At 38.0% G+C, this 230,686-nt stretch carries 226 protein-coding genes, 10 tRNA genes, 3 rRNA genes, 4 pseudogenes, 1 riboswitch and 2 other annotated features (2 of these 246 only partly in view); of the genes and pseudogenes, 34 read left to right on the forward strand and 209 right to left on the reverse strand.

Annotation, left to right across the window (positions count from 1 at the left end; all coding sequences use genetic code 11):
* The 23 genes and pseudogenes from dnaK to MOO45_RS05080 all read right to left on the reverse strand — a co-directional run.
* On the reverse strand, window positions 1-84 hold the start of the coding sequence (gene dnaK, locus MOO45_RS04975; RefSeq protein ID WP_249513846.1) for a molecular chaperone DnaK. Its footprint begins 1,752 nt before the window's first position; 84 of the gene's 1,836 nt are visible here — the first part of the coding sequence; it begins with the start codon at window positions 82-84; its stop codon lies off the left edge, out of view.
* 32 nt (window positions 85-116) lie between these two features.
* Window positions 117-716, reverse strand: a complete 600-nt coding sequence (grpE, locus tag MOO45_RS04980) for a nucleotide exchange factor GrpE (RefSeq protein WP_249513847.1) — start codon at window positions 714-716, stop codon at window positions 117-119.
* Between the two features lie 12 nt (window positions 717-728).
* Window positions 729-1,805: a heat-inducible transcriptional repressor HrcA gene (gene hrcA, locus MOO45_RS04985; RefSeq protein WP_249513848.1), complete on the reverse strand. Its 1,077-nt coding sequence runs from the start codon at window positions 1,803-1,805 to the stop codon at window positions 729-731.
* Window positions 1,806-1,897: 92 nt separating this feature from the next.
* The gene (gene ribF, locus MOO45_RS04990; protein ID WP_249513849.1) at window positions 1,898-2,842 is read right to left on the reverse strand and encodes a riboflavin biosynthesis protein RibF; all 945 of its coding nucleotides are present in this window, start codon (window positions 2,840-2,842) and stop codon (window positions 1,898-1,900) included.
* Window positions 2,843-2,847: 5 nt separating this feature from the next.
* Window positions 2,848-3,747: a tRNA pseudouridine(55) synthase TruB gene (gene truB, locus MOO45_RS04995; protein ID WP_249513850.1), complete on the reverse strand. Its 900-nt coding sequence runs from the start codon at window positions 3,745-3,747 to the stop codon at window positions 2,848-2,850.
* Between the two features lie 60 nt (window positions 3,748-3,807).
* Complete coding sequence (gene rbfA, locus MOO45_RS05000; protein ID WP_249513851.1) at window positions 3,808-4,158, reverse strand: 30S ribosome-binding factor RbfA; 351 nt, start codon at window positions 4,156-4,158, stop codon at window positions 3,808-3,810.
* Window positions 4,159-4,170: 12 nt separating this feature from the next.
* Window positions 4,171-6,003, reverse strand: a pseudogene (gene infB, locus MOO45_RS05005) (translation initiation factor IF-2); the annotation flags it as partial.
* Window positions 6,004-6,738: 735 nt separating this feature from the next.
* Window positions 6,739-6,819, reverse strand: a pseudogene (locus MOO45_RS08200) (translation initiation factor IF-2 N-terminal domain-containing protein); the annotation flags it as partial.
* A 13-nt stretch (window positions 6,820-6,832) separates the two neighbouring features.
* Window positions 6,833-7,138, reverse strand: coding sequence for a L7Ae/L30e/S12e/Gadd45 family ribosomal protein (locus tag MOO45_RS05010; protein ID WP_249513853.1), 306 nt, complete (start codon window positions 7,136-7,138; stop codon window positions 6,833-6,835).
* Window positions 7,135-7,443 (reverse strand): RNase P modulator RnpM, encoded by a 309-nt coding sequence (rnpM, locus tag MOO45_RS05015; RefSeq protein WP_317619024.1) that lies wholly within the window; start codon window positions 7,441-7,443, stop codon window positions 7,135-7,137. The genes MOO45_RS05010 and rnpM overlap by 4 nt, the downstream gene beginning before the upstream one ends.
* Before the next feature lie 25 nt (window positions 7,444-7,468).
* Window positions 7,469-8,551: pseudogene (nusA, locus tag MOO45_RS05020) on the reverse strand (transcription termination factor NusA); the annotation flags it as partial.
* Between the two features lie 21 nt (window positions 8,552-8,572).
* On the reverse strand, window positions 8,573-9,046 hold the full coding sequence (gene rimP, locus MOO45_RS05025) for a ribosome maturation factor RimP (RefSeq protein WP_249513854.1): 474 nt from the start codon (window positions 9,044-9,046) through the stop codon (window positions 8,573-8,575).
* 153 nt (window positions 9,047-9,199) lie between these two features.
* Complete coding sequence (locus MOO45_RS05030; RefSeq protein WP_396022402.1) at window positions 9,200-13,495, reverse strand: PolC-type DNA polymerase III; 4,296 nt, start codon at window positions 13,493-13,495, stop codon at window positions 9,200-9,202.
* 19 nt (window positions 13,496-13,514) lie between these two features.
* On the reverse strand, window positions 13,515-15,224 hold the full coding sequence (locus MOO45_RS05035) for a proline--tRNA ligase (RefSeq protein WP_249513855.1): 1,710 nt from the start codon (window positions 15,222-15,224) through the stop codon (window positions 13,515-13,517).
* Between the two features lie 30 nt (window positions 15,225-15,254).
* Window positions 15,255-16,526, reverse strand: coding sequence for an RIP metalloprotease RseP (gene rseP, locus MOO45_RS05040; protein ID WP_249513856.1), 1,272 nt, complete (start codon window positions 16,524-16,526; stop codon window positions 15,255-15,257).
* A 15-nt stretch (window positions 16,527-16,541) separates the two neighbouring features.
* Window positions 16,542-17,357, reverse strand: coding sequence for a phosphatidate cytidylyltransferase (locus MOO45_RS05045; RefSeq protein ID WP_249513857.1), 816 nt, complete (start codon window positions 17,355-17,357; stop codon window positions 16,542-16,544).
* Window positions 17,358-17,368: 11 nt separating this feature from the next.
* Window positions 17,369-18,097, reverse strand: a complete 729-nt coding sequence (locus MOO45_RS05050; RefSeq protein ID WP_249513858.1) for an isoprenyl transferase — start codon at window positions 18,095-18,097, stop codon at window positions 17,369-17,371.
* Between the two features lie 95 nt (window positions 18,098-18,192).
* Entirely contained in the window at window positions 18,193-18,714 is a 522-nt protein-coding gene (frr, locus tag MOO45_RS05055) for a ribosome recycling factor (RefSeq protein WP_396022425.1), read from the reverse strand.
* A 37-nt stretch (window positions 18,715-18,751) separates the two neighbouring features.
* Entirely contained in the window at window positions 18,752-19,474 is a 723-nt protein-coding gene (gene pyrH, locus MOO45_RS05060) for a UMP kinase (protein WP_249513860.1), read from the reverse strand.
* 102 nt (window positions 19,475-19,576) lie between these two features.
* Window positions 19,577-20,455: a translation elongation factor Ts gene (tsf, locus tag MOO45_RS05065; protein ID WP_249513861.1), complete on the reverse strand. Its 879-nt coding sequence runs from the start codon at window positions 20,453-20,455 to the stop codon at window positions 19,577-19,579.
* 77 nt (window positions 20,456-20,532) lie between these two features.
* Entirely contained in the window at window positions 20,533-21,306 is a 774-nt protein-coding gene (gene rpsB, locus MOO45_RS05070; protein WP_249513862.1) for a 30S ribosomal protein S2, read from the reverse strand.
* Window positions 21,307-21,430: 124 nt separating this feature from the next.
* Window positions 21,431-21,706: a GIY-YIG nuclease family protein gene (locus MOO45_RS05075; protein WP_249513863.1), complete on the reverse strand. Its 276-nt coding sequence runs from the start codon at window positions 21,704-21,706 to the stop codon at window positions 21,431-21,433.
* Window positions 21,703-22,425: a tRNA1(Val) (adenine(37)-N6)-methyltransferase gene (locus MOO45_RS05080; protein ID WP_249513864.1), complete on the reverse strand. Its 723-nt coding sequence runs from the start codon at window positions 22,423-22,425 to the stop codon at window positions 21,703-21,705. Before MOO45_RS05080 ends, MOO45_RS05075 begins: the two co-directional genes overlap by 4 nt.
* 55 nt (window positions 22,426-22,480) lie before the next feature.
* Between MOO45_RS05080 and MOO45_RS05085 the strand changes: the two genes are divergently transcribed.
* On the forward strand, window positions 22,481-23,113 hold the full coding sequence (locus tag MOO45_RS05085; protein ID WP_249513865.1) for a lysophospholipid acyltransferase family protein: 633 nt from the start codon (window positions 22,481-22,483) through the stop codon (window positions 23,111-23,113).
* 160 nt (window positions 23,114-23,273) lie between these two features.
* Here MOO45_RS05085 and MOO45_RS05090 read toward each other — a convergent pair whose 3' ends face one another.
* Window positions 23,274-23,489 carry a YneF family protein gene (locus MOO45_RS05090; RefSeq protein ID WP_249513866.1) on the reverse strand — a complete coding sequence of 72 codons (216 nt, stop codon included), beginning with the start codon at window positions 23,487-23,489 and terminating at the stop codon, window positions 23,274-23,276.
* A gap of 66 nt (window positions 23,490-23,555) precedes the next feature.
* Window positions 23,556-23,816, reverse strand: a complete 261-nt coding sequence (locus MOO45_RS05095) for a DUF896 domain-containing protein (protein WP_249513867.1) — start codon at window positions 23,814-23,816, stop codon at window positions 23,556-23,558.
* Window positions 23,817-23,897: 81 nt separating this feature from the next.
* Here MOO45_RS05095 and lexA point away from each other — a divergent pair, with 81 nt between their 5' ends.
* Entirely contained in the window at window positions 23,898-24,524 is a 627-nt protein-coding gene (lexA, locus tag MOO45_RS05100; RefSeq protein WP_249513868.1) for a transcriptional repressor LexA, read from the forward strand.
* A 73-nt stretch (window positions 24,525-24,597) separates the two neighbouring features.
* Here the strand turns inward: lexA and rplS are convergent, their stop codons facing one another.
* The 15 genes from rplS to MOO45_RS05175 all read right to left on the reverse strand — a co-directional run bounded on the left by rplS (window position 24,598) and on the right by MOO45_RS05175 (window position 39,735).
* The gene (rplS, locus tag MOO45_RS05105) at window positions 24,598-24,948 is read right to left on the reverse strand and encodes a 50S ribosomal protein L19 (protein ID WP_249515169.1); all 351 of its coding nucleotides are present in this window, start codon (window positions 24,946-24,948) and stop codon (window positions 24,598-24,600) included.
* A gap of 106 nt (window positions 24,949-25,054) precedes the next feature.
* The gene (gene trmD / locus MOO45_RS05110) at window positions 25,055-25,789 is read right to left on the reverse strand and encodes a tRNA (guanosine(37)-N1)-methyltransferase TrmD (protein ID WP_249513869.1); all 735 of its coding nucleotides are present in this window, start codon (window positions 25,787-25,789) and stop codon (window positions 25,055-25,057) included.
* A complete protein-coding gene (gene rimM / locus MOO45_RS05115; RefSeq protein WP_249513870.1) occupies window positions 25,779-26,303 on the reverse strand; it encodes a ribosome maturation factor RimM in 525 nt (174 codons plus the stop codon). Before rimM ends, trmD begins: the two co-directional genes overlap by 11 nt.
* Before the next feature lie 60 nt (window positions 26,304-26,363).
* Window positions 26,364-26,618, reverse strand: coding sequence for a KH domain-containing protein (locus tag MOO45_RS05120; protein ID WP_249515170.1), 255 nt, complete (start codon window positions 26,616-26,618; stop codon window positions 26,364-26,366).
* Window positions 26,619-26,630: 12 nt separating this feature from the next.
* A complete protein-coding gene (gene rpsP, locus MOO45_RS05125; protein WP_249513871.1) occupies window positions 26,631-26,912 on the reverse strand; it encodes a 30S ribosomal protein S16 in 282 nt (93 codons plus the stop codon).
* Window positions 26,913-27,008: 96 nt separating this feature from the next.
* Window positions 27,009-28,445 carry a signal recognition particle protein gene (gene ffh, locus MOO45_RS05130; protein ID WP_249513872.1) on the reverse strand — a complete coding sequence of 479 codons (1,437 nt, stop codon included), beginning with the start codon at window positions 28,443-28,445 and terminating at the stop codon, window positions 27,009-27,011.
* Window positions 28,446-28,474: 29 nt separating this feature from the next.
* Window positions 28,475-28,819, reverse strand: a complete 345-nt coding sequence (locus MOO45_RS05135; RefSeq protein WP_249513873.1) for a putative DNA-binding protein — start codon at window positions 28,817-28,819, stop codon at window positions 28,475-28,477.
* Window positions 28,809-30,068, reverse strand: a complete 1,260-nt coding sequence (gene ftsY / locus MOO45_RS05140) for a signal recognition particle-docking protein FtsY (RefSeq protein ID WP_249513874.1) — start codon at window positions 30,066-30,068, stop codon at window positions 28,809-28,811. The genes MOO45_RS05135 and ftsY overlap by 11 nt, the downstream gene beginning before the upstream one ends.
* Window positions 30,055-33,615: a chromosome segregation protein SMC gene (gene smc / locus MOO45_RS05145; RefSeq protein ID WP_249513875.1), complete on the reverse strand. Its 3,561-nt coding sequence runs from the start codon at window positions 33,613-33,615 to the stop codon at window positions 30,055-30,057. The genes ftsY and smc overlap by 14 nt, the downstream gene beginning before the upstream one ends.
* Window positions 33,616-33,627: 12 nt before the next feature.
* Window positions 33,628-34,326 (reverse strand): ribonuclease III, encoded by a 699-nt coding sequence (gene rnc / locus MOO45_RS05150; protein WP_249513876.1) that lies wholly within the window; start codon window positions 34,324-34,326, stop codon window positions 33,628-33,630.
* A 32-nt stretch (window positions 34,327-34,358) separates the two neighbouring features.
* Window positions 34,359-34,601 (reverse strand): acyl carrier protein, encoded by a 243-nt coding sequence (gene acpP, locus MOO45_RS05155; RefSeq protein ID WP_249513877.1) that lies wholly within the window; start codon window positions 34,599-34,601, stop codon window positions 34,359-34,361.
* Between the two features lie 11 nt (window positions 34,602-34,612).
* Window positions 34,613-35,620 carry a phosphate acyltransferase PlsX gene (plsX, locus tag MOO45_RS05160; protein ID WP_249513878.1) on the reverse strand — a complete coding sequence of 336 codons (1,008 nt, stop codon included), beginning with the start codon at window positions 35,618-35,620 and terminating at the stop codon, window positions 34,613-34,615.
* 13 nt (window positions 35,621-35,633) lie between these two features.
* Window positions 35,634-37,658: an ATP-dependent DNA helicase RecG gene (gene recG, locus MOO45_RS05165; RefSeq protein ID WP_249513879.1), complete on the reverse strand. Its 2,025-nt coding sequence runs from the start codon at window positions 37,656-37,658 to the stop codon at window positions 35,634-35,636.
* Window positions 37,659-37,686: 28 nt separating this feature from the next.
* Window positions 37,687-39,354 carry a DAK2 domain-containing protein gene (locus MOO45_RS05170; RefSeq protein ID WP_249513880.1) on the reverse strand — a complete coding sequence of 556 codons (1,668 nt, stop codon included), beginning with the start codon at window positions 39,352-39,354 and terminating at the stop codon, window positions 37,687-37,689.
* Between the two features lie 15 nt (window positions 39,355-39,369).
* A complete protein-coding gene (locus MOO45_RS05175; RefSeq protein ID WP_249513881.1) occupies window positions 39,370-39,735 on the reverse strand; it encodes an Asp23/Gls24 family envelope stress response protein in 366 nt (121 codons plus the stop codon).
* A gap of 182 nt (window positions 39,736-39,917) precedes the next feature.
* Between MOO45_RS05175 and rpmB the strand changes: the two genes are divergently transcribed.
* Complete coding sequence (gene rpmB / locus MOO45_RS05180; RefSeq protein WP_249513882.1) at window positions 39,918-40,103, forward strand: 50S ribosomal protein L28; 186 nt, start codon at window positions 39,918-39,920, stop codon at window positions 40,101-40,103.
* A gap of 48 nt (window positions 40,104-40,151) precedes the next feature.
* On the opposite strand, the gene MOO45_RS05185 is transcribed toward rpmB, so the two are convergent.
* The 30 genes from MOO45_RS05185 to MOO45_RS05330 form a co-directional block, all read right to left on the reverse strand.
* Window positions 40,152-40,796, reverse strand: a complete 645-nt coding sequence (locus MOO45_RS05185) for a thiamine diphosphokinase (protein ID WP_249513883.1) — start codon at window positions 40,794-40,796, stop codon at window positions 40,152-40,154.
* Window positions 40,789-41,454 carry a ribulose-phosphate 3-epimerase gene (rpe, locus tag MOO45_RS05190; protein ID WP_249513884.1) on the reverse strand — a complete coding sequence of 222 codons (666 nt, stop codon included), beginning with the start codon at window positions 41,452-41,454 and terminating at the stop codon, window positions 40,789-40,791. Before rpe ends, MOO45_RS05185 begins: the two co-directional genes overlap by 8 nt.
* Window positions 41,451-42,338: a ribosome small subunit-dependent GTPase A gene (gene rsgA / locus MOO45_RS05195; protein WP_249513885.1), complete on the reverse strand. Its 888-nt coding sequence runs from the start codon at window positions 42,336-42,338 to the stop codon at window positions 41,451-41,453. The genes rpe and rsgA overlap by 4 nt, the downstream gene beginning before the upstream one ends.
* Window position 42,339: 1 nt before the next feature.
* Complete coding sequence (gene pknB / locus MOO45_RS05200) at window positions 42,340-44,319, reverse strand: Stk1 family PASTA domain-containing Ser/Thr kinase (RefSeq protein WP_249513886.1); 1,980 nt, start codon at window positions 44,317-44,319, stop codon at window positions 42,340-42,342.
* Window positions 44,312-45,067, reverse strand: coding sequence for a Stp1/IreP family PP2C-type Ser/Thr phosphatase (locus MOO45_RS05205; RefSeq protein WP_249513887.1), 756 nt, complete (start codon window positions 45,065-45,067; stop codon window positions 44,312-44,314). Before MOO45_RS05205 ends, pknB begins: the two co-directional genes overlap by 8 nt.
* A 1-nt stretch (window position 45,068) precedes the next feature.
* Entirely contained in the window at window positions 45,069-46,409 is a 1,341-nt protein-coding gene (rsmB, locus tag MOO45_RS05210) for a 16S rRNA (cytosine(967)-C(5))-methyltransferase RsmB (RefSeq protein ID WP_249513888.1), read from the reverse strand.
* Complete coding sequence (fmt, locus tag MOO45_RS05215) at window positions 46,393-47,334, reverse strand: methionyl-tRNA formyltransferase (RefSeq protein WP_249513889.1); 942 nt, start codon at window positions 47,332-47,334, stop codon at window positions 46,393-46,395. The genes rsmB and fmt overlap by 17 nt, the downstream gene beginning before the upstream one ends.
* A 3-nt stretch (window positions 47,335-47,337) precedes the next feature.
* Window positions 47,338-49,656 carry a primosomal protein N' gene (gene priA / locus MOO45_RS05220; protein ID WP_249515171.1) on the reverse strand — a complete coding sequence of 773 codons (2,319 nt, stop codon included), beginning with the start codon at window positions 49,654-49,656 and terminating at the stop codon, window positions 47,338-47,340.
* 126 nt (window positions 49,657-49,782) lie between these two features.
* Window positions 49,783-50,064 (reverse strand): DNA-directed RNA polymerase subunit omega, encoded by a 282-nt coding sequence (gene rpoZ, locus MOO45_RS05225; RefSeq protein WP_249513890.1) that lies wholly within the window; start codon window positions 50,062-50,064, stop codon window positions 49,783-49,785.
* Between the two features lies 1 nt (window position 50,065).
* Complete coding sequence (gene gmk / locus MOO45_RS05230) at window positions 50,066-50,683, reverse strand: guanylate kinase (protein ID WP_249513891.1); 618 nt, start codon at window positions 50,681-50,683, stop codon at window positions 50,066-50,068.
* 69 nt (window positions 50,684-50,752) lie between these two features.
* Window positions 50,753-52,447 carry a DNA repair protein RecN gene (recN, locus tag MOO45_RS05235; RefSeq protein WP_249513892.1) on the reverse strand — a complete coding sequence of 565 codons (1,695 nt, stop codon included), beginning with the start codon at window positions 52,445-52,447 and terminating at the stop codon, window positions 50,753-50,755.
* A gap of 11 nt (window positions 52,448-52,458) precedes the next feature.
* A complete protein-coding gene (locus tag MOO45_RS05240; RefSeq protein WP_249513893.1) occupies window positions 52,459-53,286 on the reverse strand; it encodes a TlyA family RNA methyltransferase in 828 nt (275 codons plus the stop codon).
* Window positions 53,287-54,171, reverse strand: coding sequence for a polyprenyl synthetase family protein (locus MOO45_RS05245; protein WP_249513894.1), 885 nt, complete (start codon window positions 54,169-54,171; stop codon window positions 53,287-53,289).
* Window positions 54,164-54,415 (reverse strand): exodeoxyribonuclease VII small subunit, encoded by a 252-nt coding sequence (locus MOO45_RS05250; protein WP_249513895.1) that lies wholly within the window; start codon window positions 54,413-54,415, stop codon window positions 54,164-54,166. The genes MOO45_RS05245 and MOO45_RS05250 overlap by 8 nt, the downstream gene beginning before the upstream one ends.
* Complete coding sequence (gene xseA / locus MOO45_RS05255; protein WP_249513896.1) at window positions 54,396-55,748, reverse strand: exodeoxyribonuclease VII large subunit; 1,353 nt, start codon at window positions 55,746-55,748, stop codon at window positions 54,396-54,398. Before xseA ends, MOO45_RS05250 begins: the two co-directional genes overlap by 20 nt.
* Complete coding sequence (locus MOO45_RS05260) at window positions 55,745-56,596, reverse strand: bifunctional 5,10-methylenetetrahydrofolate dehydrogenase/5,10-methenyltetrahydrofolate cyclohydrolase (RefSeq protein ID WP_249513897.1); 852 nt, start codon at window positions 56,594-56,596, stop codon at window positions 55,745-55,747. The genes xseA and MOO45_RS05260 overlap by 4 nt, the downstream gene beginning before the upstream one ends.
* Before the next feature lie 50 nt (window positions 56,597-56,646).
* On the reverse strand, window positions 56,647-57,069 hold the full coding sequence (gene nusB, locus MOO45_RS05265; protein ID WP_249513898.1) for a transcription antitermination factor NusB: 423 nt from the start codon (window positions 57,067-57,069) through the stop codon (window positions 56,647-56,649).
* Between the two features lie 30 nt (window positions 57,070-57,099).
* Window positions 57,100-57,501 (reverse strand): Asp23/Gls24 family envelope stress response protein, encoded by a 402-nt coding sequence (locus tag MOO45_RS05270; protein ID WP_249513899.1) that lies wholly within the window; start codon window positions 57,499-57,501, stop codon window positions 57,100-57,102.
* Between the two features lie 23 nt (window positions 57,502-57,524).
* The gene (gene efp / locus MOO45_RS05275) at window positions 57,525-58,088 is read right to left on the reverse strand and encodes an elongation factor P (RefSeq protein WP_249513900.1); all 564 of its coding nucleotides are present in this window, start codon (window positions 58,086-58,088) and stop codon (window positions 57,525-57,527) included.
* 131 nt (window positions 58,089-58,219) lie between these two features.
* Window positions 58,220-58,501: a 50S ribosomal protein L27 gene (rpmA, locus tag MOO45_RS05280; RefSeq protein WP_249513901.1), complete on the reverse strand. Its 282-nt coding sequence runs from the start codon at window positions 58,499-58,501 to the stop codon at window positions 58,220-58,222.
* 13 nt (window positions 58,502-58,514) lie between these two features.
* Entirely contained in the window at window positions 58,515-58,808 is a 294-nt protein-coding gene (locus MOO45_RS05285) for a ribosomal-processing cysteine protease Prp (RefSeq protein WP_249513902.1), read from the reverse strand.
* A gap of 57 nt (window positions 58,809-58,865) precedes the next feature.
* A complete protein-coding gene (gene rplU / locus MOO45_RS05290; protein WP_249513903.1) occupies window positions 58,866-59,174 on the reverse strand; it encodes a 50S ribosomal protein L21 in 309 nt (102 codons plus the stop codon).
* Window positions 59,175-59,182: 8 nt separating this feature from the next.
* Window positions 59,183-59,252, reverse strand: a sequence feature (ribosomal protein L21 leader region).
* A gap of 56 nt (window positions 59,253-59,308) precedes the next feature.
* A complete protein-coding gene (locus MOO45_RS05295; protein ID WP_249513904.1) occupies window positions 59,309-59,545 on the reverse strand; it encodes a hypothetical protein in 237 nt (78 codons plus the stop codon).
* A 61-nt stretch (window positions 59,546-59,606) separates the two neighbouring features.
* A complete protein-coding gene (locus tag MOO45_RS05300) occupies window positions 59,607-59,786 on the reverse strand; it encodes a hypothetical protein (RefSeq protein WP_249513905.1) in 180 nt (59 codons plus the stop codon).
* A complete protein-coding gene (locus tag MOO45_RS05305; protein ID WP_249513906.1) occupies window positions 59,779-60,483 on the reverse strand; it encodes an NAD(P)H-dependent oxidoreductase in 705 nt (234 codons plus the stop codon). The genes MOO45_RS05300 and MOO45_RS05305 overlap by 8 nt, the downstream gene beginning before the upstream one ends.
* A 64-nt stretch (window positions 60,484-60,547) precedes the next feature.
* On the reverse strand, window positions 60,548-60,745 hold the full coding sequence (locus MOO45_RS05310; RefSeq protein WP_249513907.1) for a CsbD family protein: 198 nt from the start codon (window positions 60,743-60,745) through the stop codon (window positions 60,548-60,550).
* 88 nt (window positions 60,746-60,833) lie between these two features.
* On the reverse strand, window positions 60,834-62,015 hold the full coding sequence (cytX, locus tag MOO45_RS05315) for a putative hydroxymethylpyrimidine transporter CytX (RefSeq protein WP_249513908.1): 1,182 nt from the start codon (window positions 62,013-62,015) through the stop codon (window positions 60,834-60,836).
* A 104-nt stretch (window positions 62,016-62,119) separates the two neighbouring features.
* A riboswitch (TPP riboswitch) is annotated at window positions 62,120-62,218 on the reverse strand.
* Between the two features lie 128 nt (window positions 62,219-62,346).
* Window positions 62,347-64,011 carry a putative polysaccharide biosynthesis protein gene (locus tag MOO45_RS05320; protein WP_249513909.1) on the reverse strand — a complete coding sequence of 555 codons (1,665 nt, stop codon included), beginning with the start codon at window positions 64,009-64,011 and terminating at the stop codon, window positions 62,347-62,349.
* A gap of 28 nt (window positions 64,012-64,039) precedes the next feature.
* Window positions 64,040-66,460: a leucine--tRNA ligase gene (leuS, locus tag MOO45_RS05325; protein WP_249513910.1), complete on the reverse strand. Its 2,421-nt coding sequence runs from the start codon at window positions 66,458-66,460 to the stop codon at window positions 64,040-64,042.
* 41 nt (window positions 66,461-66,501) lie between these two features.
* Window positions 66,502-66,713: a binding site (T-box leader), on the reverse strand.
* Between the two features lie 33 nt (window positions 66,714-66,746).
* Window positions 66,747-67,832: a glycoside hydrolase family 73 protein gene (locus MOO45_RS05330; protein WP_249513911.1), complete on the reverse strand. Its 1,086-nt coding sequence runs from the start codon at window positions 67,830-67,832 to the stop codon at window positions 66,747-66,749.
* A 324-nt stretch (window positions 67,833-68,156) separates the two neighbouring features.
* Here MOO45_RS05330 and MOO45_RS08185 point away from each other — a divergent pair, with 324 nt between their 5' ends.
* Window positions 68,157-68,606: a phosphatase PAP2 family protein gene (locus tag MOO45_RS08185; protein ID WP_396022426.1), complete on the forward strand. Its 450-nt coding sequence runs from the start codon at window positions 68,157-68,159 to the stop codon at window positions 68,604-68,606.
* Here the strand turns inward: MOO45_RS08185 and MOO45_RS05335 are convergent.
* The 25 genes from MOO45_RS05335 to murB all read right to left on the reverse strand — a co-directional run bounded on the left by MOO45_RS05335 (window position 68,509) and on the right by murB (window position 91,098).
* On the reverse strand, window positions 68,509-69,954 hold the full coding sequence (locus MOO45_RS05335) for an MDR family MFS transporter (protein WP_249515172.1): 1,446 nt from the start codon (window positions 69,952-69,954) through the stop codon (window positions 68,509-68,511). The two genes, MOO45_RS08185 and MOO45_RS05335, sit on opposite strands and share 98 nt — an antisense overlap.
* A gap of 75 nt (window positions 69,955-70,029) precedes the next feature.
* Window positions 70,030-71,229 (reverse strand): methionine adenosyltransferase, encoded by a 1,200-nt coding sequence (gene metK / locus MOO45_RS05340; protein WP_249513912.1) that lies wholly within the window; start codon window positions 71,227-71,229, stop codon window positions 70,030-70,032.
* Between the two features lie 122 nt (window positions 71,230-71,351).
* The gene (locus MOO45_RS05345; protein ID WP_249513913.1) at window positions 71,352-72,527 is read right to left on the reverse strand and encodes an SAM-dependent methyltransferase; all 1,176 of its coding nucleotides are present in this window, start codon (window positions 72,525-72,527) and stop codon (window positions 71,352-71,354) included.
* Between the two features lie 852 nt (window positions 72,528-73,379).
* Entirely contained in the window at window positions 73,380-74,225 is an 846-nt protein-coding gene (locus MOO45_RS05350; RefSeq protein ID WP_249513914.1) for an alpha/beta hydrolase, read from the reverse strand.
* A gap of 102 nt (window positions 74,226-74,327) precedes the next feature.
* Window positions 74,328-74,400 (reverse strand) — tRNA-Val (locus tag MOO45_RS05355).
* Between the two features lie 4 nt (window positions 74,401-74,404).
* A tRNA-Glu gene (locus MOO45_RS05360) sits at window positions 74,405-74,476 on the reverse strand.
* A 23-nt stretch (window positions 74,477-74,499) separates the two neighbouring features.
* A tRNA-Val gene (locus MOO45_RS05365) sits at window positions 74,500-74,572 on the reverse strand.
* Window positions 74,573-74,576: 4 nt separating this feature from the next.
* Window positions 74,577-74,648 (reverse strand) — tRNA-Glu (locus MOO45_RS05370).
* A gap of 17 nt (window positions 74,649-74,665) precedes the next feature.
* Window positions 74,666-74,756, reverse strand: a tRNA-Ser gene (locus MOO45_RS05375).
* 9 nt (window positions 74,757-74,765) lie between these two features.
* Window positions 74,766-74,838, reverse strand: a tRNA-Asn gene (locus MOO45_RS05380).
* 8 nt (window positions 74,839-74,846) lie between these two features.
* Window positions 74,847-74,963: ribosomal RNA gene (rrf, locus tag MOO45_RS05385) — 5S ribosomal RNA — on the reverse strand.
* A gap of 74 nt (window positions 74,964-75,037) precedes the next feature.
* Window positions 75,038-77,947, reverse strand: a 23S ribosomal RNA gene (locus tag MOO45_RS05390).
* An 89-nt stretch (window positions 77,948-78,036) separates the two neighbouring features.
* Window positions 78,037-78,109, reverse strand: a tRNA-Ala gene (locus tag MOO45_RS05395).
* 21 nt (window positions 78,110-78,130) lie between these two features.
* A tRNA-Ile gene (locus MOO45_RS05400) sits at window positions 78,131-78,204 on the reverse strand.
* 88 nt (window positions 78,205-78,292) lie between these two features.
* Window positions 78,293-79,859: ribosomal RNA gene (locus MOO45_RS05405) — 16S ribosomal RNA — on the reverse strand.
* Together the 16S, 23S and 5S rRNA genes with 8 tRNA genes alongside form the textbook arrangement of a ribosomal RNA operon.
* A gap of 252 nt (window positions 79,860-80,111) precedes the next feature.
* Window positions 80,112-80,573 (reverse strand): Fur family transcriptional regulator, encoded by a 462-nt coding sequence (locus tag MOO45_RS05410; protein ID WP_249513915.1) that lies wholly within the window; start codon window positions 80,571-80,573, stop codon window positions 80,112-80,114.
* Window positions 80,574-80,593: 20 nt separating this feature from the next.
* A complete protein-coding gene (locus MOO45_RS05415; protein ID WP_249513916.1) occupies window positions 80,594-82,660 on the reverse strand; it encodes an LTA synthase family protein in 2,067 nt (688 codons plus the stop codon).
* Complete coding sequence (locus MOO45_RS05420; protein WP_249513917.1) at window positions 82,644-83,705, reverse strand: lysylphosphatidylglycerol synthase transmembrane domain-containing protein; 1,062 nt, start codon at window positions 83,703-83,705, stop codon at window positions 82,644-82,646. Before MOO45_RS05420 ends, MOO45_RS05415 begins: the two co-directional genes overlap by 17 nt.
* On the reverse strand, window positions 83,695-84,738 hold the full coding sequence (locus MOO45_RS05425) for a glycosyltransferase family 4 protein (RefSeq protein ID WP_249515173.1): 1,044 nt from the start codon (window positions 84,736-84,738) through the stop codon (window positions 83,695-83,697). Before MOO45_RS05425 ends, MOO45_RS05420 begins: the two co-directional genes overlap by 11 nt.
* Window positions 84,731-85,930 (reverse strand): glycosyltransferase, encoded by a 1,200-nt coding sequence (locus MOO45_RS05430; protein WP_249513918.1) that lies wholly within the window; start codon window positions 85,928-85,930, stop codon window positions 84,731-84,733. The genes MOO45_RS05425 and MOO45_RS05430 overlap by 8 nt, the downstream gene beginning before the upstream one ends.
* Before the next feature lie 189 nt (window positions 85,931-86,119).
* Complete coding sequence (locus MOO45_RS05435; protein ID WP_249515174.1) at window positions 86,120-86,761, reverse strand: deoxynucleoside kinase; 642 nt, start codon at window positions 86,759-86,761, stop codon at window positions 86,120-86,122.
* Window positions 86,762-86,959: 198 nt separating this feature from the next.
* Complete coding sequence (glmM, locus tag MOO45_RS05440; RefSeq protein WP_249513919.1) at window positions 86,960-88,318, reverse strand: phosphoglucosamine mutase; 1,359 nt, start codon at window positions 88,316-88,318, stop codon at window positions 86,960-86,962.
* 15 nt (window positions 88,319-88,333) lie between these two features.
* The gene (locus tag MOO45_RS05445) at window positions 88,334-89,311 is read right to left on the reverse strand and encodes a CdaR family protein (RefSeq protein WP_249513920.1); all 978 of its coding nucleotides are present in this window, start codon (window positions 89,309-89,311) and stop codon (window positions 88,334-88,336) included.
* Window positions 89,308-90,147, reverse strand: a complete 840-nt coding sequence (gene cdaA / locus MOO45_RS05450) for a diadenylate cyclase CdaA (RefSeq protein ID WP_249513921.1) — start codon at window positions 90,145-90,147, stop codon at window positions 89,308-89,310. The genes MOO45_RS05445 and cdaA overlap by 4 nt, the downstream gene beginning before the upstream one ends.
* A gap of 12 nt (window positions 90,148-90,159) precedes the next feature.
* Complete coding sequence (murB, locus tag MOO45_RS05455; protein ID WP_317619026.1) at window positions 90,160-91,098, reverse strand: UDP-N-acetylmuramate dehydrogenase; 939 nt, start codon at window positions 91,096-91,098, stop codon at window positions 90,160-90,162.
* A gap of 89 nt (window positions 91,099-91,187) precedes the next feature.
* On the opposite strand from murB, the gene MOO45_RS05460 reads away from it, so the two are divergent.
* On the forward strand, window positions 91,188-91,724 hold the full coding sequence (locus MOO45_RS05460) for a 3'-5' exonuclease (protein WP_249513922.1): 537 nt from the start codon (window positions 91,188-91,190) through the stop codon (window positions 91,722-91,724).
* A gap of 54 nt (window positions 91,725-91,778) precedes the next feature.
* Here the strand turns inward: MOO45_RS05460 and tsaE are convergent, their stop codons facing one another.
* The 3 genes from tsaE to MOO45_RS05475 are packed head-to-tail and all read right to left on the reverse strand — an operon-like array spanning window position 91,779 to window position 93,912.
* On the reverse strand, window positions 91,779-92,228 hold the full coding sequence (tsaE, locus tag MOO45_RS05465) for a tRNA (adenosine(37)-N6)-threonylcarbamoyltransferase complex ATPase subunit type 1 TsaE (protein WP_249513923.1): 450 nt from the start codon (window positions 92,226-92,228) through the stop codon (window positions 91,779-91,781).
* Between the two features lie 18 nt (window positions 92,229-92,246).
* The gene (pta, locus tag MOO45_RS05470; protein WP_249513924.1) at window positions 92,247-93,215 is read right to left on the reverse strand and encodes a phosphate acetyltransferase; all 969 of its coding nucleotides are present in this window, start codon (window positions 93,213-93,215) and stop codon (window positions 92,247-92,249) included.
* A gap of 10 nt (window positions 93,216-93,225) precedes the next feature.
* A complete protein-coding gene (locus tag MOO45_RS05475; RefSeq protein ID WP_249513925.1) occupies window positions 93,226-93,912 on the reverse strand; it encodes a uracil-DNA glycosylase in 687 nt (228 codons plus the stop codon).
* 57 nt (window positions 93,913-93,969) lie between these two features.
* Here MOO45_RS05475 and MOO45_RS05480 point away from each other — a divergent pair, with 57 nt between their 5' ends.
* Window positions 93,970-94,854, forward strand: a complete 885-nt coding sequence (locus MOO45_RS05480; RefSeq protein WP_249513926.1) for a Cof-type HAD-IIB family hydrolase — start codon at window positions 93,970-93,972, stop codon at window positions 94,852-94,854.
* 6 nt (window positions 94,855-94,860) lie between these two features.
* The gene (locus MOO45_RS05485) at window positions 94,861-95,424 is read left to right on the forward strand and encodes an LURP-one-related/scramblase family protein (RefSeq protein WP_249513927.1); all 564 of its coding nucleotides are present in this window, start codon (window positions 94,861-94,863) and stop codon (window positions 95,422-95,424) included.
* A 165-nt stretch (window positions 95,425-95,589) separates the two neighbouring features.
* Here MOO45_RS05485 and MOO45_RS05490 read toward each other — a convergent pair whose 3' ends face one another.
* The 11 genes from MOO45_RS05490 to MOO45_RS05540 form a co-directional block, all read right to left on the reverse strand.
* Window positions 95,590-96,138 carry a hypothetical protein gene (locus tag MOO45_RS05490; protein ID WP_249513928.1) on the reverse strand — a complete coding sequence of 183 codons (549 nt, stop codon included), beginning with the start codon at window positions 96,136-96,138 and terminating at the stop codon, window positions 95,590-95,592.
* 28 nt (window positions 96,139-96,166) lie between these two features.
* Entirely contained in the window at window positions 96,167-96,640 is a 474-nt protein-coding gene (gene smpB, locus MOO45_RS05495) for an SsrA-binding protein SmpB (protein WP_249513929.1), read from the reverse strand.
* Between the two features lie 14 nt (window positions 96,641-96,654).
* Window positions 96,655-98,964 (reverse strand): ribonuclease R, encoded by a 2,310-nt coding sequence (gene rnr / locus MOO45_RS05500; RefSeq protein WP_249513930.1) that lies wholly within the window; start codon window positions 98,962-98,964, stop codon window positions 96,655-96,657.
* 17 nt (window positions 98,965-98,981) lie between these two features.
* Window positions 98,982-99,719: an alpha/beta hydrolase gene (locus tag MOO45_RS05505; RefSeq protein ID WP_249513931.1), complete on the reverse strand. Its 738-nt coding sequence runs from the start codon at window positions 99,717-99,719 to the stop codon at window positions 98,982-98,984.
* 65 nt (window positions 99,720-99,784) lie between these two features.
* Window positions 99,785-100,021: a preprotein translocase subunit SecG gene (gene secG, locus MOO45_RS05510; RefSeq protein WP_249513932.1), complete on the reverse strand. Its 237-nt coding sequence runs from the start codon at window positions 100,019-100,021 to the stop codon at window positions 99,785-99,787.
* Window positions 100,022-100,235: 214 nt separating this feature from the next.
* Window positions 100,236-101,531: a phosphopyruvate hydratase gene (eno, locus tag MOO45_RS05515; RefSeq protein WP_249513933.1), complete on the reverse strand. Its 1,296-nt coding sequence runs from the start codon at window positions 101,529-101,531 to the stop codon at window positions 100,236-100,238.
* Between the two features lie 68 nt (window positions 101,532-101,599).
* Window positions 101,600-102,355: a triose-phosphate isomerase gene (tpiA, locus tag MOO45_RS05520; RefSeq protein ID WP_249513934.1), complete on the reverse strand. Its 756-nt coding sequence runs from the start codon at window positions 102,353-102,355 to the stop codon at window positions 101,600-101,602.
* Window positions 102,356-102,376: 21 nt separating this feature from the next.
* Window positions 102,377-103,591, reverse strand: a complete 1,215-nt coding sequence (locus MOO45_RS05525; protein WP_249513935.1) for a phosphoglycerate kinase — start codon at window positions 103,589-103,591, stop codon at window positions 102,377-102,379.
* 90 nt (window positions 103,592-103,681) lie between these two features.
* On the reverse strand, window positions 103,682-104,701 hold the full coding sequence (gene gap, locus MOO45_RS05530; protein ID WP_249513936.1) for a type I glyceraldehyde-3-phosphate dehydrogenase: 1,020 nt from the start codon (window positions 104,699-104,701) through the stop codon (window positions 103,682-103,684).
* Between the two features lie 38 nt (window positions 104,702-104,739).
* Window positions 104,740-105,777 (reverse strand): sugar-binding transcriptional regulator, encoded by a 1,038-nt coding sequence (locus MOO45_RS05535; protein WP_249515176.1) that lies wholly within the window; start codon window positions 105,775-105,777, stop codon window positions 104,740-104,742.
* A gap of 201 nt (window positions 105,778-105,978) precedes the next feature.
* Window positions 105,979-106,050, reverse strand: a tRNA-Arg gene (locus MOO45_RS05540).
* A 208-nt stretch (window positions 106,051-106,258) separates the two neighbouring features.
* Between MOO45_RS05540 and MOO45_RS05545 the strand changes: the two genes are divergently transcribed.
* Together MOO45_RS05545 and clpP are read left to right on the forward strand one after the other, a co-directional pair.
* Window positions 106,259-106,816, forward strand: a complete 558-nt coding sequence (locus tag MOO45_RS05545; protein WP_249513937.1) for an NADPH-dependent FMN reductase — start codon at window positions 106,259-106,261, stop codon at window positions 106,814-106,816.
* A 147-nt stretch (window positions 106,817-106,963) separates the two neighbouring features.
* The gene (clpP, locus tag MOO45_RS05550; protein WP_249513938.1) at window positions 106,964-107,548 is read left to right on the forward strand and encodes an ATP-dependent Clp endopeptidase proteolytic subunit ClpP; all 585 of its coding nucleotides are present in this window, start codon (window positions 106,964-106,966) and stop codon (window positions 107,546-107,548) included.
* A 52-nt stretch (window positions 107,549-107,600) separates the two neighbouring features.
* On the opposite strand, the pseudogene MOO45_RS05555 reads toward clpP, so the two are convergent.
* The 33 genes and pseudogenes from MOO45_RS05555 to MOO45_RS05715 form a co-directional block, all read right to left on the reverse strand.
* Window positions 107,601-108,170, reverse strand: a pseudogene (locus tag MOO45_RS05555) (5-formyltetrahydrofolate cyclo-ligase).
* A gap of 33 nt (window positions 108,171-108,203) precedes the next feature.
* Entirely contained in the window at window positions 108,204-108,509 is a 306-nt protein-coding gene (locus MOO45_RS05560; RefSeq protein ID WP_249513939.1) for a DUF4176 domain-containing protein, read from the reverse strand.
* A gap of 11 nt (window positions 108,510-108,520) precedes the next feature.
* Complete coding sequence (locus MOO45_RS05565; protein WP_249513940.1) at window positions 108,521-109,180, reverse strand: CPBP family intramembrane glutamic endopeptidase; 660 nt, start codon at window positions 109,178-109,180, stop codon at window positions 108,521-108,523.
* 29 nt (window positions 109,181-109,209) lie between these two features.
* On the reverse strand, window positions 109,210-109,557 hold the full coding sequence (locus MOO45_RS05570; protein WP_249513941.1) for a DUF1516 family protein: 348 nt from the start codon (window positions 109,555-109,557) through the stop codon (window positions 109,210-109,212).
* A 212-nt stretch (window positions 109,558-109,769) separates the two neighbouring features.
* A complete protein-coding gene (locus MOO45_RS05575; RefSeq protein WP_249513942.1) occupies window positions 109,770-110,513 on the reverse strand; it encodes a response regulator transcription factor in 744 nt (247 codons plus the stop codon).
* A 2-nt stretch (window positions 110,514-110,515) separates the two neighbouring features.
* Window positions 110,516-111,313 carry a sensor histidine kinase gene (locus tag MOO45_RS05580; protein ID WP_249513943.1) on the reverse strand — a complete coding sequence of 266 codons (798 nt, stop codon included), beginning with the start codon at window positions 111,311-111,313 and terminating at the stop codon, window positions 110,516-110,518.
* A gap of 522 nt (window positions 111,314-111,835) precedes the next feature.
* On the reverse strand, window positions 111,836-111,970 hold the full coding sequence (locus MOO45_RS05585; protein WP_249513944.1) for a bacteriocin: 135 nt from the start codon (window positions 111,968-111,970) through the stop codon (window positions 111,836-111,838).
* Window positions 111,971-112,034: 64 nt separating this feature from the next.
* Window positions 112,035-112,169, reverse strand: coding sequence for a bacteriocin (locus MOO45_RS05590; protein WP_249513944.1), 135 nt, complete (start codon window positions 112,167-112,169; stop codon window positions 112,035-112,037).
* A 64-nt stretch (window positions 112,170-112,233) separates the two neighbouring features.
* On the reverse strand, window positions 112,234-112,368 hold the full coding sequence (locus tag MOO45_RS05595; protein ID WP_249513944.1) for a bacteriocin: 135 nt from the start codon (window positions 112,366-112,368) through the stop codon (window positions 112,234-112,236).
* A 262-nt stretch (window positions 112,369-112,630) separates the two neighbouring features.
* Window positions 112,631-113,584: a DNA-binding protein WhiA gene (gene whiA, locus MOO45_RS05600; RefSeq protein ID WP_249513945.1), complete on the reverse strand. Its 954-nt coding sequence runs from the start codon at window positions 113,582-113,584 to the stop codon at window positions 112,631-112,633.
* Window positions 113,585-113,606: 22 nt separating this feature from the next.
* Entirely contained in the window at window positions 113,607-114,635 is a 1,029-nt protein-coding gene (locus MOO45_RS05605; protein WP_249513946.1) for a gluconeogenesis factor YvcK family protein, read from the reverse strand.
* The gene (rapZ, locus tag MOO45_RS05610; RefSeq protein WP_249513947.1) at window positions 114,632-115,525 is read right to left on the reverse strand and encodes an RNase adapter RapZ; all 894 of its coding nucleotides are present in this window, start codon (window positions 115,523-115,525) and stop codon (window positions 114,632-114,634) included. Before rapZ ends, MOO45_RS05605 begins: the two co-directional genes overlap by 4 nt.
* 107 nt (window positions 115,526-115,632) lie before the next feature.
* Entirely contained in the window at window positions 115,633-118,479 is a 2,847-nt protein-coding gene (uvrA, locus tag MOO45_RS05615; RefSeq protein WP_249513948.1) for an excinuclease ABC subunit UvrA, read from the reverse strand.
* Window positions 118,479-120,491, reverse strand: coding sequence for an excinuclease ABC subunit UvrB (uvrB, locus tag MOO45_RS05620; RefSeq protein WP_249513949.1), 2,013 nt, complete (start codon window positions 120,489-120,491; stop codon window positions 118,479-118,481). Before uvrB ends, uvrA begins: the two co-directional genes overlap by 1 nt.
* Window positions 120,492-120,601: 110 nt before the next feature.
* Window positions 120,602-121,237, reverse strand: coding sequence for a YfbR-like 5'-deoxynucleotidase (locus MOO45_RS05625; RefSeq protein ID WP_249513950.1), 636 nt, complete (start codon window positions 121,235-121,237; stop codon window positions 120,602-120,604).
* Window positions 121,238-121,353: 116 nt separating this feature from the next.
* Window positions 121,354-123,072, reverse strand: coding sequence for a phospho-sugar mutase (locus tag MOO45_RS05630; protein ID WP_249513951.1), 1,719 nt, complete (start codon window positions 123,070-123,072; stop codon window positions 121,354-121,356).
* A gap of 94 nt (window positions 123,073-123,166) precedes the next feature.
* Entirely contained in the window at window positions 123,167-124,090 is a 924-nt protein-coding gene (trxB, locus tag MOO45_RS05635; RefSeq protein ID WP_249513952.1) for a thioredoxin-disulfide reductase, read from the reverse strand.
* Window positions 124,091-124,159: 69 nt separating this feature from the next.
* A complete protein-coding gene (lgt, locus tag MOO45_RS05640; protein WP_249513953.1) occupies window positions 124,160-124,990 on the reverse strand; it encodes a prolipoprotein diacylglyceryl transferase in 831 nt (276 codons plus the stop codon).
* A 3-nt stretch (window positions 124,991-124,993) separates the two neighbouring features.
* Window positions 124,994-125,932, reverse strand: a complete 939-nt coding sequence (hprK, locus tag MOO45_RS05645) for an HPr(Ser) kinase/phosphatase (RefSeq protein ID WP_249515177.1) — start codon at window positions 125,930-125,932, stop codon at window positions 124,994-124,996.
* 5 nt (window positions 125,933-125,937) lie between these two features.
* Entirely contained in the window at window positions 125,938-126,282 is a 345-nt protein-coding gene (locus tag MOO45_RS05650) for a phage holin family protein (protein ID WP_249513954.1), read from the reverse strand.
* Between the two features lie 235 nt (window positions 126,283-126,517).
* On the reverse strand, window positions 126,518-127,171 hold the full coding sequence (gene phoU, locus MOO45_RS05655; protein WP_249513955.1) for a phosphate signaling complex protein PhoU: 654 nt from the start codon (window positions 127,169-127,171) through the stop codon (window positions 126,518-126,520).
* Between the two features lie 12 nt (window positions 127,172-127,183).
* Window positions 127,184-127,939 carry a phosphate ABC transporter ATP-binding protein PstB gene (pstB, locus tag MOO45_RS05660; RefSeq protein ID WP_249513956.1) on the reverse strand — a complete coding sequence of 252 codons (756 nt, stop codon included), beginning with the start codon at window positions 127,937-127,939 and terminating at the stop codon, window positions 127,184-127,186.
* An 11-nt stretch (window positions 127,940-127,950) separates the two neighbouring features.
* Window positions 127,951-128,751, reverse strand: a complete 801-nt coding sequence (gene pstB / locus MOO45_RS05665) for a phosphate ABC transporter ATP-binding protein PstB (protein WP_249513957.1) — start codon at window positions 128,749-128,751, stop codon at window positions 127,951-127,953.
* A 1-nt stretch (window position 128,752) separates the two neighbouring features.
* Entirely contained in the window at window positions 128,753-129,637 is an 885-nt protein-coding gene (pstA, locus tag MOO45_RS05670) for a phosphate ABC transporter permease PstA (protein WP_249513958.1), read from the reverse strand.
* Window positions 129,637-130,554 carry a phosphate ABC transporter permease subunit PstC gene (pstC, locus tag MOO45_RS05675; RefSeq protein WP_249513959.1) on the reverse strand — a complete coding sequence of 306 codons (918 nt, stop codon included), beginning with the start codon at window positions 130,552-130,554 and terminating at the stop codon, window positions 129,637-129,639. The genes pstA and pstC overlap by 1 nt, the downstream gene beginning before the upstream one ends.
* 11 nt (window positions 130,555-130,565) lie before the next feature.
* Complete coding sequence (locus tag MOO45_RS05680; RefSeq protein WP_249513960.1) at window positions 130,566-131,429, reverse strand: phosphate ABC transporter substrate-binding protein PstS family protein; 864 nt, start codon at window positions 131,427-131,429, stop codon at window positions 130,566-130,568.
* A 156-nt stretch (window positions 131,430-131,585) separates the two neighbouring features.
* Window positions 131,586-133,262 (reverse strand): sensor histidine kinase, encoded by a 1,677-nt coding sequence (locus MOO45_RS05685; RefSeq protein ID WP_249513961.1) that lies wholly within the window; start codon window positions 133,260-133,262, stop codon window positions 131,586-131,588.
* A gap of 1 nt (window position 133,263) precedes the next feature.
* A complete protein-coding gene (locus MOO45_RS05690; protein ID WP_249513962.1) occupies window positions 133,264-133,941 on the reverse strand; it encodes a response regulator transcription factor in 678 nt (225 codons plus the stop codon).
* An 11-nt stretch (window positions 133,942-133,952) separates the two neighbouring features.
* Window positions 133,953-135,072, reverse strand: a protein-coding gene (prfB, locus tag MOO45_RS05695; RefSeq protein WP_396022403.1) for a peptide chain release factor 2 whose coding sequence is annotated in 2 segments (ribosomal slippage) — window positions 133,953-134,999 and window positions 135,001-135,072 — 1,119 coding nt in all. Because the reading frame shifts where the segments join, the coding sequence is not laid out codon by codon here.
* A 52-nt stretch (window positions 135,073-135,124) separates the two neighbouring features.
* A complete protein-coding gene (secA, locus tag MOO45_RS05700) occupies window positions 135,125-137,485 on the reverse strand; it encodes a preprotein translocase subunit SecA (protein WP_249513964.1) in 2,361 nt (786 codons plus the stop codon).
* Window positions 137,486-137,693: 208 nt separating this feature from the next.
* Complete coding sequence (gene hpf, locus MOO45_RS05705; protein ID WP_249513965.1) at window positions 137,694-138,248, reverse strand: ribosome hibernation-promoting factor, HPF/YfiA family; 555 nt, start codon at window positions 138,246-138,248, stop codon at window positions 137,694-137,696.
* Window positions 138,249-138,326: 78 nt separating this feature from the next.
* Complete coding sequence (locus tag MOO45_RS05710) at window positions 138,327-139,010, reverse strand: ComF family protein (RefSeq protein ID WP_249513966.1); 684 nt, start codon at window positions 139,008-139,010, stop codon at window positions 138,327-138,329.
* Window positions 139,003-140,283 (reverse strand): DEAD/DEAH box helicase family protein, encoded by a 1,281-nt coding sequence (locus MOO45_RS05715; protein ID WP_249513967.1) that lies wholly within the window; start codon window positions 140,281-140,283, stop codon window positions 139,003-139,005. Before MOO45_RS05715 ends, MOO45_RS05710 begins: the two co-directional genes overlap by 8 nt.
* Window positions 140,284-140,325: 42 nt before the next feature.
* Here MOO45_RS05715 and MOO45_RS05720 point away from each other — a divergent pair, with 42 nt between their 5' ends.
* Window positions 140,326-140,961 (forward strand): YigZ family protein, encoded by a 636-nt coding sequence (locus MOO45_RS05720; RefSeq protein WP_249513968.1) that lies wholly within the window; start codon window positions 140,326-140,328, stop codon window positions 140,959-140,961.
* 10 nt (window positions 140,962-140,971) lie between these two features.
* On the opposite strand, the gene MOO45_RS05725 is transcribed toward MOO45_RS05720, so the two are convergent.
* From MOO45_RS05725 to MOO45_RS05850, 26 genes are all read right to left on the reverse strand, one after another.
* On the reverse strand, window positions 140,972-142,072 hold the full coding sequence (locus tag MOO45_RS05725) for a glycosyltransferase family 4 protein (protein ID WP_249513969.1): 1,101 nt from the start codon (window positions 142,070-142,072) through the stop codon (window positions 140,972-140,974).
* A 99-nt stretch (window positions 142,073-142,171) separates the two neighbouring features.
* Window positions 142,172-143,734 (reverse strand): ribonuclease Y, encoded by a 1,563-nt coding sequence (rny, locus tag MOO45_RS05730; protein ID WP_249513970.1) that lies wholly within the window; start codon window positions 143,732-143,734, stop codon window positions 142,172-142,174.
* A gap of 252 nt (window positions 143,735-143,986) precedes the next feature.
* A complete protein-coding gene (gene recA, locus MOO45_RS05735) occupies window positions 143,987-145,099 on the reverse strand; it encodes a recombinase RecA (RefSeq protein ID WP_249513971.1) in 1,113 nt (370 codons plus the stop codon).
* A 43-nt stretch (window positions 145,100-145,142) separates the two neighbouring features.
* Window positions 145,143-145,673, reverse strand: coding sequence for a nicotinamide-nucleotide amidohydrolase family protein (locus tag MOO45_RS05740; protein WP_249513972.1), 531 nt, complete (start codon window positions 145,671-145,673; stop codon window positions 145,143-145,145).
* Between the two features lie 83 nt (window positions 145,674-145,756).
* Window positions 145,757-146,338 (reverse strand): CDP-diacylglycerol--glycerol-3-phosphate 3-phosphatidyltransferase, encoded by a 582-nt coding sequence (gene pgsA / locus MOO45_RS05745; protein WP_249513973.1) that lies wholly within the window; start codon window positions 146,336-146,338, stop codon window positions 145,757-145,759.
* 5 nt (window positions 146,339-146,343) lie between these two features.
* Window positions 146,344-147,186 (reverse strand): helix-turn-helix domain-containing protein, encoded by an 843-nt coding sequence (locus MOO45_RS05750; protein WP_249513974.1) that lies wholly within the window; start codon window positions 147,184-147,186, stop codon window positions 146,344-146,346.
* A 50-nt stretch (window positions 147,187-147,236) separates the two neighbouring features.
* A complete protein-coding gene (gene ymfI / locus MOO45_RS05755; protein ID WP_249513975.1) occupies window positions 147,237-147,962 on the reverse strand; it encodes an elongation factor P 5-aminopentanone reductase in 726 nt (241 codons plus the stop codon).
* Between the two features lie 4 nt (window positions 147,963-147,966).
* Window positions 147,967-149,232, reverse strand: coding sequence for an EF-P 5-aminopentanol modification-associated protein YfmH (gene yfmH / locus MOO45_RS05760; protein WP_249513976.1), 1,266 nt, complete (start codon window positions 149,230-149,232; stop codon window positions 147,967-147,969).
* Window positions 149,229-150,494, reverse strand: coding sequence for a M16 family metallopeptidase (locus tag MOO45_RS05765; protein WP_249513977.1), 1,266 nt, complete (start codon window positions 150,492-150,494; stop codon window positions 149,229-149,231). Before MOO45_RS05765 ends, yfmH begins: the two co-directional genes overlap by 4 nt.
* A complete protein-coding gene (locus tag MOO45_RS05770; RefSeq protein WP_249513978.1) occupies window positions 150,487-152,754 on the reverse strand; it encodes a DNA translocase FtsK in 2,268 nt (755 codons plus the stop codon). Before MOO45_RS05770 ends, MOO45_RS05765 begins: the two co-directional genes overlap by 8 nt.
* Before the next feature lie 45 nt (window positions 152,755-152,799).
* A complete protein-coding gene (locus MOO45_RS05775; protein ID WP_249515178.1) occupies window positions 152,800-153,552 on the reverse strand; it encodes a 3-oxoacyl-ACP reductase in 753 nt (250 codons plus the stop codon).
* Window positions 153,549-153,773 carry a DUF2829 domain-containing protein gene (locus tag MOO45_RS05780; protein WP_249513979.1) on the reverse strand — a complete coding sequence of 75 codons (225 nt, stop codon included), beginning with the start codon at window positions 153,771-153,773 and terminating at the stop codon, window positions 153,549-153,551. Before MOO45_RS05780 ends, MOO45_RS05775 begins: the two co-directional genes overlap by 4 nt.
* The gene (locus MOO45_RS05785) at window positions 153,770-154,255 is read right to left on the reverse strand and encodes a QueT transporter family protein (RefSeq protein WP_249515179.1); all 486 of its coding nucleotides are present in this window, start codon (window positions 154,253-154,255) and stop codon (window positions 153,770-153,772) included. The genes MOO45_RS05780 and MOO45_RS05785 overlap by 4 nt, the downstream gene beginning before the upstream one ends.
* 111 nt (window positions 154,256-154,366) lie before the next feature.
* Window positions 154,367-155,779 carry an oligosaccharide flippase family protein gene (locus MOO45_RS05790; RefSeq protein WP_249513980.1) on the reverse strand — a complete coding sequence of 471 codons (1,413 nt, stop codon included), beginning with the start codon at window positions 155,777-155,779 and terminating at the stop codon, window positions 154,367-154,369.
* Between the two features lie 15 nt (window positions 155,780-155,794).
* The gene (locus tag MOO45_RS05795) at window positions 155,795-156,793 is read right to left on the reverse strand and encodes a stealth family protein (protein ID WP_249513981.1); all 999 of its coding nucleotides are present in this window, start codon (window positions 156,791-156,793) and stop codon (window positions 155,795-155,797) included.
* Complete coding sequence (locus MOO45_RS05800; protein ID WP_249513982.1) at window positions 156,790-157,923, reverse strand: hypothetical protein; 1,134 nt, start codon at window positions 157,921-157,923, stop codon at window positions 156,790-156,792. Before MOO45_RS05800 ends, MOO45_RS05795 begins: the two co-directional genes overlap by 4 nt.
* A 15-nt stretch (window positions 157,924-157,938) precedes the next feature.
* Window positions 157,939-158,982, reverse strand: a complete 1,044-nt coding sequence (locus MOO45_RS05805) for a glycosyltransferase (protein WP_249513983.1) — start codon at window positions 158,980-158,982, stop codon at window positions 157,939-157,941.
* A gap of 15 nt (window positions 158,983-158,997) precedes the next feature.
* Window positions 158,998-160,044 carry a glycosyltransferase gene (locus MOO45_RS05810; RefSeq protein ID WP_249513984.1) on the reverse strand — a complete coding sequence of 349 codons (1,047 nt, stop codon included), beginning with the start codon at window positions 160,042-160,044 and terminating at the stop codon, window positions 158,998-159,000.
* A 2-nt stretch (window positions 160,045-160,046) separates the two neighbouring features.
* Window positions 160,047-160,751, reverse strand: a complete 705-nt coding sequence (locus MOO45_RS05815; RefSeq protein ID WP_249513985.1) for a sugar transferase — start codon at window positions 160,749-160,751, stop codon at window positions 160,047-160,049.
* A 28-nt stretch (window positions 160,752-160,779) separates the two neighbouring features.
* Window positions 160,780-161,220 carry an LCP family protein gene (locus tag MOO45_RS05820; RefSeq protein ID WP_249513986.1) on the reverse strand — a complete coding sequence of 147 codons (441 nt, stop codon included), beginning with the start codon at window positions 161,218-161,220 and terminating at the stop codon, window positions 160,780-160,782.
* Between the two features lie 8 nt (window positions 161,221-161,228).
* Entirely contained in the window at window positions 161,229-161,414 is a 186-nt protein-coding gene (locus tag MOO45_RS05825; protein ID WP_249513987.1) for a hypothetical protein, read from the reverse strand.
* Window positions 161,415-161,696: 282 nt separating this feature from the next.
* The gene (locus MOO45_RS05830) at window positions 161,697-162,425 is read right to left on the reverse strand and encodes a tyrosine-protein phosphatase (RefSeq protein WP_249513988.1); all 729 of its coding nucleotides are present in this window, start codon (window positions 162,423-162,425) and stop codon (window positions 161,697-161,699) included.
* Window positions 162,422-163,126, reverse strand: a complete 705-nt coding sequence (locus tag MOO45_RS05835) for a CpsD/CapB family tyrosine-protein kinase (protein ID WP_249513989.1) — start codon at window positions 163,124-163,126, stop codon at window positions 162,422-162,424. Before MOO45_RS05835 ends, MOO45_RS05830 begins: the two co-directional genes overlap by 4 nt.
* Complete coding sequence (locus tag MOO45_RS05840; RefSeq protein ID WP_249513990.1) at window positions 163,123-163,884, reverse strand: YveK family protein; 762 nt, start codon at window positions 163,882-163,884, stop codon at window positions 163,123-163,125. The genes MOO45_RS05835 and MOO45_RS05840 overlap by 4 nt, the downstream gene beginning before the upstream one ends.
* 230 nt (window positions 163,885-164,114) lie before the next feature.
* Complete coding sequence (locus MOO45_RS05845) at window positions 164,115-164,516, reverse strand: DUF1149 family protein (protein WP_249513991.1); 402 nt, start codon at window positions 164,514-164,516, stop codon at window positions 164,115-164,117.
* Window positions 164,517-164,526: 10 nt separating this feature from the next.
* A complete protein-coding gene (locus MOO45_RS05850; RefSeq protein WP_249513992.1) occupies window positions 164,527-165,036 on the reverse strand; it encodes a tRNA (cytidine(34)-2'-O)-methyltransferase in 510 nt (169 codons plus the stop codon).
* A 303-nt stretch (window positions 165,037-165,339) separates the two neighbouring features.
* Here MOO45_RS05850 and MOO45_RS05855 point away from each other — a divergent pair, with 303 nt between their 5' ends.
* Window positions 165,340-166,311, forward strand: coding sequence for a GMP reductase (locus MOO45_RS05855; protein ID WP_249515180.1), 972 nt, complete (start codon window positions 165,340-165,342; stop codon window positions 166,309-166,311).
* Window positions 166,312-166,352: 41 nt separating this feature from the next.
* Here the strand turns inward: MOO45_RS05855 and MOO45_RS05860 are convergent, their stop codons facing one another.
* Both MOO45_RS05860 and MOO45_RS05865 read right to left on the reverse strand, forming a co-directional pair.
* Window positions 166,353-167,513, reverse strand: coding sequence for an AI-2E family transporter (locus tag MOO45_RS05860; protein WP_249513993.1), 1,161 nt, complete (start codon window positions 167,511-167,513; stop codon window positions 166,353-166,355).
* 1 nt (window position 167,514) lies between these two features.
* Window positions 167,515-167,883 carry a PTS glucitol/sorbitol transporter subunit IIA gene (locus MOO45_RS05865; protein WP_249513994.1) on the reverse strand — a complete coding sequence of 123 codons (369 nt, stop codon included), beginning with the start codon at window positions 167,881-167,883 and terminating at the stop codon, window positions 167,515-167,517.
* Between the two features lie 100 nt (window positions 167,884-167,983).
* Here MOO45_RS05865 and MOO45_RS05870 point away from each other — a divergent pair, with 100 nt between their 5' ends.
* Window positions 167,984-169,006 (forward strand): lactonase family protein, encoded by a 1,023-nt coding sequence (locus tag MOO45_RS05870; RefSeq protein WP_249513995.1) that lies wholly within the window; start codon window positions 167,984-167,986, stop codon window positions 169,004-169,006.
* Window positions 169,007-169,036: 30 nt separating this feature from the next.
* Window positions 169,037-169,864 carry an undecaprenyl-diphosphate phosphatase gene (locus MOO45_RS05875; RefSeq protein WP_249513996.1) on the forward strand — a complete coding sequence of 276 codons (828 nt, stop codon included), beginning with the start codon at window positions 169,037-169,039 and terminating at the stop codon, window positions 169,862-169,864.
* A 17-nt stretch (window positions 169,865-169,881) separates the two neighbouring features.
* On the opposite strand, the gene MOO45_RS05880 is transcribed toward MOO45_RS05875, so the two are convergent.
* The 3 genes from MOO45_RS05880 to MOO45_RS05890 are packed head-to-tail and all read right to left on the reverse strand — an operon-like array spanning window position 169,882 to window position 172,230.
* Window positions 169,882-170,778: an RluA family pseudouridine synthase gene (locus MOO45_RS05880; protein ID WP_249513997.1), complete on the reverse strand. Its 897-nt coding sequence runs from the start codon at window positions 170,776-170,778 to the stop codon at window positions 169,882-169,884.
* Window positions 170,775-171,575 carry an NAD kinase gene (locus MOO45_RS05885; RefSeq protein ID WP_249513998.1) on the reverse strand — a complete coding sequence of 267 codons (801 nt, stop codon included), beginning with the start codon at window positions 171,573-171,575 and terminating at the stop codon, window positions 170,775-170,777. The genes MOO45_RS05880 and MOO45_RS05885 overlap by 4 nt, the downstream gene beginning before the upstream one ends.
* A complete protein-coding gene (locus MOO45_RS05890; protein WP_249513999.1) occupies window positions 171,556-172,230 on the reverse strand; it encodes a GTP pyrophosphokinase in 675 nt (224 codons plus the stop codon). The genes MOO45_RS05885 and MOO45_RS05890 overlap by 20 nt, the downstream gene beginning before the upstream one ends.
* A 178-nt stretch (window positions 172,231-172,408) precedes the next feature.
* On the opposite strand from MOO45_RS05890, the gene MOO45_RS05895 reads away from it, so the two are divergent.
* A complete protein-coding gene (locus MOO45_RS05895) occupies window positions 172,409-173,035 on the forward strand; it encodes a DsbA family protein (protein ID WP_249514000.1) in 627 nt (208 codons plus the stop codon).
* On the opposite strand, the gene MOO45_RS05900 is transcribed toward MOO45_RS05895, so the two are convergent.
* The 4 genes from MOO45_RS05900 to MOO45_RS05915 all read right to left on the reverse strand — a co-directional run bounded on the left by MOO45_RS05900 (window position 172,980) and on the right by MOO45_RS05915 (window position 176,017).
* Window positions 172,980-173,894, reverse strand: coding sequence for a competence protein CoiA (locus MOO45_RS05900; RefSeq protein ID WP_249514001.1), 915 nt, complete (start codon window positions 173,892-173,894; stop codon window positions 172,980-172,982). The genes MOO45_RS05895 and MOO45_RS05900 overlap by 56 nt on opposite strands.
* 53 nt (window positions 173,895-173,947) lie before the next feature.
* Window positions 173,948-174,589 carry an adaptor protein MecA gene (locus tag MOO45_RS05905; protein ID WP_249514002.1) on the reverse strand — a complete coding sequence of 214 codons (642 nt, stop codon included), beginning with the start codon at window positions 174,587-174,589 and terminating at the stop codon, window positions 173,948-173,950.
* 122 nt (window positions 174,590-174,711) lie between these two features.
* Complete coding sequence (gene spx, locus MOO45_RS05910; protein WP_249514003.1) at window positions 174,712-175,110, reverse strand: transcriptional regulator Spx; 399 nt, start codon at window positions 175,108-175,110, stop codon at window positions 174,712-174,714.
* Window positions 175,111-175,279: 169 nt separating this feature from the next.
* Window positions 175,280-176,017 carry an MBL fold metallo-hydrolase gene (locus MOO45_RS05915; protein WP_249514004.1) on the reverse strand — a complete coding sequence of 246 codons (738 nt, stop codon included), beginning with the start codon at window positions 176,015-176,017 and terminating at the stop codon, window positions 175,280-175,282.
* Window positions 176,018-176,044: 27 nt separating this feature from the next.
* Here MOO45_RS05915 and MOO45_RS05920 point away from each other — a divergent pair, with 27 nt between their 5' ends.
* Window positions 176,045-176,464, forward strand: coding sequence for a hypothetical protein (locus MOO45_RS05920; protein ID WP_249514005.1), 420 nt, complete (start codon window positions 176,045-176,047; stop codon window positions 176,462-176,464).
* Here MOO45_RS05920 and MOO45_RS05925 read toward each other — a convergent pair.
* From MOO45_RS05925 to MOO45_RS05945, 5 genes are all read right to left on the reverse strand, one after another.
* Entirely contained in the window at window positions 176,439-178,478 is a 2,040-nt protein-coding gene (locus MOO45_RS05925; RefSeq protein WP_396022427.1) for a copper-translocating P-type ATPase, read from the reverse strand. The two genes, MOO45_RS05920 and MOO45_RS05925, sit on opposite strands and share 26 nt — an antisense overlap.
* Window positions 178,479-178,494: 16 nt before the next feature.
* The gene (locus MOO45_RS05930) at window positions 178,495-178,908 is read right to left on the reverse strand and encodes a CopY/TcrY family copper transport repressor (RefSeq protein WP_249514007.1); all 414 of its coding nucleotides are present in this window, start codon (window positions 178,906-178,908) and stop codon (window positions 178,495-178,497) included.
* Window positions 178,909-179,065: 157 nt separating this feature from the next.
* Complete coding sequence (gene ptsP / locus MOO45_RS05935; protein WP_249514008.1) at window positions 179,066-180,799, reverse strand: phosphoenolpyruvate--protein phosphotransferase; 1,734 nt, start codon at window positions 180,797-180,799, stop codon at window positions 179,066-179,068.
* Entirely contained in the window at window positions 180,799-181,065 is a 267-nt protein-coding gene (locus MOO45_RS05940) for a phosphocarrier protein HPr (protein WP_249514009.1), read from the reverse strand. Before MOO45_RS05940 ends, ptsP begins: the two co-directional genes overlap by 1 nt.
* A gap of 135 nt (window positions 181,066-181,200) precedes the next feature.
* Window positions 181,201-181,386: a hypothetical protein gene (locus tag MOO45_RS05945; protein ID WP_249514010.1), complete on the reverse strand. Its 186-nt coding sequence runs from the start codon at window positions 181,384-181,386 to the stop codon at window positions 181,201-181,203.
* A gap of 269 nt (window positions 181,387-181,655) precedes the next feature.
* Between MOO45_RS05945 and MOO45_RS05950 the strand changes: the two genes are divergently transcribed.
* Window positions 181,656-183,917, forward strand: coding sequence for an ATP-dependent Clp protease ATP-binding subunit (locus MOO45_RS05950; protein ID WP_249514011.1), 2,262 nt, complete (start codon window positions 181,656-181,658; stop codon window positions 183,915-183,917).
* Between the two features lie 46 nt (window positions 183,918-183,963).
* Here MOO45_RS05950 and MOO45_RS05955 read toward each other — a convergent pair whose 3' ends face one another.
* From MOO45_RS05955 to MOO45_RS05970, 4 genes are all read right to left on the reverse strand, one after another.
* Window positions 183,964-184,854: a DUF4097 family beta strand repeat-containing protein gene (locus MOO45_RS05955; protein ID WP_249514012.1), complete on the reverse strand. Its 891-nt coding sequence runs from the start codon at window positions 184,852-184,854 to the stop codon at window positions 183,964-183,966.
* On the reverse strand, window positions 184,854-185,531 hold the full coding sequence (locus tag MOO45_RS05960; RefSeq protein WP_249514013.1) for a DUF1700 domain-containing protein: 678 nt from the start codon (window positions 185,529-185,531) through the stop codon (window positions 184,854-184,856). Before MOO45_RS05960 ends, MOO45_RS05955 begins: the two co-directional genes overlap by 1 nt.
* Window positions 185,515-185,841, reverse strand: a complete 327-nt coding sequence (locus MOO45_RS05965) for a PadR family transcriptional regulator (RefSeq protein WP_249514014.1) — start codon at window positions 185,839-185,841, stop codon at window positions 185,515-185,517. The genes MOO45_RS05960 and MOO45_RS05965 overlap by 17 nt, the downstream gene beginning before the upstream one ends.
* Window positions 185,842-185,928: 87 nt before the next feature.
* Window positions 185,929-187,506, reverse strand: coding sequence for a peptide chain release factor 3 (locus tag MOO45_RS05970; RefSeq protein WP_249514015.1), 1,578 nt, complete (start codon window positions 187,504-187,506; stop codon window positions 185,929-185,931).
* A 96-nt stretch (window positions 187,507-187,602) separates the two neighbouring features.
* On the opposite strand from MOO45_RS05970, the gene MOO45_RS05975 reads away from it, so the two are divergent.
* Window positions 187,603-188,064, forward strand: a complete 462-nt coding sequence (locus MOO45_RS05975) for a hypothetical protein (RefSeq protein WP_249514016.1) — start codon at window positions 187,603-187,605, stop codon at window positions 188,062-188,064.
* A 55-nt stretch (window positions 188,065-188,119) separates the two neighbouring features.
* Here MOO45_RS05975 and MOO45_RS05980 read toward each other — a convergent pair whose 3' ends face one another.
* Together MOO45_RS05980 and recX are read right to left on the reverse strand one after the other, a co-directional pair.
* Window positions 188,120-188,656 carry a DUF402 domain-containing protein gene (locus tag MOO45_RS05980; RefSeq protein WP_249514017.1) on the reverse strand — a complete coding sequence of 179 codons (537 nt, stop codon included), beginning with the start codon at window positions 188,654-188,656 and terminating at the stop codon, window positions 188,120-188,122.
* A gap of 66 nt (window positions 188,657-188,722) precedes the next feature.
* Entirely contained in the window at window positions 188,723-189,502 is a 780-nt protein-coding gene (gene recX / locus MOO45_RS05985) for a recombination regulator RecX (protein ID WP_249514018.1), read from the reverse strand.
* Window positions 189,503-189,577: 75 nt separating this feature from the next.
* Here recX and rlmD point away from each other — a divergent pair, with 75 nt between their 5' ends.
* Together rlmD and MOO45_RS05995 are read left to right on the forward strand one after the other, a co-directional pair.
* Window positions 189,578-190,966 carry a 23S rRNA (uracil(1939)-C(5))-methyltransferase RlmD gene (gene rlmD, locus MOO45_RS05990; RefSeq protein ID WP_249514019.1) on the forward strand — a complete coding sequence of 463 codons (1,389 nt, stop codon included), beginning with the start codon at window positions 189,578-189,580 and terminating at the stop codon, window positions 190,964-190,966.
* A gap of 315 nt (window positions 190,967-191,281) precedes the next feature.
* Window positions 191,282-191,818, forward strand: coding sequence for an Abi family protein (locus MOO45_RS05995; protein ID WP_396022428.1), 537 nt, complete (start codon window positions 191,282-191,284; stop codon window positions 191,816-191,818).
* A gap of 319 nt (window positions 191,819-192,137) precedes the next feature.
* Here the strand turns inward: MOO45_RS05995 and MOO45_RS06000 are convergent, their stop codons facing one another.
* From MOO45_RS06000 to map, 8 genes are all read right to left on the reverse strand, one after another.
* Window positions 192,138-192,569 carry an OsmC family protein gene (locus MOO45_RS06000; protein WP_249514020.1) on the reverse strand — a complete coding sequence of 144 codons (432 nt, stop codon included), beginning with the start codon at window positions 192,567-192,569 and terminating at the stop codon, window positions 192,138-192,140.
* Window positions 192,570-192,675: 106 nt separating this feature from the next.
* Entirely contained in the window at window positions 192,676-194,994 is a 2,319-nt protein-coding gene (locus MOO45_RS06005) for a hypothetical protein (RefSeq protein WP_249514021.1), read from the reverse strand.
* 408 nt (window positions 194,995-195,402) lie between these two features.
* Entirely contained in the window at window positions 195,403-196,563 is a 1,161-nt protein-coding gene (locus tag MOO45_RS06010; protein WP_249514022.1) for a hydroxymethylglutaryl-CoA synthase, read from the reverse strand.
* Window positions 196,564-196,573: 10 nt separating this feature from the next.
* Window positions 196,574-197,818, reverse strand: a complete 1,245-nt coding sequence (locus MOO45_RS06015) for a hydroxymethylglutaryl-CoA reductase, degradative (RefSeq protein WP_249514023.1) — start codon at window positions 197,816-197,818, stop codon at window positions 196,574-196,576.
* Window positions 197,815-198,975, reverse strand: a complete 1,161-nt coding sequence (locus MOO45_RS06020; protein WP_249514024.1) for a thiolase family protein — start codon at window positions 198,973-198,975, stop codon at window positions 197,815-197,817. Before MOO45_RS06020 ends, MOO45_RS06015 begins: the two co-directional genes overlap by 4 nt.
* 348 nt (window positions 198,976-199,323) lie before the next feature.
* On the reverse strand, window positions 199,324-200,223 hold the full coding sequence (gene galU / locus MOO45_RS06025) for a UTP--glucose-1-phosphate uridylyltransferase GalU (RefSeq protein ID WP_249514025.1): 900 nt from the start codon (window positions 200,221-200,223) through the stop codon (window positions 199,324-199,326).
* Between the two features lie 74 nt (window positions 200,224-200,297).
* On the reverse strand, window positions 200,298-201,251 hold the full coding sequence (locus MOO45_RS06030) for a YihY/virulence factor BrkB family protein (RefSeq protein WP_249514026.1): 954 nt from the start codon (window positions 201,249-201,251) through the stop codon (window positions 200,298-200,300).
* 2 nt (window positions 201,252-201,253) lie between these two features.
* Complete coding sequence (gene map, locus MOO45_RS06035; protein WP_249514027.1) at window positions 201,254-202,042, reverse strand: type I methionyl aminopeptidase; 789 nt, start codon at window positions 202,040-202,042, stop codon at window positions 201,254-201,256.
* Between the two features lie 145 nt (window positions 202,043-202,187).
* Here map and MOO45_RS06040 point away from each other — a divergent pair, with 145 nt between their 5' ends.
* A complete protein-coding gene (locus MOO45_RS06040) occupies window positions 202,188-202,640 on the forward strand; it encodes a flavodoxin (protein WP_249514028.1) in 453 nt (150 codons plus the stop codon).
* A 16-nt stretch (window positions 202,641-202,656) separates the two neighbouring features.
* Window positions 202,657-203,103, forward strand: a complete 447-nt coding sequence (locus MOO45_RS06045) for a GtrA family protein (RefSeq protein WP_249514029.1) — start codon at window positions 202,657-202,659, stop codon at window positions 203,101-203,103.
* A gap of 65 nt (window positions 203,104-203,168) precedes the next feature.
* Here MOO45_RS06045 and MOO45_RS06050 read toward each other — a convergent pair whose 3' ends face one another.
* Window positions 203,169-204,521: a serine hydrolase gene (locus MOO45_RS06050; protein ID WP_249514030.1), complete on the reverse strand. Its 1,353-nt coding sequence runs from the start codon at window positions 204,519-204,521 to the stop codon at window positions 203,169-203,171.
* A 98-nt stretch (window positions 204,522-204,619) separates the two neighbouring features.
* On the opposite strand from MOO45_RS06050, the gene MOO45_RS06055 reads away from it, so the two are divergent.
* Together MOO45_RS06055 and MOO45_RS06060 are read left to right on the forward strand one after the other, a co-directional pair.
* Window positions 204,620-205,540 carry an aldo/keto reductase gene (locus MOO45_RS06055; RefSeq protein ID WP_249514031.1) on the forward strand — a complete coding sequence of 307 codons (921 nt, stop codon included), beginning with the start codon at window positions 204,620-204,622 and terminating at the stop codon, window positions 205,538-205,540.
* Between the two features lie 73 nt (window positions 205,541-205,613).
* Window positions 205,614-205,889, forward strand: coding sequence for a type II toxin-antitoxin system RelB/DinJ family antitoxin (locus MOO45_RS06060; RefSeq protein WP_249514032.1), 276 nt, complete (start codon window positions 205,614-205,616; stop codon window positions 205,887-205,889).
* A 111-nt stretch (window positions 205,890-206,000) separates the two neighbouring features.
* Here MOO45_RS06060 and MOO45_RS06065 read toward each other — a convergent pair whose 3' ends face one another.
* From MOO45_RS06065 to MOO45_RS06110, 10 genes are all read right to left on the reverse strand, one after another.
* On the reverse strand, window positions 206,001-207,200 hold the full coding sequence (locus tag MOO45_RS06065) for a NupC/NupG family nucleoside CNT transporter (protein ID WP_249514033.1): 1,200 nt from the start codon (window positions 207,198-207,200) through the stop codon (window positions 206,001-206,003).
* 61 nt (window positions 207,201-207,261) lie between these two features.
* A complete protein-coding gene (locus MOO45_RS06070) occupies window positions 207,262-208,560 on the reverse strand; it encodes a pyrimidine-nucleoside phosphorylase (RefSeq protein WP_249514034.1) in 1,299 nt (432 codons plus the stop codon).
* Window positions 208,561-208,576: 16 nt separating this feature from the next.
* Window positions 208,577-209,524, reverse strand: coding sequence for a sugar-binding transcriptional regulator (locus MOO45_RS06075; RefSeq protein WP_249514035.1), 948 nt, complete (start codon window positions 209,522-209,524; stop codon window positions 208,577-208,579).
* A gap of 14 nt (window positions 209,525-209,538) precedes the next feature.
* Window positions 209,539-210,726, reverse strand: coding sequence for a phosphopentomutase (locus tag MOO45_RS06080; protein WP_249514036.1), 1,188 nt, complete (start codon window positions 210,724-210,726; stop codon window positions 209,539-209,541).
* A 15-nt stretch (window positions 210,727-210,741) separates the two neighbouring features.
* Window positions 210,742-211,419, reverse strand: a complete 678-nt coding sequence (gene deoC / locus MOO45_RS06085; protein ID WP_396022404.1) for a deoxyribose-phosphate aldolase — start codon at window positions 211,417-211,419, stop codon at window positions 210,742-210,744.
* Window positions 211,420-211,552: 133 nt separating this feature from the next.
* Complete coding sequence (gene wecB / locus MOO45_RS06090) at window positions 211,553-212,698, reverse strand: non-hydrolyzing UDP-N-acetylglucosamine 2-epimerase (protein ID WP_249514038.1); 1,146 nt, start codon at window positions 212,696-212,698, stop codon at window positions 211,553-211,555.
* Between the two features lie 242 nt (window positions 212,699-212,940).
* Window positions 212,941-213,014: transfer RNA gene (locus tag MOO45_RS06095), tRNA-Arg, on the reverse strand.
* A 39-nt stretch (window positions 213,015-213,053) separates the two neighbouring features.
* A complete protein-coding gene (locus MOO45_RS06100; protein WP_249514039.1) occupies window positions 213,054-214,253 on the reverse strand; it encodes a DEAD/DEAH box helicase in 1,200 nt (399 codons plus the stop codon).
* Between the two features lie 7 nt (window positions 214,254-214,260).
* The gene (locus MOO45_RS06105; protein WP_249514040.1) at window positions 214,261-215,244 is read right to left on the reverse strand and encodes a Gfo/Idh/MocA family protein; all 984 of its coding nucleotides are present in this window, start codon (window positions 215,242-215,244) and stop codon (window positions 214,261-214,263) included.
* A 1-nt stretch (window position 215,245) separates the two neighbouring features.
* Entirely contained in the window at window positions 215,246-215,998 is a 753-nt protein-coding gene (locus MOO45_RS06110) for a GH25 family lysozyme (protein WP_249514041.1), read from the reverse strand.
* A gap of 71 nt (window positions 215,999-216,069) precedes the next feature.
* On the opposite strand from MOO45_RS06110, the gene MOO45_RS06115 reads away from it, so the two are divergent.
* The gene (locus tag MOO45_RS06115) at window positions 216,070-217,374 is read left to right on the forward strand and encodes an APC family permease (RefSeq protein ID WP_249514042.1); all 1,305 of its coding nucleotides are present in this window, start codon (window positions 216,070-216,072) and stop codon (window positions 217,372-217,374) included.
* A gap of 39 nt (window positions 217,375-217,413) precedes the next feature.
* On the opposite strand, the gene MOO45_RS06120 is transcribed toward MOO45_RS06115, so the two are convergent.
* Window positions 217,414-218,610 carry an MFS transporter gene (locus MOO45_RS06120; protein WP_249514043.1) on the reverse strand — a complete coding sequence of 399 codons (1,197 nt, stop codon included), beginning with the start codon at window positions 218,608-218,610 and terminating at the stop codon, window positions 217,414-217,416.
* Between the two features lie 138 nt (window positions 218,611-218,748).
* Between MOO45_RS06120 and MOO45_RS06125 the strand changes: the two genes are divergently transcribed.
* Window positions 218,749-219,627: a helix-turn-helix domain-containing protein gene (locus MOO45_RS06125; protein WP_249514044.1), complete on the forward strand. Its 879-nt coding sequence runs from the start codon at window positions 218,749-218,751 to the stop codon at window positions 219,625-219,627.
* 105 nt (window positions 219,628-219,732) lie between these two features.
* Here the strand turns inward: MOO45_RS06125 and MOO45_RS06130 are convergent, their stop codons facing one another.
* The gene (locus tag MOO45_RS06130; RefSeq protein WP_249514045.1) at window positions 219,733-220,764 is read right to left on the reverse strand and encodes a branched-chain amino acid aminotransferase; all 1,032 of its coding nucleotides are present in this window, start codon (window positions 220,762-220,764) and stop codon (window positions 219,733-219,735) included.
* Between the two features lie 206 nt (window positions 220,765-220,970).
* Here MOO45_RS06130 and MOO45_RS06135 point away from each other — a divergent pair, with 206 nt between their 5' ends.
* The 9 genes from MOO45_RS06135 to MOO45_RS06175 form a co-directional block, all read left to right on the forward strand.
* Window positions 220,971-222,575, forward strand: coding sequence for a peptide ABC transporter substrate-binding protein (locus MOO45_RS06135; protein ID WP_249514046.1), 1,605 nt, complete (start codon window positions 220,971-220,973; stop codon window positions 222,573-222,575).
* A gap of 27 nt (window positions 222,576-222,602) precedes the next feature.
* Complete coding sequence (locus tag MOO45_RS06140) at window positions 222,603-223,445, forward strand: M55 family metallopeptidase (RefSeq protein ID WP_249514047.1); 843 nt, start codon at window positions 222,603-222,605, stop codon at window positions 223,443-223,445.
* Between the two features lie 21 nt (window positions 223,446-223,466).
* Entirely contained in the window at window positions 223,467-224,549 is a 1,083-nt protein-coding gene (locus MOO45_RS06145; RefSeq protein WP_249514048.1) for a M42 family metallopeptidase, read from the forward strand.
* A gap of 115 nt (window positions 224,550-224,664) precedes the next feature.
* Window positions 224,665-225,297, forward strand: a complete 633-nt coding sequence (locus MOO45_RS06150; RefSeq protein ID WP_249514049.1) for an SAP domain-containing protein — start codon at window positions 224,665-224,667, stop codon at window positions 225,295-225,297.
* Window positions 225,298-225,377: 80 nt separating this feature from the next.
* The gene (locus MOO45_RS06155; protein ID WP_249514050.1) at window positions 225,378-226,166 is read left to right on the forward strand and encodes a MurR/RpiR family transcriptional regulator; all 789 of its coding nucleotides are present in this window, start codon (window positions 225,378-225,380) and stop codon (window positions 226,164-226,166) included.
* Between the two features lie 113 nt (window positions 226,167-226,279).
* A complete protein-coding gene (locus tag MOO45_RS06160) occupies window positions 226,280-227,716 on the forward strand; it encodes a glycoside hydrolase family 1 protein (RefSeq protein WP_249514051.1) in 1,437 nt (478 codons plus the stop codon).
* Entirely contained in the window at window positions 227,713-229,602 is a 1,890-nt protein-coding gene (locus MOO45_RS06165; protein WP_249514052.1) for a glucose PTS transporter subunit IIA, read from the forward strand. The genes MOO45_RS06160 and MOO45_RS06165 overlap by 4 nt, the downstream gene beginning before the upstream one ends.
* 40 nt (window positions 229,603-229,642) lie before the next feature.
* Window positions 229,643-229,933 (forward strand): ArsR/SmtB family transcription factor, encoded by a 291-nt coding sequence (locus MOO45_RS06170; RefSeq protein ID WP_249514053.1) that lies wholly within the window; start codon window positions 229,643-229,645, stop codon window positions 229,931-229,933.
* Window positions 229,934-230,005: 72 nt separating this feature from the next.
* Window positions 230,006-230,686 carry the 5' portion of an MFS transporter gene (locus tag MOO45_RS06175; RefSeq protein WP_249514054.1) on the forward strand. Its footprint extends 495 nt past the window's final position, so the window shows 681 of its 1,176 coding nt (coding positions 1-681); its start codon is at window positions 230,006-230,008; the stop codon falls past the right edge of the window.

The raw sequence follows: 230,686 nt of genomic DNA on the forward strand, positions 1-230,686 counted from the left end.
AGCGATAATTTTCGGATCGCCACCTTCTAACACAGCAACAGCTGAGTTTGTTGTTCCTAAATCAATTCCAATAATTTTTGACATAAATCTAAACCTTCCTTAACTACGCTTAAATTTTATTGTGCGACGACAACCATACTTGGTCGTAAAACGCGATCTTTTAACTGATAACCCGTTTGTAAAACTTGAACAACGCTGTCTTTAGGATGAGAATCATCAGCAGGAACTGTTTGCACTGCTTGATGAACCTGGGGATCAAACTCAGCACCCTCGGCTATAATTTCCGTAATATTATTATCAGCCAAAGCCTTTTTCAGATGCTTTAATACCATCTCAACCCCCGTCAGTAAGCCTTGATTACTAGTATCTTGTGCATCTACCGACTGCAAAGCTCGTTCTAAATTATCAATTGATGGTAGAATGGACTCCGCCAATTTTTGACCATCGTATTTAACCAAAGCTGCTTGATCTTGCTGATTATGTTTTTTAATGTTTTGTATCTCGGCTTGTGCCCTTAATTCTTGATCTTGACTTGCTTTTAATTTTTTTTCTAATTCTTGATTAGCATCCAACAACTTGTCTACAACATTATCATCTTTTCTTGTGGACTCAGTTTGAGTTGTAGCTTGTTTTTTTGGAGTTTTAGTATCTTCAACATCTTTTTTTACATCTGTTTCCGATGGAAACTTTTCTGGATCCATATTTGAATCAGCCATAACTCAATCCTCCTAACTAGAATCTCCATTTAATTCTCGAAAGTAATCACTCAAGCGTTTCGCCAATTCATAGCGAAGAGAAGTAATCAAGCCAATTACTTGAGAATAAGGCATGTTGGTTGGACCTAACAAAGCGATTAAACCATCGCCATGTATTCCAACACTATACTTAGCAGTTATTAAACTATAATCGTTTAATAATTGCGGCGCTAATTCCACACCTAAATGAACCTTAATTCCCTGATCATCGTTTGAATCAATAGGTTCCAACTGCTTCAAGCTTAACAATCTAGCCAAATTCGTATTGTCATCAAACAATGAATACAAATTTTTTAAATTGTCACTGTTGTGAGCATCAACATAGTTAAACAAATTCGACTTGCCATCCACAAAAAAGCGATCTTCAGCAACTTTATCCAAAATATCGTCAAAAATAGATAAAAAACCTTCTGGCGTTTGTAAATATTGCGCAACCATTTGTGGAAAGTCAGTCTTTAAAAGCTCTGAAACTTCATTCAACGTATGACCGACTAATTGATCATTAATGATCTTCACAACCGACTCTAAACGGTCTAGCGAAGTACTACTATCCAAGCGGTAGACTTTATTATAGACAGAGCCATCACTTGTCACAATGATCGCCATTACTTGACTCATACTCAACGGTACAATCCGAAAACCAGTTAACTTTGTATTGTCACTCTCAGGTCCCAAAGCAATCGCTGTATATCTTGTTAATGTTGATAAAATTTTAGCTGACTGTGCAACAATTTCATCAATCTCGTTAAATTGCTGTTTTGTAAAATCAGAGTGAATCACTTCTGAAGTCTGCTCTGAAACATTAATTGGTTCCAGTAGATGATCTAAATAATAGCGATAACCACTTGCGGATGGAACACGACCCGAGGATAAATGAATTTTCTCAATCAAACCTTCATCTTCCAAAGCAGCCATGTCATTGCGAATCGTTGCAGAGCTTACACGAATTGGCAACCGATCCATTAGTGTTTTTGATCCAATTGGCTGCCCTGTTTCAATATATTGTTGAACAATAGCTTTTAAAATAGTTGACTGCCGATCAGTTATCAAAATAAATCACCTCGTTCTTAGCACTCCACACTTATTAGTGCTAACAGTGTTAAATATAGCAAGCATTTAGCACTATGTCAAGCCAGTTGCTATTATTTTCTGAAATAAAGCTCAGTATTCTCCTGATCTTGGTGTAACTGGGCTATTAATGCCGAAGCATCGGCAAATTTCACCTCATCACGCAAATAATCTAGCCATTCAATTTGTAAAGTTTTTCCATACAAATCTTGATCAAAGTCTAATAAATTGGCTTCGATGGTTAACGGATTATCTCCACGTTTAAATGTAATATTGCGCCCGATCGAAGTCATCGCAGGCCACCAAGTTTGTCCCACTTTTACGCGCGAAACGTAAACTCCAATTCTAGGAATGAATTGTTCATTACTCATAGACAAATTAGCCGTAGGAAAACCTAGCTGCCGTCCCATTTGATAACCGTGCACAACTAAACCTTCGTTTTGATAATTGTAACCTAGAAAAAGATTAGCTTCTGCCATTTGACCAGTTTTTAAAGATGCCCGAATATGTGTGGAAGAAATTTTTCGCTGTCCAAAATTCAAGCTAGGTATTTCATAAATCTCAAATCTTCGATGAACTAATTGACGTAATAAGTCCATGTTAGCAAGCGTTTTAGGTCCAAAAGTCCAATCAAAACCCGCGACCAATGCTTTTAAATGCAGTTTCATTAAAAATTGTTCCACAAAATCTTTAGGCTCTAAATGTGCAAAAATCGGATTAAACTCAGCAATATACACCGTGTCTACTCCCAATTGCTCCAACAATTCTAATTTTCGATTCAAGGGAGTCAAATATTGATAATTACTGTCGACTGATTCCGGTTGGTAAACCAGTGCCGGATGACGATCAAAGGTCAACACTGCCACGGGAATTTTCTGAATTCTGGCTAAACGAACCGCCGTTTTAATTAAATTTTGATGTCCTAAATGCAATCCATCAAAAAAACCAGCAGCTAGAACTTGTTTTGCTGGTAATTGTAAATCATTGCGAAAAGGATAATTTAAAGTTTGAACTTGCACAATTTTCACCTATCATTTTTCAAGAGCATAATTTGAGGAACATAAAAATCTGCTTGCTTTTGATATAATGCTTTCGCAATACCATTAAAAGTTAGTAGTACTTGTTTACTTGAAGCCGCTAATGTAATTTTACTCCCATTTTGTACTTGCTGCCATTGCTCATCAGTTAAAGTGCAACGAGGAATTTGGGACGAAAACGCAGCTTCTAGCGGTAAACAAAAATCAAATTCATTTTGCTGTAATTTCGCGCTAATTTGGTCAAAACTAACAGTTTGATCCAAAGTAAACGAACTGCCGGCAGTCCGTGTCAAGCGGCTCATATACGCAGGCACATTTAAAGATTCTCCTAGCTGAACCGCCAAAGTCCGAATATAAGTCCCCTTAGAACAAACCACCGTAAAATCAAGCATTTGTAAATGTTGATGCTCATCAAAATGGGGCACACCACGCATTTGAAATTTTTTGATGGTTACTTGTCGTGAAGGTCGTTGAACGATTTGACCAGCACGCGCATATTCATACAACCGCTTACCATTGACTTTTACTGCAGAATACATCGGTGGAGTCTGTTGAATCGAACCGGTCAAACTTAACATGGCCGCTTCGACTTGTTCAATAGTAAAGGGTGTTAAAATTTCTTTTTGGTCAATAATTTCACCCGTTGCATCTTCGGTCGACGTGGCTTTCCCCAGCACAACTTGTCCTTGATAAACTTTATCCGAATCTAATAACCAATTAACTAGCTTGGTCGCCTGACCAACACAAATCGTTAAGACGCCATCGACTTCTGGATCCAATGTGCCCGTATGACCAATCTTTTTTTCGTGCAATAATTTGCGTAATTGATAGACACAATCCGCACTAGTCATGCCCCTTGGTTTATACAATGGAATAATGCCATTCATTAATCTCACACTTTTCCTTTACTTTTTTATTATTATGTAACAAAAAAGTCGCAACAGCGACTATTTGTCTGGTGTATTCAATTGACGCAACAAATCATCAATATGCTCACCGTAACGAATTGAATCATCTTGCTTAAACAGCAATTCTGGAGTCTTATAAATGGATAAACGATGACCCATCTCGCCTCGAATCAAACCCTTAGCTTTGTTCAAACCAGCTAAAGCTTTTTGTGCTTCACTAGCAGTATCCGACAAAATGCTAAAATATATCGTAGCTTGTTGCAAATCGCCAGTTACATCGACACCTGTAATGGTGACACCACTAACTCGCGGATCACGAACCCGTTTGAGCAAAATATCATTGACTTCTTTTTGAATCTCTTGTTCAACACGTCCAACACGATATTTCATGATTGATACCTCCTATTGTACAGGAACCTCTTGCATGATATAAGCTTCAATTTGATCATCAACTTTAATATCGTTGTAATCTTCAATCATTAAACCACATTCAAAACCTTGTTTAACTTCTTTAACATCATCCTTGAATCGTTTCAAAGATGCTAATTTACCTTCGTAAATCACGATACCGTTTCGAATTAAACGAACACCACTATCTTTTTGAATCAAACCATTATCAACGATACAACCAGCAATTGTGCCTAATTTCGAAACTTTATAAGTCTCTCGCACAGTTAAGTTACCCGTTACTTTTTCTTCGTAAACGGGCTCTAGCATCCCCTTCATAGCCGATTCAATTTCATCAATAGCATTATAAATCACATTATGCAACCGAATATCAACATTTTCGCTGTCTGCCTGGATCTTAGCTTGCACCGTTGGACGCACGTTGAAACCAATAATAATTGCATTACTTGCAGAAGCTAGTGTAACATCACTTTCATTAATAGCACCAACGGCGGCATGGATAATATTGACCCGCACACCTTCGACGTCAATTTTTTCTAAACTATTACGTAATGCTTCGACAGAACCTTGAACGTCGCCCTTAATAACCACGTCAACTTTTTTCATATCATTTTGTTTCATCGCATCAAACAAATTATCCAAGGTCACAGCGTTAGTTCGTTTACGTTCCTCAATTTGTGCACGCTTAGCCCGTTCTTCACCAGCAGACCGTGCCGTTTTTTCATCTGCAAATACCACAAATTTGTCAGCTGATTGTGGGACTTCGTTTAATCCTGTAATCATGACTGGTTGTGAAGGCAACGCTTGTTCGATTTGGCGTCCACGATCATCAGTCATCACCCGCACACGACCAAAGGTATTACCAACAACAATTGGATCACCTTTTTTCAAGGTACCTTGTTGAACTAACAAACTCGCCACGGGCCCACGTCCCTTATCTAAACGTGCTTCAATGACCGTTCCGACAGCTCTTTGTTCTGAATTAGCTTTCAATTCTAAAACATCAGCTTCTAACAAGACCATTTGTAACAAATCATCAATACCGGTTCCCTGTTTAGCTGAAATGTTAGCAAAAATAGTATCGCCACCATAGCTTTCAGGAATTAAGCCATAATTCATCAACTCTTCAGTGACATGTTGGGGATTAGCATCTGGCTTATCAATCTTATTAATAGCGACAATAATCGGATCACCCGCGGCTTTAGCATGATTAATAGCTTCAATCGTTTGTGGCATCACACCATCATCCGCTGCGACAACCAAAATAACAATATCAGTAATATCTGCACCACGTGCACGCATATTGGAGAAAGCCGCATGTCCTGGCGTATCCAAGAATGTGATCAAGCGACCATCTAATTCAACTTGATAGGCGCCAATATGCTGCGTAATTCCGCCGGCTTCACCAGCAGTCACATGACTATGCCTCAAATTATCTAATAAAGTAGTTTTACCATGATCAACGTGACCCATAATTGTCACAACTGGCGGACGATTAGTCAAATTGTCAGTGTTTTTTACTTCATCTTCAAAGAAAGTATCTAAATCAGTAATATCTTCTTCAAATTTTTCATTAGCTTCAATCCCATAATCAGCAGCCAAAATTTCAATTGTATCTTTATCAAGGGACTGATTTTGGTTAACCATCACGCCTAGCATAAAGAGCTTTTTCACAATCTCTGCTGGCTCACGATGTAAAATTTTACCTAAATCTTGAGCATTCATTCCCACACTGTACTCAAAAATTTCTGGCAATGGACGTTCCTTACGCTTAGGCATTTCCTTATGTGGCTTGTTATTCTGCTGCTTACGTAATTTACGCTTATTTTTATGCTTCGGACGATTACGATAATCAATATGCTCATTTTTACGACGATTATTCGTAAATTCATGTTGCCGCGTTTTTTCATTAGCAGATTTCTCATTTGCCGGCTTAGGCTTAGCAGCAGAAGTGGTTGCAGCTACCGGTTTTTGCGTAATTGGGCGTTGCGGACGCTGCTGCGCATGATTATTGCCTGAAGTTTTCGCTGCTGACTTTTTAGCCTGATTATTACGTGCTTTTTGTTCCCTTTGCTTGCGTGCCTGGTCAACTCGCGCTTGATCAACTGACGATACAGAAGCTTGCGCATTTTGCTTATATTGAGCCAGATGTTTTCGGCCAGCACTGGCACGATTCATCATTGACGAACGATGATCGTTGTTACTATTAAAATTCCGATCCTGACGTTGATTATTATTTCTCCGTGGTCCGTTATTGTTGCCATTAGCCCGATTAGAATTATTAGTACGGTTATTATCTTGCCTAGCACCGTGATTATTATTCGTGGATGGCTTAGTTGGTTGGTTCGAATGCTGATTCCGCCGTTCAGTATCATTAGTCTTTGGCGTATGCCGGATTGCTGTAACTTTAATTTTAGTTTTTCCTTTACTTTTATCGTCATTAACTGCCGTCGATGACTTAGTTTGACTTTTCACCGACTTAGTTGGCTGCTTGACAATTTTTTTTAATTCATTTAATTGTTTGTCATCCAAAACCGCCATATGTGAGAAAATATCCATTTGGTGTTTTTGCGCTAAATTAACCAAATCTTTACTTGGAATATTTAATTCTTTTGCTAACTCATAAACTCGTTTCTTTCCCATAAATTCACGCTCCTTAATTATTCTGCACTAATTCTTGAAATCTTTGAGCGAAACCTTTATCAGTAACAGCGATTGATTTGGTAGCCTGACCAATAGCTTGACTCAATTCAATTTGGGAAAAAGATAAATCAAAAGGAATTGACTTCTTATTTAAAGCTTTAATCAAAACCTGTTGCGCATTAGCACTAGTATCACTAGCCAAAAATACGAAATTGGCTCGACCACTCTTGATTGCTTTTAAAACTAATTCCTGACCGCTGATGGTTTGGCGTGCTCGTTTAGCAATTCCCAAAAAATTCAAAATTTGTTGTTCACTCAATGTTTTTTGCCTAACTCACCAAATAAATCTAGCCGCGCCTTTTGGTGATCTACATAGTCATATAGTTCCTGATAAAATTCAGCCGACAACTTGACTTTTAAAATCTTATCTAACGTATGTGCACTAGCCGCTTGCTTGACAGCTTGCGGATCTAAGCCCACATAAGCACCACGACCTGGTTTTTTACCAGTCGCATCAACGCTCACTTCGCCTTCTTTGTTGCGCACAATCCGAACTAATAATCTTTTAGGTACCATCTCATTTGTCAAAACATCTTTACGCATTGGAACTTTCCGAGCCTTCACACAACCACCACCTTAAATCAGTTTAATCCAAATCTTCTTCGTCCACTTCTTCACCAGTTTCATCAACAAATTCCACTTCAGATTCTGGTTTAATATCAATTTTAAAACCTGTTAACTTAGCAGCCAACCGTGCGTTTTGCCCTTTTTTACCGATTGCTAAAGATAGATGATAATCAGGTACAATCACAATACAAGATTTAGGATTCGTTTCATCATCAAATTGTACTGCAATCACTTCGGCCGGATTCAAAGCATTCGCAATAAAATCAGACGGATTAGGTTCCCATTCTACAACATCAATATTTTCACCATTCAGTTCATCGACAATTGCTTGCACACGTTGGCCTTTAGGTCCCACGGTCGTACCCACCGGATCAATATTACTGTTTTCAGACCTCACCGCAACTTTCGTCCGATCGCCTGCTTCACGCGCAATCGAAACTATTTCTACAGTTCCATCATAAATCTCTGGTACTTCTTGCTCAAGCAGACGTTTAACCAAACCTGTATCAGAGCGTGATACAAAAATTTGTGGTCCCTTAGTTGTGTTCTCAACTTTTGAAACATAAACTTTGATTCGATCATGTGGCTGATAAACTTCACCCGGAATTTGATCAAGATAACCCATCACCGCTTCGACACGACCAAAGTTAATATAAACAAATTTATTATCGCTGCGCTGAATCACACCTTGTATAATCTCATCTTGATATTGACTATACTCATTATAAACATTATTTCGTTCAGCCTCTCGAACGCGTTGCATTACCACTTGCTTAGCGGTTTGGGCAGCAATACGACCAAAGTTGCTCGGGGTCACCTCTTCATTCAGGTGATCACCTAATTCATAACCACGATTAACTTGCTGCGCATCTGTCAAACTGATTTCTAAGCGTTCATCAGTGACTTCGTCGACCACTTCTTTGACTGTATAGACATGAAAATCGCCTTTTTTATCATCAAAAATCACTTCAACATTTTGTGCTTGACCATAATTACGTTTATAGGCCGATTTCAGAGCATCTTCCATTGCATCAATAATTAATTCTTTCGAAATGCCTTTTTCTTCTTCTAAGGCATCTAACGCTCCCATCAATTCTTTACTCATGACCTAAATCTCCTTATTTAGTTAGAACTCAATTGCTAAACGTATCGCAGCAATTTGTCGCCGTGGAATAATGAGCTTTTTTGTCTGCGACTTGATCTTTATTTCTAATGTTAATTGATCATCATCATAAGCCAGCAGTGTTCCTTCAAAAACTTTATTTCCTTCTAATTTTTGATACAGGCTAACATGAATATATTGATTCACAGCAGCTTGTAAGTCCTGCTGCGTTTTGAGTGGACGCTCAGCACCTGGCGAAGATACCTCTAAAAAGTAAGCATTGGGGATCACTTCAGGATCTTGGACATCAAGCTGATCACTTAATTCCTGACTCACCACAGCACATTCTTCAATGTCAATTCCCCCAGGCTTGTCAATATATAAACGTAAATACCAACTTCCTGCTTCTTTAACATATTCTAAATCTACTAAATAAAAGTCATGACCATGCAAAATAGGCTGCACCAGCTGTGTAACTTTTTCAGTAACAGAAATCACATCAACACTCCTTTTCAATAATCTTCAAATCTTCTTTCGTTAACCTGCAATAAAAAGAGTGAGCATTTCTGCTCACTCGTCATGTAAAATCAACTTAACAATAGTATATAACTACCAAAAAAATTTTTCAAGTCAAGCACCTCAACACATTGCTCAAAACAACGATAGTTGATTCTCATCGGGAATTCCTTCTAATACTTTATTTTCCGTTAGATAATCAATAATTGATTGTGAAACGTGACCACGCTTGGATAAATCTTCTTTTGACAAAAATGGTTGTTCTTCACGTGCCGCAACAATTTGTTTAGCAACATTCAAACCCAAACTTGGAACTGCAATAAATGGTGCAAGTAATGTGTGTGCGTCCAAAATTTTAAAATTCATCGCATCTGAGTGTTCCAAATCAACCATCTTAATATTAATATCACGTTCCAAACATTCATTGACAATCTCTAATACAGTCAATAAACTTTTGTCCTTTGCGGTTGCGTCATTGCCTTGCTCATTGATTAACTTTATCTCATTTTTGACCGCTTCTTTGCCATTAGCCATGGTTACCAAATCAAATACATCCGCCCGCACAGACAAGTACGCGCAATAATAAATAATTGGCATATGGACTTTAAAATAAGCAATCCGTAAAGCCATCATAATATAAGCTGTCGCATGGGCTTTTGGAAACATATATTTGATTTTTAAACAGGAATCAATATACCAATCGGGTACATTTTCATTATCCTGCATAACTTTTTGCCATTCATCTGGAATCCCTTTACCCTTACGAACATGTTCCATAATCTGAAACGACATCCCCGGTTCCATGCCCCAATGAATTAAGTCCATCATGATATTATCACGACAACCAATCACATCTTTTAACGTCACAATACCTTGTTGAATATATTCTTCCGCATTACCAAGCCAGACATCAGTTCCGTGTGACAAACCTGAAATTTGTAATAACTCTGCAAAAGTTGTGGGATGCGTTTCCTCCAACATACCACGGACAAATTTGGTTCCAAACTCAGGAACACCTAGGGTTCCCATTTTAGAATTAATTTGTTCAGGTGTTACTCCTAATGCTTCCGTGCCTGAAAACAAAGACATCACATCCGGATCATCTGTGGGAATTGTTTTTGGATCAATCCCCGACAAATCTTGCAACATCCGGATCATCGTTGGATCATCATGACCTAAAATATCCAGTTTCAAAATATTATCGTGAATCGAATGAAAATCAAAATGCGTTGTTTTCCAAGCTGCACTTTGGTCATCAGCCGGATATTGAATCGGCGTAAAGTCATAGATATCCATATAATCTGGCACTACAATAATGCCCGCCGGATGTTGCCCCGTCGTTCGCTTCACCCCCGTAGAACCAGCAGCTAAACGGTCCTTTTCAGCTCCCCGAAATTTTTGATCAGTTAATTCTTCAAAATTGCTGACATAGCCATACGCTGTTCGATCCGCAACAGTACCGATTGTACCCGCTCGAAAAACGTGATCTTCACCAAACAAAACTTTCGTATAATTATGCGCAATTGGTTGATAATCACCCGAAAAGTTCAAATCAATATCAGGGACTTTATCACCATTGAAACCTAGGAAAGTTTCAAAGGGGATATCGTGACCATCTTTCATCAATTCAGTTTGACACTCAGGACAAAGCCTATCTGCCAAGTCAAAACCTGAGCCAACCTCACCTTGAGTATAAAATTCCGTATATTGACAATTAGGACAACGATAATGTGGCGGCAACGGATTAACTTCCGTAATTCCTGTCATAGTAGCTACCAAACTAGAGCCCACAGAGCCCCGGGAACCAACTAAATAGCCATCTTTATTACTTTTATAAACCAATTTCTGAGCAATTAAATAGATTACCGAAAAACCATTACCAATGATACTTTTAAGTTCCTTATCCAAACGCTGTTGGACAATCTCAGGCAATGGATCACCATATAATTCGTGTGCCTTATTATAGGTTAAATCCTGAATTTCCTGTTCGGAACCCGGAATTTTCGGTGTATAAAGCTTATCCTTAACCGGTGTAATATCATCGTCTACCCAATCAGCCACAATTCGTGGATTGTCAATTACAACTTGATGTGCTGTCTGCTCACCTAAAAATTGCAAATCAGCCAACATTTCGTCGGTAGTTTTAAAATCGGCAAGTGGCAGTGTTTGCCGAGCTAATGGATTACTTTTCACAGCTTTAACAATTATTTCTCGATAAATCGCATCTTTTGCATCCAAATAATGCACATCACCACTGGCAACGACAGGTTTATCCAAATCCTGACCCAACTTCACAATATTTGCCACAATCTCTTCCAACGCTGTTTGATTATTAATCAAACCAGATTCAATTAACGGCTGATAAATAGCATGCGGCATGATTTCCAAATAATCATAAAACTGCGCTTTTTGATAAGCCTCATCATAACCCTTTTGCATCATCGCTGTGAAAACTTCGCCCGAACTACAAGCAGAACCGACTAATATTCCGTTACGATATTGATTCAAAATCCTGCGCGGAACGCGTGGCGTCCGAAAATAATATTCCGTCATCGAACTAGAGATAATTTTGAATAAATTTTTCAAGCCTGCCTGTGTTTGTGCCAATAAAATTGCGTGATAAGGCCGTGCTTGCTTGTAAGCCTCATCACCACCAATATGATCATTTAACTGCAAAACATTTGTAATTGAAAATCGCTCATTCATTTCTTTAAACAAAGCATACATCAAATAACCTGTGGTAGCCGCATCAGAATTAGCCCGATGATGATGTTCCAATTTGATATCATAACGCTTTGCTAAACTATCCAGCTTATGATTGCGGTATTCGGAATGCAACGTTCTAGACATTTCCAAAGTATCTACAACAGGCACACTGACTGGCTGATATTGACATCTGCGCCTAGCCGCATTCAAAAATCCGATATCAAAAGTAACATTGTGACCCGCTAAAATAGCACCGCCCATAAAATCATTGAACTTGTCCATTGCTTCTTGCTCAGTATTACTATTGTGAACCATGTCATCAGTTATTGATGTTAAATTAATCGTTGTAGCCGATAGTGGATGACCCGGATCAATAAATTCATCAAATTCTTGAATAATTTTACCGTCCTTCATTTTCACCGCTGCCAATTCAATAATTGAGTCATAAACAGCCGACAATCCTGTGGTTTCCACATCAAATACTACATATTCCGCATCTGCTAGATTTTCATCGCGTAAATTATAGGCAATGGGTTCACCTTCATCCACCAGGTTAGCTTCAACACCATAGATAACTTTCACACTGTATTTTTGTCCGGCTGCATAGGCATCAGGGAAGGACTGCGCCGTAGAATGGTCAGTAATGGCAATGGCTGGTTGTCCCCAATCAGCAGCGCGTTTAACCAAATCTGTTGTGGAACTAATAGCGTCCATTTGACTCATATTAGTATGCGTGTGCAATTCAATTCGCTTATCTTGAGCTTGATCTTCTCGCATCCGTTTTTTAACCACGTTTAAGTCATATGCGTTAATGGTTAATTCTCTTGTATAATTATCTTCTTGTACAGATCCTCGAACTTTTAACCAAGTGCCCTTAGCAAAATCATCAAAAACTTCAGCCGTCTCCCCATTTTTAGAAAACTTCTTGACTACAAATGATGAAGTGTAATCTGTAATTTCCAAAATTAATAACTGTCGACCAGATCGCAGGCTACGAACTTCAGAACTAAAAATATATCCTTCTACAACAACAGATTGCTGTTCTTCAGTGATTGCTTCCATGGATACAACAATAGCGTCAGCAGCAATTTTTTTACCAATTATCGGACCTGAACTGCTAGTTTGTGGGTGACTACTTTTTTTATGTGACACATTGACACTAATTTGTTGTTGCTGCTGTAACTGTTTTTGTTGCAATTGTTCCTGCTGCATTTTCGTCTGTGATTGATCAACTGCAACTTGTAATTTAAACGACGGAAAACCCATTTGCTGCAACGTTTGTGTCAAATCATTTAAATATTGTTGCGACAAATAGTCCCTCAAAATATCATTATTGATGATCAAGTTTAATTGTTGATTTTGTAATTCCAAACGCGACTGCTGCGCTAAAGTCCGCTTCATTGCCAAATTAAAGTTCTGTCGCTCCACTACCAACGGCCAATACGCAGTTAACAACTCAGAATTAACAGAAGGATTAGCTACTTGAACCTCAAAGTCAACTTGCTTAACCCCAGCAAATGCAGTTTGAAGATGCTGCTGAAAAATTTGCCAAGTTGACGCAGGTAATATCTGTGCAAAATCTAAAATAAAAGTCCATCGCTGAGATTCAGTATGGACTTCGACTTTTTTAATTTGACCTGATTGAAAAATTGGCGTTTGCTTCATCTCATCTGGCAACTGTATTTGATTTAATAAATTTTGAAACATGCCTTGCACATCTGCCATTAAACTACCTCAAATTCTTTTAATCATTATTCTGTAACAAAATTTTAATTGTTTCGCTAATATCACTCTGAGCGACTTCAACAGAGTCTTCTTGTTGTCTCAGTTTGATTTCAACAATCTGATCAGCTGCTTTTTTACCCACAGTAATTCGAACCGGGATACCAATCAAATCCGACTCGGCAAACTTAACTCCTGGTCGTTCTTTACGATCATCAACTAAAACTGACAAACCTTGCGCTGTTAAATTAGCCTCAATTTCTTCAGCTAAAGTTAATTGTTCAACTTTTTTAACATTCATTACGACCACATGAACTTGATAGGGAGCAATTTGCCAAGGCCACACCATTCCTCGCTCATCATGATGTTGTTCAACAATTGCTGACAATAAACGACTAATACCAATTCCATAGCTACCCATAATCACTGGTTGCTGCTTCCCATTTTCATCTAAGAAATGCGCACCCATACTCTCAGAATACTTTGTACCTAATTTAAAGATATGTCCGATCTCAATGCCCCGCGTAAAATGTAAAATGCCTTTATTATCAGGAGACAATTCACCTTCTTTAACTGTACGAATATCTGCATAATCCAAAACTTGGTAATCACGTTTTGGATTAACATTTTGATAATGAATTCCCCTTTGATTAGCACCAGTCACCGCATTAGTCAAATTTTGAATAGATAGATCGCCAATCATCTTGACTGCAACTTTTTGATTCAACGGGCCAATAAAGCCCGGAACACTTTGAAAAATTTGCTCTACCTGTTCATCAGTAGCAGGAGTCAATTCTACAACATGCAAAAAATTCTTCAATTTAACTTCGTTGATATCAAAATCACCGCGAATTAAAGCCAAAACTGGCTCATCATCAGCCATATAAGCGACACACTTAATAATCTCTTGAACTTTAATCTTTAAATCAGCCGCTAAATCTTTAACTTTCTTAACACTAGGACTCACATTAATTTCCTTCAAGGGCGCGAGTTCGTGTTGAGGATTAGGTTGTAATATACTTGTAGCCATCTCTAAATTAGCTGCATAATCACTGACATCCGAATAAACAATAGTATCCTCACCGACTGGGGCAATTGCATGAAACTCTTTAGACCCATTACCGCCCATTTCACCGGAATCAGCTAAAATGGCTCGATAATTCAGATCATTACGCTCAAAAATATTACGAAATGCCTGTTCAAGATAATCAAATGCAGTATCCAAATCATCATTGTTGGCTGTAAACGAATAAGCATCCAACATAATAAATTCGCGTCCACGTAACAAACCATAACGCGGTCGATTTTCATCACGATATTTGGGTTGAATTTGATAAAGAACTTGTGGCATTTTTTTATAAGAATTTAAAACATTGCGAATCAAATAAGTCATAGTTTCTTCATGCGTCGGACCCAAAATAAAGTCACGTTGATGGCGATCTTTAAATTTGAATAAATTTTGACCATAAGTATCGTAACGACCGCTTTCTTGCCACATCTCAGCAGGCAAAACCGCCGGTGCCAGCATTTCGACACTACCTATTTTGTCCAATTCTTCACGTGCAATTTGCTCAATATTACGTAAAACTCGATAAGCCAGTGGTAAATAAGCATACATCCCCGCTGACACAGGTCGAATAAAACCAGCCCGTAACATTAGTTGATGACTAATAGCCTCTGCATCACTCGGCGTTTCCTTTAAGGTCGGAATCAAAACCCGTGATTGTTTCATATAATGTATTCTCCTCTCATCCTTGTTACCCTAATGCACAAAAAATCTCATGATATCGTTCCAAGTCACCGCTACCATCAAAATTAGCAATAATCCAACGCCAACCATATTAACTACCAATTCTATTTTAGTAGAAAGCGGTTTACGACGAATAGCCTCAACAATATTTAACAGCAATTTACCGCCATCTAACGCTGGAATTGGTAATAAATTCATAATTCCCAAATTAATCGAAAGCCAACCAATGAAGACAACTACTTCTTTCCACCCCATTGCAGCAACTTGACTAGTCTGTGAATAGATAGCAACTGGACCACCTAATTGGTTCAAATTAAAACCACCTGTTACCATTTGTTTGAGGGCATTCAAAATCGTAGACACTGCCCCCACAGCTGAATTCCAACCATATTTAAAAGTTGAACCTAGACGCTGATCACGTGCCTGCATAATCCCAATTTGACCAATTGTTTGATGATTACTTTTAACTGATCGTGGCTTAATTGTCACAGAACGCGTTGAACCCGTCTTAGTTTTCACCACAATATCCGTACTCTTAGCCGGTCTTTCACTAATTGCTTTCACCAACTGTTCCCAATTATTTGTCTTCGTTTGACCAACTTGTAAAATTCGATCGCCCGTGTGTAGTTTGGCCTGAGAGGCAGGCGAATGAGCTTGAATGGTTCCTAATTGTGTCGAATTACTGGGCGCACCACCTAATAAAAAAGCACTCAACAAATAAACCAGCATACCAAAAACAATATTGTTAAAGGGACCAGCAATATTTGTGATAAATCGATGAAACAAACTGGCAGAATTAAACTGGACATCTAATGGTGCAATTTGCATCGGATTATTACTTGAATCAACTAAGATGGCATCATGATCAACATCTAAACGTTTCAAATGTTCATCATCGCTAGCTTCATAACCTTCCAAATACAATTTTTTTTCTAAATCACTTTGCACAATTTGAAAGGGAATCAGGGTAGAATTATTAGTATTCTGAGAATTATCAATTTTGACAACTTGACCAGTCTCATTTAATTTTAAACCAACAATAACCCCTGGTTTTAATTGTTCATCATCATCTTCAGCTCCCGCCAACATCACATAGCCGCCCAAAGGCAATAAACGCACCACATACAAAGTATGATTACGCGTATAAGAAACCAATTTTGGCCCCATACCAATGGAAAATTGTCGTACCAATATACCTGATTTTTTTGCGAAATAATAGTGACCAAACTCATGGACAAAAACGATAAGTCCAAAAACAATAATAAAAGTCAGAATTGCAATCAAATAATTTCCTCCAACTTACATAAAACCTAATGAATGAATTAACGGTAAAACAAACAACATACTATCAAAACGATCTAAAATTCCACCATGACCTGGCAAAATGTGTCCAGAATCTTTAACGCCATAAAATCGTTTATAAGCTGACTCAACTAAATCTCCAACTTGACCTGCCGCCGATAAGAAAATCGTAATCAAAATCAACAAAAAAACATTATGCGGAATATTAGGCACATATTGCCATTGTTGAAAAACAATCATATAAACTAATGCAAAAATTACCGCAAAAAAGACCCCGCCAATGGAACCTTCCCAAGTCTTGTTCGGACTAATAGCGGGATACAACTTGTGCCTACCAAAAATACGGCCAACAAAATATGCACCACTATCGGTAATCCACACAATAATCATTCCAAACAACAGTAACGACAAACCACCTGTATCTGCATTTCTAATTGCTGCTAGATAATGAAAACCATTACCGATATAAAACATGGATAAAATCGTCGTGCCCGCATCTTCAAAACTATAATTATTCTTTGTGATAACTGTCAAAATTAATAATAAAACTACAAATACGTACGCCAAATCCAACCTTGAAAACGCCTTAGGAAGCCAAGTCAATGCCTTTTCTGGTAATGATAATAGTAAGACACCAATTGCTCCAATTAAAAAATCGGGTGACACAATGATCCGTTTACGCATAATATAAATTTCTGATAAACCGATCACCGCCAAAATAGATGCTGCCAGATCAATCCAAAATCCCCCTGCAATCAAAATGGGGACGAAAATAATTAAAGCCACTATTGCCGTAATAATTCTAGTTTTCAACAAATAGTCTCCTAACTTTCTGATTTTAAGCCACCATAACGGCGCTCACGTTGTCCATAACTAGCCACATCACGGGCTAAACTTTGCTCATTGTAGTCGGGCCAATATTCATCAGCAAAGACCATTTCCGAATATGCCGATTCCCATAAATAAAAATTCGATAGCCGTTTTTCACCACTTGTTCGAATTAATAAATCAGGATCCTGTAATTTACCTAACTGTGCAGTTAATAAATACTGACTAAAACTTTGTTCATCCAGTTGTTCTAAAATTTCAGGCTGCCTTTGACTACGCTGTCCAATCAATTTAACTGCATTAAGAATATCACTTCTCGATCCATAATTAAAAGCAAAATTCAAAATCATCCCTTGATTGTTCGCTGTTTTTTCAATCGCCTTTTGACATACAGCCTGCGTTTTGGCTGGTAAATCTTGATGAAACCCAGTGATTAATATCCGCACTTGATTTGCCATCAAATCCGGCATAAATTTATTAAAAAAATCAACTGGTAAATTCATCAAAAATTGAACTTCTACAGAAGGCCTTTTCCAATTTTCTGTCGAAAAAGCGTATACCGTTAAAGCTGAAATCCCCAATTTACTAGCAGCCATTGCCACTGTTTTCAAATTATTCATTCCTGCACGATGTCCGGCAATCCGCGGTAATCCCTGATTTTTAGCCCAACGACCATTACCATCCATAATAATTGCCACATGCTGAGGAATTATTTGCTTGACCATTTGTAAAACTCCTAGTTAGATTTAACAAAGGGACTTGTTTGCAAAAACCAGTCCCTAGAGTTTTGATTTCTATTCAAGATTTAAACATGCTGAGATTAAACAGCAACGAGTTCCTTAGATTTATCATCAGTGATTCGTTCAATCTCTTTAATACTTTGATCAGTTACCGTTTGAATTTGCTTTTCTAAATCATGCAATTCGTCATCAGTAATTTCATGATTCTTTTGCTGCTTTTTAACATCATCCATTGATTCTCGGCGAATATTTCTGACTGCTACTTTAGCACCTTCAGAAATTTTGCCTACTTCTTTCACCAATTCTTGACGACGTTCACCAGTCAATTGCGGAATTACTAATCGAATAACACTACCATCGTTAGCAGGATTGATCCCAATGTCTGACGCCATCAGCGCTTTTTCAATATCTTTTAATGCTGACTTATCAAATGGTGTTACCAAAATAACCCGTGCTTCCGGAATACTAATCGAAGCAACTTGATTAATTGGAACTTCTGATCCGTAATACTCTACGTTAATTCCATTTAAAATACTAGCGTTGGCACGACCTGCACGAATTTGTCCCAATTCACGCTCCAATGCTGTACAACTTTTTTGCATTCGTCTTCTAGTTTCTTCAACCACTACTTGTGCCAATTTATTTGCCTCCTTGAATCGTTGTTCCTATACTTTCGCCTTGTACTACCCGAAGAATATTATCAGCTTCATTTAAATTAAATACCACTAACGGAATATCATTATCCATTGATAAAGAACTGGCTGTCGAATCCATGACACCTAATTTTTTATTAATTACTTCCAACTGAGTCAATTCCTGATATTTAACAGCTGCCGGATCTTTTTGTGGATCTGACGAATAAACGCCGTCGACACCATTTTTTGCCATTAAAATAACATCTGCACCAATTTCTGCTGCACGTAATACCGACGTAGTATCCGTAGAAAAATAAGGACTACCAGTTCCACCTGAAAAAATAACTACTCGTCCTTTTTCAAGATGCCGAATTGCTTTTCGACGGATATACGGTTCCGCAATTTGGCGCATTTCAATTGAAGTCTGAACTCTAGTAGAGACGCCAACTTTCTCTAGACCATCTTGTAAAGCCAAACCGTTCATCACCGTTGCTAACATGCCCATATAATCAGCTTGTGCACGTTCCATCCCTAATTCGGCACCAGTCTCACCGCGCCAAATATTACCACCGCCACAGACAATCGCAATTTGAACACCTAATTGCTGAACTTTTTTAATTTGATTAGCAATATTTGCAATGACAGGAGGATTAATTCCAAAACCATGTTCTCCTGCAAGTGCTTCGCCACTTAACTTTAAAACTATACGTTTATATTTGACTGACATTACTAACTCCTTAACTTTTCTTCTATGATTTATTTTACCATAATCAATGATAGATACCGCAATTTACCAAAATTTAGCCAAAAAAAAAGCGCCATGCGCTTTTTATTTGATTTGCCCCATAACTTCATCAACAAAATTATTTTCTTGTTTTTCAATTCCTTCGCCAACTTCGTAACGAACAAATGAAACCAACTTACCATTTTGAGCGTTGACAAATTGAGCAACTGTTTGATCAGGATCTTTAACAAAATCTTGATCAGCCAGACTAATTTCTGATAAATACTTATTTACCCGACCTTCAACAATCTTCGGCACAATCTTTTCAGGCTTACCTTCATTAACAGTTTCTTCAGTGAAAACCTGACGTTCATGTTCAATAACATCAGCAGGAACTTGATCACGATCTAAATATTCCGGATTAATCGCCGCAACATGCATAGCTACATCATGAGCTGTTTGATCATCGCTTCCAGCAACAACTGTTAAAGCAGCAACTTGACCGCCATTATGCAAATATGAACCAAAGTGCTCATCTGCTGCTTTTTCAACAACACTGAAACGACGAAGAGTTATTTTTTCACCAATTACAGCTGTTAAATTAGTAATAGATGCTTGAACAGTATCACCAGCGTCAACTGTCAATGTCATCGCAGCATCAATATCCTGAGGCTTATTCGTAGCGATTGCCTTGGCAATCTCAGCTACCAACGTTTTAAATTTATCATTTGAAGCAACAAAATCCGTTTCAGAATTCACTTCAATCAAAGCTGCTGTATCACCAGCAATCTCAATTGCAGCTAAACCTTCAGCGGCAATCCGATTACTCTTCTTGGCAGCCTTAGCAACACCCTTTTCACGTAATTCATCAATTGCTTTTTGCATATCACCGTCAGCAGCAACTAATGCTTTCTTAGCATCCATCATTCCAACGCTAGTTTTATCACGTAATTCTTTGACTTGAGCAGCTGTAATTTTTGTCATATATAGTTCCTCCTAATCGAACACAACAAAAACCATCTCACTAACAGCAAGATAGTTTTTACTAAATAAAATCACGATTAATTTTCTGAATTTTCGACTACTTCTTCAATGGATTCTTCCTGATCATCATTTTCTTGAACTGGTTGTTCTGGCAAATCTGTATTTTCTTCGCCCTGATGACCTTCAATAATCGCATCAGCCATTTTAGAAGTAATCAAACGAACAGCTCGAATAGCATCATCATTAGATGGAATAATCACGTCAATATCATCTGGATCAGTGTTAGTATCAACCATCGCAACAATTGGAATATTCAACTTTTGAGCTTCTTTAACAGCAATTGTCTCTTTATGAGGATCCACGATGAACATAACATCAGGAATCCGTGGCATATCTTCAATACCACCTAAGAATTTTTCTAATTTTTGTTCTTGTTTTACTAATAAAGCTGCTTCTTTTTTAGGTAAACGTTCGAATGTACCGTCTTCAGACATTTTTTTGATTTGCTTCAAACGCTTAATCCGACTTTGGATTGTATCCCAGTTAGTCAAAGTTCCACCTAACCAACGATGGTTAACATAATATTGACCAGCACGTGTGGCTTCTTCAGCAATAGATTCTTGTGCTTGTTTTTTCGTACCAACGAATAAGAAAACACCATCATCAGCAGCAACATCCTTGACAAAGTTATAAGCATCATCAATCATGTGCACTGTTTTTTGCAAGTCAATGATATAGATACCATTTCTTTGTGTGAAAATATATGGCTTCATTTTTGGATTCCAACGACGTGTTTGATGTCCGAAATGAACACCGGCTTCTAGTAATTGTTTCATTGATAAAACTGACATTAATTAACCCTCCATGGTTTTTTCCGCCGCCAACTTTTAACCGATTCATAACACCTTAATGTGCACCATTGAATCCAAAGTCAACGTGAGTATTTGATACACGAACAAATTATACTAGACTATCCTAATCATGACAACTATCTTTTACATATTGTTGAATCAACAACAATTTTTGTCTTCGAGTTAATTGCTTAATTGCCCACTCACGTTTAGAAGCTTGTGAACGATTACCAACCAGTTCTTGATACTGCAACGATACTGGTCGCCGATTTTTTGTATACTTGGCACCCTTTCCAGCATTATGCATCTTGATTCGATGAGTCACATCATTAGAAATACCTGTATACAAAGTTCCATCACTACACTGGATAATATAAACACTATAATTTTGATAGCTCATCGGGCACAAAACTTCCTGAGTTGTTCACTATAAGAGCCGTCTCGATTATACAAAATCAGTGCTGGCCAAATTTTCAAGCCATTAGTCCGACGTGTCTTACGACATTTGATTAAAACTAAATTAGCCACATCATCAACATGTGGATATACAAACAACAATTCTTTAACCGGTAAATTATATTGTTGTAAAACTTGCATCAATTCAATTAAACGGTCTGGCCGATACACCAAATAAAGTGAACCATTATCTTTCAAAAGTTTACTGGCAATTTGCGCCAATAATTCTTGTGAAAAGAAAAGTTCATGTCTTGCAATATTATGTGACCGAGAACTTCCTAATGTAGGCGTATCCTTAGCAGCGAAATAAGGTGGGTTACAGCTAATAATATTCAAACTATCATGTGATAAATATTGTAAAGCATCTTGAATATTAATATTCAACAACTGGACTTTTTCCTGCAACTGATTATCTTCAATAGACTTTCGCGCTAAACGTGCTAAGGAAGTTTGTAATTCCAATAAGTAAGTCGTCACCTGAAATTTTTGAGCTAAGCATAAGCCAATAATCCCACTACCACTACACAAATCTGCTAAAGTCTGTCCCTTCTTAACCTTAATCCAATTTGCTAATAAAACAGAATCAATTGAACTACGGTATAATTCAGTATCTTGCCACAATTTTAGGTCAAATCCAGGGACTAGTTCTAAAGTTTTTGTCATCCACAGTTTCCTTTTTGTTATAATAAAAATCGAAATTAAAATTTGAGGTAAAAAAATGTTTTACAAAATGATGGTAAAAATTGTTCAGTTTGTAATCTGGATAATTAATGGTAATGTCAAATATGAAGGTCTAGAACACTTACCAAAAAATGAATCCTATATTATGGTAGCACCACATCGCACCTGGTGGGAACCCCTATTATTTGCCTTGGCAGTTAAACCTACACCGTGTGCGTTCATGGCAAAAAAAGAACTCTTTAAAAATCCAATTATAGCTTTTATTATAAAGCATTCTAATGCTTTTCCCGTTGATCGTCAGCATCCTGGACCTTCAACTGTGAAAGTACCAGTTAAGGATTTGAACAAACGTAATTTGAGTTTAATCATGTTTCCTTCCGGCACACGCTATTCCAGCCAGTTAAAAGGTGGAGCAGTTCTTATTGCTAAATTATCCAAGAAACCATTAGTCCCTGTTGTTTACCAAGGACCGTTAACTTTCAGTGGATTTTTAAAACGCAAACGTAGTGTCATTAAATTCGGTGAACCTATTTTCATTGAAAGAAGTATGAAAGTTGATGAAACAAACACTGAGATGATTAATCAAAAAATGAGTTCTGCTTGGCAAGCAATTGATCATTCTATTAATCCTGATTTTCAATACATCCCACAAAGCAAAAATAAAAAATGATCACAGTTTAGATTGTGGTCATTTTTTATTTTTTAAAATTGCGATAGCTTCGTGCGTATACTATCACCACCAGCATCCTGTACTAATTTCAGAACTAGATGCCATAAATTACTAAAAAATCATAAAGAATTACCAAACGGCCGCTCCTTTATGATTTAATTTATTTTTTAGATTGATTTTTCATCATTTGCATCATCTGATTTAATTTCTTTTGCGAAGGCTTTTGACCCATTTGCGCCATCATTTGTCGCATCATATCAGGTGAAATTGGCGGATTATCTTGCAGGTACTTTTTCATATACGCACGTGCACCAAAAAATCCTCCAACTAAACCAACGATTAACATTACTATTCCAACTAGAATTGTAATTCCCATTATCCATCCACCTTTAACTTGATCAGAATTGTTACTATCAATTATAACATAGATAATATTACTATTTTAATCTTCCCGCCAGCCTTTGTCATGCTGAATTTTGCGAACTTTAGAAGAAGTCACTTCGTTACCCTTTTTATCATACAATTTAGTATGCTCAATTCGATCCCTTAAACCTGAACGAAAATTAGCTAAATATTCTTTTCTTAATGCTGCTTGCTCTTTTTCTTCAGCTTCATCTAAGCCGGTTGCTTTTTGCTTGTTTGCTAAAATATTAATCCGTTGTACCAATTCTTCTTGCTTCTTATTTTCATTCAATTCCGTCATATTATTCTCCTCAACGAACGCCTGTTTGAAACTTAGACAAACATATGCTAATCTTAATTTAAACTTACTAGGAGTATCGCTATGAGTCAACCAATCAGTGACAAACAATTGGAAATTTTACAATTTATTTATGATCAACAACAAGAACACGGTTATCCTCCCACTGTTCGTGAAATTTGCCAAGCTGTTGATTTATCATCAACTTCCACAGTTCACGGGCATCTGGAACGTTTACAACGACGTGGTTTATTAGAACGCAATCCGACTAAGCCGCGTGCTTTAGAATTAACCGACGCCGCTTTAGATAAATTATCAATCCCTGTTACCAAAATTCCCGTGATCGGTACGGTAACCGCGGGACGGCCTTTACTTGCGATTGAGCAAACTCAAGACGAATATTTTCCATTACCACCCAACTTGGTAAATGAATCACAGCCTTTATTTATGTTAACAATCCATGGGACCAGTATGCAAAATGTTGGCATTTTAGACGGTGATCAAGTTATTGTGCGCCAACAAAATACCGCTCATAATGGTGAAATCGTTATTGCGATGAACGAAGATAATGAGGCAACCTGTAAAAGATTTTATCGTGAAGAGCATCAATTTCGTTTACAACCTGAAAATGATACCTTTGCCCCAATTTATTTAGATCAAGTAACAATTTTGGGTAAAGTGGTAGGACTGTATCGCTCAGATATTTTCTAAAGTTTCACTTTAATTTATGGTAAAGAAAAACTTCTTGTCTAAACAAGAAGTTTTTTTGTACAATTATTTAATTTTAACGACGCTTTTCAGCAATACGTGCAGCTTTACCATGACGAGAACGTAGGTAATATAATTTAGCACGACGTACACGACCTTGGCGAAGAACTTCAATTTTAGCAACCCGTGGTGAATGTAATGGGAAAGTCCGTTCCACACCGATACCATTACTAATCTTACGGACAGTATAAGTAGCACTAATGCCACTACCACGACGCTTGATAACAACACCTTCAAATAACTGAATCCGTTCGCGTGAACCTTCAACAACTTTAACAGATACTCGTAATGTATCACCAGCACGAAAATCAGGAATATCATCACGCAATTGGGATTTTGTTACAACATCAATCAATGGACTTTTCATACCCATTTTAAATCTCTCCTTTATACTAATACTCTTGCAATTAAAAACATCACAGCGGAATATTGTTGTCGTGTTTAATACACAACAAACAGTCTACCACAAATTTTTATTTTTGACGAGGCTGATTCAATTTTTCTAAAAATTGCTGATCCTCAGAGGACAGAGCCGCTTGTGCCAACAAATCAGGCCGTTGTAACCAAGTTCGTTTCAAGGCTTGTTCATGGCGCCATTGTGCAATTTTTTGGTGATTACCGCTTAACAACACATCTGGCACCTTCATTCCTCGATATTCTGCCGGTCTGGTATATTGCGGATATTCCAACAAATCCTGTGCAAATGAATCGCTATAGGCTGATTGACCATTGCCTAAAACACCAGGAATAAACCGAGCGGTTGCATCAATCATCATCATCGCGGCCATTTCTCCGCCTGTTAACACAAAATCACCAATCGAAACTCGATCAGTTGCCAATTGTTCAATTCGATAATCAAAACCTTCATAATGACCGCATAGGAAAACTAAATGCTGTTCTTGAGCTAATTCCTGCGCTAATTGTTGATCAAAACGCTGCCCCGCAGGATCTAATAAAATAACCCTTTTTGGTCCTGCATCATCTTGATTAATTGCGTCCACCGCTCGATAAAATGGTTGCGGTTGCAGTAACATTCCTGCCCCCCCGCCGTATGGGGTATCGTCAACATGATGATGCTTATCGTTTGAATACTGCCGAAAATCACAGATATTAATCTGCAGCAAGTTTTTTTCCTGAGCCTTGCCGAGCATTGATTCGTTCAAAGCTTGAAACATGTTGGGAAACAAAGTTAAAATATCAATTTTCATCAATCAATCCCTCTGGCAAACGAACTCGGGCTTGTTGTGTAGATAAATCAACGCCCAACAAGACGTCAGATAAAATAGGAATCAATATTTCACCATACTTGTTCCCCTGCACGGTCCACACATCATTAGGCCCTAAATCCCAAATATCACTAACCGTTCCTAATAACCCACGTTGTTGATCCAAAACCTGAATCCCCATAATATCTTTATAGTAATATTGACCTTCAGGAAGCGTTGGCAGCTGTTGCACACTAATCCATAGATCATGATTTTTAAATGTTTGAGCCACATCAATATCCAAAATTTCTGCAAATTGTACCAACAAAAAATTCTGGTGTTTGCGCGCCGATTGCACCGTCACCGCTTGATAAACTTCCTGATTTTGTACAAACAGTGTTTTACCTCTAACAAATCGCTGCTCAGCAAAATCTGTCAATGGTTGAACTTTTAATTCACCCTTTAACCCATGTGTATTAACAATTTTTCCTACTTTCAGATAGGCGGGTTTTTCCATTTGTAACTCCCTCGATTAAAAAAGCGTCTGTAAAGCCTTCAGGCTACAGCCGCTAAAATCCTATTCCACCGTCATGGGCACAATATTTAATTTAATTCGTTGTTCATTCTTATGATTTTGTGCATATACAACTGTCCGAATAGCTTGCGCCACACGCCCCTGTTTGCCAATAACGCGACCAGCATCTGTGGCACTTAAATACAAATCATAGACCAAACAATCATCTTCTTGTTTAGAATCCACCTTAATTTGTTCTTTATCATCAGCTAAGGGCATCACAATTGTCTTAATCAAGTTAACAATATCTACTTCCATCACTAATTAGAACTACTTTGCCTTTTTATTAGCTAATTTTAGTTCATGATATTGCTTCATAATACCTTGTTTTTGCAAAATATTGCGAACAGTATCCGACGGTTGTGCACCCTTTTGTAACCAATCTAAAACTAAATCAGCATCTAATTTTAAATCTTCTTTGTGTAACGGATTGTAATGACCCACTTGTTCAATAAAACGACCATCACGTGGTGCCCGTGAATCAGCGACCACAATACGGTAAAAAGGACGACGCTTACTACCCATCCGGTGCATCCGAATTTTAACTGACATATTGTAATTCCTCCAATAAATTCTTCTAGTTTACTTAACGCTAAATAGTATACTAGCTTTTAAATCAGGTGTAAAGCTTTTTTTCTTTACAACCTATTAAGATTTAAAACGCTTGACCTTTTTCAAACGCTTTTTCTTCCGTTTTTTATTCTGGCGAACCATCGACCCCATCGCCATTTTACCTAATTTACCTTGTAATCCACCGCCCAACATCTGCTCCATGCCAGCCATATTACCCTTAGACATTTTTTGCATCATTGTTTGCATCTGTTTAAACTGTTTTATCATTCGATTAACTTCAACGATAGGACGACCGGCCCCAGCTGCCAGCCGCCTGCGCCGTGAGGGATTCAACAATTCAGGCTTCTGGCGTTCTGCCGGTGTCATCGAATAAACAATTGCTTTCAAATGATCCATATCTTTCGGATCAATATTCACATTTTTTAAAGCCGGATTATTAGCCATGCCTGGAATCATTTTCATTAAATCATCCAAGGGACCCATTTTTTGAACTTGATCCATTTGCTCAATAAAATCATTGAAATCAAATGAATTTTCCTGCATCTTCCGTGCTAAATCTTCAGCTTGCTTGTCATCGTACTCTTGTTGCGCCTTTTCGATCAAAGTTAGCATGTCACCCATGCCCAAAATCCGATCGGCCATACGTTCTGGATGAAATACTTCCAAAGCATCAAGCTTTTCACCAGAACCGACAAACTTAATCGGTTTGCCAGTCACTGAACGAATTGATAACGCAGCACCACCTCGAGTATCACCATCCAATTTGGTCAGAATCACACCTGTAATATCTAATTGATCATTAAATCCTTCAGCTACGTGCGTGGCAGCTTGACCAGTCATAGAATCAACAACCAATAAAATTTCATCTGGTTCGGCTATTTCTTTGATTTTTGCCAATTCATCCATTAATTGATCGTCTATTTCTAGACGACCCGCTGTATCAATCAAAACATAATCATTTTTATTTTCTTGTGCTTGTTTTAAACCGTGCTGCACAATCGCCACAGGATCATGATCAATACCTTCATCATAAACCGGAACATTCAATTGTTGGCCAATCGTCTTCAATTGCTCAATAGCGGCTGGTCGATAAACATCCGCTGCAATCAACAATGGTCGTGCTTTGTCTTTTTCTTGGAGATACTTGACCAATTTACCTGCCGAAGTTGTTTTACCAGCACCTTGTAACCCAACCATCATAATTATCGTCGGAATCTTAGGCGACTTATTTAAGCCTACTGCACTGGTTCCCATAATCTTCGTTAATTCTTCATTAACAATCTTGACAATTTGCTGCGCTGGCGTCAAGCTGTCTAAAACTTCACTTCCAATAGCTCGCTGCCGAACAGTCTTAATAAAAGTCTTCGTGACGTCAAAATTAACGTCCGCTTCTAATAACGCTAAGCGCACTTCACGCATCATTTCTTTGACATCATTTTCGGTAATTTTACCCTTACCACGTAATTTGGCAAATGTTTTTTGCAGTCGTTCGCTTAATCCTTCAAAGGCCATCTTGATCCCCTTATCTCTTTTTTATCATATTAAGCATCCAAAGCTTGTAGCCGCGTAACCAAAGACAATAAGTCTTGATCCTGTGGATCTTGTTGTATCAATCGTTGTTGTAGATCCACCAATAATTGTTCACGCTGTTGAAAATCACGCCATAAATGTAACTTTTGTTCATAATTCCTCAATAGTTGAACTGTCCGCTTTAAATTATCATAAACGGCTTGGCGACTAACTTGATAATTTTGAGCAATCTCACCTAAAGACAAATCATCACCATAATACAACTGCATGTACTGATCCTGCTTTTGTGTAAGCAATGGTTGATAAAAGCTATATAAGATATTAATCTCATTTTTTTGCGCTAAATTATTGTCCATCGTCAACGTCCGCTAGTAAATCACTAAATAGCCCTGTGGAAAACTGTTCTGGATCAAACTCTCGCAAATCATGAACACCTTCACCTAAGCCAACCAGTTTGACTGGAATTTTCAATTCCTCATTAATCGCCAATACAATGCCACCTTGTGACGAACCATCTAACTTAGTCAAAACTAAACCACTAACTTGTGTTGCTTTCTGAAACTGCTTAGCTTGACTCAAAGCATTTTGCCCCGTGGTAGCATCCACCACTAACAAAACCTCATGGGGAGCATCCGGAATTTCACGGGTAATAATACGCTTAATCTTTTCTAATTCTTTCATCAAATTAGTATTATTCTGCAATCTACCTGCAGTGTCTATTAGTAAGATATCATAATTTTCTTTTTGCGCAACCTGGATTGCTTCATAAACGACCGCTGCGGGATCACTACCCGCTTTTTTGGCAATTGTCCGCACCGCAGTCGTTTCTCCCCAAGCTTGCAATTGTTCAATAGCGCCTGCCCGAAAAGTATCACCTGCAGCCAATAAAACTTGGTACCCCTTATTCTTTAATTGAGCGGCTAACTTACCAATCGTCGTTGTCTTACCAGCTCCATTAACGCCCACAAACAAAATCACATTTAAAGGTCTATCCAAATCTAAATTCAATTGATAATTTTGTGTTTCGTGATCATTTTGATACAAATCTGCCATTTTGTGAATAATGACTTTCACAACATCAGATTTTGACTTTGCATTTTTCAATTTAACTTCTTCACGTAAAGCATCTGAAATTTTTAAGGACATTTCATAGCCTACATCAGATTGAATTAACAAATCTTCCAAATCATCAAAAAAATCCTCGTCAACTGACCGAAAATTAGCCATAAAAGCATTGAGCTTTTCTTTAAAACCATGACGCGTCTTTTTAAGACCTTGATTGTATTCTGCATCATCCGACAAAACTTCTTCTTGATCAATGGGAGGTTGCTTTGTCGCTGTTAAATCTTCCGATTCACTAATTATCGGCGATTCAACTTCAGAAGCGTTCTCGTCAGATGATTCTAAAGCTTCTGTTTCTACTTCGACTGGGGAATCTTGCTTTGAATCTGAATTTTCAATTGCCAAATCATTAGTTTCGTCCTGTGTCTCAAGCTGTTCATCAGCATCATTCTGAGCTTTTTTTTCAATCGCTTGATCTTTAGAATCCACATTTTCAGGACTAGACTGATCTTTTTTCCTTTTAAATAAATCAAATAGACTCATGATTGTCTGCGACCTCCTTTTTTAAATCAACCGTCAAAATTTTAGAAATACCTGATTCCTGCATCGTCACACCATACAAACGTTCAACTCTCAACATTGTCCCTTTACGATGCGTAATTATAATAAATTGCGTTTTCTGGTCATAAGCCTGCAAAAAGTCTGCAAATCGTGCCACATTGACGTCATCCAACGAAGCTTCGACTTCATCCAACACACAAAACGGAACGGGCTTAACCTGCAAGATGGCAAACAATAACGTAATCGCCGTCAAAGCCCGTTCACCACCAGATAATAAACTCATGCGCTGTAATTTTTTGCCGGGTGGTTGCGCAATAATTTCAATCCCAGACTCCAATAAATTATCCGGCTCTGTTAAAACCAATTTTGCATGTCCGCCACCAAAAATGGTCGGAAAAATATCGACAAAAGCCTGCGCAACTTTTGTAAACATTTCAGAAAAACGCGTACTAACTTCTTGATCCATTTCTGACATCGTGGCTTGCAACTGAGTTCGAGCTGTAACGAGATCATCACGCTGCTGGGTTAAAAATGTATAACGATCCTTAACTTGATCATACTCTGTAATGGAAGCCAAGTTAACTGGCCCTAACTCACTTAAACCTTTTTGCAACAAGTGCGCTTGATCCTGTGCAACTGTTAATTGAAAATTATCGGGCAATTGCTGCATTGCTGCCTCAAAACTCAAATGATACTCCTGTTCTAAGCGTTCTAAGCATTGCTTAAGTTGAGTATTCAAATCTGATAGCTGCACTACCACCTGTTCTTGTTGATCTAACCAATCCCTTTGTAAAGCAAACAAACGGCTAGCTACTGGCTCTAAGTTTTGAGCTTCTTGTTGCAATTGCTGACGTTTTGTTTGAAGTTGTGGCAAACGTTGTTGTAACACCGTCAGTTGCGCCATCAAATCATCAATACTTGCTTTTAAAGTCTGCTCTTCTTTCGTAAAATTATTTTGTGCAGAACTCAAATGATCTAATTCTTGGTTAACCTGGTCTAATTCTGTTTGCCGAGCACGATGTTGATTCTGTAATTGCTGTAATTGTTGTTGTTGATTCTGACAATTATTTTTTGCCAAAGCTAGTTCTGTTGATAAAGACTGAATCCGTTGTTCTATTTTGGTCTTCTGCGCATCATAATCCGTCCGAAAAGTCTGCTGTTGTTGAATTTGCCGCTGCAAATCAGTTAGATGTTGCGTTAATTGCTGACAGTTTTGTTGTAATTGCTTCCGCGTTTGAGTTACTTGTTCTTCTTGCTGTTGCAATTCCAGATACTTTCTTTGCAATTGATCCAAGTTAGTTGTTTGGAGCTCAACTTTTTGTTTTTGCAACTGCACTTGACTTTGTTGCTGTTGCACCTCTTGAACTAAAGCCTGCATATGATCATTTTGAGCAGTCACAGCTACTTGATTTTGCTGTTTCTGTTGTTCTAATTGTTGAATACGTTGCTGTAAATGATCTAATTGCGTTTGGGAATTTTGCAACTGTTCTTTTAAATGTTTGACCTGAGCATTTTGCCCCAAAACATCAGACCCACCATGATTTTGCCCGCCCGTCATCGAACCTCCAGGATTCATAACATCACCCGCTAAAGTCACAATGCGATAACGATGGCTTAATCTATTGCCTGCAGCAATCGCCGTAGGCAAATCTTGAAAAACTAGTAAATTGCCGAATAAATTATCAGCAATATTTTGCAACTTCGAATCAATTTGAATTAATTCACTGGCTAAACCCAAAAAAGCGGGGTCCTCAATTAACGGTGCCAATTGCTGAGGAGTCAACTTTCGACTTTGCATCACTGTCTGTGGTAAAAAAGTAGCGCGTCCTTGATGATGCTGGCGCAAATACTGAATAGCCATCCGTGCTGCCTGCTGATCCGTTGTGACTATAGATTGTAATTGAGCACCTGAAGCACTTTGCAATGCAGTTTGATATTGCTGAGGAACTTGAATTAATTCTGCAACCGCACCAATAATGCCACTCAAATCTGCATTTAATACCGCTCGAACACCTTTATAAAACCCCTGATGCTGAGAGATTAAATGTTGTAACGATTTCAAATTAGCCTGGTTTTGTTGCACCAAACGTAACTGCTGATAATAATCATGTTGAGCCTGCTGCAATGATGTTTGAAGCTGTTGTTGCTTAGTTTGCAATTGCTGTAAAATATCACGTTGATGGCAACCTTTTGTCTGTTGTTCAGTCAACAATTTCTGACATTGAACTTGCTGTTGTTGCACTTTTTGACACAGCTTTTGTTGCTGGATCAACTCTGAATTAGCCCGCGGTAACTGCTGATGTAATTTTAATAATTGTTGTTGCTGATCATCCAGCTGACTTTGAGCCACCGAATGTTCTTGTAATAACCGCACTCTTTGCTCTTGCAAATCGGCCAAACTAACTGCTGCATCAGGCGAATTTTGTTTTAAAGACTGTTGTTGTTCAGTCAGCGCCGATTGTACTTGTTGCAAACGCAAATCCAAATCATGTACTTGTTGAATTTGACGATTAATTTTCTGCGTCTGTGTTGCCAGTTGGAACTGTAACTTTGATTGCTGTTGGCGCAAATTCCGCTCATGTTCGTCTTGATTTGTCGATCGCTCCACTTTAACAGCTTGTTGCCCCTTGGCTATTTCGAGTTGACTACTTAAAGTGGTCAACTGTGTTTGTCCTTGGTCAATCTGTTCAGTAATTTGTTGACTATCTTGATGATTTTGGCGAACTTGTTGATTAGCATCTTGTAATTTTTGTTCAACTGATTGTAATTGCTGTTGAATTTCTTGCTTTTTTTGTCGACCTTGAACTTTTTTCCGGTTTAATTGTTCAATTTCTACTGCTAAAATGTGTTGATCAATTTGTTCAAATTGACCCTTTTGCTCCTGATAATCGTGGGCAATACTGGCTTGTTCCTTGAGTGGCTCCACTTGACGAGCTAACTCATGCACAATATCCGAGACTCGCTTTAAATTATCATCAGTCTGTTCAAGCTGTTGCTGTGCTTGCTTTTTTTTCTCCTTGAACCCAGCCACACCAGCTGGCTGTTCAATGATAAAACGACGATCCTTCGGCTTACTATTAAAAATAGCTTCCACATTACCCTGTGAAATAATCGCCATGGAATGCTTGCCCAGACCTGAATCCAAGAACAAACTCACAATATCTTTTAAACGAACTTTATGGTTATTAATTAAAAAATCACTTTCGCCTGTTCGAAATAGGCGTCGAGTGATTTGGACTTCATCATGATCATATTTTAATTGGCGATCACGATTATCAAATTGCAAAACGACTTCTGCTTGATTTAAGGGTGGTCGTGCATCACTACCGCCAAAGATCACATCTTGCATATTATCGCCACGCAAACTTTTCGGTGATTGCTCTCCCATAACCCAGCGAATAGCCTCTGTCAAATTGCTTTTGCCACTACCATTAGGACCGATAATACCAGTAATCCCACCATCAAAATGAATTGTTGTTTTGTTTGCAAAAGACTTGAAGCCTTTCAACTGTAACGTTTTTAAAACCAAACAAAACTCCTCCTATTTATGATGCAAATGCTGTAACTGTTTTTTGGCAGCTTGCTGTTCCGCATGCTTTTTGCTGGTACCACTGCCTGTCGTCAATGGATGTCCATCCACCACCAACTGAACCGTAAAAATTGTTTGATCATCAGTTCCATCAGTCTGAATCACCTGATAATCAATTTGAACATCACCTTGCTGCTGTAATTCTTCTTGTAATTCTGTTTTAAAATCATTATCATCACTGAATTCACCAGCGTCGATATGGTAATAGATAACTTGTTTTAAAAAGGCAACAACTTTATCGTTACCTTGGTCAAGATATAATGCACCAACAAAAGCTTCAAAAACATCTTCCAACAATGTATCACGATTACGCGAACCAGCTTTTTCTTCACCGTTACCTAATCGAATAAACTCCTGTAACCCAACTTCACGACAAAAGCGGGCAAAACTAGCTGTACAAACAATATCTGCACGAAGTTTAGTCAATTGACCTTCTGGTAAAGATGGAAAAGTTTTAAAAATGTATTCCGATACATTCAATTCCAGTACCGCATCACCCAAAAATTCTAAACGTTCATAATCTTTGATTTTTAATTCCCGATGTTCATTCGCATACGAAGAATGGGTTAACGCGGAAAATAATAGATCCAAATTGTTAAAACTTATTTGATATTTAGTAGCCAATAAATTAAATAATTTTTTATCTTTCAAAGTTTTTCCTTCCGCAAACTATCCGCAAACAATTATTGCTGCTGAGACAAAATATAATCCACTGCTGCACCAACGGTTTGAATTTTAATTGCTTCTTCATCTGGAATTTCTGCGCCAAAATCGTCTTCCAATTCTAATTCAAATTCCACCATATCAATTGAATCGGCATGTAAATCGTTTTGAAAACTAGTTTCGTCCTTGATTTGATCAACGGCTACATCAAACCGTACACTCAACATTTTACTAATTTTGTCAAAAATTTCCTGTCTAGTCATAATAATCGCTCCTAATTTTTATTAACTGGTTCTTGATCAAAATAATTCATTACTTTTTCAAGCATCTTTTTATTATACATCATTCTTAATTGAGCTAAGGCATAATATACTGTGCGCGCATCTGAGGAGCCATGTGATTTCACAATCGGTACTTTAGTGCCTAACAACACGGCCCCACCGTAACTAGAAACATCAAACAGAGACTTAATTGATGTTAAGGCTGGTTTAGCTAACAAAGCCCCTATTTTAGCCCGAAGCCCATTGTTCAACAATGATATCTTTAATTCCTTGATGACAGTAGAAGCTGTCCCTTCCAGCGATTTCAGCACCGCATTTCCCGTAAAACCATCAGTCACCACCACATCAGCGGGACCCGTCAAAATCTGGTCAGCTTCAACATTGCCGACAAAATTAATCCCTTCTAATTCACTCAATGCTTGATAAGCCTCTTGATGCAATTTGTCACCCTTATCGTATTCACTACCATTATTTAACAAACCAACCCGCGGATGTTCAATATTCATGACATCTTTAACATAAAACGAGCCCATCACTGCCCACTGTTGTAGATAGGAAACTTTAACCTCGGCGTTAGCCCCCGCATCCAAAAATACAAAACCATGCTCTTGATTCAAAATCGGCATTGTTGGCATCAAGGCTGGACGTGCAATGTGTTTTAAGCGACCCACTACAAAAATACCAGCTGCTAATAAAGCCCCAGAATTTCCCAAAGAAATCATAGCATCGGCTTGCCCATCTTTAACAGCTTGGGCCGCCAAAACCATCGATGAATCTTTCTTCTGACGAATTGCCTTCATCGGCTCATCTGTTCCTAAAATCTGCGTCGTCGTATGCACGATTTCAATCCGATCTGAATCTTGCAAGTATTTCTTGATTGCTTTCTCATCACCAAATAATATAAATTCTAAATCTGAATACTCGTCTCTTGCACGTTGCACACCTTCGACCAGTACTCGTGGGGCATGATCGCCCCCCATAGCATCAACTGCTATTTTCATTAACTTAACCTCACTAATCTAAATTATTGATTGTTTTCATTTGTAAATATTCTTGTAAATCAGGATGCTGTGCCAACTGCGGATCATCCCTTATCAAATAACGTGCCTTTTGATAGGCAATATCCAACATTTTAACATCTGCAACAGGATCTGCAATTTCAAATTGTGGCATTCCTGATTGTTCTTTACCAAAAAAGTCACCACTACCTCTTAACTCCAAGTCTTTTTGAGCTAATTTAAAACCATCATTCGTTTGCGTCATAATTTTTAATCGCTGCAAGGCAACTTGATTAGGAGGATCACTCACTAAAATACAGTAGGATTGCTTTAACCCCCGGCCAACACGACCACGTAATTGATGTAATTGTGATAGACCAAAACGCTCTGCATTCATCACCACCATGACGGAGGCATTGGGTACATCCACACCAACTTCAATGACTGTCGTGGCTACCAGAATATCTATTTTGTGCTTTTGAAAATCTTGCATAATCTGATCTTTTTTATCTGCAGCTAATTGACCATGCAATAAGCCAACTTTTTGTTGCGGAAATTGTTGTTGCAACTTTTGATAAATAGTCTGCACACTTGCCAATTCTATTTTATCAGAATCATTAACCAAAGCTGCTACAACAAAAATTTGCGCCTGTTGCTGTAATTGCTTTGCCATAAAATGACGCACTTGCTCGAACTTACTAGAACGCAACCAGTACGTATTCACTATTTGCCGACCCGCTGGCAACTCATCAATTACTGATAGGTCCATTTCTCCGTAATAAGTAATCGCTAATGTTCTAGGAATCGGGGTCGCAGTCATCAACAATAAGTCAGGCTCGCCACCCTTTTGCCGCAGCATTTGGCGTTGTCGGACACCAAAACGGTGTTGCTCATCAATTACAACTAAGCCTAACCTTTTATACTCCACATCTTTTTGAAACAATGCTTGCGTTCCAATAACAATATTAAACTGACCAGTCTTAATTGCCGCTAAACGTTCCTGTTTTTGCTTAGCAGTCAAAGAACTCGTTAACAAAGCTGTAGTCATTTGAAATTTGGCAAATAATGGCGCCAATTTTTGATAATGTTGCTGAGCCAAAATCTCCGTAGGTACCATCAATACAGTTTGAAAACCTGCCGTTACAGAAGCAAACATTGCTGCTGCCGCCACGACGGTTTTACCACTACCAACGTCGCCTTGCAAAAGACGATTCATCGGTCGAGGAACCTGTAAATCTTGTAAAATTTCTTTTAAAGTTCTTCGCTGTGCACCCGTCAATTCAAAATCAAACTGACGCAAAAATTGTTTTACATAATCATTATTAATTGCTTGAGCAACACCGTGTTTATCCTGTCCTTGAGAAACTTTCAAAGCACAAAGGCGTAAACTATATAAAAATAATTCTCGAAATTTAGCACTGCGTCTTGCTGCTTGTGCCTGTTGCTTAGTCCGAGGAAAATGAATTCCTACAATTATATCCGCATCTGAAAGTAAATGATACTCTTGTCTCAAAGACGACGGCAATAAATCATGCACAAATGGTAGATACTGCGTGATCGCTTGCTTAATCAATTTAACCAAAATTTTTTGTGATAAATGCTTGCCTGTTGGATAAATAGCATCAAGTCGCTCAGTTGAGCTCGATGCTTGAATAATTTTAATACCTATTAGCGATCTTTTGGTCGCATCCCAACGTCCATAAATTGCCAATTCTCGTCCCGTTTCTAATTGCTTTTTTAGCCATGGTTGGTTAAAAAAAGTCACCGGAATTGTTTCATTATCAATCAACAACCGCACGATGACCAGAGTTCTTTTTCCTCCCAAACGTTTCAATAAAGCAGGTGCTGCAATAATTCCTCTTAAAACTAATTTTTCTTGATCGTTCGCATCTTGAGGATCTTTCACAACTAAATCTTCATAACGTCGTGGAAAATAATACAATAAGTCATAAATTGTAATAATTCCCAGTTCAGACAAAGTCCGCTGAAGCTTAGGACCAACACCATTTAAATAATTAACTGACTGTAAAAGTTTTTGCATAGCTAATCACACTGTCTCAACAAGATTATCATTCTACGGCAATCAAATAAGGATAAACTGGTTGATCACCTTGATGAATTTCTACTTCCAATTCTGAATTATCATTCACAATGGCCTGTGAAATTTGCCGAGCTGTTTCTTGATTACCTTGAGCACCGACTAAGATCGTCACCACTTCACTATCTTCATCTTGCATAACTTGACACATTGCTAACGAAACTTGCACTACATCATCACCATTAATGACAATTTCGCCATCAACAATTCCAATTAAATCATCTTTTTTAATCTTTAAAGTGCCAACTTCACTATCTCGAACTGCATGCGTAATTTGCCCGCTTTTAACAGTCGCCAAAGCTTCTGTCATCATTTGCTGATTCGTTTCCAAATCAGTATTTTCATCAAATGACAATAACGCCGTCATTCCCTGAGCAATCGACTTGCTAGGAACAATCACGGTGGGAATCTTGACTACTTTGCAAGCCTGTTTAGCAGACATAACAATATTGCCATTATTAGGCAAAATAATAGCTCTTTTGGCATTACTATTTTTAATTGCTTCAACAATATCATTAGTAGACGGATTCATCGTCTGACCGCCACTAATAACCGTCGTGACCCCCAAACTTTGATACAATTTTTCTAAACCAATTCCCGAAACAACTGCAATCACAGCATAATCAATCGGCTCGGCGACAACTTTTGGTTCGTCATTTTCAATAATGGTTTCATGCTGAATGCGCATATTATCAATTTTAATCTTAGCCAAACTGCCAAATTTACGGCCATAAGTGAAAACTTGTTGTGGACGTTGCGTATGAACATGAACTTTAACAACATCCTCATCTGCGACAACTAACAGAGAATCACCAATTTCACTCAAAGTATGTTGAAACGTTTCATAATCGAATCTTTCATCACTAGTAGGCTGCTCGCCCAAATTCACCATAATCTCGGTACAAAAACCATTGGCAATATCATCATTACTAAATTGCGTTTGCACTGATTGATGGTGCGCAGCATTGAGCATCTCATCCATTTCTTGCGCATCCGGTTGATAGGCTTGATCATCCGTCACCGAGCCACCAACAGCTTGCAAAAAACCTTCGTAAATAAAAACTAAACCTTGACCACCAGAATCAACGACTCCCACTTCCTTTAAAACAGGTAACAAATCAGGTGTTGTTGCTAAAGCGACTTTGGCTCCCTGGACAATTGCTTGCATCACCTGCTCAATACTCGTCGCTTGATCAATAACTGCTTGTGCTGCTTCGCTCGCACCACGCGCCACCGTCAAGATTGTACCTTCAACAGGTTTCATCACTGTTTGATAGGCTGTCTGGACACCACTCGCAAATGCTTGGACCAAATCCTTGGGTGTCAGACTGTCCTTTTGTTCAATACTTTTACTAAAACCCCGAAAAATTTGTGATGTGATGACTCCCGAATTACCACGGGCTCCCATCAAAAGCCCCTTGGCTAAAACTTGACCTAATTCACCAACATGCTTAGTATCCGCCTCATTAACAGCTTTATAACCAGATTGAAAAGTTAAATTCATATTAGTACCCGTATCACCATCGGGAACCGGGAACACATTCAATGAATTCACAAATTGAGCATTTTTTTCTAAGCGATGTGATCCTAGACGAATCATATCAATAAATTCATGAGCTGTAATTTTTTCAAGCACCACTGAATTTTCCTCCAATTAATCTTCTTCTAAAATCTTAATTCCCTGCACATAGACATTCACTTTCGCTGTGGGTGCGCCTAACATTGTTTCTAAATTATACTTAACTTTATTTTGGACATTCCGACAAACTTCAGAAATTTTGACACCGTAGCCTACAATAATGTAAACGTCCACAATCGTCTTATTATCTTTTTGATGTACCACCACGCCACGGGTATAATTATCACGATTAAGAATTTCATTAACACCATCGCGAATTTGATTTTTACTAGCCATTCCGACGATACCGTAAATATCTGTCGCCGCACAGCCAACAATTGAAGCAATAACTTCATTGGAAATATCAACTTGTCCGTATTTGGTTTGAATAGTGACTGCCAAATCTCACACCCCGTTTCATAATCTATTCGTAACAAATTTTATCATAGCGTGATAATAAAAAACAGACGATATCGGTGTCAAGTAAAATCACTTGAATTGATACTTGCTTTCTTTATAAGTAAATGATACCATTGTTAAAGTATTCTGTAATGGAAAGTATATAGGACAAGGAGGTTTGTCCCATGGCTAAAGATATTATTACTGGACGTAAGACAACTTTTGGAAACAAACGTTCCCATGCTTTAAATTCATCACGTCGCTCATGGAAAGCTAATTTACAAAAAGTTCGGATTTTAGTGAACGGTAAGCCTAAGCGTGTTTGGGTTTCTACTCGTGCTTTAAAATCAGGTAAAGTAACTCGTGTTTAATTAAAGCAATAAAAAAGCTACCGTTAACGGTAGCTTTTTTATTTTGACCTAAATTAAATCACTGCATTGAATAACAGCAACCGTACCACTTTTAAAACTAAAATATACTGGCTGATCTCCAATAAATTCATTACTTGATAATGATACTGGACGTTCAAAATCGGTAGGAGCCAGCGGATATTTGGCGCCTTGAATGGTTAAAGCCTTAACCGCAACTAAATTTAAAAAGCATAGATACTTGGTCTGCTCAAGCTTTGTGATGGAATATGAACCAGGATGATAATAAGTAATCACATTTTGAGAATCAATCAATCGAATTTTAGGCAGATCGACGACGTTCACATCTAAAGGTAATAAAACATTGACCATTTCATGATCTAATCGACCACCGGTTGCGCCATAAATATCAACTTGTTGTGCTGCCAAATCTTCTAATGCGATAAAAACTGCAGCTTGAGAATCTGTAAAATCTTTTTCGGGCTTCGCATATCGAATATCTGAAACACTAGCTTCCAACCAAGCCAATTCCACAGATGATAATGAGTCAAAATCACCAACGCTGATCTGTGGCAGAATCTCGTTTTGAAGTAAAGTAATATTGCCATGATCTGCGCCAATCCAAGTACCTGAGATTTGGTTAAGACTGCAGGGTAAATTTTGACTGCTTCCTAACATAATGTTAACTTTATTCACAATCAATCGCCTGCTTCAAACATTTAATTTGCGCCACAATGTCATGATCAAAAATAAACGAACCTGCTACAAAACTTGAAGCACCAGCTTGTTGGCAACTTTTAATCGTTTGTTCGTTAATGCCACCGTCAACTTCTAATGTATATTTAAACTCTGGATGTTTTATTTTCAACTGTGCCAACTCCTCAATTTTTGATAACATAGGCACAATAAATTGTTGACCACCAAATCCCGGATTAACGGTCATCACCAATACATTATCAACTAAAGGCAACAACGGACTTATACTCGAAACGGCTGTAGCTGGATTCAAGACAATTCCGGCTTTTAAACCTGCGGCTTGAATCTGTTGGACTAGATCATAAACATGAACCGTACTTTCCACATGCAAATTAATCAAGTCCGCGCGTGTCTGAATTAATTGCGGTACATAATTTTCGGGATGCTCCGCCATCAAATGAACATCTAATGGCAGTGCTGTCGTAGCACGAATAGCTGCCACCAAATCTGGACCAAAAGTCAGATGTGGTACAAACATACCATCCATAATATCAATGTGAAACATATCCGCTCCACCTAAAATGGCAGTATCTAAATCATCTTGCAAGTTTAGCGGATTAGCACTCAAGATAGAAGGTGCAATCATTGATTTGGTCATCTTTTTCCCTCTTTTTTATTAGATATTTTTTGATAAACAGGCCGAATTTGTGCCAATTCTTCTTGAAACTGACAATAATTATCATAACGACTTGCCAAAATTTTTTGCTCGTGCACTGCCTGTTTCACAGCACAATCAGGTTCATTCAAATGCAAGCAACTTCGATATTTACAAAATGGTTGAAAATATTGAAAATCAACAAATAATTGTGGCAATAGTTCTTTCGTAATTCCCTGAAATTTCAAGGAAGAAAAACCTGGCGTATCTGCAATCAAACCGTCTTGAAATGGATATAAAGTTACCAATCTCGTCGTATGTTTACCACGATGAAGACTGTCAGATATTGCATCCGTCTTTAATTTTAAGTTTGGAAGCAGTCGATTGATTAAGGTTGATTTACCAGTCCCTGTTTGTCCTGTGACCACAGTTTCAAATTGTGATAAGGCTATCTTTAGCTCTGACATTTGTTGCTGGTCAAAAACTTGATAACCAAAGCGCTCATAATAGAACAATTGTTGGTGAATGATCGCTAAATCAGTTGGCGGTGTCAAATCAGTTTTACTTAAATAAATTAATGGTTTAATTTTTTGCGCTTGCAGATTAACTAAAAAACGATCTAACAAATTATTCGAAAATGTTGGCTGTACAGCTGACATAACAATTAAAGCTTGATCCACGTTAGCAATTAATGGGCGAATAATTTCATTTTTTCGGGGTTTAATTTTCAAAATATAATCTTGCTCAAATTCAATGATATCACCCACTAGTGGTTTGATTTTTTGTTGACGAAAATTGCCGCGTGCACGAGTACGTACAATTTGTCCAGTTTGCGTTTTAACATCATAAAAACCGCTATTTGACTTAATGATTTTTCCTATTTCCATTTTAATTAGCCGTTACAACTTGTGAATCAACAGTTTGTCCATCACGCTCCACAATATATTGTCCACTTTGTCCTTTATTCAATTGTAAATTAATAGTAACCGGTGTATCAGAGGTAATATTTAACGTTTGATAAACATCCGTCAAACTATGATTAGCATCTTTGATATAAATTTTAACAACATTACTTCCACTATTAGACTGACTATCATAATGAACATTCACTGTTCGTGAAACATTCTGGATATCTGACGAATCCGGATGGGATACCGGCTGTTTACTATCGTTACTATTGTCTGGCACAGGACCACTAGACAGATTCACAACTAAATCAGCGCCACGTAATACTCGACTGCCAGCCACTGGATTCTGGGAAACAACCAATCCCTTGTCAATATTATCAGAAACCACCGTATGCATCACCAAATGCAGGCCTTCTTCGTTAGCATAATCTTGAACACCGCGCAAATTATACCCAGTCACGTCTTTAACCACAAAACCATGATTTTTCTGACCTAATGAGACGCGCAAATGAATTGTTTTTTTCTGTGAAATTTTCTTATGATTAGCTTTGGGGGCCTGACTAATCACACTACCTGCATTCACCATACTTGAATAATGATTTTCACGCTTAACTTTAAAACCAGCTCGCTTCAATTTTTGCTTTGCAGCGTAATAATTCATCCCCACAACGTTAGGAACAGAACGTTTCAAGGGGCCGGTACTACGAATCAAATTTACTTTTGTTCCCGATTTTAAACGCCCGCCTTTTGGGGGCAAAGAACGAATAATATTATGCTTTTTAACTTTAGCACTCGACTGATGGCTAATTTGCCCTACTTTCAAACCAGAATTATTCAAAACAGCTTGCGCTTGATTCAAACTCAAATCAGAAACATCCGGTACTTTGACTTCTTTACGATTATACCAATTCCAAAATAGCAAACAACTAATAAATATCACAACTAAACCCAAAATTCCCAAGAGATATTTCGATTGTTGATACCAATGTTTAGTTTTAGACGCTTGGGATTGATTCTCATGTTCCGGCTTTTTAGAAGAATGACTTAAAGTTGAGTGATCCATACTGGTCAAAACTTTGGTTTCTTCATCGTTAGAGTTAGGAAGAAGATCCGGCACAAATAATGGTTCCTTTTGACGAGCAATATCCAAACTAGTCGCTAAATCTTGGGCCATTTCTTCCACAGTGCCATATCGCTGATTGGGATCTTTCGCAGTTGCTTTTAAAACAACATTTTGCAGAGGTGTGGGAATGGAAGCATCAATTTGACTAAGATCAGGGATCGGTTCACGAAAATGTTTGGCCGCCACAGCTAACGAAGTTTCTGCATCAAAAGGCAAGTGTCCTGTCAACATTTCAAATAAAATAATTCCTAAAGAATAAATATCCGACTGAATATTTGCCTGTGCACCACGAACGCGTTCTGGGGCCATATAATGAACTGAGCCAATCGTAGAATCAGATTGCGTAATGGACTGCTCACCTAAAGCCAATGCAATACCAAAATCGCCGACTTTCGCATGGCCTTGAGTAGTAATAAAAACATTTTGCGGTTTTAAATCACGATGAATTATTCCGTGTTTATGCGCCACACTCACACCCTGTAAAATTTCATGCATTAAATCCAAAATTTTTTGTTGTGCTAACGGATAATTTTGTCGTAAATATTTTTTTAAACTAGGCCCTTGGACATATTCCATCACAATATACGGAAAATTATCATCACCGATATCTAAAATATTAACGATATATGGACTGGATAGCTCACTCATAGTGCGAGATTCACGTTGAAAGCGTTCACGAAACTGCTGATTGTCAGTTAAATCTAACCGCAAACTTTTTAAAGCTACTTTACGATGTAAAAAGGTATCCTCAGCCAAATAAACATTTGACATACCGCCCTCGCCAAGAGCATCTAAAATAAGATAGCGTTCTGCAATCAGATCTCCCTTATTAATCATTCGTTTCATCCTCGCTATCAAGTGCTAAATCAATGACCAAGGCTGTAATATTATCTAAGCCACCAGCTTGATTGGCCTTTTGAATGAACAAGTCACACTTTTGTTGAGGAGATAATTTTAATTTTAAAACTTCCTGCAATTCATGATTTGACAACATATTTGTCAAACCATCACTACATAATAAAATTTGTGAGTCCTCAATTAAATCAAAAAAACCAAACGTAGGCTTAACATCTGCAGAAACACCCAAGCTTTGCGTAATAATATTCTTATTAGGAAAAGTTCGTGCCTCTTCAGGCGTAATCTCACCAGCCACCAATAGTTCGTTCACCAGCGAATGATCAAAACTAACCTGGCGCAATTTGCCAGCATTGAATAAATAGCATCGACTATCGCCCACATTAAAGACCGCTACCTGATCAGGAAAAACAAATGCCCCAACAATTGTGGTCCCCATACCATTTAATTCGGTCTTTCGGTTGGCAGCATCAATCACGCGCTGATTTTCTTGAATTAAAAAATCATTTGTCCAATGCGACAAAGCCCGAATATCTCTAACTTGATTTTGTTCAAATGCCAGCCCAAAATGTCGAATAACCATATCAGAAGCAACGTCACCACCGCGATGCCCCCCCATTCCATCAGCCACCAATGCTAAAGTCACACCACACTGATTTTGATAAACTTGTACATCATCTTGATTAGTTTTTCGATGCTTACCAATATCTGTACTAAATGCAATTTGCATATTATTTCACCCTTTGTAAACAAGCAATAAAAAAACCGTCCGTTTGATAATCATCTGGATAAATTTTCAACATTTGATCACAAATATTTTTTTCTAAATTTTCGTGGGTATAAACCAACACTCGACGATAATCAGAATGTGTAGCCAAAAACTGTTCTATCACCTGCGAATTTTCTTGTTCGAAAATAGTACAAGTACTATAAACTAAGTAGCCTTGTACTTTTAATAAAGGTGCCACAGCCGACAAAATTTCTTGTTGGATTTTTGCTAAATTTTTAACATCAGCTAACTGCCTTCCGTACCGAATTTCGGGTTTCCGACGCATTAAACCAAAACCGGAGCAAGGTGCATCTACTAAAATGCGATCAAAACTATTAGATGAGAAATTTTGACCAACTTGACGAGCATCTAAAGCTTCTGTCGTAATTTTGTCAGCAACTCCCAGGCGTTGAGCATTACGTTGAATTAGTTTTAATTTCTTTGCATGTAAATCTAACGCCGTTACATGTCCTTGAGAATTTAATAAACTAGCCATTTGCGTCGTCTTGCCACCTGGGGCAGCGCAAGCGTCTAAAATATGATCAGTTGACTCAATTTGCAAAGCCGGTGCCACAAGCATTGAACTTTCGTCTTGAATCGTACAGTATCCAGCTTGAAACCACGAAGACCCCGCAACAAAACCATGATCACTGACCAACGCTAAATCGCTGATTGAACTGGGGTGAACGTCTAATCCATCAGATCGCAAACTTGCCTGTAACTTTGTTCGCGTTATTTTCGCTGAATTAACACGTAACGATGTTCTTGGAGAATGGTTTAAGCTTTGCAGAATTGTCTTCGTTTTGACTGAACCAACTTGGTCCAACAATTCTTTAATAACCCATTTGGGCACGCTATATTCAATACTCCATCGTTCTTCTGGTGTTAGCTTGCCCAAATCACGCCAACCATGACGTTGCAAGTTACGCAACACCGCTGTCACCAACTTGGCTAACCCCGGATTGCCCTGCTCTTTAGCTAATTGTGTTGCTTCAAATAAAACGGCACGATCAGGAATCCGATCTAAATATTTTAGCTGATAGACCGCTACGCGCAAAACATTTTGCACCCAAGATACCAGTTTTTTATCTTTGATATACAGTGCTAATTCATAATCTAAAGTCAATTTATGCTGCAGTACGCCATAAACTAATTGACTCAGCAAGCGTTGATCAGCATCATTTAAAATTTTCCGTTGCAAAGTATCGTTAATTAGTTTGTTCGAATATTCACCATTATGCAGAACTTTGGTCAGAATTTGCACGGCTAAACTCCGAACCGTTATTTTAATTGATTTGGTCACCGACTTGTAAATCCTTTCCATTACCATTTAAATAATCAGAAATCATCATTACATTTTTACCAGCTGGTTGTAATCGTTCTAAATAAATAATTGAATTATCACCTGCAGCAATTCCTAATTGATGCTTAGTCCGTTCCACAATAGTTCCTGGTTTAGCCGTGGTCGTTTGCTCACCAACACTTATTTGATAAACTTTCACCCGTTGCTTTTTTACCATTAAGTAAGCGACTGGATCCGGATTCAAACCACGAACTTGACGATCAATGTAGGCAGCAGCCTGTTGAATATCAATTTGTTCCTCATCAGGTTTCAAATTAGGCGTGACAGTTACTTGACTTTCATCTTGAGGAAAACGTTTATTAGTGCCAGCAACAATCTGAGGTATGGTTTGCAACAACAAATCCCGACCCACAATTGCCAATTTTGCAAATAATGAACCACTTGTATCATGTTGATCAATCTCAATGGACTGCTGACTAATAATATCACCTGCATCCATTTGAGCTACCATATACATAATCGTAATTCCAGTTTGTTGATCACCATTCATAATTGATCTTTGGATAGGCGCACCTCCACGGTTATGAGGTAATAAAGAACCGTGAACATTGATCGCTGCGATTTGCGCTGCTTTGAGTAACTTTGTTGGGACAAATTGTCCAAATGCTGCTGTAACAATCAAATCAGGGTGTAAATCAATTAAAGTAGTTAATTCTGGACTACCACTTAATTTCTCTGGTTGTAACACCAGCAAATCATGCGCTAAAGCAAATTTTTTCACTGGCGACATTTCCAGACGCTTCTTCCGCCCCACTTGCCGATCCGGTTGCGTTACCACGGCCACAATTTCATATTGTGCCTGTAACAAGCCTTCTAATACCGTTACTGAAAAAGCAGGTGTTCCCATAAAAATTATTTTTGTCATATCTTACTCCAATTGTTGTGGCTCATGATCAATCGCCACTAAAAAACCTTGACGACTATCTTGTTGCACATCATTCATAATTCTGTGTAGTACCTGAAATAATTGTTCATTGCGTCGATATTTAATCACAATTTGATAATAATAACGCTGCTTAACCCGCCCAATTGCCGGCTGAGTAGGTCCTAAGAGTTGTTCTCGCGCCAATAATAGTGGTCGTAATTGCTTAGCTATATTATAAGCCATCTTGAATGCTTGCGCCTGCAATTTATGAGATACGCTAAGCTTAATCAAATAAAAATACGGCGGATATTGAGCTTGATGACGAAAATTCATTTCTCTTCTGTAAAATTGTTCATAATCTTGTTGAGCGGCTAATTGAATCGAATAATGATCAGGGTTATAAGTTTGAATCACAACTTGACCTTGTTTGTGAGCACGTCCAGCTCGGCCACTCACTTGGGTCAACAATTGAAAAGTCCGTTCACTAGCACGAAAATCGCTCGTTGCTAAACCAGTATCAGCATTAATGACCCCCACAAATGTTACCTGTGGAAAGTCTAAACCCTTAGCAATCATTTGAGTTCCTAATAAGATATCGCCTTGTTGATCAAAAGTCGTTAACAATTTTTGATGTGCGCCCTTGCGCGTCGTTGTATCGTTATCCATCCGTACAATTTTAGCCGTTGGTAATAATTCAACTAATTCCCGCTCAACTTTTTGAGTCCCCGTTCCGTCATATCGCAATTTAGCGCTATGACATTGTGGACAAATTTGAGGTAAAGTCTGACTAAAACCACAATAATGGCAAAGCAACCGCTGTTCTTTGAGATGAACTGTCAATGAAATGTCACAATTTGGACATTGTGGTACAAAACCACAACTGCGGCAAATTAGATATGAAGCAAAGCCTCGGCGATTTAACAATAGAATTGCTTTTTCCCTTTTTTGTAAAGTTGTTTGTAGTCCTCGAAGAATTGGTTGTGATAAATCCAAATAGTCTGACAACATTTTTGTTTGGCGCATATCAATAATGTGAACTGCAGGTAAAGCTTGATTAAAGACGCGCTTATTTAATTTCAAGAGCTGATAAACCTGCTTTTGTGCACGTGCCCGCGATTCTAAGCTGGGGGTCGCACTTCCCAAAAGCACTGAGCAATGATGATACCGACCGCGCCACAAAGCAACATCTCGTGCATGATAACGAGGATTATCAGCTTGCTTATAGCTTGCTTCATGTTCTTCATCAATAATAATTATGCCCAAATTTTGAAGTGGCGCAAAAACAGCCGATCTCGCGCCCACGACTACCTTGGCTTGCCCTTGATTAATTCTTTGCCATTCGTCGTAGCGTTCACCTTGTGACAAACCACTGTGCAACACCGCAACTTGCTCACCAAAACGTCCTGAAACTTGCTGGACCATTTGTGGTGTCAATGAAATTTCAGGCACAAGCATTAATGCTGTTTGACCCTGGTTTAGATAATACTGAATAACTTGCAGATAAACTTCAGTCTTGCCACTACCCGTCACACCTTCCAATAAAATAGGACGATCATTAGCAGAAATAATTTGTTGAACCGCATTTTGTTGCTCCGTGGTCAGCTGCTTGGGTTTGGTATCGAATATTGTAGTGGCAATCGGATTGCGTAAACGCACCTGATTATGCTTGACAAACCATCCCTTTTTAACTGCAGCATTAGCAGTCGCATTACTAATTTGATATTTCTGCACCAAATCTGCATAACTAATCGTTGCCAGATCAGAGTCTACGAAAATTTTTACCAACTGACGTTGTTTTTTAGCCACGGGTGAAATCTGTTGTAACAGCGCTGCATAATCAAAATCAAGTCGCTGCAAAACTAACTGCTTCACATGATGAGCATGATTTTTTAATTGATATTGCATCCACACCAAATCTTGTTTTTGCCACGACGCTAATTGTTGTTGCACCTCAGTTGGCAAATCAGCTGTCCACTCAAGAAAAGACTGCCCTTGAAAAATTGCAGAATTCTTAATTTTTTCATCTTGTGTAACTACTAACTTTTGAGCTTTAGAACGCATAATACTAGGCAACATGGTTTGCAGACAAGAAATTCGAAATGCAAAAGTTTGTTGTGCTAACCAATCCGATAATTGCAATAATTCGGGATTCAAAACCGGTTGTAAATCCAAAATTTCTTTAATTTCTTTGACATGACCCGCGAACTGAATTTCTTGACTCAAACTAACTATAAAACCTTGGACTAAACGACCGCCACGGCCAAATGGAACACTAACACGAACACCTGGTTGAATAAAAGATTGCGCAGTTAGAGGAACCATATAATCAAATGTATGATCGGTTTGTTTTGTTGGGACATCAACAATGATCTGAGCGTACAAATGCTACTTCACCTCTTCTTTACACAAAAAAACTCCATCAGATTTACACCTGAATGGAGCCACAGTTTATTGATTCTCTAAATCTTCCATTCGTTCATGCTCAGCTTCTTCCAAGTAATCAATCTGCTCAGCATTATGTTCACTCAAAATTGAGTTCGGATCAATTTTGACTTTACCATCCGCAATTTCTTCCAAAGCTTGGCCGACAGTTCGCGGTGATTCATAAGAAGCTAACATCTCAACATCACCATCATCAATTTCATGTGCTCTTTTAGCTGACAAAATTGCTAAAGAATATCGTGAATTAACTTGATCTAATAACTTATCAATTGAAGGATATGAAATCATTTTAATTGTCTCCTATCATTTTTTTGTAACTATCAATAACTCTGGGAACACGTAAATGTTCGCTACGAACAATTTGTTCAATTCGCTGTACTGCATTTGAGACTTGATCATTCACAACAGCATAATCGTAATTAGACATCATCTTGATTTCCTGACGAGCTTTATCCATACGCTTATCAATGGTCGACTGATCTTCCGAACCGCGATTAATAATTCGATCGCGCAAACTGGCCAAATCTGGCGGCGTTAAAAAGATAAACACACCATCAGGCATCTTTTGACGAACTTGCATGGCACCATTAACTTCAATTTCTAAAAAAACATCTGTCCCCGCGTCTAAAGTCTGTTGAACATAACGCAGTGGCGTTCCATAATAATTGTCAACATACTTTGCATATTCTAACATACCGCCTTGCGCTATTTCGGTCTCAAACTGCTCTTTAGTTCGAAAAAAGTAATCCACCCCATCTTGTTCACCCATACGCTTTTGACGAGTCGTCATCGAAACTGAATACTTAAATTGGATAGCAGAATCCTCCAAAATCGCTTTACGAACAGTTCCCTTACCTACACCTGAAGGACCAGACAAGACAATTAACATACCTTTTTCCGAAGACATATAGACACCCTTTAATTAAAAAAATATTTATATACCATGATGCACCATTTTCAACCATTTATCAAGAGGCTAGTCGGGAACGTTCATAGACTGCCGCGCTAATCTGATTAACTCCTGAGCATGCTGCCGAGTAATCGCTGTTACCTTTTTACCCTCTAGCATCTGTGCAATAACAGCAACTCGTTGCTCCTCATTTAAGGATTCAATTAAAGTAGTTGTGTGCTGATGTTGAACTTGCTTTTTAACCAAGTATTGTTGATTACTATCTGCAGCAACCTGAGGTAGATGTGTAATACATAATACTTGTGTATCATGACTAATTTGCTGCAACTGATCGCCAATTGCTTGCGCCACACGACCACTAACACCGGTATCAATTTCATCAAAAACTAGAGTTTCGACATGCTGATACTGAGCAAAAACGGTTTTTAACGCTAACATAATTCGCGATAACTCACCACCAGATGCAATCTTAACTAATGGCTTAAATTTTTCACCAGGATTAGTCTGTAAATAAAATTCAATTTGCTGATTTCCTGATTCTGTAAAATCACCGGTTTGAAATTGTATATGAAAAACTGTATTTTCCATATACATAGATTTCAACTGCTGACTAATTTTTTCTGTTAAAACCTGGGCTACTTGTTGACGTTGCTCGTTAAGTGCAGATGCTTGTTGGGTCAACTGCTGTTGCAAACTTTCCAATTGTTCTTTTAAAATTCCAGGATCCTGAATTGCTGGTAATAAATCATCTAACTGTTGTCGAGCTTGCTGACCAAACTGAATAATTTCTGCCACCGAATTGCCATATTTTTGTTGTAAATTACGAATCAGTAATAAACGTTCCTGAATTTCTGATAAACGTCGAGGATCATAATCCTGTTGATCTAACTGATTGCTGATACGCTCTTGGCTATCTTGCAATTCGTAGTAAGCACTTTCTAACTCTTGCGTGATTTCGGTAAATTCCGGTGACAAATCTTGAATTTGTTGAAAATCTTTCATAACTTGCGTCAATTGATCCAAAATATTTTCAGGAGCATCATCCAAGACGGATCGCGCACCCGTTAAAGTTTGATTAATTTTTTCAAAATTCGCTAGCCGCTGTTCTTGCGCCAATAGTTCTTCTTCTTCACCATCTTTTAGTTGCGCTGTTTCAATTTCATTAATTTGAAATTGCAGCATATCAATTTGTTGCGCACGTTGTTGATGATGCTGCTGCAGATTCAAATATTGCCGACGCGCACCTTGATACTCACGATAAGTTGTTTGATAAGCTTTTAAATAAGATGTTATCTGATCAGATCCAAAACGATCCAGCAAATGGACATGTGTCGTTGCATCCAACAATTGTTGACTTTGATTTTGCCCGCTGATATCAACCAAAAACTGCCCTAATGATTTTAAAGTCGTCACTGGTACTAGTTGATCATTGACTCTACAAACATTACGCCCATTTTTATGCAATTCACGTTTAACAATCAAAGTTTGCTCTGCAAAATCAATTCCTGCTTGCTGACAAAATTGCTGAATCAGTTCCTGATTACGTTGATCAATCACAAATAACCCTTGTACCACAGCCTTCGCACTATCACTGCGAACATAGTCTGTTAATCCACGATTTCCAATCAGCAAACCTAAAGCATCAATAATAATGGATTTACCAGCACCTGTTTCACCCGTCAGTGCACTCAATCCCTGATCAAAGTGTATATCAACTTTTTCAATAATCGCAAAATTCTGAATAATTAACTCTTGCAGCATTTTGTCCCTCGTTAATTTCCATTTAATTGTGCATAAGCTTGTTCTAATACTTGTGAAATTTTAATTTGGGGATTCATTTGCCCATGCTCAGAACGTAGTCTTAAATGTACCAAAAACTCAATATTTCCTTCACTACCGGTAATAGGTGAAAAATCTAATCCCAAAACATCAAAATTTTGGGTCATCGCAAATGTCGTAATTTCTTCTAAAACTTGACGGTGAACCCTTGGATCACGAACAATCCCATGTTTACCAACATTTTCTTTTCCAGCTTCAAATTGTGGCTTAATCAAACAAACCGCATCGTGATTTAATAATAAAATTTTCTTTAATGGCGGTAAAATTAATTTTAGCGAAATAAATGATACATCCGTCATCGCAAATTCAGGTAATCCATCTATGAAATCTTCTGGTTGACTATATCGAAAATTAACCCGCTCCATTACTTTTACGCGCTGATCCGTACGCAATTTCCAAGCCAACTGATTGTAACCAACGTCTAAAGCATAAACTGCTCGTGCACCATTTTGCAATGCTACATCAGTAAAACCACCCGTTGATGCTCCGATATCTAAGCAAAGTGAATCTTGCAAATCAATCTGAAAAACTTGCAAAGCTTTTGCTAATTTAAAAGCGCCTCGACCTACATATTGTTGGTGTTTAACAACCTTTAAGTGTAATTGATTAGTTTTTAAAATTTTTTCACCTGGCTTGTCAAGACGCAAGTTATCTGCATTGTATACTTCACCTGCCATAATGGCGCGCTTAGCTTGCTCCCTAGAAGCTGTCAAGCCTTGCTGAACAACAAGTACATCGACTCTCTCTTTTAAATTGCTCAATTACTTAGCCTCCAATTGAAAATAAGCCAGCGAATCCGCCAAAGGACTATTCTCCAAATTAAGCGTTGCTAGCTCTAAGCGGGCTTCATCAAGGGTTTGTTGCAATTTGCTTTTTGCTTCCGTTACACCTAATACTTGTGGATAAGTATTTTTGCCAACTAACTGATCTTTACCAACGTCTTTCCCTAACGCACTTTGGGTGCTTAAAATATCTAACAAATCATCATAAATTTGAAAAGCTAAACCATAATTAGCCGCAAAAACCGTCAAACGTTGCCAATATTCAGTGCTGGCATGCATACAAACAGCTCCCATTTGTACACTTGCCTGAATTAATGCACCAGTTTTTTGGCGATCCAACCGTGCCACTTGTTCCAAGGATAAAGCATGTCCCGTTTGCACAATATCTGTCATTTGCCCAGCGACCATGCCATTGACACCAGCCGCTTGCGCAAGCACTTTAACTAATTTCACCTTAACTTTAGAGTTTAAATCGTTATCCGTTAACCAGACAAAAGCATGCGTTAATAAGCCATCGCCCGCCAAAACTGCGCGTCCTGTCGTAAATCGCTTATGATTAGTTAATCGACCACGTCGATAATCATCATTATCCATCTCTGGCAAATCATCGTGAATCAGAGAATAGGTATGAACCAATTCTATCGCACCTGCAACTTTAAAATAATTAGTTAATTTTTGCTGTGGTTTTAAAGAAGCTAGTGTCGCTAAAAACAAAAACGGTCGCAAGCGTTTACCACCGGCCATCAATGAATACAACATACCCTCTTGTAATTGAGTTTGTTGTACATCAACCATGAGCTGTTGCCGTAAAAATTCATTAAAATTATCTAGCAGTTCATTTTGTAATATTTGAAATTTATTCATGTTCATCGCTCTGCTCAGTTTTATTATTAAGTTGAAAATCTTCGGTTTGACCATCGTCCGTCATAACCTGCGTCAACTTTGCCTGTGCTTGTTCCAAAGTTTTTTGCAATTTTTGACTCAATTTCATTCCTTTTTGAAATTGCTCCATCGCTTGTTCCAAAGGAACATCACCTTGCTGTAAATTGGCTACAATTTGCTGCAAATCTACTAAATTCTCTTCAAAACTACGCTTCTTTTCCACCATTTTGCTCTTCCTTAACCTCATGCACTATCGCCTGAATTACACCATCCGCCACTTGGATTTGGATTTGATCACGTGGCTGAACCATCCTCACGCTTGAAACAAGCTGCTGCTGCTTTTTCACAACACCATATCCGCGTCGTAAAGTTTTTAATGGACTCAAATCATCTAAAGTGTTCATTAAATGCTGGACTTGCTGTTGATTTTGCAGAATAACATTTTGATAATAAATTCTTAGACGTTCACCCAAATCGGCTAATTGCTGATCTTGAAATGTTAATTGCGGCTTTTGATAGACCAAATTTTGTTTGAGCAAACTTAATTCCTGTGCTTGATCTTTTAACTGATTCACCACAACGTTATCCAAATTATTTGTTAATTGATCTACCTGCTGCAAATATTCCTGATAAAGAGTTTGCGGATTCTGGAACAAATAACTTTGCTGACAATTCAACAACAATTGTTGCTTATGATCCAAAATACTTTTGGTTGCTTTGTATAAAATTAATCGCAACTGTTGCAATCCACTAATAACTTCATCTAAAACCGGTGTCGCTAATTCTGCAGCTGCTGTTGGCGTAGGCGCACGTAAATCTGCAACATAATCAGCGATAGTTGTGTCCGTTTCATGACCCACAGATGAAATCACAGGAATCTGCGAAGCAACAATTGCACGTGCCACTTTTTCCTCATTAAATGGCCAAAGATCCTCAATTGAACCGCCGCCCCGCCCTATAATGATCGTATCAAAATTGCCCTGTTGATTGACTTGCTTTAAACAATTCACTAAGCTATCCGCCGCTTGTACACCTTGAACTTGCGCTGGAAACAATACCAATTGGACAATGGGATAACGTCTTTGAACAGTTGTAATAATATCGCGAATGACCGCTCCTGAAGGACTAGTAATCACAGCAATGCGTTTCGGAAATTGCGGAATATCGCGTTTGGGCAGATCAAAAACACCCTCTGCTTGCAACTTCTTCTTCAACTGTTCAAATGCTTGATACAAAGCCCCAATCCCATTGGGCTCCATTTGATCAATATAAATTTGGTATTGTCCGCTGGGCTCATAAATCGAAACTCGACCGCAGACTAGTACTTTCATACCTTCTTCTGGCCGAAATTTTAATTTCTGAAACGCACTTTGAAACATAATTGCTGAGATCTTTGCATGTTCATCTTTTAAAGAAAAATACTGATGACGTGGCCGCAATCGGAAATTCGAAATTTCCCCCGTCAGATAGACTCGTCGATTCAAATATGGATCCAAATCAAATTTTCGTTTTAAATACTTAGTCAGTGCACTAACTGTTAAATATTCAGGTTCACTCATAAAGTGGCCCGCTGTTCAGCCAAAACTATAACCTGCTCTAACAAACCTGTGATTGTCATGGGTCCTACACCCCCAGGTACTGGTGTCAAATACCCCGCTATTTGCTTCACAGACTTAAAATCAACATCACCGACTAATTTTCCAGCAGCATTGTGATTCATTCCCACATCCACCACTGCTGCACCAGGTTTGACAAAATCTGCTGTGATAAATTCCGCTTGACCGATTGCCACAATTAAAAGATCAGCTTGCTGCGTAACTTGTGCTAAGTTTTGTGTTTTAGAATGCGCTATTGTCACCGTGGAATTATTTTTTAATAACAATCCCGCCATAGGTTTTCCCACAATATCACTGCGCCCCACAACCACAGCCTGTTGACCTTCGATAGTAATATGATAGTCGCGCAACAATCGTAATACACCTCGTGGTGTCGCCGGAAAATTACCAGCCGCATTTCCCCACAAACGGCCAATATTGGCAAAACTAAAGCCATCAACATCTTTTTGTGGCAAAATTGCATTCATTACTGCGTTAGCATCAATTTGCTTAGGCACCGGCATTTGTACCATAATTCCGTCAACTTGCGTATCTTGATTAAGCTGCGTTATTAACTGTAATACTGCTTCTTGCGTAATACCTCGGTCCAAACGATGTAACTGATAGTTAATTCCAATTTTCCTAGCGCGACGAGCTTTATTACGGACATAAACTTGACTAGCAGCATCATCACCTATCAAAATTACGGCTAAACCTGGAATTATATTTTGCTGTTTCAGCTTTTGAATACGCATCGCAAATTCTTGATCAGCTTGTTGCGCTGCAACTTTACCATCCATGATGACGGCCATTGGCTATTCCTCCCTGCAAAAAAAGATGCTGTTAATAATATTTCAGCACCTTACTCATGTTTTGACGGGACTTGTTCAATAAAATGGGACAAGACCGCATTAATAAATTTTTTGGATTGTGGTTCACTAAATTGTTCTGTTAATTCTAAAGCCTCATTAATTGCCACTTTAGCTGGTACCGCTGGACTATTTTGAACTTCAAACAATGCTAAGCGCATAATATTTACATCTATTCGACTAATTCTAGCCAATGACCAGCCGCTTTTTAGATGTTTTGTTAATTGTTCATCTAATTGAAACAAACGTTCCCGCACACCATTCACCAAAAAAGTCAAATAATCTGGAGTTTGCGTAACCGAATTCAAAGCTAACACTTCTTGCAAAGCCGCATCCACGTCTTGCTTTGGCAAAGAATCTAACAAAAATAAAGCTTGTATAGCTAGTTCACGGACATTATGTCTATTGAGAGTCAATTTAACGCCACTTTCTTTATTAAATTTGAATTAATGTTCACCTTCATTAATTCTCTTGGCTACCAAACCAACAACTTGCACATTTACCTCTGTCATTGTTAAATCCGTCATAAATTTAAGTTGCTGACTCAACGATTTTTGTAATTCCAGTGCAACTTTAGGAACGGAAATTCCATATTCCAAATACACGTAGACAGTTGCTGACACTTGATTAATTTCGTCATTATAAGAAACAGACACACCCTTACCATGACTTTGATGACCAAATAAGGCATTGATATTATTAGCAAGCGTCCCACGCATACCAAAAACACCATTGACTTTGGTAGCCGCAATCCCTAACAAAGCTTCTAAAACGTCAGTTGTCACATGTACTTCGCCCAAATCATCAGCTTGAACGGGATCAATTTTCAAATATTTACTGTCCGCCATTCCTAAAGCCTCCATTACTGTTATTATTTATTGGCCCGTGAACTATAACTACCATCTACAGTATTAATTGTCAACACATCGCCTTCATTAACAAAGAAGGGTACTTGAACTACTAAACCTGTTTCCATCGTTGCCGGTTTACTACCACCAGATGCTGTATCACCCTTAATTCCAGGTTCAGTAGCAGCCACTTTTAAATCTACAACATTAGGAATATCAATTCCCAACGTTTCACCACCATGCATAATGACGTTAACTTCCATATTTTCTACTAAATAATCCAACGCATTACCCATATTTTCACGTGGTAAAGATAACTGTTCATAAGTGTTCGTATCCATGAATACATAATTATCACCATCAGCGTAAAGATATTGCATTTTCTTATTATCAATTTGAGCTTGATCTACTTTTTCTGTGGAACGAAATGTTTTTTCTTGAACAGCACCTGTCCGCAAATTTTTTAATTTGGAACGTACAAAAGCACTACCCTTACCCGGCTTCACATGTTGGAACTCGACAATTCGCCACAATTCGCCATTTACTTGAATCGTCAATCCATTTTTAAATTCATTAACTGAAATCATTATTAACCTCTAAATTATTTTATATTATATTTTCTTTAAAATATCAAATTTATCATATTAAATTATATCATAAACTGTTCCACAAAACGGTAGTTAAAAAAAAGCCGCTTACGCGGCTTCTTAATAACTAATTAATCTTCAACAATCACTGAAACTTGCTTTTTGTCTCGACCTAAACGTTCAAATTTAACTACGCCAGGTTTCAAAGCAAATAATGTATCATCGCTTCCACGACCAACATTAGCACCAGGATGAATCTTTGTTCCACGTTGACGATAAATCACTGCTCCAGCGTTAATTCGTTGACCATCAGCACTTTTAGCACCTAAACGACGACCTGCAGAATCACGACCGTTGGAAGTGGAACCGCCCCCCTTATGGTGAGCGAAGAATTGTAAATTCATTTCTAACATCGGATATTACCTCCTATTCATTTTGCAGTTCAACTTGAATAAAATCAGCATAATTATTAACTAATGATTGTACAATTTCATAACAGTTAGCCATTAATGTTTGAGCTACAATAAGCTGATCATGATCAATGATCTTGGCATAATCTACAAAACACTCTAGAAAACCACCTTGCTTAGTATCACTTCTAACTACTGGTTGAACTTTAGCTAAAGTCTGCAAAGAGTTCACAGTCCCTAGACTAATAACTGAAACTGCAGCACAAACAATATCTTGACCATACACATCATAGTCTGCATGACCAGTCATCTGAAAACTCGATATCTGACTTTGCCTATTACAATCAAAAATCACTTGAATCATATCTTAAGCTTCGATTTTATTAATTAAAACTTTAGTATAAGGCTGACGATGGCCCTTCTTAGTATGCGAATGCTTCTTAGGTTTATATTTATAAGTTACAACTTTCTTTTCGCGACCCTGCTTTTCAACAGTTCCTGTCACTTTAGCACCTTCAATTGTTGGTGTTCCAACAGTAATGGAACGACTACCAATTAAAAGAACTTGATCGAATGTAACTTCTTGACCTTCTTCAACGTTAAGCTTTTCTACAAAAATTGCTTGATTCTCTTCAACTTTGTATTGCTTACCGCCGGTTTTAATAATTGCGTACATTTGTACACCTCCATTCTTAGACTCGCCACACTAGGCGCCTTTAAGCTTAAACCTAGTCATGCGCGGTTGCAGCTGTGGCAGCACAATTACAACTGTTTAATTGTACAAGAAAAGTTATCTTTCGTCAACTTTTCTTATTCAATAAATTCGTAATGAATTAAATTACGTAAATCGTAGTTCAGACCATCAGTGCCTGTGAAAGAACCATCTTTGTCTCTTAACTTCCGCTTCAAATCATCAATTGAAACTTGATCATCAGCTTTAACCGGAACTGTCAGTATCCGTCCATCTGAAAATGTAATCCGTGCATAAATTTTTTCATGATTAACTTTCGATTGCTTAATCATTGCTTTAACTGTTTTTTTCTTCATGTATTATCACCAAATAAATAAAAATTTAATTAGTTCTGATTTTATCATAATTATACGTAAGCTACCACTGGTCATGGTTCCATAATCGACCATCAATTTCATTCTGTAATTGCTCTAAACGTAAATCTTGCTCATTAATAATTTTTTTTAAACCTTCCAAAAGGGCACGTTGTTCATATTGTGGTTCATTTTTGATTAAATCATCCAACTGTTGAAGCAACCATTGATTATTTTCATTCAAGGGAATCGTCTTCTCCTTGTTTAATTAACTGCACCGTCGATAAACTGTTTTCTAGTGACCAAATATTTTGCTGAAACTGAGTTTGAACTAATTCTAATTGCGGATTTTGTGGATGTTGTTGAACATATTGCTTCAGTCGTTCCAAATACCAATTGCTCCGTTTCAATAATGAATCTGGAAAATCCTGGCTCAAATAACGTTGATAGCGCATCAATAAGAGTTGACGCTCTTGTTCAGACATATATGCAAATTGATAGATACTAAAAATAGGTAACCATGTCATCTGTGCTTGTCGTGCTAACCCCTGAAAAGACACGAGTAATTGATCCAAACCAAAATGAGCTTTTGCGCCACTGCGAAAAGCCGTCCGAGGTAACCCTGTCGACACAACCAAGCCTAATTCTTTTTTCCCCAATTCACTTTCCACAAACTGTGTCGACAAATATCGTTCTTCCCATTGCTTTAAGACCGCAGGCTCCGAATACCAATACAATGGAAATTGAAAAATGATTCGTTGAGCTTGACGTAATAATTGTCTTTCATATTCTGGTGATGCAGTCATCGGCAGTGAGAGTTCATGCCAGTTAGCTTGCGCTAATAGAGCACCCTGTTTTAAAAATTGTTGGGTAGAGGAATTGTTTAACTGCGGATGAGCCACGATAACTAAGGTTTTAATACGTAAAATCTCCTTTTTCAAAAGAAAATGACTGCTGTTTCCGAAACATCAGTCACCCAATCGGTAATAGTTTTATTTTACCGCATTAATCCCTTTTATGTTTATCAATTTCTTGATTCATTTTATCTGCAACATCATCTTTAACCTCATTAAATTTATCTTTGGCCTTTCCGAAAGCCTCTTGAGTTTTACCTTTTAACTCTTTAGAATCATCACCCATCGCTTTGCCCAAGCCTTTATTAATTTTTCCCTTTAATTGATCTTTTTTACTATCATTACTCATCAAGATCCCCCCCAATTAATTTAACTCATTATAAGTGGAGCTCTTAATCAGGTAAAGAAAAATGCTTATCAGTCTAAACTTTATGTCCTTACTGCAGTGAATAAGTCTTTGTAAATATCGATGTTACATACACACCTAAACTTAACACTAACAATAATAAAAAAGTTGTTCCTAATATAAAATCTAACCGCTGCAAACCATAGTAAGCTAAACTTCCTACCAGCCACCAAACAAAATTCCAAACGCGAGCTAGTCTTTTTTTCAAAACGAAGATACTGATGAACAAAATTGCAAATAACGGTGTAAAAACAGCTCCAATTAACGAGAGAAAATTTTCATAGAAATGCATTGATACCCCTATTGCTAAGACAAAACCGATGACCATGACTAACAAACTTAAAGTTTTGGCTGTTAATCTTGGGAATAAAATCTGTAAACTCTGCACTGCTGAATAAGCATCCATAAAAGTAGTTGTCACAGTTGAAAAAATAATAATAAATAACGCCACCAAACCCAGATTTGTTTGTAACAAAGTTAGCATCAAATCTTTTTGTCCAGTTTTCAAAACAATAAGTAAACCAACTGCAAACATACTACAACCACCTAAGAAATAACCACAAATGCTTGCTAAACTGACCTTTTGTGGATAACGTTCATTTTGCGTAGAATCACCAATAACTGGTAACCAAGACAAACACATTGTGACACTTAATTCAACGGCTGCGCCAAAACTAATTTTTCCTAACTTTACAGGATTAACTAGCTGGTGAGATGTAGTCATAATTGAGCCAATCAACAATAAAATCCCTAAAGCTAATAAAATAACAACCCGATTATTAATTTTAAACAGCCATTCATGATCCATTAACAACCACAAGCTGATCAAAATCGTCACAATAATAGTCATCGTCAAAATTGATTTAAAATGAAACAAATATCCAGAAACTTCATTCATAGCAATTTGCGCATTAACAATCATTACCGCTGTCCAGCCGATTAATTGAATAGCGTTTAACAATGAGAATAATTTGACACCGACTTGACCAAAAGTTAATTCTGTGACACCAATTGCTGAACGATGCTTTCGGCCTGACATATAAGCTGCTGGCAATAAAAATAATCCACATCCAATTATATGACCGAGAATAATTGACCACAGCCCCTGTTTCCATCCTAAAGGTGCTACCAACATTCCCGTTAAGATTTCTGCAATTGAAATTGCGACACCAAACCACAATAAAAACATATTTCTACCTTTTGTCTCATACATGATTACATCCTCCCAAAATTTATCACGGCTGATCAGATGTTATCCCTCTAAAAACCTAAAAACAAAAAGACCCTTCATCGCTGAGGACAAAAGAGTCTTTACTTTGACGATATGAGCCACTTTCCTTCGCGAGTCTTGACTTCACAGGTTCAAAGGGATTAGATTATTCTATCTCAGCCTAACAGGCACCCCTAGTGTCTTCTTCAATAATTTAAGCATACTAGTTATCTAATTTTTAGCAAGCGCTATTATTCTTAAAAATCAAAAAACACTTTTACATTATGAATGTTTTAATTAATCATAATGAAAAGTGTTTTAGCCGACCATATAATTATTTAATCCGCAATTTATTGCGCAATAACCTTAAGCGGTGACCCAAAATTTTCTCACCTAAGCGAGTTTTTAAAATTAAATAACCATAAATCAAAATACCTAGCACAACCTCTATTATCAACAAAATAATTGCCCACAAACGTCCTGTACTGGCAAAAGAATTATACGCAATGAAATCAAAAACTAAGATAGCGCACAACATCAAAACTGAAATCATAAAAATTCCGCAGGTACGATTGACGCTCTGTTGTAACCGAAAAGCAAACCGTTTTTTCAAAAATCGAAGCATCAACCAGCAGGTAACCGCCATCCCTATAACTGTTGCCAATAACGGACCAAAAACACTAAAAATTAAAATGCATGGATATTGCACCAACATTTTAACTACAAAACCAACCAAGAAATATTTAATCGCCATCTTATTTTGGTAGAGCCCTTGTAGCACCGCTGATAATACCGTAAACAAACCCAAAAAGATTGCAACAATTGAACTAAACTGTAACAAATACACGCCAAGTTGATTATAACGATAAAATAAAATATATAATGGCTTAGCTACGGCATACATTCCAAAAGCAGCAGGAATCATAATCAAAAAAAACAATTGTAAAATATTGGCAATTTGTTCTTGAATTTCCGCTTGATTGTCACGTGAATAAGCCGACGACAACAACGGAATTGCTGTCACTGCCATTGCAGTAGATAACGAAACCACAATCATGATTAATTTATTAGCGTTAAATGCAAATAAGGCATACATAGAATTCAAAGCATTTTGACTCAAATGCTGAAAAGAAGCCATCATTGTATTAAACGTTGATTGATCAAACAACTGAAATAAGACAATTCCTGAATCTAGGACAATAAACGGAACGGCTTGGTGCATGATTTCCGTAAAAAAATTCTTATTGCTGACATCAAGCTCATGCTTACTATTACGCGATAATTTGTGTAAATGTGGCAATTGTTTAACAAAATAAAAGACCAAAATTCCTAAACCAAAAACTGCCCCAATAAAAGCAGCAAAAGTTGACTGCGTTACTGCACTTACATAACTACCTTTTTGAACCTGCATAATAAAATAAGTCGCTGCCAACATATAAATAACACGTGCTACTTGTTCAATAAATTGTGAAATGGCCGAAGGTGCCATTTGGGCATAACCTTGAAAATAGCCTCGCATCAAGCTCATTAAAGGAATTACCAACAAAGCAATCGCCAAAGCTCGCAAAACAGGAATCGCGTGCACACTGCCTCCAGCAAACCATTGAGCCAAAAATGGTGCCCCAAAATACATGACCGCAGCACTAATAATGCCCATCCAAGTCATGATTTTTAAACCCTGTTTAAAAAGCTGATTACCTGCTGAATATTCGTTTAACGCATTATAATGGGCAATTTGCTTAGAAATGGCCCCTGGAATGCCGGCTGTTGAAATAATCAAAAAGAGACTATAAATATTATAGCCCTTAGCAAATAAAGCGTTCGCCAGCGTTGCTGTCAATGCTGAACCAAACCAAATATTCCAAGGAATAATATAAATAGCTCCCAAAATTCGCGAAAAAATGCTGCCTGCTGTCATCCAGGCCGAACCCTTAATTAAATTGCTTTTACCACTTTGAGATTCAGTCGCAACAGTATTTTCTTCGGCATTTTGATCCATTAACTTCGTCCTCTCTTACACTGAGTTGTTATTTTACCACAAAATTAACAATCTTTTGCGGCACGACGATAGTTTTTATAATCTTTTTGTCCTGAAGAAAATTCTTCACCCGTTCATCATTTAAAGCACGTTGTTCCATATTAGCTTTGGAAATATCAGCCGGCACAGTAATTTTGTTACGCATCTTACCATTTACTTGCAACACAATTTCCACCTGCTCACTCACTAAATCAGATTCCTGGTAAGTCGGCCACTGAGCATACGTTATGGATTCAGAATGACCCATTTTTTGCCAGATCTCTTCGGCAATATGTGGCACAATCGGTGCTAACATTTTAATCAAACCTTCTGCACAGATCCGTGGAAACTGCGTTTGCTTTTGAACAGCATTCACAAAAGTCATCATTTGGGAAATAGCAGTATTAAATTGCAATTTATCATAATGATCACCTACCAACTTAACTGTTTCACTATAAATCCGTTTTAAATCAGCATTAGTTTGATCTGTAATAAAGTCAGCACGAAAACTATTGTCATCATCACTGTTGATATATAGACGCCAAACACGTTCTAAGAAACGATAAGCACCCGCAAGACCATCTTCACTCCAAGATACCGACGCGTCTAAAGGTCCCATAAACATTTCATATAAGCGTAGAGTATCAGCACCATATTGATTAACAACATCATCAGGATTAATCACATTTCCCTTAGATTTTGACATCTTTTCGTGATTATCACCTAAAATCATTCCTTGATTAAACAATTTTTGAAAAGGCTCAGGAGTGGGTACTACTCCTAAATCATACAAGAATTTATGCCAGAAGCGTGCATACAACAAATGTAAAACTGCATGCTCAGCACCACCAACATATAAATCAACAGGCATCCAATCTTTTAATTTTTGGTAATCAGCAATGGCTTCTTTATTATGCGGATCCACATAACGCAAAAAGTACCATGAACTCCCCGCCCATTGTGGCATTGTATTCGTTTCACGTCGACCTTTGCGACCATTTTCATCAACCACGTTTACCCAATCAGTTAAATTAGCTAATGGACTTTCAACCGTTCCTGAAGGTTTAATATCATGTTCAGCCGGCAAACGCAAAGGCAACTGGTCTTCTGGAACTAAACTTGTTGTACCATCTTCCCAATGAATCACGGGGATCGGTTCGCCCCAATAACGTTGACGTGAAAAAACCCAATCACGTAAACGATAATTAACCTTCTTTTGCCCAACTTGTTTCTCTTCCAACCAAGCAATCATTTTGGTAATTGCTTGCTCTTTATCTAAACCATTCACAAATCCAGAATTAATGTGCTCGCCATCACCTGTATAAGCTTTATTGTCGACGTTACCACCGGCAATAACTGCCTTAATTGGTAATGAAAAAGTTTTAGCAAACTCATAATCACGATCATCATGTGCTGGGACAGCCATGATAGCACCAGTTCCATAACTAGCCAAAACATAATCCGAAATCCAAATTGGCAATTTCTCACCATTAACTGGATTAATCGCATAAGCTCCCGTAAAAGCTCCTGTCTTTTCGGTACTCAAATCAGTCCGATCCAGATCACTTTTTCGAGCAGCTTGTTCTTGATAATGTTTCACGGCTTCGACACGATTAGATGTAACAATTTGATCAACCAATTCATGTTCAGGTGCCATAACCACATACGTAGCTCCAAACAAAGTATCCGGACGCGTGGTAAAAACATTGAAAGTTTGATCACAATCAGCAATTTGAAATTTAACTTCTGCCCCAACTGAACGTCCAATCCAATTCCGTTGCATCTCCTTGATGCTTTCTGGCCAATCAATTATATCTAAATCATCTAATAATCGATCTGCATAAGCTGTAATTTTGAGCATCCACTGTTTCATGGGCCTACGATAAACTGGAAAACCACCACGTTCAGTTTTACCATTAACAATTTCTTCGTTGGCAACTACCGTCCCCAAATCAGGGCTCCAATTAACTGGCACTTCTGCCTCATAAGCTAGACCCTTTTTATACAACTGTTCAAAAATCCATTGTGTCCATTTATAATAATCTGGATCTGTTGTATTAACTTCCCGATCCCAATCGTAAGAAAAACCCAATGAATTAATTTGCCGTTTAAATGTATCAATATTATGTTGAGTAAATTCCTTAGGATCATGACCAGTTTTAATTGCATATTGTTCAGCAGGTAGGCCAAAGGCATCCCACCCCATTGGATGTAAAACATTATATCCTTGCATACGTTTCATTCGTGCAACGATATCTGTTGCGGTATAACCTTCTGGATGTCCTACATGTAGCCCTTTACCTGATGGATATGGAAACATGTCTAAAGCATAAAAATTTTTTCTCTTGGGATCCTCCGTTGTCTTAAAGGTCTTATTCTTCAACCAATAAGCCTGCCATTTTTTTTCAATCACATTATGGTTATAACTCATATTTATTTACCCTCCTACAAAAAAATCCTATTGCAAAATTGCAATAGGACGAATTTTCCGCGGTACCACCTAAGTTTCATATAAAAAATATATAACTCTCAAGTAATTAACGATACCCCGTGACCACTTACTCATTTCAGTACCCAATATTCAAAGACGAGTTCATCAATCTCTTGTTATAGACTCACACTGAACGTCTATTCTCTGTCAAAGCAAATGAAGATCGACTACTATTTCTTTGAAAAATCATATATCTCATTATAGATAAACTATACACTAAATACAACTAATCTTGTGAATTTTTTTCATTAGACTGCCCTATTACATTCGCATTTTTACTTGTAGGCAAATCTGAACTAGACTTTTGAGGACCACCAGTCGAATCCACTCCAGAATGTGTAGCATGTCCTGCATTTTGCGTGTTATTGCTATTAACCGTCACAGATGACCATGAATTAGGTTTTACAACTTTTTTAGGTGCACCTTGCGTTATTTCATTTGTTTGATTAATCAACTGACTAACCGCATTTGTACTTACCACAACAGGGACTGTCACATTACCATAACTCAATGGGACATCATTAGCAGGATTATGGAATTTATTTCGGACAATAACTGGTGCCTGTTGATCTTGATAAGTGTTCTTTGTAGAATCAATATTTTCTTGTTGTGAAACACTATTAGTTAAAAAACTAACTTTATCAACAACGATATCATTGGCATTAGGATTTTGACTTGGAGATTGATCAAAACGAGTCAAGTCATATTTTTCAATTAAACTGTTCAACTTATCCGCATAAGATGTATCTGTTGCATAACGCCCTGTCAAAAAAGCGGTGGCATCTTTATATGAACTAGTTTTACTGCGCCAAGTGCCCGCATAATTATTTTCTCGCAACAAACGTACATAATCTTCCAAAGATTCTTTGTAAGAAGGGTACTTACGAAAATTAGATTGAATGCCATACAAATTGCCACTACCATCATCTTCTTGGGTCGCCATATTAACTGCGTCACCCTTAAAACTTCCTTTAACTCCAAAAAGATTATAATTAGGAATCTGTGATAATGAACTAGTTCCCCAACCACTTTCTAGTAAAGCCTGTGCTAACATTACCGAAGCATAAAGATCGTTATTACTTGCTAATTTTTGAGCAGAAAGTCCTAAAAAATTCAAAAAAATTTGATCCCCATAACCATTAGAAACAATCGTATTATCTAAGTTTTCAGCATCATTAACATTTATAGTTATCGGCTCTAAGCTGTTCGCATTTACTAATTGAGAATCTAAGTGAAACACTTTCAGTGATAATACTAAAATTGTAGCACTTACAAATAAACTGGCAGATTGCTTTAAATTTTTTCTTAACACAAATTTATCCCCTAATAATTCTATAAATTTAACTTTCCATGCTATATTATTATAGCTAAACCAAATTAATATCAACATCTGACCAAACAATCAGAACATTAACCTAATATGGAGCATTTTATGAAAAAAAAAACTTTATATACTGTCCTCACCCTATTTTTTATGTCACTAATTATCATTTTAACATTAGGAATTGCTACTCACAATACGTGGATTAATATCTTGGATCAATATGGATTTCATATCTTAAACATTTTCAGTCAAAAATATGCGTGGTTCTTCGCTGCAATCACCATTTGGGGCGCTCCAAAAACAATCTTAATGATGAGTATTGTTATCATCATCTTCCTTAAAACAACACGTCAACAAATTTTTTTCAGCGGAACCATCCTGACCAATTTATTGCTCAATAATATTCTAAAAAACATTTTTCAAAGACCACGCCCAACATTAATCCATTTAGTTCATGCCAATGGCTTCAGTTTCCCAAGCGGCCACGCAATGGCTACAACTAGTTTTTTCCTCAGCTTAGGTATCATCTATTATCAAATTACGAAAAAAAAGCAATTACCATTTTTATTTATGATAATTGCTTTTACGATAATTTTAAGTCGACCAATATTACATGTTCATTATCTATCTGATGTTTTAGCCGGAACTTGTTTAGCTATCAGTATTACTTTGATTTGGAAGCTTCTGTGCTTTGAAAATCCTTTAATAAATTCCGATTCTTCAAATCAAAAAAATTTGCTATCAAAGTCACACTCAAAATAAACATACCGACCACATAAATACCATGTAATCCTTCAAATACAGCCTTTTTAGCAGGTTCAAGAAATTGATGTGGAATACCAGATGCCATAGATGGATTAATCATTTTATCTAACATCTGAAATGTCAAACCTTTGTGTTCGCTAACGCCTCGCGCCATGTTAACATTCATCACAATACCAAATACTGACACCATCATCGTTTGACCTAAACTACGTGCCAACGTATTAAAACTAGTTGCCGTCCCCACTTCATCAGCCGACACTACACTTTGTGAAGTAACTGTTGAAGTTGTAATAGATAAGCCAAAACCAAAACCATAAATTCCTGAAATTAACAAGAAAATAACAAATGCAGTTTTGAGAGGCAACAACAAGTAGAAGAAACAGCCTATAATTAAAAATGATAACGCAAAAATCGTAATTTTATGTGGCGGATACTTTGCAATCATCTTTCCTGAAACAAACGATCCCAACAACCAAACAACAGAACTAGGAGTTACCGCAAATCCGCCCATCGTCGGATTTAATCCCAAAACGCTCTGCATCCAAATGGGTAAATACGCCTCAAATCCAATTAAAAAACCAGAAATTAATAAAATAGAAATATTTTGGATCACAAAAGTCCGATTCTTAAATAAATGCAGTGGTAAAATAGGGTCTTTTTGGAGTCGTTCAATTCTTATAAAGAGAAACAACCCCAAAATTGCTAAAATGATTAAAACTAAACTAACAACTAAACCATTCGTATTACTCAAATTTTGTAAACCTAGCATCAAAAATACCAAAATAGTAGTTAATAAAGCAATGCCCCAATAATCAATAGGTACCTGTTTATCAACTTCTCGTTTTCGCTCATGCAAAAAAATTTGAATCAATATAATAGTTAAAATACCAATAGGAATATTAATAGCAAAAATCCAATGCCACGATAATTTTTGAACAATAAAACCACCTAATAGCGGAGCTACAATTGACGCAATGCCCCAAGATGAGCCATTCAATCCAATGATTCCTGCACGTTTTTCTAATGGATAGATATCAGCCAAAACTGTATACGTCAACGGCTGAATTGCTCCAGCACCTAATCCTTGCACTATCCGCGCTAAAATCAATTGCAACATTGATTGAGAAATGCAACAAAAAAATGAACCTAACACAAAAATTAATAAACCAATATTTAACAGACGTTTACGTCCATATCGATCAGATAACTTTCCATAAATTGGCGTTGTAACTGCACTCATTAAAAGGTAAATTGAAAAAACCCAATTCATCAATTTTAAACCATGTAAATCGCCAATAATTGTTGGCATTGCCGTTGAAACAATTGTCCCTTCCACCGCGGTCATAAAAGTTGCTATAAAAACTGCGGCCGTAACCCATTTGACATTCGTTGTTTTAGTTGATGATTTCACAAAATCTCCCTACTTCTGTATAACTTGTTTCAATAAATCCACTTTATCTAATTGCTCCCATGGCAAAGTAACATCTGTACGTCCAAAATGACCATATGCCGCGGTTTGCTTATAAATAGGTCGTTTTAAATCAAGCATTTCAATAATACCTGCTGGTCGCAAATCAAAGGCTTGCCGAATTGCTTGAACAATTTGTTCATTACTAAAAGAACTTGTATTAAACGTATTCACATTAATCGATACCGGGCGTGCAACTCCAATAGCATATGCTAACTGAATTTCAATTTGATCAGCAATTCCTGCAGCCACAATATTCTTTGCCACATAGCGTGCTGCATAACTTGCTGAACGATCAACTTTAGTGGCATCTTTACCAGAAAAAGCACCACCACCATGATGTGCAAAGCCACCATAAGTATCTACGATAATTTTACGTCCCGTTAAGCCAGTATCACTACTAGGTCCTCCTAGTACAAAACGACCTGTCGGATTGATAAAGAATTTCGTCTGGTCATCTAACAAATCACTTGGAATAACTTGCTTAATAACTTTTTCGATAACATCTTGACGTAAATCAGTTAATTCTACATCCGGATCATGTTGTGTACTTAACACCACCGTATCAATCTTCAATGGTTGCCAATTTTCATCATACTCTACTGTAACTTGTGCCTTAGAATCAGGACGCAAATAAGTCAGTTCATGCTGTTTACGAACTTGGGTAACTTTATAAACCAATTTATGAGCCAAAATAATTGGCAATGGCATAAATTCTGGTGTTTCGTTAGTCGCGTAACCAAACATTAAACCTTGATCACCAGCTCCAATTTGATCTAAAGGATCACTATCATCTGCTGAAACACGCTTCTCCAAAGCATCATCTACACCTTGAGCAATATCTGGCGATTGCTGATCCAAAGCCACAATCACTGCACAAGTATCCGCATCAAAACCATAATCCGAATTAGTATAGCCAATTTCTTTAATCGTTTGCCGAACAATACTCTGAATATCAACATAAGAACTTGTCGATATTTCACCAGCAACCAAAACTAAACCTGTGGTTATAGTTGTTTCACAAGCCACTCGTGCTTGTGGATCCTTTTCTAAAATAGCATCCAAAATAGCATCACTAATTTGATCTGCCATTTTATCTGGATGTCCCTCAGACACCGATTCCGATGTAAAAAAATGTCGTTCTTTTTCCATATTGTTTCCCCCTCATTAGGTTACAGGTAAGCTAAATAGCCCCATCAGGAATTTAGTTAACTAAACCATGCTATCACATATTTTTCTTCATTCCTAGAAACTTTTATAATCAAAATTATAAATCATTTAGTCATATAATCCCGCGTCATCGGCAAACTAGTTCCTGAAGGTCCTTTAGTCAACAAATACTGTATAACATCAATATTTCCTGAGGCAAATGAAGCAGCGCAAGCCTGTAAATAAAGATCCCACATACGAGTAAACCGTTCATCAAACATATCAATTACTTCAGATAAATGTTCATTAAAATTATGTTCCCAATGCTCCAATGTTTTTTGATAATGACGACGTAACATTTCCACATCACTAATTTGCAATCCAGAATTGATAATATGTTGAACATTTTCTGTTAACCCAGGAATATAGCCACCCGGAAAAATCCATTTATCAATCCAACCATTGGAAGCTCCATGGTTTTGCTGCATTGTGATCCCATGGATTAAAGCAGAGCCGCCATCTTTCAAAAAGTCACTCACATTTTGAAAATACCCCTCCAAATTATCCTCACCAACATGTTCAAACATTCCCACAGAAACCACATAATCCCATTGTCGATTTTTTAGTTCACGATAGTCCGTCAAAAGAACCTCTGCTTTATCTTCAAGACCTAATTCGATAATTTTAGATTGAACGTATTTATATTGTTCCTCACTTAAAGTAATACCTGTAACCTTGAGATCATATTGCTGAGCCGCAGTCAACATTAAAGTTCCCCAGCCACAACCAACATCCAACAAAGTTCTTTGAGGTATTGGATCTAATTTATTGAGAATATGTTGTACTTTATTTAATTGCGCAGTCTTTAAATCATCATCTTCACGCTTAAAGTAAGCACAAGAATACGTTAAAGTATCATCAAGCCATAATTTATAAAAGTCATTACCAATATCATAATGGTCATGAATATATTCCTGATTTTGATTTTCTGTATGTTTACGTTTAGGCATAATTTGCTTCAATTTTTTATTGTATAAAAAACTATCTTTACTTTGATACGCAGCAAGGATTAAATCTTCAATACTGCCATCAATTTCAATTTTTTTGTCCACATAAGCTTCACCTAATGCAATAGAAGCATTATCAGCAATCTTTTTTATAGGAATAGCTTCATGAAAGGTAATTTTAACTTGTGGCGTACCTTCACCATAAGTTTCAGTTTTACCATCCCAATAAGTAACTTGTAGTGGTATTTGAAAAGAATTCTTCAACAATTCCTTATAAAAAGTTTTTTCTAGCATAAAATACTTAACCTCTTTTTATTCAAAGTATACTTTACCATACACCATTAGCTAAGACTCTTCAAATCTAGTACAATAGTCATAAACCGTATTAAGGAGTCATGGATGAAAATTATCAATACATTCATTAATACAATGAGTTTGCTAGTTTACCCTTTCATTTTAGCCCAAAAATATCCTATCCATCTTGATCGCAATGGTCTAATTTCAATATTTTTAGTATTGACAATAACCGTTTATTGTAATATTTTTCGTCCTCTAAAAGCAAATAAACTTTTTAATGTTGTATATATGATATTAATATTTTTTATTTTATATTTTATAAAACCTATGGAATATCCGTTCCACTTAATATTACTCTGGCTTTCAATATTATTTATTTGTCTATGCACTAATAAATCTGCTCCAAACCCAGTTATATGGAATTTACTCGTACCCATCTTTGAAACAATCATTATTACCTTTCCAATTACTCACTTTTTGTCACCGCAAATTATTTTAACCATCATATTAATTAATCTATTCAGTTTTTCAATTGATTATTTAAACACAATTAATCAAACTTTTTTTGGTGGAATGTGTTTAGGAATAATCCTATTTGGGCTCTATCTACTAAAATATTTAACATTGACAACCATCTTATCATACATGATTGGCTTCATTATTTTACTTATATTCAAATATTTCAAAAAAATAAAATTTGTTAATTATCGACAGGACATTATTCGAATTATTTTCAGTATTATTAGTACAATCAATTGAATTGCTTTTCTAACCAAGTAAGACATAAAGAAGTCCATTGAGAAACGACTGGCGAAATTCCAGAATTATCTCGTGCTGTCGCTCGAGTCGCTAAACTAAGACCATGGTCACCTTCTCCAAAAATATGCAGCTCATAGAGATATCACTATCAGATAACGCTTCTGCCATATTTAAAGAATGAACTAGTGAAACCATTGAGTCCGTGGAGGTCGTCCAAATAAAAAATGGTGGTGTATCCTTATCTACATGATTCACTGGACTTACATCTTCTTGTAATTGTTTGCTTGGAAATTCAACACCTAAATATGCAATATTACAAGCCTTTAAAAAAGCATATTTTTGAGGACTTTTCATTCTATTTTCTAAATCTTTTCCCATCAAGAAATGATAATCAGTTAATGGATAACCAACAATCGTGACTGAAGGTCGCAATTGTTCTGGTGAGACATCAAAATAATCAGTCAAAATGGGTTCATTATAGCGTGTAGAATATAGTGCAACTATATTACCACCAGATGAAAATCCACAAATTCCTATTTTTTGTGGATCAATATGCCATCTCTCAGAGTTTGAATGCAGAAGAAGCATTGCTTGACCAAGTTCATATAGTTGACATGGAAAATTGACATTCTGCTTAACTGTTAATCCCTTGGAGATATTCATCTTTTGTGATTCACTAGTACTATAAGTCGTATACCTTAGAACAAACCCTTGATATCCTTGCTCAGCAAAAAACAAAGTTACGGGTTCTGCCTCCCGCTCCGAAATAGTTAAAAAACCTCCGCCTGGACAAATGATAATAGCTGGACGTTTACTATCATCTGAATTTTTTATAGGATCGTCCAATGGCACACTCTCCTTTGAAAATACTAATAAATAGCCCGTTAACGTAACATCTGGACAATTTTTCACTAATTCAATTCGTCCAATCTTCAATTTTAGTATCGCATAGTTTGTTAAAAATCAAATGGAGCAAAAAAATAGATACAATTAAAAAATCATATCTACTCTACTTAAAAATATAAAAATAAAATATTATGGAAGATACAGGGCTCGAACCTGTGACCCTCTGCTTGTAAGGCAGACGCTCTCCCAACTGAGCTAATCTTCCAATATGACCCGTACGGGATTTGAACCCATGTTACCGCCGTGAAAGGGCAGTGTCTTAACCACTTGACCAACGGGTCAAACTAATAAAAATATATAACAATGGAAGATACAGGGCTCGAACCTGTGACCCTCTGCTTGTAAGGCAGACGCTCTCCCAACTGAGCTAATCTTCCAATATGACCCGTACGGGATTTGAACCCATGTTACCGCCGTGAAAGGGCAGTGTCTTAACCACTTGACCAACGGGTCAGATTTAATAAAATAAACGGAGAGTAAGGGATTTGAACCCTTGATACAGGTAAAAGCCCGTATACATGATTTCCAATCATGCTCCTTCAACCACTCGGACAACTCTCCACAATAAAACTCCGGTTGTCAGACTCGAACTGACGACACCCTGATTAACAGTCAGATGCTCTACCAACTGAGCTAAACCGGAATAAACCAGCGTGGCAACGACCTATCCTCGCAGGTAGTTTCCCACCAACTACTTTCGGCGCTGAGAAGCTTAACTTCTGTGTTCGGCATGTTTACAGGTGTTTCCTCCCCGCTATCGCCACCACACTTGCGTTCTTCTTACCTTTTCGCTTGAAAGAACCTTAGTCCTCTCAAAACTGAATATTAAGTTACTTACACCTTTGGTTAAGCCCTCGACCGATTAGTATTGCTCAGCTCCATATATCACTACACTTCCACTCGCAACCTATCTACCTCATCTTCTTTGAGGGGTCTTACTTCATTCCTGAATGGGAAATCTCATCTTGAGGTGGGTTTCACACTTAGATGCTTTCAGCGTTTATCCCTTCCATACATAGCTACCCAGCTGTGCCTTTGGCAAGACAACTGGTACACCAGCGGTATGTCCATCCCGGTCCTCTCGTACTAAGGACAGATCCTCTCAAATTTCCTACGCCCGCGACGGATAGGGACCGAACTGTCTCACGACGTTCTGAACCCAGCTCGCGTACCGCTTTAATGGGCGAACAGCCCAACCCTTGGGACCGACTACAGCCCCAGGATGCGATGAGCCGACATCGAGGTGCCAAACCTCCCCGTCGATGTGAACTCTTGGGGGAGATAAGCCTGTTATCCCCAGGGTAGCTTTTGTCCGTTGAGCGATGGCCCTTCCATACGGTGCCACCGGATCATTAAGCCCGACTTTCGTCCCTGCTCGACTTGTCTGTCTCGCAGTCAAGCTCCCTTCTACCTTTACACTCTACGAATGATTTCCAACCATTCTGAGGGAACCTTTGGGCGCCTCCGTTACTGTTTAGGAGGCGACCGCCCCAGTCAAACTGCCCACCTGACACTGTCTCCTGCCGTGCTTCAACGGCGCGGGTTAGAGTCCTCATATAACAAGGGTAGTATCCCACCATTGCCTCCTTCGATACTAGCGTACCGAGCTCTTCGGCTCCTACCTATCCTGTACATGTTACACAAAAACTCAATATCAAGCTACAGTAAAGCTCCATGGGGTCTTTCCGTCCTGTCGCGGGTAACCTGCATCTTCACGGGTATTATAATTTCACCGAGTCTATCGTTGAGACAGTGCCCAAATCATTACGCCTTTCGTGCGGGTCGGAACTTACCCGACAAGGAATTTCGCTACCTTAGGACCGTTATAGTTACGGCCGCCGTTTACTGGGGCTTCAATTCTGGGCTTCGACCGAAGTCTAACTCATCCTCTTAACCTTCCAGCACCGGGCAGGCGTCAGCCCCTATACGTCATCTTACGATTTTGCAGAGACCTGTGTTTTTGATAAACAGTTGTTTGGGCCTTTTCACTGCGGCTGGCTCTTATACCAGCACCCCTTCTCCCGAAGTTACGGGGCTATTTTGCCGAGTTCCTTAACGATAGTTCTCTCGCTCACCTTAGGATTCTCTCCTTGACTACCTGTGTCGGTTTGCGGTACGGGTATTCTGTATCTAACTAGAAGCTTTTCTCGGCAGTGTGACTATCGTGCTTCGCTACTTTAATTTCGCTCCCCATCACATCTCATTCTTAGTTACAAGCATTTGACTCACAACCAAACTTAATGTTTAGACATGCTTTTCCAGCTGCATGCTCACGATTCATCTCCTGCGTCCCTCCATTGCTCAAACAATACAGAACAGTACAGGAATCTCAACCTGTTTTCCATCGATTACGCCTCTCGGCCTCATCTTAGGTCCCGACTAACCCTGGGCGGACGAGCCTTCCCCAGGAAACCTTAGTCTTCCGGTGGATCAGATTCTCACTGATCTCGCGCTACTCATACCGGCATTCTCACTTCTAAGCTCTCCACCAGTCCTCTCGATCTGGCTTCTTCGTGCTTACAACGCTCTCCTATCGCATTCATTTTTACATGAACACCCACAGTTTTGGTACCATACTTAGCCCCGGTACATTTTCGGCGCAGAACCACTCGACTAGTGAGCTATTACGCACTCTTTAAATGAGTTGCTGCTTCTAAGCCAACATCCTAGTTGTCTAAGCAGTTCCACTTCCTTTTCCACTTAGTATGGATTTTGGGACCTTAACTGGTGATCTGGGCTGTTCCCCTTTCGACGATGGATCTTATCACTCACCGTCTGACTCCCAGGTATAGATCTTTGGCATTCGGAGTTTGTCTGAATTCAGTAACCCATGACGGGCCCCTAGTTCAAACAGTGCTCTACCTCCAAGATCCTCTCCCTGAGGCTAGCCCTAAAGCTATTTCGGAGAGAACCAGCTATCTCCAAGTTCGTTTGGAATTTCACCGCTACCCACACCTCATCCCCGCAATTTTCAACTTACGTGGGTTCGGTCCTCCAGTGCGTTTTACCGCACCTTCAACCTGGACATGGGTAGGTCACTTGGTTTCGGGTCTACATCTACGTACTTACTCGCCCTATTCAGACTCGCTTTCGCTTCGGCTCCGTCTTCTCAACTTAACCTCGCACGCAAACGTAACTCGCCGGTTCATTCTACAAAAGGCACGCCATCACTCTTTAACGAGCTCTGACTACTTGTAGGCACACGGTTTCAGGATCTATTTCACTCCCCTTCCGGGGTGCTTTTCACCTTTCCCTCACGGTACTTGTTCTCTATCGGTCACTAGGGAGTATTTAGCCTTGGGAGATGGTCCTCCCGGATTCCGACGGGGTTTCACGTGCCCCGCCGTACTCAGGATCCTGCTAGAGCGCTTCTGATTTCGTCTACGAGGCTTTCACTCTCTCTAGCTCAGTTTCCCAACTGATTCGACTATCTTCCACTATCTCACTTCGCAGTCCTACAACCCCAAAAAGCATGCTCTTTGGTTTGGGCTCTTTCCACTTCGCTCGCCGCTACTACGGAAATCGATTTTTCTTTCTCTTCCTGTGGCTACTTAGATGTTTCAGTTCACCACGTCTTCCCCACTTCATCTTTCGACCAAGTGTGACTAAGCTTTATCTTAGCCGGGTTCCCCCATTCGGATATCTCCGGATCTTCGTTTACTTACAACTCCCCGGAGCATTTCGCTGTTCGTTGCGTCCTTCTTCGGCTCCTAGTACCTAGGCATCCACCGTGCGCCCTTATTATCTTAACCTATTTCTTAATTCTTCTTCGTTTCTCGGTGTCTTTTCTCTTAATATTCAGTTTTCAAAGTACTAATGATCCTTGACAGTTCCCTGTCAATGGAGGTTAACGGGATCGAACCGATGACCTCCTGCTTGCAAAGCAGGTGCTCTCCCAGCTGAGCTAAACCCCCGTACTACTATTTTATTTTTCATGGGCCTAAATGGACTTGAACCATCGACCTCACGCTTATCAGGCGTGCGCTCTAACCAGCTGAGCTATAGGCCCGTTACTGCGTTACACCCAACAACCTTGAGAGTAGACCTCTCAAAACTAAACAAAGTTTCTACAAAGTGCTTTCCGTTATTTTCCTTAGAAAGGAGGTGATCCAGCCGCAGGTTCTCCTACGGCTACCTTGTTACGACTTCACCCTAATCATTTGTCCCACCTTAGACGGTTAGCTCCTATAAAGGTTACCCCACCGGCTTTGGGTGTTACAAACTCTCATGGTGTGACGGGCGGTGTGTACAAGGCCCGAGAACGTATTCACCGTGGCATGCTGATTCACGATTACTAGCGATTCCAACTTCATGCAGGCGAGTTGCAGCCTGCAATCCGAACTGAGAATGGTTTTTAGAGTTCTGCTTGCCCTCACGAGTTTGCTTCTCGTTGTACCATCCATTGTAGCACGTGTGTAGCCCAGGTCATAAGGGGCATGATGATTTGACGTCGTCCCCACCTTCCTCCGGTTTGTCACCGGCAGTCTCACTAGAGTGCCCAACTTAATGCTGGCAACTAGTAACAAGGGTTGCGCTCGTTGCGGGACTTAACCCAACATCTCACGACACGAGCTGACGACAACCATGCACCACCTGTCTTCCTGTCCCCGAAGGGAACCTTGTATCTCTACAACTTGCAGGAGATGTCAAGACCTGGTAAGGTTCTTCGCGTTGCTTCGAATTAAACCACATGCTCCACCGCTTGTGCGGGCCCCCGTCAATTCCTTTGAGTTTCAACCTTGCGGTCGTACTCCCCAGGCGGAGTGCTTATTGCGTTAGCTACAGCACTGAGAGGCGGAAACCTCCCAACACTTAGCACTCATCGTTTACGGCATGGACTACCAGGGTATCTAATCCTGTTCGCTACCCATGCTTTCGAGCCTCAGCGTCAGTTACAGACCAGAGAGCCGCCTTCGCCACTGGTGTTCTTCCATATATCTACGCATTTCACCGCTACACATGGAGTTCCACTCTCCTCTTCTGCACTCAAGTTCTCCAGTTTCCGATGCAATTCCTCAGTTAAGCTGAGGGCTTTCACATTCAGACTTAAAAAACCGCCTGCGCTCCCTTTACGCCCAATAAATCCGGACAACGCTTGCCACCTACGTATTACCGCGGCTGCTGGCACGTAGTTAGCCGTGACTTTCTGGTTGAATACCGTCACTATCTGAGCAGTTACTCTCAAATACGTTCTTCTTCAACAACAGGATTTTACGATCCGAAAACCTTCTTCATCCACGCGGCGTTGCTCCATCAGACTTTCGTCCATTGTGGAAGATTCCCTACTGCTGCCTCCCGTAGGAGTTTGGGCCGTGTCTCAGTCCCAATGTGGCCGTTTACCCTCTCAGGTCGGCTACGTATCATTGCCTTGGTAAGCCGTTACCTTACCAACTAGCTAATACGCCGCAGGTCCATCCTTCAGTGACAGCCGAAACCGTCTTTTAACTCCCAATCATGTGATTAGAAGGCTTATGCGGTATTAGCAACTGTTTCCAATTGTTATCCCCCACTGAAGGGCAGGTTACCTACGTGTTACTCACCCATCCGCCGCTCGCTTCCTTATCTTCCTACCCGAAGGTATTCTGTTAGTTCCGCTCGCTCGACTTGCATGTATTAGGCACGCCGCCAGCGTTCGTCCTGAGCCAGGATCAAACTCTCATTTTTAGTTTGTGACTCAGACTCTGAACTCTAACGTTCTTTGTCTTCTTTATTTATTGCTTTTATTGACGGGTTCTTGCGAACCCAGCACTTTGGTTAAAAAGAAACTTTGTTCAGTTTTCAAAGATCTACTTTTTTGCTCACAGCACTTGATTATGCCGCTTGTTTAGTTTATCATCTTATCATGAGCTTGTCAACTGCTTTTTTAAATCATTTAGCAGTGACGAACATGACTCATTGACAACAGAAAATATATTATCAACTTTTTTCTTCTTTTGCAACCCCTTTTTGACACTTTTTACAAATTCCTTGAATATTTAAATTGATCTTCGAAATTTCAAACCCGGATTCTTGCTTCAAATGGCGATGTAATAAAGGATAATCAGAATAATTTACATCATAAATCTTACCGCATTTAGTACATATTGCATGAAAATGTTCATGGTGATAATAGTCAAAATGAATTGACCTATCATCGTAGGTCAATTCATCAATCGGAGTTATCGTTGCCAAAAAGCGCAAATTATTATAAACAGTAGCAATACTGATATTACTAGTTCGAGTCTTCAAATCATTAAAAACTTCTTCCGCAGTAGGATGATTGGTGTGCGACATCATATACGCTAAAATTTCTAGGCGTTGAGGAGTCATTCGAACTTTTTGATATTTCAATCGTTGAACTTCTTTATCAAACTCTTGTTTTAAATCTTCTGAAACCATAATTAATACCTCTTCACCAATCAGTTCTGTAATTCTGGAGCATCAGTATCGTATAAATTCAATAAAGATTTATTATTATTTTTAAATTCTAAACTTGTTTGATCTTTTTTATCTTGATCTTTTAACTTTTGCAAAGACTTACTCTTTGAATAATTATAATCTTTCTTATTAACTTTCTGAAATCCCTTAGGATTATAAAACCGTAATAAATCACCAGTTATAATTTTATCAGATAAGGACAATTCGGTTGCTACCTGATTAGACATTGTCTCTAGTCTTGAATGCTGATCCTTAGATAAATTTTTAGCAGGTGTTCCATTTTTAGTATAATAATAAGCCCCATTGACCTTAGTAAATTCTGGAGATACAAAATCACCATCCCTAAATGCAACTAATTGAGGATGATTAGGTGCCAGTAAATCAGAGCCAAATTGAATATTATCTTTATTATTAACCCCTAACAAATTCAAAATGGTTGGCAGAGCATCAATTTCGCCACCATAAGTGTGATTAATTCCGCCTTGGATACCCTTCATATGAATCATAAACGGTACTCGTTGGAATTGTGCGTTATCAAAATCATTAAATTTCTTTTTACCCAACAATTTTGCAACGGCTTTCTTATGATTACCCGAAATTCCATAATGATCGCCATAAAAGACTACCATACTGTTTTTATCTAAACCTGTGGCCTTCAACCAATTCATAAATTCGCCAACGGACTGATCCAAATAATGCGCAGTTTGAACATAACCATCAACCGTACTATCACCGGTATCAGTTTTAGCGATAGATTGGTTTTTCTTATCCAACAAATAAGGATAATGGTTCGTAACGGTAATAATCTTAGAATAAAAAGGTTGGGGTAATTTTTGAATATAATTGGCAGTATCTTTCATAAAAATTTTATCTTTCATACCGTAACCAATATTGTAACTTTTCTTTTGTTTATAGTAATTAGAGCTGAAGAAATAATCATATCCCCAAGATTTGTACGTGTTATCACGATTCCAAAAACTAGGAACATCCCCGTGAAATGAAGCAGTTGTGTATCCATGTTGATCTAAAATTGCTGGTGCCGCCTGAAATGTGTTAGACGTTCCATCGGTTACCATTGCGGCACCTTCTGGCAACCCAAATAAAGAATTTTCCATCATCATTTCAGCATCGGCAGTTTTACCTTGACCCACTTGATTAAAGAAATTATCGAAACTTAAGGTATTTTGTTCATGATAAATCTTATTCAAATTAGGAGTAACTTCTTGTCCGTCCCATTTAAAGTCAATGAGAAATTGTTGAAAACTTTCCAAATGAATCACAAAAACATTTTTACCTTTAGCCACCCCCGTATACTGAACATTAGGCGCAACGTAGTTATTATTAATATACTTTTTGACTGTCTTCATGTCTGAACTATCAGCGTTAGCTTTTACAGCACTAGTTTTAGCAGCCTTAATTGTATCATAAACAGAATAGGCATTTAAGCCTAAATATTTAACAATATAATTGTTATCAAAAGTTCTTGTCAATAAACCAGAGCGATCTTGTTGAGCCAAAGTTAAATTAATTCCAAAACTCACAACTGCAATTCCGGTAATAGTTAACGGAATTTTAAAATTAAGCTTAGTTTTATCAAGTTTAATAAATTTAATGATCAATAAAATAATCAAAATAGCCACATCAGAAAAAGCCAAGAAATCAGTAGGCAATATAATCCCTAAAATACTCGTTCCCAAATTATTAGATGCCGAACTTGATCCCTTAATAAGAGTTAGTGTCAAAAAATCAGAAAATTCACGATAATAAAGAATATTTGCAAATAACCATGTGGAAGTAATGGCGTCAATAATCATCATATAAATATATGACTTACGCCCCTTCATATAAAGAGAGATCCCCAACAATAAAATTGTCGTAGGAATTGGATTTAAAAACAGCAAGAAAGCTTGCATCACACTTTTTATACCCAAATTAAATTTAGTCAAACAAATCAAATACGTTTTAATCCAACATAAAATAACTGTCAGCATAAAAAATCCCAGTTTGGTATTTACTGACTGGTGTATCCGTTTAAAAAGGTTCTTCATTATTAATTTTTCCTCCACGGACTCTAGATTGAGTCCGTTCATTAATTGGTTTAAATGCTACTGCAATAATACCTAAAAACATGCCTAAATAGTAAGTGATAAAACGCCAAATAAACATACCTAAAATCAAGGTACTAGGTACACTGACATACTGTGAAAATAAAGCTTTAAAACTATATTCAGCACCACCAGTGCCTCCAGGAATAGGAAAAATAGAGGTAATCATCACAATCATAATTTGCATTATCAAAACTTCCACTATATTAACATGATCAACATGCAAAGCCAAAAGTGTGAAATAAACAACTAAATAGTAAAACAACAGTTGAAAAAACGTTAATACAGATGCCTTAAACACCTTTGTTTTTTCTTGTTTTAAAACTAAACTTTCTTGATAAAAATTATCTATTTTGTCCAGAACATTTTTAGTCCAACGTTCTTTTTTTTTCGAACTAACAACTAAACCAATTATCTTCATAATGCCAATTGCTAATTTACGTGTTAATCGATAATAAAACATCACCATTAATAATATACCAATTGTAAAAATATGAATCAAAAAACCACCGATAATTAATATCGCTAAACCACTAAAATGTTGCGCAATACGCTCAAATTGAAAAACCATGGCAATAATAAAATTAATTAATACAATTGTTTGATAGATAACAAATTTCATTAGCAAAACTGAACTTCCACGTCCAACTTCAACACCAGATTGAACTAGAGCAACAATCTGTGCAGGTTGACCGCCTGACGAAAAAGGTGTGATTGCATTAAATAATGCCTGAATCCAAGGAATCCGTATAATATTCCACCAATGATGCAATTCGTCGTCGCGATTGCGTAATAGGACTTTTAAAACCAGTGCCTCGAAGAAAAAAGAAAGAAACATTGACAAAAAAGCCACAAAAAGCCACCACCAATTTAAAGTGATTGCCTGATGAATTAAAATTTGAAAATTAGTTTTTCGAATTTCAAGCCAAAAAACTCCGCAACCAACAACTAACATTATCAATGTCGCAGCAAAATTCTTACGACTCATGTTTAACTCCCACTAAACGAGCCTGTTCGTCATAAAAATCACGCCAAATCGTACTGAGATGCTCTTCTGAATAATAATGTGCTGCTTTCAAAGATTTCTGTGCCAATTCTGATAAACATTGTGAGTCCTGACTCAACCTTTGAATTGCTCGATTCATTTGTTCATAATTTTGTGCAGGCAAATAATCCCCTTCAATAATTGAATGATAGAGATCCAAATCACGTAACAAGACCGGCGTTCCTGTATTAAATGCTTCCAATACTGACATAGGAAACAATTCATCGTATGAAGGTAACAAAAAAAGATCCGCAGCATTTAAATAATCATTCAATTCTGCACGTGGGATGATATCCGTAAACAATAAATTCTTGGGTGCTCGTTCAATCATCTTTTTATAACGATCATAGCCATCAGTCATCTGACCAAAGGAAAAACCACCAGCCCAAATAAACTTAAATTGGGGATTTTCTAACGCTAAACGGTAAAAATCATCAATTCCCTTACGCTTTTGAACCTGACCATCACCAAAAATCACAAAATCTTCCGATTGAATCTGTAAACGGGAACGTACTTGTCGACGTTTGGCTTCTGAAAAACGATAAAATTCCAGCTTGGAAACAAAATTGGGAATATATTTAACTTTTTGAGGATCAATCCCAGCTTTTTCTAATTTAGGAATAAAACTAGGATTCACGACGACCAACTGATCCATCCGCTTATAAAACGAAATCACATACTTGGCAACCGCACCCTTAGCAAAACTCGGAATTTTCAAACTTCCATCCAGCGTTTCAGGTAAAAAATGGACATAACCAATTTTGCGACCACGCTTTTTAAAAAATGTTGAAAGATAAAATTGCGGATCAATTGTGTGGTAATGACTGATATCACTAGGATGTTGATAATCGTTGACTCGAATTTTAAAATCATTACGCAAATAAGTTTTCATCAAACGGAGTAACTCACTATACGCACTACCCACCCCTTGACCGGCAACCTTTTGTGACGAAGAAAACATCGTTATATTAGTCATCATAATATTGACCATCCTTCAGCGGTTCATTAGCTAATTTTTTACGTAAAAAATATTTATAAGAATTTTGATAAAATTCCAACACTTGATCACCAAATAAATCTGCTGAAATTTCATATAATTTTTGTTTGCGTGGTTTAGGATCATCGAATAAATTAGGATGATCAATATACTGTATCACCAAATATGCCAATTGCTTAGGATCCTGATAAGTTACTCCCAAGGCTGGATCATTCAATAATTGATCAGTATAAGGACTAGACCGCACCACACATTTCAAACCAGAAGCTAATGCTTCAATAAAAGTCAGGCCCTGAGATTCTGTATCACTGGCTGAAACAAATAAATCCGCTAAATGATAGTATGGTGCAACATGATCATGATCAACTTCACCAACAAATTTGACATGCTCTTGAATCCGTAACCGATCGACTTGCACAAGCAAATCATCCATATCAGGCCCACCACCAACGATAAGTAACATTATATCAGGATAATGTGAAATTAAATTGGGTAATTGTTGCAATAATAATTCAATTTTTTTCTCATTAGCAATTCGACTTAACGTCAACAAAATAGGCTGGCAATTAGTTAAATGTAATTGTTTTTCTAAAGTTGTAGTATCAATCTTTTGAGTAAAATTTGAAAGATCAACGCCCGTAGGAATAATTGTCATCGGTGTTTTAATGCCATAACGACTTAAAGTATCGTAAACCTTTTGACTAGGAGCGATCACACCAGACATTCCTGAAATAAATAATTTAGACATTTGCTTAACATGATACGGCTTTAACAGATGACCATTTAAAACATAATGTAAATAATCTTCATACATCGTGTGATACGTATGCACACAAGGAATTTTTAAACTATGAGCTACAAATTTACCAATTAAACCTAACGAAAATTCTGTTTGTGTATGCACAATGTCTAAATTTAACTCTTTAGCCAATTTCAGAGCATGAAACATACCTCGATAAGCAATGCGACGATCTGTAAAGGAAATAAAGGGCACACTTCCCAACCGAAAAATATTTGGCTCAATTGTATTTTTATCTACATGCGGATCCGTTGTCGTAAAAATATAGACAGTGTTCCCTTTTTGTTCTAAGTCATTTTTTAAAGTTTGAATCGAAGTTGCTACGCCACTGACTTGTGGAAAATAAGTATCCGTAAATATCCCAATATTCATTCATCAGTGCTCCCTTGAATTTGGTTAATATATTTAATTATATCAAAATAAATCCACAAAGCCCATTTATACCAAATAAAAAAACGATGACTTCATATGAATTTTTCAAAATGGTAACATTGTTGAAATTCATAGCGTACTCACCGTTTTATTTGAACACATTGTTTAATATTTACTGACCCACATTAATTATAACGTCCCACGTTCTTTTAACTTCTCATCAATCAACTTCAGAACTTTTGCTCGATCATGTTCATTTTCTACAAAATCATACTCATCACAGCTAATTTTCATTTTAGGACTATAGTGATAGTCAGCATACCACTGGTCATAACGTCCCAATAAATTATGATAATAATCAATCAGCGAAGGATCATTTTCAGGCAATTCATACGAACGACCACGTTTTTGAATATGCTCCAACATTTTATCGTAGGAAACATCCAAATGTACTAGTAAATCAGGTGCTTTTTTATGTGCAGCGTAAGGCAACTCTTCCATCATATTGTCTAATAATTCGTCATAAACTTTTACTTCTTGATCTGTAGCTCGTCCCATATCAGCATTGATATGGAAAAATAAAGAATCCTCATAAATTGAACGGTCCAAAACATTATTATCATCAGCCAAAGCTTGTTTAATCGATGCAAAACGTTTATTCAGAAAATAAATTTGCAATAAAAAAGCATATTTTTTAGGATCTGCATAAAACAAAGGCAAGACTGGATTATCGTCCACCTGCTCGTAAAAAGCTTTGGTTCCTAAATGTTCAGAAACTAGCGTTGCCAAACTACTTTTTCCAGCACCAATCATACCGCTCAAAACTATCATCATATTGTCCTCCTCTAAACACATTATCCATCATAGCATATATATAACAACATATAGTGTATGAATTTTGTTTAATATACTAAATGTTGTATAAAAAACTAAATTTACAATTATATGAACCTTAATTGGGACCACAAAAAACTCCAATAGTTGACATTATTTTCAACCATCGGAGAAACTTAAATATACAACTAAATCTTAATCTAGTCCCATCTCATCTTGAACTACTTGAGCGATTTGTTTGCCAAAACGTTGCGCTTCTTCTTTAGTCGCAGCCTCAACCATGACACGTAAAAGTGCTTCTGTACCGCTAGGTCGTACCAAAACACGACCATCACCGTTCATCTCTTTTTCAACTGTATCAATTGCAGTCTGGATATTAGGATAATCTTGCCAATTATTCTTATCCTTAACCTGAACGTTAATTAAAACCTGCGGATATGTTTTAACAGGCGCAGCTAACTCTGACAATGATTTACCAGTTTGCTTCATAACATTTAACAATTGAATGCCAGTCAACATCCCATCACCAGTATTATGAATATCAAAAATAATGATATGACCTGATTGTTCACCACCTAAGTTATAACCATTTTGAACAATCTCTGCAGCTACATTACGGTCACCAACATCAGTCTGCACTGATTTCATTCCGTTAGCCTCAATTGCTTTATACAAGCCTAAATTACTCATAACGGTGGTAACGATTGTATCCTTTTTCAAACGACCATGCGCTTTGAAATAATTGCCCAATATAAACATGATTTTATCGCCATCTACAATGTTACCTTTTTCATCAACTGCAATACACCGATCGGCGTCACCATCAAACGCTAAGCCAATCTGAGCACCTTGCTTAACAACTTCACGAGCCAACTTTTCAGGATGCGTCGAACCAACGCCACTGTTAATATTAACACCATCCGGATTAGTAGAGATTGCCGTAAAATCAACGTTTAAATCCGCGAATAGTTTACTTAACAAATTACTTGTTGAACCGTTGGCTCCATCTAAAACAGCCTTAATCCCTGATAAATCCTCTGAAACACTTTGTTTCAAAAACTCTAAGTACTTCAAGGAACCTTCTTTGTAATCTTCTAAAATACCGATTCCACCTGCAGAAGGACGAGGTAAAGTATCTACTTCTTGATCCAAAAAATGTTCAATTTCTTCTTCAGTGGCATCTTTGAGCTTATAGCCATCGGAACCAAAAAATTTAATCCCATTATCACTAGCCGGATTATGGGAAGCAGAAATCATAATACCTGCATCAGCATCCTGAACTTTAACTAAATAAGCAACTGCCGGCGTGGTAATGACACCCAAATTTAAAACTTCAATTCCAACAGACAGCAATCCTGAAATCAAAGCTGTTTCTAACATTTGTCCAGATTTACGTGTATCACGAGCAACCAAAACCACCGCCCGCTCTTCATCACTATCTTTTTGCTGTGATAAAACATACCCACCAGCACGTCCTAATTTAAAAGCCAATTCTGGGGTCAATTCTTTATTCGCAATGCCCCGCACACCATCGGTACCAAAATATTTAACCATTTTTCTCCTCGTATTCTAATCACTAACCGACTGATCACTATCAGACTTTAAATAAACTTTTATCGTTCGTGGACTAGAATCTATAATATCAAATTTTGTCTGATTAATTGTTACCACTTTTGAATCTTTATTGTCAAGTTTCGAAACATCTACTGGAATTTCTAATTCATTAATTTGATTCAAAACTTTTTTACGTGCATAAATTCGCACCGTCTTTACGTCCGAAATCAAATTATAATTTTTATTGTAGTTGTTATTTTTGGGAATAAGCTTAATTGCGACTTTTTTACTAGGAACTGTGACTGATACTTTAACACGAGCTGTTTGGGGATTAATAACCACTGATAGAGTCCGACCTTGCACATCTAGAGCCTGTAATAGTACTTCCTGATGAAAATTACTCGAAGTATTTTTTGGCAGAGTAGCCCGTGCTACCACTTGACTAATCCGTTGAACCTCACTTCTAGCGCCAACTACCTGAACAACCTGTGGGCTAACGCTAGCATCACCGGCAATATAACCACTGTCAACATTTTTAGAATCATATTCTGCTTGTACAGGGAAAACACGCTGTGCTTTAGGTTCAATATCCACATCAACATAACGAGGTTTGATTGAGTATTTTAAATCATGATTCAAACCATTTTGGCGTACTAAAACACGATGATGTCCTACTCCCAAATTATGCAAATCAATGTAAACTGTAAAATTATGCGTATTTTTAGTAGCGGTCAACAAAGCTGCAGGTCCTTCTAATTTAACTTTAACTTGTTTAGGATAACCTGTAATAAAATAATTTTCTGAATCTGAATTGACCTGCAGTTTAACTTGCTCCGTTGCGGTCTCATTGGCATTCATCGTACTATTATTCGTAGAACTTCTGGTACTGCCAATACTTGGCAACGAAACACTCCAATAAATCCATAACGCAATTAAAAAAGATAAAGTCAAATAAAAATATTTAGAATTTACAAATTTACGCCATTTTTTCATTGATCCTCCCTCCTTTTGTAACGCGAAAAGATTCGTGATATTAAGGAATTATTTTTGTCATTTTCAGGCTCTAATTGTGCTCGTAAATAATTAAGATAGTCTTCTTGACTCAAATCCAACATCATATGATTTTTATGGGTAATCATTACCCCACCAGTTTCTTCTGACACTACAATCGTTAATGCATCCGTCACTTCACTAATACCTACCGCAGCTCGATGCCGCGTTCCCAAATTTTTAGGAATTGCATTATTTTCAGAAAGTGGCAAATACGCTGCTGCCACATCAATTTTATTTTTATCAATGATCACCGCACCATCATGTAAAGGAGTATTAGGAATAAAAATATTAATCAATAATTCACCGGTTACATCAGCGTCTAACTTGATTCCTGTTTCAATATATTCTTCCAAACCGGTATCCATTTTCAGTGTAATTAAGGCACCAATCCGACGCTTGGACATATACTGAATAGCCTTATCCAAAGCCATAATTAAATTATCACTGAGATCTTTTTGTTCGTTACGCACTGAAAAAAACAACGGTGAACGACCCAATTTTTCTAAACCTCGACGAATTTCTGGCGCAAAAATAACAATAATTGCAATTACAGACCAGTTAAAAATTTGGTCCGTTAGATACGCAACTGTCCGTAAGTTAAAGAACCAACTGACTAACTTAATTACTAAAATAATTAGTAAGCCCTTCAATAATTGAATTGCCTTAGTTCCTCGAATCATCATCAAAAGTTTATAAACTAAAAACCAAACAAATAAAATATCTACAAGATTGACCAAAGAATTCAAGGTCAAAAAATGACTAATTAAATTTTGCATAATTTCACCTCATCATTGATCTTCGCCAATAATGCGCACCTCAGTTTCTAATGCAACACCAAATTTTTGCTGGACAGTTGTCTGAATTAAATGAATCAAAGCCAAATAATCGCTAGCCGTAGCATTCCCTAAATTAATAATAAAACCAGCATGCTTCATCGAAACTTGCGCACCACCAATAATTTTCCCTTGTAAACCGGCTTTAATAATTAGCGGACCCGTAAAGTGCCCTGTAGGTCGCTTAAACACACTCCCGCATGATGGATACTCTAGAGGCTGCTTAGATTGTCGCAAAGCATTTAACTTGTCCATCTTGGATTGGATTATGGCAGAATCACCATGATGTAAATTAAAAATAACTTTCGTAACACTGCCATGATTATCTTGAACAACACTATGACGATATGAAAAATCTAATTGAGATCCTTGAACAGTCAATAATTGTCCTTGCGGTAAAATTTCCTGAATCTCGGTGATAACTTCTGCTACCTCACCACCGTAAGCTCCCGCATTCATAAAAGCAGCGCCCCCAACACTACCAGGAATTCCGGCGGCAAACTCCAATCCACTTAACCCTGCTTTACTAGCAACTTTGGTAACGTCAATTAATTTGGCACCAGCCTGTGCAATGATTTGTTGATCAACAACTTTAATCGTATTCATTTTCAGTAAAATAATCACTAAACCACGCAAACCTCCATCTTTAATAATCAAATTACTGGAATTTCCCAAAGTCGTGACGGGCAAATCGTATGCATTAGCTAAATCAATTAATTGCTGTAATTGTACTTCACTCGTGGGAAAAGCCAAATAGTCGGCTGGTCCACCAGTTTTTGTAAAAGTATAATGACTTAACGGTTCATTGTATTTAATTTCAACATTTGTACTTAATAACGCATCTTTAAGTTTTGAATCATTTAAAAATTTACTTTGAGCCTGTAATTTTACCATAATGTCTCCTAATCTAGCCGTTTCACTTGGTATACCTTTATAGTATATAATGAATTTCAGAAATAAGTGAAAAAATCGAGGTAGTTAAGATGAACTTTACGGCTATGGATTTTGAAACCGCTAATTATCAAGCAGATAGTGCTTGTTCTTTGGCACTTGCGCTAGTAGAAAATGATCAAATTGTAGATACTTTTTATACATTGATTAATCCACAAGCACCTTTTAATAGCAAAAATATTTCCATCCACCATATCAGACCACAAGATGTAGCCACAGCTCCCACTTTTGACCAAATTTGGCCACATATTCAATCTTTGTTTGACACTCGTCATTTAATCACTGCTCACAATGCTAGTTTCGATACACGTGTTTTGCGTTCAACATTAGCTAAATATCAAATTGCTGCCCCCACATATAACGTTATTGATACTTTGCAAACTTCTCGTAAATTTTATCCTCAATTACCTAATCATAAATTAAACACTGTCTCCTATGCACTGCAAGTTAATCTAATCAATCATCATCATGCTTTAGACGACACAATCGCTTGTGCTCAAATTCTCATCAAAACAGAACTTCAATTTGGTAATGAACCCTTACAAAGTTTTATTAAATTAAAAAATTAATAAAGACAATAAAAAATCCTTCCTCTAGAAATGGAAGAAGAATTTTTTAAGGTTTTAATCAAATTTTGTTAACAATTCTTGATAATGCTGACCATTAGCTTGTAACTGTAACTGACGTTTTTGGTCATCCAATCTGACAATTTGAATTCGTAAATAATGGTCTGGTAATTGATCCTTAATAAATTGGGACCATTCAATGATCACAATACCGTCGCCATTAAAATATTCTTGTAAACCTAGTTCTTCAGCAGATGAGTTTTCTAAGCGGTACATGTCCATATGATACAACGGATATTTTCCTTGTTGATATTCACGAATTAAAGTAAAAGTCGGGCTTTTAACCGGTCGCTTAATTCCCAAACCACGAGCAACACCTTGTGTCAATGTAGTTTTTCCAGCTCCCAAGTCACCATCTAATAAAATCAAATCACCAGCTTGTAAATAATGAGCTAATTGTGTCCCGAAATTGATAGTTTCCAAATAACTTTTTGTCAAAATTTTCATGAATGACCTCGTTTTAGTTTAAAGTGCTTGGGCAGCCGTAATAATTGCTAATTTATAAACATCCTTGACATTAGCACCTCTGGATAGATCAGATATTGGCTTATTCAAACCTTGCAAAATTGGACCAATCGCTTCAAAACCACCGAAACGCTGCGCAATCTTATAACCAATATTACCAGACTGCAACTCAGGGAAGACAAAAACTGTAGCTTGTCCAGCCACTTTAGAAGCTGGTGCTTTTTGTTTAGCTACGGTCGGTACAAAAGCAGCATCAAACTGTAATTCACCGTCTATCGCTAACTCAGGCGCCTCTTGTTGCGCTAATTCTGCTGCTTGTGCAACTTTAGTGACCTCATCACTTTTAGCAGAACCCTTTGTGGAAAAACTGAGTAACGCCACTTTAGGATCAATATCGAATAACTTAGCTGTTTGAGCCGATGTGATAGCGATTTCAGATAACTCCTGTGCAGATGGATTAATATTAATTGCACAATCAGCAAATAAGTAACGTTGATCATCCTTTTGCATGATAAAAGCACCACTCGTTCTAGTCAAACCTGGCTTCACTTTGATGATTTGTAAGGCAGGACGCACTGTATCACCAGTCGGATGCACTGCCCCCGAAACCATCCCATCAGCTTGATCCATGTACACCAACATCGTACCAAAATAATTAGGGTCACGTAACATAGTTTGAGCCTGCTCTTTGGTATTCTTGCCTTTACGTCGTTGAACAAAAGCTTCTACCATGGATTCAAATTCGTCATAATTATCCGGATCAATAATTTCAATACCCGAAATATCCAAATTTAATTTTTGAGCTTGCTCGTCAATCTCACTCTCGCGCCCTAAAAAAATCGGTTGCAAAAGTTGTTCTTGAGCGAGCTGAACTGCAGCCTGCAAAATTCGTTCATCTGTCGCCTCAGGGAACACAATTTTTTTATTTTGACCATTGATTTTCGACTTTAATGACTCAAATAATTCCATTTTCTTCCTCCTATTTATCTTCCACTTCTGCCGGCAATTGCCAATCAATTGGGGCTTCACCATAATTCTTCAATGCCTGATTCGTTTTTGAAAATGGTCGCGAACCAAAAAAACCATAGTTAGCCGAAAATGGACTGGGATGTGTCGAACTGATAATTGTATTTTGATCAGTATCAATTAAAGTTGCCTTTGACTTAGCAGCCTTACCCCATAAAATAAATACAACACCACCTTTTTGGGACAAAGCAGCAATAGCCTGATCGGTCAGTTGTTCCCAACCTTTTCCTTGGTGTGAATAAGCCTGCCCACGTCGCACAGTTAAAACCGAATTCAGTAATAATACCCCTTGATCCGCCCAACGTTTTAAATAACCATGTTGAACCGGTGGAAAACCCAGATCATCTTGCAATTCTTTATAAATATTTTGCAAAGAAGGCGGCACCTTATTACCCGGTAAAACCGAAAAACTCAAACCATGAGCCTGATTGGGTCCATGATAAGGATCTTGACCTAAAATGACAACTTTCGTATTCGCAAAAGAAGTCCAATCAAAAGCCTGAAAAATATGATACATATCTGGATAAATCGTTTGTTCTTGATATTCTCGTTTTAAAAATTGATGTAAACGGCGATAGTAATCTTTGTCAAATTCAGGGCCTAAAACCTGTTGCCAATCATTTTTTATTAATTGCTTCAATTTAATACCACCTAATATGTTAAAATTTTAATATAATTCGAGGAGGTTTTTTGCTTTATGGCCATTAAATTAATTGCATCAGACATGGACGGAACTTTATTAAATAGTCAATCCATTATTTCTTCACAAAATATAGCTGCGATTAAAGCTGCTAACCAAGCCGGTATTCAATTTGTCGTAGCAACCGGCCGTGGTCTCAGCGAGGTTGAACCGTTAGTACGTCAATTAACGATCAAACCTGATTTTATCACTTTAAACGGTGCCTTAGTTTATAATCAACAAAAAGAACCCGTCGTAAAAATTCCACTTAATACTCAAAACGTTGAGCAGGCCTTAAGCCTAGTTAAGAACAGTGAATTATATTTTGAAATTATTACGGACCGAGGCATTTATTCAATCAGTCGGATCCAAAAAATTCAACATACCGCTCATCTACTAAAAAAACTCAATCCTTCTTTATTGTATAAAAAGGCTGTCGCTCTAGCAACCTCAAGAGGCGAATTAATGAATGTAAATTATGTGAAAAGTTTTGATAAAGTCTTAAGTGATCCCACGATCAACGTCATGAAAATTTTAGTTTTTAGTGATAAACAGCCTGAAATTTTACAACAATTGCAACATAAGCTCAATAAAAATCCCAATTTGATTGTAACTTCATCATCACCCAATAATATTGAAATCAACAATCAGCAAGCTCAAAAGGGCATTGCTTTAATCAAATTTGCAAATGAATTAGGTCTGAAAATGGATCAAGTCATGGCTATTGGCGACAACCTTAATGATGAATCCATGATCAAAGCTGCTGGAATTGGTGTCGCCATGGCTAATGCTATTGAACCAATTAAAGAATTAGCGCAATACCAAACTAGCAGTAATAATGACAACGGCGTAGCCCAAGCAATTTACCATGCTATTGAATTGAATCAAGCTCAAAGTGAGTAATTAACGATGATCTATTATTTACAATTCAATATGGCCAATCTCCCCGGAGTCATTCAAGTTAGTAATCAACTTCAACAAACAGAATATATTTTATTACGTCAAAAACCTCGATGGAAAGTTAATTATGAATTAAGTACTCCATCTCAAGAAACTGTTGGTCAGATTTACCAAACCAATATGCGCATCTGGCCTAACTATCAAATTATTCTGGATGACCAAAAAATTACTAAATTAATTCATCTAAATAATACACGCCATCAATTAATGATTGCCCCAACTTTGCATTGGCTGATTTCTGGTAATTTAGTAGCTAATAATTATTTAGTGCATGATTTCAAACATCATTTAATCATGTCTATGGATAATATTTATCTTAAAAATGGTCACGAGGGCTATTTGCTACAAATTGTTCCTCAAATTGATATACGATTAGGATTTCTTATAGCTGCCGTCTTAAATCAAACTAGTCGACAAATTAAAAATCAGCAATCAATAAAAAATTGGCGAAAAAACAATTTAAGAGTTAAATTATCCAACAATTACAATTTCAAAAAAATTAGGGAGCGATAATTTTAAATTATCGCTCCCTAATTTTCTAAGGATTCACCCCTTTTAAGTGTATCCTCCTTAAAAATTAATTAAAACACAATTATAATATAACAAAAAGTCGTCAAAAAAGAAAGGCTAAAATCAAATAAATTTATAAAAAAATATTTATCAAGTAAAATATTGCTACTATTCGTCTTTGTTACCCATTAAATTATTCCCTAAAACCATACCTGTCAGATCTAAACGTTCAACAATATCAGCACCTTTGGGACGAAAATTACCTTCTATCCAATGTTGTAAGGTAAAGATAACTTCACTGGCACATAATTCCAACGACTGTGGGTGCTCCCGTAAATTAATCAAAAATGGTCGCTGCCCAGCGGGATAAGTCATGATAAAATCTTTTACCTCTTGCAATAACCAATCCATTAAATCATACTTCTTTAAAATTTTCAAAACAGATTTAGATGCTAAACGATTTGTATCTAAAAAATTGACACAATAAGCCATTAAATCATGCCAATCAGAAAAATCAACTTGCTTTAGTTTTTGGAACAATTGATGCAAACATACTTGATAGATCTCACTTATTCCCCCAGGAAAATAGCGGTAAAAAGTATCAGTATCAATAAAAAGTGCGTCAGTTATATCATTTACAGTCAGAACTTTTTTATTTTTCTGCTGCAAAAGTTCTATTAAACTATCAATTAGGTACTGGACCCGAGCTGATTGCATAAAAATCACTCCTTAATAAAGGTAAACTCTAACGTAAAACGTTTTTTAAATTACGACGCATTTCCCGATCTTGATCACGTCGCTTTATCGTCTCGCGTTTATCAAATTGCTTCTTACCCTCAGCTACCCCAATTAATACTTTGGCGAATCCGTGTTTTAAATAAACTTTCAAGGGAATAACTGTAATCCCCTTTTGAGTTAGTTCCTCACTAATTTTTCTGATTTCTTTCTTATGCAATAATAATTTACGATCTCGCAGAGGATCATGATTAAATTGATTGCCTTGATCATACAAACTAATGTGTACATTGGCCAACCATAATTCACCGTGCTTAAATTGGACAAAACCATCGCGCAAGTTCATTCGTCCTGCACGAACAGACTTAATTTCTGTTCCTGTTAAGGCAAGTCCGGCTTCATAAGTTGCCAAAATTTTATAATCATGATGCGCTTTACGATTATTAGCCAATTCATTGGGTGCTTTTTGATGATGCTTGTTCATATACCTAGTCCCCCTTAATGGTGGGATTTTTTAGAAACGCGTTCATACTTTCCCGAAGTATTTTTACGGTGATGATTATTTTTACGACGCTGCAAAAATTTTTCATGTTCTTCTGCGCGCCGCTTTTTCTCAGCATCGGCCCGTTCTTGCTCTTGAGATGTCAATACAGGCTCAAAATCGACCTGACGTTGCTCGGCATCAGCCCGAAGCAAGCGAACCTTAATACTTTCTCCCATTGTATAAACCTTATGAGTTCGTTTACCAATCATGGATAAAGCTTTTTCGTTAAATTCATAATAATCATCCAGCATGTTGGAAATGTGAATCAGACCTTCTACGGTATTTTCCAAACTGACAAACATGCCAAAACTAGTCACACCACTGATGACGCCGTCAAAAACCTGCCCCACTTTGTCAGCCATGTATTCAGCTTTTTTTAGATCATCAACTGCTCGTTCAACATCAACCGACTTCCGCTCACAAGCAGAAGTATGCACGGCCACTTCAGGTAATTGCTCACCCCACTGATTTTGAACAGCCTCGGTCGTACCCTCATCTGCATAACTATGAATCATTCGGTGAACCATTAAATCAGGATAACGCCGAATGGGTGACGTGAAATGCGTATAGTAAGTTGCTGCCAACCCAAAGTGTCCCAATGGATCAGGTGAATATTTAGCTTGTTGTAAACTCCGTAACAACATAGTGGTAATCACTGCTTCATGTGGCTGATCTGCAACTTTTTCTAACACTGACTGAAACATTTTTGGCGTAACATGCTTAGCATCTCCAGGAACCGTTAAGCCAAAGGAACTTGCAATTTCAAAAAAATTCTTAACTTTTTCTGGATCAGGTTGCTCGTGAACACGATATAAAAATGGCACATGCAGCTGGTTAAAATGCTCTGCAACTGTTTCATTAGCCGCCAACATAAATGATTCAATCATTTTCTCAGCAGTACCACGTTCACGCAATTGAATATCAGTAGGATGACCCTGATCGTCAACAATAATTTGAGCTTCAGTTTCTTCAAATTCAATTGCCCCACGTTGATGACGCATTTCATACAAAATTTTGTGGAGTTGCGCCATGTCTTCGAGCATTGGAATTAATTCCTGATACTGTGCTCGAACTGTTTCATCGCCAGTCAAAATTCTATTAACATTATTATAAGTTAGTCGTGCATGTGAACGAATAACACTCGGATAAATTTCGTGATGAACCACCTCACCTTGGTCATCAATTTCCATATCACAAGTCAAAACACAACGATCTTCATCAGGATTCAATGAGCAAATTCCGTTAGATAGGCGAAATGGCAACATCGGAATCACACGATCAACTAAATAAGTACTCGTTCCTCGTTCATACGCTTCCTCATCCAACGCACTATCCTGCTTCACATAATGTGTAACGTCAGCAATATGCACGCCTAAATGATAATGCCCATTTTCTAACTTCCACAAAGTCACCGCATCATCAAAATCTTTAGAATCGTCACCATCAATAGTTACTGTTATTTGATCGGTATTATCACGACGTCCTTGCCAATCCTTTGACGTTAAATGATCTGGAATTTGCTGCGCTTGTGCCAACACTTCCTGCGAAAATTCATCTTTTACATCATTTTGATAAACAATTGCTAATTCATCCACACCAGGATCATTTTTATTACCCAAAGTTTTTAGGGCAATGCCCACCATACTGCGTGGAAATTCATCGCTTGGATAAGACACAATCTCGACTTGGACCATGTCTCCCATTTGCGGTGTAACTCCAGTTGCTTTAATAAAAACTGGATTATTGGCAATTTTCTTTTCATGGCTTTTGACATAACCGATTAAACCTGTCTTTTTGGCCTGAACATCACTATATGGCATAAATTCGCCAACCAATTGTTTTAAACCATGATCAACAATTTTGACAATTTTACCTTCTGCACCATTATCGCCCCATGGATTAGCTGGCTTAATGATCTGTACTTCCACTTCATCGTCATTAATAGCATGTTGTGTATTCGTACGCGCAATAAAAACATCCGGTTCTTCATCGTCGTAACGTACAAAACCAAATCCTCGATCATTAGCTCGAAAATTACCCACAACTACTTGGTCCACAGTCGTCATTTGAAACTGATTATGATCATGTGCTGTGATTTTGTTTTCACCCTCTAATACTGCCAAAGCTTTTAAAACTTCTGTATGGGCAGCTGAATCATGTATTCTTAAACGTTCAACTACTTCTTGAGCAGTATATTTTCGATCTGGATAATTCCGAAAAATTTCTAAAACATCAGAAATTAATTTATTCTTTTCTAAAGTCATTAAATATTACTCCTAATTTACAATAAAAACTGACTCAAATCCTGCTCCAACTGTGCTCTTGCTTGATTAACAGTAATCACATGACCAGCGTTTGGATAACAATGAAAACTAACCTGTTGAAGAGGAAAACGCGTCTGTAATTTTTTGGCTGCACTCAACGCCACCATTTGGTCCTTTTGACCATGACCAATAAACAACGGTTGCTTAATCTGGCTTAATTGTGCTTGCACATCCATAGCTGTTTGTTGAATCTGTGCTAACATTTGCGGTAACAATTGCTCAATTAACCGTTTACGCTGTTTTTTTTGAATTAACGTTAATTCCTGTTGTTGTTCTAAATATTCATTATACTGATAAAAACCAGCACCAACATTGGTAAAATCACTACCAAAGACAGGGCAACCCAAAACCGCACCACTTTCCAGTTGTGGATAATGAGCTAATGCTTTCAACGCAAACAAACTGCCCAAAGAAAGTCCTACAACACTAACTGGACCTGTTTTACGCTGAAATACAAATTCTAACGCTTTTTGTGTATTAGACCACCACTGATCAGGATCGCCCTGTCGTAAAATATCTAGTGAATTCAGCGTCCCATGTCCTTGAAATAATGGTAAATACGAACTAACATTTTTCTTGGCAAAGTAACGACTGAACGCGCGAAAATCATTAGGACTGCCCGTAAAAGAATGTAAAAAAATAATAGTTCGCTCACCTTGATCAACAAAAAAAGTTTGCGGTGGAACTCTTCTCATTTTCTTCGCCTCATAACTCTAAATAAAAAAATCCTGCTGCTATACAACAGGAGGACAAATTAATTTTATTTTGATGACATAAAAGCCAACGCAAGCGCACAGACAAAGAAAATAATCGCTAGAATCATAGTAACTTTTTCCATAAATGCTTCAAAACCACGTTTTTTCTGAGTGCTAAATAAATCACCAGCACCACCAGAAAGAGCATTCAAAGCATCTTGTTGTTTTTGTGGTTGCATCATAACGGCAATAACAATCAAAATAGAATCAATAACTAAAATCGTTGTTAGTAAACTGTACACGTTGTATAACCTCCGCTATTGCACTATTTCACTATTTCTAGAATAACATAAAGACTAAGTATTTACTAGATGTTACCTTGAATCGTTCTTATTAAAAACCACGGATAAATCATCTATGGTTAAAAGCCCATAAAATTTTGCCCAAATAAAAAAATATCCAAAACAATGATAGAAATCATCGCTTCAGATATTTTTAAAAGATTAATTTTTAAAATTACTTGTTAACGCTATAAAAACTCTTGGCACCTTTATATTCAGCAGTAGAGCCTAATTGTTCTTCAATCCGCATTAATTGATTGTATTTAGCAATCCGATCTGTCCGGCTCATAGAACCAGTCTTGATTTGACCAGCATTAGTAGCAACAACTAAATCTGAGATTGTCGTATCTTCAGTTTCACCTGAACGGTGCGAAACAATAGCTGTATAACCAGCTTCTTTAGCCATCTCGATAGCTTCAAAAGTTTCAGTTAAAGTACCAATTTGGTTAACCTTGATTAAGATGGAGTTCGCAACACCCATATCGATTCCCTTCTTCAAGTAATCAGTATTCGTTACGAACAAGTCGTCACCAACGATTTGAACTTTATCACCCAATTTGTCAGTCAACATCTTCCAGTCATCCCAGTTGTTTTCATCCAAAGGATCTTCGATAGAAACGATCGGATATTTGTCAACTAAGTCAGATAACAAATCAGCAATTTCTTCAGCAGAATAGGATTTGCCATCACCCTTCATATCATATTTACCAGTTTCGGTATTGTAATATTCAGAAGAAGCACAGTCAAAGGCAATTGCGATATCTTCGCCAGGTTTGTAGCCAGCACGTTCAATAGCTTCAACTAAAACTTGGAAAGGTTCTTCGTTATTCTTCATGTTGTTTGGTGCGAAACCACCTTCATCACCAACAGCCGTAGAATCGCCACGTTCTTTTAAGATCGCAGCTAAGTTATGGAAAGTTTCAGAACCCATTTGAATTGCTTGATGGATACTCTTGGCACCAACAGGCATAATCATGAATTCTTGGAAGTCAACATTATTGTTAGCATGTTTACCACCATTAATAACATTCATCATTGGGGTTGGTAAAACATGACTATTTGGTCCACCTAAATATTCATATAAAGGCAAGCCTAATTCATCAGCAGCAGCATGCGCAGCAGCTAAAGAAACACCTAAAATAGCATTGGCACCTAATTTACCTTTATTAGGAGTACCATCTAATTCAATCATTTTTTGATCAATAGCACGTTGATCAGTCACATCCATGCCAATAATTTCTTTTGCGATGATGTCATTAACATTCTTGACAGCCTTTAAAACGCCTTTACCCATGAAACGTGCTTTATCATCGTCACGTAATTCCACAGCTTCATGTTCACCAGTCGAAGCACCAGAAGGAACACTGGCACGACCAAAGCCACCTAATTCAGTATACATTTCAACTTCAACAGTTGGGTTGCCACGTGAATCTAAAATTTCACGAGCTAAAATATCAGTAATAACAGACATTAATATTCTCCTTTGTTAAATGATCAACCAACTTAATTTTAACATTTAAGTTAACCTAATTAAATATCTTAATCTTGATAATTTACTAATTGTAAATAAGATTGGGGATCCAAACTAGCACCACCAACTAAACCACCATCAATATCTGGTTTAGCCATTAATTCCTTAACATTAGCCGGCTTCACAGAACCACCATATTGAATCCGCACATTTTCAGCAGTCGTTTCATCATATAAATCAGCTACGGTCTGACGAATAACATGGCAAATTTCTTGAGCTTGATCAGAAGTAGCAGTTTTACCTGTACCGATAGCCCAAATTGGCTCGTAAGCAATTACCAATGAAGAAACTTGATCAGCGCTTAAATCTTTCAAAGCAGCAGTGACTTGACCTTTAACCCATTCTTCAGCTTTATTAGCTTCCCGAGTTTCTAAAGTTTCACCACAGCAAATGATTGGCAACATGTTATTAGCAAAAATAGCATGCGCTTTTTTATTAATTTCTTCATCAGTTTCATGAAAATAATCGCGACGCTCAGAATGACCGATTACAACATAATCAATGCCCATTTCAGCTAAAACTTTAGGACTCGTTTCACCGGTAAACGCACCGTCATTTTCAAAGTAGCAATTTTCAGCAGCCGTCTTTAAATTACTGCCTTGAGCCGCAGCCAACAAAGCTGGTAAATCAACAGCGGGTGCTGCAATCACTGACTCAACTTTTTGAGGATCTGGCAATTGATCTTTAACTGCATTAACAAATTTTGTGGTTTCTTCTGGATTATTATTCAACTTCCAGTTACCCGCAATAATAGGTGTCCGCATTTTAAGTTCTCCCTTACAAAATTATTTATTAGAAATTGAAGCAATTCCAGGTAATTCTTTACCTTCCAAGTATTCCAAGGAAGCACCACCACCAGTAGAAATATGGCTTAACTTATCAGCAATTCCTAATTGTTGAGCAGCTGCAGTAGAATCACCACCACCAACGATTGTTGTGGCATCTTGCAAATCACCTAAAGCACGACCAATTTGCAAAGTACCTTCGGCAAAGTTACTCATTTCAAACGCACCCATTGGTCCGTTCCAAACAACCGTCTTAGCACCCTTCAAAGTGTCCTCAAACAATTTAATTGTTTTTGGTCCAATATCCAATGCCATCATGTCATCAGGAATATCCACACCGTCAGTTACTTCATGATGTGCATCGTTCGAAAATTCAGTGGCAACCACATGGTCAACCGGTAAAACAATCTTATCGCCAGCTTTAGCTAATAATTCTTTAGCCATTGGCACACGATCTTCTTCAAACAAGGATTTACCAATCTTATGGCCTTGAGCGGCTAGGAAAGTATAAGCCATCCCGCCACCGATAATGATATGGTCAGATTTTGGAATCAAGTTTTCGATCACGGCAATTTTGTCAGAAACCTTAGCGCCACCTAGAATTGTGACAAAAGGATGCACTGGGTTTTCCACAGCATTACCTAAAAACTTAATTTCTTTTTCCATCAAGAAACCAGCCGCAACAGGCTTACTTTCAGCTTTCATGGCATCTGCAATTCCAACATTAGAAGCGTGGGCACGATGCGCAGTTCCAAAAGCATCATTCACAAAAACATCACCTAAAGAAGCCCAGTATTGACCTAATTTAGGATCGTTCTTGCTTTCACGCTTACCAAAATCATTATCAATATCTTGGAAACGTGTATTTTCTAACATTACAACGTCGCCATCTTGCATTTTGGCAACAGCAGCTTGTACTTCTGATCCTTCATTAGTTGGGATAAATTGAACATCTTGACCCAAAAGTTCACTTAAGCGTTCCGCCACTGGACGTAAGCTTAATTCTTTCTTGTCAGCATCACTTTTAATTCGACCTAAATGTGATAAAAGAATTAACTTGCCGTTATGTTCCAAAACATACTTAATAGTGGGTAATGCTGCCACAATACGATTATCGTTAGTAATCTTGCCATCTTTAATAGGAACATTAAAATCAGCCCGCATTACAACTTTTTTGCCGTTAACATCAACGTCAGAAACAATTAATTTTGCCATTTATTGGCCTCCTAAATTCAATTAAAAAAGCAGAAGGAGAAATCCTCCCTCCGCCTTCTTCAAGTAATTCATCTACTATGAACTAAGGTATTACAACATACTTGCAAATTTTTGCAAAGTACGGATCATTTGGGCTGTAAAGCCTGATTCATTGTCGTACCAAGCAACAACTTTAACAACTTGGTCACCGTTAGAACCTTCAACCACTTGTGTTTGAGTTGGATCAAAGACGGAACCAAATTCTGTACCAATGATATCGGATGAAACAATTTCATCATCATTGTAACCAAATGATTCGTTACCATCAGTAACTTTCTTAACAGCAGCATTAACTTCATCAGCTGTAACTTTCTTGTCCAAAATAGCAACTAATTCAGTTAAAGAACCTGTAATAACTGGAACACGTTGTGCATGACCATCAAGTTTACCCTTCAATTCAGGAATAACCAAGCCAATAGCTTTAGCAGCACCTGTTGAATGAGGAATGATGTTTTGAGCAGCAGCACGGGCATTACGCTTGTTACCACCACGATCAGGACCATCTTGTAATTTTTGAGTAGCTGTATAAGCATGGATTGTTGTCATTGTACCAGTTTGGATACCAAAAGCATCATTCAAAGCTTTAGCAGCTGGTGCTAAACAGTTTGTAGTACACGAAGCAGCAGAAATAATTTGATCATCTTTTGTAATTGTGTCGTCATTTACACCATAGACAACGGTCTTTAAATCACCAGCAGGTGCGGAGATAAGAACTTTCTTAGCGCCAGCATCAATATGAGCTTGTGATTTTTCTTTGGATGTGTAGAAACCAGTACTTTCAAGAACTAATTCAACACCATCATTCTTAACCCAAGGAATGTTACGAGCATCTGATTCTGCATAAACAGGGATCTTCTTACCATCGATTACGATTGCATCATCTGTAGCAGAAACTTCGTGTTTGAAGTTACCATGAGCTGTATCATATTTTAATAAATGTGCCAACATATCTGGAGATGTTAAGTCGTTGATTGCAACAACTTCCAAGTCACCATTTGCAACTTCATAAATACGACGTAATGCTAAACGACCAATACGTCCGAAACCGTTAATACCTACTTTTGTAGCCATGTAAGATTTCCTCCTTCAGGAAAAATAAAATATTTATTTTAAAGGTCATTATCCCTTAAAATCGCTTCTGAGGCTGCCTCATCGGTAATTAATACCGTTTGATGAGGAGCAATTTTCATATATGAACAAATTGCCGTAGCTTTAATCGCACCACCCGCAATTGCAATCACATGTGAAACATTAGTAAGATCCGAGACCTGCAAACCAACCTTCGGTATCTTATAAACAACCTTGCCCTTCGCATCCAAAAAAACACCAAAAGCTTCCGAAACAGCTTGTTTTTGTGTCAATAACTTCTTTTCGGATGCAGACATATTGCGCCGATTAGCCATTGTAGCTGCTCGACCAATACTATGAATGACAACATTGCTCTGATTAATCAAATCTAACACTGTCTTCACTACCGGTTCTTTTAAAAGTGGCGAAACACTTTGGGCACTAATATCCTCCGGAATATACAATACCCGATAGCGACCACCACTATGATAGGCCATTTCAGCACAAATGGTATTAGCCTGAATGGAGAACTGCTCACCCAAACCACCACGGGCTGGCACAAATAATAAATCTCGATTCTTAGATAACTGCGGTGACAACGCTTGAGCCACGGCAGCCATCGTCGTACCACCCATCACAGCAATAGTAGAATTACCCACAGGCAAAACTTGTGTCAACAATTGATTCAACTCTTGTCCCATGAGTTCCAAAATTTTTTGATGATGATTACTATCACCTGGAACAATTATGACACGTTCAATCCCTAAAAAGGAAGCCAAACGTTCTGCTGCAACCGAGTTGTTTTTTAATTTACCAACAACAATATCCAACTGAGCAATTACTTCACTACCCTTGGGGGTCAACATCATGCCTGATTTGGAAGAACTAATTAAGCCACTAGTTTTAAACAAATCTGTTTCCCGCCGCAAAACTCGTTCAGAAATATCTAATTCACTGGCCAAAGTTCTTCGACCAATAGGCTGCATCCATAAAACACTTTGTAAAATATGATATCTCTGTTGTACCGTTCTTAAAAAATCAGGTGCAATAGATTCAATCCAGCCTAAATCATTATCCATTTGATCGAATTTTGAGGCGGGTCTGTTTTCGTCCCTGTATGGCATATTAGGACCCATCCAATCAAAAAAATATATGTGAGCAAGTAACTCACTCAACTCACAACAAAATTATAACAATAATGTATTCAATTTGCAATAAAACATGTTTTAACCAAAAGAAAACAAAAAGTGCCCCGCCATAACGACGGAACACCTAATTAATGCGTCACCTGGGAGTCGAACCCAGATCCCAAGAACCGGAATCTTGTGTGCTATCCATTACACTAGCGACGCAATACAAGGTGATATTATACACGTCTCTGAAACATTTGACAATACCCAAATATTTTTTTCAAAAAGAAAAACAATGGATAAGTCCATTATCAGCACACATTTCAGCTTGAATCAAAGCTTCCCCGTTGATTCTAATTGAGCAAAATAGCTTTTAAAATTTACAATCATGTGTATACTAATTGATGAATCAATAACTGGAGGTTTTGTTATGACAAAAAAAATCGGTATTATTGTTGGTAGTTTGCGTAAAAAATCTTATTCTAAAGCAATTGCCAAAGCAATGGCAAAAATGTTTCCTGAAGGGTATGAAACAACGTTCATTCAAATCGGTGATTTACCCTTCTTTAACCAAGATTTTGAAGATGGTGAGCTAGCTGAACCACAAAGCTACGCTACTTTTAGAAATCAAGTCAAAGATGTAGATGCTATATTATTTGTTACTCCCGAATATAATCGGAGTGTTCCGGCTGTTTTGAAAAACGCAATTGACGTCGGCTCACGTCCCTACGGTCAAAGTATTTGGGACGGCAAACCAGCTGCTATTATCAGTGAAACTCCCGGTTCAACTGGAGCCTTCGGCGCAAATCATCATTTACGACAATCGTTAGTTTTTTTAAATATGCCAACTTTGCAGCAACCTGAAGCTTATCTAGGCGGTGTCAGCAACTATATTTCTGAAACTGATGGTTCAATTACTAATAAAGGTACAAAAAAGTTCTTACAATCCATCGTGGATGCGTTCGTAGAATTGATTCAGCGCTATTAAAACTCACTATCTTAATCAACTCTATTAAAGCCTGCCAATTAGCAGGCTTTTTGCTTTATGATCAAGACTTGCCAGTTGACTTTTTTCAAATATATGATAAATTAGCAAAGTAAACACTAGAGTGCTAATTATATAGGAGGCTTTATAATGTTAGTTCCTACGGTTATTGAACAAAATTCTCGCGGTGAACGCGCTTATGATATTTATTCACGTTTGTTAAAAGATCGAATTATTATGTTATCCGGTGAAGTCAATGATGATTTGGCTAATACAGTCATTGCCCAATTGCTCTTCTTAGATGCCCAGGATTCTGAAAAAGATATTTATATGTATATTAACTCCCCTGGTGGTTCGGTAACTGCTGGTTTGGCAATTATGGATACCATGAACTTCGTCAAAGCTGATGTTCAAACCATTGCGATGGGAATGGCCGCTTCAATGGCAAGTGTGTTATTATCATCTGGTACAAAAGGCAAACGGTTTGCTTTGCCAAACTCAACCGTGTTAATTCACCAACCTTCTGGCGGTGCGCAAGGTCAACAAACTGAAATTGAAATTGTGGCTGAAGAAATTTTGAAAACACGGAAACGTTTGAACAAGATTTTGGCAGACAATTCTGGTCAAGATATTGAAAAACTAGAACGTGACACAGAACGTGACAATTATTTGACCGCTCAAGAGGCTAAAGATTACGGTCTAATTGATGATGTAATGACTAATAGCGAAAAATAAATACAATTCTCAAAAGCACGTTTAAAACGTGCTTTTTTATACATAAATTTAACTAAAAAACCCTATTTTCCGTGATAATCAAGTCAGCAACCTGATCATGGGGTAAGACAGGAATATGCCGTGTCAAAAGTTCTGCAAAACAAAGTATCACAACCAAATTATGACGAGTCTTCCTTGCCAAGTAACGGTCATAATAACCACCTCCGTATCCCAGACGATCTCCTTGTAAATTACAGGTGAGACAAGGCATGACAATCAAATCTAATTCAGACAAAGGCACAATTTACGCAGAGCGCTGCGGTTCCCAAAGCCCATAACGATTCGTTCGTAATGCTTGCCAATCCCTAAAAGACCGTGCCTGCATCTGGTGATGCGGATAAATGCGCGGTAATGTCACCATTTTGGCTTGGTTCATTGCATGATTAATTAAATCGGTAGTTGCAATTTCGGTTTTGACACCTACATAAGTCAACAAGCACCGACTAGTTAAATATTGCGGTAAAGTCAATAAATTCGTCATGATTTGTTGTGTAGCCTGTTTACGGTAACTAGGATCTAATTGTGAGCGTTGTTGTAAAGTTCGTTGCCGCAGCTGTTCCTTTTGTTGGTCAAATTCATTCATCTTTTCACCTTGGAAAACAAAAAAGTCATTCGCTTAAAACAAATGACTCGTTAACTGTGGATAACCACTCTGAGAAACCAATTGCTCATACTGTGCAGCAAAATTCTGTTCTTCATCATTTTGATACCCTTCAAACAAAATTTGCTCAATATCAGACTGGTTAAAAAAACACATCTCTTCATTCTCATCTAGACCATTAGGATAAAGCACGGCAGAATAATCAAAGTAACCAACTTTTCCCTTTTTTTCTTCAAATAAAGCTGCCCGATTAACGATCATTAATGGCGTTTGTTGATCCTCCTTGAGCGTAACAACAGAACCAATTGGTAAGATATGCATACATCGACCTCCTAAATTAGACTTGCTAAGAAATTATTCAAAAAATGTAACGCTATATTATACCGCATTTTACCATGATAAAGAACATAACTGAACGCCAATAACATTCCAGCTAAAACATACGGAATCAAAGTCAGATTAAATGCTGAAACGTGCATGAAACCAAAAGCAAAACCTGAACAAAAGATCGCACAAAATATCTGACAATTGCTTTTCAACTGAGGAAAAAAATATTTAAAAAACAAGCCACGAAAAATGTATTCTTCGACAATGGGTGCAAAAATAATGGTGTATAAATTAGTTAACCAAGGTGATTGACGATTCATCAATTGTAAATCTTGTTCGTTTGTCGACGTAGGTAAAACATTACTTAACCATCCAATTGTCAGCAAGCCAATAAATAAGACCACAAATAATAGCAATTTATATCGTGGAGTTAACCAAATTGTTTTTAATGGCGGCAAACGATGATAACTGTAATTTAGTAAAGCAATTAATGCTACCATCAACACAATTAAAATAAGAATTAAACAAACTATCAACTTTACTGTGTGATGATGTGGAAACCAAACAGGAACAGCGGTTGGAATCTGCGCTAAAAGATACAAAAGTAAATAAACAGCTAAAAACCATAAACGTTTCAAAAACAGACTAAATTTAGATGATGTCATACCCTAATTCCTATACTAAAAGATTTTCATTAAAACAGTGGAAAACCTTGTGTTAACCATAGACCTAAGCCTAACACAATAACAATTAATAACACTGCTAACCAGCGCGTCGAATTGGATAATTCATTACGACGACGCTTGGCAAAAGCCATTTCTAAAATGCCGATCGCAATAATAACGAACACTAATTTAACAATCAATAAAACTGGGTGTGCCTGCCAAGCATGCACAATCAGCATTACACCGCTCAGCAACAAGAATAGATAATCCATTCGAGCCAACATTGACCATAACTGCAAATTACGTGACCACAGACCTAATAAAGCTGCAACAACCAATATGACACCGCAAATTAAATGTAACCATAACCAAAACATTGTCAACACTTCCTTTATTACATCTTATCATCTGATGAAAAACAGTAATAACCGTTTGATTAGTCAAAATTATCCGTCTAAATAATCGAAATAACTTTAACAAAGTTTAAGCTCAATTGCCACAAAGTAAGCAAGGCACTGAAAAGATAATAAAAGAGCAATATCAAAATTAAATATCTGACATTGCCCCATTATCTTAAACTCAACAATTATTATCGAAAATACTTCATTAAATCGTGTGCACGCCTAACTGAAACATAAGCAAAACTGCCATCCTCAAAACGCAAAACTTTTTCTTTATTGTCGTAATTACAAGACTGTTCAAGATTAACCAAATAACTTTTATCAGTACGGAAGAAACTAGAATAACGATGTTCTAAATCGTTCAAACTACCCAAGAACTCTGTTTCATGGTTCTTAGTATGCAACAAAATATGTCCCGACGCTACCTGCGATGTCGTCAAATACAAAACTTGTGACAATGGTACTGCAAAATAACGAGAACCGATGCGATAAGAAAACATAGTCTTATTAGGTTCTTTAACTTCCCGATAAGCTGATAAAGAATAATTCATATCTTCAAGCATTTTAGTTTGAATAACATCAAAACCATGATCTTTATCAATAAAATCTAACGGCGAAATCCGACGCTCAATGGTCAAAAAAGCCAACTCATCATGTACTGACAAAAAGACGATATGTGCTTTTGGCAACAAACGCCGAATCTCTTTAGCAACTTGAAGACCAGCCTTACTGTTACTACTAATCTCCATGTCTAAGAAAAATAAACCATATTCACCATCTTGAACTTGCGCAACTGATAATAATTCTAATGGAGACATTGTTTGACAAGCTAGTTTCATGCTCCAACGATTATTTTCAATAGATTGCTGAATAACTTTAGAATACTCAATTTGCTGTTCAACATCATCTTCAAGTAAATATACCGGCAACATAGCTATCCCTCCTCTGTAATAGTTAAAGTAATCTGTAAATGGTTCCGTTTCAAGTCAACATCCAACCACAAATGATCGTCATCTTTAATTAATTGCCGCACATTAGCTAAGCCTAAACCTTGATGATTTGCTTTCGTTGTATAACCTTCGTCAAATAATTGATGCAAATTATCAATATTGCTCACAACATTATCAATGATAACTTCTACCATATGCTCAGATGGTACAAACGCACAAATAACTTTCTTCTCAACCTCTTTTTGGGCTTGTTCAATCGCATTGTCCAACAAAACACCCAAGATACGAACAACTGTCAAAATATTAGCATGACTGATTACAACATCCTCAATCAATTCCAAAAGCATATTAACACCAACATTTTTGGCAGCCAACGTTTTTTGAATGACAATGCCACGAATCGGATCATTCTTCAAATAATCAATATTAGCAATCGTCATTTTCTGTAAATCTTGTTTAACTGGTTGTTGTTTCAGCAACTCTTGATAATACTGGGCAAATTGCTGCGAACTACCATTTTTAACAAAACCTTCCAGACTCAACAACATATTCTGATAATCATGCTTAAACTTACGCAATTCGTTGTACTGTTGTTCAAGAGTCGACAAGTTTTCGCGCAATTGTTGATCTTCTTTGAGTCGTTGGTCGGCTTCTTGCTTGGCTTGATAAGCTTTAAAAAAGAGCCAAGCATAAAAGATTGTCAAAACAGCAAAAACAACAACTAATAATAAAATCAAAATCAGAATTGTATATGTTGACTTTGTTAGATCTGTAAAAATCAAAATAAATTCAACAACACATAAAAGCATTAAACAGAACCAAAATAAATATTTTGAAAAATTGAAATTTTGGATATTGTCAACAATTTTATGCAAGTTGGAACCAGTTAAATAGTCAATACAAATAGTTAAAACAATAGAAACTATCAACAAAACACTAACAATACTCAAAAATAAATTGTTACTGATAAATAATTTTCTAAATAAATTAACTATTACAAATAACGTTAGATCATAAAAAAGTACAAATAATAAACTTACAAATCTAACAATATTTTGAGAATAATCAATTTTTAAAGATCTAGACTTAATAGCATGAAAGATCAATGGGAAAAGAGCCCATAACCCTAAATAAACACTACCGCTTATATTTCCAATAGAACCCCATAAAAAAGCAGATAAAAGATCCGTTAAAAGATAATGCAATTTATAGGATTGATTGATGTAATGAGATACTAATAAAGTACAATAAATAATTGCTGAATTGTATAAAATATCAATCCATAAATGAACGATTAACATGTACTAATGATGAATTAAATGCCAAAGCCAATCTACAAGTGATACATCAGAATCAGCACCAACAGAACCATTAAATGTAGAAACTGTTGCACCACCAACAACTTTTTGTAATTCTTGATCTGACATATTTTTTAACATAAAGATACCTCCTAAATTTATACCTTAAATAATTATCAATCCATAAATGAACGATTAACATGTACTAATGATGAATTAAATGCCAAAGCCAATCTACAAGTGATACATCAGAATCAGCACCAACAGAACCATTAAATGTAGAAACTGTTGCACCACCAACAACTTTTTGTAATTCTTGATCTGACATATTTTTTAACATAAAGATACCTCCTAAATTTATACCTTAAATAATTATCAATCCATAAATGAACGATTAACATGTACTAATGATGAATTAAATGCCAAAGCCAATCTACAAGTGATACATCAGAATCAGCACCAACAGAACCATTAAATGTAGAAACTGTTGCACCACCAACAACTTTTTGTAATTCTTGATCTGACATATTTTTTAACATAAAGATACCTCCTAAATTTATACCTTATTATAAACGATGAGTTAAAATATTCAGCACTATTTGATTAACGTTAATCTTTCGTTGATTAACGCAAATCATCCACTTATCATTTTGAATTAACTTTCAAAAATCATTATCATCATACTTACTGAATTATTAATCTTAACTTTAGAAACCTATTATACATCATAAAAACTAATTTTTATCAAATTATTTTTCACACAAAAAAGTCCACCAAAAATGATGGACTAATTTTAAACTTTCATGAAAGTTGCACCGGATTTTCCCGTTTAGCCTTAATCAAATCATTTAACTTCCGCAAACGATGATTGATCCCTGATTTAGAGATTGCCCCACTGGGCACCAATTGACCCAATTCTGTCAACGACATTTCTGGATGTGCTAACCGTAATTCCGCAATCTCCTGTAATTTAGGCGGGAGGGTATTTAAACCATAATTTTGCTCCCAAAATTGAATATTCTCAATTTGTCGACTAGCAGCTTTGATTGTTTTGTTAATATTGGCATTTTCACAATTCACCAGTCGGTTCACTGAATTACGCATATCACGCACGATCCGAATATCTTCAAACTTCAACATCGCTGACGTGGCACCAATCACGCGCAAAAAATCCGAAATTTTTTCTGCTTCTTTCAAATAAACAATATACCCGCTACGCCGCGCAGTTGCTCGTGCATGCAAGTCAAATTGGTTCATCAAATTCAGAATACCTTGATTTTGATCCTCATAGATTGAGTAAATTTCCAAATGATAACTGGAAGTTTCTGGATTATTGATACTGCCACCAGCTAAAAACGCGCCTCGCAAATAAGATCGTGCTCGCTGATTAGATGACTGAATTTCTTCAGGAATATCGGTTCGAATCTGAAATCCCGTTGGTTCAATAATTCTTAAATCCGCTAAAATTTCTTGAACGTTTTGACGTAATCTAACAATGTATTGATTATTTTTTTTGAGTTTCATTTTGCGACGAACCAATAAATCAGCTTCCACAGTATACAACTGATGTAACAAAGCATAAATGCGTCGTGAAATAGCAGGATTTTCCGTTTGGATATCCAAAATAAAATGATGGTCAATTAATGATAAAGTACCATTCATGCGAATCAACGCAGACAATTCCGAGCGCGCATGTTCTGGATGAACTTCCAAACTAGTTAATTCTTTTTTTACAATGCTTGCATAAGAAGCCATCAACCACCATCTCCTCACTTCTTTACTTATTCCGTGCATCTACTTGAAAAGCAAGATTTAAGACCTCACACGCCACTTTGTCACCATCATGAAAAGCACCACCATCATGCAGTGACAAATAGTCATCAGTAATCACCCGACAACCTTGTTCTCGCAAACCAGCAAAATCCGACCCCACCTGAACAAGATATTCATTATATTTTTCATGATCCATATAATCAATCGGTACCTTCGTCCCATTAACCAAAACGGTATCGACATATTGCCCACCTAAATGTTGATTTAACACTCGTACATGGTCAGCATCGGTAAAATTCACCGTTTCACCAATCTGCGTCATAATATTACAAATATAAACGACCTCCGCAGAAGTCCGTTGCAACGCTTGTTTGACATTATTAATCATTAAATTAGGCAAAATACTGGTAAATAAACTTCCCGGCCCCAGCACAATCACATCAGCTTGCATAATTGCAGCCAAGACGGGCAAGACTGCTTGTGGAGCTTCTTTTGGATGATTGGTGTCGGTAACCCAAACGCGTTCAATATCTTTGCCAGCATAAGTAATCTCGTGTTCACCTGCTAGCGTACTGCCATCAGTAAACTGTGCGTGCAAAGTTAAAGGCGCATTGGCGGCTGGAAAAACATGCCCATCAACCTGCATCATTCGTGATAGTTGCTGGACAGCATCAAAAATATCATTTTCATACATTTCTGACAATGCAGCAATCACCAAATTACCAATCGCATGCCCTGCCAAAAAAGAATCATCACTGTTAAAACGATATTGGAATACATCTAATGAAAGCTGATCCCAATCAGATAAGGAGGCCAGCACATTTCGAATATCCCCTGGCGGCACGACATTAATGTAATTTCGAATAGCGCCAGATGAACCACCATTATCGGCCACAGTGACAATTGCCGTAATATCCGCATTTAACTTATGCAGACTATGCAAAATAACCGGTAACCCTGTTCCACCACCAATCACCGTAATTTTAGGTTTGCGCCCTTTAATAACCTTAATTGTTTTTGTTCTATCACTCATGAATGCTTCACCGATTCCTTATAACGATAAATATCACGATGACTAATATCTACCGAATAGTTTAATTTTTGCAAATCCTCACCCAATTTTTGGGCGATCGCCACCGAACGATGTTGACCACCTGTACACCCGATTGCAATGGTTAACATAGTTTTTCCTTCACGTTGATACTGCGGCAAAATAGAAGTCAATAATTGTAAATATTGTTGATAAAATTTGCGAGTGGCAGGTTGATTAAAAACATAATCCGCCACATTTTTTTGCAATCCTGTTTGCCTTTTCATAATTGGATCGTAATATGGATTCGGCAAAAAACGTACGTCCATCATATCATCAGCATCAATCGGCACACCATATTTAAATCCGAATGACATTACTACAATATGAAACGGTATATCTTTTTGTTGATCAAAATATTCGAAAATCTGCGTTCGTAATTGTCGCGGTGTTAAATTCGTCGTATCGATTACTGTCGCCGCACGATCATGAAATGGCTTTAACAAACGTCGTTCTTTAGTAATCCCATTGACCAGCCGACCGTCCATAGCTAATGGATGAGAACGCCGCGTTTCTTTATAACGATCAACAAGTTGGGCATCAGTTGCGTCTAAAAATAAAATTCTAGTTTGAATTTGTGACAGACTCTCAACCTCTGCCAAACTGCTTAGTAATTGATTGTAAAAAACTCGTGCACGCAAATCAATCACAATCGCCACTTTCGTAATATTTCCCGCTTCCAACGCTAAATGTAAAAATTTATTTAACAAAGCTGGCGGCAAATTATCAATACAAAAGTACCCCATATCTTCAAAAGCTTGAATGGCAACCGTTTTACCTGCACCACTCATGCCTGAAACAATGACTACATCCAATAAATTAGCTCCTTGCATAATCAGTCACTTCCCAGCTGAACATCATTTCTCATTAATTATAAAGATTTTCACGTAGAGAAACAAATTCTCTAACACAAAAAAACTTGAATTATATAATTCAAGTTTTACGAAGGATCTGATAGACGTGGCGTTTTGGTCAACAAGGGTTTGAGATAATAACCTGTATATGACTGCTTATTTTCAGCTACCGTTTCTGGCGTACCTGTAGCCACGATTTGACCACCCAAATCGCCTCCCTCAGGTCCCAAATCAATCAACCAATCCGCCGATTTAACCACATCCAAATTGTGCTCAATCACCACAACCGTATTGCCTTGATCAACCAAGCGCTGCAAAACTTCCAATAAACGTTTGACATCGTCAACATGCAAACCAGTCGTTGGTTCATCTAAAATATAAAAATTCTGTCCGTCTACTTTTTTGTACAGTTCAGAAGCTAATTTCATTCGCTGAGCCTCGCCACCAGATAATGTCGTCGCTGATTGACCTAATTGCACATAACCCAATCCAACATCAACAATGGTCTGCAACTTGCGTTTGATTTTGGGCAGATGATCAAAAAAAGCCAAAGCTTGCTTAACAGTCATTGCCAAAATATCAGCAATATTTTTATCTTTATAACTAACTTCAAGGGTTTCCGAATTGTAGCGCGTGCCATGACACACCTCGCAAGGCACGTAAACGTCGGGTAAAAAGTTCATTTCAATCTTAATAATACCGTCACCCTTGCAAGCTTCACAACGCCCACCTTTGACATTAAACGAAAAACGCCCTTTCGTATAACCACGAACCTTAGCTTCATTTGTTTGCGCAAATAGACCACGAATGTCATCAAAAACACCTGTATAAGTAGCAGGATTACTGCGCGGCGTTCGGCCAATTGGGCTTTGATCAATATTAATCAACGATTTTAAAGGTTCATAACCCGTAATTTTTTGATACTTACCAGCTCGTTGTGAGTTATGATTAATTTTTTGTGCTAAAACTCGCTGCAAAATCGTATTAACTAAAGACGACTTGCCTGAACCAGAAACCCCCGTGACAGCGATAAATTTACCTAAGGGGAATTCAACATCAATATTTTTTAAATTATTTTCTGAAGCACCAAAAATTTTAACCGTTTGCCCATTGCCACTGCGCCGTTGAGCTGGTAACGGGATATACTTTTGACCAGCCAAATATTGACCTGTCAAAGATTGAGGATTGGCCTGCACTTCTTGGGGAGTACCAGCAGCCACAATCTGGCCACCTTGAGCTCCAGCCCCCGGTCCGACATCAATGAGATAATCTGCTGAGCGCATCGTGTCCTCATCATGTTCCACAACCACTAAAGTGTTGCCCAAATCCCGCATTTCTTTCAACGACCGAATTAAACGATCATTATCACGCTGATGTAAGCCGATAGACGGCTCATCCAAAATATATAATACCCCCGACAAATTCGACCCGATCTGTGTTGCCAAGCGAATACGCTGTGCTTCACCACCTGACAAAGTTCCTGCCGAACGAGCTAAAGTTAAATAACCTAAACCAACATTTTGCAAAAAAGTCAACCGATCAATTACTTCTTTGAGAATCGGTTGCGCAATGACCTGATTTTGTTCGGATAATTGAATACTTTTGAAAAAGGGTAATTCATGTTCAATCGCTAACTGAGAAGCTTCCATAATATTTTTATCGCTGATTTTGACACACAAGGCCTTAGGATTTAAGCGCTGACCATGACAAGTTGGACACTGTAATTCTGTAAAATATTTGCGCATAATTTCTCGCATAAACGCACTGGACGGCTTGTCATAACGATGCTTAATGTTAGGAATCACACCCTCAAAAGTCGTATCGACATCGCGGACACTGCCAAAATCATTGTCAAAATGCAAATGAATTGGCGTTTGATCGTCGCCATACAAAATCGCATCTTGTTGAGCTTGCGGCAACTGATTAAATGCAACATCGCGCGCAATCCCCAATTGAGCTGTCACTTGCTCTAAGACCTGCGGATAATATTTGGAATGTTCCGTATTCCAGGGCACAATCGCACCTTGATCAATCGACAAATCTGCATCAGGAACAACTAATTGCGGATCGACTTCTAATTTCATGCCCAAGCCATCGCAATCTGGGCAAGCACCAAAAGGTGCGTTAAACGAAAACAAACGTGGTTCCAATTCACCAACACTGAAACCACATAAGGGACAAGCATAATGTTCCGAAAAAATTAGCGGTTCTTGCCCGATCACATCTGCGGTCATATAACCACCCGACAAGCGTAACGCCGATTCAATGGAGTCAAACAAACGGGAACGTACTCCATCTTTGATGATGATTCGATCTACAACCACGGATAGATCATGTTTTTGGTTTTTGTTCAGTTCAATTTTTTCGGCCACTTCGTGCATTTGCCCATCAATTAAGACTCGTACGTAACCTTGTTTGGCAATTTGTGCTAATGCTTTTTTATGTTGACCTTTTTTAGCTCGAACGACTGGCGCTAAAATTTGTAATTTCGTCCGTTCAGGCAATTGCAATAAACGATCAACCATCTGCTCCACTGACTGGCTCGTAATTTTTGTACCGTCATTGGGGCAATAAGGAGTCCCAACACGCGCCCACAATAATCGCAGATAATCATTAATTTCTGTCACCGTACCAACCGTGGAACGGGGATTTTTGGAAGTAGTTTTTTGATCAATAGAAATGGCTGGACTCAAGCCATCAATCGAATCCACATCAGGCTTATCCATCTGACCCAAAAATTGGCGCGCATAAGATGACAAGCTTTGCACATATCGACGTTGGCCCTCCGCGTAAAGCGTATCAAAAGCTAGTGAACTTTTGCCAGAACCTGATAGGCCCGTAATCACGACTAATTGATTGCGTGGAATGGTCACATCAATATTCTTAAGATTATGTGAACGTGCACCATGAATTACAATATTTTCATTTACCATTAACTAATCTCCGCTTTTAAATCTAAAATTGTATCCCGCAAATTAGCGGCTTGCTCAAAGTCTAATTTTTTCGCAGCTTGTTTCATTTGAGCCTCTAATTGTTCCAACAATTCATCTTGGTCTTGCTTGGTCATACCTGCAAAATCAAATTGTGATTCTGTAATTTGTTCTTGTTCACTGCTCGTATTATCCACTGATTGAACGGACGTAATTGCATCACGAATCGGTTTTTGGATCGTCTTAGGAGTAATTTGATGGTCTTGATTAAATTGTTGTTGAATTTGACGTCGCCGTTTTGTTTCGTCAATCGCCACTCTCATGGAAGCGGTAATGGTTTCCGCATACATAATCACATGACCGTGTTCATTCCGCGCTGCGCGACCAATGGTTTGGATTAACGGTCGTTCTGAACGCAAAAATCCCTCCTTATCTGCATCTAAAATCGCAACCAGTGAGACTTCCGGAACATCAATACCTTCACGCAACAAATTGATCCCAATCAAAACATCATATTTACCCAAACGTAAATCACGAATAATCTCCGTGCGCTCTAACGTTTTGACATCACTGTGTAAATAGGCAACTTTGATTCCCAAATCTTTCAAATAGTCAGTCAAATCTTCCGCCATTTTTTTAGTCAAAGTCGTTACCAAAGTCCGCTCATTTTGATTAATCCGTTGATTAATTTCACCCACTAAATCATCAATTTGCCCCATAATCGGTCGAACTTCAATCTCAGGATCTAGCAAACCCGTTGGTCGAATCACTTGTTCTACTACTTCGTTAGTCTGTTCCATTTCATATGGACCAGGCGTCGCCGATACATACAAAATTTGATTAACATGTTGCTCAAATTCATCTAATTTTAACGGTCGATTGTCTAGCGCGCTTGGCAAACGAAAACCATAATCAACCAACATTTGTTTGCGTGCTCGATCGCCATTATACATTCCACGAATTTGCGGCATCGTCACGTGTGATTCATCAATCATAATATTGTAATCATCTGGAAAAAAGTCCAGCAGTGTAAACGGCGGTTCGCCTTCCGAACGTCCTTCCATATGTCTTGAATAGTTTTCAATTCCAGAAGTATAACCCATTTCCCGCATCATTTCGATATCGTAATTAGTCCGCTGCTCTAAACGTTGTGCTTCTAGCAATTTACCCGCTTTCTGTAATTGCGCCAAGCGCTCTTGTAATTCGTTGGCAATCCGCTCAATAGCCGCATTCATTTGCTCTTCATTAGTCATAAAATGCGTTGCCGGAAAAATCGAAACTTGGGGAACTTCACCGATAATTTCGCCGGTTAACGGATCCATTTCTAAAATGCGATCAATTTCATCCCCAAAGAATTCGACGCGCAAAGAATTATCGTCCCTAGAAGCAGGGAAAATATCGACAACGTCACCACGAACCCGAAAACGTCCCCGTTGAAAATCAATATCATTACGATCAAATTGATTCGTAATTAAATCTTTTAATAATTGATCACGACTAATTTCCCGACCCTCCCGCAAGGAAATCACACTACGCTGATATTCCCTCGGATCACCTAAACCAAAAATACAGGACACAGAAGCCACAACAATGACATCATTACGTTCAAGTAAAGATGAAGTCGCAGAATGGCGTAATTTATCAATCTCATCATTAATACTGGAGTCTTTTTCGATATAAGTGTCACTTGAGGGCACATACGCTTCTGGTTGATAGTAATCGTAATAACTCACAAAATATTCCACCGCATTATTCGGAAAAAACTCTTTGAACTCACCATATAATTGACCCGCCAAAGTTTTATTATGCGAAATCACTAATGTCGGTTTATTCAGCTGTTGAATCACGTTAGCCATCGTAAACGTTTTACCAGTACCCGTGGCACCCTTTAAAACTTGAGCTTTGTTCTTCGCCCGAAAATCGGTCACCAGCTGATCAATCGCTTGCTGCTGATCACCAGCTGGCTGATATTTAGAAACTAATTGAAACTGATTATCAGTCACACGTTCAATCACTAAAAACCCCCCTTTTGAGTGTTTTTAAAAGAAAAAAGCTGGAACTAATCCCAACTTTAACTAACGTATCATATCATACCATAGCGAACATATTTTCGCCATAGTCTAGCCTAGATGGACTGCAAAATCTCACGGCTAATTTGGATCAATTGTTCCCGACTCGCAAAATCTTCGTTTAATAATTCAGGCAAGATGTCATGAACAAAATACTGACCACAAGCTAAATCTGGATACTGCGTAATAGTTTTCAAGCTCTCACTGAAAATTTCAATAAAAACATTATCCGGATTGCCCTTTTCAATCTCGCCAAATGATTCATATAACAAATCAATTTTATCAGCCAACGCTAAAATTTGACCCTCTAAGGTTTCATCCTTGCCTTCACCTAAACGACGTTGAAAACGTTCTTGTAAATTTTGGGGAATTTCCTTTTGAATAAAATTATCTGTCATATCGTCTTCGACCTGCGCCAACATCGCCCGCAACTGTTTAGTTGCATACTTAACCGGCGTCTGAATATCACCAATAAACCGTTCGGTGTAATCATGATTCAATGCTTTTTCATATAATGACTGCCAATTAATTGTTTGACCATGAAGCTCTTCCACATCACCCAAAATCTGAGCAATTTCCGCCACTTTAAACGAATGTGCAGCAACACTATGTGTTTGATATTTAAAATGCCCTGGTGCACGGTCAATCGTTTCTAAATCCGTCAGGCCTTGAATAAATTGATGTAAACCCATAATTTTATCCCCTTCTCGTAAAATTTGCATTATCTTACAACAGCTGCCAGCTAGATGCAAACACTAAAGCCGCATACAAAAAGAGCCGAACTATCTCTTCAATAGTTCAGCCATTATTAATACCAGCTATCAATCACTTGTGTATAAGCGTCCACTTGGTCCCAAGCAGCCTTTTCACTGGTAGCACTCGTGCCAATATAATTCTTAATTTTGGGTTCTGTACCCGAAGGTCGAATGGCAATCCAAGTTCCGTCCGCCAAAATAAATTTCAAAACGTCAGCCTGTGGCAAAGTCAACTTAGTTTTTGTCCCATCACTATTTTGTTGCTCACCAGACAGAAAATCTTGCACACTAACTACGGACACGCCATTAATCTCCTGCCAATCATCTGTTCGAAAATGCTGCATTAAAGACTGCATTTTAGCAGAACCATCCACACCCGTAAATGTTTTGGAAATCGTCTTCTCCTTAAAATAACCATACTTTTGATAAACTGCTTGCAAACCATCATACAAAGTCATCTGCTGACTCTTATAAAAAGCAGCCACTTCCGCTAATAATAAACTAGCTTGTAAAGCATCTTTATCTCGGACAAAGGGTTGAATCAAGTAACCATAACTTTCTTCAAAACCAAATAAAAAGGTATGCTCACCAGTGTCTTGAAAATGTTGAATTTGTTCGGCGATAAATTTAAAACCAGTCAAGACATTGATCATTTCAACCCCATAGTGTTCCGCAATTTTGGTTGCCAATTCGGTGGAGACAATTGACTTGACTACCGCGGCATTAGCTGGCAAACAATGCTGATTTTGTTTAGTTCGTAAAATATATTCCAACAAGACACTGGCGATTTGATTTCCCGTCATTAATCGATAATTACCATCAGGTTGACGAACTGCAGCCCCTAAGCGATCAGCGTCTGGATCCGTCGCAATTAAGACATCGGCCTGAAGTTGCTTACCATCATGAATTGCCAGATTAAAGGTTTCAGGGAATTCAGGATTGGGAAACTCAACAGTTGCAAACTCAGGATCCAAAATTGCCTGCTCACTGACTAATTGCATATTGTGCAAACCGGCTTGTTCAAACACCCGACCAGCCAACATTTTGCCTGTCCCGTGCAATGGTGTATAGATAAATTTCATATCTGCAAAATCTGCTAGTAATTGTCGATCTAATGAAACAGATTTAATTTCTTTCAGGTAAGCCCGATCAACATCTTCACCCACCATCGTAAGCAATTTTTGTTGACGTAATGCGTGCAAATCTGCCACTTCAATTGCAAACAAATCCGCAACTTGCCGAACATAATCCGTAATCAAATCTGATTCCTTCGGCGGCATCTGCCCACCATCAGGACCATAAATTTTGAAACCATTATAAGGGGCCGGATTGTGACTAGCCGTAATCATAATACCCGCATAAGTTTGAAGATGTCGGACGGCAAATGATAACTCAGGCGTTGGTCGCAAACTATCAAACAAAAAGACTGGGATTTGATGCTGCCCCAAAACACGTGCAGACTCTTGTGCAAATTTCGCTGAATGATAACGCGAATCAAAACTAATCACTACCCCACGTTTCTTCAAATTCGGTGCTAATGTATCCATAAATTGAGCCAAACCTGCTGCAGCTTGGCGAACAGTATATAAATTCATCCGATTAATGCCCGGTCCCATTAAACCACGCATTCCCGCGGTACCAAATTCCAAAGGTGCATAAAAAGCATCTTCCAAAACTTGATCGTCCGAAGCAATCTGGGTTAACTGCTGTTTTAAAGTTGGATCTAACGCTGTATAATTTGCCCAAACTTGATAATTGTCCTGCCAACTCATCGCATGAACCTCCACTTATTTACTCTAGCAACTTTTAATCAATCATATTATACCGTTTCCACGAAAAAAAGACTAACCTTGATGAGGATAGTCTTTAATCAGTCAACGTTTGTAAATAATCATAGGCGTGTTGGCCAGCCAAACCACCGTCCCCCACCGCTGTGGTAATTTGCCGTAAATCTTTCTTTCGAACATCACCAACGGCAAAAATTCCCGGCACCGGTGTTTGCATTCGTTCATCTGTAATGATCCAACCTGCGTCATCCAAAATTGGTAAATCTCGGAACATTTCGGTGTTAGGCTGAATACCGACATAAATAAAGACACCTGAAGCAGCAATTTGCTTTTGTTCGCCACTAACTTTATCACGATATTGCACGCCTGTAACTTTGTTATCCTCACCACTGATAGCTTGAACGTCAGCATTCCAAATGAAATTAATTTTATCATTCGCAAAAGCACGCTTTTGTAAAATTGGTTGAGCTCGTAACTGATCCCGCCGATGAATAATCGTCACCGACTTCGCTAACTGCGTTAAATAGACCCCTTCTTCAACCGCCGAATCACCGCCACCAATGACGACAACATCTTCACCCTTAAAAAAGGCTCCATCACAAACAGCACAATAAGACACACCCTTCCCAGAATATTCATTTTCGCCCGGCACACCAATTTTTTTATATTCTGAGCCTGTGGCAATCACAATAGTACCTGCTTTAAACTCTTCATCACTAGTTTTCACCAATTTATAAGTTTGATGATCTTCAATGGCCGTCACTGTACCATATTGATACTGTGCCCCAAATTGCGTCGCAGAATGATACATTTTTTCACTAAGATCAGGTCCTAAAATTGAATCAAAACCGGGATAATTCTCTACTTCGGCCGTATTATTCATTTGACCGCCATAAATTCCGCGATCCAAAATCAAAACCTGCAAATTAGCTCTGGAAGCGTATAAGGCTGCCGTTAAACCACCAGGACCAGCGCCGATAATAATTACATCATATTCTTGCATGCTAACCTCACTTATATCCAAATTAATCAACATCCTAAAATTTTCTATCAATAAATACGAATAATCTGCTTACTCAGGCGAAATTCCCGCTAAATTGCCTGCCAAATAATCCGGTTTATTATGACGCATACGCCGATAAATAATCGTCAAAATTGCGGCAACAAACAAAACCAATGACAACTGCTGGGAAACTCGTAAATTAAATAAGAAATACAAGCTATCTGAACGCAAACCTTCAATAAAGTAACGACCAAATGAATACCATAAGATATAACTCAAAAAGACTTCACCTTGCAGGAACAAATGCGGAATATGCCGCACACTCAAAATGATAATAAGACCAACTAAATTCCAGAGTGATTCATACAAAAAAGTGGGTTGACGGTAACTACCATTAATCAGCATCTGCTGAATAATAAAATGCGGTAAATGTAACGAAGTCAAAAAAGATTTAGACACCACACCACCATATGCCTCTTGATTCATAAAATTGCCCCAACGTCCAATAATTTGTCCCACTAAGAGACTGGGGGCTGCAATATCCAAGATTAACCAAATGGGTAACTTACGAATTCGTGTAAAAACAATTGTGACAATGAGCGCTGCGATCAAGCCACCATAGATTGCCAAACCACCGTGCCAAATTTTAATAATTTCACCCGGATTTTTGGAATAAAACGACCATTCAAACACAACATAGTATGTCCGCGCACCAATTAACGCAAAGGGAATGCCCCATAAAACCAAGTCAATTAAATCATCAGGTTTAACATTTCTTTTCGGAGCTTCTCGTAAAGCCAGTGCTAGACCCAATAACGCCCCAATGGCAATTAACAGACCGTACCAGCGAATCACAAAGGGCCCCAATTGTAAAAAGATTGGGTTTAAAGCTAACATCATTTACTAATCACTCTCCGAATTATGTTTAATTAAATTATTTAATTGGGTTTCAAATCTAGCTGAAGCATCGTAACCCATCTTTTTAGCGCGGTAATTCATTGCCGCCACTTCAATAATATTAGAAATATTCCGACCAACCTTGACCGGAATCGTCATACTGGCTACTTCCACATCAAAAATTTGTTCCGTTTTATTTTCAGTACCAATACGATCATAATTCACATCCGGCGACCAATTATTAAGATTAATAATCAGCGTTACTTCCATCGACGAACGCACTGCGCTAGCCCCAAACAGATTCATTACGTCAATGATGCCAATTCCGCGCACTTCCATCAAATTTTCCAAAATTTGTGGTGCTTCACCAACAATCGTATGTTCATTTTGTTGATAAACGTCCACCCGATCATCAGCAACCAAACGATGCCCATTTTTAATCAATTCTAAAGCCGTTTCGCTTTTACCAATTCCTGAATCACCCTTCAGCAAAATTCCCACACCGTAAACATCAATCAAAACACCATGAATACTCTTACGGGGAGCCAAAACTTTTTCCAAGTATTGTGTGATAATGTTAGAAACCCGCGTGGTGGTCAATGGAGAAACCAAAATTGGAATCTGATTTTCCTGAACAGCCCGTTGCATTTCACTAGAAGGCTCAATCCCCCGTGAAAAGACAAATGCAGGCGTTTTGGCAGTCGCCATTTCTTCCAAAATATGATAACGATTTTTCGAAGTCATCGCCCGTGCATAGGAAGTTTCCGTCTGCCCAAATAACTGAACTCGTTCAGCAGGATAGTAATCAAAATACCCTGTTAACTCAAGGCCAGGACGTGAAATCTCGCTTTCCGTCAATTCCCGTTCTACTAAAAATTCTGCACCACTATAAACTTGTAAATTCGTATTATCAATGAGATCTTTCACCGTGATCATTTTGTCAATACTCCTTATTTTCTTAAAACGTGATAACCAACGAACGCATTGGCGATGGACATAATAATTGCTACAATCATCGCTGCACCAAAGCCGTAGAACACAAAACCGCTCAACAACGCCGCGACAATTTCCAAAGTCAGGGCATTAATGACGATAGAAAACAACCCAAACGTTAAAAAAGTAATGGGAAACGAAACAATTTTTAAAATTGGCTTAATCGTCATATTCAACAAGACTAACACAAAACCCGCAATGACCGCCGTTAACCAATCATCCAAATAAAATATTGTAGGTAATAAGCGCGCAATGGCCATAAAGAGCAATGTATTAATCAAGGTTTGATAAATAATTTTCAAACTGAAACTCACTTTCACACTTGTTTGGATTAATTATAGCATAATGATTGACACCATTATGACAAGTAGCAAAAGATCAATTAACGACCGTAGTCATCAGGATCCCGTTCTGTATCTTTATCATATTCTTGTTTTTTGTATACATCCATCATGCTAAAAAATGATCAAAAAAATCCTCAAAATCACTTAGATTTTAGGGATTCCATAAAACTTATAATTTCTTTACTCGACAACTTCAACCCAACTCTGAAATCTTACCGCGCTTAAGATAGACGACCCATTCACACAAATTTGTGACATAATCGCCCATCCGCTCCAAATAAGTAGAAATCAGCATATAAGCAGTCCCGTCTTCCACAGTTTTGCCATTAGCTTTCATCTCAGTAATACAGATTTGATCGACATCATGCGCCAATTGATTCACATCATGATCCTGTTGAGATATGACAATCGCCTTTTGATCGTTTTCTTTTAAATAGGCGTCCAAAGCATCGCTGAACATCAAGTCTAACGCTTGGGCCATTTGCGCCAATAACTGCTTGGCTGGCACAATCGGTGCCTTATTTTGCAAACTAATGGTCGTACGAGCAATCCGCACTGCGTGATCCCCCATGCGTTCAAAATCTGAACTAGCTTTCAAAATTGTCACAATCCGCCGCAAATCTGACGTCACGGGTTGCTGCAACGCAATCAATTCAAACGAACGTTGTTCTAAATCAACTTCGCGATTATTAATCTTTTGATCCTCATCAATTACCTGTTGTGCTAAAATCAAATCATTTTTGTCAAAAGCAGTCATAGCTTTTTGAATGGATTCACGCACCATCATCGCCATTTCCGCAAATCGCACATGTAAACTATTTAATTCCGTTTCTAAATCACTGCGCATATTATCCTCTTTCTATCCGAAACGACCACTAATATAGTCTTCGGTTTTTTGTTGAGTGGGATTTAAAAAAATATTCTTAGTTTGATCCATTTCAATCAATTCGCCCTGATAAAAAAAGGCTGTTTGATCAGAAATCCTTGATGCCTGATGCATACTATGCGTGACAATCACCATTGTGTAATTTTTACGCAATTCTAGCAGCATTTTTTCTACCTGCGTTGCAGAAATCGGATCCAAGGCACTGGTAGGCTCATCTAACAAAACAACTTCAGGTTGCACTGCCAAGACACGTGCAATACAAACCCGTTGTTGCTGTCCACCTGATAATGCTAGCGCACTTTGATTCAATTTATCTTTGACATCATCCCAAATTGCCGCAGCTTTCAAGCTCGTTTCCACGGCTTCGTCCAAACGTTGACGATCACGAACACCTGCCAAACGCAAGCCATAAACTACATTATCATAAATCGAAAAAGGAAACGGATTTGGTTGTTGAAAGACCATTCCGACACGTTTGCGCAATTGGACCGTATCAGTGTTTGGCGCATAAATATCCTGACCTTCAAGCTTAATTTGACCTGTAATTTTGACTGTGGAAATCAAATCATTCATGCGATTCAGGCATCGTAAAAATGTAGATTTTCCACAACCTGAAGGACCAATCATTGCCGTAATCTCGTGTTGCTTAATTTGCATAGTAATACCCTTTAAAGCCTCTTTTGTACCATAAAATAAATGCACATCTTGGGCGGTAATTACTGCTTCCATGTTCGACTCCTTCAACCAAAATGTCCTGAAACATAATTTTCTGTTAATTGACATTTAGGGCGCGTGAAAATGCGACGAGTTTCATCAAATTCAATCATTGACCCCATATTAAAAAATGCCGTATAATCGCTAATTCGAGCAGCTTGTTGCATATTATGTGTCACAATAATAATTGTATACTGCTGTTTTAATTCCTGCATTGTATTTTCAATATTTGCCGTCGAAATCGGATCCAAAGCACTAGCCGGTTCGTCCATTAATAAAATATCCGGCTGCAAAGCTAACGCGCGTGCAATACATAAGCGTTGCTGTTGTCCACCTGACAATGCTAGCGCACTTTTATTCAAATCGTCTTTAACCTGATTCCACAACGAAGCCTGTTTTAAAGTCGTTTCCACAATTTCATCTAGCTGCTGTCGATCCTTAAAACCACGCCGTTGCAAAGCAAAAGTAATATTATCTCGAATAGATTTTGAAAATGGATTCGGTCGCTGAAACACCATCCCGATATGTTCTCTGACCGTATACACATCAACTGCAGACGTATTGATATCCACACCTCGATACATAATTTGACCTGTCACTTTGGACGATGCAATCGTATCATTCATCCGATTTAACGAACGTAAATAAGTGGACTTGCCAGAACCTGACGCCCCAATTAACGAAATAATTTTATAACGCTCAAATTGCAAATCAACACCATGTACCGCTTCTTTATCTCCATAAAATACGCTTAAATCGTGGGTTGTCAACGCAAACTCCGTTTTAGCCGGCAATGTTCTGGTATAAGTCTCTGGCCTTTTTGTCATCCTATTCTCCTGTTAAGTGCTGATATAATTTTTTACCAACAAACCGCGCCAGCAAGTTAAACAGCAACACTACAACAACCAAAACCAATGAAGCTCCCGCTGATACCGCCGCTGCATCCGGAATAAGACCTTCCGAATTAACTTTCCAGATATGCACTGCCAAAGTTTCGGCGGGACGCATTGGATTCAAAGGTGAGGTTAAACTTAGAATGTTCCAGTTCGTAAAATTCAGCGGGGGCGCACTCTGCCCAGCAGTATAAATCAAAGCCGCCGCCTCACCAAAAACACGTCCAGCAGCTAAGATAACGCCAGTCACTATGGAGGGTAAGCACTCTGGAATAATCACATGAATCACTGTTTCCCAACGCGATAGCCCTAACGCCAAGCCGGCTTCCCGTTGACTAACTGAAACTGATTGCAACGCATCTTCCATGCTCCGAACTAACAACGGTAAATTAAAAATCATCAAAGTCAAAGCACCCGATAAAATTGAAAATTGCAAATGAAAATTAATCACAAAAACTAAAAAACCGAATAATCCTACAACAATTGAAGGCAAAGAACTCAGCACTTCAATCGCCGAACTAATCCAATTAGTTAATTTCGGATTTTGAGCATATTCAGTTAAATAAATTGCAATTCCTAGGGCAAAGGGAAACGAAAAAAGCATTGACAAAACTAATAAATACAAGGAATTAAAAAGTTGCACACCAATTCCGCCTCCAGCTTGAAAACTTTTCGAAGCGCTGGTCAAAAAATGCCAATTCACAACTTTAATACCCGCCAACAAAATATATAGCAACAAAGCTAGTAAAATGATAATAATAGTTCCCGACATGATATAAATCACAATTGTGGCAATTTTATCAACTCGTTTGGGATTCATTACAATTCTCCTTTCCTAGCAATGTACTTAACAACAATATTGAAGAATAACGCCATAATTAATAACAGCAAGGCAAGCGACCACAAAGCGTTATTAGCCGTCGTTTTCATAATTGTATTGCCCATATTCATTGTCAAAACGCTCGTTAAAGTCGTTGAAGGCGAAGCCAAACTGCTGGGCATCAAGATTGCATTGCCGATAACCATCTGCACCGCCAAAGCCTCACCAAATGCCCGCGACATTCCGAAAATAATGGCAGTCATAATTCCTGGTGTTCCAGCACGTAAGACTACTTTATAAATTGTTTGCCATTGGGTCGCTCCTAACGCTAATGACGCTTCACGATAATATCTTGGTACTGCCTTTAACGCATCCACCGTCATCGAAGTAATCGTTGGCAAAATCATAACAAATAAAACTAAAGCACCCGCGAAGATTCCAAAGCCACTTCCACCAACTAATTTTTGGACAAAGGGGACCACCACGCCCAAGCCGATAAAACCGTAAACTACCGAAGGAATCCCGACTAATAACTCAATTACGGGTTGTAAAATCTGTTGTCCTTTCTTGGGGGCAATCTCGGTCATAAAAATGGCTGCTGCCAAAGCGAAGGGGGTTGCCAATAAAACTGCTAATAAAGTTACCGAAAAAGAACCAACAATCATTGGTAAAGCGCCAATTAACGGTCGGCGATGAATATCTAATTTGTCAGGACTCCACGTACTACCAGTGAAAAATGTCCACAAATTACCACGATCTTTGGTAAAAACGGCAACGCCTTTGGTAGCAATAAAAGCAAAAATCACTAAAACTAATAGTACAATCAGTAAAGTCAAACATTGTGTTACCAGTTTCCCCCGCCGTTCAATTCTGGCTGATAATGAACGCTGTTGGAGCTTTTTGGCAATTGAATCCATTAACCTTCTCCTTATAACTTCGTGGTTTGCCCCTGTGCATTTTGTTGATATCGCATCGCCTTAATAGGAATATAACGCATTTTGCGCACCTCATTTTGCTGAAATTTATCACTCAATAAATATCGGATAAAATCTTTTGTTAATTGATTAAGATTCTTGGTTGTATACATATGCTCATAAGACCAAATTTTCCAGCGATTATTTTGTACATTCTTAGCGGTAACCGCCACATGATCAACGGTCAAGGGCTTAAGATCACTACTCAAATACGGCAAAGCAACATAACTGATTGCCCCAGGCGTTTTCTTGACAATCTGCCGCACCATCCCACTGGAATCTTGTTCGGGTGCCCTTTTACTTGTTCGTCCCTGCATGACTTGTTGCTCAAATACGGTTCTGGTTCCACTCCCTTGGGCACGGTTAACTAATGAAATCTGCAAATTGGGACCACCAACTTCACGCCAATTCGTAATTTCACCAGCAAAAATAGCCTGCAATTGACTTAAAGACAAATTTTTAATAGCAACTTGTTTATTCACCACGGGAACCACGGCCACAACACAAACTTTATGATCAATTAAATTCTGGGCTTTAATGCCCTTTTTTTGCTCTGCAAACACATCAGAATTACCAATCGCCACAGCTCCCTGTTGAATTTGCGACAAGCCAGTGCCACTGCCACCACCTTGCACCGTGACAAATGCATTCGGGTGAATCTGATTATAGTTTTCACCGGCCGCCTCAACTAAAGGTTGCAAAGCTGAAGAACCAACCGCCGTGATGGTTTGCTCTTTAGATCCTGGACTTTTAGCACAACCACTTAATATCAGTAGTCCCACCCCCAAGACACCCAAATATTGCATTAGCTTTTTCATGTGTGTCGTCCTCCGCAGTTTACTGTAACAAATGCGTGTAAAAATTCGTTGTTAATTGTGTAAATTTTTTGTAAATTAAACTTTCCTAATTAATTTCAGCACGCTTGTACCAAAAAAAGCTAAGATTGTTCTTTATCAAACAATCTTAGCTCCTTCCTATAATGGCAAATGGACAAAAACAGTTGTCCCCTGCCCCAAAGTACTAGTTAATTTAATTGTCCCGTTTAAAGATTCTACCGATTTTTGCACAATTGATAGACCCAAACCAGTACCACCATTTTCCTTGCTTCGCGCTTTATCCGCTTGATAAAATCGCTCAAAAACACGAGATTGATCATCGTCACTTATACCGATACCCGTATCTTCAACTTTTATCTCCAAATCATTCTCAATCTCCTGATGATTTAAAATAACGTGCACTTGGCCCTGCGGAACATTATATTTCACCGCATTGTCAATTAAATTTTGCAAAATCTGTGTCAATTCAGTTAATGAAATGCGCACTTGGGGATTGCCTTGGAACTGTGTTTGAATTTGCAACTGCTTTTGATCAATGAGTGCCTGTTGTTGGATCAAAATTTTGGTAATTAAATCTTCTAAATTAATTTGTTCTGGCAATAAATCTCTGGGATGCTCTAATTGAGTTAATGCTAAAGAATCCTGAATTAATGACAACAAGCGTTTTGCTTCTTGTTGAATAATCCGAATAAATTTTACAGCTTGCTTAGGATCATCTTTAGCACCATTGAGCAAGGTTTCTGCAAAACCCAAAATAGCTGTCACGGGAGTTTTCAGTTCATGACTAACATTGCCCACAAAATCTTGTTGCTGTTGCTCAATTTGATGAACATCTGTCAAATCATACAAAATCACAATAACTTGTTGTTCAACATCATCTTTGGTATGGGCGATGCGAATCACATTTGCATCAACCATGCGCTTAGAATCACCTAATAATTGAATTTCTCGATGATGATTCCGATTCTTGCTTAAAGTATGTTCCACCATGCGGCTCAAAGAATAAGTTTGAATATCTTCAATAAACGGATGCGGATCATCAGCAATATTTTTACCTAAAATCACTGCCATTGCTTGATTATGCAAAATAACATTGCCCTGATGATCTAACAACATGACGCCCACAGGCAGATGTCGCATCAAACCTTGAAAACGGCGTTTGAGCAGAACATTATTCTCTAACAAATCATTATTGTGCTGATCCAAGGTATTTACCGTTTGAATCAATTCAGTATAAGGCGTATGGTCCAAAACCACTAAAGAATCGGTATATTTATTAGCTTGAATTTGCTTCAACTTCTGAATAACTGCTCGAATATATAAACGTTGCTGCCGATAAGTTAGATATTGACTAATCAGCAAAATGAGCCACAAGAAAGTGTAAATAACCGTAAATAAGAAAATTAAATTAGACTCTGCCCAAATTGAGTGATATTTTTTGACAATAATCTTGGGATGCACCGCACTAGTTGAATCTAATAAATAAAAAATATATTGAGAATTATGATAATTCCTAATTTGATACGGATTATCATTATTTAACAAATCCTGATTAACCAAATCATGTGCTTGCTTTTGCAAATGAGTTTTCGGTTTTGCACTGTCTGTCGCAATATATAACTGATGATCCTGGGACCAAGATGAAAAATATTGTTTCCCCGAATCACGTTTCAAAACTCCATAATCTTCACGCAAAGCAGCCAAATGATTAATCTGACTTTGCTTATTAAATTGCACCATAATAATTAAACAAAAACTATAAATAAAAATTCCTATAATTGCTGTGAAAAGAATGGTTTGTCGATGCCGTTTCATCCTAATCTCCCTTAAGCGTTAAACGATAACCAAATCCCCGAATTGTTTGTAGATATTGCGGACGTTTTGGATCCTGCTCAATCTTATCACGCAAATGACTGATCTGAATATCAATTGCTCGCGAATCCGGCATGCGTTCTGGCTTTTGTTGCCACAAATGTTCCATTAATTGTTCGCGTGTCAAAGTTCGATTCGCATTGACATAAAGAAAATCAAACAGCTTGTACTCAGTTTTCGTCAGTGATACTAACTGACCTCGCACCAAAACTTCAAAATTATCACGATCTAATACCAAAGAAGTTGTTGGTTGAACAGCTTTTTGGCGTCGTAACACAGCATTAATTCGTGCCAATAACTCCTTAACTTCAAAAGGTTTGGTTACATAATCATCAGCACCCAGATTCAAGCCTTGTACTTTTTGGTCTGCTTGATCCTTGGCTGTCAATATAATAATCGGCACCAAATTTTGTCGCGTACGCAGCTGCTGCATTAACTGTAGACCATTTATTTTAGGTAACATTAAGTCCAGCAAAATCAAGTCAAATTCTTGTTGCGCGATTTGATTCAGCGCTTGTTGACCATCAAAAGCCGTCACCACGAAATAATGATTTTGCTCTAGATTATATTTTAATAATTCCACTAATGCAGGTTCATCATCCACAACTAGAATTTTTTTCATAATTTTCTTTCTTATGCCGTACGTTCCTGTTGAAAACGCCACTGTAAATAAGCATTAATAAATGGATCCAAACCACCATCCATCACCGCCTGACCGTTACCAGTTTCAAAGTTGCTTCGATGATCTTTCACCATTGTATATGGATGAAAAACATAGGACCGAATTTGTGAACCCCAACCAATCTCCAATTGTTCACCTTTCAAAGCGGCCGCTTTTTGAGCTTGTTCTTCCTGCTCTTTTTGATAAAGTTTAGCTCGCAACATATTCATTGCTGTCGCTCGATTTTGAATCTGCGAACGTTGCGCCTGAGAACTAGTGACAATCCCCGTTGGCAAATGGGTAATGCGAACCGCCGACGAAGTCTTATTGATGTGTTGTCCACCGGCACCACTGGAACGAAATACATCAACCCGCAAATCATCAGGATTAATATCAATATTAATCGTTTGATCTAATTCGGGCATAACTTCTACAGAAGCAAATGATGTATGTCTGCGACCTGCTGAATCAAACGGCGAAATACGTACTAAACGATGGACCCCATGTTCTGAGCGCAACAATCCGTACGCATTCTGCCCCTTAATTAATAAAGAAACACTCTTTAAGCCTGCTTCATCCCCAGCTTGATAATCGGCTAATTCGACCGTAAATTGATGTTGTTTTGCCCACCGTTCATACATTCGTAATAACATCGAACCCCAATCTTGAGATTCCGTACCGCCAGCTCCGGGATGAATTTCTAAAATCGCGTTATTCGCATCATATGGTTGATTCAACAACATCGTAATTTCATATTGCTGCAAATTCTGCTGTAAACTTTGCCAGTCATGTTCAGCAGACTGCTTCAATTCCTGATCTTGTGGTTCTTCTTCTAATAACTCAAGTGTAACGGTTAACGCCTCAACATCTGTTTGCAACCGCATAAAGGTCTCGTATTTAGCCTTTAAACGTTTTTGTTCTTCAATTACTTGTTGTGCTTGATCTTGCTTTTGCCAAAAATCATTTTGACTCATACGATGATCATTTTGCGCAATCGCTTCTTGCAAATCATCTAAGTCAAAGAGACCCCCTAAATTGTTCGATTTTGTTCGTTGCCCATTGAATGTTATCTTTTAATTCTGCTAATTCCATTAAGTTACGACCTCACTTTTTGAAAAAAGCAGGCTAATTAAGCCTGCTTTTTTTATCTTTGAGCATTCTCACGAATTTCCGCTTTCATGAATAGTTGCGTCACATCGTATTCAATTTGAGCAACCATACTTTCAAACATTCGAAAACCCTCTTCTTGATATTCCACCAAAGGATTCATCTGTCCATACCCACGTAAACCAATTGATTGACGCAATTGATCCATCGCATCAATATGATTGGTCCAATGTTCATCGACCACGCGCAAAATTACTACTTTTTGAAATTCTAACATTTGTTGTTCATCTTGAAGCTGATGTTGTTTTTGATCATAATTTTCTTGAACTAATTGATCAAATAATTGATACAATTCATCCGCTATTTTATGATCCAAATCTGAACGTTTTAACTGCTGAGGACTGGTTAAAACGGTAATAGCAAAATCATAAATACCATCTAAGTCCCAATCTTTTTCTTCACCGTTAGTCCGCGCATCAATTGCGCTTTTAATAGTTCGTTGCATCATTGGCATCAAAACGTCTTTTAAACTTTTTTCTTCGGTAATAACTTGCATGCGCTGCTTGTAAATAACTTCACGTTGTTCCCGCATAACATCGTCATACTGTAAAGTGTTCTTACGAGTATCGTAATTATTACCTTCAACTCGTTTTTGAGCTGACTCCACTTGGCGCGTAATCATATGACTTTGAATGACCGCATCATCATCATCAACTTTAAACGCTGATAAAACTTTTTTGATTTTCTCAGAACCAAAACGTTTCATCAAATCGTCCTCTAAAGACATATAAAAAATAGTTGCGCCCGGATCACCTTGACGTCCCGAACGTCCTCGTAACTGATTATCAATCCGCCGTGATTCGTGTCTTTCAGTACCAATCACACAGAGACCACCAATTTCACGCACTCCAGGTCCTAATTTGATATCAGTTCCCCGACCAGCCATGTTCGTAGCAATCGTTACGGCACCCCTTTGACCGGCACGCGAAATAATCTCAGCTTCTTTGGCATGATTCTTGGCATTTAAGACCGAATGTGGGATATGTGCCTTGTTTAACTGCTGTGATAAATATTCAGAAGTTTCCACAGCAACTGTTCCGACTAAAATCGGTTGCCCCTTGGCATGGCGTTCCTTAATGTCAGCAATGACTGCTTTAAACTTACTATTCAAAGTAGGATACAAAACATCAGGATAATCAATTCTCGCAATAGGCTTATTCGTCGGAATCGTAATAACTTCCATATTATAAATTTCTCGGAATTCTTCTTCTTCCGTTTTGGCCGTTCCGGTCATTCCTGATAACTTGTCATACATTCTAAAGAAGTTTTGATAGGTGATGTTCGCCATCGTTTTGGTTTCATCCTGAATGGGCACACCTTCTTTAGCTTCAATCGCTTGATGCAAACCATCGGAAAAGCGTCGACCTTCCATGACCCGCCCCGTAAAGGAATCAACGATCATGATTTTTTTATCGTTAACCACATAATCTTTATCTAATTCCATAATGTAATTAGCCCGTAAAGCTTGATCAATATGGTGATTTAATAAAGTATTATCAATATCGTACAAATTCTTTAACGCAAAAGTTTTTTCACCTTTTTTAATACCACTTTCGGTTAAACCAATCGTCTTAGTGGGCCAATCAATTTTATAATCAACTTCATTCAAAGATTTGACAAAACGATCAGCACGTAGATATAAAGCAGTTGATTGCTCAGCTTGTCCCGAAATAATTAATGGTGTCCGCGCTTCATCAATCAAAATTGAATCCACTTCATCAACAATCGCATAATTTAACGGTCGCTGCACCATCTGATCTTTATAAACGACCATATTGTCACGCAAATAATCAAAACCTAATTCACTGTTAGTGGAATAGGTGATATCGCAATTATAAGCTGCTCGTTTTTCCTCTGAATCCTTCGAATTCAAATTCAAGCCAACGCTTAAACCAAGCCAATTATACAACTGACCCATTTCTTCAGCGTCACGTTGTGACAAGTACTCGTTCACGGTGACCACGTGAACACCCTTGCCACTTAACGCATTCAAATAAACCGGTAAAGTTGCCGTTAAAGTCTTACCTTCACCAGTTTTCATTTCAGCAATATTACCTTCATGCAAAGTAATACCACCAATTAATTGTACCCGAAATGGATACAGACCCAAAACGCGCTTGGCCGCTTCACGGGCTGTCGCAAAAGCTTCAGGTAATAAATCATCTAACGTTTCACCGTGTTGTAATCGTTCTTTAAATGCTGGGGTTTTAGCTTGCAATGCAGAATCAGAAAGTTGTGCGTATTCGTCAGCGTAAACTTCAACTTTATCCGCAATTCGACCCATGCGGTTAACTTCGCGCTTATCGCTTTCCACCCATTTTTTTATTGGATTCGCCATTTATTTAAATCTCTCCTGTACTTTCAAAAATCTGGTACATCTTTATTATCTTATCATTTTAATTGCCATAATTAAACTACAATCGAATTTTATCCCCAAACATCAAACCAGTAAAAATGTGGACTTAAAAACTCTACAACGGCAGTTCCTTGATCAGGTAAAATCAAAATCCAATCCAGCAAACCAGCTATTATAGAGTTTTTGTCAATTACTCATCTGTTTCAATCAAACCGTACCGACCATCTTTACGCTTATAAACAATACTTGTACCATTGGTTTGGGCATCTTCAAATACAAAGAAATTATGACCCAACATATCCATCTGTAAAACAGCTTCTTGAGCATCCATTGGTTTTAAGGAAACCCGCTTTGTTCGTACAATAGGTAGTTCTTTGGAACTATCTTCATTTTCTGTCAGAACGTCCGGTCCTGTCAAATCAAAATCTTTAATTCCCTTTTCACGCGATTTACGATTAATTCTAGTTTTATACTTCCGAATTTGCCGCTCTAATTTTTCAAAAACAGCATCAATTCCCTTATACATATCGGAATCAGTCTTTTCCGCACGTAAAATCAAATACGGCAACGGAATAGTTACTTCAACTTTGGAGGTCTTATCACTATAAACTTTTAAATTCACATGTGCAATTGGTCGATCCACATCTTTAAAATACTTGTTTAAATTACTTAAACGTTTTTCAACGTAATTACGGATTGCATCAGTTACTTCAATATTTTCTCCACGGACATTAATTGTTAACATGAAGAACGCCTCTTTCCGTCATCATTTGGACTTTTTAAGCCCAATTTCATTATAGTAAGTTCGCTACTAAAAAGCCAATTATCTAGCTAATGAAAATGAGCTAATCTTTCCCTGAAAACCAACTTGCCGTAAGCAATCATATGCATGTAAAATCGTCCGTCCAGTTGTATAAATATCATCAACAATCAAAATTTGCGGTGCCTGTAAAATAGAGTTAAAGCGCTGATTAAATCTTAGAAATTGAGGCGTCTGTAATCGTTCTTGACGGTTTTTTTGTGCCTGGGCTTGTGGTGTCGGTAATTTGACCAATGCTGGGGTTAAGGTCACTAAATCTTTGAACAAGCCAACAACTGGATCAAACTGTCTTTGTTGCAAATGATCTTTAGCACTAGGAATATAGATCACCGGACCTTTGACAGTATGCAATTTATGCGCAAGTAATTTCTGAAAGCAGTTGCGCAACTGATAATCTCCATAGCGTTTGTAACGTTTAAAATAATCATGCATCGCTTCATTATATCGAAACAACGCTTGATGGGTTAAGTCTTGATAACCTTGTTGTTGCCACAATTGACAATCATGGCAAATATCTTGCGTATTTGGCTTAAAACATTTTGGACAATATGGCGGGGTTATAAAACTAAATTCTTGTAAGCATTGTTGACATATTGGTAAAGGATCAATTGCTTGCAGACCTAGAATTTGACTAGGCTTCAATTCGAAAATAATTGCACTTTGACAAAGTAAACACCTTTCAACCATGATTTAAACGCTTAATCTGTTGAATAGCTGCGACAATATTTTGGTTATAAGTCTCACCAAAAAACCAAACTTGATTATCACTATGCTCAATGCTCCGCCCTGCCCGTCCAGCAATTTGAATTAATGATTGCATTGTAAAACGCTTAGAATCAGCTTGCCAAACTAAAACATCAACATCAAAAAATGTCACACCACGTTCCAAAACAGTTGTTGTCACTAAAGCAGACCATTTTTGTTTGCGAAATGCCTGCACTTTTTCTTGACGTTTAGGATCTTTGGCGTGTACAAATGTCTGTTGGAAATTAGGCAGCCAAATTTTTAATAAGTTAGAAATCTGTTCAGCTTGTTTGATACTATCCACAAATAACAAAAAACGTTGATGTTGAGTAATAAGTTGTTTAATGATTCGCTGTAACCGTTGATTTAATTTATTAAAGCGAACATTCGTAATCAAACAATACTTAGGAACTGGAAGATCTTGGCCGTGAAATCGACGATTTAAAACACTATAACTTAATTGTTGTTTCATTAACTTTTGATATTCACGACTCGGTGTAGCTGTTAACGACAATAAGCAATGATCCATCTTCAATGCTTGTTCCAAAGCATGATGCAACATTACGTTATTTACATATGGATATGAATCACATTCATCCAAAATTATCAGATCAAAGGCACGATAAAATTTTAATAATTGATGAATCGTACAGACCAATAATTGCGAGTATTGATAAGGATGTGGATTCTGTCCGTGCATTAATTGCAAACTGACCGCTTGAAAAGCTTGTTGCAAGCGTGGATAAATCTCATTACAAACATCAATCCGTGGTGCTACCCAAGCAATTCGTTCTTGTTTTAAAATGGCTTGCTGCAAAACTGGAAATAACATTTCCGTTTTACCGCTCCCTGTAACCGCCCAAACTAAATGATCTTCTTGCTTATTTTCTAATTGACATAACTTTTGAGCAATTTTAGCTTGAGCGGCAGTTAACTTCCCTTGCCAAGACAAGGGCGCCACTAATTTTGGAAAATGATTTTGTTCAGCAAAGGCCAACAAATAATCTTGATTTGTTAACCGTCCTAATGCAATGCAGTCCGGACAATAAAACAAACCTTTTGTAATACTATAAGCACTACGTTTGTTAATCATCCGACAACGTTGACAAAGAAACCGATCCCCCTTAAGCTCAATGAGAGCTGGTCTTTTTGCTGGAGAAGGATCATCTGCAGTTGTCACCATCAAGCGACCTGACAATTGATCTGTATCTAACATCGTCTTACCCTCAATTTAATTACGTGAAGCAGGTGAATTTTTTTGCGCTATATTACGATCAATAAAACGACAACAAATGAAATTATTATCAAAAAATCAAAATTTATTACTACCGTCACCCATTTGACTAATGTGCAAGAAGCACAAACTTTCCTAGACATGATCAAGAAACAACATCACAAGGCCAATCATAATTGTAGTGCTTATTTATTAGCTAGTAACCAGCAACATGCTAGTGATGATGGCGAACCTAGTGGCACTGCGGGCATTCCCATTTTAGAAACTTTGCAATCTATGGAAGTCGTGGATACCATGGCCGTCGTAACTCGTTATTTTGGAGGTATCAAATTAGGGAGTGGCGGTCTTATTCGCGCCTATCGTCAAAGCGTCTCCGAAGCTATCCAAAAAGCTGGTCGTGTTCAAAAAATTTATCAACAACAATTAATTTTAACTTTAACTTATAAACAATTTGACCAATTGCAATACTGGCTGAATCACCAAAACATCACGCTTGCGAATACCACGTATACCGACAACGTCACAATTGAATTGTTCGTTGACAAAGATGCCACCACGATATTGACACAAGGACTGACTAATCAATTAAACGCCAAGATCCCTATCAAACTTGGTAAGAATACTTTTCGAAATATTCCATACAACAAAAAAGATGATTGAGAATTTTTTCTCAATCACCCTTTTTAGGATCATCTTTTTCCAAACGTTTGACAATATTACGAATAGCATGTAGAAGTGGTTGGCGATTTTCTCCTACCAAACCAATGGATTCCACAAATAGTTCTAAACCGATCAAAACGGCTACAGTTAGCAACACACTGCCCCAAAATGAGGACAATGGGTACAACAACGCAATAAAGGAAAAAACTAATGATAACCCATAAATAACCAATACTGCCTGTCGATGACCTAATCCCAACTGCATTAATCGATGATGTAAATGATGACGATCTGCCTGTGAAATTGGTTTATTATTTAAAAAACGCCTTAACATCGCATAAACAGTATCAGTAATTGGCACTCCCAAAATGACAATGGGAATGATTAGAGAAATAAAAGTTACATTTTTAAGTCCCTTCAACGAAAAAACTGAAATCATAAACCCTATAAACAGAGCTCCCGTATCACCTAAAAAAATATTCGCTGGATGAAAATTGTGTGGTAAAAAGCCAATTAGAGAAGCAACCATTGCAAAAATCCAAATCGAAATATATGTGTCACCAGTCGTTAAAAAGAAATACCCAATCACTCCCATTGTGAACAAGGCAATGATTGAAACACCGGTAGCCAGCCCATCCAAACCGTCAATTAAATTAACCGCATTAGTTATCGCTAAAATCCAAAAAATCGTTACTGGTAAACTTAGCCAACCTAATTGAAATGACCCTAAAAAAGGAATCACAATATAAGTCGTTTTAATACCAGCTAGAAAGTAAACAACCAAAGCGGCAATTAAGATACCCAACATTTTTTGCATAGGTTTTAATTCACGAATATCGTCAATTAAGCCTGTCAACAAAATAATACACTCGGCTAAAAAGACACTAAATAATTCATGTGTTGGGAACTGCGCCCTTAACAAAACAAATGTCGAAAAATTAAAAGCTAAAAAAATTGCTAAACCGCCTAAAGTAGGCATTGGTTTTTTATTTACTCGACGTGCGTTAGGCTTATCGACAGCGCCTAAAACAAACGCCAACTTACGCACAAAAGGAGTTATTATTGCTGCAATAAGCATCGTTAGAAACAATTTGACAATTACGCTTAACATATGGGTAGCCTGCCTCTTTCATATACATAGGAAATTATAAAGGTTACCTTATTTGAATACAACTTTAAATTGTTTCAAAGGCTTAAAAAAGCTTACGCCTTATTTGGCATAAGCAATTTTTCGAGTTTCCCGAATCACAGTAACTTTAATGTGTCCTGGATACTCCAATTCTTTTTCGATTTGATTACGAATATTTCGTGCGAGAATAGCAGTTTGATTATCAGAAATTCGTTCTGGCTTGACCATAATTCTGATTTCTCGTCCTGCTTGAATTGCATAGCTATGATCAACGCCATCATAATTATTAGCAATTTCCTCTAATTTCTCCAATCGATGAATGTAATTCTCCATTGATTCTGATCGCGCGCCTGGACGCGCAGCAGAGATTGCATCCGCAGCTGCAACTAAAACTGCAATCATTGATTGTGGTTCGACATCACCGTGATGTGAAGCAATCGTGTTAATCACAACCTTTGGTTCCTTATACTTAGTCGTGATATCAACGCCAATTTCTACGTGAGACCCTTCAATTTCATGATCCAATGCCTTACCAATATCGTGTAATAAACCTGCGCGTCGCGCCAATGTTTCATCTTCACCTAATTCAACAGCCATTGTGCCAGCTAATTTAGCAACTTCCACCGAATGACTCAATACATTTTGACCATAACTAGTTCTAAAATTCAACCTACCAATAATCTTAATCAGATCAGGGCTGATATTGTGAATTCCCAGATCATAAATCGTTTGCTCACCTAATTCGCGAATCTTGGTATCCATCTCTTTACGTGATTTATCAACCATTTCTTCAATTCGCGCAGGATGGATCCGACCATCAGAAATCAACTTCTCCAATGCAATTCGTGCAATTTCCCGACGAATTGGATCAAAACCGCTTAAAGCTACCGCTTGCGGAGTATCATCAATGATCACGTCTATCCCTGTCAATGACTCTAAAGTACGAATATTTCGACCTTCACGACCAATAATCCGTCCCTTCATTTCTTCATTTGGTAAAGAAACAGTCGTCACTGTAGTTTCAGAAACCGTATCAGCTGCACTTTGTTGAATAGCTTCCACAATAATTTGTTTTGCTTTTTTAGTTGCATCCTGTTTGGCTGATTCTTCACTAGCCTTAATTAAGTGAGCTTTTTCCTGAACCAAATGTTCATCCAACTGTTTTAGAAGATGAGACCTTGCTTGATCGTGAGTCATCGCGGCAATTTCTTCTAATTTTTTTTGCTGTTGATCTAAGGTTGAAGATACCTTTTTGGTTTGCTGTTCTAATTGTTGTTCCGTAGTATCAATTTTTTGCTCACGCTTCTCTAAAGAATGCTCACGTTGATCCAACGAACTGTCTTTATGATCCAAAACTTCTTCTCGTTGGAGCATTCGATTTTCTTGCCGTTGTAATTCTTTACGGCGATCACGCAGATCATCTTCTTGTTCTTGACGATATTTGTGACTTTGTTCGCGTGCTTCAATTAATGCCTCTTTTTTAGCCGAAGCAGCATCTTTTTTCGCAGCGTTAATGATATCTGATGCTGACTTACCTGCTTGCTTCAAACTATTTTCATAGACTTTTTTTCTAACCAAAAAACCAACTACAATACCAATAACTATTAACACCAATGCGACTACAAGGGTGGTTATTATAAACACAAAATCCCTCCAGCCATTCTAAAGTTATGATTAATCAAAAAGCGACTAACCATAGCTTCAGTCCGATAATATTAATACCGTTAAATAAAGCACCTAATAAATTAAAAATAAAATATACTTTAAAAACTTGGTACATATTAATATTATTGTTTATTACGCCAACTGTCAACGAATGATTCTCCATTTATGGACTATAAATTTCAAAAAATAAGCCAATGCGTCTCTCGTTTGTCAAACTTTAGCAATCATTAATCACTTGGTATCTAAATCCAATTCCTCAGTTTCAGTATTTTTAACCTCAACCGAAGCCCTTGACGCAACTTCTTTATCCGAATCAGTCGCAGTTTTGGCATCATCGTCCATTTGATAAGCTTGACGTACTTTTTGTTTAATTTCTGCTCTCATCTCTGGATGCTCATCAAGATACGTTTTGGCATTTTCACGTCCTTGTCCGATTCGCTCCTTATTGTAAGAATACCATGCACCACTCTTATTAACTAAATCTTTATCAACAGCCATATCTAAAATTTCACCAGTTTGGGAAATTCCATGACCATACATCATATCAACAATTGCTAATTTAAAGGGAGGAGCAACTTTATTTTTGACTACTTTAATCTTAACTTTATTTCCAATCACGTCCGAACCCTCTTTAATCTGCTCTGAACGACGCACTTCCAAACGCACTGTTGCATAAAATTTCAAAGCACGACCACCAGGAGTTGTTTCTGGATTACCAAACATGACGCCCACTTTTTCACGAATCTGATTAATAAATAAAGCGATCGTCTTACTTTTATTAATATTACCAGACAATTTACGCAAAGCTTGTGACATCATACGCGCCTGCAAGCCAACATGAGAATCGCCCATTTCCCCCTCAATTTCAGCTCGTGGAACTAAAGCTGCCACTGAATCAACAACTAAAATATCCACTGCACCACTTTTTATTAAAGCATCAGCAATTTCTAGACCTTGCTCACCAGTATCAGGTTGTGATAATAACAATTTGTCTACATCAACCCCCAAAGCTTTAGCATAAGTGGGATCCATGGCATTTTCAGCATCAATATATGCAGCCGTTCCCCCATTTTTTTGTACTTCTGCAACAGCGTGTAACGCCACTGTCGTTTTACCAGAACTTTCAGGACCATAAATTTCGACAATTCGGCCACGCGGATAACCACCAATTCCCAACGCGTTGTCTAAAGCTAACGAACCACTTGAAATTGATGAAATTTGCGTTCGAGGACTTTCTCCTAAACGCATAATTGCACCCTTACCAAAATCTTTTTCAATTTGTTTCAGAGCTTTATTTAAAGCTTCTTCGCGCCCTTTTTTTTCATTTTTATTATCTTTTGCCAAATAACTAACCTCCGCCTCGAACACTTGTTCTCATCAACAATTATTATAACTGATTTTGAATTAGAATAAAAGCCGCAATGACACTTTTTTGTCGAATCATCTGTCGAGATCCTTTCAAATGAAATCCTTGATCAAATAAACTGGTTGGGGTTTTGACGCCCACAAATACCGTTCCTGCTTCTTGATTTTCTAATCTATCTGGTCCAGCAACTCCTGTCAAACCTATCCCAAAATCACTTTGGACTAATCGGGAACTTTGTTCAGCCATTTTCTGTGCTGTCCATGAACTAACAACACCATAATGTTGTAAATCCGCAGCTGCAATTTCTAGCAATTGTGCTTTCATCGACAAAGAATAAGTGACAAAACCACCCGAAAATACTTGTGAGGCACCGGCCACTTCCGCTATCGAAGCTTGAAATAAACCTGCCGTCAAACTCTCCGCAGCAGTGATTGTTAACTGTTGTTGCTTCAATTGCTCAACTGTCTCCTGAATTATTGGTTGATAATCGTTCCACACAAAATTAATTGGATTACCAGCTGATCGTAAAAATTGTCGTTTTAAATCCATCATTAATTGTCCCCAGTCTTAAATTACACAATTCCACGCAAAAATTTTTATAAAAAAACGTCCTAAATGGACGTCAATTCGATATATTATTTAAAATCAGTGTAATATTGGCGATTCTGCCACAAATAATCAACTGCTGAATATACAGTAAAAATCAAACAGATGTAAAGCATAATCAACCCAAATGGGATATTCCAATAAGCAAAAATAGGATCTTTTAATAAAAGAAAAACAATAGCCAACATTTGCGTAGTCGTCTTAATTTTGCCAGGCATCTGGGCTGCCATCACAGAACCACCTTGTTCTACAACCAGTAAACGCAAAGTGGTAATTAATAATTCCCGACAAACAACGATAGCAACAATCCATGCTGGTGCTTGATGTCGAACGACCAAATAAACAAAGGCAGTCAAAACCAACATCTTGTCAGCTAAAGGATCCATATATTTGCCAAAATTTGTTACCAAATGCCTAGCGCGCGCAATCTTCCCATCTAACAAATCAGTTAACGAAGCCACAATAAAAATAATCGTAGCAATAAGCGTTTCAATACTAATTTGTGTCCCTAAAAAAGTTACCTGCCCCATTTGAAAATTAATCGACATAAAAATCATAAACATGGGAATTAAAAATATCCGCAAAGTCGTCAATTTATTTGGTAAATTCATCCAGTTTACTCCTTAATTTTTATAGTATAAGCATGCACAACACCAGTTTGATCACTAGGAACAGGCAGTGCCTGATTATCAATCAAAACTTTGGTTACAGGAGCATTACCGGTTTGAATTTTAAATTCTTTAACGCTACCTTCTAAAGTCACTTTATGCGCGTTATTAGGATTAAGTGCACCTTGCCAAATATTTTGCCCGTCCGCATTTACTGATATCCAAGATTGAGCTGTCGTGGCTTGTAACTGAATCTGATGTTGCTGATCAGTTTGCCAATTAGAAATAACGAACTGATCACTCGTATTGGGATCCGCCGTAATTTTCATAGTTCTCGGTTGAGATTTTTTAGTCGATTTAACTGCAGAAGTTGCTGGCTTAGGCTTTTTAGCGATCTTAGGTTTCGACTTTTTCTTAGGTTGTTCAACTTTTTGATCAGAAGTTGGAATCGGATCTACACTTTGATGATGAACCTTGACCGCCACCAAACAAATCAGAATAACAATAAGCAAAACCACTGCCAAAATCAAAATTTGAGGCCAACGTCGTTTCAGATTCAATAATAAAGAGTCCCGTTTAACTACTGGCTGCTCTTGAGGAGACTCTTCTGGTTGAACTTGAGGAACCTCATCACTAAATTCTTGCAATAACTGCGTGCTATTCAATCCCACGCTGTCAGCGTATTGCTTAATAAACGCCCGAATATAAAAATCCCCTGGCAATTGATCTAAACGGCCTTCTTCAATGGCCATTAAATATCGTTTTTGAATTTTCGTAATTTTTTGCAGGTCATCAATTGTATAACCTTTTGCCAAACGCGCATCACGTAATTTGTCGCCTAATTCACTCATTACATAACCACCATCATTTATTTAATTCGAGTATAACATTATCTAAATCACTATTCTAACCAACCACCGGTCACATACAAAGTTTGCCCCGTTAGATATTGCGCTTTTGAATCCAAAATAGTTTGCACCCAATAACTTAAATCCTGTGGCGTTGCCATCCGCCCCATGGGAATCTCAGTTGTCAAAGCTTGTAAATCTTGCTCTGAAATCATTTGATTCATCTTAGTTCGGACCGCACCTGGTGCTAAAACATTTATGGTAATTCCCAAACTAGCAACTTCCCTGGCATAAGCCTTAGCAAAAGCGGAAAGCGCACCTTTTGTTGTACTGTAAACTACTTCCATTGCGCTACCTTGGGCACCATAGACCGAACCAAATAATAAAATCCGTCCATGAGCACTTTTAGCCAATTGATTTTGCAATTTTTGAATTAAGTACAGCGGCGCTACTAAATTAACTTGGATTAGACTTTGCAACTGTTTTTCCGTGACTTGGTCAAATAGCTGATAATTAGTTATTCCTTGTGCTGCAATTATTGCATCTAAACTAAAAACATTATCAACTATTTTTTGTACATTTTCAAGGTTATTGAAATCCGCAATTATTTCCACAAAATCTTGTTGTGGATAATTGGCTTGAAATTGTTTAATTTGTGAATTCAACAAGTCTGGTTGATGATTTCCATGCAAATAAAGTGACCAACCAGCAGCTGCCAAATCCCGAGCAATCACTTGACCAATTCCACCCGTTGCACCTAATATCAAAGCCCATTTCATATGATTAATTCTCCGGTTTCAAATACGTTATTGTTAGATTATCCTCTTGAAAAATCTTGCTTGCTAAGGATTGGATATCTACTATTGATATCTGATTAATCAAGTTTAAAACCTGTACATAGGTCAAATCATAAAACGCTAATTCCGCAGATTCTGTGGCTAAATTTTCCATATAGTCCTGGGCAAACAAATAGCTGCCCAGACTATCATGTTTAACTGCTTCTAAGTTCTGCAAAGTTAACTCTTCACTAAATCGTTGTTCCAACAAATAATCTCTTAAAACTTGACCCAAACGTTGTGGTTCAGCAGTTTGAGCGCTAATCAAAATAAAAACATATTGCCGCTCTGCAATAACACTATAACCAAAAGTATCATCAATTAGTCCCTGATCCAGCAAATTCTGATGTATTACTGCCGTTTCTCCCAAAATCATTGCCATCAATAATTCCAATTGATTTTGCAAGTTAATCACTTGTTTTGAACCAACATCTGTTGCATCAATCCGCAACCCCAACATCATTCTCGGACGTTTGGTTTGAAAGGAAACCAGCTGACTACTTTTGACTGGCAACCATTGTGGGGACATCCGCAAAGTTGGTACATTAGAGCGCTTGGCAAATGTTTGAATTGCAGTATTAATCTGTAAAATGTCATCTAGTTGCTGTTCTAATTGTGCTACCGCCACATTTCCAGCCAAATAAATTTGAAAATTTTGTGGAATATAATATTGTTGATAAATCTGCAACAACGTTGTGGCATCAATTTGTGAAATGGATTCTAAACTCCCCGCAATATCTTCAGCAATGGGGTCTTGAACGTAGAGATTATTTAAAGTCACTTGCTCAAGAAACCAGTCTGGACTATCCGCATACATTTGAATTTCCTGGGCAATAATTTGTTGTTCTCGAGCAATATTGTCTTTTGTAAAATAAGGTCGACTGATTAAATCCAACAATACACCCAAATTTTGAGCAACATGACCAACACACTTAAATAAATAGGCTGTTTTAGTGTAACTCGTAAAAGCATTGGAATCAGCACCAAATTGAGCAAATTGCCGATCACTATCCAGATCCGGTTTAGCAAACAATTTGTGTTCTAAAAAATGTGCTGAGCCAGCAGGCACCAGTTGTCTTGGACGTGTCAACGTATCTAACGAGCCAAAATCCACCATTGCCAATGCATAAGTTTGATTAAATTGAGGCTTTACAATAGCTTGAATCGACAAATTTAAGTTATTAATTATTGGTTTTATCGTCAAATCATTCATGGTTTTGCCCCTATCAACTGATATTGCGCATAGAATTTCAAATCTGCTGCCGCTTGCTGTACCTGTGGAAAAGTAACTTGTTGAATGGCTAGAATAAATTGATCATCATCTAAAACCGCTTGGGGTTTCAAAGCCTTCAAGAGTAACCGATCTGCCTGCTGATCAACACTATCAGAATCTATCAAACGTTGATTAATCAAAACTAATTGCGCATGACTAAACAAGTGGACCAAATCTTTAGTCTGCAACTGTTCTAATTGTTGAGCAACCAAATCTTTTACCACAGATAACTTCGCTTCATCAACCCCAGCCTGAATTTTTAAGATTCCTTGCGTAAAATTTAAATTACTATAAATGGAATAAGCCATCCCATTTTTCTCACGTACTTCTTGAAATAACAAAGATTGATCATCGCCACCCAGCATCATGTTTAATATACGCCAAACATTTTTAGAATGCTGAGCTGTCAATTGATATGCTAAAACTAATTGACTTTGTTGAATATTTTCTACATTTTGTGCTGATAAAATTTGAGCACGCGCTGGTAGTGTTAAATCTTCTAATACAATTGATTGCTGTGCTGGTTTTAAAAAAGTCAATTGTTCAGCCAACATGGGCACAATTTTAGCTTGATAGTCTCCGACAACTGTAATAATAAGTTGATCTTGCTGAAGTAACTGCTGATATTGCTCAACCAGCTGGTGATTTTGAATAAGATCCAATTGCTGCTCATTACCAAAAGCCGGCACTTTCAGCTCTGGTCGCGCTTGAGCCAACAATTGTTGCAGTTGTAAAGAAGCACGCAAAGCATAATTATCTTGTAAAGAGTGGTACAAATTACGTAAATTAGTTCGTTCCAATGCGAGCGCTTTGGAATCAAACAATGAACCATCCGCATTGAGATTAGGTTGCTGTATTAATTGAAATAAGACTGCTAAAGCTGAATCAACAAAAGCTTTAGTCATATCATTATCGGGTGTTGTCAAACTCAATGACAACAGATTTAAATTTTGGAAAATAGTCGTTTTACCATTAATTTCCGTGCCATATAAGATGGAAAGTTTACGTGCTAATTGAGCTTGCGTAGGATAAACTGCACTGGAACGTTGCAATAAATTTGCCAATAAACGCCGTTGCGTCGTATTTTGATAACGCTGCGGTGTCACGAAGTTAAATTCAAGACGCAACACACTAAATTGGTTTGTCGGTAACCACCAAATCTCCACACCTTGTTTTGGATGTAAAACTTGCGGTTTAATCATATTTTTTCCGTCCTTCATCACTTGGTTGTTCAATTAAAACTTGACGTGGCTTAGAGCCACGCATTGGACCAACAATTTTTCGCTCTTCCATCGCATCGACCAAACGTGCCGCCCGATTATAGCCAATTTGAAAATGGCGTTGCAACATTGAAACACTTGCTTTTTGCTCGCGAGCCACTAATTCGACCGCCGCTTGCCAATACTCATCTTCAACTTTTTGACTGAGATTGTCTTGTCCTTCAGCATTAGGCATCAAATTTTCGTCATAACTAACAGTTTGTTGCTTGCTGATATAACTAACAACTTGTTCTACTTCATTGGTTGAAATATAGGCTCCTTGAATTCTCGTCGGCTTTGTTTGTCCAATCGGTTCAAACAACATATCGCCACGTCCCAAAAGCTTTTCTGCACCTAATCCATCTAAGATCGTCCGCGAATCAATCCCACTAGATACTGCAAAAGCCATTCGTGAAGGAATATTGGCTTTAATCAGCCCAGTAATCACATCGACAGATGGCCGTTGTGTCGCTAAAATCAGATGTAAACCTGCTGCACGAGCTTTTTGAGCCAAACGTACGATGGAACCTTCTACTTCTTTACCCGCAACCATCATTAAGTCAGATAATTCGTCAACAACAATGATGATATAAGGTAATTTTTCTTTTTGGGAGTGCATTGAGTTTGAATTTTGTTCAATATCCTGATTATATTCTTCGATTTTACGATAGCCGCCGTCTTCAAACAATTGATAACGTCGTTCCATTTCCTGAACAGCTTTTTGCAACGCACTATTTGCTTTTTTCGCGTCCGTCACAACCGGAATCAATAGATGGGGAATCCCGTTATACATACTTAACTCAACCATTTTAGGATCAATCAAAACCATTTTGACCTCTTGGGGCAAAGCTTGCATCAAAATTCCCGTAACAATTGTGTTAATTGCAACTGACTTCCCACTACCAGTCGACCCAGCAATCAATAAATGAGGCAATTTAGTCAAATCACACATCGCAATTTGACCATAAACATCTTTTCCCAGTGGAACGGTTAAGCTTTGATTTTTGTGAACGGGTTGATTTTCAACGACTTCACGAAAGGAAACAAATGAAGGATGTTGATTAGGAACTTCAATCCCAATATACGGTTTACCAGGAATCGGCGCTTCAATCCGCAAATCTTTAGCCGCCAATGCTAGCGCTAAATCATCTGCCAAATTAAGAATTTTGCTAACTTTGACTCCTACTGCTGGTTGAATTTCATATTTGGTAACCGTGGGACCTAAAGTCGCTTTTTTGACATCAACAGTCACTCCAAAACTAGCGAGTGTATCCCGCAATTTTTTTCGATTACGATCAATCAAAGAATATTCCTGAGACTGGTCTGTCGTGGGAACCTTTTTCAATAACGAAACCGAGGGCAACTGATAATCAGTGCTTGCTGAAGTTGTTTGTAAATTAGGATTGTCTTGAACTAGTGGAGCTGGTTTAGGCGTTTCAATATGAAAATCATCATCATGCTCCAAAAACTGCTCGACGGTTTTACGAGGTTGAGGTCTTGATGACAAGGGTACATCAGTTGATAAATTACTTTTTTTCCGCGACTTGGGTGACGGGTTAGCTTGGGGGACAGGTTGATTTTGATAGGCATCACGTAAATAATGAGCTAACCAAAGAAAACCATGACCAATTTTTTGTAACCAAGAAACCAATTGAAGCCAACGAATATTTAGTAACATGAGCAGGCCAATAATAATCAATAGACCACAAATAACGTAAGTTCCAACAAGTGAAAACAAAGGCTTCGCCAGCGCAAATAATATTGCCCCAACGATGCCACCACCGACATCGTTCACCACTTGATTAGACGTTAAATCTTCCATTAATAATCGCCAAGTGACGCCTACAATGTCATTATGCAGTTGTAAATGTTGAAACAAAATTGCATGCAGAATGGTTAAACTACTTAAGACAAAAATCACTCCACCAAAAAAACGTTTGGGCTTTGTGTGTGGAATTTTCCCTAGAAACAACATAATTACACCGACAATCATTGACAATATCGCTAATAATTGATACACATTTCCAACCAGTAAACGATAAATATCGGCTAAAAAGCGGCCTATAATTCCCCATTGAAAATCTGCTAAGAGAGAAACTACAACTAAAATTAATCCCAATAAATTAATTAAATATTGTGAATCATTTTTAGAAGCCTGCTTTTTATTAACTTTGGTTCGCGAACGACGTGTTTTTTTAGGCATCAAATCCTCCTTAGCAATAATTATTTCCCAGGAAATTATTCAATTTTAATTAGCTTTATTATCAATAACTTTTCCCAACGAAAATCCGCCGTCAATTGGAATAACCGCACCATAAATATAATTCGATGATTGACTAGCTAAGAATAACGTCAATTCGGCAATTTCGGCAGGTGTTGCATAACGACCAACCACCGTTTGATCCGCTACTAATTGCGCTGTTTGGTCTTGAAAATCTAATTGCGTCATCTGGGTTATAACAGCTCCAGGAGCAATACAATTTGCCCTGATCTGCCACTGACCATAATCAAAATTCAACTGCTTAGTATATCCAATAATCGCGTGCTTACTAGCTGTATAAGCAGCACCACCACCACTAGCCATAAAGCCGGCAATCGACGCCATATTGACAATACTTAAAGCTTTGTGCGCCAGCAAACTTTTATGGATTAATTCATTGCAAACCAAAAACATACTTTGTAAATTAGTATCCAAAACTTGCCGCCATAAATTAATTGAGGTTTTCAAAGACGGTTGATAATCATCCAGAATACCAGCCGTATTACAAACAACATCACAAAGAGGCATATGCTTTAGAATAGCATCTAATGTCTGAACATCAGTCAAATCAGCTTGCATAAATTGAAAAGCAACATCCGTAATATCACAATCACTTCGATCAATACCAATAACTCGACAACCTTGTTTCAATAAAAATTCACATTGACTTTGACCGATGCCGCTACTACATCCAGTAATTAATGCTGTTTTGCCCTGCAAATCTGGATAAAGAGCCGTCATTTCACAATTTTCCAATCATCAGCCAGCAAATCACAGTCCGTAGGTTGAAATACCGATAAAGCCGGTACTTCTTGTGTTCGAATCAAAAAATAAGGGTTAATTGGTTCTGATTGATACATAGCATTCTGAACCAAAAAAATATATTCTTCACTACCATCCCAACCCTGACGAATCAAGTGTTTACCTTGTTTTAACAATATCAAAGCCTCTTCAAAGGTCATTTTTTGACTTCTCCTTTTGTAAAATCAATTCTTAAAGTTAATAGATTAATAATAACTGCACCAATAATCATCGAAACAATCTCACCTAGCGCAACGCTACCCCAAGTCAACCAAAATGGCACATGGTCAACTAGAACTAACTCCAAAGCTACCAAACCAGTTCCAGGCAGTTGCATGATTGTCGCAATTACATATTTAAACAATTTGTTTGATACTTTGTGGCCAAAGTACCAAGTTAAACTCGTGCCAATTAAAGTGCCTAAAGTACCAAAGAAAACATCCATAATACCCAATGGTGAAAACATATTAGCAATCGCACACCCTAATACTAGTGCCAAAATATAACGCTTATTAAAGGCTGCCAAATGATTGAACATTTCTGACAATCTAAATTGAACCACACCAAAACTCCACGGTGCCAAAACCACCGATAACACAGCATATAAAGCAGCAATAATCCCGGGCAAAGCCCAATTCTTCATTTTATTCAATTACATCAGTCCTTAGTTTTTTTAATGGGATTTTTCGAACCATTAACGTCTATCATATAAAAAAAACAACACCAGTACCAGCATTGTTCCAATATTTATTGCTTAAGATTTTATTTGTTGCAGTATCGCCTGAACAATGGACGGCTTGCACCAAAATAAGACGCCTCCATAAATCAAAATTCCTATCAACACTTCGCCAAACAAAATAGCCAAATTAAATGGCCAAATCAAATTTAAAGGAAAAACGACTAGAAACATTGCCAAACTTGCAAGCCAAAATTTCCAACATTCTTTAAAAAGTAACTTCAGTTGGATTGCCTTATGAATCGACCATAGTTCATACAACAAGACACTCAATTCAGCTAAAATGCTCGCAAAAACTGCACCTAAAGCACCATAAACAGTAATTAGTGGCCAACAGACTAACAAACTGATCACCGCACCGGTTAAAATAGCTTTCGTATATGTCCAAGTTCGGCCAATCGGAATCAAGTACTGGTTTCCTAAAATATTCTCCCAAGCGATAAAGACGATCACAATTGCTTCAGCCATAATTAATATCCCCACTTCACCAAATGATTTACCTAAAAAAAATGGGGCAAATTTTACGGCAATTGCTGCTAAACCAAACATCATCGGCGAAGACAAGGCAGTGACAGCTTGAAATGTTAAGTACAAATAACGTTTAATCTGATCCATTTTTCCTTTAGCGAAACTAGCTGCCATCCGTGGTAACATGACCGTTCCTGCAGCAGTAACTACCGCCAAGGCCAACCGTACAATTCGATCAGCATAATCAAAGATTCCTGCCGCACTCACCGATACCAAAATTCCCAAAATTGTTTTATTCAAAGAAGTGTACAAGGAAACTGCAATCTGTGGAATAAAAAATAAAATAGCTTGCTGAAAATGTCGTTGCAACTTTACTGGTAGTTGCGGCTTGTGGATATAAGGTTTCAGATAAGTAAACAAAGACAAGTTCCCGATTAACTGAGATACGGTGGTAATCAAGATATAAATAACCACATCAGTTTCTTTTTTAACAAACAAAAAAATCAAAACTAAAGACAGCAATTTAATTAAAAAATTTCGTAAGACGGTGACTTTAAATTTTTCTAATCCCATAAAAAACCAGGAGACATCTAATGCTGTCGCAACAATCAACAACGATTGTGCTAAATAAGGTCCCAAATAAGCCCGATTCCAAGCACAAAAAATATAAAAACAACTTAAAGAAACAATGGTCGTCAACATCCGCAAGCTAAAGATTTCCCAAAAGATCTGCGATAATTGTTGAGGATCATTCCGATGATAAGCAACTTCACGATTCCCGTAGACAGAAATTCCTAACGCTGCCAATAACACAAAATACTGCGCATTCGAGGCCGTAAATGAAGCAATTCCTGACCCTTTTGTTCCTAAAACACGTGAAATATAGGGCATTGTGACTAACGGGATTAGCAAAATAAAAATCTGATAACAAACGTTATATAAATAATTCTTAATTAATTGCACAAATGTTCCCACCTATTACTTTTCAAAGCGTGATTTATTTGGATATTTTTGTTCTAATAAATCGGGTAAATATTGATTTACCGCCTGCACTTGTTCCTTAGTTAAGGCGACATCATTGAGGCACAACGCTTTATATTTAGGATTTTTCAACGCCAATTTGATGGCTTTTAAGTCGCTTAATTGTAAATATTTTCCAAATTTAGCGCTGCGTGGTTGAAATTGCCCCTGACACAATTGCCAATATCTAGCCAACCAGATAGTAATATCATCATTAGAGCGGAATGGCTGCTGATTTGTCTGTGCAAAATAAGTTGGAAACTTTTGCCGTAAAACACTGAACGTACTTTTTTTTAACGATAATGGCATATGAAAATCCATAAAACCACTAAACTTTGTGTATGGCAACAAAAACAAAGTTCGGAAATTATACTGTCCATATTGCCATTTAAAAAATTTGCGCCAATATTTACCCACCACCTGCTTTTGAGTAAATTGCGAATTAATCAATTTGATATTATTCAAAACCGCACTTTCAATCCCATCAATTTCTGGACAGATTGGTGACAACGCGGCCGTATCTTTGGGCAATTCATCCACAAAAAAATCCGTAGCTTGAACCTTTTTAGTCAGGACTAAATCATCATTAAATAATATAAAATTTTCAGATAGCCCCGAAATCTGATCCAAATTTAAATCAATAACATTAGAATTAAAAGTTGGTAAATATTTAGCAGCAATATAATCACGATGATCAACAATCTGCAAACATGGGTGATTGACATTTAACCAAACTGGCAACTGTTGGTCAGTCACCAAATAAATTCGATGAAACCAAGGCGCATAATTTTCTAAGGATCGAAAAACATACTTTAGTGTATTGAAATCTCGATAACGTTGTTCATCCGCTACTTGATAATGAAGTTTTTGTTGCTGCTGTTTTTTCTTAGCCAGCCATTTGGGGTCATCACCATCCACCCAGGTAATCACAGCATCAATTTCTGAATTAGTTTTCATCGTTGCCGCTCCTTTTCTGACAAGTATTTGTCATCCATCTGCATCAAATAAGTTAATAAAACGATCGTATATTGAAAATAATTCAAGCGTGACTCCATCAGAGAGATCAAACAAAAAGTAATCGTCAAAATTATCAGCGAAGTCAAATGATGTTGGGCAAATTTTTGCGTCAGCATCAGCAAATAAATAATAAAAATCACCGTAGCCAATAAACCAGTGCGTTCTAGCATAGAAAAATATGAATTATCAATAGTTTGCCGCGCGACATTTTGATAACTATCCGGTCCATTAGGGATAAATTGTCCCCAAAATTTAATGGGATAATATGTGCTCACATAATTCATATAAGCTAAGCGTTGCGAAAATAATTCATTTAACCGACTAAAATACGCATTAGCCGCGTTAAACTTAACAATTAAAACTGTGGAACCTACCAAAAACAACCATGGTCCCAGATAACCAAGCCATTTAAAAAATTTAGTCACTTGTGCGCGCACCGTCGTCCACCGACTATATAAAATCACATGACCAATGAGTAAACACCATAAACCGATTTCTGCCGAACGCGAATCTAAAACCAGATGATCCAATAAAATTAAGCCTAAGGTTAACAAATGGCTCAACCAAGTTTGTTTGGTACCATATAGAAAATAAATTTCACCACAAATAATTACTAATAAAGCTCCCAGTGTATTAGGGTGTAAAAAACCTAATGACGAACGCAATTGACCATCACGTATGACTTGCATATTCGGAATCAGGTTGATTTTCCAAAAAAATATTACAGTTAAAATTGCCATACAGCGTACCCAAAAATCGACGCGAATGAAGTCTGATAAATACACACCCTTGGCACTAAAGACAAACATTACCAATGTGATAAATACAATCGTATGTGAAGTCAACGATACTACCACTGCTAAAGTTAAGCCTAAAATCAAAGTTAACAATTCTGATAAAGAATACGCTTGAAACATTAAAAACAGCCCGGAAAAGACTATGGAGATGGTAAAAAAAGGCATTTGAATTTTAGTAGCTAAATTCAAATTACTCATCAACAGCAAAATATACCAAAAAAGATATATTCCATAAAAAGTTAACCAAATATTATTTTTGAAATGCTGCGTCATCTATCTTCTCCTATATTAGTCAGCATATACTTGCTGAAAAGCCTGTACAAATTGCGAGATTTGGTTAACTTGATGAGCTTTTTGCATGGCTGCAATAGACTTTTGATTATAACTACTTTGAGAAGCCAGCAACTGATCCGCTTGCCTAACAAATGTCGCCACATCAGACGCCACGCTGCCACAACGATCATCAATTAATTGCGTCAAGCCCCCAACAGGTGTTGCAAGTACCGGTTTCCCCAGTAGCAGTGCTTCTAATGCAGCTAACCCAAAGCCCTCATATTGCGAAGTAATCAATAATAAACGCGAAGCTTGTAAATACGGATACTGATTTTTTTGAAAACCTAAAAAATCAATATTCTTATCTAAATCAGCTTGAGCAATGGCTTGTTGGACAACCGATGTTAATTGACCTGATCCTAACATCACCGCTTTGATATGCGGATATTTGACTTTGAGTGCAGCAATAATTTGTACAAACATCAAAGGATTTTTAGCCTGTTCCATTCGACCAATGAAAATACAATCCCATTGAGTTGATAATTCTAATTGTTGAAGCTGTTGTTGTAGAATCTGCGGATTAATGACATTGTTGATAACAACAAATTTTGAGCGGATTAATTTTTTAAACAGATACTCTTGGCGAATTGCATCCGAAACCCCAATCACTTTATCGTAAGCAAACGAACTCAAAGCATAGATCCCTGACCGCCAAGTCAATTTTTGCATTCGCGTGTCGTTACTATGCAATTGCGAAATAATCTTAATTCCATGTCGCCGACAATAACCCTTATTTGCCGCTAAACACACGCTAGCGACCACATCATGACCTTGCACTATATCGGGCTGGTATTGCCGAAGAACCTGCAAAACTGTTCTAGGTGTCAATTTGTTCAAGACAATCCGGTTAATTTGGTTCTGCTTCAAATAAGCATCAATGGGTCCTGTCGGACAAACATAGTAATGCCGATAGCCAGAAACCAAAGTACAAATATTGATCACCGTACTCTCCAAACCGCTAAAAATATTCGTCCGAACAAAATGTAAAACTGTTTTCACCACAGTCTCCTTATCTCAACCATAAATCTGACAATACCGTTGCACCATTTTATGCAAATTATAATCTTTCTCAACTTCCCGTTGAGCATTCGTCATCAATCGTTGTCGCTTAGCCCTAGGACATTTGAAAGCTTCCAGCAATTGCGTTAAATCATTGATGACAGCACCAGTTTCATTATCACGGATCAACTCCTTGTTGCCAATCACATTGGTGACAATACAATAATTGCCACAATACATTGCTTCCAACAACGCTAACGGCAATCCTTCCCATTTAGATAATAAAACAAAAGTTTGCACTTTTTTGAGAATCGCAATAATTTGTTCATGTGCCAACCAGTCTGAAATCCGCACATTTGGTGCAGTTAATTGATCTTTCAGTGGACCATCACCCAACCACACAAATTCTTTTTCAGGATAAAGTTGCGCTAATTGATTAAACAAACGTGGATTTTTTTGCACATCAATTCTGCCAACTGTGACAACTGCTTTTTCTGAAATCTCAGTATTAACTGCTATTTGATCAATTGCTTGTAAATCAATTCCATTATTCACCAAAATACTATTATTCGTTACTTTTTTGCTTTGCAGATATTCACCTTGACCTACCGCGACAGTCTGAACCTTGGTCCGATAACCCAAGGTCTTTTCAGCTAAATAATATATTTTTTCCTGATGATGCGTATTTCCTTGCATCAAAAAACTATAGCCATGCGGATTATAAAACACTTTTTGATCTTTACGATATGGCAACAATCTGCCTAAATACCCTGCCTTAGATGAATTTAAATGAATGACATCTGGATCAATTTGTCGTAAATATTTTTTAAGTTCTTGATAAGTTTGGTAATCAGCATTCAGATTCAAAGCTCGTTGAAAAGACTTAATCTCAATCAACTGAATCCGCGGATCAAAAGTTGTCTGTCTTTGCTCCAAACTAGTTTGTCTTCGACCATACAAAATCGTAATTTCATACTGATCTACCAAATTATTTGTCAGTTCTTGCAAAAAAGATAACACGCCACCATCAAAAGCTTCAGCAATATAGAGAATTTTTTTCAAAATTAATATGCCCCCACGTGTTTTAAAACCGTCACGATACTTTTTAAGAAGATCTTCAAATCTAAGCCCACAGATGCATGTTCAACATAATACAATTCCATCGCACAACGCTTAGGATAACGCAAATTACTGCGTCCCATGACCTGCCAATAACCAATAATTCCCGGTTTCATTGACAACAAAGTCACTACTTCTTTATAATCCGCGTAATTTTTCAGTTCATCTCTCACAACCGGTCGTGGACCAATGATACTCATATCACCTTTCACAACATTCCAAAATTGTGGCAATTCATCTAATGACCATTTGCGTAAAAACAAACCCAATTTAGTGACCCGCGGATCCTGACCTAACGGTAATTTATAATCATTTTCGATATATTGCTTATACAATTCTTTATCTTCGTACAAAAATTGATCTGCATCTACGGCCATTGTCCGAAATTTATAGATATAAAATGGCACTCCGTTTTTACCCATACGTTCTTGTTTGTATAAAATCGGTCCCTTATCATTGCAAAAAAAAGTCTTAGTTTTTAAAAAAATCCCCAGCAATAAAAAGCCTATACAGCCAACAATTGATAATAAAATATTAAAAATTAATTGAAACAAAAAGTAACCCATTTTTTGCCATTGAATTTCCCAAAAAATAAAATCAAGTTTGCGACTTAAATAATCGTAAACTTGACTCAGCTTTTCATAAATCATATGTCAACGCATCCTTTTTTAACTCAATCTACCTTTTCTGTAATTTGTTCGTTAATTTGTGAACTTCATCAGACTTGGGATGACTTCCCATCAGATAATCAAACTTCACTGATTGCACCGTAGTTCGATAGTTTTTTGCTAATAATTGAAAATCTTTAAACGTTAGATTGGTTCGTACATTATCTGACAACACATTCAAAATATCTGAATAATGTGCCAAAAATTTAGGCTGACCCATTGCCTGAACCAAAGCTTTTGCCACCAATTGTTGACGTTGTTGGCGTAATTTGGGTTGTGGTGGTTGATTCATCAAAAATTTCAAAGCTGAATCGCCAGTTAAATGAATCCGGCCTTGTGTAAAACTAACTCCTTGTTCACTAAAAGCCTGGGGATTATCAACACTAATGCCGCCTAGTAAATCAATCAGTTGCTGTAAACCACGCAGATTAAAGGTAAAATAATGATCCACTGATACATTTAAATGTCTTGTACCGCAGGAATCGTGGCTGCTTCTTGCTTTTGAACATAAGTTTGTTTTAGCGAGACTGATTTTCCTTGATCTTGTACATCGGTAACTAAGATATTACTATCCAAATTGACCAATTCGGTTTGATGTCGCCGTGGATTTAAAACACCTAGCATCACCCGCTTGCGCTTCACCATAATTGTCCGAATGACGCAAACTTTGATTACTATTAATCCCAAAAATTAGAATAGAAATTGTTTTTTTCTGTTTTAACGATTGTAAATCTTTGGAAACATCCTTATGTTTCGTACTGGGCGCATGATAAATGCGTCCACTTGTCGATTTCAGATCGTAGTATAGATGACCTGCATAGACACCAACACCTAGCACCAATTAAAAAACAAGCAAACCAATAATCTTTCCCCAAGCTTTAACCCAATGTTGTTTTTTTCGTTTCATAAGTTTAAAAATTTGACTCCTTATAATAAAATCTGCTGCCCATTAATTACTTTTTGAGCAGCACTTTGTAATTGAGCAACTTGTGCTTCACCCATGCGCCGTGCAATTTTTTGATAAGCCTCGCGCAAACAGAAAGTCCGTTTCTGAATGCCGTGCGCATCAGATGCCACAAATTGAATGGCGTGGCGTTTTAACATCCACCAACCCGTTTTCTTAACTTTCAGACCAAATTTTCCTAGCAAACTGCCCGCACTTACTTGCGCTAAACATCCCCAACTCAATAGTTCAAATAATTCATTGGGATTCTTAATCAAACTGCCATTACGTTCGGGATGAACAATGATGGGCGTAATTTGGCGCGCAATTAATTCTGAAATCACCTCTAGCGCATAATTAGGAACTTCCATTTCCGGAAACTCAATCAATAAATAATGCTTTTGAGGATCAATAAATGATAATTGATCTTGAGCCAACTTGGTCAATGTCTCAGCATCCAAATAAAGTTCTTGTCCCGGCAATAGTTCCAAATTAATTTGCTGCTGCGTTAAATATTGCTGAAAAGCTGTCACAATTGTCGTTACTTGCTCCCGCGAATTATGAAAATAATGGTTATCGTGAGGCGTGCAGACAATTTGTGTAATGCCCTGTTGGACTGCAACGCGTGCTAAAGCCAAGCTATCAGCCACACTATCAGGACCATCATCAAGATGCGGTAATAAATGACAATGCAGATCTACCAAACCAGTCATTCATTATTCCCATAGTAATAATCATCATCACGATCAGTTTGATTAATATCGTTATAAACCACACCCAATATTTTGGCGTGCGCTAATTCCAAGGCTTCTTTGGCTTTGAGTAACTCATTTTTCAGAGTTACATGCGAACGTGCTACTAATATTGCCCCATCAGTTTGTGCTGACACCACTGCTGCATCTGTCACAGTATTAATTGGCGGCATATCAAAAATAATCAATTCATATTGAGCTTTAACTTGCGCGATTAAATTCGCCAAACGTTTGGAATTTAAGAGCTCCGACACACTAGCAATCTGCGTGCCACTAGTCAACACATCTAGATTAGGTATTTGTAGTTTTTGAATATACGCCTGCACACCGTCATTTTCCGCCAAAGCATTACTGAGACCTTGACGATTAGCAAGTTTAAAAGTTTGCCACACCGTCGGGCGTCTGATATCACCATCAACCAATAACACCCTTTGACCAGCTTGTGCACAAACTAACGCCAAATTAACTGCAACCGTTGACTTACCTTCATTACTATTTGGCGAAGTAACTACTAAGGTGTGACTTTCTTGTGCATCATCAAACGCAAATTGCAAATTGGTTCGCAAAGTCAAATATTGTTCAGTACTCGTCGAATTAGGTTGAAAAAAACTAGTTAAACCAATTTGGTTCAAATCTTGCGATTTCCTACGAAATAAAGTCATCTTTTATCCCTCCCAACAGCGGCCAAATCCTGCTTTTCTTCATCTTCTGCCAATGAGTTTTGCGCGATTGAACTTTGCATCTGCTTGGATGAAATTGCGCCGATTCTACCTATAATTGGCAAATCCAAATCATTCTTGATAAAATATTCGTCTTTAACTGTGCGATCAGTTAGTTCTAACACTAAACTCAACAGCAGACCAACAATAGTTCCTAAGACCCCACCCAAAACAATCAGCAACATTCTTCGTGGTTGAGCCGTATGGTGGGGAACTTGTGCCTTAGAAACAATCAAAATTTTATCACCATGAAAATAATGCTTAATTTTAGTTTGAAATACTTTCGTCAACACATTAGCAATCATTGAGCTAGCATAGCGGTTAGCATCGGTCACTTTAATCGTCAGCATTAATGAATTCTGCGATTGAACCACTTTTATCGACTTCTTTAATTCGCTAGCTTTGCGATCCAGTCCTAACTGTTGTAAATCTTGAGCCGAATCTTCTAAAACAATGTCGCTGACGACAAATTCTTTATAGGTGTTCAATAACTGCAAATTATTATTAATCTCATCATTGTTTTGAGCAGTTTTAGACGACAATGAAGCGACAACTTGCGTTTGAGCTTGATATTGTGGCTTCAACACTGCAAAAACTAGTATCACAGCACCGCCTAATCCCAAAATCAAACAGTATAAAATTGTTTGCCAATGCTTTCTCAACACATGCCACACATTTAGTAAACTGAAAGTTTGTTTCATAATAATATTCACCTCAATTTTTCAAACATATTGAAACTAAATATAAATACATCCATTCAAATTAACTAATATTAGTCTTAATATAATAAAAAGCAAAATTATTTTTATGAGAAATCACTTTTATTATATTCTAAATAAATATATTTGTAAATGATTTGAACTTATAAATTCCAAATAGTTTCTTGTAAACAAAAAAACTTGGAACATTTCTCCAAGTTTTAAATCATATTTTATTGCAACTCACCATCACCAAACTCAGCCTGAAAATCTAACTGATAGCCATGATCCAAAGTCAACGCCGTAACTTGATAAGTAATGATTTGAATTTGCTCAATCAGGGGTTGGGATAACTGTTCCACAATATCACCGCTTAAATCTTTAATTTCACCATCAAAGTCAACTAGCTGAATTACTTGGCCCAGTAAACCAGAAATTTCAAATGGCGCCTGCTCCGGATGAATATCAAACGGAATCAAAATCTGAACCATTTGTCCAGCATCGGAATTTTCGGCAGCAGCATCGTCTTGATATTCTTGGATTTGCACTTGAATATCCGTTTTTGCTGCCGTAGTCGGCTCCACTAAGTCATAATGATAACCTTGAACCACTAACGGTCCCTTATTTACTTGCATAACTTTCTCCTTAATGTAATTTGTCGTGCTCATAGCGATGCGTGAGTTCTAAGCCTTCAAAATGTTGTTGTCGAACAGCTTCATAAATTACTAACGCGCAACTATTAGATAAATTCAAAGCCCGAATATTATTACTCATTGGAATTCGCAAACACTTGTCTTGATTTTCACGCATAAATTGTTCTGGCAAGCCCGTCGTTTCCTTACCAAATAAAAAGTAATAATCCTTTTTAGTGTCTGAATAATCAATATCACTATAAATTTTATCAGAGAATTTACTAACTAAATATAATTGCTGTAAGTCAGGAATACTACTCAAAAAATCCGCCAAATCATCGTGAATGACTAACTGTAATTTATCCCAATAATCTAAGCCCGCACGTTTCATGTGCTTGTTATCCAAACTAAACCCAAGTGGCCGAATTAAATGTAAGACGGTATTCGTACCAACGCAAGTCCGCGCAATATTACCTGTATTAGCAGGCATCAACGGTTCAAACAATGCAATATGATTGGTCATAAGTTGCTCTTCTTTCATTGATAAATTATATAAAAAAACGCATCCCCTCGGCATATGCAGCAAGAAGATACGTTAATCGCGTCTATTTAATTTTCTTTATTAAATTTATAATTTGATAAAGAAAACTAATCTAAGTCCACAGTCAGGTATTATACAACGTCCGCTTTGTTAGTACAAGCTCTTTTTAGCTTGACTTATCATTTTATTACCATTAAATTAAGCATATATCGAACTTTAATTATTTATAAAGACTATATAGTTCGTAAATAACTCATTAAACGAGGTTGTTCAACATTGGCAAAAATTCCAGTATTTGATTTCGATGAAGTCCAATTAATTCCACAAAAATGTATTTTACAGCATCGTAGCGACGCTGACACTTCCGTCCGCTTGGGCGATCACACCTTTAAAATCCCCGTGATTCCCGCCAACATGTCTAGTATAATTGACGAACAATTAGCTATTTGGCTGGCTCGCCGCAATTATTTTTATATTATGCATCGCTTCAAGCCTGAGCAACGCTTTGATTTTGTTAAAATGATGCACCAAAAACAGCTCCTTTCTTCCATTAGTCTTGGAATTCAACCTGAAGATTATCAATTAGTTCAACAACTCGCAACAGCGCAACTGACGCCTGACTATCTGACGATTGATATTGCCCATGGCTACGCCGACAGCGTAAAAGATTTAATAGGTTATATTAAAAAAATGCTGCCGCATAGTTTTATCATTGCAGGAAATGTGGCCACACCTGAGGCAGTCACATTTTTAGAAGAAGCTGGCGCCGATGCTACTAAAGTAGGTGTGGGTCCTGGTAGAGCTTGCATTACTAAACTCAAAACAGGTTTTGGAACAGCAGGCTGGCAGCTAGCCGCCATTAATTATTGTGCACAAACATCTAAAAAGCCCATCATCGCTGACGGCGGTATTCGTAACAACGGTGATATTGCCAAAGCAATTCGTTTTGGAGCTACGATGGTGATGATCGGTTCTTTATTAGCGGGTCACGATGAAAATCCGGGTGAAATCATCAAAAAAAATCATCAGAAATTTAAGATTTATTATGGCTCCGCCTCACAAATGCAAAAAAAGCAGCACAAAAATATTGAAGGTAAAAAAGTTATTCTCCCTTATCGTGGTTCAATTCACGATACGCTCCAAGAAATGCAGGAAGATCTCCAATCTGCTATTTCCTATGCAGGTGGTAATTGCTTACAAGATTTAACCAAAGTTGATTATATTTTAGTAAATAATTCTATTTATAATGGTGATTAATCGTAAAAATAGCTTACCTTTAAGGGTAAGCTATTATTTTGCTACGTTTTTGATTGATCTTCCGACCTATCCAAGCGTTTCTCTTGATACCAATTAGAATTAGCTTGAAACCAGGAAAATGTTTTAGTAAATAAGATTTTTAAAATGGCGTAGCTGGGAATTCCTCCAATTACCCCTATTAAACCAAACATTCCACCTGACACTAATAAAACAAAAATCGTCGTCACTGGATGCATATTCATTTTATTGCCTACAACTAAGGGTGAGACGACTCTTGTTTCAATAGTCTGCTCAATTACAAAAATGATAATCACAATAAAAATCATATGATGCCCTGATAATAAAGCCAAAATAATAGCTGGCAATAAACCAATGGCCGAGCCAACATATGGAATCAAATTGCAAATTCCTGCAAAAATTCCTAACAAGGCACCATAAGGTAAGCCTGCAATCAGATAACCAATGGAAAACATGATTGCCACCCAAAAGGCTACCGTCAACTGCCCACGAATATATGAACTCAAAGCAGCATTAATCTCACTCAATGTTTGTGAAGTTGCAGCTTTGAGACGATCAGGTATAAATTGCAAAATACTTGGCTTGATTTTTTGTTCATCTTTTAATAAGAAGAACAAAATAAATGGCGCTGTCAAAATAATCATCACAGTATTAGAAACAATACTAATTGCTGAGGTAAAGTTGCTCCAAGCAATGTTCACCGTACCACCGATGCTATGCATAAACGATTGCGAAATCTTATTCCAAGACAGATTGTCTTGGATATGCAACCTACGTAAATGGGGTTCACGTGCCAAATCATTAACTGCTTGCTGCAACATATGCCAATAATGCGGTAAATTCTTAATTAAAGACGCAGTCTGACTCTGAATGATCGGAATTAGAGTCAAAACAGCCCATAATACAATTAAGATAATGACTAAAAATACTAACGAAATTGCCAATAAGCGCTTAAAATGAAGCTTATTTTCTAATAAGTTAATCAACGGTTTAATTAAGTAATACATGATTGCCGCCACAATCAAAGGGGGACAAATAATGCCCAAAATTTGCCATAAAGGACGGAAAACATAACTAATTTTAGCAAACACAGCAATGATCAAAAATGTCAATAGAATATTCAACAAGACGACCGTAAATTTATTATTCAAAAACCATTTTGTAAACCACGTTCTTTGCTTCATTTTAACCTCGTTGTTGATATTGAATTTCAGAACCAATTTGGATTTTTGGTACAACGCCATCTAAATAAACACCATTGATAGGCAATGAATCTGGTCGTTGTGTAAAATAAAGTACCGTATGCCCTAAAGTTTGTAATTGTTGATTAACTTGTTCGCCAAGCGCCTGAATCAGATAACTTTGTCCATCGATCACAATCTGATCACCCATTTTAAGTGCAAACTCTTGTTTTTGAGCAGCGGTCAATTCTTGAATCACCGAAACCGTCCGCAAATCATCAGTCACTTCTTCGTCAAACAAAATCAAAAAATCATCATCTGCCAACAAAGCATCTTTGCCAATTGCCGTAATCTTTACTTGAATATCAGTCAAATTTTTCACCTGTTTTTATATTTATCTTAGCAAATTAATGCAATACTATCAGCAATTTTGAATAAGTTGTTATAAAATGTTTTTCAAGGAGGTTTTCTTCATGAAAGAAAAATTATTAATTGGCGGTTATACTCGCCAAACGAGTCAGGGAATTTATCAAATGCTTTTTGATACCCAATCGACAACTATTTCTAACATCAAACTAGCTGTGCCATTACAAGGTCCCACTTATTTTGCAGTTTCTAACGATGATGTTTTGTATTCCATCATTCAAGATGGTGAACAAGGTGGAATTGCTGCATACGATATCAACGCCGATTTTCAATTCTTAGGCAGCGCCTTACAACCTAAAGATTCACCCGCTTATGTCGAAATTGCAGAACAAAAGCAATTAGTCTTTTCTGCAAATTTTCATACGGGTATTGTCACCATTCACAAAATTAATCCTGACAAAACTTTGACAATTACTGACCAAATCCAATTAACCGGTCATAGTGTGAAAGCTGAACAAGAGGCTTCTCACCCGCATATGGCTCATTTAGCACCCGACGATCAATTGATTGTATGTGATTATGGTACTGACAAAATCTCCACTTATCAACTAAACGATGACGGTCAAGCTCATTTACAGGCTGAATTTCAAGCACCAGCTGGTAGTGCGCCGCGTCATCTTGTATTCAACCCGCAAAATCCGCAATTGGCTTATTGTATCTGCGAATTGAGCTCCCAAGTTCTCGTTTTGAATTATCTCAACGGTCAATTTAGTTTAGTTCAAGCCTACAATTTATTACCAGCAAATTATTTAGGTGAAAATACTGCCGCTGCAATTCGCATCAGTGCTGACGGTCAGTATTTATATACGTCTAACCGTGGTCATAATTCAATTGTTTCCTTTAGAATTGCTGCTGATGGCCAAAAATTGGAACATCTGCAAACGATCAAAACTCAGGGTGATTTTCCTCGTGATTTTTCACTAGATCCGAGTGGTCAATTTATTCTCGTTCCACATCAAAAATCAAATGATGTCTCCATTTTGCGGCGTAACTTAGATTCTGGGCAATTGACATTTGTCAATAACGAAGCCACTGTTCCGGAAGGAACCTGTCTCAAATTTTTTAAATAGGCCATTAGGGCTGAGAAAATGAGGAATTAAATGTTAAACATTCTAAAGGCAATTATTCTGGGTATTATCGAAGGTATCACCGAATTCTTACCCATTAGCTCAACTGGTCACTTGTATTTAGCGAACGAATTCGTTAAGTTGCAAGAATCACAAGCTTTCATTAATATGTTTATGGTCGTCATTCAATTAGGAGCTATTCTAGCAGTCGTTATCATCTATTTTCACAAATTAAATCCTTTTTCTCCTACAAAATCAACTTCTCAAAAAAGAGAAACCTGGTCTTTATGGTGGAAAGTCTTATTGGCTTGCATACCTTCAATTATTGTAGGACTGCCTTTGAATGATTTTATGGATCAACATTTCAATACTTGGCAAGTTATTTCAGCTACCTTGTTGATTTACGGTATTTTATTCATTTTAATTGAAAATTGGAATAAAAAACGACAACCCAAGCTCTCTCAACTCAACAAGTTGCCTTATTCGTTTGCTCTTGCCATCGGTGTTTTTCAAATTTTATCGCTAGTACCCGGAACTTCCCGTTCAGGTGCAACGATTTTGGGAGCTATTTTGATTGGTGCTTCACGCTTTGTAGCCACTGAATTTTCTTTCTTTCTGGCTATTCCAACCATGGTTGGCGCCAGTGGTTTAAAGTTAGTTAAATATTTCATTCATGGTAATACTTTTACCGGAATGCAAATTACTATTTTACTAGTTGGAACCTTTGTATCTTTTCTTGTGGCATATCTGTCCATCAAGTTCTTATTGGATTACATTAAGAAAAATGATTTCAAAGCCTTTGGATGGTATCGAATTATTTTAGCCATCATCGTTATTGGTTACTTTGGCTTTCTCAAATAAAAAAAGCTTTCCGTTACTTATTCAGTAGCAGAAAGCTTTTTTGATACAATCATTTGTAAATCTGGTGCCAGCGGTGCTTTAACCGTTAATGTCTGATCTTGGATAGGATCAAAGAACCGAAACCGACAACAATGTAACGCTTGACGCTGAATCAAGTCCGTTGCCCCACCATAGGCTTGGTCTCCCAATAAGGGATGTCCTAAAGCTGCAAAGTGTACCCGAATTTGATGCGTCCGACCCGTAATCAATTGCACTCGAACTTGAGCAAAATTATCAAATTGTTGCACGACTTGATATTTGGTCCACGCAAATTTACCATTAGCATCAACACAACGCAAGTTATGATTATGCGGATCAACACCAATAGCTAACTTAATCTCGCCTTGTTGCTTTGCAAAATTGCCTTCTAATAAGGCCAAATATTCTTTGGCAATACTTTGTGTTCGAAACTGCTGATCAATTAAATGATGAGCGTAAGCATTCTTAGCAAAAGTCAAAATTCCTGAAGTATCTCGATCCAAGCGTGAAACCAGATGAATAACATCATTCAACTGCGCGTTTTGCAAATAGGCTTTCACTAAATTAGCCATCGTCGGACTATTTAGGCCCTTCGCGGGCAATGAAGCAATTCCTGCGGGTTTATTCACAAACAAATAATTATCATCTTCATACAACACGTCTAATGTACCCTGTTGAGGTAAGATTTGATCCGAACCTTGTTCTTGAGGCAAAGTAACAATAATCTCATCATTTGGTCGCAACTGATAATTCCAATAACGCCGCTTATGATTAACATAAACATGCCCATTGTGATACTGCAATTGCTTTAGCTGCGTTTTTGAAAAACCTTGCTGGCACAAAAACTGGCGTAAATTCTGACTAATCAAACTTCGTTTAATAAAGTGATAATTCATCGGGTACCGTCCGTTAAAAAGGCTCCGCGTACTCGTTGCCAAAAATTTTTCGGGCGAAAATTAGCCAAATGAATTTTTTCGGCGGCAATTTGGTACTCGGCTTTGACAATTTTATTTTTATCATAAGCCAAATTATCAGCAGTCATCACATAATCAGAAGCTGTTTGAGGCACAACTGTTACAAGCTGTCCTTTCGGTAAAATCAACGGTGAATTAACGGTTCGATAAACTCGATTATTAATTGGCGCCACTTCATTAAATTGCATCACTTCCAGAGTCGGATCAATAATCGCTCCCCCAATAGATTTGGCATAAGCCGTTGACCCTGTTGGAGTTGATACACTGATTCCGTCCCCTCGAAAACGTTCAAAAAATTGACCATCAATCAAAATATCAGCCCGCATCGTTTGAAAAACCCGTTTTAATTGTGATTCATTCAATGATAATAATTTTTTTTGTTGACCATTAGCGTAGGTAATTTTTACACTCAACAAGGGAAAATCAATCGTCGTCTGTTGTCCTGACAAAATACCATTCACCAACTCATCAATTTCCGAATCTTGCCAATCCGTATAAAACCCTAAATGTCCTGTATGAATGCCAACAAAACGGAGATTTTGTAATTGATCACTGAATTGATGAAACGTACTTAAAAAAGTCCCATCGCCGCCCACAGTAATCACTAAATCAGGCTTTTGAGAAGTAATAATCACGCCTGCGGCACTTAGTTTTTGATTCAATTGTTGGGCCACACTCCGCGATAAATCTTTAAAATTATTATGAATCCACACCCTCATGCGGCTGATTCTCCTTTGGATATTTGATATCACCAATTTTTTGATCAGAGAAGTATTTTTGAGCATCCTGAATTTCTTCACGAATTTTAGACATTTCCTCGTCTAACATAAATGAAGCTTCTGCGGCACGCTTTAGCCGTGAATTAATGTCATCCGGAAAATCACCCTGATACTTATAATTAAGAGAATGCTCAATTGTTGACCAAAAATTCATTGCTAAAGTTCGAATTTGAATTTCCGCCAAAATATCTTTGACGCCATTAGCCAACTGGACTGGATAACGTAAAACGACATGATAAGAACGATAACCGCTCGGCTTACTGGTTGTCACATAATCACGTTCTTCCACAACTGACAAATCTGTGCGACTATGCAAAATATCAACGACTTGATAAATATCTTCAACAAACTGACACTGAATTCGTAAGCCAGCAATGTCTTGCATGTCTTGTTCTAACAATTCTTCTGAAATGTAACGACGACGCATTTTTTCTTGAATACTTTCAATGGATTTAACACGTCCAGTTACGTATTCAATAGGTGAATGCTCTCCTGCATCCAAAAACTCTTTGCGCATGCTACGTAATTTGATTTTTAACTCATCAACAGCTTGCTCATAAGGTAGTAAGAAAGTTTTCCAATTTCGCTCACTCATTTAATCACCTCGCCAAATTAACTATAACATATCCGGTTTTGAAAATTATTTTGAAAACTTTTTACTAATTTTGTAAAAATAAGAGCTTACTATTTGAAAATAATTGAGGATCTGGTATCTTATTTTATATACGTTTTAAATATGGGGAATATTTAGGGAATTAAGGAGGAATCGTTTCATGTGGGAAGTCTTTGTGTTCGTCAATCCAATTGGTCAGCGTTGTTTAAGAACTGAACAGGCGATTATTGATTTTGCAAAAGAGCATCATATTAATGCTCATCTCAAGTTTATCGCATTGAATAATTTTATTTCGATTGATAATTATCTAAAAAATAATCATTATAACTTAAGGGATATCAATTTGCGCAATCATCTTACGCGCGATATCTATCAAGCAACAGTTTACTACAAAGCGGCTACTTTTCAGGGAAATAAAAGTGGACGGCAATTTTTAATTGATTTACAACATGCAATTAACTTTCAAGGCCAAAATTTTAGCGTTGACCTCGTTAAACAAATTGCATTAGACAATCATTTAGATTGGACTAGTTTGCAACAGGATGTTCAAAGTGAATTAACACTTAATCAATGTTTGGAAGATCAAAAGATTGCATCTGAACTCAAAATCACTAATACTCCTACATCGGTTATTTACGATTACTCTGGTTCCAAAAATAAGGGACTTTGTATCCCCAATTGTTCACAATACGAATTACATTTGGCACTCAATTCACTCTTGCCTTCCAGTGCTAATGATCAAGAAACAAAAACTTCTGCTCGTCCTGCGTTACACTTATTGAAATAAACTTTTCTTTAACCAACGGCAAGGTAATCGTTTTTTGACCTGATATCTGGCTCAACAAGGGCAAATAACAAGGTAAATAATTATAAATAGGAAACATCGTCTGGGACGGTGTTTTTTTTATATAAACTTCTAACGATTGACGGTTTTGATAACACCAATTTTGAACTTGGATAAATTGGAGATCTGGACGACGACAGTGCAACAAATACCAATGTGACCAATCAATAGGCTCTAGCTGATAATCAATCAAATGAGGTTGAAACTTTAATAATTGTGGCCAAGTTCTAATTTTTTGCAGTTGCCAGTAAACTTTTTTGCTTGCTGGATGCATCATAAAATTGTAATACAAACGTAAATAATCCTCATTGGGCAATTTGTACAAGACATAATAGCCCCACTGTCGATTAAAACTTAAAATCGTTTGTAAATGCGATACTTTCTGATTCAACTGATGATGATGCTCACCAAAAATCCATAACGGATGCAGTCCCTTATCCCAATATTGCTGTTGACGATTATGCAATGCCTCCGCTGAAATCATGGCGCATTGATATTCAATTGCCAGCTGTGTCTTTGAATCCGTCACATAAACATCAATTCGCTGCTTTTCATCCAAAACATATTCCAGCGAAACATCAAAATATGGAGCAAACCATTTTGCTAACCAAGTTTTGCCACGAAAATGAGCCACTGTTTCATTGTTACCCACGTGATGGGTCTGATGTCGAAAGTAAGGACGTTGCTGTCCTCGAACCACCAATTGTACTTTTTTACCACAATCCGGGCAAAAAACTTTCTCTGGTGCATGATAAGATTGTGCATAAATCAACTTTCCAAATTCATTTTTAGCAATAAGCATTTTATACCCTTACTAAAAATACAAAAAAAGACATAAAAATTATGTCTTTTTAGTTAAATAAAATAATATCGAGTTAATTGTAAAGCCGTTTGTTCCATCAATAATTGCCCATATTCTTCTAACATAGCTGGCGCTAGGTGAACCAACTGTCCATATTCTTTAACTAATGAAATCACATCAGCAACTTCAAGTGTGTGTAGTTCCTGCGGAAATAATTTCAATTCTAAGTAATATTGACTTTGATATCGATATAAATCACTAATTAACGAATCTACTTTTAAAACTTTACTTAAGGAAACAAAATTTTCAAAATCTTCAAAGCTAAACACCAATGTTTTAACTTCAGGAGTTATATTATCCATCGTCTCGGATTCATCATTTAAATCAGTGGGTTCTTTCTCATCTTTTAACAGATCCATAGCCCTTAATAAATCATCATCATCGTCTTGCGACGTTTGTGGAACTTTCGTAATTAACAATTCCAACCCTTGGCTTTTGGGAATCACTTGAAAAGTAACCGTGTGGTCCTTTACAAAAGTATGGTCTGTATCCACTTCTTCTAAAATATTATAAAAAAAAGTTTCAATTTGTTGGCGATCGCCCAATAAATCCAAAACAGTGACGCCACGTTCTTTTAAGTCATGGCTCTCTAAAGTAACGCGAATCATATTTTTATTTACGTGTTCTACTTCCACAACGACCCACCTCACTTATTATTATAATTTTAACAGGCCTTGTCAGAAAGTAAAGAATTACTGGTTAAAAAGCCAGCTTTTCTCAAACAATGAGAAAAACTGACTTTTCCTAGTCCATAAACTTACAATATTTGTGCCCGTTGTAACTCGTGTAATTCCATCACCCGAATTTCTCGTGGTAAAAATCTTCTGATTTCATCTTCGTTGTAACCCACTTGCAGACTTTTTTCGTCCATCATAATAGGGCGTCTTAATAGACCGGGATTTTCTTCAATTAAATCAATCAACTCAGCAACTGTTAAATCGTTCATATTCACATTTAAAGCCTGATAAGCCTTCGATCGTTTGGAGATTATTTCTTCGGTTCCATCTTCTGTCATCTGGAGAATTTTCCTAATTTCAGCTTTCGATAATGGTTGAGCGAAGATATTTCGTTCTTTATAAGAAATATTATTTTCTTTAAACCACTTTTTTGCTTTTCTACAAGATGTGCAACTTGGAGATGTATATAAAGTAACCATATAAAATGTTCTCCTTTTCCCATAATCGTGATTAAAGTTTATCACATGTACATTGTAACTTGTTAAGAAAATAAGTGTCCAATAATATGCTTTTTTGCAACATTGGTATATACCTATTGCCTTATCATTATTTTTAAATGAAATATTTCTCAAAAATTGATTTTCATACTTATTCTAGAACTAAATGCCAGCCGGTATGTGCATGATCCACTGGTAATCCTTCCGCTCTAGCCCGTGTTTCCTGCGTTAACTGATCAATCGAATATTCTTGAGGCAAGTGCGAAATCAACAGGCGTTTGACATGAGCATCTACCGCCAGTTGCCCTGATTGGCTGGACGTCAGATGCCAAATTTTTCCTTTTTTATCAGCACCAAAATTTGTATCCGTAATCAACAAATCCGCATCCTGCGCAAAATCAATCAAACCTTTAAAATAAGCCGTATCTGCCGTAAATGTTAAAACTTTTTGCTGTGAATCCCTAATCCGCGTTGCAAATGCTGGCACTGGGTGCACTGTTTGGATAAAATCAATCGTAAATGGACCTAAATTGATTGACTGATCCACTGTATAAGATTTAGCTTGAGTAAAATCAGCAAAAGTTAAACTGGCAAAATTCAATGGATCTTGGGTATGTCCATAAATAGGTAATGGTGAGACTTTTTTAGAACCAGAATGCAGTTGCCAATAATATTGCAGCACACCAATATCAGCCATATGGTCATGATGATAATGTGTTAACAAAACCGCATCTAATTGCAACGGATCTAAATAATTTTGCAGAGAATTCAACACACCACTACCACAATCCAGCAATAAATTGTAACCCTGATCTTGAATTAAATAACCACTTGTTGCTTGCTGGCGATAAGGATAACCGCCATAATAACCTAAAACTGTGATTTTCATTAAGCTTACCTCGTTAGGAGAATTGTTATGTCTAAAATTAAATTAACTTTCGGCACTAAATCATTTTTACAAACTCATTGGGACCAGAATAGTACACTTGCTTACAATGTGCAACATCCTACCGACTACTTGTTGATCACCGAAACAACTGCTGCCAGCAACTTTGATTGGTCGTCTATTTTTCCTGATCAATCTTTAAATCTAACTCCCATTTTTTATCTCACTTATTTGGAATTGGATGCAGACAATCGCGCTTTATTAATTAATAAAATTACTCAATTGCCAGAACACAGCATTTTATACCGCAAAAAAGATCAGAAGCAATTTTTAATTATTACTTCTGATCTCCATATTTTACACCAAGTTAGTTCATTATTGAACATTTCTATCACGCAATTAAACGCTGCGCTTGTTAAATATGCTAAAACTTCAACAATGAAGCATTAATTGCAACAACTACTGTGGATAATGACATCAAAATGGCCCCAAGTGCGGGACTTAAGATAATCCCGATCGGTGCTAGAATGCCTGCTGCCAACGGCAAAGCAATAATATTGTAACCTGCGCCCCACCACAAATTTTGAATTGTTTTGCGATGTGTATTTTTCGCAAGCAAGAAAAATTTCATAATATCTAACGGATCGCTCTTGACTAAAACCACATCCGCCGCATCAATTGCGACATCGGTTCCAGCGCCAATAGCTACTCCAATATCAGCCTGTGCCAAGCTAGGAGCGTCATTGATACCATCACCTGTCATCAAGACATGATGACCAGCCTGCTGTAATTCTTGAATAATCTGATTTTTATCTTGCGGTAAGAGATTCGCCTTATATTCAGATATCTCTAACTGATCCGCTACTTTTTTGGCTACTGATTCGTTATCACCTGTCAACATTAATGGCGTAATCTTCTGTTCCTTAAGCTGTTGAATCAATTTCTTGGCCGAAGGTTTCAGCTGATCACCAATCGCCACATACCCCAACACTTGTTGCTCACAAACTAAATAGCTAAGTGTCAATTCTGAAACCGCTAGTTCAGGAATGGTTAAGTGTTGCTCTTTTAAAGACTGTTGATTAACTAATTGATATTCCTTACCTGCAATTTCCCCCTTTAAACCATGTCCTGTTAAGTTGGTAACATTTTGTGCTGTTAACTCTAAAACTTGTTGTTGTTGAGCTTTTTTGACAATACTTTTAGCAATTGGATGACTTGATTGACGTTCTAAAGCGGCCATTAATGCTAAAAGTTTTTGATCATTTAGGTCTGAAACCAACGATTCATATTGATGGACTTGAAATTTACCTTCTGTTAAGGTGCCTGTCTTATCCAGCACGACATAATCAATTTGCGGACTCAAATCAATAACCTTACGATTGCGCACCAGCAATCCGTTTTTGGCCCCCAAGGAAGTACTACATGCATTAACTAGGGGAATTGCTAAGCCTAAAGCGTGCGGACAAGCAATGACTAAAACCGTCACCAAGCGTAAAAAGCCTGTTTGCACATTATTCAAAATACTCCAAATAATAAATGCTAATAAACCCACCACAACCGCTGCATAAAACAACCAACCTGAAACTTTATCTGCTAAAGATTGTAAATTAGACTTGGCTGTTTGAGCTGTTTGCACTAATTGACTCACATTAGCAATAAAACCGTTTTGCGCCGTTTTAGTTACTTTAATTGTCAGCGTCTGATCATTATTAATTGAACCACCAATGACCGAACTGCCTTGTTTCCTTTTCAGTAAACGCGTTTCCCCAGTAACCAATGACTCATTCACCGCACTTTGACCATCAATCACTTGTCCATCTAAAGGAATTGACGCGCCAGCTTTCACCAAAACAACGTCCCCTTTGGCAACTTGATTTAACGGAACTTCCGTCCACTGATCGTCCTGTTTGACCTGAACATGGTCTGGCAATAAAGATGCCAAGTCCGCCACCGAATCATTCGCTGACATCAACGAATTCATTTCGACCCAATGCCCCAATAACATAATCAAAATTAATGTGGCTAATTCCCAAAAGAAATCCATGACGTGTGCTGCAGGATTAACAAAATTATTGATAATAAAAGCATATAGGCTATAACCATACGCCGTTGTAATTCCTAACGAAATTAATGTCATCATCGCAGGCTGATGCTCTTTTAGTTCACCAATGGCGCTCGTTAAAAACGGCCACCCACCATAAAAGAATAAAATTGTGGCAAAGATGATGACAACAAATTGAGAACCCGAGAATGAAAATTGAAATGGTAGCCAAACACCCATCGCGGGTGCACAAAATAAAATGGGCAATGATAAGATCAACGAATACCAAAATTTTTGTTTTAAATTCCCCATATGCATCATACTCATATTTCCCATGGAGTGATCCATAGACATACCATCCATATGTTCCATTGAATCACCCATCTTCATCTGCTGATCGTGGTGCATATGCTTCATATCCATTTCGTCATTTTGCGATTTATTCACAATGAGCTCCTTTCAAACAATCACAAGCCACCTGTTTGGGAGCATGGGCTTGCTTTTCGGATAACAACTGTTGCAAATTTTGAACATCTGCTTGACTCAATTCCATTTGTGCCACCAACTGAACCAAAGTCTGACCCTTTTTTTTGGCACAAAAATGTTGAAACAACGCTACCGCACTTTGGTTCATCGCTTTATCCTCCGTAATTAAGGCCGAATATTGATACGGACGCTGTTTTTGTTCCACATGTAAACAGCCTTTCTTCACTAAACGACCAATCAACGTTTTGATTGTGGATGCTTGCCAACCGGTCTGATCAAGATTACTAATAATCTCTTTGGCACTAACTGAACCTAAAGTCCAAACTACACGCATGACTTCCCATTCAGACTGCGAAATTCCCTCCAATTATTTTCCCCCTCAATTACTAAGTTTACAAGTGTAGTCTATACTTTTAAATTTCAGAAAGCAAATTTAAAGATTAATTCTTCCACACAAAAAAACACCGTTTAATTAGGACATAACTAATTAAACAGTGTCTAAAGTAAAATCTTAAAAAAAGAAATTATTTGCGGTTTTTAGCAACAAAATCATTAACTAATTTTGCATTATCAGCATTACTTAACGAAACATTTAACGCTTGATGAACTAAGTCAGGTAAATCATTCGTATCTAAATGCTTCATCAACGAGCGCACTCGTAAGATAGAAGTTGCACTCATGGAATATTCATCCAATCCCATACCTAATAATAATGGTACCATGACAGAATCACCAGCAGCTTCGCCACACATACCAACCCATTTACCTTCTTGATGTGCAGAATCAATCACATGCTTAATCAAACGTAAAATAGATGGATTATATGGTTGATAGAGGTAAGAAACATGCTCATTGCCACGATCAGCGGCCATTGTGTATTGAATCAAATCATTTGTTCCAATACTGAAGAAATCAACTTCTTTAGCAAATTGATCTGCCAAAACAGCAGCAGCCGGAATTTCAATCATGATACCAACTTCCAAGTTAGCATCAAATTGAATATTTTCAGCTGTCAGCTTATCCATCTCTTCTTGCAAAATGCCCTTAGCTTGACGGAATTCTTGAACAGTCGCAATCATTGGGAACATAATTCGCAATTTACCAAACGCGGAAGCCCGTAATAAAGCGCGCAACTGTGTTCGAAAGATATCTTGTCGATCTAAACTAATCCGAATAGCCCGATAACCTAAGAACGGATTCATCTCTTCAGGCAGTGGCAAATATGGTAAATGCTTATCGCCACCAATATCCATGGTTCGAACTACCACAGGCTTACCGTTCATACCTTCTAAAACTTCTTTGTAGGCTGCAAATTGATCTTCTTCAGATGGTAACTCAGCAGAATCCATATACAAAAATTCTGTCCGATACAAGCCGATCGCTTCGGCACCGTTAGCTTTAACGCCCACCAAGTCTTTAGGAGTTCCAATATTAGCAGCAATTTCAAAATGCTTACCATCAGCCGTAACTGTCGCAGCATCTTTCAATTTAGCCCATTCAGCTTTTTCTTGAGCATATTGTTGCGCCAATTGTTGATAATGATTAACTTCTGTTTCAGTAGGATTAATCACCGCATCCCCATGGACACCATCAACGATTAATTGATCGCCAGCTTTGACATCAGTGGTAATCGTGTCAGAACCAACAATCGCGGGAATTTCCAAAGACCGCGCCATAATTGCAGAATGGGCGGTCCGACCACCGATATCAGTAATAAAAGCTTTAACATACTTCTTATTTAACTGTGCAGTATCACTTGGCGTCAAATCATGAGCTACAATAATCACTTCATGATCAATCAAAGCTGGATTAGGCAATTCAACACCCAAAAGATGACTCATGACACGCTTCGAAACGTCGCGAACATCCGCTGCACGTTCTTGCATATACTTGTTATCAGTCATAGCTTCAAACATTGCAATAAACTGTTGAGAAACATTATCTAAAGCTTGTTCGGCATTAATTTTGTCATTTTTAATCTGCTGTTCAACAGCACCCGTGAATTCAGGATCCGCCAAAATCAACTTATGTGCGTCAAAAACTTGTGCTTCTTCTTCGCCCAAAGATTGTTTAGCAATATCACGAATTGTCGTTAATTCAGTGTCCGATTTTTCAATCGCTGTTGTGAGACGTTGAACTTCACTTTCAGGATCCGTGACCGCTTTCTTTTGATAGGACAAATCCGGTTGAACTAACAGATAGGCTGGGGCATTCGCAAAGCCATCACTAGCTGCAATTCCCTTCACTGTTTTAACCATTATTCTGACAAACCTTCTTTAGCCATCGTTTCACCAATTGCCTTCAAGGCTTCTGCAGCATCATCGCCATCAGCAGTAATTGTCACATCTGCACCTTGACCAACGCCTAAGGACATAACACCCATAATGGACTTCAAATTAACAGTCTTACCAGAATATTCTAAATTAACATCTGAACTAAATTTACTTGCAGTTTGTACTAACATCGTTGCTGGACGTGCATGAATACCAGTTTCTGCAATAACATGAAAGTCTTTCTTTTCCATAATAAAAACCTCTCTTTACCAACTGAATTTTCATATTTAATGAAAAGGGTTAACTTAACATCAGAACTACATTACCATTATTCAAAAAGCAAGGCAAGTTTTTTCAGTATTAGCACACTAAAAAAGAACTTATGCCTAATTGTTTTCGTTTTCAGAAAAGCGGTATGTGATCTGACCATTTCGATGGGCCGTTCCCACAATTTGATGATGTTGAGGACAAGCCAACCAAGCCTGATTAAACTCAAAAAACTGGTCTTGCTCAATATCAATTTGTTTAATTTTGCCCGCGATTAAACCTACTATTTCTTGTTGAAAATCCATCTTCTGCCTCACAATGCAAATTACTTTAATTACTAATTAAATCTCTATATACTGTGTTTTACATGCAAAGTCAAGCTTTTTTAAAAGAAAATTCAATTTTTTCTTTTTTAGCACTTGCATGTATCGAGTGCTAATTGTATAATTCATTTGTACTAAAAATTAGTACTCAATAACCAAACACAGCATCCAAAATGATCACTATTATTTTGGATAAAAATGAACGGTTTGGAAGTTGAAACAAACCCTTAAAGAAAGGTGGAATGTAGTTCATGCTTTGCCAAAATTGTCATAAAAATGAAGCAACTATCCATCTCTATACTAGTGTTAACGGTCAGCAAGCCGAGGTTAATTTATGCCAAAGTTGCTATCGAAAGTTGCGTGAACAACAAGCGATGGGAGGAAGTTCAAAGATGAATAACGATCCATTTGGTTTTGGCGATCTGAGTTCCTTGTTTGGCGGCATTGATCCTCAACAAGAAATGCGGCGTCAGCAACAAATGTCAACGCAAGGTCAGCGCGGTGGCGGTGGTAATAATTCTGGAAATGGAATCTTGAGTCAATTTGGTGTCGATCTGACTGCTCAAGCTGAAGCTGGTAAAATTGATCCTGTCGTTGGACGCGATAAAGAAATTGACCGTGTGATTGAAATTTTAAATCGGCGGACCAAAAATAATCCGGTTCTAATCGGTGAAGCTGGTGTCGGTAAAACAGCAGTTGTGGAAGGTTTAGCTCAACGAATTGTTGATGGTGAAGTTCCTGAAAAATTACAGAGTAAACGCGTCATTCGCTTAGATGTTGTTTCGCTGGTGCAAGGTACTGGTGTCCGCGGACAGTTTGAACAGCGAATGCAAGAATTAATTAACGAGTTACAAAATAACAAGAATATTATCTTATTTATTGATGAAATTCACGAAATTGTTGGTGCTGGTAATGCCGAAGGCGGTATGGACGCTGGTAATGTCTTAAAACCTGCTTTAGCACGTGGCGAATTGCAATTAGTCGGAGCAACGACTTTTAACGAATATCGTCAAATTGAAAAAGATTCTGCATTGGCACGGCGACTACAACCAGTTCAAGTTAGCGAACCGTCAGTCGACCAAACCGTTGAAATTTTAAAGGGTATCGAACCTAAATACGAAGCTTATCATCATGTAAAATATACACCTGAAGCCATTCAAGCTGCAGCGGTCCTATCCGATCGCTATATTCAAGACCGTTTCCTACCGGATAAGGCCATTGACTTGTTAGACGAATCTGGCTCTCGTAAAAATCTTACGCTCAGTCCTGTCGATCCTGCGGAAATTGAGAAGAAAATTAAAGAAGCCGAAGCTAATAAGCAAACTGCTCTCAAACAAGAGGATTATGAAAAAGCCGCTTTTTATCGCGATCAAACCAAAAAACTTGAGGAAGTTCGTGATAATAAAACTGACACTGAACAAGAGCCCCAAGTTACCGAAGATGATATTGAAAGTATTGTCGAAGAAAAAACCAATATTCCCGTTGGCGACTTAAAAGCACAAGAACAAGAGCAATTGCGCAATTTAACACCTGAATTAGAGGCTCACGTAATTGGTCAAGATAAAGCCGTGGGTCAAGTCAGCCGAGCAATTCGACGGAACCGCGTTGGTTTTAACAAGACTGGACGCCCAATTGGTTCTTTCCTCTTTGTCGGCCCAACTGGTGTTGGTAAAACAGAATTAGCTAAACAATTAGCTAAACAATTATTTGGCAGTGAAGATAGCATGATTCGCTTCGATATGTCTGAATATATGGAAAAACACAGTGTGTCGAAGTTAATTGGCTCACCTCCAGGGTATGTTGGCTATGAAGAAGCTGGACAATTAACTGAACAAGTTCGGCGGCATCCATACAGTTTGATTTTGTTGGACGAAATTGAAAAAGCCCATCCTGATGTAATGCATATGTTCTTACAAATCTTGGATGATGGCCGTTTAACGGACTCACAAGGTCGCACGGTTAGTTTTAAAGATACTATTATCATCATGACTTCCAATGCTGGACAAGGTGATAGTGAAGCTAATGTGGGCTTTGGCGCTGAGATGTCCGGTAATACGAATTCTGTTTTAGATAAACTTGGCAATTACTTCAAACCCGAATTTTTGAACCGATTTGACGGCATTATTGAATTCGATCCATTATCTAAGGAAAGTTTGTTAAAAATTGTGAACTTGATGATTCAAGATACGAATCGTATGATTGCCGATCAAGGTTTGGACGTTGAAGTCACCCAACCGGCCAAAGAAAAAATTGTTGATTTGGGTTATGATCCAGCTTTAGGAGCACGACCATTACGTCGGGTTATTCAGGATCAAATTGAAGACCGTGTGGCAGATCATTATCTTGATCATCCTCAAGAAAAACACCTGAAGGCAGTTTTGGATAACGACAATATTAAAGTCGAAGCAAATTCCAGCGACACAGCTACTGAATCAAAAAAACAAACTAAAGATACCAAAGCAACCAAAAAAGATACGAATCAAGCATCAAATGACGACAAAGACAAGAAATAAATATTATCGTCTAAACACAAAAAAGAGTGATTTGAATCACTCTTTTTTAGTACATAGAAATGAAGCTATCATCTGACCGAACCACCAAACACGGTTGAACTTGAATCTGCTTAGCATAAGGATTATGTCGTAAGCGTCGGCCTTTTTGTCTGATAGACGTATCTTTCAATTTAAATTGATAATTCAATGGCAACGTCATCTGCGCTAAACGAAACTTGCTGTCTTTCATTTGAATTTTACTTGTGCCCAACAGTTTCACTTGTTTCAATCGACAAACTGAATCAGACAATCGACCGTGCAATTGTAATTGACTATTGTTGAACTGGAGATGTGAATCATCGACATTCAACTTAGCTTTCTTCAAATTAGAATTTTGCATGTGCAACTGACTATCACTTAAATGAAAATCACTGTCAGCTTGGAGAACCTGTAACTGCTGCAAATTAATGCGTGAATTATCAGCTCGTAATACTAAGCGTTGCGTCTGAAGATCTGTTAAGGATAATTGACCATCTTGCAAATTTCCCTGAACACTTTGTAAAACCTGATCACGCGGCACTGTAATTTGAATCTGCGGGCTCTTTAACCCCACAGATACATAATAAAAATAACGTCCCTGATCTTGAACCACTAATTCTTGCTTGTTGTTCACATATGTTTTGATCAAATGATTCTTCTGTCCATTAATAACCTTCACCTGATACTTAGAACCCGACTTAATCTGAACATTATCAGCATTATCTTGCAAATCAACCCGGATTTTCTTAAATGGCGCTACTTTATATTGTTGGACTTCCCGATGATTATCCAAAACATAAACTTTGGAACTGTGCATATCTCCAGCTAGTGGTTGAAAACCGTCATGAAAATAACCGACAGCTACCAAAATCAATCCTATCAACAGTAACAACCAACTAAAACGATAATATTTTTTCATTAGTAATCTCCTTGCTGTTGAGACTTTTGACGAAAGTAACGCTTCTTCAAAAATTTACGTCCTAAATATCGAGCAAATGTGACACACTGTGTCGTCAAAAACCGAGCAAATTTAATAATCAGTGGCATACAAAGTAACGAAATCGCCATCATTATTGCAGCTATACCTAAATAAAAACACGCTACCGCCCAATTCGTGGTCAACAACGGAATCGTAAATCTGAAAATAATGAACAGACTACTTAAGAATAGAGATAAAACAACGGCGACAAATGAAGCGCCAATCGCCAAGAAAACTACTAGAATCGCCAATAACAAAGCAGCGACAACCAAAATGGTTGGAATTCCAATTGGAGCAGCTAACATTCCTAAGAAAATCCACCAAACAATTCGTAAATTCCGCCGCGAAGTGCCCCCTTTAAGAAGTTTTTCTTTCGGATTTTGAGGTTCAACCACTGCCGGCAACAACGCCGTCGAACTCAACGAATAATCGGCCAAAATTTTGTGCGCTAATTGCTTGGGTGTCCCTAATTCGTCTTCCAACAAATCTTTTTGGTCGAAGCCTGCGTCTAAGATGAATTCTTGATAAAATCCAACGACTTCTTGCCGCTCATCAGTTGGTAAAGCCGCTAATTCTTTTGTTAGTTGTGCCAAATAATCTTTAATGATCGACTTCATTCTCATTGACCTCCATCACTTGATTGATTCCATCACTGAATTTTTGCCATTCCGCCTTAATTTCCCAAAATAAGGCCTGACCTGTATCTGTTAAACGGTAATATCGGCGATTACGGCCTAAATAAGGTTGATCATATGTATCCAAATAACCACCCTTTTTCAAACGGCGCAAAACCGGATAAATCGTCGACTCTGAAATATCCAACACTGCTTGCACCTGTTGTGTCAGCGCATAGCCATATAAATCTTCAGTTTTTAAAAACGAAAGGACCGTACCATCCAGTAATCGCGCTGGAACTTGAATTGCCATGAGCGTACCCCTTTCCATACTATATTTCGTATAGTATTATATGACAAAAAAACACTACTGACAAGTAATGTCCATAGTGTTCCTTTTTTATAATTTAGCTGTTAACTGTACATCCGGATACTTATTTTCAAACCATTGTTCCGCAAATCGATTTTCGAATAAAAATAATGGTTGCTCCGCTAAATCTTTCACCAAAATATTGCGACTAGATGACATTGCCGGATCTAATTGCTCGGGCTTAATCCAACGTGCAATCCGCTCCCCCATCGGTTTCATCACAACTTCCGTATTATATTCATTTTGCATCCGAAACTTAAAGACTTCAAACTGCAATTGTCCCACAGCTCCCAAAACATAATCACCCGTTTGATAATTACGATATAACTGCACAGCGCCTTCTTGCACTAATTGCTGCATACCTTTGTGAAATGACTTTTGCTTCATCACATTTTTCGGAATTACTTCCATGAATAGTTCAGGCGTAAATTGCGGTAAGACGGGATATTGCACCTCCCGCTTGCCAGCATAAATCGTATCCCCAATTTGAAAGTTACCAGTGTCATATAACCCAACAATATCACCTGCCACGGCGTTTTTAACCTGTTCACGCTGATCAGACATAAACTCCGTCGCGTTGTTTAACCGCAGCTCTTTCTGGGTTCGCTGTAATTTTACTTCCATGCCCTTTTCAAACTCGCCGGAACCAATTCGCACAAAAGCAATTCGATCACGATGTTTAGGATTCATGTTAGCTTGAATTTTAAAGATAAATCCTGAAAATTCTGCGTCATCCGCCGCAATGTTTGTTTCATCAACTAACTGATGCGAACTAGGCGCTGGCGCCAACTCCAAAAATTGATCCAAAAAAGTCTGCACCCCAAAATTCGTTAATGCTGACCCAAAGAAGACTGGTGTCTGTTCACCTTGCAAGATTTTTTGTCGATCAAAAGTGTTGCCAGCTTCCTTCAACAAACCAACTTCATCCAAAGTTTGTTGATACAAACTATCTTGTAACAAGGGATGGTCATCGATTAACTGACCGTCATCATTTAAGGGAAGAAAACGATGTTGTTCATCATCTGGATGGTACAACTCTATCCGCCGATTTTGCAGATCATATAACCCTTGCAAATTCTTGCCACTGCCCATCGGCCAATTCATCGCAACACCTTCGATATCCAGTAAATCTTCTAATTCACCGATCAAATCTAATGGTTCGCGGCCATCACGATCCAACTTATTCATAAAAGTAAAAATCGGGATGCCCCGTTGCTTAACAACTTTGAATAACTTTTTCGTCTGTGCTTCAATACCCTTAGCCGAATCAATCACCATCACCGCCGCATCTACAGCCATCAAAGTCCGATACGTGTCTTCGGAAAAATCCTCATGTCCCGGCGTATCCAAAATGTTGACATGCTTATCTTGATAATCAAATTCCATCACGGAACTGGTCACGGAAATTCCCCGCTTCTTTTCGATTTCCATCCAATCAGAGGTTGCATAATTGCCAGTTTTTTTCCCTTTAACGGTTCCAGCCGAACGAATGACGCCACCAAAAAGCAACATTTGTTCGGTAATCGTGGTTTTTCCAGCATCTGGGTGAGAAATAATCGCAAACGTCCGCCGTTTTTGCACTGCATCTTGCAACTGTTCTTGTTTCATGTTCATTCTCCGTTCACTACTTCAAAGTTAAGTTAACTAAATAACTTAGACAAATCTGCCAACTTACGGTACGATTACCCTATGAAAGGTCAAATTATGTCTAATAAAAAAATTACAATCATCTATACTTTCTTATTTATTATCCCATATCTTTTATGTCTAGCTTTAATCGGGACAGGCTATGATGCGCTGGTGAATCATTATAACAGTTGGTGGCGCTTGATTATTTGTGCTGTCATCGGTGCTGTGTTAATGATAGCGGTCAAATCAATTGCCCATCGACCGATTAAAATTATTACGCAACAGACCACCAATCGTTATCTTAAAAAAGTAATTAACTTTTTCAATATTGATTATAGCATGACTAACTTTTATCTAAATTTCGTGATTGATTTTGTAATGACAATTGTCTCCACCAAGATTATCCACAGGCTCTTTGAATTGTACCAAATCCAAGGTTCGTTAATGGGCTGGATTATTGCGCTATTGGTTTTGTCACTTGTCCTCGCTTCAAATATTGAATACAACAGTCTAAGTATTGATCCACAACAAAAATAATTTTTGTAGAAAAAGAGCAAGTTAGATAACCTGCTCTTTTTTCTTTGCTAAAATTTTATGATCGGTGTAATAATTCCTGATAACGTTGATACCAAATATCAATATAGCCTTGTGAAAAAGGACCTTTTTTGTGGTCAATCCAGTCAATTAACGTTTCTGTACTATCTTTCAGAATTTGATCAATATCATCAGAATACCGCCACAAACGCTTATGTGCTGCATATTCATCCACATCCAACAAGCGTTTTTCACCATCAGGAAAAACTTTGACATCTAAATCATAATCAATATATTTCAGCGCTTCTTTATCTAACACAAAAGGAGTAGCCAAATTACAGTAATATGATGGTCCATTATCACGCAACATGGTCACAATATTAAACCAATAATGCTTATGAAAATAAACTAACGCTGGTTCACGAGTATACCAATGCCGGCGATCACTTTCAGTCACTAAAGTGTGATCATTACAGCCAATGATGGAATTTTCACTCGTTTTCAACACCATGGTATCGCGCCATGTTCGATGTAAATGTCCATCATGTTTATAACTCTGAATGGCTATGTAATCTCCTTCACGAGGAACTTGCATAGTTGACCCAGCTTTCTAATTACTATTTCTTTTAAATTATAGCAAAAGCTCAATCCAATAACACGCTTATTTGAGATTTTCTAATGCAGCACTAATTTGCGACGACTGAAAACCACGGCGCATCAAAGCTGCATACAACTTGCGGCGCCCTTGATCTTTAGTTCGATAACGCGGCCACAACTTATCAATCGCTTGATCTAATAATTGTTGCTCCGCTTGCTCATCAGATGTTAAATCTAATTGCGCTAACACTTTAGAATTTACTTCACTAGCAAATCCGGCCGTCATTAAGCGTTGTTGTACTTTTTGATAACGTTTATGCTGTGGTTGACGCTGATTTTGGCGCCAACACTTTTGAGCTAGCTTAGTTGCATTTTGAATCTGTTGCTCGACAGAATAGAGTGGTAAAGCTTGCTCAATCACATCGGGCATCAATTTTTTTTGTTGCAATTTATAGCGGATTTTTTGCGGACCATCTAGCGTTGTTTTCACCGCAGTGCGCACAAAACTCGCCGCATATTGACGATCATCCAGATATTGTTGCTGAACTAACAGTGAAACCACTTGTTGGCTGACAGCAGGCGAAATATCGTGTTGTCTCAAATATTGTTTCATTTCGCCCTGTGTTCGCAATTGATAACTCAAATAATTCAAGGCTTGTTGATAAGCACGATCAAAAACTTCCTGATCTTTCAATTCAGCTAATTGTTGCGCCGTCAATTCTTGTCCCTTGGCTAACTGCAGATTCACCAGCATTGTCTCACTGACCGCTAAAGCAAATTGTCCATCAATGAAAATATTGTAACGTCCCGGACGTTTTTGCGTTGTAATTTGCGTGATTTTCAAGTTCTTAAGTCTCCTTTTGCGTGTGCTATACTGGAAGTCAAAGTTTGACAATAATTATTGAGGAGTCGACTACTTTTGTCAAAAGACACTTTGCCAATTAAAATTGGTCAAAAATTACAGCTCGAAATTAAAAAAATGGGAATTAACGGTGAAGGCATTGGTTATTACCATCAGAAATTAGTCTTTGTGCCGCAAGTTTTACCGGGTGAACAAGTGCAATGTGAAATTACGGCAATTCAGCCTCATTTTTTGCGTGGAAAATGTTTGACAAGAACCCACGACAGTTCCTTACGCAACCACCAAGTGCCCACTTTATACGGAAAAGTTGGCGGCTTAGAATTAGCCCATTTAAAATATCCGGCACAACTCAACTTCAAGCGCCTCATGGTTAAGCAGGCTTTGCAACATTTTCAACCACAAGGTTTTCGCCACTATCAAGTTTTGCCGACCATTGGCATGGATGAGCCGTGGCATTATCGCAATAAAGCGCAATTTCAATTGCAAGAACAAGCTGGCCAAGTGGTGTGTGGACTCTATCAAAATCACAGCCATCAAGTCGTCGATTCATTGACCATGCCGACACAAAGCTGCTTAACGTTAAGTATCTTACAACGCTTAGTGCCAATAATTCAACAACTGCAATTGCCGATTTTTGATGAAGAACATAATTCGGGCATTTTCAAAACGTTGGTCGTGCGCGAGTCAACTTTCACAAAGACATCACAACTCACCGTCATCACTAACTCCCGCAAGTTTCCCAAATTACGGCAATTCTTGGCTTTATTGAACGCACAAATTCCCGAAGTCGATGCACTCTTTCAGAATTATAATCCCGCCCCAAGCCACGATGTCTGGGGAGCAGAAACTAAATTGCTGTGGGGCAAAGAATATCTCGTCGAACAAATCAATAATCAACAATTCGCGCTATCACCACGAGCTTTCTTGCAACTTAATCCCATTCAAACGCAAAAATTATATCAACTTGTGCAAAAAACCATTGATCCACAACCTGATGATATTTTGGTCGACGCATATGCAGGCGTAGGCACGATTGGGATTAGTTTAGCACCAAAAGTTGCCCAAGTTCTCGGCAGTGAAACCATACCAGAGGCGGTGCATGACGCCAATCTTAATGCACAACAAAATCACTTAGCTAACGCCCATTACACGGTTGGCGCGACGGAAGAATTATATCCTAAATGGCTCGCTCAAGGCTTGCGCCCCACCAGTCTCGTTGTCGACCCGCCCCGCGTTGGCTTAGCCAATTCACTAGTTGAATTATTAGTAAAATCAGGACCAGCCAAAGTCGTTTACGTTTCCTGTAATCCCTCCACTTTGGCGCGCGATTTGCGGCAATTAGCCCCAGTCTATCAAGTTCAATCCATTCAACCAATTGACATGTTTCCACAGACACCACATGTGGAAAGTATGACGGTGTTGGAGCGGAAAAAGGAAAGGAGTTGAGTACTGACCTTGAACAAAAAACGGAATTTAAAACTTTAACTGAACAATGCGAGATTATAATTGATCAAAAAAAATTAAAATTATCAAGCGTTGAAAATAAAGAGAAATCAATCAATTAAAAAAAGAACTTCTTCAAAAAATTATTTTGATTTAATAAATGGTTTGGAAGATATCATAACAATTAACGGAAAAGAAAATAAGTATTATGGCAATTACTATGTTGATGATTTACTCACCGTATATAAGCTAAACAAAGATTTACGGACAATGATTTTATCTGTAATTGGAGAATTCGAGATAAGATTAAAATCGTAAATCGCGTATCGTTTTTCTGAAGAGCATCCACATTGCGAAGATTATCATAACCCATCGAATTATAAGAGAATAAGCGTTGATGATAGAGACGAAATATTTTATGCAAGATATGGGTATTCTAGGAATTTGAAGAAAAAACATCCTACGATAAATGAAGGAAAAAAATTTCCATTTTTTATTACTAAAAAACGACAGCGGCGTCCCTACATGAATGCGTATGATGAAAACACACCACTGTGGATTGCAATTAAAGTATTAAACTTTGGACAACTTCATTTGATGTTTTCCATGTTAACTGGTGATATTGCAAAGAACATTTTAAACGATTTCAATCTGGAATCAATTGATAGGAATATGTTTGAATCTATCCTTCATGTCATAAATTGGCTAAGAAATGAATGTGCTCATTTCGAAATGATTAATAAAAGTAGATATAGCGGTAAATACCCATTAGACAAATCATTAATCAAAAAATTAAATTTAATAACCAATCGATCTCATAAAAATTTAAATGTATTTCAAGCATGTGTATATTAGACTTAGTACAACCCTTCAACAAAGATGTAGACAAATTATTAACGGGATCACAACTGTCTAAGACATTAAAATTATCATACTTACGTGAAATAGGTTTTTGGAAAGGTTGTAACTGGGAGTTTAATATTGACTTTGGATCAGAAAAATAATAGCATGTAGACATAAAAGGTGCCGATGATGGCGTTATGTCGCTTAACAGTGCATAATATAGAAAAAACGTTTTGATTCCTTTAATAAGGTGGATAAACGTTTTTTTAATTTCCCATCTTAGCACTATCAACACAGCTTTTAAACAGGAGTTTTCCCGAGTTTATTTCAGTCAAGAAAGACTGTCCTCATCAACCAACAGCACAGAATAATTAGCACTACCACTTAACAATTTAGAAACCGGGCATCTTTTTTCTGCCAGCTGAAGCATTTTTTGCGCTTGTTCAGAACTGACATTGGGAATCCGCACCAACGCTTCGACCAAAAATTCCAGCCCAGTATTGGACTTGCCCATCGTGACATGAACATGGACGCTCGCCTGATGCTCTAGCCCCTGCTCTGCTTCAATCGCCTGCAAAGTCGCGTTCAAACATGTACTTAACGCCAAACCTAATAATTGCTCCGGATTAGTGCCGGGAACATCCATTTTCCGAGGATCGCTGACCGCCACACTAATCCCATGCGGCACATAAGCATAACCTTGCACCCCCGCTTGATTGTAAATATCCGTTTCATACATTTTGCGAAAAGTTGTTCTATCCATCGCCAATTGACTCCATCTTTTTTATATTTGTGATCGTTTTCAAAAAAATTATATCATGTATATCAAAAATAACCTACCGGATAATAAAATCCAGTAGGTTATCCCCTCATAACGAATTGCTGTACGTCCACGTCATGGTGCCACTGTAATTGCCCAGCGGTTTGTCATTAGAATTCAAACGAAAATGTTTATCCGACACATAGCTTGTCAAATCACTAATCCCTTGCGTGGTGAGACCGTCCGTCGTTAAATTGCTGGAAGTCCCATCAATTGATTGATATAAACCAACATCATTGGGTCGGTATTCAATCAGCGCGTTCCCTGAATCCGGCCGCAAGTAAGCGTAAGCGCTCGTGCGCAAATCTTGATTATACTTGACTTGCAGATAATACTGCTTACTGCTAGACGCCGAATAATGACTGAACTTCAATCGACCACTCGTCGTATTGTAAAACGGACTATCAAACACGCGCGGATTGCGTCCAAAATCAATGACATCAGGCACGCGGACAAAATAATCTAAATCCTTGCGTTGCAACGTTGTCGAAGCGGAAGTATTCGAAAGTGTCTGACCATTCATGGTCACATTGATGCCCACCGTATTATACGGCATCTTAGTCGCACTTTCGTGCTTAGCCCCCGGTTCGCCAGCCACAGGATCGGCTTTAGCTTGGGCATTATACGTTAAATCAAGCAAATCCCCGGGACTAAAATTGCCACTGGCCTTGGTGACCGTAATTTTGCCCGTGTTAGGATCGACCGTTGCCGAGGCCGCGGAACGATCACCATTTACCGTCACACTTGGTGCACTATTGCTAAAATCTAACCCCGCATTACGACTACTAAAAGTTACTGGCGATGTTAAGTTGTACATATTAGCTTCGTTTAATTGATATTGCATATGATATTGGAGAGTATCCCCCGGCACATACGTCGCCGAACTGGCATAATCACCGGTGTCTTTCGTGTTCTTCACGCCTAATGTCAATTTAGCGTCAAAAGCTTTAGAAATTGGAATCGTTAAGTCAGGAGCGTCGGCACTCACCGTCTGAGTCTGGCTAGTAGCATCTCTGTTGCTTCCAGAAAAACTCGTCTTCACCACCGCATCGCCTGCCGGTGCGTCGTCAGCTATTGTCACCGGAATATTGACTAAACCGGAAAAATTGTTATAACTGGTCGATGCTGAAGAAGAGACAATTTTCAACTGGCCGGTCGTCGCACTGTAACTAGCCGTTGCCGGCTTGCCAAAAACTTGAATCTGATTCAGATCTGCTTGTGTCACGGATAATCCTGCAGGCAAATTTACATAATAAGTATTAGGATTAAAAGAAAAATTAACATTCGGATCAGTCTGGTTAGCGATTTTGATTTGTAGATTCAACTTATCGCCCGGGTGATTAAACCGTTCCGATTGCGGATTATTGTAACTTTGAGTCAGGACTGGATGGGCCCGTCCAGCTACATCTAATTCAATTTCAACATTATGGCACTGCGTTTCTTGAGGAGCAATTTTTTGAACTGGCCACAACAAATCCATATTACCCAAATAAGAATAATCACGATCACCCAAAACAGTACCAGCAGGATAGTTGTCTGCTTCTTGACCAACTGCATCGCCAAAATTAGTCCCATGAAAATAACCATAACCATTAAAAGTATGATGATAGCCTACAGAATAACGATTTGGTCCATTAGCTACTTTAGTCCTAACAGTCACATTATTTCCACCCAACCTCGTGGTAAAACCCCGATTATCCCCTAATGCTTTGAATGAACCCGTCACGCCTCCTTGAAAAAGTTCTTTTCCCATAGAGGCACCATAGGAATAAGTTGACTGTGAAATGTTTTTAACGAATAATTGATAATTAACTCTAGAAGGTGAATTCTTGGATGGTGTAATCAAACTTTCAGTTAAAAATCCGTGATTCGGAATAACACCGTCAGAAATACTATCCTTCACTGAATAATTCAACCATTTTAAAGCCCTAATTTGTCCCATTCGATCTTTTACCACGTAATATTTCAACAAAGAATTGGGATTATCAATCGGTAAGTACTTATCATAGTCAGGCACCTGTAACAAATCGCCCTTAGCATTCCCATTATCGTCTATATAATGTAAAAAATATTGCATAGAAAAGTTTGAATCATTTCCTAACGTGTCAGAAAAAGCTAAATAATTCACATAAGACGTGGTCATTGGAGCCGGCCAAGGTGTCTCTTCATTATAATCTCTCGTATATTGTAATAAATTTAAACCTAAACCAAAATGGTTTGCTAACTGCAAACTTACTAATGATTTATGATCATTTTCTGGTAAAATTGTTGAATCATTGTCTTGCTCTTCTTGCATGTATTCCGGCGAATTAAAGCCATCATCAATCATATTAGGTGTAATTTCGGGTGGCGCGGTTTTCGTGGCCACTTTAGCTTGCACATTATGTATTGAAACTAAAAAAATCAAACTAGCAAAAATTAATAGGAGTGAACCCCCCCAGGATTTTCTTATGGTTTCTATTAGTTCCAGCTAATCGTGATGAATGATGAGACATTTTAACATACCGCTCCTGTTTTTGTTGGTATTTACACTTGTGAAATTAATTTCAGTTTAGTTGATTGCTGTGACGTTTGCAAATGCCCGAGCAAGCAAGATTGTAAATCATGCCAATTATTTTTCTCAAAAATAGCATTTTAAAGTTCCAATTTCAAAAATATCTTTCATACATCTAGAATTTATCTAAAATCATATATTTTTCTTTGAAATAATTGTTCATAAAAATATTTTTTATTTTTCCACAAAAAAGCGATAAACTTTATTGTTTATCGCTTTAGCTTATTGATATTGACGTTGATGACCCTTAATGCCCGTTAAGCGGTGACGGACTGCTACATCAGAAACATCGACCACTTGCTTTGAACCATCTGTGACTAAGCTTTGCTTGAACTGTTCTTCATATTCAGACATTGTCAAGCTGGTCCGATTAGCCAACAATGCTTGATGTGCTGCTGATTTTAATTGCGACTTAAAATCTGGTTGTAACGTTCCAAAGAACAATTCGGCTTCCGAACCAGAACCATAACTAAATAAACCAATTCGCTCACCAGCTTGTAAGTTCATATCATTTTCTAACAAGGAGATCAAACTTAAATATAACGACCCTGTGTAGATATTACCCACAATCTGCCCATATTGAATACTAGCTTCAAAGCGCTTCGTCAGACGTTGATAAGCTTGCGGTTGGATTTTGGTTTCTAAAGTGCGCAGTGCTTTGCGACCCATCTTTGAAAATGGAATATGAAATAATAACGCCGCTAATTCATCAACTTGAGTTAGTTTTTGCGCACTAGCTTGTTGCCATAAATCCGCAAACATGGAAAGATAGACTTCTTCAGAATATTTGCCTTGTGCGAAAGACTCCGTGGAATAATTGGGACGCCAAAAATCCCAAGTACTTTGACTGGCATAAACTGATTGTTCTTCTAGCGCTAAAATTTGGGGTTCAGCACTCACTAACATTGCGACTGCTCCGGCACCTTGTGTCACTTCGCCGGGACTATTTAAACCGTAACGAGCAATGTCACTGGCAATGACTAGGGCCTTTTGTGTTGGATGCTGGCGAACAAAATCCAACGCCAACTGCAAGCCCGCCGTAGCACCATAGCAAGCTTCTTTGATTTCTAAAGTCCGCATATTTGGGTGTAAATCCAATAAATCATGTACAAAAAGGGCAGATGCTTTGGACTGATCCACGCCACTTTCTGTGCCCACAATCAATAAACCTAACGCCGCTTGATCTAATGGTGTCAGCAGCTGTGCAGCCGCATTAGCCGCCATTGACACAATATCTTGATCTAACGGGGCTACGGCCATTTGCTTTTGCCCAATGCCAATTAAATATTTATTTGGATCCACTTGGCGCGCATGGGCTAGCGCCACCAAATCCAAACATTGATTTGGCGTGTAAAAATCAATTTTATCAATCCCAAACTGCATAATCGTCCTCCTAATTCTCACGTAAATGTTGCAAAATTGCCTGTGCCAACGACAAATTAGCTTGTTGTGGCTGTTTGCGTAATTGGGCCACTACCGCTTCCAACTCCGCACCGTTCGCGCCCGCCATTAAAGCCAAACTTTGCAATTGCAAATTCATATGTCCCGCTTGAATGCCACGTGTCACTAAAGCTCGCAAAGCGGCCAAATTAGACGCCAAACCGACGCTGGCAACAATGCTCATCAACTGTTTTGCTGATGGTTGTTGCAAAATTTTCAAACTCAGTTGCGCTAGCGGTAACGTCGAAATGGCGCCGCCAACTTGACCTAACGGTAACGGCAGTTCAATGGTGCCAACTAACTGATCATCTGTAATTTGCCATTGTGTCCATGTCGGATGTCGGTCAGTTAAATCGGCATAAGCTGCCGCATTGAGATTACGGGTATCATTGCCGGTTGCTAAAACCACAGCGTTCATCCCATTCATAGTTCCCTTATTGTGTGTAGCAGCACGTGAGGAGGACAACTGTGCAAATTGACTAGCCGCCACAATTTTCTTTGCGACCTGTTGACCAGCCATTTTTTTGGTTGCCAACTCTGCAAAAGTAAATTGAGCTTGAACTTGGACTCGTTGGTTAGGTACTTGATTCGATAAAATTGCCATCAATAATTCTAATTGTGGCAATTGCGTTGCCAAATAGTGAGCCACGGCTTCGGTTAAAGTATTGACCACATTAGCTCCCATGGCTTGCGCTGGATCAATCAACAACAAAAATTCTACAAATTCGCCCACTTGTCGGACGGTAATTTGCTTGAAGCCACCACCATGTTGCTCCAAACTCGGATGAGCTTTGGTAGCGACCGCTTTAATTTGGGCCAGATGTTGTGCCAAAAATTGCTCGGCATGCGCTAATTGTCCCATAAACACAATTTGACCGTTTAGTCCTTCACGCCGCACTTTAGTTTGAAAGCCACCTGCTTGTTGGCAACGCTTCGCCGCATTGCTGGCTGCCGCAATCACCGATGGTTCTTCTGTTGCCAGTGGCACCAAGTAAGATTTTCCATCAATGACAAAATTCTGCGCCAAGCCCAGTGGTACCCCAAATGCACCAATCTGATTTTCCACCAAATGACTCGCAATTTCCGTGGGTAAACCTTGACTAGGCGTTAAAAGTTTTAAATCAGCTGCACTCAAATAACCAGCCTGATATAATTGCTGTAAACGTTGTTCTGTGGATAACTCATAAAATTTGGTCATTGCAAATTCTCCACTTCAATCGCTAAACCTTGCCCGCCACCAACACACAAAGCTGCAATCCCTAAACACTGATGTGTGCGTTGCAATTGATGCAATAAAGTGGTGACAATGCGGGCACCAGAAGCTCCTAACGGATGCCCCAAAGCTAGAGCACCACCGTCAATATTGTATTGGGACGGCGCAATCCCGACTTCTTGTTGCACAACCAAACTTTGGCTGGCAAAAGCTTCATTAACTTCAAACAAATCAATTTGTTCAACTTTTTGCTGTTGCTGTGCCAATAATTGTTGAATTGCCAGCACCGGTGTATAACCCATCAATTCTGGTTGATAACCACTTTCTTGATAGGCGACAATTCGAGCTAACGGTGTCAACTGCAAAGCTTGTGCCTGTTGAGCCGTGGTCAGCATCAACAAGCTAGCCCCATCACTCAATGGCGAAGAATTACCGGCGGTCACTGAACCTTTTGCTTGATAAACCGGCTTCAGATTCGTTAACGCGTCTAATGTAGTTTGCGGACGTAAAACTTCATCTTGACTTAAAGAGGCAAACGGAATAATTTCGGCATCAAAGTGCCCGGCCGTTTGCGCTTGCGTGGCTTTTTGTTGTGAAAGTAACGCATATTCATCCAATTGTTGACGTGTTAAATGATATTGTTGATTCAAATTTTCCGCAGTGACGCCCATCGGATATTGACCAAACGCATCATTCAAGCCATCATAAAATAAACTATCAATAACTTCAGACTGATCAAAACTCTGCTTGCCATTACGGCGCACAAAACCCGGTGCTTGTGACATACTTTCCACACCACCGGCTAACACAAACTTGGCATCACCCAAGGTTAGTGCTCCTTGAGCCACCCGCAAGGCTTTTAACCCCGAACCACACACTTGATTGAGGGTCAGTGCTGTGCCCGCTACTGGCAAACCAGCGTTTAATTGAACTTGACGCGCCAAATTTTGTCCCAGACCGGTGGACAAAACATTGCCTAAAATCACTTGATCAATCAGTTGTGGATCAAATTGCTCTCGTATCAGAATTTGTTGAGCTAATTGCGTTGCCAAATCAACCGCACTTAAATTCTTCAAACTGCCCTGAAACTTGCCAATTGGCGTCCGATAAGCCGCCGTAATTACAATGTCATTGGGTTTCAAAAACTTCACTCCTGTAAGATTGCTATTATTTTGATGAAAGAAGAAACAAATGAATGTTCAAACCTTAATCCAACTTGTTGCCGATGTGAAACCAAATTTTCAACTTTACTATGAGGATAATCAGCGACAGCATCTTGGAATCTCCAGTATATCATCAAGCAAATCTAATACAAATCATTATTTAGAACTTAAAACCAGTTCACACACGTCCTACAAAATCTGGGAACTGCGCTTATTACTCAAAACTCAAGATCCAAAAGCCTTAATTGTAGTTGTCCACAAAAAAATTCATCACCAAATCTTTGGAATCAGATTCAGTGATGAATGCGTATACTTCAAATAAAATGCTTACTTATCAGTATTTTCTGCTGCTAATTTTTGTCCCAAATCAATCAAATATTGACGCAATTCGTCCTTAACTTCGGGGTGATTCAAACCATATTCAATGCTGGTTTTCATATAGCCAAACTTATTACCGACATCATAGCGCTGCCCCTTGAATTCATGAGCAAAGACCCGCTGCGTCTTATTCAAGCGGTCAATTGCATCTGTTAATTGAATTTCGTTGCCTGCACCAGGTTCTTGCGTATCCAACATCGCAAAAATATCTGGCGTCAACAAATACCGACCAATAATTGCCAAATTACTAGGCGCTTGTTCAACTGCCGGCTTTTCAACAAAGTTTTTAACACGGTATAACCCCGGATCCACTTCACCATCAGGATCAATAACTCCATATTTAGAAACTTCTTGCTTCGGCACTTGCATTACGGCCAACGTGGAGGCGTGCGTTTGATTGTAATCATTAATCAATTGCTTGGTCAATGGAATTTGATCAGACATCAAATCATCGCCTAACATCACCACAAAAGGTTCATCGCCGACAAATGACTTAGCTAAACTAACTGCATCACCCAAACCATTCGGATAAGATTGGCGTGTAAAATACAAATTCACCCCAATATGGGTTGTATTCTGCACAATTTTTAACAATTCATCCTTATGCTTTGCCTGCAAATTCTGCTCTAATTCAGGCGCCGAATCAAAATGATCTTCAATCGGCCGTTTACCCTTGCCAGTAATAATTAAAATATCTTCAATTCCTGACGCTTTAGCCTCTTCAACAATAAATTGAATCGTCGGCTTATCAACAATGGGTAACATTTCTTTAGCCATTGCCTTTGTAATGGGTAAAAAACGGGTACCTAAACCGGCGGCAGGAATAACTGCTTTGCGAACTTTTACCATAATATCGTGATTCCTCTCAAAATTAAATTCTTAGACTAATCATACAACAAAATCATGAATTTATGACGAATTTCTTACTTATGATACAAACGCTTAATTCCCACCGATTTAACCAATTCACCGCTCATACTACGCGTCATTGCGGCGTTAATTGCTGCACCAATTAAAAAAATATAAGCAATAAAATTCATCCACAAAATTAAAATAAAAAACGTGCCAATTGTCCCATACGAGTTCCAACGACCACCAAAATACTTGATATACAATGAAAAGAACTGTGTCATCAAACTAAATCCCAAAGCTGAAAAAAACGTCCCCGGCAGTAAATAACGTAATTTAATATTGGAATTAGGCAAAAAAACATATGCTAACAATAAAATCCCAATTAAAATAATAGCTGTCACAGGCCATTTCCAGTGCAATAAATTCTGAAACAGATTAGCCTTAAAAGACATATAAGGTGCCAGCCAATCAAGAATTTGCTGACCTAAAATCAAAGTCACCGACAAAATAAGTAAACTGATCACGAATAAGGCTGTAAAGACTACCGCGGTACTTCGCAAAATAATGGAATTCAAGAAAGATTTTTTGGTATAAATGGTTTGATTATCCAGTCCATAAACCAGATTAATACTACGTTTTAAGATATTCACCAAGCCGGAACTAGACCACAAAGTACCAATGATACCAAATGACAACAGACCATCACTTTTTTGCGTGAGCAACTTAACCAGAATTGGATTCAAAAAGCCACCTATTTTGCGGGGCACCAAGTCTTTGATATATGTTAAAACAAAATGAGGATCCAAGTGGAAGAATGGCAAAATACTGCCCACAAACGAAATCAACGGAAAAAAAGATAGTAAACCATAATAAACTACGGCTTTGGATGATATCGCCAAATCCCCATCCTTCATTCCTTGAGATACCAATTGAATGAAGTATTGTCCTTTTTTCCACCATGGCAAATTCGTTTCAAATAAAGGTGTTGGTGTTTGCTCTGAACGTTTCGAGCTTTGTTCAGTCATGATTATAAATAAGCTTGATCCGCAATGGGATCTTGGGAAGTAAGAATTTTGGGACCATCTTTGGTGATCGCCAAGGTATGTTCATATTGAGCTGAAGTCGTTCCATCGGCTGACACAAAATATTCCCAATTATTTGGGGTGAATTTACTGTCAATTTCCCAAGTTCCTAAATTCACCATCGGTTCAATTGTAATTGTCATCCCTTCTTTGAGCCGCAAACCCTTACCCGGTTCACCATAATGCGGCACATTGGGTGCTTCGTGCATTGTCGGCTGAATTCCATGGCCAATCAAATCACGGACTACACCCATTTTTTCTTGATCTTCTACATAATGTTGAATCGCATAACCAATATCACCTAGGCGATTGCCAACGACGGCTTGATCAATCCCCAGATACAAGGCTTTTTTAGTTACGTTCATCAAATGCTGTTTTTCAGGCGAAATCGTCCCCACAGCGTAACACCAACAGGAATCACTTTGATAACCGTCTAATTCTACTGTCATATCAACTTTCACAATATCGCCGTCATGCAAAATTAATTCTTTACGCGGCTCCGCATGAGCCACTTCATCATTGACACACACACAAGTTGCATATTGATAACCTTCAAATCCCTTTTCAGATGGATGCCCACCATGATCGGTAATAAATTTATCAGCAAAATTTTCAATTTCCATGCTGGAGATACCCGGCTTAATAATATTGCGCAACCCTAAATGGGTTTGAGCTAACAGCGCCCCCGATTTTCTCATTCCTGCAATTTCACGTTCTGACTTTAATGTAATCAATCCAATACCTCCACTTTTTTCTCTTTTATAATTATAGCTCACTCACCAAATAATTGACGACCAAAATCATTTTCTGGTTCAGCTTCACGAGAAGCACGTAATTTGGTACAATAGTTGCCGAGATTATGAGATTGGGGTTGGATTGTTGACCAAGGTAAAAATCGTTTACGCCAGCATGACCGGCAATGATGAAGAGATGGCGGATCTGTTGTGCGAAAATTTTGAACAGGCAGGAATGGACGTCGATGTATCTGAAATCTCGCAAACAGATGCTGCTGATTACCAAACTGCGGATCTCTGTGTGTTAGTTAGTTATACTTATTCGGACGGTGACGAAGGTAATATTCCCGATGAAGGTTTGGACTTCTATCACGATTTGGCGGAAACTGATTTGACTGGTAAAATTTTTGGTGTGTGCGGTTCAGGCGACACCTTTTATCAAGATTTTGCCGTTGCGGTGGACCACTTTGCGACCGTCTTTCAACGCGCGGGAGCAATTAAAGGGGCAACTAGTGTCAAAGTAGAATTGGCCCCACAATCAAAGGATGTTGCGAATTTAAACCAATTTGCCCGAACTTTGATCCAACATTTTAAATAGAAAAAGAAGCTTATTAATGAACATTTATAAAAAGCATCGTGATTTCATTATTTATACGATCTATGGCTTTTTGGCCTCCGTCATCAACGTCATTATGTTTAACGTATTGCACAACCATTGGCATATCAATTTATTGCTGGCTAATACCGGTGCTTGGTTAATTGCCAACGTATTTTCATTTATTGTCAATAAAAAATTAGTTTTTCACACTAATTATCAGAGCTGGTCGACATTTTTTAAAGAAAGTAGCCTTTTTTTGTCTCAACGTCTTTTATCGTTGATTCTGGACAATATTATCATGTGGTTGGGCATCAGTTTCTTGCATTGGAACAACTTAATCATCAAAATGGTTGACCAAATCATTGTGGGATTGGTCAATTACTTATCCACACAAGCTATTTTTTTACAAGAAAATAGTCCGATGGTGCAACGAATCCAGCAACACGTTCATAAAAATAAATAGACTGTCAATGTGATCTGAAGTAACTCAACAGATGCGCACTGGGCAGTCTTTTTTAAACTAATTTTTTAAATTTTCTCAAATGTGGTCATTGTGCCTAAAGCTGGTTCAGCCAATAATTGCAAATTACGGTTATTAATTTTTAACGCAATCAACTGGTGTAATAATGGTGCATCAATGAAGAGTTTGCCCTTCAAATCTTGCACGACTGCGCAAGTCATCGTCCCAAATTTCGCCACTAATTGTCCTTTATAATCACGCAATTCAATAGTCCCATAACCAGGATGTTGATAAGTCCCTAACCAACGGGAATGACTGGCAACTTCGAACTTGGTATCGCCAAATTGTGCTTGCTCTTTCGCCTTTTGTTGTGCTTTATTTTGGCGTTCGATATATCGAATTTTTTGGGACCAATCAACTTTGTCTAACCCAGCAGCCGCATCAATAATTTGATATGGCACAGCAAAAGTAGCATTAGTACTATCCATATTAGTCAGCATTACAAAAGACAAGTCCAAATCAGGCACAAAGCCCAACATAGCACAATAACCAATAAACGAACCGCTGTGATAAAAATACTTATAACCACGATAAGTTTCCATCATCATGCCAAAGCCATACGCACTAAACTGCGGCTTAGCAAACGGTCGACTGGGGGTCATGACGACTTGAGGCTTATACATTTGCGCTAAATTATTGGCGTCATGCTTTTGATAATTGTACAAATGAAATTGCGACCAAGCCAACAAATCCTCAGGCATCGACAACATGCTGCTAGCCCCACCCAAATGGCCCGGAGACATAAAAGTAATTTTCTTTCGCCCCTGTGTAAATCTAAAGTACGGTGGCGCAATGGGCGCCAAACTCCGCTCATCATGAACATAAGTGTGCTTCAATTGTAACAAATCTAATAAATTTTCCTGTAAGTAAGTATAATAATCGGTTCCTAATACTTGTTCCAATGCATAAGTTAACACGCCAAACATCAAATTATTATATTGCATTCGATACCGGACATCGACATTTGGTTTTAAATAACGAACTTTTTGAGCTACTTGCGCCAAAGTCAACGGACCATTAGTAAAACGCATTAAATCATGGGCTGGCAAGCCACTACGATGAGACAATAAATCGCGCCACGTTAATGATTTAGTTGCATGCTCATCAAACATTTGAAAATCAGACCAAGCTTGTTGAATCGGCTGATCTAAATCCAAAATTTTAGCATCTGCCAATCGACAAATGGTTGTCGCTAAAAATGACTTGGAAATCGACGCAATCGGAAAGACCCAGTCGGGGTCATATGTACCATAACCTTGCGTAAAAGTTTGACCATGACTAGAAATGCCGACACCGCAAGCTGGTAAATGAAATTGTTGAATCGTTTGTGCTAATTCACTAGATAATTGTTCAAAATTCATCGTTTTTCTCCTTTTAATGTTTAGTATAAATTTTTAACCTTTAAATACAAGATTTTTTCGGAAATTAATTTTATACTAGCTCCTAGGAGGAAAATATTATGAAATATGTAACAATCAGTCCAGAACTCAATCAAGTTTCGAACCTAGCTTTAGGAATCATGCGCTGGGGCGATCTCACCATTGAGCAAGCAACTGCAGCACTCATTGCCGCTCAACAGTGTGGAATCAACTTTTTAGATTCGGCGGATATTTATAGTCATGGTCGTTGCGAGGAAGTCTTTGGACAAGCCTTTCAAATGGGGAACTTTCAACGAGATGATTGGTTCATACAATCTAAAGTCGGGATTGTGCCACATAAACGTTATGACTTTTCTAAGCAACACCTGTTAGATAGTGTCGACACAATTTTGTCGCGCATGCAAATTGATTATCTGGACTTGTTAGTCCTACATCGACCTGATCCGCTCATGGATTTAACCGAAATCCAAACAGCTTTTGATATTTTGATAGCTAATGGCAAAGTCCATCATTTTGGTGTTTCTAATTTTAATGCCGCTCAAATTAAATTATTACAATCAGGTTTGCACCAAAAATTAGTCGTTAATCAATTACAATTTAGTTTGGCGCATACAGCGATGATCGATTTTGGCTTACATACCAATCTAGATGACGCAGCCGGAATTGATCGTGATGATGGAACCTTGGAGTATTGCCAGCAACACCAGCTAACCGTCCAAGCGTGGTCACCATTTCAACATGGTTTTTCTGTAGGTACCTTTATTGACAACCCCCATTTTGGCAACCTAAACGTTGTTCTGGATCAATTAGCTCATAAATATCAAACTAATAAAAATGCCGTAGCCGCGGCTTGGATTCTACGACATCCCGCAAAGTGGCAAGTAATTCTTGGAACCACCCACCCAGATCATATTATTAATAGCGCCCAATGTAATAATTTTACGTTAACACGTCAGGAATGGTATAACCTCTATCTAGCGGCCGGACATGATTTACCATAGTCCAAGACAAGAATGTCAATTTTTGATTTTATTTTTGCTCAAATGTGCAATAATATAGTTGAGGTGAAAAGATGTGGCTAAAATTGAAGTAAAAATTGCAGACAATGTTAAGCAAAAAGCACAGAATATCCTTCATACACACGGTTTAACGATTTCTGACTTTATGCAGATGGCAATGAATCGGGTTGTTGAAGAAGGACTGCCCCAATATTATGCCTTTGCTGAAAATGAATCTTTGGAACAGTCACTGCAAGAAATCGTCAGTGAACTGCCTAATGAGGAAATCACATCCAAGACAACCGTTTTGGAGGGTATCGCAAACTTAATTGAACAAAATAACAATAAATAAAATTATAAACATTCATTTTATTGAATATGAACGCTAAAAAGGTGCTCACAATTGTCGGACTGTAATTAGTCGAATAATTGGTGAGCACTTTTTTAATGTTTCATAACATAGTTAGAAGTACAGACCTACAATGGTTCCTGTCAAAATTGAAGCCAAAGTTGCACCTAACAACAATTTCATCGAAAATTTTGCCACAAAAGCACCTTGCTTAGCACTAATGGATTTAATAGCCCCCGTAATAATACCAATAACACTAAAATTAGCAAACGAAACTAAATAAGAGGAAATAATCGCCACAGCTTTGGGACTTAAAACATGTAGCAATTTGTGTAATTGTCCTAAAGCAACAAATTCATTTGTCAACATCTTCGTGGCCATCAAGCTGCCAACTTGTTGAATATCTCGGCTAGGAACACCCATCAAATAAGCAATTGGTGAAAAGATATAGCCCAAAATTGTCGTAAAACTGATATGAAAAATAACCGTACAAGTACTATTCAAGAAAGTTACTAAAGCAACAAAACCAATCAACATTGCTGCAACTGTCATCGCTAAATTAAAACCATCCTGAATATAATTACCCACTACCTGAAAGAAAGGTTCCTGAGACAGATCCATCGTTGCCGTCCCAGCATTAATTGCTTGATTTTCCTCAGCCGAAACATCATATGGATTGATCACACAAGACACGATTAATGCTGATAAAATATTCAACAAAACAGCTGTCACGACGAATTTACCAGGCACTAATTGCATATAAGAAGCCACCACAGAAGCTGACACCGCACTCATGGCTGAAGCACAGATCGTATATAAACGTTTTTCGTCTAGCTTAGGAATAATGTCCTTAATCGTCAAAAATACTTCTGGTTGCCCCAAAATGGCTGTTGAAACCGCAAAATAACTCTCTAATTCGCCCATGCCGGCCAATTTATTCAACAGATAACCTGTCCATTTAATAATCCACGGCAAAATCTTCACATAATTTAAAATGCCGACCAAAGCCGAGATGAAGACAATTGGCATCAAAACATTCAAAAAGAAAACCGAGGCACCTTTTTGAATTACCAAACCACCAAAAACAAAATTAATCCCGCCAGCGGCTTGCACCATCAACCAATTAAAGAAATTAGAAATAGCACTCATCGCGTGAATACCACCAGAAGTATTCAGACACAGAAAAGAAATTATGAGTTGTAGCACAAACATAATAAGCATTTTTTTAAATTTAATATGTTTGCGGTCACTACTCACGAACCAGCCAATCACTAGCACTAACAAAATTCCCGTTAACAAGAAAACAAATCGCATATGTTCAGACCTTTCTCAATTTTAAAATTGCTCATTTTGTGTAGAATGGTTAATCCCAGAATCAATCCACAATTTGATAAATCATTGGCTTTTTAGCAGCTTGCTCAGCAATTGTGATATTTTGATATAGCAACTCTTTGATATCGCTCACATCTTTTCGATTACTATAAATTGTTAACAGCGACTCACCTGTTTGCACCGCATCCCCAACCTTTTTGTGTAGTTCAATGCCCACACTATAATCAAGTTGATCCTCAGCTTTTTGTCTTCCACCACCCAACAACATGCTGGCAACGCCAATTTCATCAGCTTTAATTTGAGCCACAACCCCATTTTGTTGTGCCGGTAATTCAATTTGATACTGCGCTTGCGGCATAATCGTGTAATCATCAATGACCCGTACATCGCCACCTTGCGCCTTAATCATTGCTTTGAAACGATCTAAAGCTTTGCCAGAACTAATTGCTTCTTCTAAAAGCTGACGCGCAACTTTTTCATTGGGCGCTTTTTCACCTAAAACGACCATATAGCTCCCCAAAGTCAGCATCAACTCAGTTACATCCGCGGGACCCTTGCCTTTCAAGACGTCAATTGATTCCTCGATTTCCAACGAATTACCAATCTTATAACCTAAAGGTTGATTCATATCTGAAATCACTGCCAGACACTTCAACCCGACCCCTTTGCCAATTGCAACCAAGGCTTTGGCCAAAGCCACCGACTCATCTAACGTTTTCATGAAAGCACCCGCACCGGTTTTGACATCAATTACTAAAGCATCCGTACCTGCCGCAATTTTTTTACTCATAATGGAACTGGCAATCAAAGGAATCGAATCGACAGTATCGGTCACATCCCGCAAAGCATAAATTTTTTTATCGGCTGGCGCAATATCGCCCGTTGCCCCAATAATGGCTAACTTTTCTTGCGCAACTTGCTGAATAAAATCTTGTTCACTCAACTCCACCTGATATCCTGGTATCGCTTCCAGCTTATCTAAAGTTCCACCCGTATGTCCCAATCCGCGACCAGAAATCATTGGGACAGGAATCCCAGTCGCTGCAACTACAGCGGCTAATGGCAAACTGATTTTATCACCGACACCCCCCGTCGAATGCTTATCTACTTTAATCCCATCAATGCTAGATAAATCCAGATGATCGCCTGATTGCATCATTTTCATCGTCAAATCAGCCCGCTCTTGATCGGTCATATCCTGAAAATAGATCGCCATCAGTAACGCGCTTGTTTGATAATCGGGAATTGTTCCATTACAAACACCATCCACAAAAAACTGTAATTCTTCTGGTGTTAATTCTTGGCAGTGCCGTTTTTTATCAATAATATCAACCATTCTCATATTAGTTGACTCCTTTTTATTCATAATTAATCAAACTTTGGGCTAGAGCAGTATCCAAAATTGCAAAATTAGCGTAATGAGCTTTCAAAACAGCATGAACTGCCGCCGCTTTTTGTAAACCACTAGCTATCACGATGGAAGTTTGTTTTTGCTTCAAATCACTAGCCTCAATGCCTACTGTTCGTTGATTCAATTCTTGATCAATAATTTGTCCTTCGCTGTCAATAAAACGTGAAACAATGTCGCCAACCGCTTTAGCTTGTAACGCACTTTTTTGTTGCTGGGTCAAATAACCCAGGTTAAAGAGCAACGAATTACTTCGGACAGTTCCCACACTAAACAGGGCAATATTTGCCTGCTTACCCAAATCCAGAATTTGCTTGATAAACCGATCCTGCTCTACCAAATCCTTCGTCACTTGACTATCAAAAATTGTGGGCAAAGGTAAATATTGCGCTTGCGTGTGAAAAGCTTGCGCTAATTCGTTGATACTTTCGTAAGAAAAAGTCTTTTCATGACTAAAACTAAAACCACCCTTTAATTGGACCGTTTGCACACCTGGGACAATTTGTTCAGTTAAATTCTGTGTCATCGCATGAATTGTTTTCCCCCAGCCGATGCCAATAATGTCATTAGGTTTGACTAGATTAGTTAAAAAGTTGGCCGCGTAAGCTCCGACACTATCTAAATTAGTTGTTTGACCAGCAAAATGCGGCGCTACAACATGAATTTGTGCCTGATATTTCTGCGACAAAATATCCGTTAAATCAGCGTCATTCAAAAATGGATTTTCAATCTGAATTTTCACTAAACCCGATTCTTTCGCCAATTGCAGTAGGCGCGAAATCGTCGGCCGTGATAAGCCCATTTTTTGTGCAATTGCTGCCTGACTTAAATTTTCTTCGTAATAAAGTTGTGCTACCGTTAACGCTTGTTTAAGTTTCGTTTTGTCAGTTGGTTTCATTGTTTCCCTTTTCATCAGTGAAGTTGGTTTAAAAAGCTCGTTCCACAATCATTTGTTTGAACTTGGAAATTATCAGCAATCGTGGCGCCAAAATCGCTAAAAGTAGATCTCGTCTGTAAACTAGTTGGTGCTTGCATGCTTGGTGAGTAGACCAATAATGGCACTAATTCACGCGTATGATCCGTCCCTTGATAGCTAGGGTCATTGCCATGATCAGCCGTAATCATCAATAAATCATCCGCGTGCATTTGATCTAAAACTCGTCCTAAACGTTGATCAAAAGCCATCAACGCTTCGCCGTCACCCTTAATATTGCGACGGTGACCATACATCGCATCAAAATCCACCAAGTTCGTAAAACAAAAGCCTGTGAAATCTTGTTGCATGACATGATCTAAATGATCCATCCCATCCATATTACTCTCATTATGGTAACCTTCGTCAATCCCTTGACTACTAAAGATATCGTTGATTTTACCAATTCCAATCGTCGTCACACCATTTTCTTGTAAGTAGTCCAAAGTCGTTTTGCCTGTTGGTTTGAGTGTAAAGTCATGCCGATTGGCTGTCCGTGTAAAATGATCTTTGTCTGCTCCGACATAAGGACGCGCAATAATCCGCCCTACCGTGTATTCAGGGCCGTTAACTAGGCTGCGCGCATATTCACTAATGCGGTATAATTCTTTGACCGAAATGATATCTTCATGAGCAGCAATTTGTAAAACAGAATCTCCCGATGTATAAATGATCAAATCACCGGTTTTCATTTGTTGTTCGCCTAATTCTGCAATAATCTTGGTGCCGGATTCGGGCCGGTTACCAATAATTTTTCGTCCTGAAAATTCGGCAATTTTCGCTAACAAATCAGCTGGAAAACCGTTTGGAAAAAAGGACAATTTGGTTTTAACTGGTAATTGCATCATTTCCCAATGCCCATCCATACTATCTTTACCAACTGAAACCTCTTGCATATTGCCAAAATATCCTAATGGTTGTTGTACCTTGGGTACACCTAAAATCGGTGTTGCCCGTTGATTGGACAAACCTAATTTTTGTAAATTGGGCAATTTTAAATTGCCATTAAAATATGCACCAATATGCCCTAAAGTGTCAGCGCCTAAATCGGAAAAATCGGCTGCATCATGGGCTTCACCGGTCCCAATTGAATCCAAAACAATTCCAAAAATACGTTTATAAATCATTGTACTTGTTCCTCCTCAATCCTTAGCTCCAGCTAAAATCTTGACTGTTGCACTGACACCTAAACGACTCGCTCCAGCTTCAATCATGCCCAAAGCCTCTTGATAAGAGTGAATTCCCCCCGACGCTTTGACGCCCAAACTTTCCCCAACCGTTGCTCGCATTAAATGGACGTCATTTTCTTTGGCACCCGCAGAACTAAAACCAGTAGAAGTTTTGACAAAATCTGCCTGTGCTTGCTCTGATAACTGACACGCTTTGACAATTTGTTCATCATTCAAAAATGACGTTTCAATAATCACTTTTAACAATTTATCTTGAGCATGAACTGCTTGTACCACAGCCGAAATGTCAGCTTGGACCGCTCCATCATTACCACCAAGCAATTCACCAAGATTAATCACCATATCTAATTCGTCTGCGCCATCACGCATCGCCTGCTGAGCTTCTGCAACCTTGGCTTGCGTACTTGTAGCTCCTAAAGGAAAACCGACCACCACGCAAGTCTGAATTTCACTTTGAGCTAATTGTTGATGAACTAAACTAGCCCAATGTGCGTTCACACAAACCGAAGCAGTTTGATATTGTTTTGCCTCATTGCAAGTCCGGATAATTTCCTCCTTCGTCGCATTCGGTGCCAAAAGTGTATGATCCAAATATTTTGCCAATTGTCTTTTTGTTAAATCTGTCATCATGAAACCCCTTTCTTTAATACAGTTTCCATTATAGATGATTCTTTTTACAAATGTAAAGGATATTTTTGAAAATATGTTCAAAAATAATCAAAAAAACAACCTGAAAAATTGTTTCAGATTGTTAATACCAAATTTAAATTTTAAATTCACTGGGCCGTTGAGTCGTTTGCCCAAAATAATACCAAATGGCCGCACAAATTCGCTCACTGGCCTTGCCATCACCATACGGATTTTTAGCTTGCGCCATTGCTTGATAGGCATCCGAGTCATTCAACAAAGTTTCCATTTCTTGACGAACACGATCAGGATCAGTTCCGACTAATTTTAACGTGCCAGCTGCTACACCTTCAGGTCGTTCGGTGGTATCGCGCAAAACCAAAACCGGCTTGCCCAATGCTGGCGCTTCTTCTTGCACCCCGCCCGAATCACTCATAATAAAATAAGAACGTGCTGCCAAATTATGAAAATCAACCACATCAAGCGGATCAATTAAATGAATCCGCTGGTGATTGCCTAAAACGTCTCGAGCCGCTTGTTGCACCACTGGATTCAGATGGACTGGATACACGATTTCAACATCATCATGTTTTTGCACCACACTCAACATCGCCTGAAAAACACGCCGCATCGGCGCACCTTGATTTTCACGACGATGCATCGTCACCAAAATCATCCGTTTAGCTGGATCCAATTGATCCAAAGCCGTGTGATGATAATCAGTTTGAACCGTTTGCTCTAGGGCATCAATTGCGGTATTACCCGTCACAAAAATCTGTGGTTCTGGATGATGTTCTTGCAATAAATTACTTTTACTTTGCGTTGTCGGTGCAAAATAAAGATCCGCCAAATCATCCGTCATTTGCCGATTCATCTCTTCAGGCCATGGTGAATATTTATCCCAAGTTCTCAAGCCCGCTTCCACATGTCCAATTGCCGTTTGGTGATAATAAGCAGACAATGCTGATGCTAAAGTCGTGGTCGTATCGCCATGCACCAACACAATATCAGGCTGTTCTTGTTCCAAAACTTGATCCAAGTCTAATAAAACCGAACTGGTAATGCCGCTTAAAGATTGTTTTTGTTTCATAATATTTAAATCATAATCTGGTTTAATTTTGAAAATTTTCAAGACCGAATCCAACATTTGACGATGTTGAGCGGTTACCACTGTAATTGTTTGGAAATATTCCTGCTGTTGTTGTAATTTTAAAACTAAGGGTGCCATTTTAATCGCTTCTGGTCGTGTCCCAAAAACGGTCATTACTTTAATTTTCTTCATTGGAACTCCTTAAAAATTTAGCTGAAACTAGGAAGTAGTTATGCAAAAAATCTTCTTGATTGGAATCTTACTCTTTGGTTGTGGATTTAGTCTAGTCTTAGCAATCGACCAACTATTCCAACAAAAATGGCTTTATCTTTTAGTAATTATCATTGATTTGATCATCATAGCCGTTAGCTACTATCTTTATTTTGCCCCACTCTAAAAGAAAAGTCGCTGAGCCAAGGCTAGCGACAACGCGATGATCTCGATCGGATTCGAACCGATGACCTACTGCTTAGGAGGCAGTTGCTCTATCCAGCTGAGCCACGAGACCATAGCTTAATCTTGCCACTAAAACTGAATCCTGTAAAGATTATTTTGCCTGACCATGATAGCCCTTTTGCTTCTGGTGCCGTTGCCGATGTTTATCACGGGCTGTGGACTTCTTTTTGATCGAAGCTGGGGCAGTTTTTTGGGCTACGCTCACCAACTGATCACCTTGCAGTCGCACCTTGTGCAACTTAATCTTTTGCGGCTGCACCAACTCCTGCAATGCTCGAAAATCATGTTCGTTGCCTAAAGTAATGACTTCACCAGTCCGTCCCATGCGGCCCGTGCGCCCGCTACGGTGAATATACTCCGTTAAATCTTGCGGATTGTTCCAATTAATAACTGTCGTTAATTGCGGTAGATCCATGCCTCGCGCCGCAACATCTGTTGTTAACAACAATGAGGTCTCACGAGTACGCAAATCGTTTAACGCATCCGCTCGCCGTTTCTTGGGATCACTCGTGTCCAAAACAGTAAAATAAGTTTTGCGATAACGCATATCGGCCGCGTAACGATGTAATTCTTTACTTGATTGATAAAAAACCAAATTCTGTTTATTTTTACGATGCGCTAATTTTTGCAGTACATTAACCTTTTGATTATTTGCCGTCAACAAAAAATAATGCTGCAAACCGGCTCGAAATTGTGCATCCTGCCGTAAGTCAATCGTCTGAATCTGTTGGGGAAACCAACGCGACAATTGCGAAAAAATATCGGCCGACGTTGCGGAAAACAATCCCAATTGAAATTGTCCTTGCAAACGACTTAACAAGGCACGTACGGTGGTTAATTTATCACTCAATAACACGTCCGCTTCATCTATGATCACAGTTTGGATCTTATTCAATTTGAATTTTCGTTTTTCAACCAAATCTTGAATCCGCCCAATTGTGCCAATGACAACTTCGGGTTTTTGCTTCAAATGTTCAATTTGCCGTCGTACATTAGCCCCGCCAATAACACTATAAACATTTAATTGGGGATTTAATTCTCGCAAAACATTCCGAGTTTGAATCGCTAATTCCTGCGACGGTTCCAAAATCAGACCCTGAATCCCACCACCAGCTTGTACACGTTCCAATAAAGGCATCCCAAAGGCTAATGTTTTGCCAGATCCGGTGGGCGCCAAAGACAAAATTGACTCACCTTGACGTAATGGTTCATAAACCTGTGCTTGAATCGGCGTTAATTGTTGAAAATGATGTTGCTGATAATACTGCTGATATGCTGTTGGAATCTGCATTTATTCCTCATTTCTGATCGGCGCTAAATTTGATTTGTGCTTGTTGACGGACATCGGTTAACAATTGGTTAACTTGATCGGCCAAGTACCACAACCGTTCAAATTCGGCCTGATCATGGTTTTGAATGATGTGACTAAAAGCTTTGGCTTCAGCCAACATCGGATTGTGTTCGTTAAATTGTTGCACATGAGATGTTTGGTTATCCCAGATTTTGCGGACCGTGCCACCATCGTCGAACAACAATGTTTGTTGATTACTATAAATTTCCGATGGCAAATAGGAATTACTAATTTTGCCAACCAATAATGTGACATCAAAGTTTTGATAATGCAAAATTAAGGTACCTTGCCCGTCCACTTGGGTCGCAATCATTTGTGGAAAATATTGCGCTGACATAGGCATTCCAAATAGGCACACGGCATCATATAACAAATACACACCTAAGTCGTAAAGAGCACCACCAGAAAATTGGGGCGAAAAAACATTTGGTTCCTCACCTGCCAAAACTTGGTCATAACGACTCGAATATTTACGATAAGTCAACGTGGCCCCTGTAATTTGGGGTAATTGTTGCACTTTTTGCTGCAAAATTTGAAATTCTGCTTCATGAATATGGCGTGCAGCCTCCAAAACATATCGACTGGGATGCTCTTTTAAGGCTTGTTGTAACGCTAAAAATTCCGCTCGCGTGGAAACTAACGGCTTTTCCACAATGACATGCTTACCAGCAGCTAAGGCCTGCATCGTATCTTCATAATGATGACTATTTGGCGAAGCGACATAAACCACATCCACATCAGAATTAGCAAATAAGTCCACACGTTTCGTAACTAAATTCACATTTGTCAAATTTAATTGTTGTGCCAATTGCTGAGCATGGCTTTTGGTTCGTGAATAAATTGTGGTTAATTGAAAACTATCGCTCGTCGCTGCAGCTTCGACAAATTGCCGCGTAATCCAATTAGTACCAATCACGCCTAATTTCAACATTTTAAAAACCTCCTTGTAAATATTGTTCCCATTGCGCTTGCCTGCCGTTAAAGACTGACAAATTATAACGATTATCTGAAGCTAAACTTGGAATTCGTCCCGAAGTCGTGTACTGCCAAAAATGAACCTGATTCCCTTTAATCGGGTATGGATGAGCTTGTAGCCAACCACCGTCAGGATTCGTTTTTAATAAATAACTCAATTGTGGTGTGGTCTGAATCAGTACTGGACGCTGATAATATTTTACCAGTAAACCGCGCAATTGCGAAACACTGCGTTGAACCTGCTGTTTATGCGGTAGCTGCTGCTTTGAGAACGGTACTTGAATCACCAATGGTAAAGTCCCGATTTGTTGTCCCACACTAGCACGAAAATTTTGAAATTGTGCTTTAGCTGAGGTATCAAAACTAAAATAATGATAAACCCCGACGGGGAGCTGAGCGCCTTGAATCCGCCAATAACTATCCAAAAAATCATCATCAAAATAATTAGCACCTTGGGTCGCTTTTAAATACACAAAATCGACACCATGCTTTTTTAACAGATGAAAATCCTGATAACCATCCGTCTGACTCAAACTAACACCCAAAATGGGATAATCACTTTGGCTAGGACGACCACTCCCCTGCCAATAGCGCAACCAGCGACTGCCTACAAATAAAATGACTAAAAGACCACAAATGAAGCCTAGAAATATAAATTTACCATTCCAAGAATGCTTTTTTTGATGTCGTAACTGATATTTTTCCCGCAAACCCTGTTACCTCAATTAAGATCAAGTATAATGTTTACTAAACCATTATATCAATCAAAGAGGAATACGCCATGAAACGTCAATTAACTTTATTCGCCGCTTTAGCAACCGTCATGGGCACCGTCATCGGCGGTGGTGCTTTTTTTAAAGTCGCCAAAATTACAGCTTTAACTCATAACACTTGGCTCAGTATTTTAGTTTGGCCGCTAGCTGGTTTTATCACTTTAATGGCGGGGTTAACGATTGCAGAATTAGCAGCTGCTTTTCCAGAAAACGGTGGCCCCGTAAAATATCTCAGCGAAATTTATGGTCAAAAAATTGCTTTTTTGTTTGGTTGGTCTTTAATTATTGTCTACTATCCAGCCAATATTGCCGCTATCTCGATTATTTTTGGCACACAAGCCCAAAAATTATTTAATCTGCCAACGACGACCGTGACTTGGTGGGCGTTAGGTTGTCTAGCATCGTTAGTTTTAGTCAATTGGTTAGGAACCAAGTTGAGTAGTCAAGTTCAAAAAATCACTTTGATTATTAAATTGATTCCGATTATCGCTATTATTATTGCGGCCATCTTTGTCAGTCCAACGAACCATGTCGCTAACGCGCCATTGGGGACTGCTTTACAAATCAAACAGCCTCAAGACTTGGGGCAAGCATTACTAGCAACTTTATTTGCTTACGATGGATGGCTGAGTATCGGTAATCTGGCTGGCGAATTAAAAAAGCCCGAGCGTAATTTAGCCCGAGCAATTATTGGTGGCTTACTGGCAGTCACCATCATTTATACATTACTAAATTGGAGTTTTTTGAAAATCATGCCGTTGCATCAGGTCCAAAACAATCAAGCGACCGCAATGCTGACCGCTCAACATTTGTTTGGACAAAATGGCGGTAAACTATTGACGCTGGGTATCCTTGTTTCCGTTTACGGCGCCGTAAACGGTCATCTAATGGTTGGTTCACGAATGCCTTATACACTAGGTTTACAAAAACAATTACCAGCGAGCCACTTTTTTAGCCATCTGAATTCGAAAACCCAAATTCCTACCAATAGTCTACTCTTTGAAAGTTTAATTGCGGTCGTTATGATCTTGTCGGGAACTTTTGATTCATTAACGGATATGTTGGTGTACGTTTCTTGGATTTTTTCCGTTTTATTATTTATTGGTGTCATTCATTTGCGCAAACAGCGACCTAATCTGGAACGTCCTTACAAAATCAATTGGTACCCTTTGCCACCGATTCTTGCCATTTTAGGCGGCTTATTCATCGTGATTAATACTACAATCACCAAACCCGGATTAGCTTTGGCCGGTATCATCCTGACGTTGAGTGGTTTACCAGTTTACGCTTATCAAAATAGGAAGAGGAAGTAGAATAATTAATCCACAACAATATTGATTATTTTCTTAATATCATCTTCTACTATCCGTTGAATGAATTAGAAAGCTTAACAATATTCCTAGTATCATAATTCCAGCCATGATCAAAAATCCAAATTCTGCTCCTATCTGATCATTCATCAAACCAATCCATGACGACGCAAAAATTTCAATAAATTGAGCCGTACCATTCCAAAAAGCAGTGATTCTACCCATGTATTTTTGCTGAACATTTTTCATTAAAATCGTATTTGTTACAATCCGCAATGATGAATCCGTTAACCCGATAAAATATGTTCCAATGTAAAGAGCCAATACTCCACGATGAACATACAAAGTACTTAAAGCCACACTGGCAATTAAAAAATATCCGAAAATCATTTTCTTTTGACTCATTTTTTTAAGTAGCCAGCCCGTAACAAAGCCAGAAGTCAATCCACCAATGCCATACAACATATCCACAGTACCGTAAACAAGACTATTTTTATTGAGTACCGTAGATACATAATCTGGTGCAGATACATTAAATAATTGTGTTACTAGTAAAGGTAAAACTGATAAAATCCCCACTAACAGAACTAGTGGATTAGATTTTAAATAATGAAAAATAGAGCCAAAAGATTTTTGATTAGCATTTTTATGACTAATTACAACGATAGAATCTTTCGGAGAACGTAAAATCAGGATAGTACTCAATAAGAACATAACAATATTAATAATCAAAATCACCAAAAAACCGGTATAGTGCAAAATTATTCCTGATACCGCCCCTGCAATAAACATCCCGACTTGTAATGATATTTCAATGAATGAATTAGCTGAACCTAACAAGTCCGGTGAGATAATACTTTGAATATAGCCACGCGAAGACGACATATAAGTAATCCAACCAGCTCCAGTTAACGCTGCCAAAAAATACATCATCACTAAATTAAAACCAGCAACACTAAAATAAAACGCAATTAGACTCATTGGAATTGCTCGTCCCAGAAAAGACCACAAAATAACATATCTTCGACTTAATTTATCAGTCAAATGTCCAGCGATAGGTGACATAATAAAACCAGCTAAAACATTAACAGTTAAATAAAAACCGACCAATTGATTCGATTTTGTTTGTTCCATAACATACCAATTGGCTCCAACCGTCGTTAACCCTACACCAAAACTAGAAAAAATATCCGCTATAAAAAAATTTCGAAATTGTTTATTTCTTAAAAGTTGCAGCATTATTATCCCCCTGATATATTTTTGCAATCTAAATTATTTTCATTTATTCTTTGCAAATCGATTCATTACCAATTTATAATAAAATTGTATTGATATCCTGATTATGTAAAGCATCTCGTCAAAAAAGGAGACAAAATTTTGGAACACGGACAATTAATTAGAAAGTTGCGCAAAGAACGCAATATGTCTCAAGCTGAATTAGCTGAGGGAATCAGTAGCCGCACAGCGCTGTCATCGTTTGAGAACAAACATTCAACTATTTCGAGTGATATTTTGTTCAAATATCTGGAACGTCTCAACGTTACCGTTCAGGAATATGAATTTTACTTAAATGATAATGTCACACCCGAAAAAGCTTATATATCGGAATATTTTTATAATAAAGTAACCAAAGAACGTGACAAAGAAATAGCGCAAAGAATCCATAACTTTCGTGCTAAATATAATGATAGTCACGATTTTTATTTTTGCTGCCTTTCAATTGAACTCAAACTCTTTTTGAACCGCCGTAATAATAAAGCAATTTATCAAGTGGACGAAGACAAACAAATCATTAAAGATTATCTCAATCATAATCAAAATTGGGGGCATTTTGAGATCGCATTATTTTCTAATTGTCTCTATATCTTTAGTAGTGATTACATTCGTGGAACTTTTCCTGTTTTGCTAAAACGTACCAAAAAATTAAGTTCAATTGCATCCTATCAAAATGATTTATCAATTTTTCTGAATAATTGCATTGTTCTCTCTTTCGAACGTCAAAATTTTGATGATGTTAATTATTACATTGATCGACTAATCACCATTTCTGCAAATACACCCAGAAAAGCTTATGATCGCATGATGTGTCAGTATTATTTGAGTCTATTGCAGAAACTAAATTATCAACCAAATCAATTAGCAACTATTATTCAACAATTTAACGAACTAGGCTTTACAGATCATGCTAATGAACTGATTAAATTTAAAAAGCAAATTTTAAAAGAAACGAAAAAAACAGCTAAAATAGCCTTATAGAGCAAATAAAAATAGTATAGGAAATATCTCCCTATACTATTTTTTAATTTATTAACTAAAAGAAGTCTCGTTCACCAAATGAACGAAACCTTCTTTATTTGATTTTTACTTGACAACTTCAATCCAACCATCAGGACCCTTGCGATCACCGAATTGAATTCCAGTTAAGATATCGTAAAGCTTCTTTGTGACGGGACCAACTTCGGTTTCACTATAAAAGACGTGTAAATTGCCATTATGTTCCAAACCGCCAATCGGCGAAATAACGGCAGCTGTCCCGCAAGCACCCGCTTCAGCAAAACGATCCAGATCATTCACATAAACATCACCTTGTTCAGTAGGCATATTCAGTTCATGTTCGGCCAAATATAGTAATGAATACTTCGTCACACTAGGCAAGATTGATGGTGACTTTGGAGTAACAAAAGTGCCGTCTTTTGTAATACCAAAGAAATTTGCCGAACCAACTTCTTCAATTTTTTCATGGTTAACTGGATCTAAGTAAACACAATCCGAAAAGCCATTTTTGTGTGCTTGCTCACCAGGCATCAAACTAGCAGCATAATTACCTCCAACTTTACTTTGACCAGTGCCCTTATGTGCCGCCCGATCATACTGCGAAGTGGTAAAGTTTGTTGGTGTCAAGCCACCTTTAAAGTAATTGCCCACAGGCATCGCAAAAATGCGAAAAATGTATTCTTGAGCAGGATGAACCCCAATGATGCCACCCACCCCCATAATAATTGGTCGCAAATACAAAGTCGCACCATTACCATAAGGTGGCACAAAATCTTCATTAGCTTTCACAACTTGCTTTGCCGCATCAATAAACATATCAGTTGGCACTTGTGGCATTAACATCCGTTCGCAACTATTTTGCAGTCGTTGAGCATTTTGATCAGGCCGAAATAATTGAATTTGATCGTCTTTAGTCCGATAAGCTTTTAAACCTTCAAACGCCGCCTGACCATAATGCAAAGCTGGTGAATCCTCATTAATAACAACATTACTTTCCGCTACCAAACCCTTGTCCTGCCACTTACCATCCTTAAATGTGGCCTGATAACGATAAGGTAAGTCTAAATATTCAAAACCCAAATTATTAAAATCAACATCTTGTGCCTTTACTTTAGCCATTTCGCTTACCTCTTTCTAATAATTATTTAATTTTAAGAATAGCATTTTTGCTTTAATTGTCAAGATTCATTACATATTTGTCCTTTAAAAATTTACCTTCATGATTAGATTTAACTAATTTAAAATGATGGCACTAATTTGTTCTTGTTTTTTAATTAATTTAGAATTAAAATAAAATTAATTTTTAAACTTTAGGAGGAGTGATAATGAAAAGGATCTATTTGATTGGTTTGACAATCATCACAAGCTTAGGTCTTGCTGGTTGCGGGCATAACAATGCTACCAATAATAAAGAAATTTCCATTGGTGCTTCGGCAGAACTAAGTACCGCTGACGTTTCCTTGGCAATGGACAATGAATCCGCGGAAGTTGCTGAACAAGTCAATGAAGGCTTATACAATTTCAACAAAAAGGGGGACATTATTCCTGCGTTAGCCACGGGCAAGCCCAAACTATCCAATGATCAAACTACTTATACAATAAATATGCGCCACAATGGTCAGTGGAGTAATGGCAAACCGGTAACCGCTAAGGACTTTGTCTACGGCTGGCAACGGACTGTAGATCCCAAAACCAAGTCGCAGCAATCTTACTTTTTGGAAAATGTACAAAATTATAAAGCCGTCAATGACGGGAAAATGGCACCAAGCAATTTAGGAATCAAAGCCACGGGTAAATATCAGTTACAAATCAAATTGGATCACGCGGTACCTTATTTTCCATCAGTGCTAGCCATGAGTGCGTCATTTCCGCTCTACAAACCTTACGTTCAAGCACAAGGCAAGAAGTACGGAACCAGCGCTCAGCACACCTTATATAATGGACCCTTCGTCTTGAAAAATTGGGATGGCACGAGTGACACTTGGTCTTATGTCAAAAATCCGCATTACTGGGACAAAAAACATGTCCATTTAAACAAGATCAAGGTTTCGGTCATCAAGAGTCAAGACACAGGTGCTTATCAATTTGAATCCAAAGAATTAGCAATGGTCCCATTGACTGGGCAAGAAATCAAGAATCACGCCAAGAGTAAATCTTTATATGTACGAAAACTACCTGGCACGATGTATCTAGAATTTAACACGAAACGTAAATTATTCAGTAACGAAAAAATTCGGCAAGCCATGTCCATGGCGATGGATCGCAAGCAATTAACCAACAATGTTTTGCAAGATAAATCCGTTCCGGCGACTGGTTTTGTACCTACGGGCTTTAGTAATCCGCAAACCGGCAAAGATTTCGCCAAAGAAGCTGGACAATTGAATCAATATGACACCAAACAAGCTAAACAGTTGTGGCAAAGTGGCCTCAGCGAACTGGGCATGAAGTCTGCCAACTTTACGATTTTATCAAGTAACGATGACCAAACTAAAAAGGTTGATGAATTTATTCAATCACAATTACAAACACATCTGCCCGGTTTGAAAGTTTCTGTCAAAGCAGTTCCTTTCAACAGCCGTCTTTCATCTAGTGAATCAGGTAATTATGATGCCGTCATCAACGGTTGGACACCAACTTTTAACGATCCATCAGATTTCTTGAATTTGGTCAAAACTGGTAATAAGAACAACGAAGGTAAATTCAGTGATCCGCAATACGACCAACTGCTAGATCAAGCTAATGGCCAGTATTCGACACAACCTGCACAGAGATGGAACGCTTTGCAAGAAGCCAACAAGTTAGTTGTGCAAAAAGCTCCAGTTGTGCCAATGTACTATATTTCGTTAGTTTATTTGATCAATCCTAAACTTAAGGGTGTGGTCATGGGACCGATGGGCTTCCCATATTACAAAAATGCTTCCATGAACTAAAAATAACAATTTAGGAGTAATTTAATTATGAAAATTTATATTTCAACTGATGTTGAAGGCTTAGCTGGTATTACCGATTGGAATATGGACGATAATGACACTGACAAATTTCGCAAGCTGTACAATGAACAGGTTGCATGGGTTTTACAAGGGATTCAAAAGGCGACTAACAATAGCCAAATTGACGAAATTTTGATTTCGGATTCCCATGCCAAGGGTACAAATCTGGACTACGATTATTTATCCGATATTGATGACCGTGTGGCTTTAATTAGCGGTTATCCTCGCGAAGATTACATGATGAGTGGTTTTGATGCTTCTTTCGATCAAGTCATTTTTGTGGGCTACCATTCTGGAATTGGCAAAGAGCATGGCAATATGGATCATAGTTACAGTGCCCGTTCTGCTTACAATGTTTGGATTAATGGTCAGTATCAAAATGAAACCACCATTAACGTGGCCTATGCTAATGAATTGGGCGTTCCTGTGACTTTAATTGTAGGTGACTCCGCATTGAAAGAACAATTAATTGATGAAAAAATGTGCCCTTCACCCAAAGTTGTTGTCACCAAAAAATCATTAGCTCGCTTTAGTGCCATGAGTTATCCGCGCAAACAAGTTAAATCTGACATCATCAATGGTGCCAAAGAAGTAATTGACAATCCGGAAGCTTATAGTGCTGTTAAACCTTTAAAAACACCTTTAACTTTGAAAATGCAACTAGCTAATACGGCCAAAGCTGACGCTGTTGAACAAATGCAAGATGTTAAACGCGTTGACGGACGGACAATTGAAGTGCAGTGTCCTTCTATGAAGGCTTTATTAAACGAAATAATTGCCATTGTTATGCTAGCTGGCACTCAAGACTAATATTTGAAGGAGTTCGTTTAGATGAAAGAAAATCAAAAAATTGAATTGATCAAAAATTTTTCCAACTTAAATGGTGCCTCCGGATTTGAAATGGAAGTTGCAAAATTCTTCCAGCAACAAACTAAGCCTTATGGCACCACTAGAATTGACGGTATGTTTAATAGTTATGTAGATCGAAAGCAAAATACCGGTCACAAACCTGTCGTCCAAATGGATGCTCACGCTGATTCCGTCGGTTTCATTGTTCAAGCAATTCGGCCTAATGGCTTGATTAAATTCGTTCCTTTAGGGGGCTGGGCACCGACTAATATTCCTGCCATGCGGGTACGGGTGCGTAATCAAGATGGTCAATATCTCAAAGGTGTTGTGGCAACTAAACCACCGCATTTTATGACTGATGCCGAACGTAATGCTGTGCCGAAAATTGAAGATTTATCTGTTGATGTCGGCTCAACTAGTCGTGAAGAAACGATTAATGATTTCAAAATTAACACTGGCTGTCCAATTGTGGTTGACGCTGATTGCGAATATTTCGACAAAACCCGCATGTTTTTCGGTAAAGACTTTGATAACCGTGTAGGGGCGGCAGCCTTGGTTGCCACGCTAGCAGAATTAGCCGACCAAGATTTAAATGTAGACCTCAAAATGGCATTATCTACGCAAGAAGAAGTTGGTACCCGTGGTGCCAAAGTCACAGCCCGCAATATTGATCCCGATTTGTCGATTGTCTTTGAGGGTTGCCCATGTGATGACACTTTCAGTCCTGACTGGCTCGCGCAAACCGGCCTCAAACGGGGACCAATGTTGCGCGATATGGATACTTCATTTATTGCTAATCCTTTGTTTGAACAATATGCTGATGACGTGGCTACCAAAAATCAGATTCCGCATACGCGTTCCGTTCGGACTGGCGGTGGTGTCAATGGTGCGCCAATTCTGTATTATCGTGGAGCGCCAACGATTGTGATTGGGATTCCAGTACGATATGAACATACAGCCTTCAACTGGGCTAATCTAGATGACTTCAATAATGCTGTCAAATTGGCTGTCGAAATTCTGAAATCCTTAGATACAACAACAATTAATAGTTTTAAGGGTGAATAAACCAAATATCTAAAACGTGATTTTAATCTTGAAAAAGATTAGGGTTGCGTTTTTTATTTATTATTACAATCACATAGTGGCATCTGCAATAATAAATTAAAAAAGGTGCGAATCATTGACAACTAGACCCGAATTCAACGCTCAACTAAGCAGTCAGACATTCAGCAAATTTTATTGGTATAAAACCGAATTACAGCAAATTTGTCGACATTACGCTTTACCAACATATGGAACCAAAGCAGAACTAACACAATATATCTATGCTTTTTTGGACGGTACACCGCCCAGTGCCATCCACTCCGTACGCCATTATCGAACAAAAATCAAAACTGCACTGACCACTGAACAAATTTCTTTGAATACTAAATTATTGCATTCTGGATTTGCTCTCAATAATGAAGCTCGCCAATTTTTTGCGAATTATTTTGGTGTTTCACATTTTTCATTTCGCAAGTCTATGGCTGTTAAAATGCGTGAAGTCGCTCGGACCAATGATACTAACACCACGGTTTCTGACCTGATTCAAGCACTGCAAGCTCCTTCAATAAACACGTTCACTGAACAGACCTATCAATGGAATCATTTTGTGAAAGATTTTTGTGCGGATCCTTGGTCTCAAAATTACAAACAATCACTGAAAGCTGCCGCTATTTTATGGAGAATTGTTCGCGATTCCGATCAACCAAAAGTCTATCAGCACGAACTCTTGGTACGATATGCTTCGTCATTGAAAAAATTTTTAAAATAAATTTTTTTGCCATTCGGTCCAAGTTTATTTACAATAACTTTGTCTAAAACGATTACATTTGAAAAAGAGTGGTCAAAATTATGAGCAATTTAAATAATCTGGGACTCCTGAATTCGTTGTGTGAATTGATCAACACCAACTATGATAGTAATAATCATGCCATTGCCGCTTATTTAATTGAACACTTGAGCCATGTACAACAGGTCACCGTCAATCAAATTGTCGATAACGCCTTTGTTTCCCGTTCGGCGGTGCGGCGCTTTTGTGAAAGTCTTGGTTATCAAAGTTTAACCGACCTCAAATCTTCAATTTCCCAATTAATTTTTCCCAGTGACATTCGCCATCGTCAACCCGCCGATTATCAAATTAATCAGCAATTATTGACCAAGTTAATTCAAAATATGCTAACGGACATGAATCAAGTTTGTACGCCGACCAAAATTCAAGCTCTCGTCCAGCAAATTCATGATCATCAAAAAGTGCTGTTGATGTGTGCCAATAATACAAGCAGCACTTTGTTGAAGTTCCAGCAAGAATTAATTTACGCCAACAAATTAGTAACTATCCTAGATCAAAATTATCTGAATAATCAGTTGATTACTGCTTTAGATAGTCAATCTTTGATCATCACCGTCTCTACTTCTGGCAAATATGCCGAACTGTCAGAGAATTTACTTGCCAGTCTCCCCGGAACCAAAATTCTAATTACGGGTAATCATCAAACGCAGTTGGAACCAATCTACGATACCTGTATGTATATCAGTGAACAATCGTTTTCCACAGATCATCTCGGCATTTACGGCAAATATGGCATCACCTACTTATTTGACCAAATTTTTTTACATTATGTGACAACTTATTTTAATTAAAGTTCTGTCGCTTTGGGGCATGGTTCAATTTTTGAATCACGCCCTTTTTTGATTCTTGCTAAGATAGCAGTTGAAGATAGCGCTATCAAAAAAGAAGCAAGGAGTATGATGAGATGCATAAATTTGCAGATATTTTTGATGATAAGGATTTTTTATGGGGATCCGGCACCGCGGCTTATCAATGTGAAGGTGCGTGGAAAGCGGATAGCAAAGGTTTAGGTGAGTGGGATTATTTCAATCACCACAGTCCCCTCAACATTAACCACACTGATGGTGACGAAGCTTCGGATTTTTATCATCATTACCAAGAAGATATTGATTTATTGGCTGCTGGTCATCAAAACACCTTTCGATTTTCGATTGCTTGGGACCGCATTTTGCCCAATGGTACCGGAAAAATTAACCAAAACGGGATTGATTTTTATAACAATGTCATTGATTACTGCCTACAAAAAGGTTTAGAACCTAATGTTTCCTTATTTCATTACGATTTGCCCTACCAATTAGCTTTGCAAGGTGGTTGGCTGAATCGAAAATTAACAGATTATTTTGCCGATTATGCCAAAATTTGTTTTGAAAATTTCGGTGATCGCGTCAAAATTTGGGTAACAATTAATGAACCACGCTATTACAGCTACTGTGTTAACATTGTGGGCAATTATCCACCCAATCGCCGCCTAGATTTTCAATCTTATTTTCAATATCAATATAATTTGATGCTGGCAAGCGCCAAAGCTATTAAAATTTTTCATAATTTAAATATGGACGGCATTATTGGCATCGTTCACGACAACGGCAACGTTGAATTAGCCCCAGACACTAAGGATAAAGCACGGGTGCAAAAACTAAGCGACTTTTTCTATAATCGTGAAATTTTGTGTCCGGCACTGCTAGGCAAAATGCCGGATGAAACGACGGAAGTTGTACAAGCTTTTAATTGTCTGCTGTATCAAACCGATCAAGACGAACAAATTTTCGCAGATGGCAAAGCTGATTATCTCGGCTTAAATCTTTATAATCGCCAATATGTCACTGATTGGTCGACTGGCGAAACGGCTGTTTTTCACAATAACCAAGGTAAACAGAGCACTGCTAAAGAGGGCATTCGCTTACAAGGGTTATTTGAATCGGCGTTTGACCCTGATGTGCCGCGCAACCAATGGGGACGCGAAGAATTGCCCCGTGTGATGTACACCGCCTTAACCGAAATCAATCAGCGCTACCACCCACAACTGATCATGATTACTGAAAATGGTCATGGCGGTTATGAAACGCCTGATGAAAATGGTTATGTCAATGATGATAAAAGGATTGCGTTGACCAAAGACTTTCTCAAATATTTATTGCAAGCCAAAAACGAAGGCGTGCCTGTCCATGGCTATTATCATTGGTCACCGATTGATTTATACAGTTGGATTAACGGCTATGAAAAGCGTTATGGCATGATTCGCGTTGATTATAATGATCATTTTCGGCGCATTCCTAAGAAAAGTTATTATTGGTATCGCGATTTTATTGACCAATATTTTGCAGGGAGGCAACAACAATGACTAGCAAATTTGATTACTCCCAAATTGCCCAACAATTAATTCAAGCTGTGAATGGCAAAGACAACATCACCGACGTTTATCATTGTGCCACACGGTTGCGCGTTGTTGTCCAAAATCCGCAACAAGTAAATCAGGAGGCATTGGCACAGATTCCCGGTATTAAAGGCGTCGTTGTGAAAGGCAATGAAATTCAGAATTTTGTTGGGACCAAAGTTGACCAATATTATAATCAATTATTGCCTTATCTAAATTTGCAAGACAAATCGGCGTCTCTTACCAAATCATCTACTAAAATGACTGCCAAAACTATTTTATCCACCATTTTGGATTTTATCAGTGGCATTGTCTTACCAATTATGCCCGTGATTGTGGCAGCTGGCTTTTTGCTTGCCATTCTCAATATGTGCAAAACCTTTTTTGGCATGAATCCTAAGAGTGGCACGGCAATCATTTTAAATAGTATCGCCTCGGCTGGTTTTTATTTCATTCCAATTTTTACAGGTTTTCAGGCCGCTTCTAAAATGAAAATTCCCGCCGCCATGGGTGCTTTTTTAGGAGCAATCCTAACTTTCGGCGATATTAATAATGTTGCTGGCTTGAGTTTTTTGGGTATTCATCTTCCGAAAATGCAATATAACGGTACATTGCTAACTTCCATTTTGGGTGTGATTATTCTGGACTATATCTACAAATTTTGGGATCACATTTTGCCCAAAGAAATCACTTATTTCTTTACACCGCTACTATCCATCTTAATTGCTGCTCCTTTGACTTTAGTTGTAGTCGGACCGATTAGCAACAGTATTAGTTTCGGCATTGCTGGCGCATTCAATTGGTTAAGTGCACGGGCTAGTTGGCTTGCATTCACACTTTACAGTGCCTTGAATCCTATTTTGGTCATGTTTGGCATTGATAAAGGGTTTGTTCCAATTGCCATCAACAATGTGGCCCAGTTAGGTTATGAAACACTGATTTATCCTGCCGCTTTACCAAGTAATGCGGCCATGGGAGCAGCTGCCTTAGCAGTCGCGGTTGCCAGCAAAAAGAAAATGACGAAAGGTGAAGGTTTTTCTGCCGGTTTCACTGGTTTGATGGGCATCACGGAACCATCTATTTTTGGATTTCTATTGCCTTATCGACGAGCCTTAATCGGTGCTATCGCAGGTGGCGCAATCGGAGGCTTAATTGGCGGAATCTTGCATATCAAACAAGGTGCTCTGATGGCTCCGGGCTTTATTTCGCTGATTTCTTATTTTGTGGGTCCCACTCCCAAAGCTAATTTCATTTTTGGCGTATTGAGTTGGATTTGCGGAATTGTCGCTAGTTTCACAATCACCACTATTTTAATCAAAACAGATTCAGCACGCGACCAAAACATTTTGTTTCAAGCGAAACCCGAAACTCAGACAACCACTTTGACAGCGCCCGCCACCGGCAATGTGCTGCCCTTAACACAAGTTGCTGATGAACTCATTGCCAGCAAAACGATGGGCGACGGCTTTGCAATTATGCCAACAGATAATCAGCTGTACGCTCCCGTTACCGGAACAGTTACCACCATTTTCCCAACTAAACATGCGGTCGGTTTTCAAAGTGATAGTGGCTTAGAAATCCTATTACACGTGGGCATTGATACAGTGGAACTTGATGGCAAGCCGTTTCATTGGACGATTCAGGAAAATGAGCGCGTCCAACAGGGGCAAGAAATTGGCACGATGGATCTTGAGCTGATTAAAGCTAGTCACAAGGATCCAATGGTCATGACGATTATCACCAATTCTGATAAACTGAGTCAATCACTCCAACCAAAAGCCAAGACTGTCGTTGCTGGAGCAACTGTGCTTAACGCATCAAAACCAATTAAATTTTTATGCCAAAAATCATAATATTATTGACTTACGAACTTTTGCATATTATTATAGTTTTATGATTATCGAACAATTAACTAAAAATCAAATACGCGTTCAAATTTTTAAGGCACTCTCGGACGAAGCTCGTTTAACAATCTTGCATGTTTTGAACTCTCAAGATAAAGAATGGAGTTGTGGGGAAATTGGTGAGAGTTTAAATATTAGTAAATCTACAGTCTCTTATCATTTTAAAATTTTACGAGAAGCCGGTTTAACTAATACCAGAAAAGTTGGCCAGAATAGATTTGTAAGCCTAAACAGAGACTTCATCGAAAATATCTTGCCCGGATTTTTGGATATTATATAGCAAATGCGTTATTACGTATTTGTTTTTATTTTTTAGTTCGATAACATTAAAACAATCGAAAGAAGCGCTAAAATGAAAAAATATTCTATAATGTTTTTCTTAACAATGTTTTTAATTGGAACAGATACTTTTTTAATTTCACCACTATTGCCTACATTAAGCAAGCTGTACGGCATTTCCACTGCTATTTCTGGATGGATGGTTAGTTCATACGCCATTGGGTATGCTTTTTTTGCATTAATTTCTGGCCCCATTTCTGACGGCCGTGACCGCAAGAAAGTTATGCTGTGGGGATTGCTTGCTTTTGCAATTTCAACCTTTTTGTGTTCTTTTGCTAACAGCTTCATTTTAATGTTAGTCTTTAGATTTTTGGCCGGCGTTAGTGCCTCATTTGTTACTCCTCAAGTTTGGGCATCAATTCCCGTTGTTGTCGATCAAAAAAGCATTGTTAAGGTCATGGGGTACGCCACAGCGGGATTGTCCGTTTCCCAATTAATTGGAATTCCGATTGGTAGTTATTTAGCTGTCATTTCTTGGCACACGCCTTTTTATATTATCTCAATTGCAGCGTTTTTATTGTTGTTACTGCTCCTTTTCGCCTTACCAGAACTGGAACTTGGCAAACAAGAACATCTATCTTTTTCCAAAACTTATTTGCAAGTTCTAACAAATAAAAAAGCTTTAAGCTATCTATTCGCATATTGTGTCTTTCAAATCGGTTCTTTTACAGCTACCACTTTCGTCTCAACTTGG

The organism is Bombilactobacillus folatiphilus (assembly GCF_023380265.1).
GTDB classification, from domain to species: Bacteria; Bacillota; Bacilli; order Lactobacillales; family Lactobacillaceae; genus Bombilactobacillus; species Bombilactobacillus folatiphilus.

Bases quoted from the DNA above. Each gene is read 5' to 3' on its own strand.
- MOO45_RS06140 (WP_249514047.1), top strand. From the start codon at position 222,603: ATGAAAATTTATATTTCAACTGATGTTGAAGGCTTAGCTGGTATTACC.
- MOO45_RS06170 (WP_249514053.1), top strand. From the start codon at position 229,643: ATGATTATCGAACAATTAACTAAAAATCAAATACGCGTTCAAATTTTT.
- MOO45_RS05575 (WP_249513942.1), bottom strand. From the start codon at position 110,513: ATGTTGCCGGTATATTTACTTGAAGATGATGTTGAACAGCAAATTGAG.
- rplU (WP_249513903.1), bottom strand. From the start codon at position 59,174: ATGTACGCAATTATTAAAACCGGCGGTAAGCAATACAAAGTTGAAGAG.
- plsX (WP_249513878.1), bottom strand. From the start codon at position 35,620: ATGAAAATAGCAGTTGATGCTATGGGGGGCGATCATGCCCCACGAGTA.
- MOO45_RS05940 (WP_249514009.1), bottom strand. From the start codon at position 181,065: ATGGAAAAGAAAGACTTTCATGTTATTGCAGAAACTGGTATTCATGCA.
- MOO45_RS05505 (WP_249513931.1), bottom strand. From the start codon at position 99,719: ATGAGAAGAGTTCCACCGCAAACTTTTTTTGTTGATCAAGGTGAGCGA.
- MOO45_RS05835 (WP_249513989.1), bottom strand. From the start codon at position 163,126: ATGACTTTATTTCGTAGGAAATCGCAAGATTTGAACCAAATTGGTTTA.
- ptsP (WP_249514008.1), bottom strand. From the start codon at position 180,799: ATGGTTAAAACAGTGAAGGGAATTGCAGCTAGTGATGGCTTTGCGAAT.
- tsaE (WP_249513923.1), bottom strand. From the start codon at position 92,228: ATGAAAATTTTGACAAAAAGTTATTTGGAAACTATCAATTTCGGGACA.
- MOO45_RS05690 (WP_249513962.1), bottom strand. From the start codon at position 133,941: ATGAAAAAAATTCTAGTTGTGGATGATGAACCTGCATTAGTGGAATTA.
- MOO45_RS06030 (WP_249514026.1), bottom strand. From the start codon at position 201,251: ATGACTGAACAAAGCTCGAAACGTTCAGAGCAAACACCAACACCTTTA.
- cytX (WP_249513908.1), bottom strand. From the start codon at position 62,015: ATGTATGAGACAAAAGGTAGAAATATGTTTTTATTGTGGTTTGGTGTC.
- MOO45_RS05750 (WP_249513974.1), bottom strand. From the start codon at position 147,186: ATGAGTGAATTAGGCGACAAATTACGTGATGCGCGTTTGGCAAAAGGT.
- rplS (WP_249515169.1), bottom strand. From the start codon at position 24,948: ATGAAAAGTCCATTGATTGATGTTGTAACAAAATCCCAATTGCGTGAT.
- MOO45_RS06070 (WP_249514034.1), bottom strand. From the start codon at position 208,560: ATGAGAATGGTTGATATTATTGATAAAAAACGGCACTGCCAAGAATTA.
- MOO45_RS05710 (WP_249513966.1), bottom strand. From the start codon at position 139,010: ATGGTTGAAAGGTGTTTACTTTGTCAAAGTGCAATTATTTTCGAATTG.
- MOO45_RS05250 (WP_249513895.1), bottom strand. From the start codon at position 54,415: ATGGTGGAAAAGAAGCGTAGTTTTGAAGAGAATTTAGTAGATTTGCAG.
- ftsY (WP_249513874.1), bottom strand. From the start codon at position 30,068: ATGAGTCTATTTGATTTATTTAAAAGGAAAAAAGATCAGTCTAGTCCT.
- lexA (WP_249513868.1), top strand. From the start codon at position 23,898: ATGAGTCAACCAATCAGTGACAAACAATTGGAAATTTTACAATTTATT.
- MOO45_RS06130 (WP_249514045.1), bottom strand. From the start codon at position 220,764: ATGGCTAAAGTAAAGGCACAAGATGTTGATTTTAATAATTTGGGTTTT.
- MOO45_RS06055 (WP_249514031.1), top strand. From the start codon at position 204,620: ATGAAATATGTAACAATCAGTCCAGAACTCAATCAAGTTTCGAACCTA.
- MOO45_RS06105 (WP_249514040.1), bottom strand. From the start codon at position 215,244: ATGTTGAAATTAGGCGTGATTGGTACTAATTGGATTACGCGGCAATTT.
- MOO45_RS05410 (WP_249513915.1), bottom strand. From the start codon at position 80,573: ATGGTTTCAGAAGATTTAAAACAAGAGTTTGATAAAGAAGTTCAACGA.
- MOO45_RS05630 (WP_249513951.1), bottom strand. From the start codon at position 123,072: ATGAGTTGGCAGGACAATTATCAAGTTTGGGCAAATTATACAGCGTTA.
- MOO45_RS05980 (WP_249514017.1), bottom strand. From the start codon at position 188,656: ATGCAAGTTCCTCGTGAAGGAGATTACATAGCCATTCAGAGTTATAAA.
- tsf (WP_249513861.1), bottom strand. From the start codon at position 20,455: ATGACAAAAATTACAGCTGCTCAAGTCAAAGAATTACGTGATAAAACT.
- metK (WP_249513912.1), bottom strand. From the start codon at position 71,229: ATGGAAAAAGAACGACATTTTTTTACATCGGAATCGGTGTCTGAGGGA.
- MOO45_RS05625 (WP_249513950.1), bottom strand. From the start codon at position 121,237: ATGGGTTTACATCAATTTATTCAAGGCCTGACGGATTTAGAAACGATT.
- MOO45_RS05085 (WP_249513865.1), top strand. From the start codon at position 22,481: ATGTTTTACAAAATGATGGTAAAAATTGTTCAGTTTGTAATCTGGATA.
- MOO45_RS05785 (WP_249515179.1), bottom strand. From the start codon at position 154,255: ATGAAGAATTGGGCTTTGCCCGGGATTATTGCTGCTTTATATGCTGTG.
- gmk (WP_249513891.1), bottom strand. From the start codon at position 50,683: ATGTCTTCGGAAAAAGGTATGTTAATTGTCTTGTCTGGTCCTTCAGGT.
- MOO45_RS05725 (WP_249513969.1), bottom strand. From the start codon at position 142,072: ATGTTAAGCGTAATTGTCAAATTGTTTCTAACGATGCTTATTGCAGCA.
- MOO45_RS05430 (WP_249513918.1), bottom strand. From the start codon at position 85,930: ATGAATATTGGGATATTTACGGATACTTATTTTCCACAAGTCAGTGGC.
- ffh (WP_249513872.1), bottom strand. From the start codon at position 28,445: ATGGCCTTTGAAGGATTAAGCGAACGACTGCAAAAAACATTTGCCAAA.
- MOO45_RS06100 (WP_249514039.1), bottom strand. From the start codon at position 214,253: ATGCAGATTCCAACAGCATATCAGCAGTATTATCAGCAACATCATTTT.
- MOO45_RS05870 (WP_249513995.1), top strand. From the start codon at position 167,984: ATGAAAGAAAAATTATTAATTGGCGGTTATACTCGCCAAACGAGTCAG.
- MOO45_RS05920 (WP_249514005.1), top strand. From the start codon at position 176,045: ATGTCTAAAATTAAATTAACTTTCGGCACTAAATCATTTTTACAAACT.
- grpE (WP_249513847.1), bottom strand. From the start codon at position 716: ATGGCTGATTCAAATATGGATCCAGAAAAGTTTCCATCGGAAACAGAT.
- pstC (WP_249513959.1), bottom strand. From the start codon at position 130,554: ATGGATTCAATTGCCAAAAAGCTCCAACAGCGTTCATTATCAGCCAGA.
- leuS (WP_249513910.1), bottom strand. From the start codon at position 66,460: ATGAGTTATAACCATAATGTGATTGAAAAAAAATGGCAGGCTTATTGG.
- MOO45_RS06155 (WP_249514050.1), top strand. From the start codon at position 225,378: ATGAGCAATTTAAATAATCTGGGACTCCTGAATTCGTTGTGTGAATTG.
- MOO45_RS06120 (WP_249514043.1), bottom strand. From the start codon at position 218,610: ATGCTGCAACTTTTAAGAAATAAACAATTTCGAAATTTTTTTATAGCG.
- yfmH (WP_249513976.1), bottom strand. From the start codon at position 149,232: ATGAATGATTTGACGATAAAACCAATAATTAATAACTTAAATTTGTCG.
- spx (WP_249514003.1), bottom strand. From the start codon at position 175,110: ATGGTTACTTTATATACATCTCCAAGTTGCACATCTTGTAGAAAAGCA.
- MOO45_RS05875 (WP_249513996.1), top strand. From the start codon at position 169,037: ATGTTAAACATTCTAAAGGCAATTATTCTGGGTATTATCGAAGGTATC.
- pstA (WP_249513958.1), bottom strand. From the start codon at position 129,637: ATGAATCCCAAACGAGTTGATAAAATTGCCACAATTGTGATTTATATC.
- MOO45_RS05490 (WP_249513928.1), bottom strand. From the start codon at position 96,138: ATGCAATCAGCTCGGGTCCAGTACCTAATTGATAGTTTAATAGAACTT.
- MOO45_RS05050 (WP_249513858.1), bottom strand. From the start codon at position 18,097: ATGGTCAAGCAAATAATTCCTCAGCATGTGGCAATTATTATGGATGGT.
- MOO45_RS05780 (WP_249513979.1), bottom strand. From the start codon at position 153,773: ATGACCTTTGAAGAGGCTTTGATATTGTTAAAACAAGGTAAACACTTG.
- MOO45_RS05765 (WP_249513977.1), bottom strand. From the start codon at position 150,494: ATGATTAAACCGCAAGTTTTACATCCAAAACAAGGTGTGGAGATTTGG.
- rpe (WP_249513884.1), bottom strand. From the start codon at position 41,454: ATGACCAAATCAATGATTGCACCTTCTATCTTGAGTGCTAATCCGCTA.
- MOO45_RS05245 (WP_249513894.1), bottom strand. From the start codon at position 54,171: ATGAATAAATTTCAAATATTACAAAATGAACTGCTAGATAATTTTAAT.
- rbfA (WP_249513851.1), bottom strand. From the start codon at position 4,158: ATGAAATATCGTGTTGGACGTGTTGAACAAGAGATTCAAAAAGAAGTC.
- MOO45_RS05955 (WP_249514012.1), bottom strand. From the start codon at position 184,854: ATGAAAAAATATTATCGTTTTAGTTGGTTGTTACTGTTGATAGGATTG.
- acpP (WP_249513877.1), bottom strand. From the start codon at position 34,601: ATGACTAGACAGGAAATTTTTGACAAAATTAGTAAAATGTTGAGTGTA.
- MOO45_RS05135 (WP_249513873.1), bottom strand. From the start codon at position 28,819: ATGGACAATAATTTAGCGCAAAAAAATGAGATTAATATCTTATATAGC.
- MOO45_RS06165 (WP_249514052.1), top strand. From the start codon at position 227,713: ATGACTAGCAAATTTGATTACTCCCAAATTGCCCAACAATTAATTCAA.
- MOO45_RS05800 (WP_249513982.1), bottom strand. From the start codon at position 157,923: ATGACGCAGCATTTCAAAAATAATATTTGGTTAACTTTTTATGGAATA.
- trxB (WP_249513952.1), bottom strand. From the start codon at position 124,090: ATGCAAGAATATGATGTAATTATTATCGGCGCTGGTCCTGGTGGTTTA.
- pstB (WP_249513957.1), bottom strand. From the start codon at position 128,751: ATGACAAAAAGGCCAGAGACTTATACCAGAACATTGCCGGCTAAAACG.
- MOO45_RS05295 (WP_249513904.1), bottom strand. From the start codon at position 59,545: ATGAAGAAAAAAACAGTTAAAGCAATGATTAAGCAATCGAAAGTTAAT.
- MOO45_RS05570 (WP_249513941.1), bottom strand. From the start codon at position 109,557: ATGTTTTGGTTATGGTTACATTTAATTTGCGGTGTCATATTGGTTGTT.
- MOO45_RS05120 (WP_249515170.1), bottom strand. From the start codon at position 26,618: ATGGAAGTAGATATTGTTAACTTGATTAAGACAATTGTGATGCCCTTA.
- trmD (WP_249513869.1), bottom strand. From the start codon at position 25,789: ATGAAAATTGATATTTTAACTTTGTTTCCCAACATGTTTCAAGCTTTG.
- recN (WP_249513892.1), bottom strand. From the start codon at position 52,447: ATGCTGCAAGAGTTAATTATTCAGAATTTTGCGATTATTGAAAAAGTT.
- MOO45_RS05545 (WP_249513937.1), top strand. From the start codon at position 106,259: ATGACAAAAAAAATCGGTATTATTGTTGGTAGTTTGCGTAAAAAATCT.
- clpP (WP_249513938.1), top strand. From the start codon at position 106,964: ATGTTAGTTCCTACGGTTATTGAACAAAATTCTCGCGGTGAACGCGCT.
- MOO45_RS05525 (WP_249513935.1), bottom strand. From the start codon at position 103,591: ATGGCAAAATTAATTGTTTCTGACGTTGATGTTAACGGCAAAAAAGTT.
- galU (WP_249514025.1), bottom strand. From the start codon at position 200,223: ATGGTAAAAGTTCGCAAAGCAGTTATTCCTGCCGCCGGTTTAGGTACC.
- MOO45_RS05030 (WP_396022402.1), bottom strand. From the start codon at position 13,495: ATGGCAGATGTGCAAGGCATGTTTCAAAATTTATTAAATCAAATACAG.
- MOO45_RS05885 (WP_249513998.1), bottom strand. From the start codon at position 171,575: ATGAGGGTGTGGATTCATAATAATTTTAAAGATTTATCGCGGAGTGTG.
- recG (WP_249513879.1), bottom strand. From the start codon at position 37,658: ATGCAAAAACTTTTACAGTCAGTTAATTATTTAAATGGTGTTGGTCCT.
- MOO45_RS05895 (WP_249514000.1), top strand. From the start codon at position 172,409: ATGTGGGAAGTCTTTGTGTTCGTCAATCCAATTGGTCAGCGTTGTTTA.
- pgsA (WP_249513973.1), bottom strand. From the start codon at position 146,338: ATGAATTTACCAAATAAATTGACGACTTTGCGGATATTTTTAATTCCC.
- pstB (WP_249513956.1), bottom strand. From the start codon at position 127,939: ATGGAAGCAGTAATTACCGCCCAAGATGTGCATTTATTTTATGGTACA.
- MOO45_RS05685 (WP_249513961.1), bottom strand. From the start codon at position 133,262: ATGAAACGGCATCGACAAACCATTCTTTTCACAGCAATTATAGGAATT.
- MOO45_RS05565 (WP_249513940.1), bottom strand. From the start codon at position 109,180: ATGACATCATCTAAATTTAGTCTGTTTTTGAAACGTTTATGGTTTTTA.
- MOO45_RS05770 (WP_249513978.1), bottom strand. From the start codon at position 152,754: ATGCCTAAAAAAACACGTCGTTCGCGAACCAAAGTTAATAAAAAGCAG.
- fmt (WP_249513889.1), bottom strand. From the start codon at position 47,334: ATGACAAAAATAATTTTTATGGGAACACCTGCTTTTTCAGTAACGGTA.
- rpsB (WP_249513862.1), bottom strand. From the start codon at position 21,306: ATGTCAGTTTTATCAATGAAACAATTACTAGAAGCCGGTGTTCATTTC.
- rapZ (WP_249513947.1), bottom strand. From the start codon at position 115,525: ATGCAAGGAGCTAATTTATTGGATGTAGTCATTGTTTCAGGCATGAGT.
- MOO45_RS05205 (WP_249513887.1), bottom strand. From the start codon at position 45,067: ATGCAAATTGCATTTAGTACAGATATTGGTAAGCATCGAAAAACTAAT.
- MOO45_RS05585 (WP_249513944.1), bottom strand. From the start codon at position 111,970: ATGTTAAAAAATATGTCAGATCAAGAATTACAAAAAGTTGTTGGTGGT.
- MOO45_RS06015 (WP_249514023.1), bottom strand. From the start codon at position 197,818: ATGACCAAATTTTATGAGTTATCCACAGAACAACGTTTACAGCAATTA.
- MOO45_RS06080 (WP_249514036.1), bottom strand. From the start codon at position 210,726: ATGATTTATAAACGTATTTTTGGAATTGTTTTGGATTCAATTGGGACC.
- MOO45_RS05080 (WP_249513864.1), bottom strand. From the start codon at position 22,425: ATGACAAAAACTTTAGAACTAGTCCCTGGATTTGACCTAAAATTGTGG.
- hpf (WP_249513965.1), bottom strand. From the start codon at position 138,248: ATGTTAACAATTAATGTCCGTGGAGAAAATATTGAAGTAACTGATGCA.
- MOO45_RS05260 (WP_249513897.1), bottom strand. From the start codon at position 56,596: ATGGCCGTCATCATGGATGGTAAAGTTGCAGCGCAACAAGCTGATCAA.
- MOO45_RS05970 (WP_249514015.1), bottom strand. From the start codon at position 187,506: ATGAAACAAGAACAGTTGCAAGATGCAGTGCAAAAACGGCGGACGTTT.
- MOO45_RS05900 (WP_249514001.1), bottom strand. From the start codon at position 173,894: ATGCTTATTGCTAAAAATGAATTTGGAAAGTTGATTTATGCACAATCT.
- secA (WP_249513964.1), bottom strand. From the start codon at position 137,485: ATGGCGAATCCAATAAAAAAATGGGTGGAAAGCGATAAGCGCGAAGTT.
- MOO45_RS06010 (WP_249514022.1), bottom strand. From the start codon at position 196,563: ATGCAGTTTGGGATTGATAAAATTGATTTTTACACGCCAAATCAATGT.
- tpiA (WP_249513934.1), bottom strand. From the start codon at position 102,355: ATGCGGACACCTATTATTGCGGGTAACTGGAAGTTGAATAATAATCCA.
- MOO45_RS05880 (WP_249513997.1), bottom strand. From the start codon at position 170,778: ATGAATTATCACTTTATTAAACGAAGTTTGATTAGTCAGAATTTACGC.
- MOO45_RS06135 (WP_249514046.1), top strand. From the start codon at position 220,971: ATGAAAAGGATCTATTTGATTGGTTTGACAATCATCACAAGCTTAGGT.
- ymfI (WP_249513975.1), bottom strand. From the start codon at position 147,962: ATGAAATGGGCTTTGATATTAGGTGCAACGGGTGGAATTGGTCAAGTG.
- MOO45_RS06050 (WP_249514030.1), bottom strand. From the start codon at position 204,521: ATGAATTTTGAACAATTATCTAGTGAATTAGCACAAACGATTCAACAA.
- MOO45_RS05415 (WP_249513916.1), bottom strand. From the start codon at position 82,660: ATGAAGAACCTTTTTAAACGGATACACCAGTCAGTAAATACCAAACTG.
- deoC (WP_396022404.1), bottom strand. From the start codon at position 211,419: ATGATGACAGATTTAACAAAAAGACAATTGGCAAAATATTTGGATCAT.
- MOO45_RS05075 (WP_249513863.1), bottom strand. From the start codon at position 21,706: ATGAGCTATCAAAATTATAGTGTTTATATTATCCAGTGTAGTGATGGA.
- uvrA (WP_249513948.1), bottom strand. From the start codon at position 118,479: ATGGTAAATGAAAATATTGTAATTCATGGTGCACGTTCACATAATCTT.
- MOO45_RS05320 (WP_249513909.1), bottom strand. From the start codon at position 64,011: ATGGATCAAAATGCCGAAGAAAATACTGTTGCGACTGAATCTCAAAGT.
- MOO45_RS05035 (WP_249513855.1), bottom strand. From the start codon at position 15,224: ATGAAACAATCACGGGTTTTGATTCCGACCTTAAAGGAAACGCCGAGT.
- MOO45_RS05460 (WP_249513922.1), top strand. From the start codon at position 91,188: ATGAACTTTACGGCTATGGATTTTGAAACCGCTAATTATCAAGCAGAT.
- rpsP (WP_249513871.1), bottom strand. From the start codon at position 26,912: ATGTCAGTTAAAATTCGGATGCACCGGATGGGTAGTAAGCGTCGTCCT.
- MOO45_RS05480 (WP_249513926.1), top strand. From the start codon at position 93,970: ATGGCCATTAAATTAATTGCATCAGACATGGACGGAACTTTATTAAAT.
- MOO45_RS05485 (WP_249513927.1), top strand. From the start codon at position 94,861: ATGATCTATTATTTACAATTCAATATGGCCAATCTCCCCGGAGTCATT.
- MOO45_RS08185 (WP_396022426.1), top strand. From the start codon at position 68,157: ATGAGTATTGTTATCATCATCTTCCTTAAAACAACACGTCAACAAATT.
- rnr (WP_249513930.1), bottom strand. From the start codon at position 98,964: ATGACTTTAGAAAAGAATAAATTAATTTCTGATGTTTTAGAAATTTTT.
- MOO45_RS05535 (WP_249515176.1), bottom strand. From the start codon at position 105,777: ATGGATAATGATTTAGGCTGGATTGAATCTATTGCACCTGATTTTTTA.
- priA (WP_249515171.1), bottom strand. From the start codon at position 49,656: ATGGTTCCTCTAACTGCGCAATCTTTTATTCAACCAGGTGTTCGTGTT.
- lgt (WP_249513953.1), bottom strand. From the start codon at position 124,990: ATGATGTTAGCTTTAAACCCAATCTTTTTACAATTGGGGCCCTTTGTG.
- MOO45_RS05830 (WP_249513988.1), bottom strand. From the start codon at position 162,425: ATGACTGGTTTGGTAGATCTGCATTGTCATTTATTACCGCATCTTGAT.
- xseA (WP_249513896.1), bottom strand. From the start codon at position 55,748: ATGAGTGAACCTGAATATTTAACAGTTAGTGCACTGACTAAGTATTTA.
- MOO45_RS05815 (WP_249513985.1), bottom strand. From the start codon at position 160,751: ATGATTTATGAAAAGCTGAGTCAAGTTTACGATTATTTAAGTCGCAAA.
- MOO45_RS06075 (WP_249514035.1), bottom strand. From the start codon at position 209,524: ATGAAACCAACTGACAAAACGAAACTTAAACAAGCGTTAACGGTAGCA.
- pknB (WP_249513886.1), bottom strand. From the start codon at position 44,319: ATGATTAATAAGGGAGATCTGATTGCAGAACGCTATCTTATTTTAGAT.
- rpmB (WP_249513882.1), top strand. From the start codon at position 39,918: ATGGCTAAAGATATTATTACTGGACGTAAGACAACTTTTGGAAACAAA.
- MOO45_RS06000 (WP_249514020.1), bottom strand. From the start codon at position 192,569: ATGGATAGAACAACTTTTCGCAAAATGTATGAAACGGATATTTACAAT.
- MOO45_RS05445 (WP_249513920.1), bottom strand. From the start codon at position 89,311: ATGAAAAAATGGCGTAAATTTGTAAATTCTAAATATTTTTATTTGACT.
- MOO45_RS05925 (WP_396022427.1), bottom strand. From the start codon at position 178,478: ATGGATATGAAGCATATGCACCACGATCAGCAGATGAAGATGGGTGAT.
- MOO45_RS05090 (WP_249513866.1), bottom strand. From the start codon at position 23,489: ATGGGAATTACAATTCTAGTTGGAATAGTAATGTTAATCGTTGGTTTA.
- smpB (WP_249513929.1), bottom strand. From the start codon at position 96,640: ATGAACAAGCATCATCAAAAAGCACCCAATGAATTGGCTAATAATCGT.
- eno (WP_249513933.1), bottom strand. From the start codon at position 101,531: ATGTCTGTTATTACTGATATTTTAGCTCGTGAAATTTTAGATTCACGT.
- wecB (WP_249514038.1), bottom strand. From the start codon at position 212,698: ATGAAGAAAATTAAAGTAATGACCGTTTTTGGGACACGACCAGAAGCG.
- MOO45_RS05560 (WP_249513939.1), bottom strand. From the start codon at position 108,509: ATGCATATCTTACCAATTGGTTCTGTTGTTACGCTCAAGGAGGATCAA.
- MOO45_RS05590 (WP_249513944.1), bottom strand. From the start codon at position 112,169: ATGTTAAAAAATATGTCAGATCAAGAATTACAAAAAGTTGTTGGTGGT.
- rsgA (WP_249513885.1), bottom strand. From the start codon at position 42,338: ATGGAAATAGGAAAAATCATTAAGTCAAATAGCGGTTTTTATGATGTT.
- cdaA (WP_249513921.1), bottom strand. From the start codon at position 90,147: ATGCAAAATTTAATTAGTCATTTTTTGACCTTGAATTCTTTGGTCAAT.
- MOO45_RS05335 (WP_249515172.1), bottom strand. From the start codon at position 69,954: ATGACCGCGGTGGAAGGGACAATTGTTTCAACGGCAATGCCAACAATT.
- murB (WP_317619026.1), bottom strand. From the start codon at position 91,098: ATGGTAAAATTACAGGCTCAAAGTAAATTTTTAAATGATTCAAAACTT.
- rpmA (WP_249513901.1), bottom strand. From the start codon at position 58,501: ATGTTAGAAATGAATTTACAATTCTTCGCTCACCATAAGGGGGGCGGT.
- whiA (WP_249513945.1), bottom strand. From the start codon at position 113,584: ATGGCTTCTTATGCAAGCATTGTAAAAAAAGAATTAACTAGTTTGGAA.
- MOO45_RS05095 (WP_249513867.1), bottom strand. From the start codon at position 23,816: ATGACGGAATTGAATGAAAATAAGAAGCAAGAAGAATTGGTACAACGG.
- efp (WP_249513900.1), bottom strand. From the start codon at position 58,088: ATGATTTCAGTTAATGAATTTAAAAATGGATTGACGATTCAAGTAAAT.
- MOO45_RS05775 (WP_249515178.1), bottom strand. From the start codon at position 153,552: ATGACGGCTCTTTATCCAGATTTGCAGGGCAAAACAGCATTAATTACT.
- gap (WP_249513936.1), bottom strand. From the start codon at position 104,701: ATGGCTACAAAAGTAGGTATTAACGGTTTCGGACGTATTGGTCGTTTA.
- MOO45_RS05945 (WP_249514010.1), bottom strand. From the start codon at position 181,386: ATGGATTTTCAACAAGAAATAGTAGGTTTAATCGCGGGCAAAATTAAA.
- truB (WP_249513850.1), bottom strand. From the start codon at position 3,747: ATGAATGGCATTATTCCATTGTATAAACCAAGGGGCATGACTAGTGCG.
- MOO45_RS05840 (WP_249513990.1), bottom strand. From the start codon at position 163,884: ATGAAACAAACTTTCAGTTTACTAAATGTGTGGCATGTGTTGAGAAAG.
- MOO45_RS05345 (WP_249513913.1), bottom strand. From the start codon at position 72,527: ATGCTAGAAAAAACTTTTTATAAGGAATTGTTGAAGAATTCTTTTCAA.
- MOO45_RS06045 (WP_249514029.1), top strand. From the start codon at position 202,657: ATGAACATTTATAAAAAGCATCGTGATTTCATTATTTATACGATCTAT.
- MOO45_RS05270 (WP_249513899.1), bottom strand. From the start codon at position 57,501: ATGGCGGACAGTAAATATTTGAAAATTGATCCCGTTCAAGCTGATGAT.
- MOO45_RS05310 (WP_249513907.1), bottom strand. From the start codon at position 60,745: ATGAGTAATGATAGTAAAAAAGATCAATTAAAGGGAAAAATTAATAAA.
- MOO45_RS06115 (WP_249514042.1), top strand. From the start codon at position 216,070: ATGAAACGTCAATTAACTTTATTCGCCGCTTTAGCAACCGTCATGGGC.
- pta (WP_249513924.1), bottom strand. From the start codon at position 93,215: ATGGAATTATTTGAGTCATTAAAGTCGAAAATCAATGGTCAAAATAAA.
- MOO45_RS05950 (WP_249514011.1), top strand. From the start codon at position 181,656: ATGCTTTGCCAAAATTGTCATAAAAATGAAGCAACTATCCATCTCTAT.
- MOO45_RS05860 (WP_249513993.1), bottom strand. From the start codon at position 167,513: ATGAAGCAAAGAACGTGGTTTACAAAATGGTTTTTGAATAATAAATTT.
- MOO45_RS06065 (WP_249514033.1), bottom strand. From the start codon at position 207,200: ATGCGATTTGTTTTCTTGTTAACGGGAATTTTGTTAGTGCTAGTGATT.
- MOO45_RS05740 (WP_249513972.1), bottom strand. From the start codon at position 145,673: ATGATGGATTTAAAACGACAATTTTTACGATCAGCTGGTAATCCAATT.
- MOO45_RS05965 (WP_249514014.1), bottom strand. From the start codon at position 185,841: ATGGCAATTCAAGTTCCAGCGCGATTACTGGATGGTACGGTCCTTTCG.
- MOO45_RS05795 (WP_249513981.1), bottom strand. From the start codon at position 156,793: ATGAAAACTAATTCAGAAATTGATGCTGTGATTACCTGGGTGGATGGT.
- pyrH (WP_249513860.1), bottom strand. From the start codon at position 19,474: ATGTCAGTCAAATATAAACGTATAGTTTTAAAGTTAAGTGGCGAAGCA.
- MOO45_RS05850 (WP_249513992.1), bottom strand. From the start codon at position 165,036: ATGACCAATCATATTGCATTGTTTGAACCGTTGATGCCTGCTAATACA.
- rpoZ (WP_249513890.1), bottom strand. From the start codon at position 50,064: ATGATTTCATATCCTTCAATTGATAAGTTATTAGATCAAGTTAATTCA.
- MOO45_RS05960 (WP_249514013.1), bottom strand. From the start codon at position 185,531: ATGAAGTCGATCATTAAAGATTATTTGGCACAACTAACAAAAGAATTA.
- MOO45_RS05915 (WP_249514004.1), bottom strand. From the start codon at position 176,017: ATGAAAATCACAGTTTTAGGTTATTATGGCGGTTATCCTTATCGCCAG.
- glmM (WP_249513919.1), bottom strand. From the start codon at position 88,318: ATGGTTAAATATTTTGGTACCGATGGTGTGCGGGGCATTGCGAATAAA.
- MOO45_RS05845 (WP_249513991.1), bottom strand. From the start codon at position 164,516: ATGCAAGTAAATAAGGGACCGTTAGTGGTTCAAGGTTATCATTATGAC.
- MOO45_RS05285 (WP_249513902.1), bottom strand. From the start codon at position 58,808: ATGACTGGTCATGCAGACTATGATGTGTATGGTCAAGATATTGTTTGT.
- MOO45_RS06160 (WP_249514051.1), top strand. From the start codon at position 226,280: ATGCATAAATTTGCAGATATTTTTGATGATAAGGATTTTTTATGGGGA.
- MOO45_RS05420 (WP_249513917.1), bottom strand. From the start codon at position 83,705: ATGAGTCGTAAGAATTTTGCTGCGACATTGATAATGTTAGTTGTTGGT.
- MOO45_RS05890 (WP_249513999.1), bottom strand. From the start codon at position 172,230: ATGAGTGAGCGAAATTGGAAAACTTTCTTACTACCTTATGAGCAAGCT.
- MOO45_RS05680 (WP_249513960.1), bottom strand. From the start codon at position 131,429: ATGAAAAAGCTAATGCAATATTTGGGTGTCTTGGGGGTGGGACTACTG.
- MOO45_RS06145 (WP_249514048.1), top strand. From the start codon at position 223,467: ATGAAAGAAAATCAAAAAATTGAATTGATCAAAAATTTTTCCAACTTA.
- MOO45_RS05595 (WP_249513944.1), bottom strand. From the start codon at position 112,368: ATGTTAAAAAATATGTCAGATCAAGAATTACAAAAAGTTGTTGGTGGT.
- MOO45_RS05975 (WP_249514016.1), top strand. From the start codon at position 187,603: ATGTCTAATAAAAAAATTACAATCATCTATACTTTCTTATTTATTATC.
- MOO45_RS05425 (WP_249515173.1), bottom strand. From the start codon at position 84,738: ATGACTAATATAACGATGTTTTCTTCGTCACAAAAGGTTGCCGGTCAA.
- rimM (WP_249513870.1), bottom strand. From the start codon at position 26,303: ATGGAAAAACCCGCCTATCTGAAAGTAGGAAAAATTGTTAATACACAT.
- MOO45_RS05715 (WP_249513967.1), bottom strand. From the start codon at position 140,283: ATGTTAGATACAGATCAATTGTCAGGTCGCTTGATGGTGACAACTGCA.
- MOO45_RS05825 (WP_249513987.1), bottom strand. From the start codon at position 161,414: ATGGTGAAGCGCAAGCGGGTGATGCTAGGTGTTTTAAATCCACGGCGA.
- MOO45_RS05435 (WP_249515174.1), bottom strand. From the start codon at position 86,761: ATGATAGTTTTGAGCGGTATGATTGGTGCTGGAAAAAGTAGTTTGGCA.
- MOO45_RS05605 (WP_249513946.1), bottom strand. From the start codon at position 114,635: ATGAGTGATAGAACAAAAACAATTAAGGTTATTAAAGGGCGCAAACCT.
- phoU (WP_249513955.1), bottom strand. From the start codon at position 127,171: ATGCGCAGTGATTTAGAAACGGAATTAAATAGTTTACATGTGCGATTT.
- frr (WP_396022425.1), bottom strand. From the start codon at position 18,714: ATGCAAAAAAGTTGTACAGCATTGGAGCGTGAATTGGGACAAATTCGT.